At 44.6% G+C, this 230,686-nt stretch carries 233 protein-coding genes, 13 tRNA genes, 6 rRNA genes, 1 pseudogene and 2 riboswitches (2 of these 255 running past the window's edge); of the genes and pseudogenes, 156 read left to right on the top strand and 97 right to left on the bottom strand.

The genetic code is table 11. The features are described from left to right. The 12 genes from tyrS to ACSSU7_RS08625 form a co-directional block, all read left to right on the top strand. Window positions 1-314, top strand: the final stretch of a protein-coding gene (tyrS, locus tag ACSSU7_RS08680) for a tyrosine--tRNA ligase (protein WP_492516102.1). Its footprint begins 886 nt before the window's first position; only the last 314 of its 1,200 coding nucleotides appear in the window; the start codon falls outside the window, past its left edge; it ends in the stop codon at window positions 312-314. A 490-nt stretch (window positions 315-804) separates the two neighbouring features. After that, window positions 805-2,342 (top strand): 16S ribosomal RNA (locus ACSSU7_RS08675). Between the two features lie 103 nt (window positions 2,343-2,445). Beyond that, window positions 2,446-2,522: transfer RNA gene (locus tag ACSSU7_RS08670), tRNA-Ile, on the top strand. Between the two features lie 15 nt (window positions 2,523-2,537). Then, window positions 2,538-2,613: transfer RNA gene (locus tag ACSSU7_RS08665), tRNA-Ala, on the top strand. Window positions 2,614-2,980: 367 nt separating this feature from the next. Further along, window positions 2,981-5,876, top strand: a 23S ribosomal RNA gene (locus ACSSU7_RS08660). A gap of 203 nt (window positions 5,877-6,079) precedes the next feature. Then, window positions 6,080-6,193: ribosomal RNA gene (gene rrf, locus ACSSU7_RS08655) — 5S ribosomal RNA — on the top strand. 575 nt (window positions 6,194-6,768) lie between these two features. After that, window positions 6,769-8,306, top strand: a 16S ribosomal RNA gene (locus ACSSU7_RS08650). 103 nt (window positions 8,307-8,409) lie between these two features. Further along, a tRNA-Ile gene (locus ACSSU7_RS08645) sits at window positions 8,410-8,486 on the top strand. 15 nt (window positions 8,487-8,501) lie between these two features. Then, window positions 8,502-8,577, top strand: a tRNA-Ala gene (locus ACSSU7_RS08640). Window positions 8,578-8,944: 367 nt separating this feature from the next. After that, a 23S ribosomal RNA gene (locus tag ACSSU7_RS08635) occupies window positions 8,945-11,840 on the top strand. Window positions 11,841-12,043: 203 nt separating this feature from the next. Then, window positions 12,044-12,157: ribosomal RNA gene (gene rrf, locus ACSSU7_RS08630) — 5S ribosomal RNA — on the top strand. Together the 16S, 23S and 5S rRNA genes with 4 tRNA genes alongside form the textbook arrangement of a ribosomal RNA operon. A gap of 328 nt (window positions 12,158-12,485) precedes the next feature. Continuing rightward, on the top strand, window positions 12,486-13,418 hold the full coding sequence (locus ACSSU7_RS08625) for a GGDEF domain-containing protein (RefSeq protein WP_492516101.1): 933 nt from the start codon (window positions 12,486-12,488) through the stop codon (window positions 13,416-13,418). 24 nt (window positions 13,419-13,442) lie between these two features. Here the strand turns inward: ACSSU7_RS08625 and ACSSU7_RS08620 are convergent, their stop codons facing one another. The 7 genes from ACSSU7_RS08620 to ACSSU7_RS08590 form a co-directional block, all read right to left on the bottom strand. After that, window positions 13,443-14,504, bottom strand: a complete 1,062-nt coding sequence (locus ACSSU7_RS08620) for a sulfate/molybdate ABC transporter ATP-binding protein (protein ID WP_492516100.1) — start codon at window positions 14,502-14,504, stop codon at window positions 13,443-13,445. Between the two features lie 51 nt (window positions 14,505-14,555). After that, window positions 14,556-15,446 carry a sulfate ABC transporter permease subunit CysW gene (gene cysW / locus ACSSU7_RS08615; protein ID WP_492516099.1) on the bottom strand — a complete coding sequence of 297 codons (891 nt, stop codon included), beginning with the start codon at window positions 15,444-15,446 and terminating at the stop codon, window positions 14,556-14,558. Between the two features lie 37 nt (window positions 15,447-15,483). After that, the gene (gene cysT, locus ACSSU7_RS08610) at window positions 15,484-16,314 is read right to left on the bottom strand and encodes a sulfate ABC transporter permease subunit CysT (protein ID WP_492516098.1); all 831 of its coding nucleotides are present in this window, start codon (window positions 16,312-16,314) and stop codon (window positions 15,484-15,486) included. Window positions 16,315-16,458: 144 nt separating this feature from the next. Continuing rightward, on the bottom strand, window positions 16,459-17,334 hold the full coding sequence (locus ACSSU7_RS08605) for an EAL domain-containing protein (protein ID WP_492516097.1): 876 nt from the start codon (window positions 17,332-17,334) through the stop codon (window positions 16,459-16,461). A 41-nt stretch (window positions 17,335-17,375) separates the two neighbouring features. Next, window positions 17,376-18,386, bottom strand: a complete 1,011-nt coding sequence (locus ACSSU7_RS08600; protein ID WP_492516096.1) for a sulfate ABC transporter substrate-binding protein — start codon at window positions 18,384-18,386, stop codon at window positions 17,376-17,378. A 159-nt stretch (window positions 18,387-18,545) separates the two neighbouring features. Then, window positions 18,546-20,108, bottom strand: coding sequence for an OprO/OprP family phosphate-selective porin (locus ACSSU7_RS08595; protein ID WP_492516095.1), 1,563 nt, complete (start codon window positions 20,106-20,108; stop codon window positions 18,546-18,548). Between the two features lie 91 nt (window positions 20,109-20,199). Further along, a complete protein-coding gene (locus ACSSU7_RS08590) occupies window positions 20,200-20,391 on the bottom strand; it encodes a YezD family protein (RefSeq protein ID WP_492516094.1) in 192 nt (63 codons plus the stop codon). A 291-nt stretch (window positions 20,392-20,682) separates the two neighbouring features. Between ACSSU7_RS08590 and rimP the strand changes: the two genes are divergently transcribed. From rimP to pnp, 7 genes are all read left to right on the top strand, one after another. Further along, the gene (rimP, locus tag ACSSU7_RS08585) at window positions 20,683-21,168 is read left to right on the top strand and encodes a ribosome maturation factor RimP (protein WP_492516093.1); all 486 of its coding nucleotides are present in this window, start codon (window positions 20,683-20,685) and stop codon (window positions 21,166-21,168) included. A 72-nt stretch (window positions 21,169-21,240) separates the two neighbouring features. Beyond that, the gene (gene nusA / locus ACSSU7_RS08580; RefSeq protein ID WP_492516092.1) at window positions 21,241-22,707 is read left to right on the top strand and encodes a transcription termination factor NusA; all 1,467 of its coding nucleotides are present in this window, start codon (window positions 21,241-21,243) and stop codon (window positions 22,705-22,707) included. A 134-nt stretch (window positions 22,708-22,841) separates the two neighbouring features. After that, the gene (gene infB, locus ACSSU7_RS08575; protein WP_492516091.1) at window positions 22,842-25,583 is read left to right on the top strand and encodes a translation initiation factor IF-2; all 2,742 of its coding nucleotides are present in this window, start codon (window positions 22,842-22,844) and stop codon (window positions 25,581-25,583) included. A 78-nt stretch (window positions 25,584-25,661) separates the two neighbouring features. Next, window positions 25,662-26,018, top strand: coding sequence for a 30S ribosome-binding factor RbfA (rbfA, locus tag ACSSU7_RS08570; protein WP_135278187.1), 357 nt, complete (start codon window positions 25,662-25,664; stop codon window positions 26,016-26,018). Window positions 26,019-26,039: 21 nt separating this feature from the next. Beyond that, window positions 26,040-26,948, top strand: coding sequence for a tRNA pseudouridine(55) synthase TruB (gene truB / locus ACSSU7_RS08565; RefSeq protein ID WP_492516090.1), 909 nt, complete (start codon window positions 26,040-26,042; stop codon window positions 26,946-26,948). Window positions 26,949-27,095: 147 nt separating this feature from the next. Continuing rightward, complete coding sequence (rpsO, locus tag ACSSU7_RS08560; protein WP_492516089.1) at window positions 27,096-27,365, top strand: 30S ribosomal protein S15; 270 nt, start codon at window positions 27,096-27,098, stop codon at window positions 27,363-27,365. 139 nt (window positions 27,366-27,504) lie between these two features. After that, window positions 27,505-29,634, top strand: coding sequence for a polyribonucleotide nucleotidyltransferase (gene pnp, locus ACSSU7_RS08555; protein WP_492516088.1), 2,130 nt, complete (start codon window positions 27,505-27,507; stop codon window positions 29,632-29,634). Window positions 29,635-29,784: 150 nt separating this feature from the next. On the opposite strand, the gene dksA is transcribed toward pnp, so the two are convergent. Together dksA and folD are read right to left on the bottom strand one after the other, a co-directional pair. Further along, window positions 29,785-30,207, bottom strand: a complete 423-nt coding sequence (gene dksA / locus ACSSU7_RS08550; protein ID WP_492516087.1) for an RNA polymerase-binding protein DksA — start codon at window positions 30,205-30,207, stop codon at window positions 29,785-29,787. A gap of 148 nt (window positions 30,208-30,355) precedes the next feature. Then, window positions 30,356-31,222, bottom strand: a complete 867-nt coding sequence (folD, locus tag ACSSU7_RS08545; protein ID WP_492516086.1) for a bifunctional methylenetetrahydrofolate dehydrogenase/methenyltetrahydrofolate cyclohydrolase FolD — start codon at window positions 31,220-31,222, stop codon at window positions 30,356-30,358. Window positions 31,223-31,325: 103 nt separating this feature from the next. Between folD and ACSSU7_RS08540 the strand changes: the two genes are divergently transcribed. The 18 genes from ACSSU7_RS08540 (at window position 31,326) to ACSSU7_RS08455 (ending at window position 51,986) form a co-directional block, all read left to right on the top strand. After that, window positions 31,326-31,402 (top strand) — tRNA-Pro (locus tag ACSSU7_RS08540). A 109-nt stretch (window positions 31,403-31,511) separates the two neighbouring features. Further along, window positions 31,512-31,588 (top strand) — tRNA-Arg (locus tag ACSSU7_RS08535). 21 nt (window positions 31,589-31,609) lie between these two features. Then, window positions 31,610-31,685, top strand: a tRNA-His gene (locus ACSSU7_RS08530). Between the two features lie 156 nt (window positions 31,686-31,841). Beyond that, window positions 31,842-32,057: a hypothetical protein gene (locus ACSSU7_RS08525; RefSeq protein WP_492516085.1), complete on the top strand. Its 216-nt coding sequence runs from the start codon at window positions 31,842-31,844 to the stop codon at window positions 32,055-32,057. Between the two features lie 397 nt (window positions 32,058-32,454). Further along, entirely contained in the window at window positions 32,455-34,911 is a 2,457-nt protein-coding gene (locus ACSSU7_RS08520; protein ID WP_492516084.1) for a TonB-dependent receptor, read from the top strand. A gap of 418 nt (window positions 34,912-35,329) precedes the next feature. Then, entirely contained in the window at window positions 35,330-35,812 is a 483-nt protein-coding gene (locus tag ACSSU7_RS08515) for a diguanylate cyclase domain-containing protein (protein ID WP_492516083.1), read from the top strand. A 241-nt stretch (window positions 35,813-36,053) separates the two neighbouring features. Beyond that, on the top strand, window positions 36,054-37,475 hold the full coding sequence (locus ACSSU7_RS08510) for a sigma-54-dependent transcriptional regulator (protein WP_492516082.1): 1,422 nt from the start codon (window positions 36,054-36,056) through the stop codon (window positions 37,473-37,475). 31 nt (window positions 37,476-37,506) lie between these two features. Beyond that, on the top strand, window positions 37,507-39,024 hold the full coding sequence (locus ACSSU7_RS08505) for an ExeA family protein (RefSeq protein WP_492516081.1): 1,518 nt from the start codon (window positions 37,507-37,509) through the stop codon (window positions 39,022-39,024). A gap of 354 nt (window positions 39,025-39,378) precedes the next feature. Next, the gene (locus tag ACSSU7_RS08500; RefSeq protein ID WP_492516080.1) at window positions 39,379-41,274 is read left to right on the top strand and encodes a type II secretion system protein GspD; all 1,896 of its coding nucleotides are present in this window, start codon (window positions 39,379-39,381) and stop codon (window positions 41,272-41,274) included. Window positions 41,275-41,281: 7 nt separating this feature from the next. After that, window positions 41,282-42,811 (top strand): tetratricopeptide repeat protein, encoded by a 1,530-nt coding sequence (locus ACSSU7_RS08495; protein ID WP_492516079.1) that lies wholly within the window; start codon window positions 41,282-41,284, stop codon window positions 42,809-42,811. 91 nt (window positions 42,812-42,902) lie between these two features. Beyond that, on the top strand, window positions 42,903-44,609 hold the full coding sequence (locus tag ACSSU7_RS08490; protein ID WP_492516078.1) for a GspE/PulE family protein: 1,707 nt from the start codon (window positions 42,903-42,905) through the stop codon (window positions 44,607-44,609). Between the two features lie 3 nt (window positions 44,610-44,612). Beyond that, the gene (locus tag ACSSU7_RS08485) at window positions 44,613-45,818 is read left to right on the top strand and encodes a type II secretion system F family protein (RefSeq protein WP_492516077.1); all 1,206 of its coding nucleotides are present in this window, start codon (window positions 44,613-44,615) and stop codon (window positions 45,816-45,818) included. Between the two features lie 20 nt (window positions 45,819-45,838). Next, window positions 45,839-47,488, top strand: a complete 1,650-nt coding sequence (locus ACSSU7_RS08480; RefSeq protein WP_492516076.1) for a hypothetical protein — start codon at window positions 45,839-45,841, stop codon at window positions 47,486-47,488. Beyond that, window positions 47,485-48,114: a hypothetical protein gene (locus tag ACSSU7_RS08475; protein WP_492516075.1), complete on the top strand. Its 630-nt coding sequence runs from the start codon at window positions 47,485-47,487 to the stop codon at window positions 48,112-48,114. The genes ACSSU7_RS08480 and ACSSU7_RS08475 overlap by 4 nt, the downstream gene beginning before the upstream one ends. Window positions 48,115-48,155: 41 nt before the next feature. Beyond that, a complete protein-coding gene (locus tag ACSSU7_RS08470) occupies window positions 48,156-48,650 on the top strand; it encodes a hypothetical protein (RefSeq protein WP_492516074.1) in 495 nt (164 codons plus the stop codon). Beyond that, window positions 48,643-50,433, top strand: a complete 1,791-nt coding sequence (locus tag ACSSU7_RS08465; protein WP_492516073.1) for a hypothetical protein — start codon at window positions 48,643-48,645, stop codon at window positions 50,431-50,433. The genes ACSSU7_RS08470 and ACSSU7_RS08465 overlap by 8 nt, the downstream gene beginning before the upstream one ends. Continuing rightward, window positions 50,430-51,239, top strand: coding sequence for a type II secretion system protein (locus ACSSU7_RS08460; RefSeq protein ID WP_492516072.1), 810 nt, complete (start codon window positions 50,430-50,432; stop codon window positions 51,237-51,239). The genes ACSSU7_RS08465 and ACSSU7_RS08460 overlap by 4 nt, the downstream gene beginning before the upstream one ends. Before the next feature lie 3 nt (window positions 51,240-51,242). Beyond that, window positions 51,243-51,986: a HesA/MoeB/ThiF family protein gene (locus ACSSU7_RS08455; protein ID WP_492516071.1), complete on the top strand. Its 744-nt coding sequence runs from the start codon at window positions 51,243-51,245 to the stop codon at window positions 51,984-51,986. A gap of 42 nt (window positions 51,987-52,028) precedes the next feature. On the opposite strand, the gene ACSSU7_RS08450 is transcribed toward ACSSU7_RS08455, so the two are convergent. Both ACSSU7_RS08450 and ACSSU7_RS08445 read right to left on the bottom strand, forming a co-directional pair. Beyond that, window positions 52,029-52,871, bottom strand: a complete 843-nt coding sequence (locus ACSSU7_RS08450) for an SPFH domain-containing protein (RefSeq protein ID WP_492516070.1) — start codon at window positions 52,869-52,871, stop codon at window positions 52,029-52,031. Between the two features lie 36 nt (window positions 52,872-52,907). After that, window positions 52,908-53,357: an NfeD family protein gene (locus tag ACSSU7_RS08445; RefSeq protein WP_492516069.1), complete on the bottom strand. Its 450-nt coding sequence runs from the start codon at window positions 53,355-53,357 to the stop codon at window positions 52,908-52,910. Between the two features lie 157 nt (window positions 53,358-53,514). Here ACSSU7_RS08445 and ACSSU7_RS08440 point away from each other — a divergent pair, with 157 nt between their 5' ends. From ACSSU7_RS08440 to ACSSU7_RS08425, 4 genes are all read left to right on the top strand, one after another. Then, complete coding sequence (locus tag ACSSU7_RS08440) at window positions 53,515-54,738, top strand: FAD-binding domain-containing protein (RefSeq protein WP_492516068.1); 1,224 nt, start codon at window positions 53,515-53,517, stop codon at window positions 54,736-54,738. An 89-nt stretch (window positions 54,739-54,827) separates the two neighbouring features. Then, window positions 54,828-55,394 carry a LemA family protein gene (locus tag ACSSU7_RS08435; protein ID WP_492516067.1) on the top strand — a complete coding sequence of 189 codons (567 nt, stop codon included), beginning with the start codon at window positions 54,828-54,830 and terminating at the stop codon, window positions 55,392-55,394. A gap of 8 nt (window positions 55,395-55,402) precedes the next feature. Beyond that, a complete protein-coding gene (locus ACSSU7_RS08430) occupies window positions 55,403-56,299 on the top strand; it encodes a hypothetical protein (RefSeq protein WP_492516066.1) in 897 nt (298 codons plus the stop codon). Window positions 56,300-56,332: 33 nt separating this feature from the next. Beyond that, complete coding sequence (locus ACSSU7_RS08425) at window positions 56,333-59,221, top strand: valine--tRNA ligase (RefSeq protein WP_492516065.1); 2,889 nt, start codon at window positions 56,333-56,335, stop codon at window positions 59,219-59,221. A 127-nt stretch (window positions 59,222-59,348) separates the two neighbouring features. On the opposite strand, the gene ACSSU7_RS08420 is transcribed toward ACSSU7_RS08425, so the two are convergent. Both ACSSU7_RS08420 and ACSSU7_RS08415 read right to left on the bottom strand, forming a co-directional pair. Then, window positions 59,349-59,582: a sulfurtransferase TusA family protein gene (locus tag ACSSU7_RS08420; protein ID WP_492516064.1), complete on the bottom strand. Its 234-nt coding sequence runs from the start codon at window positions 59,580-59,582 to the stop codon at window positions 59,349-59,351. Between the two features lie 33 nt (window positions 59,583-59,615). After that, a complete protein-coding gene (locus ACSSU7_RS08415) occupies window positions 59,616-59,951 on the bottom strand; it encodes a rhodanese-like domain-containing protein (RefSeq protein ID WP_492516063.1) in 336 nt (111 codons plus the stop codon). A 583-nt stretch (window positions 59,952-60,534) separates the two neighbouring features. On the opposite strand from ACSSU7_RS08415, the gene ACSSU7_RS08410 reads away from it, so the two are divergent. Next, window positions 60,535-62,064, top strand: coding sequence for an alkaline phosphatase (locus ACSSU7_RS08410; RefSeq protein WP_492516062.1), 1,530 nt, complete (start codon window positions 60,535-60,537; stop codon window positions 62,062-62,064). Window positions 62,065-63,145: 1,081 nt separating this feature from the next. Here ACSSU7_RS08410 and ACSSU7_RS08405 read toward each other — a convergent pair. Next, on the bottom strand, window positions 63,146-64,105 hold the full coding sequence (locus ACSSU7_RS08405) for a hypothetical protein (protein WP_492516061.1): 960 nt from the start codon (window positions 64,103-64,105) through the stop codon (window positions 63,146-63,148). A gap of 87 nt (window positions 64,106-64,192) precedes the next feature. Then, window positions 64,193-64,600: a hypothetical protein gene (locus ACSSU7_RS08400; protein ID WP_492516060.1), complete on the bottom strand. Its 408-nt coding sequence runs from the start codon at window positions 64,598-64,600 to the stop codon at window positions 64,193-64,195. 206 nt (window positions 64,601-64,806) lie between these two features. Here ACSSU7_RS08400 and ACSSU7_RS08395 point away from each other — a divergent pair, with 206 nt between their 5' ends. From ACSSU7_RS08395 to ACSSU7_RS08385, 3 genes are all read left to right on the top strand, one after another. Next, window positions 64,807-65,643: a hypothetical protein gene (locus ACSSU7_RS08395; protein ID WP_492516059.1), complete on the top strand. Its 837-nt coding sequence runs from the start codon at window positions 64,807-64,809 to the stop codon at window positions 65,641-65,643. A 104-nt stretch (window positions 65,644-65,747) separates the two neighbouring features. Further along, the gene (locus tag ACSSU7_RS08390) at window positions 65,748-67,064 is read left to right on the top strand and encodes a replication initiation factor (protein WP_492516058.1); all 1,317 of its coding nucleotides are present in this window, start codon (window positions 65,748-65,750) and stop codon (window positions 67,062-67,064) included. 208 nt (window positions 67,065-67,272) lie between these two features. Then, a complete protein-coding gene (locus ACSSU7_RS08385; protein WP_492516057.1) occupies window positions 67,273-68,340 on the top strand; it encodes a tyrosine-type recombinase/integrase in 1,068 nt (355 codons plus the stop codon). Window positions 68,341-68,359: 19 nt separating this feature from the next. On the opposite strand, the gene ACSSU7_RS08380 is transcribed toward ACSSU7_RS08385, so the two are convergent. Beyond that, window positions 68,360-68,435 (bottom strand) — tRNA-Phe (locus ACSSU7_RS08380). Between the two features lie 171 nt (window positions 68,436-68,606). Here ACSSU7_RS08380 and cobT point away from each other — a divergent pair. From cobT to cobC, 3 genes are read left to right on the top strand one after another with little or no spacing between them, the layout of a single operon-like run. After that, a complete protein-coding gene (cobT, locus tag ACSSU7_RS08375; protein ID WP_492516056.1) occupies window positions 68,607-69,668 on the top strand; it encodes a nicotinate-nucleotide--dimethylbenzimidazole phosphoribosyltransferase in 1,062 nt (353 codons plus the stop codon). After that, window positions 69,665-70,471: an adenosylcobinamide-GDP ribazoletransferase gene (locus ACSSU7_RS08370; RefSeq protein WP_492516055.1), complete on the top strand. Its 807-nt coding sequence runs from the start codon at window positions 69,665-69,667 to the stop codon at window positions 70,469-70,471. The genes cobT and ACSSU7_RS08370 overlap by 4 nt, the downstream gene beginning before the upstream one ends. Then, a complete protein-coding gene (gene cobC, locus ACSSU7_RS08365) occupies window positions 70,468-71,034 on the top strand; it encodes an alpha-ribazole phosphatase (RefSeq protein ID WP_492516054.1) in 567 nt (188 codons plus the stop codon). The genes ACSSU7_RS08370 and cobC overlap by 4 nt, the downstream gene beginning before the upstream one ends. A gap of 99 nt (window positions 71,035-71,133) precedes the next feature. Here cobC and cobD read toward each other — a convergent pair whose 3' ends face one another. Both cobD and cbiB read right to left on the bottom strand, forming a co-directional pair. Further along, on the bottom strand, window positions 71,134-72,108 hold the full coding sequence (gene cobD, locus ACSSU7_RS08360) for a threonine-phosphate decarboxylase CobD (RefSeq protein ID WP_492516053.1): 975 nt from the start codon (window positions 72,106-72,108) through the stop codon (window positions 71,134-71,136). Continuing rightward, complete coding sequence (gene cbiB, locus ACSSU7_RS08355; protein ID WP_492516052.1) at window positions 72,101-73,069, bottom strand: adenosylcobinamide-phosphate synthase CbiB; 969 nt, start codon at window positions 73,067-73,069, stop codon at window positions 72,101-72,103. Before cbiB ends, cobD begins: the two co-directional genes overlap by 8 nt. A gap of 11 nt (window positions 73,070-73,080) precedes the next feature. Between cbiB and ACSSU7_RS08350 the strand changes: the two genes are divergently transcribed. The 3 genes from ACSSU7_RS08350 to ACSSU7_RS08340 all read left to right on the top strand — a co-directional run bounded on the left by ACSSU7_RS08350 (window position 73,081) and on the right by ACSSU7_RS08340 (window position 78,928). Further along, entirely contained in the window at window positions 73,081-74,520 is a 1,440-nt protein-coding gene (locus ACSSU7_RS08350; protein WP_492517783.1) for a cobyric acid synthase, read from the top strand. Window positions 74,521-74,700: 180 nt separating this feature from the next. Beyond that, window positions 74,701-74,932, top strand: a riboswitch (cobalamin riboswitch). 305 nt (window positions 74,933-75,237) lie between these two features. Then, window positions 75,238-77,358, top strand: coding sequence for a TonB-dependent receptor (locus ACSSU7_RS08345; RefSeq protein WP_492516051.1), 2,121 nt, complete (start codon window positions 75,238-75,240; stop codon window positions 77,356-77,358). Between the two features lie 58 nt (window positions 77,359-77,416). Then, the gene (locus ACSSU7_RS08340; RefSeq protein WP_492516050.1) at window positions 77,417-78,928 is read left to right on the top strand and encodes a PepSY domain-containing protein; all 1,512 of its coding nucleotides are present in this window, start codon (window positions 77,417-77,419) and stop codon (window positions 78,926-78,928) included. A 60-nt stretch (window positions 78,929-78,988) separates the two neighbouring features. Here the strand turns inward: ACSSU7_RS08340 and ACSSU7_RS08335 are convergent, their stop codons facing one another. The 11 genes from ACSSU7_RS08335 to ACSSU7_RS08285 all read right to left on the bottom strand — a co-directional run bounded on the left by ACSSU7_RS08335 (window position 78,989) and on the right by ACSSU7_RS08285 (window position 90,947). Then, window positions 78,989-79,201: an RNA-binding S4 domain-containing protein gene (locus ACSSU7_RS08335; RefSeq protein ID WP_492516049.1), complete on the bottom strand. Its 213-nt coding sequence runs from the start codon at window positions 79,199-79,201 to the stop codon at window positions 78,989-78,991. 17 nt (window positions 79,202-79,218) lie between these two features. Continuing rightward, window positions 79,219-79,746 (bottom strand): bifunctional adenosylcobinamide kinase/adenosylcobinamide-phosphate guanylyltransferase, encoded by a 528-nt coding sequence (gene cobU, locus ACSSU7_RS08330; protein WP_492516048.1) that lies wholly within the window; start codon window positions 79,744-79,746, stop codon window positions 79,219-79,221. Window position 79,747: 1 nt separating this feature from the next. Continuing rightward, window positions 79,748-80,554, bottom strand: coding sequence for a cobalamin-binding protein (locus ACSSU7_RS08325; RefSeq protein ID WP_492517782.1), 807 nt, complete (start codon window positions 80,552-80,554; stop codon window positions 79,748-79,750). After that, window positions 80,551-81,216 (bottom strand): 5,6-dimethylbenzimidazole synthase, encoded by a 666-nt coding sequence (gene bluB / locus ACSSU7_RS08320; protein WP_492516047.1) that lies wholly within the window; start codon window positions 81,214-81,216, stop codon window positions 80,551-80,553. Before bluB ends, ACSSU7_RS08325 begins: the two co-directional genes overlap by 4 nt. After that, a complete protein-coding gene (locus ACSSU7_RS08315) occupies window positions 81,216-81,554 on the bottom strand; it encodes a DUF2149 domain-containing protein (protein WP_492516046.1) in 339 nt (112 codons plus the stop codon). Before ACSSU7_RS08315 ends, bluB begins: the two co-directional genes overlap by 1 nt. 31 nt (window positions 81,555-81,585) lie before the next feature. Continuing rightward, window positions 81,586-82,026, bottom strand: a complete 441-nt coding sequence (locus ACSSU7_RS08310; RefSeq protein WP_492516045.1) for a MotA/TolQ/ExbB proton channel family protein — start codon at window positions 82,024-82,026, stop codon at window positions 81,586-81,588. 30 nt (window positions 82,027-82,056) lie between these two features. Then, window positions 82,057-86,463: a cobaltochelatase subunit CobN gene (locus ACSSU7_RS08305; RefSeq protein ID WP_492516044.1), complete on the bottom strand. Its 4,407-nt coding sequence runs from the start codon at window positions 86,461-86,463 to the stop codon at window positions 82,057-82,059. A gap of 5 nt (window positions 86,464-86,468) precedes the next feature. Beyond that, window positions 86,469-87,743 carry a cobyrinic acid a,c-diamide synthase CobB gene (locus ACSSU7_RS08300; protein ID WP_492516043.1) on the bottom strand — a complete coding sequence of 425 codons (1,275 nt, stop codon included), beginning with the start codon at window positions 87,741-87,743 and terminating at the stop codon, window positions 86,469-86,471. A gap of 9 nt (window positions 87,744-87,752) precedes the next feature. After that, window positions 87,753-88,358: a cob(I)yrinic acid a,c-diamide adenosyltransferase gene (cobO, locus tag ACSSU7_RS08295; RefSeq protein WP_492516042.1), complete on the bottom strand. Its 606-nt coding sequence runs from the start codon at window positions 88,356-88,358 to the stop codon at window positions 87,753-87,755. Window positions 88,359-88,363: 5 nt separating this feature from the next. Then, complete coding sequence (locus ACSSU7_RS08290) at window positions 88,364-88,933, bottom strand: hypothetical protein (protein WP_492516041.1); 570 nt, start codon at window positions 88,931-88,933, stop codon at window positions 88,364-88,366. 115 nt (window positions 88,934-89,048) lie between these two features. After that, window positions 89,049-90,947: a TonB-dependent receptor domain-containing protein gene (locus ACSSU7_RS08285; RefSeq protein ID WP_492516040.1), complete on the bottom strand. Its 1,899-nt coding sequence runs from the start codon at window positions 90,945-90,947 to the stop codon at window positions 89,049-89,051. Window positions 90,948-91,095: 148 nt separating this feature from the next. Further along, window positions 91,096-91,349, bottom strand: a riboswitch (cobalamin riboswitch). A gap of 123 nt (window positions 91,350-91,472) precedes the next feature. On the opposite strand from ACSSU7_RS08285, the gene ACSSU7_RS08280 reads away from it, so the two are divergent. Then, complete coding sequence (locus ACSSU7_RS08280) at window positions 91,473-91,661, top strand: coiled-coil domain-containing protein (RefSeq protein WP_492516039.1); 189 nt, start codon at window positions 91,473-91,475, stop codon at window positions 91,659-91,661. Window positions 91,662-91,695: 34 nt separating this feature from the next. Continuing rightward, window positions 91,696-91,989 carry a cell division protein ZapA gene (locus ACSSU7_RS08275; protein WP_492516038.1) on the top strand — a complete coding sequence of 98 codons (294 nt, stop codon included), beginning with the start codon at window positions 91,696-91,698 and terminating at the stop codon, window positions 91,987-91,989. A gap of 360 nt (window positions 91,990-92,349) precedes the next feature. On the opposite strand, the gene ACSSU7_RS08270 is transcribed toward ACSSU7_RS08275, so the two are convergent. Next, window positions 92,350-92,721 (bottom strand): DUF2237 family protein, encoded by a 372-nt coding sequence (locus ACSSU7_RS08270; protein ID WP_492516037.1) that lies wholly within the window; start codon window positions 92,719-92,721, stop codon window positions 92,350-92,352. Window positions 92,722-92,787: 66 nt separating this feature from the next. Here ACSSU7_RS08270 and ACSSU7_RS08265 point away from each other — a divergent pair, with 66 nt between their 5' ends. Then, the gene (locus tag ACSSU7_RS08265) at window positions 92,788-93,246 is read left to right on the top strand and encodes an EVE domain-containing protein (protein ID WP_492516036.1); all 459 of its coding nucleotides are present in this window, start codon (window positions 92,788-92,790) and stop codon (window positions 93,244-93,246) included. 75 nt (window positions 93,247-93,321) lie between these two features. Here ACSSU7_RS08265 and ACSSU7_RS08260 read toward each other — a convergent pair whose 3' ends face one another. Then, window positions 93,322-94,452, bottom strand: a complete 1,131-nt coding sequence (locus ACSSU7_RS08260) for a YVTN family beta-propeller repeat protein (protein ID WP_492516035.1) — start codon at window positions 94,450-94,452, stop codon at window positions 93,322-93,324. Between the two features lie 220 nt (window positions 94,453-94,672). Next, window positions 94,673-96,184: a threonine ammonia-lyase, biosynthetic gene (gene ilvA / locus ACSSU7_RS08255; RefSeq protein ID WP_492516034.1), complete on the bottom strand. Its 1,512-nt coding sequence runs from the start codon at window positions 96,182-96,184 to the stop codon at window positions 94,673-94,675. Between the two features lie 80 nt (window positions 96,185-96,264). On the opposite strand from ilvA, the gene rpiA reads away from it, so the two are divergent. Both rpiA and phoU read left to right on the top strand, forming a co-directional pair. Continuing rightward, the gene (rpiA, locus tag ACSSU7_RS08250) at window positions 96,265-96,924 is read left to right on the top strand and encodes a ribose-5-phosphate isomerase RpiA (RefSeq protein WP_036301800.1); all 660 of its coding nucleotides are present in this window, start codon (window positions 96,265-96,267) and stop codon (window positions 96,922-96,924) included. Between the two features lie 81 nt (window positions 96,925-97,005). Beyond that, window positions 97,006-97,713 (top strand): phosphate signaling complex protein PhoU, encoded by a 708-nt coding sequence (phoU, locus tag ACSSU7_RS08245; RefSeq protein ID WP_135278087.1) that lies wholly within the window; start codon window positions 97,006-97,008, stop codon window positions 97,711-97,713. Between the two features lie 187 nt (window positions 97,714-97,900). Here phoU and topA read toward each other — a convergent pair whose 3' ends face one another. The 3 genes from topA to ACSSU7_RS08230 form a co-directional block, all read right to left on the bottom strand. Further along, window positions 97,901-100,513, bottom strand: coding sequence for a type I DNA topoisomerase (gene topA, locus ACSSU7_RS08240; protein WP_492516033.1), 2,613 nt, complete (start codon window positions 100,511-100,513; stop codon window positions 97,901-97,903). Between the two features lie 112 nt (window positions 100,514-100,625). After that, window positions 100,626-101,531, bottom strand: a complete 906-nt coding sequence (gene ttcA / locus ACSSU7_RS08235) for a tRNA 2-thiocytidine(32) synthetase TtcA (RefSeq protein WP_135278083.1) — start codon at window positions 101,529-101,531, stop codon at window positions 100,626-100,628. Window positions 101,532-101,603: 72 nt separating this feature from the next. Further along, complete coding sequence (locus ACSSU7_RS08230) at window positions 101,604-102,353, bottom strand: pteridine reductase (protein ID WP_135278081.1); 750 nt, start codon at window positions 102,351-102,353, stop codon at window positions 101,604-101,606. 40 nt (window positions 102,354-102,393) lie between these two features. Here ACSSU7_RS08230 and ACSSU7_RS08225 point away from each other — a divergent pair, with 40 nt between their 5' ends. Next, a complete protein-coding gene (locus ACSSU7_RS08225; protein WP_492516032.1) occupies window positions 102,394-103,557 on the top strand; it encodes a class I SAM-dependent methyltransferase in 1,164 nt (387 codons plus the stop codon). Window positions 103,558-103,637: 80 nt separating this feature from the next. Next, on the top strand, window positions 103,638-104,357 hold the full coding sequence (gene trmB, locus ACSSU7_RS08220) for a tRNA (guanosine(46)-N7)-methyltransferase TrmB (RefSeq protein WP_492516031.1): 720 nt from the start codon (window positions 103,638-103,640) through the stop codon (window positions 104,355-104,357). 33 nt (window positions 104,358-104,390) lie between these two features. On the opposite strand, the gene yihA is transcribed toward trmB, so the two are convergent. After that, window positions 104,391-105,032, bottom strand: coding sequence for a ribosome biogenesis GTP-binding protein YihA/YsxC (yihA, locus tag ACSSU7_RS08215; RefSeq protein ID WP_135278075.1), 642 nt, complete (start codon window positions 105,030-105,032; stop codon window positions 104,391-104,393). 206 nt (window positions 105,033-105,238) lie between these two features. On the opposite strand from yihA, the gene ACSSU7_RS08210 reads away from it, so the two are divergent. The 3 genes from ACSSU7_RS08210 (at window position 105,239) to ccsB (ending at window position 109,140) form a co-directional block, all read left to right on the top strand. Beyond that, window positions 105,239-105,850 carry a c-type cytochrome gene (locus ACSSU7_RS08210; RefSeq protein WP_492516030.1) on the top strand — a complete coding sequence of 204 codons (612 nt, stop codon included), beginning with the start codon at window positions 105,239-105,241 and terminating at the stop codon, window positions 105,848-105,850. 223 nt (window positions 105,851-106,073) lie between these two features. Beyond that, on the top strand, window positions 106,074-107,987 hold the full coding sequence (locus ACSSU7_RS08205) for a cytochrome c biogenesis protein ResB (protein WP_492517781.1): 1,914 nt from the start codon (window positions 106,074-106,076) through the stop codon (window positions 107,985-107,987). A 10-nt stretch (window positions 107,988-107,997) separates the two neighbouring features. Beyond that, complete coding sequence (ccsB, locus tag ACSSU7_RS08200) at window positions 107,998-109,140, top strand: c-type cytochrome biogenesis protein CcsB (RefSeq protein WP_492516029.1); 1,143 nt, start codon at window positions 107,998-108,000, stop codon at window positions 109,138-109,140. Window positions 109,141-109,262: 122 nt separating this feature from the next. On the opposite strand, the gene ACSSU7_RS08195 is transcribed toward ccsB, so the two are convergent. Continuing rightward, window positions 109,263-110,960 (bottom strand): ATP-binding protein, encoded by a 1,698-nt coding sequence (locus tag ACSSU7_RS08195; protein ID WP_492516028.1) that lies wholly within the window; start codon window positions 110,958-110,960, stop codon window positions 109,263-109,265. A 244-nt stretch (window positions 110,961-111,204) separates the two neighbouring features. Here ACSSU7_RS08195 and ACSSU7_RS08190 point away from each other — a divergent pair, with 244 nt between their 5' ends. From ACSSU7_RS08190 to tatC, 25 genes are all read left to right on the top strand, one after another. Next, entirely contained in the window at window positions 111,205-111,855 is a 651-nt protein-coding gene (locus ACSSU7_RS08190) for a prepilin-type N-terminal cleavage/methylation domain-containing protein (protein ID WP_492516027.1), read from the top strand. 158 nt (window positions 111,856-112,013) lie between these two features. Then, window positions 112,014-112,808, top strand: a complete 795-nt coding sequence (locus ACSSU7_RS08185; protein ID WP_135278063.1) for an ABC transporter ATP-binding protein — start codon at window positions 112,014-112,016, stop codon at window positions 112,806-112,808. Window positions 112,809-112,848: 40 nt separating this feature from the next. After that, a complete protein-coding gene (gene mlaE, locus ACSSU7_RS08180) occupies window positions 112,849-113,652 on the top strand; it encodes a lipid asymmetry maintenance ABC transporter permease subunit MlaE (protein WP_492516026.1) in 804 nt (267 codons plus the stop codon). 31 nt (window positions 113,653-113,683) lie between these two features. Continuing rightward, window positions 113,684-114,220 carry an outer membrane lipid asymmetry maintenance protein MlaD gene (gene mlaD, locus ACSSU7_RS08175; RefSeq protein WP_492516025.1) on the top strand — a complete coding sequence of 179 codons (537 nt, stop codon included), beginning with the start codon at window positions 113,684-113,686 and terminating at the stop codon, window positions 114,218-114,220. A 74-nt stretch (window positions 114,221-114,294) separates the two neighbouring features. Next, complete coding sequence (locus tag ACSSU7_RS08170; protein ID WP_492516024.1) at window positions 114,295-114,915, top strand: MlaC/ttg2D family ABC transporter substrate-binding protein; 621 nt, start codon at window positions 114,295-114,297, stop codon at window positions 114,913-114,915. Further along, window positions 114,912-115,202: an STAS domain-containing protein gene (locus ACSSU7_RS08165; RefSeq protein WP_492516023.1), complete on the top strand. Its 291-nt coding sequence runs from the start codon at window positions 114,912-114,914 to the stop codon at window positions 115,200-115,202. Before ACSSU7_RS08170 ends, ACSSU7_RS08165 begins: the two co-directional genes overlap by 4 nt. 168 nt (window positions 115,203-115,370) lie before the next feature. Next, complete coding sequence (locus tag ACSSU7_RS08160) at window positions 115,371-116,306, top strand: ABC transporter ATP-binding protein (RefSeq protein ID WP_492516022.1); 936 nt, start codon at window positions 115,371-115,373, stop codon at window positions 116,304-116,306. Next, on the top strand, window positions 116,303-117,106 hold the full coding sequence (locus tag ACSSU7_RS08155; RefSeq protein WP_492516021.1) for an ABC transporter permease: 804 nt from the start codon (window positions 116,303-116,305) through the stop codon (window positions 117,104-117,106). Before ACSSU7_RS08160 ends, ACSSU7_RS08155 begins: the two co-directional genes overlap by 4 nt. 49 nt (window positions 117,107-117,155) lie before the next feature. After that, window positions 117,156-117,407, top strand: coding sequence for a BolA family protein (locus ACSSU7_RS08150; protein ID WP_135278050.1), 252 nt, complete (start codon window positions 117,156-117,158; stop codon window positions 117,405-117,407). Between the two features lie 68 nt (window positions 117,408-117,475). Then, on the top strand, window positions 117,476-117,787 hold the full coding sequence (gene grxD, locus ACSSU7_RS08145; protein ID WP_492516020.1) for a Grx4 family monothiol glutaredoxin: 312 nt from the start codon (window positions 117,476-117,478) through the stop codon (window positions 117,785-117,787). Continuing rightward, window positions 117,788-119,053 (top strand): UDP-N-acetylglucosamine 1-carboxyvinyltransferase, encoded by a 1,266-nt coding sequence (gene murA, locus ACSSU7_RS08140; protein ID WP_492516019.1) that lies wholly within the window; start codon window positions 117,788-117,790, stop codon window positions 119,051-119,053. It begins immediately after the preceding gene. 13 nt (window positions 119,054-119,066) lie between these two features. Next, window positions 119,067-119,711 (top strand): ATP phosphoribosyltransferase, encoded by a 645-nt coding sequence (hisG, locus tag ACSSU7_RS08135; RefSeq protein ID WP_135278044.1) that lies wholly within the window; start codon window positions 119,067-119,069, stop codon window positions 119,709-119,711. A 23-nt stretch (window positions 119,712-119,734) separates the two neighbouring features. Next, window positions 119,735-121,030, top strand: coding sequence for a histidinol dehydrogenase (gene hisD, locus ACSSU7_RS08130; RefSeq protein ID WP_492516018.1), 1,296 nt, complete (start codon window positions 119,735-119,737; stop codon window positions 121,028-121,030). A 138-nt stretch (window positions 121,031-121,168) separates the two neighbouring features. Further along, window positions 121,169-122,233: a histidinol-phosphate transaminase gene (hisC, locus tag ACSSU7_RS08125; protein ID WP_492516017.1), complete on the top strand. Its 1,065-nt coding sequence runs from the start codon at window positions 121,169-121,171 to the stop codon at window positions 122,231-122,233. 267 nt (window positions 122,234-122,500) lie between these two features. After that, window positions 122,501-123,178 carry a 3-hexulose-6-phosphate synthase gene (gene hxlA / locus ACSSU7_RS08120; protein ID WP_492516016.1) on the top strand — a complete coding sequence of 226 codons (678 nt, stop codon included), beginning with the start codon at window positions 122,501-122,503 and terminating at the stop codon, window positions 123,176-123,178. Window positions 123,179-123,316: 138 nt separating this feature from the next. After that, window positions 123,317-123,904 carry an imidazoleglycerol-phosphate dehydratase HisB gene (hisB, locus tag ACSSU7_RS08115; RefSeq protein WP_492516015.1) on the top strand — a complete coding sequence of 196 codons (588 nt, stop codon included), beginning with the start codon at window positions 123,317-123,319 and terminating at the stop codon, window positions 123,902-123,904. 49 nt (window positions 123,905-123,953) lie between these two features. Then, complete coding sequence (gene hisH, locus ACSSU7_RS08110; RefSeq protein WP_492516014.1) at window positions 123,954-124,616, top strand: imidazole glycerol phosphate synthase subunit HisH; 663 nt, start codon at window positions 123,954-123,956, stop codon at window positions 124,614-124,616. 68 nt (window positions 124,617-124,684) lie between these two features. Beyond that, window positions 124,685-125,425: a 1-(5-phosphoribosyl)-5-[(5-phosphoribosylamino)methylideneamino]imidazole-4-carboxamide isomerase gene (gene hisA, locus ACSSU7_RS08105; RefSeq protein ID WP_492516013.1), complete on the top strand. Its 741-nt coding sequence runs from the start codon at window positions 124,685-124,687 to the stop codon at window positions 125,423-125,425. A 10-nt stretch (window positions 125,426-125,435) separates the two neighbouring features. Further along, complete coding sequence (gene hisF, locus ACSSU7_RS08100; protein WP_492516012.1) at window positions 125,436-126,203, top strand: imidazole glycerol phosphate synthase subunit HisF; 768 nt, start codon at window positions 125,436-125,438, stop codon at window positions 126,201-126,203. 91 nt (window positions 126,204-126,294) lie between these two features. Next, entirely contained in the window at window positions 126,295-126,681 is a 387-nt protein-coding gene (gene hisI / locus ACSSU7_RS08095) for a phosphoribosyl-AMP cyclohydrolase (protein ID WP_492516011.1), read from the top strand. Window positions 126,682-126,685: 4 nt separating this feature from the next. Next, window positions 126,686-127,003, top strand: a complete 318-nt coding sequence (locus ACSSU7_RS08090; RefSeq protein WP_492517780.1) for a phosphoribosyl-ATP diphosphatase — start codon at window positions 126,686-126,688, stop codon at window positions 127,001-127,003. Between the two features lie 80 nt (window positions 127,004-127,083). Then, a complete protein-coding gene (locus ACSSU7_RS08085; RefSeq protein WP_492516010.1) occupies window positions 127,084-127,422 on the top strand; it encodes a histidine triad nucleotide-binding protein in 339 nt (112 codons plus the stop codon). A gap of 29 nt (window positions 127,423-127,451) precedes the next feature. Beyond that, on the top strand, window positions 127,452-127,808 hold the full coding sequence (gene tatA / locus ACSSU7_RS08080) for a Sec-independent protein translocase subunit TatA (protein ID WP_492516009.1): 357 nt from the start codon (window positions 127,452-127,454) through the stop codon (window positions 127,806-127,808). Window positions 127,809-127,862: 54 nt separating this feature from the next. Further along, the gene (gene tatB / locus ACSSU7_RS08075) at window positions 127,863-128,222 is read left to right on the top strand and encodes a Sec-independent protein translocase protein TatB (RefSeq protein WP_492516008.1); all 360 of its coding nucleotides are present in this window, start codon (window positions 127,863-127,865) and stop codon (window positions 128,220-128,222) included. Between the two features lie 8 nt (window positions 128,223-128,230). Beyond that, window positions 128,231-128,971, top strand: coding sequence for a twin-arginine translocase subunit TatC (tatC, locus tag ACSSU7_RS08070; protein WP_492516007.1), 741 nt, complete (start codon window positions 128,231-128,233; stop codon window positions 128,969-128,971). 3 nt (window positions 128,972-128,974) lie between these two features. Here the strand turns inward: tatC and ACSSU7_RS08065 are convergent, their stop codons facing one another. Then, window positions 128,975-130,147 (bottom strand): Do family serine endopeptidase, encoded by a 1,173-nt coding sequence (locus ACSSU7_RS08065; RefSeq protein WP_492516006.1) that lies wholly within the window; start codon window positions 130,145-130,147, stop codon window positions 128,975-128,977. 144 nt (window positions 130,148-130,291) lie between these two features. Here ACSSU7_RS08065 and ACSSU7_RS08060 point away from each other — a divergent pair, with 144 nt between their 5' ends. The 53 genes from ACSSU7_RS08060 (at window position 130,292) to rplQ (ending at window position 168,006) form a co-directional block, all read left to right on the top strand. After that, a complete protein-coding gene (locus ACSSU7_RS08060) occupies window positions 130,292-131,041 on the top strand; it encodes a Nif3-like dinuclear metal center hexameric protein (RefSeq protein ID WP_492516005.1) in 750 nt (249 codons plus the stop codon). 256 nt (window positions 131,042-131,297) lie between these two features. Beyond that, a complete protein-coding gene (petA, locus tag ACSSU7_RS08055) occupies window positions 131,298-131,936 on the top strand; it encodes a ubiquinol-cytochrome c reductase iron-sulfur subunit (RefSeq protein WP_492516004.1) in 639 nt (212 codons plus the stop codon). A 2-nt stretch (window positions 131,937-131,938) separates the two neighbouring features. Next, window positions 131,939-133,237 (top strand): cytochrome b, encoded by a 1,299-nt coding sequence (locus ACSSU7_RS08050; RefSeq protein WP_492516003.1) that lies wholly within the window; start codon window positions 131,939-131,941, stop codon window positions 133,235-133,237. A gap of 5 nt (window positions 133,238-133,242) precedes the next feature. After that, window positions 133,243-133,950, top strand: coding sequence for a cytochrome c1 (locus ACSSU7_RS08045; protein WP_492516002.1), 708 nt, complete (start codon window positions 133,243-133,245; stop codon window positions 133,948-133,950). Between the two features lie 3 nt (window positions 133,951-133,953). Beyond that, window positions 133,954-134,553 (top strand): glutathione S-transferase N-terminal domain-containing protein, encoded by a 600-nt coding sequence (locus ACSSU7_RS08040; protein WP_492516001.1) that lies wholly within the window; start codon window positions 133,954-133,956, stop codon window positions 134,551-134,553. A 104-nt stretch (window positions 134,554-134,657) separates the two neighbouring features. Continuing rightward, entirely contained in the window at window positions 134,658-135,086 is a 429-nt protein-coding gene (locus tag ACSSU7_RS08035) for a ClpXP protease specificity-enhancing factor (RefSeq protein ID WP_492516000.1), read from the top strand. A 45-nt stretch (window positions 135,087-135,131) separates the two neighbouring features. Beyond that, a tRNA-Thr gene (locus tag ACSSU7_RS08030) sits at window positions 135,132-135,207 on the top strand. A gap of 71 nt (window positions 135,208-135,278) precedes the next feature. Continuing rightward, window positions 135,279-135,363, top strand: a tRNA-Tyr gene (locus ACSSU7_RS08025). Window positions 135,364-135,423: 60 nt separating this feature from the next. Next, window positions 135,424-135,499: transfer RNA gene (locus tag ACSSU7_RS08020), tRNA-Gly, on the top strand. A gap of 24 nt (window positions 135,500-135,523) precedes the next feature. Further along, window positions 135,524-135,598 (top strand) — tRNA-Thr (locus ACSSU7_RS08015). A gap of 175 nt (window positions 135,599-135,773) precedes the next feature. After that, entirely contained in the window at window positions 135,774-136,964 is a 1,191-nt protein-coding gene (gene tuf / locus ACSSU7_RS08010) for an elongation factor Tu (protein WP_019899756.1), read from the top strand. 60 nt (window positions 136,965-137,024) lie between these two features. Continuing rightward, window positions 137,025-137,100 (top strand) — tRNA-Trp (locus tag ACSSU7_RS08005). A gap of 124 nt (window positions 137,101-137,224) precedes the next feature. After that, window positions 137,225-137,572, top strand: a complete 348-nt coding sequence (gene secE, locus ACSSU7_RS08000; protein WP_492515999.1) for a preprotein translocase subunit SecE — start codon at window positions 137,225-137,227, stop codon at window positions 137,570-137,572. Next, window positions 137,572-138,108, top strand: a complete 537-nt coding sequence (gene nusG / locus ACSSU7_RS07995) for a transcription termination/antitermination protein NusG (protein ID WP_015831285.1) — start codon at window positions 137,572-137,574, stop codon at window positions 138,106-138,108. The genes secE and nusG overlap by 1 nt, the downstream gene beginning before the upstream one ends. Before the next feature lie 76 nt (window positions 138,109-138,184). Next, complete coding sequence (gene rplK, locus ACSSU7_RS07990) at window positions 138,185-138,616, top strand: 50S ribosomal protein L11 (protein ID WP_015831286.1); 432 nt, start codon at window positions 138,185-138,187, stop codon at window positions 138,614-138,616. A gap of 1 nt (window position 138,617) precedes the next feature. Further along, on the top strand, window positions 138,618-139,304 hold the full coding sequence (gene rplA, locus ACSSU7_RS07985) for a 50S ribosomal protein L1 (protein WP_492515998.1): 687 nt from the start codon (window positions 138,618-138,620) through the stop codon (window positions 139,302-139,304). A 320-nt stretch (window positions 139,305-139,624) separates the two neighbouring features. Next, complete coding sequence (rplJ, locus tag ACSSU7_RS07980) at window positions 139,625-140,116, top strand: 50S ribosomal protein L10 (RefSeq protein ID WP_304857511.1); 492 nt, start codon at window positions 139,625-139,627, stop codon at window positions 140,114-140,116. A 53-nt stretch (window positions 140,117-140,169) separates the two neighbouring features. Further along, window positions 140,170-140,544, top strand: a complete 375-nt coding sequence (rplL, locus tag ACSSU7_RS07975; RefSeq protein ID WP_019899764.1) for a 50S ribosomal protein L7/L12 — start codon at window positions 140,170-140,172, stop codon at window positions 140,542-140,544. Window positions 140,545-140,758: 214 nt separating this feature from the next. Further along, window positions 140,759-144,931: a DNA-directed RNA polymerase subunit beta gene (gene rpoB, locus ACSSU7_RS07970; RefSeq protein ID WP_492515997.1), complete on the top strand. Its 4,173-nt coding sequence runs from the start codon at window positions 140,759-140,761 to the stop codon at window positions 144,929-144,931. Window positions 144,932-144,948: 17 nt separating this feature from the next. After that, window positions 144,949-149,196, top strand: a complete 4,248-nt coding sequence (gene rpoC / locus ACSSU7_RS07965; protein ID WP_492515996.1) for a DNA-directed RNA polymerase subunit beta' — start codon at window positions 144,949-144,951, stop codon at window positions 149,194-149,196. Window positions 149,197-149,345: 149 nt separating this feature from the next. Beyond that, a complete protein-coding gene (gene rpsL, locus ACSSU7_RS07960; protein WP_015831292.1) occupies window positions 149,346-149,732 on the top strand; it encodes a 30S ribosomal protein S12 in 387 nt (128 codons plus the stop codon). A 97-nt stretch (window positions 149,733-149,829) separates the two neighbouring features. Beyond that, entirely contained in the window at window positions 149,830-150,300 is a 471-nt protein-coding gene (rpsG, locus tag ACSSU7_RS07955) for a 30S ribosomal protein S7 (RefSeq protein ID WP_492515995.1), read from the top strand. 56 nt (window positions 150,301-150,356) lie between these two features. Then, entirely contained in the window at window positions 150,357-152,447 is a 2,091-nt protein-coding gene (gene fusA, locus ACSSU7_RS07950) for an elongation factor G (protein WP_492515994.1), read from the top strand. Window positions 152,448-152,491: 44 nt separating this feature from the next. Continuing rightward, entirely contained in the window at window positions 152,492-153,682 is a 1,191-nt protein-coding gene (gene tuf / locus ACSSU7_RS07945; protein ID WP_019899756.1) for an elongation factor Tu, read from the top strand. Between the two features lie 64 nt (window positions 153,683-153,746). Then, on the top strand, window positions 153,747-154,055 hold the full coding sequence (rpsJ, locus tag ACSSU7_RS07940) for a 30S ribosomal protein S10 (protein ID WP_015831295.1): 309 nt from the start codon (window positions 153,747-153,749) through the stop codon (window positions 154,053-154,055). A 118-nt stretch (window positions 154,056-154,173) separates the two neighbouring features. Beyond that, window positions 154,174-154,842, top strand: a complete 669-nt coding sequence (gene rplC / locus ACSSU7_RS07935) for a 50S ribosomal protein L3 (protein WP_492515993.1) — start codon at window positions 154,174-154,176, stop codon at window positions 154,840-154,842. Next, window positions 154,842-155,468: a 50S ribosomal protein L4 gene (rplD, locus tag ACSSU7_RS07930; RefSeq protein ID WP_019899754.1), complete on the top strand. Its 627-nt coding sequence runs from the start codon at window positions 154,842-154,844 to the stop codon at window positions 155,466-155,468. The genes rplC and rplD overlap by 1 nt, the downstream gene beginning before the upstream one ends. Then, entirely contained in the window at window positions 155,465-155,779 is a 315-nt protein-coding gene (gene rplW / locus ACSSU7_RS07925; RefSeq protein ID WP_019899752.1) for a 50S ribosomal protein L23, read from the top strand. Before rplD ends, rplW begins: the two co-directional genes overlap by 4 nt. An 11-nt stretch (window positions 155,780-155,790) precedes the next feature. Further along, window positions 155,791-156,624: a 50S ribosomal protein L2 gene (gene rplB / locus ACSSU7_RS07920; RefSeq protein WP_015831299.1), complete on the top strand. Its 834-nt coding sequence runs from the start codon at window positions 155,791-155,793 to the stop codon at window positions 156,622-156,624. A gap of 4 nt (window positions 156,625-156,628) precedes the next feature. After that, the gene (gene rpsS, locus ACSSU7_RS07915; RefSeq protein WP_015831300.1) at window positions 156,629-156,904 is read left to right on the top strand and encodes a 30S ribosomal protein S19; all 276 of its coding nucleotides are present in this window, start codon (window positions 156,629-156,631) and stop codon (window positions 156,902-156,904) included. A 10-nt stretch (window positions 156,905-156,914) separates the two neighbouring features. Continuing rightward, window positions 156,915-157,244, top strand: coding sequence for a 50S ribosomal protein L22 (rplV, locus tag ACSSU7_RS07910; protein ID WP_013147044.1), 330 nt, complete (start codon window positions 156,915-156,917; stop codon window positions 157,242-157,244). A 9-nt stretch (window positions 157,245-157,253) separates the two neighbouring features. Further along, complete coding sequence (gene rpsC / locus ACSSU7_RS07905) at window positions 157,254-157,976, top strand: 30S ribosomal protein S3 (RefSeq protein ID WP_019899751.1); 723 nt, start codon at window positions 157,254-157,256, stop codon at window positions 157,974-157,976. After that, window positions 157,960-158,376, top strand: coding sequence for a 50S ribosomal protein L16 (gene rplP / locus ACSSU7_RS07900; RefSeq protein ID WP_019899750.1), 417 nt, complete (start codon window positions 157,960-157,962; stop codon window positions 158,374-158,376). Before rpsC ends, rplP begins: the two co-directional genes overlap by 17 nt. Before the next feature lie 16 nt (window positions 158,377-158,392). Next, a complete protein-coding gene (gene rpmC, locus ACSSU7_RS07895; RefSeq protein ID WP_019899748.1) occupies window positions 158,393-158,587 on the top strand; it encodes a 50S ribosomal protein L29 in 195 nt (64 codons plus the stop codon). 1 nt (window position 158,588) lies between these two features. Beyond that, complete coding sequence (rpsQ, locus tag ACSSU7_RS07890) at window positions 158,589-158,834, top strand: 30S ribosomal protein S17 (protein WP_015831304.1); 246 nt, start codon at window positions 158,589-158,591, stop codon at window positions 158,832-158,834. Between the two features lie 199 nt (window positions 158,835-159,033). Beyond that, entirely contained in the window at window positions 159,034-159,402 is a 369-nt protein-coding gene (gene rplN, locus ACSSU7_RS07885; RefSeq protein WP_015831305.1) for a 50S ribosomal protein L14, read from the top strand. Between the two features lie 8 nt (window positions 159,403-159,410). Then, window positions 159,411-159,728 carry a 50S ribosomal protein L24 gene (rplX, locus tag ACSSU7_RS07880; protein WP_036301929.1) on the top strand — a complete coding sequence of 106 codons (318 nt, stop codon included), beginning with the start codon at window positions 159,411-159,413 and terminating at the stop codon, window positions 159,726-159,728. An 8-nt stretch (window positions 159,729-159,736) separates the two neighbouring features. Further along, the gene (gene rplE, locus ACSSU7_RS07875) at window positions 159,737-160,276 is read left to right on the top strand and encodes a 50S ribosomal protein L5 (RefSeq protein WP_015831307.1); all 540 of its coding nucleotides are present in this window, start codon (window positions 159,737-159,739) and stop codon (window positions 160,274-160,276) included. A 3-nt stretch (window positions 160,277-160,279) separates the two neighbouring features. Beyond that, on the top strand, window positions 160,280-160,585 hold the full coding sequence (gene rpsN, locus ACSSU7_RS07870) for a 30S ribosomal protein S14 (protein ID WP_492515992.1): 306 nt from the start codon (window positions 160,280-160,282) through the stop codon (window positions 160,583-160,585). Window positions 160,586-160,600: 15 nt separating this feature from the next. After that, the gene (gene rpsH, locus ACSSU7_RS07865) at window positions 160,601-160,996 is read left to right on the top strand and encodes a 30S ribosomal protein S8 (protein ID WP_019899743.1); all 396 of its coding nucleotides are present in this window, start codon (window positions 160,601-160,603) and stop codon (window positions 160,994-160,996) included. A gap of 10 nt (window positions 160,997-161,006) precedes the next feature. Then, window positions 161,007-161,540, top strand: a complete 534-nt coding sequence (gene rplF, locus ACSSU7_RS07860; protein WP_019899742.1) for a 50S ribosomal protein L6 — start codon at window positions 161,007-161,009, stop codon at window positions 161,538-161,540. A gap of 10 nt (window positions 161,541-161,550) precedes the next feature. After that, window positions 161,551-161,904: a 50S ribosomal protein L18 gene (gene rplR, locus ACSSU7_RS07855; protein ID WP_015831311.1), complete on the top strand. Its 354-nt coding sequence runs from the start codon at window positions 161,551-161,553 to the stop codon at window positions 161,902-161,904. A 27-nt stretch (window positions 161,905-161,931) separates the two neighbouring features. Continuing rightward, window positions 161,932-162,444, top strand: a complete 513-nt coding sequence (gene rpsE / locus ACSSU7_RS07850) for a 30S ribosomal protein S5 (protein ID WP_015831312.1) — start codon at window positions 161,932-161,934, stop codon at window positions 162,442-162,444. Window positions 162,445-162,446: 2 nt separating this feature from the next. Further along, window positions 162,447-162,644, top strand: a complete 198-nt coding sequence (gene rpmD, locus ACSSU7_RS07845) for a 50S ribosomal protein L30 (RefSeq protein WP_019899741.1) — start codon at window positions 162,447-162,449, stop codon at window positions 162,642-162,644. Further along, window positions 162,644-163,084: a 50S ribosomal protein L15 gene (gene rplO / locus ACSSU7_RS07840; protein WP_135277989.1), complete on the top strand. Its 441-nt coding sequence runs from the start codon at window positions 162,644-162,646 to the stop codon at window positions 163,082-163,084. Before rpmD ends, rplO begins: the two co-directional genes overlap by 1 nt. Window positions 163,085-163,131: 47 nt before the next feature. Beyond that, window positions 163,132-164,418: a preprotein translocase subunit SecY gene (secY, locus tag ACSSU7_RS07835; RefSeq protein ID WP_414684502.1), complete on the top strand. Its 1,287-nt coding sequence runs from the start codon at window positions 163,132-163,134 to the stop codon at window positions 164,416-164,418. Between the two features lie 7 nt (window positions 164,419-164,425). Then, complete coding sequence (infA, locus tag ACSSU7_RS07830; protein WP_047552551.1) at window positions 164,426-164,644, top strand: translation initiation factor IF-1; 219 nt, start codon at window positions 164,426-164,428, stop codon at window positions 164,642-164,644. Window positions 164,645-164,690: 46 nt separating this feature from the next. Further along, a complete protein-coding gene (rpmJ, locus tag ACSSU7_RS07825) occupies window positions 164,691-164,804 on the top strand; it encodes a 50S ribosomal protein L36 (protein ID WP_019899738.1) in 114 nt (37 codons plus the stop codon). A gap of 174 nt (window positions 164,805-164,978) precedes the next feature. Continuing rightward, on the top strand, window positions 164,979-165,341 hold the full coding sequence (gene rpsM, locus ACSSU7_RS07820; RefSeq protein ID WP_036301936.1) for a 30S ribosomal protein S13: 363 nt from the start codon (window positions 164,979-164,981) through the stop codon (window positions 165,339-165,341). Between the two features lie 99 nt (window positions 165,342-165,440). After that, window positions 165,441-165,830, top strand: a complete 390-nt coding sequence (gene rpsK, locus ACSSU7_RS07815; protein ID WP_013147062.1) for a 30S ribosomal protein S11 — start codon at window positions 165,441-165,443, stop codon at window positions 165,828-165,830. 26 nt (window positions 165,831-165,856) lie between these two features. Then, entirely contained in the window at window positions 165,857-166,486 is a 630-nt protein-coding gene (rpsD, locus tag ACSSU7_RS07810) for a 30S ribosomal protein S4 (RefSeq protein WP_492515991.1), read from the top strand. Window positions 166,487-166,587: 101 nt separating this feature from the next. Continuing rightward, the gene (locus ACSSU7_RS07805; RefSeq protein WP_492515990.1) at window positions 166,588-167,574 is read left to right on the top strand and encodes a DNA-directed RNA polymerase subunit alpha; all 987 of its coding nucleotides are present in this window, start codon (window positions 166,588-166,590) and stop codon (window positions 167,572-167,574) included. Between the two features lie 42 nt (window positions 167,575-167,616). Beyond that, complete coding sequence (gene rplQ, locus ACSSU7_RS07800; RefSeq protein ID WP_492515989.1) at window positions 167,617-168,006, top strand: 50S ribosomal protein L17; 390 nt, start codon at window positions 167,617-167,619, stop codon at window positions 168,004-168,006. Window positions 168,007-168,097: 91 nt separating this feature from the next. Here rplQ and ACSSU7_RS07795 read toward each other — a convergent pair whose 3' ends face one another. Next, window positions 168,098-168,352 carry a glutaredoxin family protein gene (locus ACSSU7_RS07795; protein WP_492515988.1) on the bottom strand — a complete coding sequence of 85 codons (255 nt, stop codon included), beginning with the start codon at window positions 168,350-168,352 and terminating at the stop codon, window positions 168,098-168,100. A gap of 142 nt (window positions 168,353-168,494) precedes the next feature. Between ACSSU7_RS07795 and mgtE the strand changes: the two genes are divergently transcribed. Beyond that, on the top strand, window positions 168,495-169,931 hold the full coding sequence (mgtE, locus tag ACSSU7_RS07790; RefSeq protein WP_492515987.1) for a magnesium transporter: 1,437 nt from the start codon (window positions 168,495-168,497) through the stop codon (window positions 169,929-169,931). A 31-nt stretch (window positions 169,932-169,962) separates the two neighbouring features. Continuing rightward, entirely contained in the window at window positions 169,963-171,225 is a 1,263-nt protein-coding gene (locus tag ACSSU7_RS07785; RefSeq protein ID WP_492515986.1) for a mechanosensitive ion channel family protein, read from the top strand. Window positions 171,226-171,360: 135 nt separating this feature from the next. On the opposite strand, the gene rpmG is transcribed toward ACSSU7_RS07785, so the two are convergent. The 5 genes from rpmG to coaBC form a co-directional block, all read right to left on the bottom strand. Then, the gene (rpmG, locus tag ACSSU7_RS07780) at window positions 171,361-171,516 is read right to left on the bottom strand and encodes a 50S ribosomal protein L33 (protein ID WP_015831324.1); all 156 of its coding nucleotides are present in this window, start codon (window positions 171,514-171,516) and stop codon (window positions 171,361-171,363) included. A gap of 36 nt (window positions 171,517-171,552) precedes the next feature. Continuing rightward, window positions 171,553-171,789 (bottom strand): 50S ribosomal protein L28, encoded by a 237-nt coding sequence (gene rpmB / locus ACSSU7_RS07775; RefSeq protein ID WP_015831325.1) that lies wholly within the window; start codon window positions 171,787-171,789, stop codon window positions 171,553-171,555. A 113-nt stretch (window positions 171,790-171,902) separates the two neighbouring features. Beyond that, the gene (dut, locus tag ACSSU7_RS07770; RefSeq protein ID WP_492515985.1) at window positions 171,903-172,355 is read right to left on the bottom strand and encodes a dUTP diphosphatase; all 453 of its coding nucleotides are present in this window, start codon (window positions 172,353-172,355) and stop codon (window positions 171,903-171,905) included. A 113-nt stretch (window positions 172,356-172,468) separates the two neighbouring features. Continuing rightward, window positions 172,469-174,622, bottom strand: a complete 2,154-nt coding sequence (locus ACSSU7_RS07765) for a TonB-dependent receptor family protein (protein ID WP_492515984.1) — start codon at window positions 174,620-174,622, stop codon at window positions 172,469-172,471. A gap of 182 nt (window positions 174,623-174,804) precedes the next feature. After that, window positions 174,805-175,992, bottom strand: coding sequence for a bifunctional phosphopantothenoylcysteine decarboxylase/phosphopantothenate--cysteine ligase CoaBC (gene coaBC, locus ACSSU7_RS07760; RefSeq protein ID WP_492515983.1), 1,188 nt, complete (start codon window positions 175,990-175,992; stop codon window positions 174,805-174,807). Window positions 175,993-176,122: 130 nt separating this feature from the next. Here coaBC and ACSSU7_RS07755 point away from each other — a divergent pair, with 130 nt between their 5' ends. The 6 genes from ACSSU7_RS07755 (at window position 176,123) to ACSSU7_RS07730 (ending at window position 181,699) form a co-directional block, all read left to right on the top strand. Beyond that, window positions 176,123-176,887 carry a hypothetical protein gene (locus tag ACSSU7_RS07755; RefSeq protein WP_492515982.1) on the top strand — a complete coding sequence of 255 codons (765 nt, stop codon included), beginning with the start codon at window positions 176,123-176,125 and terminating at the stop codon, window positions 176,885-176,887. 115 nt (window positions 176,888-177,002) lie between these two features. Beyond that, the gene (gene radC / locus ACSSU7_RS07750) at window positions 177,003-177,677 is read left to right on the top strand and encodes a RadC family protein (protein ID WP_492515981.1); all 675 of its coding nucleotides are present in this window, start codon (window positions 177,003-177,005) and stop codon (window positions 177,675-177,677) included. Between the two features lie 33 nt (window positions 177,678-177,710). Next, on the top strand, window positions 177,711-178,949 hold the full coding sequence (locus tag ACSSU7_RS07745) for an MgtC/SapB family protein (RefSeq protein ID WP_492515980.1): 1,239 nt from the start codon (window positions 177,711-177,713) through the stop codon (window positions 178,947-178,949). Window positions 178,950-179,156: 207 nt separating this feature from the next. Then, the gene (locus tag ACSSU7_RS07740) at window positions 179,157-181,226 is read left to right on the top strand and encodes a carbon starvation CstA family protein (protein WP_492515979.1); all 2,070 of its coding nucleotides are present in this window, start codon (window positions 179,157-179,159) and stop codon (window positions 181,224-181,226) included. A 15-nt stretch (window positions 181,227-181,241) separates the two neighbouring features. After that, window positions 181,242-181,433 (top strand): CstA-like transporter-associated (seleno)protein, encoded by a 192-nt coding sequence (locus ACSSU7_RS07735; protein WP_492515978.1) that lies wholly within the window; start codon window positions 181,242-181,244, stop codon window positions 181,431-181,433. Then, window positions 181,424-181,699: a TIGR03643 family protein gene (locus ACSSU7_RS07730; RefSeq protein WP_492515977.1), complete on the top strand. Its 276-nt coding sequence runs from the start codon at window positions 181,424-181,426 to the stop codon at window positions 181,697-181,699. The genes ACSSU7_RS07735 and ACSSU7_RS07730 overlap by 10 nt, the downstream gene beginning before the upstream one ends. Window positions 181,700-181,735: 36 nt before the next feature. Here ACSSU7_RS07730 and ACSSU7_RS07725 read toward each other — a convergent pair whose 3' ends face one another. The 27 genes from ACSSU7_RS07725 to ACSSU7_RS07595 form a co-directional block, all read right to left on the bottom strand. Further along, window positions 181,736-181,951, bottom strand: a complete 216-nt coding sequence (locus ACSSU7_RS07725; protein WP_492515976.1) for a hypothetical protein — start codon at window positions 181,949-181,951, stop codon at window positions 181,736-181,738. Between the two features lie 185 nt (window positions 181,952-182,136). Beyond that, window positions 182,137-182,922: a prolipoprotein diacylglyceryl transferase gene (lgt, locus tag ACSSU7_RS07720; protein ID WP_492515975.1), complete on the bottom strand. Its 786-nt coding sequence runs from the start codon at window positions 182,920-182,922 to the stop codon at window positions 182,137-182,139. A gap of 142 nt (window positions 182,923-183,064) precedes the next feature. Next, window positions 183,065-183,364, bottom strand: a complete 300-nt coding sequence (locus tag ACSSU7_RS07715) for a hypothetical protein (RefSeq protein ID WP_492515974.1) — start codon at window positions 183,362-183,364, stop codon at window positions 183,065-183,067. Window positions 183,365-183,437: 73 nt separating this feature from the next. Continuing rightward, window positions 183,438-183,863, bottom strand: coding sequence for a hypothetical protein (locus tag ACSSU7_RS07710; RefSeq protein WP_492515973.1), 426 nt, complete (start codon window positions 183,861-183,863; stop codon window positions 183,438-183,440). Window positions 183,864-183,885: 22 nt separating this feature from the next. Continuing rightward, the gene (locus ACSSU7_RS07705) at window positions 183,886-184,569 is read right to left on the bottom strand and encodes a hypothetical protein (RefSeq protein WP_492515972.1); all 684 of its coding nucleotides are present in this window, start codon (window positions 184,567-184,569) and stop codon (window positions 183,886-183,888) included. Window positions 184,570-184,633: 64 nt separating this feature from the next. Continuing rightward, complete coding sequence (locus ACSSU7_RS07700) at window positions 184,634-184,906, bottom strand: hypothetical protein (protein WP_492515971.1); 273 nt, start codon at window positions 184,904-184,906, stop codon at window positions 184,634-184,636. A 70-nt stretch (window positions 184,907-184,976) separates the two neighbouring features. Then, a complete protein-coding gene (locus ACSSU7_RS07695) occupies window positions 184,977-185,381 on the bottom strand; it encodes an ABZJ_00895 family protein (protein ID WP_492515970.1) in 405 nt (134 codons plus the stop codon). A gap of 86 nt (window positions 185,382-185,467) precedes the next feature. Beyond that, complete coding sequence (locus ACSSU7_RS07690; protein ID WP_492515969.1) at window positions 185,468-185,650, bottom strand: hypothetical protein; 183 nt, start codon at window positions 185,648-185,650, stop codon at window positions 185,468-185,470. Window positions 185,651-185,720: 70 nt separating this feature from the next. After that, complete coding sequence (locus ACSSU7_RS07685) at window positions 185,721-186,380, bottom strand: hypothetical protein (protein ID WP_492515968.1); 660 nt, start codon at window positions 186,378-186,380, stop codon at window positions 185,721-185,723. A 127-nt stretch (window positions 186,381-186,507) separates the two neighbouring features. After that, window positions 186,508-186,783, bottom strand: a complete 276-nt coding sequence (locus ACSSU7_RS07680) for a hypothetical protein (protein ID WP_492515967.1) — start codon at window positions 186,781-186,783, stop codon at window positions 186,508-186,510. Between the two features lie 71 nt (window positions 186,784-186,854). Continuing rightward, complete coding sequence (locus ACSSU7_RS07675) at window positions 186,855-187,388, bottom strand: hypothetical protein (protein ID WP_492515966.1); 534 nt, start codon at window positions 187,386-187,388, stop codon at window positions 186,855-186,857. Window positions 187,389-188,036: 648 nt separating this feature from the next. Beyond that, window positions 188,037-188,414: a hypothetical protein gene (locus ACSSU7_RS07670; RefSeq protein ID WP_492515965.1), complete on the bottom strand. Its 378-nt coding sequence runs from the start codon at window positions 188,412-188,414 to the stop codon at window positions 188,037-188,039. Between the two features lie 198 nt (window positions 188,415-188,612). After that, entirely contained in the window at window positions 188,613-189,167 is a 555-nt protein-coding gene (locus tag ACSSU7_RS07665; protein ID WP_492515964.1) for a hypothetical protein, read from the bottom strand. Window positions 189,168-189,235: 68 nt separating this feature from the next. Beyond that, the gene (locus ACSSU7_RS07660) at window positions 189,236-189,628 is read right to left on the bottom strand and encodes a ribonuclease E inhibitor RraB (RefSeq protein ID WP_492515963.1); all 393 of its coding nucleotides are present in this window, start codon (window positions 189,626-189,628) and stop codon (window positions 189,236-189,238) included. Window positions 189,629-189,691: 63 nt separating this feature from the next. After that, window positions 189,692-190,006 (bottom strand): hypothetical protein, encoded by a 315-nt coding sequence (locus ACSSU7_RS07655; RefSeq protein WP_492515962.1) that lies wholly within the window; start codon window positions 190,004-190,006, stop codon window positions 189,692-189,694. A gap of 48 nt (window positions 190,007-190,054) precedes the next feature. Next, window positions 190,055-190,390 carry a hypothetical protein gene (locus tag ACSSU7_RS07650; protein WP_492515961.1) on the bottom strand — a complete coding sequence of 112 codons (336 nt, stop codon included), beginning with the start codon at window positions 190,388-190,390 and terminating at the stop codon, window positions 190,055-190,057. A gap of 16 nt (window positions 190,391-190,406) precedes the next feature. Beyond that, entirely contained in the window at window positions 190,407-190,742 is a 336-nt protein-coding gene (locus tag ACSSU7_RS07645) for a hypothetical protein (protein ID WP_492515960.1), read from the bottom strand. A 451-nt stretch (window positions 190,743-191,193) separates the two neighbouring features. Beyond that, window positions 191,194-191,547, bottom strand: a complete 354-nt coding sequence (locus ACSSU7_RS07640; RefSeq protein ID WP_492515959.1) for a hypothetical protein — start codon at window positions 191,545-191,547, stop codon at window positions 191,194-191,196. A 417-nt stretch (window positions 191,548-191,964) separates the two neighbouring features. Continuing rightward, a complete protein-coding gene (locus tag ACSSU7_RS07635; protein ID WP_492515958.1) occupies window positions 191,965-192,231 on the bottom strand; it encodes a hypothetical protein in 267 nt (88 codons plus the stop codon). A gap of 62 nt (window positions 192,232-192,293) precedes the next feature. Next, window positions 192,294-192,548 (bottom strand): hypothetical protein, encoded by a 255-nt coding sequence (locus ACSSU7_RS07630; RefSeq protein WP_492515957.1) that lies wholly within the window; start codon window positions 192,546-192,548, stop codon window positions 192,294-192,296. Window positions 192,549-192,629: 81 nt separating this feature from the next. Continuing rightward, window positions 192,630-192,893, bottom strand: a complete 264-nt coding sequence (locus ACSSU7_RS07625; RefSeq protein WP_492515956.1) for a hypothetical protein — start codon at window positions 192,891-192,893, stop codon at window positions 192,630-192,632. Window positions 192,894-192,955: 62 nt separating this feature from the next. Then, window positions 192,956-193,330: a hypothetical protein gene (locus ACSSU7_RS07620; protein WP_492515955.1), complete on the bottom strand. Its 375-nt coding sequence runs from the start codon at window positions 193,328-193,330 to the stop codon at window positions 192,956-192,958. 66 nt (window positions 193,331-193,396) lie between these two features. Then, on the bottom strand, window positions 193,397-193,804 hold the full coding sequence (locus ACSSU7_RS07615; RefSeq protein ID WP_492515954.1) for a hypothetical protein: 408 nt from the start codon (window positions 193,802-193,804) through the stop codon (window positions 193,397-193,399). A 19-nt stretch (window positions 193,805-193,823) separates the two neighbouring features. Continuing rightward, window positions 193,824-194,141 (bottom strand): hypothetical protein, encoded by a 318-nt coding sequence (locus ACSSU7_RS07610; RefSeq protein WP_492515953.1) that lies wholly within the window; start codon window positions 194,139-194,141, stop codon window positions 193,824-193,826. 80 nt (window positions 194,142-194,221) lie between these two features. Next, window positions 194,222-194,404 (bottom strand): hypothetical protein, encoded by a 183-nt coding sequence (locus tag ACSSU7_RS07605; RefSeq protein WP_492515952.1) that lies wholly within the window; start codon window positions 194,402-194,404, stop codon window positions 194,222-194,224. 164 nt (window positions 194,405-194,568) lie between these two features. Continuing rightward, complete coding sequence (locus ACSSU7_RS07600) at window positions 194,569-194,862, bottom strand: hypothetical protein (protein ID WP_492515951.1); 294 nt, start codon at window positions 194,860-194,862, stop codon at window positions 194,569-194,571. Between the two features lie 72 nt (window positions 194,863-194,934). Continuing rightward, window positions 194,935-195,453, bottom strand: coding sequence for a DUF2059 domain-containing protein (locus ACSSU7_RS07595; protein WP_492515950.1), 519 nt, complete (start codon window positions 195,451-195,453; stop codon window positions 194,935-194,937). A gap of 637 nt (window positions 195,454-196,090) precedes the next feature. On the opposite strand from ACSSU7_RS07595, the gene ACSSU7_RS07590 reads away from it, so the two are divergent. From ACSSU7_RS07590 to ACSSU7_RS07575, 4 genes are all read left to right on the top strand, one after another. Beyond that, window positions 196,091-197,086 (top strand): integron integrase, encoded by a 996-nt coding sequence (locus ACSSU7_RS07590; RefSeq protein ID WP_492515949.1) that lies wholly within the window; start codon window positions 196,091-196,093, stop codon window positions 197,084-197,086. A gap of 132 nt (window positions 197,087-197,218) precedes the next feature. Beyond that, window positions 197,219-199,069 (top strand): dihydroxy-acid dehydratase, encoded by a 1,851-nt coding sequence (ilvD, locus tag ACSSU7_RS07585; RefSeq protein WP_492515948.1) that lies wholly within the window; start codon window positions 197,219-197,221, stop codon window positions 199,067-199,069. 64 nt (window positions 199,070-199,133) lie between these two features. Then, window positions 199,134-200,072, top strand: a complete 939-nt coding sequence (locus tag ACSSU7_RS07580; RefSeq protein ID WP_492515947.1) for a D-hexose-6-phosphate mutarotase — start codon at window positions 199,134-199,136, stop codon at window positions 200,070-200,072. A 228-nt stretch (window positions 200,073-200,300) separates the two neighbouring features. Continuing rightward, a complete protein-coding gene (locus ACSSU7_RS07575; RefSeq protein WP_331020678.1) occupies window positions 200,301-200,630 on the top strand; it encodes a c-type cytochrome in 330 nt (109 codons plus the stop codon). A gap of 106 nt (window positions 200,631-200,736) precedes the next feature. Here the strand turns inward: ACSSU7_RS07575 and ACSSU7_RS07570 are convergent, their stop codons facing one another. The 7 genes from ACSSU7_RS07570 to dusB all read right to left on the bottom strand — a co-directional run bounded on the left by ACSSU7_RS07570 (window position 200,737) and on the right by dusB (window position 208,947). Next, entirely contained in the window at window positions 200,737-202,152 is a 1,416-nt protein-coding gene (locus ACSSU7_RS07570) for an APC family permease (protein ID WP_492515946.1), read from the bottom strand. A gap of 112 nt (window positions 202,153-202,264) precedes the next feature. Beyond that, window positions 202,265-203,608 carry a M18 family aminopeptidase gene (locus tag ACSSU7_RS07565; protein WP_492515945.1) on the bottom strand — a complete coding sequence of 448 codons (1,344 nt, stop codon included), beginning with the start codon at window positions 203,606-203,608 and terminating at the stop codon, window positions 202,265-202,267. Between the two features lie 6 nt (window positions 203,609-203,614). Further along, complete coding sequence (gene hemF / locus ACSSU7_RS07560; protein ID WP_492515944.1) at window positions 203,615-204,529, bottom strand: oxygen-dependent coproporphyrinogen oxidase; 915 nt, start codon at window positions 204,527-204,529, stop codon at window positions 203,615-203,617. 16 nt (window positions 204,530-204,545) lie between these two features. Continuing rightward, window positions 204,546-205,814: a phosphoribosylamine--glycine ligase gene (gene purD, locus ACSSU7_RS07555; RefSeq protein WP_492515943.1), complete on the bottom strand. Its 1,269-nt coding sequence runs from the start codon at window positions 205,812-205,814 to the stop codon at window positions 204,546-204,548. Window positions 205,815-205,905: 91 nt separating this feature from the next. Beyond that, complete coding sequence (gene purH, locus ACSSU7_RS07550) at window positions 205,906-207,492, bottom strand: bifunctional phosphoribosylaminoimidazolecarboxamide formyltransferase/IMP cyclohydrolase (RefSeq protein WP_492515942.1); 1,587 nt, start codon at window positions 207,490-207,492, stop codon at window positions 205,906-205,908. A 166-nt stretch (window positions 207,493-207,658) separates the two neighbouring features. Further along, window positions 207,659-207,895, bottom strand: coding sequence for a helix-turn-helix domain-containing protein (locus tag ACSSU7_RS07545; protein ID WP_492515941.1), 237 nt, complete (start codon window positions 207,893-207,895; stop codon window positions 207,659-207,661). Window positions 207,896-207,903: 8 nt separating this feature from the next. Next, on the bottom strand, window positions 207,904-208,947 hold the full coding sequence (gene dusB / locus ACSSU7_RS07540) for a tRNA dihydrouridine synthase DusB (RefSeq protein WP_492515940.1): 1,044 nt from the start codon (window positions 208,945-208,947) through the stop codon (window positions 207,904-207,906). A 256-nt stretch (window positions 208,948-209,203) separates the two neighbouring features. Here dusB and ACSSU7_RS07535 point away from each other — a divergent pair, with 256 nt between their 5' ends. After that, window positions 209,204-209,929: a helix-turn-helix transcriptional regulator gene (locus ACSSU7_RS07535; protein ID WP_492515939.1), complete on the top strand. Its 726-nt coding sequence runs from the start codon at window positions 209,204-209,206 to the stop codon at window positions 209,927-209,929. 2 nt (window positions 209,930-209,931) lie between these two features. Here ACSSU7_RS07535 and ACSSU7_RS07530 read toward each other — a convergent pair whose 3' ends face one another. Beyond that, window positions 209,932-210,171 (bottom strand): hypothetical protein, encoded by a 240-nt coding sequence (locus ACSSU7_RS07530; protein WP_492515938.1) that lies wholly within the window; start codon window positions 210,169-210,171, stop codon window positions 209,932-209,934. A gap of 179 nt (window positions 210,172-210,350) precedes the next feature. Between ACSSU7_RS07530 and ACSSU7_RS07525 the strand changes: the two genes are divergently transcribed. Beyond that, a complete protein-coding gene (locus tag ACSSU7_RS07525) occupies window positions 210,351-210,935 on the top strand; it encodes an acyl-homoserine-lactone synthase (RefSeq protein WP_492515937.1) in 585 nt (194 codons plus the stop codon). Window positions 210,936-210,979: 44 nt separating this feature from the next. Here ACSSU7_RS07525 and ACSSU7_RS07520 read toward each other — a convergent pair whose 3' ends face one another. From ACSSU7_RS07520 to ACSSU7_RS07460, 13 genes and pseudogenes are all read right to left on the bottom strand, one after another. Next, the gene (locus ACSSU7_RS07520) at window positions 210,980-212,455 is read right to left on the bottom strand and encodes a TadG family pilus assembly protein (protein ID WP_492517779.1); all 1,476 of its coding nucleotides are present in this window, start codon (window positions 212,453-212,455) and stop codon (window positions 210,980-210,982) included. Window positions 212,456-212,503: 48 nt separating this feature from the next. After that, window positions 212,504-212,677, bottom strand: a pseudogene (locus ACSSU7_RS07515) (hypothetical protein); the annotation flags it as partial. Then, entirely contained in the window at window positions 212,604-212,918 is a 315-nt protein-coding gene (locus ACSSU7_RS07510; RefSeq protein WP_492515936.1) for a DUF3613 domain-containing protein, read from the bottom strand. The pseudogene ACSSU7_RS07515 and the gene ACSSU7_RS07510, both read right to left, overlap by 74 nt. Then, entirely contained in the window at window positions 212,911-213,720 is an 810-nt protein-coding gene (locus ACSSU7_RS07505; protein ID WP_492515935.1) for a hypothetical protein, read from the bottom strand. The genes ACSSU7_RS07510 and ACSSU7_RS07505 overlap by 8 nt, the downstream gene beginning before the upstream one ends. A gap of 15 nt (window positions 213,721-213,735) precedes the next feature. Continuing rightward, window positions 213,736-214,365, bottom strand: a complete 630-nt coding sequence (locus ACSSU7_RS07500; RefSeq protein WP_492515934.1) for a type II secretion system F family protein — start codon at window positions 214,363-214,365, stop codon at window positions 213,736-213,738. 260 nt (window positions 214,366-214,625) lie between these two features. Then, window positions 214,626-215,468 carry a type II secretion system F family protein gene (locus tag ACSSU7_RS07495; protein WP_492515933.1) on the bottom strand — a complete coding sequence of 281 codons (843 nt, stop codon included), beginning with the start codon at window positions 215,466-215,468 and terminating at the stop codon, window positions 214,626-214,628. A gap of 64 nt (window positions 215,469-215,532) precedes the next feature. Next, window positions 215,533-216,786: a TadA family conjugal transfer-associated ATPase gene (locus tag ACSSU7_RS07490; protein WP_492515932.1), complete on the bottom strand. Its 1,254-nt coding sequence runs from the start codon at window positions 216,784-216,786 to the stop codon at window positions 215,533-215,535. Window positions 216,787-216,802: 16 nt separating this feature from the next. After that, entirely contained in the window at window positions 216,803-218,146 is a 1,344-nt protein-coding gene (locus ACSSU7_RS07485; RefSeq protein WP_492515931.1) for a CpaE/TadZ family protein, read from the bottom strand. After that, window positions 218,143-219,504, bottom strand: a complete 1,362-nt coding sequence (locus tag ACSSU7_RS07480; protein WP_492515930.1) for a type II and III secretion system protein family protein — start codon at window positions 219,502-219,504, stop codon at window positions 218,143-218,145. Before ACSSU7_RS07480 ends, ACSSU7_RS07485 begins: the two co-directional genes overlap by 4 nt. Continuing rightward, window positions 219,501-220,481, bottom strand: a complete 981-nt coding sequence (cpaB, locus tag ACSSU7_RS07475) for a Flp pilus assembly protein CpaB (RefSeq protein WP_492515929.1) — start codon at window positions 220,479-220,481, stop codon at window positions 219,501-219,503. The genes ACSSU7_RS07480 and cpaB overlap by 4 nt, the downstream gene beginning before the upstream one ends. Window positions 220,482-220,538: 57 nt before the next feature. Next, window positions 220,539-221,030, bottom strand: coding sequence for a TadE/TadG family type IV pilus assembly protein (locus tag ACSSU7_RS07470; protein WP_492515928.1), 492 nt, complete (start codon window positions 221,028-221,030; stop codon window positions 220,539-220,541). Then, on the bottom strand, window positions 221,027-221,521 hold the full coding sequence (locus tag ACSSU7_RS07465) for an A24 family peptidase (RefSeq protein WP_492515927.1): 495 nt from the start codon (window positions 221,519-221,521) through the stop codon (window positions 221,027-221,029). The genes ACSSU7_RS07470 and ACSSU7_RS07465 overlap by 4 nt, the downstream gene beginning before the upstream one ends. A 15-nt stretch (window positions 221,522-221,536) precedes the next feature. Next, on the bottom strand, window positions 221,537-221,707 hold the full coding sequence (locus tag ACSSU7_RS07460; protein WP_492515926.1) for a Flp family type IVb pilin: 171 nt from the start codon (window positions 221,705-221,707) through the stop codon (window positions 221,537-221,539). A gap of 367 nt (window positions 221,708-222,074) precedes the next feature. Between ACSSU7_RS07460 and ACSSU7_RS07455 the strand changes: the two genes are divergently transcribed. The 3 genes from ACSSU7_RS07455 to ACSSU7_RS07445 all read left to right on the top strand — a co-directional run bounded on the left by ACSSU7_RS07455 (window position 222,075) and on the right by ACSSU7_RS07445 (window position 225,063). Beyond that, window positions 222,075-222,692 carry a response regulator gene (locus ACSSU7_RS07455; RefSeq protein ID WP_492515925.1) on the top strand — a complete coding sequence of 206 codons (618 nt, stop codon included), beginning with the start codon at window positions 222,075-222,077 and terminating at the stop codon, window positions 222,690-222,692. Window positions 222,693-222,709: 17 nt separating this feature from the next. Next, complete coding sequence (locus tag ACSSU7_RS07450; RefSeq protein WP_492515924.1) at window positions 222,710-224,611, top strand: ATP-binding protein; 1,902 nt, start codon at window positions 222,710-222,712, stop codon at window positions 224,609-224,611. 62 nt (window positions 224,612-224,673) lie between these two features. Further along, complete coding sequence (locus ACSSU7_RS07445; protein WP_492515923.1) at window positions 224,674-225,063, top strand: response regulator; 390 nt, start codon at window positions 224,674-224,676, stop codon at window positions 225,061-225,063. A gap of 61 nt (window positions 225,064-225,124) precedes the next feature. Here the strand turns inward: ACSSU7_RS07445 and ACSSU7_RS07440 are convergent, their stop codons facing one another. From ACSSU7_RS07440 to polA, 5 genes are all read right to left on the bottom strand, one after another. Continuing rightward, window positions 225,125-226,831 carry a ShlB/FhaC/HecB family hemolysin secretion/activation protein gene (locus ACSSU7_RS07440; protein WP_492515922.1) on the bottom strand — a complete coding sequence of 569 codons (1,707 nt, stop codon included), beginning with the start codon at window positions 226,829-226,831 and terminating at the stop codon, window positions 225,125-225,127. Window positions 226,832-226,913: 82 nt separating this feature from the next. Next, window positions 226,914-228,287, bottom strand: coding sequence for a hypothetical protein (locus ACSSU7_RS07435; RefSeq protein ID WP_492515921.1), 1,374 nt, complete (start codon window positions 228,285-228,287; stop codon window positions 226,914-226,916). Between the two features lie 429 nt (window positions 228,288-228,716). Next, window positions 228,717-228,983 (bottom strand): YkgJ family cysteine cluster protein, encoded by a 267-nt coding sequence (locus tag ACSSU7_RS07430; RefSeq protein ID WP_492515920.1) that lies wholly within the window; start codon window positions 228,981-228,983, stop codon window positions 228,717-228,719. Between the two features lie 48 nt (window positions 228,984-229,031). Continuing rightward, entirely contained in the window at window positions 229,032-229,784 is a 753-nt protein-coding gene (locus ACSSU7_RS07425; protein ID WP_492515919.1) for a competence/damage-inducible protein A, read from the bottom strand. Window positions 229,785-229,830: 46 nt separating this feature from the next. Then, a protein-coding gene (gene polA, locus ACSSU7_RS07420; RefSeq protein WP_492515918.1) for a DNA polymerase I crosses the window boundary here: on the bottom strand, window positions 229,831-230,686 show its end. It continues 1,973 nt past the right edge of the window; only the last 856 of its 2,829 coding nucleotides appear in the window; its start codon lies off the right edge, out of view — the gene reads right to left on this strand; the stop codon is at window positions 229,831-229,833.

Below are 230,686 nucleotides of genomic sequence, written 5' to 3'. Positions count from 1 at the left end.
TTGTCACACGCTTCCACTCACAAGCGGATGCAGAAAAAGCTTTGGCTGATTTCCAAACGCGCTCAAAAGGCGGTATCCCGGATGATGTGCCCGAGGTGTCGGTGACTATTGATGCAGAGCAGGTAGGTGTTGCCCAGCTGCTTAAGTTGGCTGGTTTGGTTACTAGCACCTCAGAAGCATTCCGTGCCATTGAGCAAGGTGGTGTTAAGTTAGATGGTGAAAAAGTCACGGACAAAGCCTTAATGTTAAATAAAGCGAGCAGTGTGGTTGCGCAAGTAGGTAAGCGGAAGTTCGCAAATGTAACAATTATGTAACAGATTAAAAAATAGTGTTTGGATTGGGCTAAGGTGCTGTAGAATGCGCACCTTGCTAACGAAACACTGTTGGCGAAAAGCAGTAGAAGGCGCAGTAAAAAGTACGGTTAATTTTAATTAGTAAATATTACGAAATTAAGGTTGACGGGCGATAAAAGCTCTGTATAATGCGCACCTCGTTAACGCAAAGCGTAACGACGGAAACGAAAAGTTCTTTAACAATATAACAACTGATAAGTGTGGGTGCTTGTGAATGAAGCAGCTGACTTAATCGCAACTAACTTGTTTTAGTGTTTACATTAAAATTTAACTTAGTTGATTGGCATTAAGATCAGACTCAGAAAAACAAGTGCTTACACTTAAATTTATGACAAGATTGTAGTAATACAAACCTTGACAATGAATTTGAGTCATTACTTAATTATCTTAAGTAATAAAGCAAAAGCGAAATAACCACCTCGCAAGAGGAAAAAAGTAATAGTCAGAAATTAAACTGAAGAGTTTGATCCTGGCTCAGATTGAACGCTGGCGGAATGCTTTACACATGCAAGTCGAACGATGATTTCTAGCTTGCTAGAATGATTAGTGGCGAACGGGTGAGTAATGTATCGGAACGTATCCAATAATGGGGGATAACTAATCGAAAGGTTGGCTAATACCGCATACGCCCTACGGGGGAAAGCAGGGGATCTTCGGACCTTGCGTTAATGGAGCGGCCGATATCTGATTAGCTAGTTGGTGAGGTAAAAGCTCACCAAGGCGACGATCAGTAGCTGGTCTGAGAGGACGACCAGCCACACTGGAACTGAGACACGGTCCAGACTCCTACGGGAGGCAGCAGTGGGGAATTTTGGACAATGGGCGAAAGCCTGATCCAGCCATTCCGCGTGAGTGAAGAAGGCCTTCGGGTTGTAAAGCTCTTTCGCAAGGGAAGAAACGATGCAGTCGAATAAACTGTGTTAATGACGGTACCTTGATAAGAAGCACCGGCTAACTACGTGCCAGCAGCCGCGGTAATACGTAGGGTGCAAGCGTTAATCGGAATTACTGGGCGTAAAGCGTGCGCAGGCGGTTTTGTAAGTCAGATGTGAAATCCCCGAGCTCAACTTGGGAACTGCGTTTGAAACTACAAGACTAGAATATGTCAGAGGGGGGTAGAATTCCACGTGTAGCAGTGAAATGCGTAGAGATGTGGAGGAATACCAATGGCGAAGGCAGCCCCCTGGGATAATATTGACGCTCATGCACGAAAGCGTGGGGAGCAAACAGGATTAGATACCCTGGTAGTCCACGCCCTAAACGATGTCTACTAGTTGTTGGTGGAGTAAAATCCATGAGTAACGCAGCTAACGCGTGAAGTAGACCGCCTGGGGAGTACGGTCGCAAGATTAAAACTCAAAGGAATTGACGGGGGCCCGCACAAGCGGTGGATTATGTGGATTAATTCGATGCAACGCGAAAAACCTTACCTGGCCTTGACATGTAACGAACTTTCCAGAGATGGATTGGTGCTCGAAAGAGAACGTTAACACAGGTGCTGCATGGCTGTCGTCAGCTCGTGTCGTGAGATGTTGGGTTAAGTCCCGCAACGAGCGCAACCCTTGCCATTAATTGCCATCATTTAGTTGGGCACTTTAATGGGACTGCCGGTGACAAACCGGAGGAAGGTGGGGATGACGTCAAGTCCTCATGGCCCTTATGGCCAGGGCTTCACACGTAATACAATGGTCGGTACAGAGGGTTGCCAAGCCGCGAGGTGGAGCCAATCCCAGAAAGCCGATCGTAGTCCGGATTGTAGTCTGCAACTCGACTACATGAAGTCGGAATCGCTAGTAATCGCGGATCAGCATGTCGCGGTGAATACGTTCCCGGGCCTTGTACACACCGCCCGTCACACCATGGGAGTGGGTTTTACCAGAAGTAGTTAGTCTAACCGTAAGGAGGACGATTACCACGGTAGTATTCATGACTGGGGTGAAGTCGTAACAAGGTAGCCGTATCGGAAGGTGCGGCTGGATCACCTCCTTTCTAGAGACGTCTTTACTTTGCAAGCATTCACACTTATCAGTTGTTAGTAGTCAGCAGCATCAATGATTGACCAAACATTGGCGGAAACGCTAGTAAACCTTGAGGGTCTGTAGCTCAGCTGGTTAGAGCACCGTCTTGATAAGGCGGGGGTCGATGGTTCGAGTCCATCCAGACCCACCAGATTCACCTGAAAATGGGGGATTAGCTCAGCTGGGAGAGCACCTGCTTTGCAAGCAGGGGGTCAACGGTTCGATCCCGTTATCCTCCACCAAGTATTTGATGCTGTATGTAAGAAATTAGAAGTAAGTGTTACTTTGGTGTTTAAAGCCAAGTGAATATTTACTTCTAGTTTTTAACTAGACTGTTCTTTAACAAAATGGAAGAAGTAAAGTGAATACACATTATTGTGATGATATGTGTGTATTCAAAATGGGTAGTAATTGATTGCAAAATCGAAACATTTTGCTTTAGCTTGAGTTTCAAGAATGAAAGTTCTTAAAAACAAGTGAAGTAAAATAAACCAGTTAATGTTGTATAACCTTGCAGCATTAACGAAGTTGCTTTAGAAAAGCCTATGACGGATGTCTCATGCATCATGGGATCTGAATTTAAAAAGGGTTCAGGTTTTAACGTTATAGGATCAAGCGAATAAGTGCATATGGTGGATGCCTTGGCGATTACAGGCGATGAAGGACGTGATAGCCTGCGTAAAGTTTCGGGGAGCTGGCAAATAAGCTTTGATCCGGAAATGTCCGAATGGGGAAACCCACCCGCAAGGGTAACCGCTCCTGAATATATAGGGAGATGGTGGCAAACCGAGTGAACTGAAACATCTAAGTAGCTCGAGGAAAAGAAATCAACCGAGATTCCGTAAGTAGTGGCGAGCGAACATGGAATAGCCTGTTATTTTTAGCACATGCGATAGTAGAACGGAATGGAAAGTCCGGCCATAGAGGGTGATAGCCCCTTATACGAAATCCCGTGTGTGGAACTAGGGTAACGACAAGTAGGGCGGGGCACGAGAAACCTTGTCTGAACATGGGGGGACCATCCTCCAAGGCTAAATACTCGTAATCGACCGATAGTGAACCAGTACCGTGAGGGAAAGGCGAAAAGAACCCCGGGAGGGGAGTGAAATAGATCCTGAAACCGTATGCATACAAACAGTGGGAGCGGACTTGTTCCGTGACTGCGTACCTTTTGTATAATGGGTCAGCGACTTACATTCAGTAGCAAGCTTAACCGATAGGGGAGGCGTAGCGAAAGCGAGTCCGAATAGGGCGTCTAGTTGCTGGGTGTAGACCCGAAACCAAGTGATCTATCCATGGCCAGGATGAAGGTGCCGTAACAGGTACTGGAGGTCCGAACCCACAAATGTTGAAAAATTTGGGGATGAGCTGTGGATAGGGGTGAAAGGCTAAACAAACTTGGAAATAGCTGGTTCTCTCCGAAAACTATTTAGGTAGTGCCTCGTATATCATTCTCGGGGGTAGAGCACTGTTATGGCTAGGGGGTTCATAAGAACTTACCAAACCATTGCAAACTCCGAATACTGAGAAATGCAATTACGGGAGACAGACCATGGGTGCTAACGTCCGTGGTCAAGAGGGAAACAACCCAGACCGACAGCTAAGGTCCCAAATGACGTGCTAAGTGGAAAACGAAGTGGGAAGGCATAGACAGCCAGGATGTTGGCTTAGAAGCAGCCATCATTTAAAGAAAGCGTAATAGCTCACTGGTCGAGTCGTCCTGCGCGGAAGATGTAACGGGGCTAAGCACGTAACCGAAGCTTCGGATGCTACATTCTTCGGAATGTATGCATGGTAGGAGAGCGTTCTGTAGGCCTGCGAAGGTGTTCTGTGAGGAATGCTGGAGGTATCAGAAGTGCGAATGCTGACATGAGTAGCGATAAAGGGAGTGAAAAGCTCCCTCGCCGAAAACCCAAGGTTTCCTGCGCAACGTTCATCGGCGCAGGGTGAGTCGGCCCCTAAGGTGAGGCAGAGATGCGTAGCTGATGGGAAACAGGTTAATATTCCTGTACCTGTATACAATGCGATGTGGGGACGGAGAAGGTTAGGTCAGCCGGGTGTTGGATGTCCCGGTTCAAGCGTGTAGGCAGATTCTTTAGGCAAATCCGGAGAGTCGTTAATGCCAAGGCGTGATAACGAGCGTACTTGTACGTGAAGTGATTGATACCATGCTTCCAAGAAAAGCCACTAAGCTTCAGTTGTATAGAGACCGTACCGCAAACCGACACAGGTGGGTAGGATGAGAATTCTAAGGCGCTTGAGAGAACCCGGGAGAAGGAACTCGGCAAATTAGCACCGTAACTTCGGGAGAAGGTGCGCCCCGGTAGAGTGTAGAGACTTGCTCTCGAAGCTCGATGGGGTTGCAGTGAAAAGGTGGCTGCGACTGTTTAATAAAAACACAGCACTCTGCAAACACGAAAGTGGACGTATAGGGTGTGACGCCTGCCCGGTGCTGGAAGATTAAATGATGGGGTGCAAGCTCTTGATTGAAGTCCCAGTAAACGGCGGCCGTAACTATAACGGTCCTAAGGTAGCGAAATTCCTTGTCGGGTAAGTTCCGACCCGCACGAATGGCGTAACGATGGCCACACTGTCTCCTCTCGGGACTCAGCGAAGTTGAAATGTTTGTGAAGATGCAATCTACCCGCGGCTAGACGGAAAGACCCCATGAACCTTTACTGTAGCTTTACATTGGACTTTGACAAGATTTGTGTAGGATAGGTGGGAGACTATGAAGCGGTGTCGCTAGATATCGTGGAGTCAACCTTGAAATACCACCCTGATGTTGTTGAGGTTCTAACCTAGGTCCGTAATCCGGACTGGGGACCGTGTATGGTGGGCAGTTTGACTGGGGCGGTCTCCTCCCAAAGAGTAACGGAGGAGTGCGAAGGTAACCTAGGTACGGTCGGAAATCGTACTGATAGTGCAATGGCATAAGGTTGCTTGACTGCGAGACGGACAGGTCGAGCAGGTGCGAAAGCAGGTCATAGTGATCCGGTGGTTCTGTATGGAAGGGCCATCGCTCAACGGATAAAAGGTACTCTGGGGATAACAGGCTGATTCCTCCCAAGAGTTCATATCGACGGGGGAGTTTGGCACCTCGATGTCGGCTCATCACATCCTGGGGCTGTAGCCGGTCCCAAGGGTATGGCTGTTCGCCATTTAAAGTGGTACGTGAGCTGGGTTTAAAACGTCGTGAGACAGTTTGGTCCCTATCTGCCGTGGGCGTTGGAAATTTGAAGGGACCTGCTCCTAGTACGAGAGGACCGGAGTGGACAGATCTCTGGTGGACCGGTTATCACGCCAGTGGTATAGCCGGGTAGCTAAATCTGGAAGAGATAAACGCTGAAAGCATCTAAGCGTGAAACTCGCCTTGAGATGAGATTTCCCTGGGGGTTTAACCCCCCTAAAGAGTCGTTCGAGACCAGGACGTTGATAGGACGGATGTGGAAGCGCAGTAATGCGTTAAGCTGACCGTTACTAATTGCTCGTGAGGCTTGATCCTATAACCTTAAAACTTGAAGCAATTCGAGATTAATGGTTGTTTTAAAGCTAGATAATGTAATCAATACCCCGTTTGACCCCATACCTAAAGGTATGAAGACTTTACTTCTTCCAATTTGTTACAGACGCCTCATGAAAATGAGACGGCAACACAGCATAATCGCTTGTGTGTTTGAAGGCTAAACATGCGAGACACCAGTTATGCTTGGCGGCCATAGCGGTTTGGAACCACCCCTTCCCATCTCGAACAGGGCCGTGAAACGAACCAGCGCCAATGATAGTATGCTCCTTGCATGCGAAAGTAGGTCACTGCCAAGCTATTTATACCAAAAACCCCATTACACATGTAGTGGGGTTTTTTATTTATGTAAGCGCCTAATTTTAAGATGTAACAATTATGTAACAGATTAAAAAATAGTGTTTGGATTGGGCTAAGGTGCTGTAGAATGCGCACCTTGCTAACGAAACACTGTTGGCGAAAAGCAGTAGAAGGCGCAGTAAAAAGTACGGTTAATTTTAATTAGTAAATATTACGAAATTAAGGTTGACGGGCGATAAAAGCTCTGTATAATGCGCACCTCGTTAACGCAAAGCGTAACGACGGAAACGAAAAGTTCTTTAACAATATAACAACTGATAAGTGTGGGTGCTTGTGAATGAAGCAGCTGACTTAATCGCAACTAACTTGTTTTAGTGTTTACATTAAAATTTAACTTAGTTGATTGGCATTAAGATCAGACTCAGAAAAACAAGTGCTTACACTTAAATTTATGACAAGATTGTAGTAATACAAACCTTGACAATGAATTTGAGTCATTACTTAATTATCTTAAGTAATAAAGCAAAAGCGAAATAACCACCTCGCAAGAGGAAAAAAGTAATAGTCAGAAATTAAACTGAAGAGTTTGATCCTGGCTCAGATTGAACGCTGGCGGAATGCTTTACACATGCAAGTCGAACGATGATTTCTAGCTTGCTAGAATGATTAGTGGCGAACGGGTGAGTAATGTATCGGAACGTATCCAATAATGGGGGATAACTAATCGAAAGGTTGGCTAATACCGCATACGCCCTACGGGGGAAAGCAGGGGATCTTCGGACCTTGCGTTAATGGAGCGGCCGATATCTGATTAGCTAGTTGGTGAGGTAAAAGCTCACCAAGGCGACGATCAGTAGCTGGTCTGAGAGGACGACCAGCCACACTGGAACTGAGACACGGTCCAGACTCCTACGGGAGGCAGCAGTGGGGAATTTTGGACAATGGGCGAAAGCCTGATCCAGCCATTCCGCGTGAGTGAAGAAGGCCTTCGGGTTGTAAAGCTCTTTCGCAAGGGAAGAAACGATGCAGTCGAATAAACTGTGTTAATGACGGTACCTTGATAAGAAGCACCGGCTAACTACGTGCCAGCAGCCGCGGTAATACGTAGGGTGCAAGCGTTAATCGGAATTACTGGGCGTAAAGCGTGCGCAGGCGGTTTTGTAAGTCAGATGTGAAATCCCCGAGCTCAACTTGGGAACTGCGTTTGAAACTACAAGACTAGAATATGTCAGAGGGGGGTAGAATTCCACGTGTAGCAGTGAAATGCGTAGAGATGTGGAGGAATACCAATGGCGAAGGCAGCCCCCTGGGATAATATTGACGCTCATGCACGAAAGCGTGGGGAGCAAACAGGATTAGATACCCTGGTAGTCCACGCCCTAAACGATGTCTACTAGTTGTTGGTGGAGTAAAATCCATGAGTAACGCAGCTAACGCGTGAAGTAGACCGCCTGGGGAGTACGGTCGCAAGATTAAAACTCAAAGGAATTGACGGGGGCCCGCACAAGCGGTGGATTATGTGGATTAATTCGATGCAACGCGAAAAACCTTACCTGGCCTTGACATGTAACGAACTTTCCAGAGATGGATTGGTGCTCGAAAGAGAACGTTAACACAGGTGCTGCATGGCTGTCGTCAGCTCGTGTCGTGAGATGTTGGGTTAAGTCCCGCAACGAGCGCAACCCTTGCCATTAATTGCCATCATTTAGTTGGGCACTTTAATGGGACTGCCGGTGACAAACCGGAGGAAGGTGGGGATGACGTCAAGTCCTCATGGCCCTTATGGCCAGGGCTTCACACGTAATACAATGGTCGGTACAGAGGGTTGCCAAGCCGCGAGGTGGAGCCAATCCCAGAAAGCCGATCGTAGTCCGGATTGTAGTCTGCAACTCGACTACATGAAGTCGGAATCGCTAGTAATCGCGGATCAGCATGTCGCGGTGAATACGTTCCCGGGCCTTGTACACACCGCCCGTCACACCATGGGAGTGGGTTTTACCAGAAGTAGTTAGTCTAACCGTAAGGAGGACGATTACCACGGTAGTATTCATGACTGGGGTGAAGTCGTAACAAGGTAGCCGTATCGGAAGGTGCGGCTGGATCACCTCCTTTCTAGAGACGTCTTTACTTTGCAAGCATTCACACTTATCAGTTGTTAGTAGTCAGCAGCATCAATGATTGACCAAACATTGGCGGAAACGCTAGTAAACCTTGAGGGTCTGTAGCTCAGCTGGTTAGAGCACCGTCTTGATAAGGCGGGGGTCGATGGTTCGAGTCCATCCAGACCCACCAGATTCACCTGAAAATGGGGGATTAGCTCAGCTGGGAGAGCACCTGCTTTGCAAGCAGGGGGTCAACGGTTCGATCCCGTTATCCTCCACCAAGTATTTGATGCTGTATGTAAGAAATTAGAAGTAAGTGTTACTTTGGTGTTTAAAGCCAAGTGAATATTTACTTCTAGTTTTTAACTAGACTGTTCTTTAACAAAATGGAAGAAGTAAAGTGAATACACATTATTGTGATGATATGTGTGTATTCAAAATGGGTAGTAATTGATTGCAAAATCGAAACATTTTGCTTTAGCTTGAGTTTCAAGAATGAAAGTTCTTAAAAACAAGTGAAGTAAAATAAACCAGTTAATGTTGTATAACCTTGCAGCATTAACGAAGTTGCTTTAGAAAAGCCTATGACGGATGTCTCATGCATCATGGGATCTGAATTTAAAAAGGGTTCAGGTTTTAACGTTATAGGATCAAGCGAATAAGTGCATATGGTGGATGCCTTGGCGATTACAGGCGATGAAGGACGTGATAGCCTGCGTAAAGTTTCGGGGAGCTGGCAAATAAGCTTTGATCCGGAAATGTCCGAATGGGGAAACCCACCCGCAAGGGTAACCGCTCCTGAATATATAGGGAGATGGTGGCAAACCGAGTGAACTGAAACATCTAAGTAGCTCGAGGAAAAGAAATCAACCGAGATTCCGTAAGTAGTGGCGAGCGAACATGGAATAGCCTGTTATTTTTAGCACATGCGATAGTAGAACGGAATGGAAAGTCCGGCCATAGAGGGTGATAGCCCCTTATACGAAATCCCGTGTGTGGAACTAGGGTAACGACAAGTAGGGCGGGGCACGAGAAACCTTGTCTGAACATGGGGGGACCATCCTCCAAGGCTAAATACTCGTAATCGACCGATAGTGAACCAGTACCGTGAGGGAAAGGCGAAAAGAACCCCGGGAGGGGAGTGAAATAGATCCTGAAACCGTATGCATACAAACAGTGGGAGCGGACTTGTTCCGTGACTGCGTACCTTTTGTATAATGGGTCAGCGACTTACATTCAGTAGCAAGCTTAACCGATAGGGGAGGCGTAGCGAAAGCGAGTCCGAATAGGGCGTCTAGTTGCTGGGTGTAGACCCGAAACCAAGTGATCTATCCATGGCCAGGATGAAGGTGCCGTAACAGGTACTGGAGGTCCGAACCCACAAATGTTGAAAAATTTGGGGATGAGCTGTGGATAGGGGTGAAAGGCTAAACAAACTTGGAAATAGCTGGTTCTCTCCGAAAACTATTTAGGTAGTGCCTCGTATATCATTCTCGGGGGTAGAGCACTGTTATGGCTAGGGGGTTCATAAGAACTTACCAAACCATTGCAAACTCCGAATACTGAGAAATGCAATTACGGGAGACAGACCATGGGTGCTAACGTCCGTGGTCAAGAGGGAAACAACCCAGACCGACAGCTAAGGTCCCAAATGACGTGCTAAGTGGAAAACGAAGTGGGAAGGCATAGACAGCCAGGATGTTGGCTTAGAAGCAGCCATCATTTAAAGAAAGCGTAATAGCTCACTGGTCGAGTCGTCCTGCGCGGAAGATGTAACGGGGCTAAGCACGTAACCGAAGCTTCGGATGCTACATTCTTCGGAATGTATGCATGGTAGGAGAGCGTTCTGTAGGCCTGCGAAGGTGTTCTGTGAGGAATGCTGGAGGTATCAGAAGTGCGAATGCTGACATGAGTAGCGATAAAGGGAGTGAAAAGCTCCCTCGCCGAAAACCCAAGGTTTCCTGCGCAACGTTCATCGGCGCAGGGTGAGTCGGCCCCTAAGGTGAGGCAGAGATGCGTAGCTGATGGGAAACAGGTTAATATTCCTGTACCTGTATACAATGCGATGTGGGGACGGAGAAGGTTAGGTCAGCCGGGTGTTGGATGTCCCGGTTCAAGCGTGTAGGCAGATTCTTTAGGCAAATCCGGAGAGTCGTTAATGCCAAGGCGTGATAACGAGCGTACTTGTACGTGAAGTGATTGATACCATGCTTCCAAGAAAAGCCACTAAGCTTCAGTTGTATAGAGACCGTACCGCAAACCGACACAGGTGGGTAGGATGAGAATTCTAAGGCGCTTGAGAGAACCCGGGAGAAGGAACTCGGCAAATTAGCACCGTAACTTCGGGAGAAGGTGCGCCCCGGTAGAGTGTAGAGACTTGCTCTCGAAGCTCGATGGGGTTGCAGTGAAAAGGTGGCTGCGACTGTTTAATAAAAACACAGCACTCTGCAAACACGAAAGTGGACGTATAGGGTGTGACGCCTGCCCGGTGCTGGAAGATTAAATGATGGGGTGCAAGCTCTTGATTGAAGTCCCAGTAAACGGCGGCCGTAACTATAACGGTCCTAAGGTAGCGAAATTCCTTGTCGGGTAAGTTCCGACCCGCACGAATGGCGTAACGATGGCCACACTGTCTCCTCTCGGGACTCAGCGAAGTTGAAATGTTTGTGAAGATGCAATCTACCCGCGGCTAGACGGAAAGACCCCATGAACCTTTACTGTAGCTTTACATTGGACTTTGACAAGATTTGTGTAGGATAGGTGGGAGACTATGAAGCGGTGTCGCTAGATATCGTGGAGTCAACCTTGAAATACCACCCTGATGTTGTTGAGGTTCTAACCTAGGTCCGTAATCCGGACTGGGGACCGTGTATGGTGGGCAGTTTGACTGGGGCGGTCTCCTCCCAAAGAGTAACGGAGGAGTGCGAAGGTAACCTAGGTACGGTCGGAAATCGTACTGATAGTGCAATGGCATAAGGTTGCTTGACTGCGAGACGGACAGGTCGAGCAGGTGCGAAAGCAGGTCATAGTGATCCGGTGGTTCTGTATGGAAGGGCCATCGCTCAACGGATAAAAGGTACTCTGGGGATAACAGGCTGATTCCTCCCAAGAGTTCATATCGACGGGGGAGTTTGGCACCTCGATGTCGGCTCATCACATCCTGGGGCTGTAGCCGGTCCCAAGGGTATGGCTGTTCGCCATTTAAAGTGGTACGTGAGCTGGGTTTAAAACGTCGTGAGACAGTTTGGTCCCTATCTGCCGTGGGCGTTGGAAATTTGAAGGGACCTGCTCCTAGTACGAGAGGACCGGAGTGGACAGATCTCTGGTGGACCGGTTATCACGCCAGTGGTATAGCCGGGTAGCTAAATCTGGAAGAGATAAACGCTGAAAGCATCTAAGCGTGAAACTCGCCTTGAGATGAGATTTCCCTGGGGGTTTAACCCCCCTAAAGAGTCGTTCGAGACCAGGACGTTGATAGGACGGATGTGGAAGCGCAGTAATGCGTTAAGCTGACCGTTACTAATTGCTCGTGAGGCTTGATCCTATAACCTTAAAACTTGAAGCAATTCGAGATTAATGGTTGTTTTAAAGCTAGATAATGTAATCAATACCCCGTTTGACCCCATACCTAAAGGTATGAAGACTTTACTTCTTCCAATTTGTTACAGACGCCTCATGAAAATGAGACGGCAACACAGCATAATCGCTTGTGTGTTTGAAGGCTAAACATGCGAGACACCAGTTATGCTTGGCGGCCATAGCGGTTTGGAACCACCCCTTCCCATCTCGAACAGGGCCGTGAAACGAACCAGCGCCAATGATAGTATGCTCCTTGCATGCGAAAGTAGGTCACTGCCAAGCTATTTATACCAAAAACCCCATTACACATGTAGTGGGGTTTTTTTACGTCCGTACGCATGTGGAGCTTGCCTGCAATACACGGTCGCCGCGCTGCGCGTTCCGCAATCCCCTTTTAGCCTGTAGCTTCTATCTCCTACTATCGCCCATAGTTTTTTACTTGCTGCTTGTCATTTCTCTCTTAGCTTCGTTGTTAACGGTTATATGCTAATATTGCAAGTGATTGAATTGTTTCTCTTAATTCTAGAAAACTTTACAAGTTGCTTGTAATTATGGTGCTGATTTAGCATTGCTTACATGTACATTTGTTCTGAATTGATACTGGATACCAATGACTACTTCTAACGAGTACCTTGATGCAGACAACGCTGTTTATAAAACATTGTTGGAGTCGACTAAAGCCATCCCTTGGAAGATAGATTGGGGCACGCTGCAGTTTGCATATATCGGGCCGCAAATTGAACAGTTGTTAGGATGGTCTCCGGCTAGCTGGGTGACGGTAGAGGACTGGGCATCAAGAATGCATCCTGAAGACCGGGCTTGGGTGGTTGATTATTGTGTAGCTCAGTCTAAATCTGGTACTGATCATGAGGCGGACTATCGAGCACTAACAAAAGATGGCGAGTATGTATGGATTCGTGACGTGGTGCACGTGGTACGCAACGCACAGGGTGAGGTGGAAGCTCTGATAGGGTTTATGTTTGACATTACCGAACGTAAGAACACCGAGCAGAAGCTGATTGTGTTGCAAAAGGAGCTAGAAGAGCTCTCATTTAAGGACGCGTTGACCGGTGTATATAATCGCCGCATGTTTGATTCTGTGATGGAGGTTGAGTGGGCTAATGCCAAGCGCAACCATCAGCCACTTTCTCTCCTTATGTTAGATATTGATTACTTTAAGCAATATAACGATTTCTATGGGCACATACATGGGGATGAGTGCTTGAAACGTGTGGCGAAAGAGTTGAACAAAGTAGCGACCAGATCGCGTGATTTTTTTGCACGCTTTGGCGGTGAAGAGTTCATTATTGTCTTACCGGAAACAGACGAAAAAGCGGCCAAAATGATTGCTGAGCGATGCCGTAGTTTGATTTTTAAGGCGCAGATTCCGCATGAAAAATCATTGGTGAGCCAGATGTTAACGGTCAGTATTGGTGTGAGTACGATTATTCCTATACACAGCGACGAAGCAATCAACTTTATCGCCGCGGTAGATAGACAGTTGTATCAAGCGAAGGAAACAGGTAGAAATCGTATTGCTTAACGATTTCTACCTTAATTTTTGCAGTTATGCAGCAAACACACGCACATTTCTAGGGTAGACATGTACATGCTGTGCAGGTGTCAGCTTGAGTTCACGGAAGCGTTCTTGTGTAAGTTCTGCCTCGATTAGCTCAGTATGGTCATTGCGTTCTAACTCCACTTTTACTAGCGGACCCACCGCATTCACGTAGCGCACAATCGCCTCGAAGCCGACACGATCAGCTTTCTGGGTATTATAAATTTCAATGTCATGCGGACGCACAAAGGCCAGTGCTGGCGTGTTTTGTGTGTCCTCATGTGCGTCTAGCTTTAAATCCACTCCTGCAACCTGAGCTGAACCCTGATGGATATGGCTGTCGAACTGATTTACATTACCCAAGAATTGATAGACAAAAGGTGATACGGGGTGGTCGTATACTTCTTGTGGCGTACCAATTTGTTCAATCTTGCCGCGATTGATCACCACTACGCGATCTGCAACCTCTAAGGCTTCCTCCTGATCATGTGTGACGAAGATACTGGTAATGTGCAGTTCATCATGTAAGCGACGTAACCAGCGACGTAGTTCTTTGCGTACCTTCGCATCTAATGCCCCAAATGGCTCATCCAGCAGCAATACTTTAGGCTCTACTGCTAAAGCGCGTGCCAAAGCAATACGTTGGCGCTGGCCACCAGATAGCTGAGGTGGATAGCGATCAGCCAGCCAATCTAGCTGCACCAGTTCTAGTAGTTCATGCACACGACGTTTAATTTCGGCATCTGATGGGCGAGTATGTTTAGGACGTACTCGTAAGCCAAATGCGACATTTTCAAATACGGTCATATGGCGGAACAATGCATAGTGCTGAAATACAAAGCCAACTTCACGTTCTTGCACTTGGCGCTCTGTGGCATCGTTACCATGAAATAAGATGTTGCCTGAGTCTGGCGTTTCTAGGCCGGCAATAATGCGCAGCAATGTTGTTTTACCGCAACCTGATGGGCCCAATAGCGCAACAAGTTCACCGCTAGGGACATCCAAGCTTACATCGTTAAGTGCGCTAAATTGTCCAAAATTCTTTTTGATATTACGTATTTCTATACTCATAGTTGTATTCCAAAATAATGGTTGTGCGAGTGATAATGATTAGTTTGAGTGCTAGGCCGACTCATGCTGTATTGCGTTTCTAGCGACCTGCCACTCAACAAAAGTTTTGAGCGCTAAAGTGACTAAGGCCAGTAACGCAAGCAAAGATGCCACGGCAAATGCTGCTGCGTAGTTGTATTCGTTGTATAAAATTTCTACATGTAACGGTAAGGTGTTGGTCATGCCACGAATGTGCCCGGATACAACAGAAACCGCGCCAAACTCACCCATTGCCCGTGCGTTAGTAAGAATCACGCCATATAACAGACCCCATTTCACATTAGGCAGTGTAATGCGCCATAAAATCTGCCAGCCTGATGCGCCTAGTACCAAGCCGGCTTCTTCCTCATCTTTACCTTGCGCTTGCATTAGTGGAATCAACTCCCTAGCCACAAATGGGAAGGTGACAAATATAGTAGCAAGTACAATGCCTGGTATCGCGAAAATAACTTTGATATCGTTATCAACAAGTGCTGACCCGAACCAACCTTGTATGCCAAAAATCAGCACGTAGATCAAACCGGCAATCACTGGCGACACGGCAAACGGCAAGTCAATTAAGGTGATGAGTATGCTCTTGCCTTTGAACTCAAACTTAGTGATTGCCCAAGCGGCAGCAACTCCAAACACCAGATTAAGCGGTACCGCAATCAACGCGGCGATAAACGTGAGTTTAATTGCCGACAAGGCATCTGGATCTACTAATGCGGTAATGTAAGTATCAAAGCCTTTGCGTAAGGCTTCAGTAAATACTGCGGCCAAGGGCACAAATAGAAATAGCGTTAGAAAGAGGAGTGCAATGGCGGTTAATGTGTAACGAATCCATACAGGCTCTGAAGTAGCACGACTGCGGGCAACCTTGTTTCGATAGCTGCTATATTGTGTTGTAGCGGTAGCTGACATAAATGTCCTAATCTAATTGTTATTAATATGATGTGATTTAGTTTGCCGCTGTGCGATGGCGATTTGACCACCATTGCAAACCATTAATGGCAAATAGCAGCAGGAATGAAATCACAAGCATGACCACAGCGACTGCTGTAGCACCTGCATAATCGTATTGCTCTAGTTTAGTGATGATAATGAGCGGAGTGATTTCAGAAACCATCGGCATATTGCCTGCAATAAAGATAACCGAACCGTATTCACCAATCGCACGCGCAAAAGCTAACGCAAACCCAGTCAGCAATGCTGGCCCAATCGCAGGGAAAATGATTTTGACAAAAGTCTGCCAGCGGTTAGCGCCCAAGCTTGCAGCAGCTTCTTCGGTTTCTGCTTCCAGGTCTTCTAACACTGGTTGTACTGTACGTACCACGAAAGGCAGCCCAATAAAAGTAAGTGCGACAATTACGCCAATTGGGGTGAATGCAACCTTGATACCAAGCGGCTCTAACCATGCGCCAATCCAGCCATTGGCAGAATAAACAGCGGTGAGTGCAATACCTGCTACCGCAGTTGGTAGCGCAAATGGTAAGTCTACAATGGCATCAATCAGTTTTTTGCCCGGAAACTTATAACGTACCAGCACCCATGCGGTGAGCAGGCCAAATACTGCGTTAATCAGTGCGCCCACCAGCGATGCGCCGAAGGTAAGTTTGTAGGATGCCACAACACGAGGTGCGGTAATGACTTCCCAAAACTCTGGCATGGTTAGCTCTGTGGTCTTGATAAAGGCAGCAGACAACGGAATGAGTACAATTAAGCTTAAGTAAAATATCGTAAAACCCAGTGATAGGTTAAAGCCCGGAAGAATGTTTTTTTGCTTTGCCATAGTTTTTGTCTGTGTTGTGAATGCGTGTTAATTTAACCGATAGTTAAATAACAATTAAATAATATTTAAGAATTTCTATATACCTAATTGTTATTTGTATGGCGGTGCGGATGCAGGTGCATCCGCAGCTAGAGTAGCGCTTGATTAGGCTGCTTTGTGTAATGCAGATAGCTTGTTAAGTGCAGATGACGGTTGTAAGGCTTTGGCGTGTACTGGTTTGGCTAAGAAGTAGCCTTGAACAAACAGTCCGCCAGACTCGATGGCGATATCCAGTTGCGCTTGTGTTTCAATCCCGGTGATGACGGCTTGGGCGCCACTGTCATTAATTAAATTAATGAGGCCTGGTAATATTTTTTGCACGCGATGGTTGCCTTCGGCTTGCTGAATAATGCTTAAATCCAGTTTGACGTAATCTGGTGATAGTTTCCACAAACGATCGATATGTGATTTTTTACCGCCAAAGCCATCAATAGAAATTTTATAGGCTCGGTCACGATAGTTGTCGATGGCTTCTGACAGTTGCTTGTCTTGTTCGATTTCACTTTCTTTAATTTCGATCACAACGCGATGCGTTGGTACTGAGTTTGCATGTAAGATGCGCTCGAACACTTTGCCGTGTGTATTTACTGAAACGAGTAACTTGGGGTGTACATTGAGAAACAGCAGCCCGTTTTCTGCATATATTTGTTTAAAGTTCAGTACGTGCAGGGTTCTGGCTACACGATCAAACTGTACTAGCTTGCCGGTTTGTTCGGCATAGGTGAAGGCGAACTCAGGCGTGCTAGTCAGTTCGCCTCCAAGCGATGGTCGTAATAATGCTTCGTGACCAATTAAGTCGCCTGCCTGTATGTCATAAATGGGTTGAAATGCAGTATTTAATTGAACGCCTAAGAACGTACTGTTAAATTCACCGGTTGATTGCTCAACTAAGCCGTAATCATCTAAATCCAAAAATAGTGATTCTTTAAGCTGCAATCTTAATTGCTCAATCGGTGAGTTTGCGTTGGTTGGTGCTGTCATTTTTGTATCCTTTATATCATTTAGTGCAGGCGAATTAATTGTTACTTCTGATAGATCTGATCAAAAGTTCCGCCGTCAGAGAAGTGCGTTTTTTGTGCTTTTTGCCAACCGCCAAATGCATCATCAATTTTGACTAAGTTGACTTTTGGAAATTGACTTTCATATTTTTTGGCTACTGACTCTAAGGTTGGGCGATAGTAATTCTTAGCTGCAATTTCTTGGCCTTCTTCAGTGTACAAGTAGTCCAAGTAGGCTTTAGCCACAGCTTCTGTACCGTGTTTCTTTGCAAATTTATCTACGACAGTTACTGGTGGTTCAGCCAGAATTGACAATGACGGTACAATAATTTCAAACTTACCAACGCCTAATTCTTTTTGGGCTAAAAATGCTTCGTTCTCCCAAGCCAGCAACACGTCGCCAATACCGCGCTCAACGAATGTTGTGGTTGAGCCGCGTGCGCCAGTGTCTAGTACCGGTACGTTTTTCAGCAATTTACCAACGAACTCTTTGGTTTTAGCTTCATCACCGCCGTATTTCTTCTGTGCAAATGCCCATGCTGCCAAGTAGTTCCAACGTGCGCCGCCTGAAGTTTTAGGATTTGGCGTAATCACAGAAACGCCTGGTTTTACAAGGTCATCCCAGTCTTTAATACCTTTAGGGTTGCCTTTACGAACTAGCAGAACGATGGTTGAGGTGTAAGGTGAGCTATTATGAGATAAGCGTTTTTGCCAATCTTTAGGGATTAGTTTGCCTTTTTCATGTAACTGATCCACGTCGTAGGCTAGCGCAAGCGTGGCAACGTCAGCATCTAAGCCATCAATAATGGCACGCGCTTGCTTGCCTGAGCCGCCATGTGATGCTTTTACTGTTACTTTGTCGCCGGTTTTTGCTAGCCAGTATTTGCTGAATGCCGCATTGAAGTCTTGGTAGAGTTCGCGTGTTGGGTCGTAAGAAACGTTAAGTAATGTGATGTCTTTGGCAGACGCCGTAATCGGTGCTGCAAAGCTAAGAGTGGCTGCTAATACTGCAATGGCGAGTAATGATTTTTTCATGGTTTACATCCTTATTAATAATTAAGTAATTTGTTTAGGTATCTTCTATTGGTGAACAACAAGGCATTTTTATATCCTTTACTTCTTAATCAGCCGCCCTCTTTAACAAGGGCGGCTGATGTTTTAATTTAGGTCAATCCAAACTAGCTCAATTCAGGCTTAGAACGCCACTTGGAAGCGAGCAAGCAACGCATTTTCACTTTGACGATCACGTATATTGGTACCTGCAGCGTTGACTGCAGTAATGCCAATACCTGCACCGCCATCAAATGATGTGTGTGAATAGTTCAGCTGCACTTTGGCGTTTTGATTCAAGTACCAGTTCACACCAGCTGTCCATGATTTAGCAGATTTTGCACTTTCTGATAAGTTTGCATATGTACCTGTTGAAAATGAACCTGTGTTTTTGTTTTTAAAGGTATCGCTATCCAGATTGATTTCGCTGTAACGCGCTACTAACTCCCAAGCACCCCAGCCGCCTTTATCAATATCAAAGTTATTTTTTGGTTTTACACCTCTGAACGAAGCATCCTCACCGGTCAATAAGTATGAAACAGCCACTTGCCATGCATCGTGGCTAAGTGTTTTACTGGAGTTTGCAGCAATTACACTTGGCGCATTGCTTGTCGTGTTAGTTAATAAGCTTACATCCTGATTTACTCTTGCGTACTCAGTAATTAAGCCTAATGGGCCATAGTAATAACTAGCTTGTGGCGTAATACGGCTGCGCTTGCCATCTGCAACAGATGCTGAGCCATAACGGAAAAATGTTTGTTGGCCATCTGTTAAGTAGCTAGGTAAGCCATTTCTGGTTGCATCGGCTGCCGTAGTGTTCGTGAAGTCCAGATTTCTCTCACCATCAATATTGGTATATGTCCCTGCGATACCAAAACCTAAGCCAGACAATGCGTTAGCATCATCTTTAAACGGCGTTGCAAAAAGTCTTGCGGTTACTTCTTTTGAACCGTCAAACTCGTTACCTGTGGTCGCGTTGCCACCATCTACCACACCATTATTAACACCAACTGCATAACTAAGTTTATCGCCAAATACATCACCGTAAACTGAAACACCGACATCGCGGTTTGGCAAAATAGCGTTAGTTACGTAGCTACGCTCAACGAATTTAATATCACTACCACCTTGTAAGCGCTCTAAGCCGACAAATGGTTTATATTTACCCGCACGGATTTTAAAAGCTGGATCTAATCGTGCATCAATGTATGCATCTACTGCAGAAGCGCTGCCGCCAGCAAACTCAGGCGTGAAGCGGAAATCATATTTGCCAAATAATGTACCTTGGATTGTTGGGCGAATACGACGTAATAGCGCTGTATCGTTTGCGTCATGAAAGCCATTGGCATCTAAACTACCTGCACGAGTGTTGGTTCTGTTACGTACATCATTGGCGCCATCTTGGTATGAGCGGTAATCCGCTTGTAATAAACCACTAAATTTAATTGAGTTTTTACCATCTGCTGACTCTATGCCAAATCCATTCGCACTTGCTTTTACAACAGGGGTTTCTTTTTTAGCGGCTACGGCAGCTTCTTCATTGATTTCATCTTTACGCTCAATAACTTTTACTTTTTGGCTAAGCTCTTGTACTAAAGCGCGTAGCTCCTCAAGCTCATTGCTATCATTTGCGTTAGCAATGGCTGGTGATGATAGGATGCCCGCTGATAATAGTGCGACGGCAAATTTTGAATATTGGAATTGCATGCTAAATCTCCTGAGTCAAACTTCCAGTTAACTGGTCAGCTAATCTAAATTAATGGTTTTAATTAATAGTTTTATTGCGCTGCTGGTGCAGTTACGAAAGTTTGCTAATGTTTCCTGAGACTAAAGCTTGCTTAAATCTTAATCTCTCGCGCTTTTCGATGAATGTCACACGCCCTTCGTGTACGGTAATCTCTATCGAGCCAAATCCAGTGCCACCGCTGAGTTCTTGCACCGCACGTAAAATTTCTTGCGTAACGGTTTTGGTGTTCTGGTTGCTTGGCATATGCGCTATAACTACTTAATAAGTAAGAAAGTACGCACTATAAATAAACACGTTAATAATTAAAAATAATTAATTGTCATAAATTTATAACTAAAAAGAATATAAAGGGGTAATTCATATAAAAAGTACAAAAAGCGTACTTTATTAACTGTAGTGTTTCCAATTCATTGAATTGATTGGTATAATGCGGATGAATTTTTTGATGGGCTTTGTGCCCATTTTTTGTTTCTGCAATCTGCGCATGCATCTGTGGTGCGTTCAGGTTGTGCAGTGAAAGTGAAGGGTCAATTTATGCAAGATTTGCAAACGTTAATAGAAAAGTCAGTAAGCCAGCTAGGCTATGAGCTTGTTGATTTAGAGATTTCTAATCGAGGCAAATTGTTGCGTGTGTTTATTGATAAGCAAAATCCTGCTGATAGTAAAGATAGCGTCAATATTGATGATTGCGTACTCGTTAGTAATCAATTAGGTAATTTGCTGGCGGTTGAGCATGAGATTGATTATGACCGCTTGGAAGTGTCATCTCCGGGTATGGATCGTGTATTGAAGAAAGAGTCGGATTACTTAAGGTTCTTGGGCGAGCGCGTATCAATCAAGTTGCGCGTTGGCATGAAAGATGAAGGACCTAACGCAACGGAAACAACCTTGCCGAGAAAGACCTTTTTAGGATTGATTAAAGGCGTAGAGGATGGGCATTTGATGCTGGATTTTGAAGGCGTCACCTATAAAATGGCGCTAAGTAATATTGATAAAGCACGGTTAAATCCAGTGTTTTAAATGCAAGTGTGTGTATTGTAAGAATTTAATAAATAAGGCAGTTAACCTGCAATATATAGTCGGAGATTGAAAATGAGTCGTGAAATTTTACTGTTGGTAGATGCCTTGGCGCATGAAAAAAACGTTGATAAAAGCGTTATATTTACCGCGCTAGAGCTGGCTTTGGCTTCGGCTACAAAGAAAAAACATCACGATGACGCCGATGTGCGTGTTGCCATTGATCGTGAGTCAGGCGAGTATCAAACGTTTAGACGTTGGCAGTATGTGGATTACGACTTATTAGAGAACTCTGCTTATCAAATCGATGAGGAAGATGAGCGGTCTAAAGGTTTAACTATCGGTGATTATTACGAAGAGTCTTTAGAAAACCTTGAGTTTGGCCGTATTGGCGCGCAAGCTGCTAAACAAGTCATTTTACAAAAAGTACGTGAGGCTGAGCGTGAGCAAATCTTGCAAGACTTTTTGGCACGTGATGAAAAACTAGTAACAGGCGTTATCAAGCGCATGGAAAAAGGCAATGCGATCATTGAAGTGGGTCGTATTGAATCATTATTGCCACGTGAGCAAATGATTCCAAAAGAGAACTTGCGTGTGGGTGACCGTGTGCGTGCTTATTTGTTACGTATCGAGCGCAGTGGTCGTGGCCCGCAATTAATCTTGTCTAGAATTATCCCTGAGTTCTTGGTGCGCTTGTTTGAGTTGGAAGTGCCTGAGATTGAAGAAGGTTTGTTAGAGATTCGTTCAGCAGCACGTGACCCTGGTTTACGTTCAAAAATTGCAGTGAAGAGCAATGATCAGCGCCTAGACCCAGTGGGTACATGTGTTGGTATGCGCGGTTCACGTGTGCAGGCGGTGACTGGCGAGTTGGCTGGTGAGCGTGTGGATATCGTGTTGTGGAGCATGGAGCCAGCACAGTTTGTGATTAACGCAATGTCACCAGCTGAAGTTTCTAGCATCGTTGTGGATGAAGATGCCCACAGTATGGATGTAGTAGTGGAAGAAGAGCAATTGGCATTGGCAATTGGCCGTAGCGGTCAAAACGTGCGCTTGGCTTCAGAGTTGACAGGTTGGACATTGAACATCTTGACGGTTGATCAAGCTGCACAGAAAAATCAAGAAGAGTACGCTGGTGTTAGCCAGTTGTTTATGGAAAAACTAGACGTTGATGAAGAAGTGGCTGAAATTCTAGTGCAAGAAGGTTTTAGCACGTTAGAAGAAATCGCTTACGTACCATTGGCGGAAATGAATCAAATCGATGCTTTTGACGAAGACACGGTAGAAGAGTTGCGCAAGCGTGCTCGTGCTGCATTGTTGACAGAAGCGATTGCCAAAGAAGAGAAAGTGGAAGAAGCTGCTGAAGACTTATTGACGCTAGAAGGTATGGATGATGCAACTGCACATCAATTAGCGGCAAAAGGCATCTCAACCATGGATGATTTGGCGGAGTTGGCGATTGATGAGTTGGTTGAGTTAACCAATATGGACGAAGAGCGCGCAAAAACACTAATCATGACGGCTCGCGCACCTTGGTTTAAATAGTACGGTTTAAGTAATATTCAAATGTAGCGCTTTATGGGTATCGGTCAATTCAGTTTGGCCGAACTAAAGCGTAGTAATAATGAGTGGTAACGCTAGGCAATAAAGCTTAGGAAGAAGAATACTGGAGCAACAAGATGGCACAAACAACCGTAGAACAATTTGCTGGCGAATTAAAGCTGCCGACGGCATTGTTATTAGAACAGCTTAAAAGTGCTGGCGTGCATAAAACAAGCGCAGAAGATGAGTTGAGCGAGCATGATAAAACCGCATTGCTAGATCATTTGCGTAAAGAGCACGGTACGCTTGCTCCTAAAAACAAAATTACCCTCACACGTAAATCAAGCACGGAAATTAAAAAAACCGATAACAGCGGTAAAGCGCGCACGATTCAAGTGGAAGTGCGTAAAAAACGTGTGATTGAGCAGCACGACGATACCGACTTGCCAGAAGATGACATCGTTGAAGATACGGTGATGGAAGCTGTGGTTGATGCGGTTGAAACGCCGATTGAAGTGCCAGAGCCAGTAGTTGAAGCGCCGGTTGAACCTGTGGTCGAGCCAGAGCCAGTGGTTGAAGCGCCAGCTGAACCTGTGGCAGAGCCTGAGCCAGTGGTTGCTGCGCCTGTTGTAGTTGAAGCGCCAGCTGAACCTGCGGCAGAGCCTGAAAAAGTTGTGGTTAGACAGCAAACGATTAGCCGCAAAGATTTGCTTGGCGCAGAAGAAATTGCGCTGCGTGAGCAAGAGGCTAAGCGTCACGCTACGTTGCTAGCGTTGCAAGCAGAAGATAAGCGTAAGAAAGAAGAGTTGGCACAACGTCGTTTAGACGAAGAGGCTAGAAAGCTAGCAGAAGCAGAGGCGGCCAAAGTTAAAGCGGCTAAGCTTTCCGAAGGTACATTGCATAAGCCTGTTGCTAAAGACGGTGCTGAAAAGCCGGGCGTAAAAGATGCCAAAAAAGGTAAAGGCAACAATAAAGAGTGGACCGATGCAGAGAACAAAAAACGTGGATTAAAAACACGTGGTGACGTAGCGAGCGGCAAAGCTGGCTGGCGTGCGCCTAAGGGCAAAGGCGGTAAACATCATGATGATGATCAGCAGCACGCATTTACTGCGCCAACCGAGCCGTTGGTGTATGAAGTGTTAGTGCCTGAAACTATTACCGTGGCTGATTTGGCACACAAAATGTCCGTTAAGTCAGGTGAAGTGATTAAAACGCTGATGGGCATGGGTATGATGGTAACCATCAACCAAGTGTTGGACCAAGAAACTGCGATTATTATTGTGGAAGAAATGGGGCATAAAGCTCAAGCGGCTGCACCGAACGATCCTGATGCGTTTATCGAAGAAGCAGAACATGCTGAGGCGGTGTTGGAAACACGTCCACCGGTAGTTACTGTGATGGGTCACGTAGACCACGGTAAAACTTCGTTGTTGGATTACATCCGCCGTAGCCGTGTGGCAACTGGTGAGGCTGGCGGTATTACGCAGCACATTGGCGCTTACCACGTAGAAACGCCACGCGGAATGGTGACATTCTTAGATACACCGGGCCATGAAGCATTTACAGCAATGCGCGCGCGCGGTGCTAAAGCTACCGATATCGTGATTCTGGTGGTGTCAGCAGATGACGGCGTGATGCCGCAGACGATTGAGGCGATTCACCATGCTAAAGCAGCGGGTGTGCCGATTGTGGTGGCGATCAATAAGATTGATAAGCCTGATGCAGATCCTGAGCGCGTAAAAATGGAGTTGGTGAGCCAAGAAGTGGTGCCAGAGGACTTCGGTGGTGACGTCATGTTCCGTGCAGTTTCAGCGAAAACTGGTAAAGGTATTGATGAGTTGCTAGAAGCCGTGTTGTTACAGGCTGAAGTATTAGAGTTGCAAGCGCCTAAAAATACGCCAGCAAAAGGTCTGGTGATTGAAGGTCGTTTAGATAAAGGTCGCGGTTCAGTGGCAACGATTCTAGTGCAGTCTGGCACCTTGAAGCGTGGCGATATGATTTTGGCTGGTACTACTTTTGGTAAAGTACGTGCGATGTTGGATGAAACTGGCAAGGATATTCAAGAGGCTGGTCCATCTATGCCAGTGGAAATTCTAGGTTTGTCTGATGTGCCAAGCGCAGGTGAAGAAGTCATTGTATTGAATGATGAGCGCAAAGCACGTGAAATTGCATTGTTCCGTCAAGGTAAATACCGTGATGTGAAACTTGCTAAACAGCAAGCGGCAAAATTGGAAAACATGTTCGAGCAAATGGAATCAGGCGAAGTGCAAACACTTGGTTTGATTATCAAATCTGACGTACAGGGCTCATATGAAGCGTTGGCGACTAGCTTGCAAAAACTGTCTACTAGCGAAGTTAAAGTGAACATCATTCATACTGGTGTTGGCGCAATCAGCGAGTCAGATGTGAACTTGGCTGCAGCATCTAAAGCGGTGTTGATCGGTTTCAGTGTGCGTGCTGACTCTGGCGCACGTAAATTGATTGATACTTTAGGTGTGGATGTACGTTACTACAACATTATTTATGAAGCAGTAGACGAGATCAAAGCGGCGCTTGGCGGTATGTTGGCACCAGAGCAAAAAGAGAGCATGATTGGTACTGTAGAAGTGCGTGAAGTGTTCCGTATTTCTAAAATTGGTGCGATTGCTGGTTGTTACGTACAAGACGGTATGATTAAACGTAACTCTAAAGTGCGTATCTTGCGTAATAACGTGATTGTGCATACTGGTGAGTTGGATTCGCTAAAACGCTTTAAAGATGATGTTAAAGAAGTTAAAAACAATTTCGAGTGCGGTCTGTCATTGAAGGGCTACAACGATATCGAAGTAGGTGATATCTTAGAAGTTTATGAAATGGTTGAAGTGGCGCGTACGCTATAGGCGCTTACCCAGTGTTAGATGTATGGCTTGAAAGCGGCAATACGCTACAAGTCATATATCAACACTTTTAGGATTAGAATGGCAAAAGATTTTTCACGTAGTCACCGTGTGGCTGAACAAATGCAGCGCGAAATCGCTGATTTGTTGATGTTCGAAATTAAAGACCCGCGTGTTGGCATGGTCACCGTCACTGCAGTTGAGGTAACGGGCGACATGGCGCACGCAAAGATTTTTTACAGTGCGGCCAAACAAAGCGACAGTACGCAACAAGGCTTGGAAAAGTCCGCGGGCTTTTTGCGTACACAGCTTGCAAAGCGTATGTTGTTGCGCACAGTGCCGCAATTACACTTTGTGTATGATGCGTCCATCGATAACGGCATGATGATGTCCAAGTTGATTGATGAGGCAATTGCATCTGATAAAACCAAGTCTTAACTTCTTAGAGTTAACCTCCCTTTGCAATTCAAAAGAGTCAAAAAAAATATCAATGGTATTTTGTTATTAGATAAGCCCTTGGGCTTCTCTTCTAACCAAGCCTTACAGCGAGTGAAATGGTTGTTGCAAGCAGCTAAGGCTGGGCATACCGGCACGCTTGATCCCTTAGCCACCGGTTTGTTGCCACTTTGTTTTGGTGAAGCCACCAAGTTTGCACATTATCTAACTGATGCAGATAAAACTTATCATGCCACGATTAAATTAGGTGTCACCACCACCACTGGCGATGCTGAAGGTGAAGTGCTGAAGCAAGCGCCTGTGCAGGTAAGTCCTGCACAGTTTAGCCAGGCATGCCTGCAGTTCGTTGGTACCATTAATCAAACTCCTCCTATGTATTCTGCTTTAAAGCATGAAGGCAAAGCCTTGTATGAATACGCGCGTGCGGGCATAGAAATTGAACGCAAAGTGCGTAGCGTTAATATCCATGCGATTGACGTGCTTAGCTTTGTAGGTGATGTGGCGGAAATTAAAGTGGCTTGTAGTAAAGGCACTTATATTCGCACCCTCGCAGAAGATATCGGTGCCAGTTTAGGCTGTGGCGCCCATTTGATCGGCTTGCGCAGAACTTATACCGCCGGCTACGATATCGCTCAAGCCATCACCTTGGCGGAGTTTGAAGCGCTGAGTGCAGATGAGCGCCTGGCAAAGTTGGCAGCGCCAGATACTGCTGTAGATGACTTGCCAGCGCTGGTGCTGGATGCAGACAGCGCTTTTTATTTAATGCAAGGACAGGCTGTGTGGCAAAGTGGTAAGGTGCCTGCTGGTATGTTGCGCCTTTATGATGAGCGGCATGTGTTTTTAGGTTTGGGTGAGCAGCAAAGTGATGGAAAAATTGCACCTAAACGCTTGATGCAGCAAGTAAATAGTTAGAGTGGTTGTTGAAATAACTTGTTAAGCTGCTAACTTGTCACTATAATGTGCGGTTCATGTAAATGAATGCAATTGTGGGTTGGTATCTACGCTAGATTCTAGGCTACTTTTGTATTGACGCAAAACCTCTAAATTTAGGAAAATGTTATGGCAGTTACAGCACAAGACACCGCGAAAATCGTTGCAGAATATCAACGCGCACCAAATGATACGGCAAGCCCAGAAGTGCAAGTTGCACTTTTAACAAACCGTATTACTTATCTAACAGAGCACTTCAAATCTAACAAAAAAGACAATCACTCACGTCGTGGTTTGTTAGCTTTAGTTAGCCAACGTCGTAGCTTGTTAGACTACCTAAAACGTAAAGACTCTAGCCGTTATCAAACATTGATTCAACGTTTGGGTCTGCGTAAGTAACAGTTATAAAAGTGCTTAGCTTTTTGGCTTCACTTATATAATTGCTGTAAAAAGCCGATAGCATGAATATGCATCGGCTTTTTTTATTGTTAGATTGTTATTGGGTAGTGAATAACAGTCTGTTGAAAAAGGAAAATAAATGTTTAATAAAGTTACTAAAAGTATTCAATACGGCGCACACACGCTAACCCTTGAAACCGGTGAAATCTCACGCCAGGCAGATGCTGCGGTGATGGTGAGCTACGGTGATACGGTGGTGTTGGTAGCCGTTACTAGCAAACGTGAAGTTAAAGCAGGTCAAGACTTCTTCCCGTTGACTGTAGATTACATGGAAAAAACCTATGCTGCGGGTAAAATCCCAGGTGGTTTTTTCAAACGTGAAGGCCGTCCTTCTGAGAAAGAAACACTGACAAGTCGTTTAATCGACCGCCCATTACGTCCTCTGTTCCCAGAAGCGTTTTATAACGAAGTGCAAGTAGTGGCAACTGTGCTGTCATCAGATCCCGAAATCGATGCAGATATTCCTGCAATTATCGGTGCTTCTGCAGCCATGTCATTATCAGGTATTCCATACTATGGCCCACTAGGTGCGGCACGTGTTGGTTATATCAATGACGAATACGTATTGAACCCGACTAAAGCACAATTAGAAGAAACTGAGCTTGATTTGGTAGTTGCAGCAACAGAAAGCGCTGTAATGATGGTTGAGTCTGAGGCTAAAGAGCTTTCAGAAGAAGTGATGTTGGGCGCGGTTGTTTACGGTCACGAGCAAATGCAAGCGGTGATTAAGTTGATTAGCGAATTAACAGCTGAAGCTGGTAAAGATGCTTGGGACTGGGTTGCACCAGAGCCGGATACTGCATTGATTGAAAAGGTAGCTAGCTTGGCCGCTGCTGATATTAATGCTGCATTCCAAATTAAAGCTAAGGGCGCACGCTCAGCTAAATTAGATGAAATCACAAGCCGTGTATTAGGTGAGTTGATTACTGAAGAGACTTCAACCTCTGAAGCGAACAAAATTAAAAACGAAATCTTTAATTTAGAAGCTAAAACTGTACGTAGCCAAATTTTAAATGGCGAGCCACGTATTGATGGCCGTGATACACGCACTGTGCGTCCTATCAGCATCCGTACTGGCGTATTGCCACGTACACACGGTTCTGCACTGTTTACACGTGGTGAAACACAAGCCTTGGTTGTTGCAACATTAGGTACAGGCCGCGATGAGCAAACCATTGATGCATTGCAAGGCGAATACAATGACCGCTTTATGTTGCATTACAACATGCCTCCGTACGCAACTGGCGAAACTGGCCGTGTAGGTACACCAAAACGCCGTGAAATCGGTCATGGCCGTTTAGCAAAGCGTGCTTTGGTTGCTGCATTGCCAGCTAAAGAAGACTTTGATTACACCATGCGCGTAGTGTCTGAGATTACAGAATCTAACGGCTCAAGCTCAATGGCATCTGTATGCGGTGGCTGTCTAGCATTGATGGACGCTGGCGTACCAATGAAAAACCATGTTGCAGGTATTGCAATGGGCTTGATCAAAGAAGGTAACCGTGTTGCTGTGTTGACTGACATTTTAGGTGATGAAGATCACTTGGGTGACATGGACTTTAAAGTAGCGGGTACAGAAGATGGTATCACTGCCTTGCAAATGGACATCAAAATCACCGGAATTACTGCACAAATCATGCAAGTAGCTTTAGCGCAGGCTAAAGAAGGTCGTGCACACATTCTTGGTATCATGAAGCAAGCGGTGAGCGGTGCAAATGCAGAAATGTCACAATTCGCACCACGTATTATCACTATGAAAATCAATCCTGAGAAAATCCGTGATGTAATCGGTAAAGGTGGCGCAGTGATTCGTGCGTTAACTGAAGAAACCGGCACAACTATTGATATTGAAGATGACGGTACAGTGAAAATTGCATGCACAAGCTCTGAGCAAGGTGCTGAAGCGCAACGTCGCATTGCAGAAATCACTGCTGAAGTTGAAGTGGGTCAAACCTATGAAGGTACTGTGATCAAGTTGCTTGATTTTGGTGCAATCGTTACTTTGATTCCAGGTAAAGATGGCTTGCTACATATTTCACAAATTGCACATCAACGTGTGAATGCGGTTGCTGACTTCTTAAAAGAAGGCGACGTAGTGAAAGTTAAAGTAGTTGAGGCTGACGAAAAAGGTCGTGTACGTCTTAGCATGAAAGCTTTGATTGACCCGCCAGCTGCAGAAGCTAAAGCTGAAACAGAAGCTGACGAGTAATACGCTAGTCGTGTTGCTTGCTAGATAACAAAAAGCCCGCAATTGCGGGCTTTTTGTTATCTTATTGTTTTAGATCTTGAATCAAGTTTGGTTAAGCAATGCTAACTAAATGAATAAAGCGTTAACGTATAGATGCTAGCTTTGTGCTAGTTATTTGGCGACTTGGCGCTCTCTTAGTTCGTCTAATGTTTTGCAGTCGATACATAAGGTGGCGGTAGGGCGTGCTTCTAAGCGTTTTAAGCCAATCTCAATGCCGCAGCCTTCGCAGTAGCCATACTCTTCGTGTTCGATGTTGCGTAAGGTTTCATCAATTTTCTTAATGAGTTTACGTTCGCGATCACGGTTGCGTAACTCAAGTGTCATGTCAGACTCTTGGCTGGCTCTATCGTTAGGGTCAGCAAACATTGTCACTTCATCTTGCATGGTGTGTACGGTGCGGTCGAGTTCTTCGCTTAACTCAGCTTTCCAGTCATTTAAAATCGAACGAAAATGCCCTAGTTGAGCCTTGCTCATGTATTCTTCATCAGGTTTCGGCTGATAAGGCGTGAATTGCTTACTAATTACATCTGCCATAATAATTACCCAAATACAAAAAATTAAAAATATTGAAAACTGAGCTAACAAAAATGCTAGCTCTTAAAATTAGCGCATGAGTGTACACTGATTAATGATTTGATGCAAAAGTGTATTTGTATGCATCTATCCAATTGATTTAATGTGATTAAATTGCGCTGCCTTGTTCGCTAAGCTCCAGTGATAGTAGTGTGTTCTCCATCAGTGTTGCAACCGTCATTGGGCCAACGCCACCCGGTACAGGTGTAATCCAGCCCGCACGCTCTTTTGCAACGTTGAAATCTACATCACCGCAAATGCGGCCATCTTCTAAGCGGTTAATGCCGATATCAATCACGATGGCGCCCGGTTTAATCCACTCTCCCTTGATTAGACCTGGCTTGCCGGCGGCGGCAACCACTAGGTCTGCATGTGCAACCATCTTGGCTAGCTCTTTGGTGTGGCGGTGGCAGCTAGTCACTGTGCAGCCGGCTAACAACAGCTCTAAGCCCATCGGGCGGCCAACGTGGTTAGAGACGCCTACAACTACCGCATCTAGCCCCATCAGGTTGATGCCCGAGGCTTCTAGCATTTTAATAACGCCAAATGGTGTGCATGAGCGTAGCGTTGGCTGGCGCACGGCCAAGCGTCCAATATTGTATGGGTGGAACCCGTCCACATCTTTGTTTGGGCTAATGCACTCAATGATGTGCTCTTCTTTAATTTGCGTTGGCAGTGGTGACTGAACCAGAATGCCATCAATCGTATTGTCTTGGTTGAGCTGTGTGATCAAGGTAAGCAACTCTTGCTCAGTAGTCGATGCCGGCAAGTTATAAGCAACGGAGCGAATACCCACTTTTTCACAAGCCAAGCGTTTGTTGCGTACATAGATGGCGGAGGCAGGGTCTGCGCCTAACAAAATAACCGCAAGACCTGGCGCTCGTTTGTTAGCTAACAGGCGTTGGTTGATTCTTTCTTTGATTGAGTCTAATAAATTGTCGGCAATCGCTTTGCCATTGATAATTTGAGCAGTCATTGGGTGTCAGAATCTAAAAATTCAATTAATTTGTAAAATAAAGCGCTATTTTAGCATATAGCGATTGACCTTAATCTTAGTTTTGGTTATATTACTGCCTCTTCGGCGTGTAGCGTAGCCTGGTAGCGCGCCTGCTTTGGGAGCAGGATGTCGGGAGTTCGAATCTCTCCACGCCGACCAAAATTTTTGGGTGTTAGAAGTAAGCTTTACTTTTAACACCCAAATTAAAAGTCAGCCCGAAAAGTTAGTGCTTTATGTTGTAGATGATATAAAGCCTTGTAACCAAAATCTGCCCGTAGCTCAACCGGATAGAGCACCAGCCTTCTAAGCTGGGGGTTACAGGTTCGATTCCTGTCGGGCAGGCCATGTTTTAAAAAAGTCTCTATGGTGGCTGTAGCTCAGTTGGTAGAGTCCAGGATTGTGATTCCTGTTGTCGTGGGTTCGAGCCCCATCAGCCACCCCATATACTAAAAGCCCCGCTAACTGCGGGGCTTTTTTATTGCCTGTTAGTATGATTAAAGTAGCCGAGTATTCTGCAGTCATCTAATATTTTGACTTTAATCTGTATAGAGCGCACGATACGTTAGCTATTGATCACGCTCTTAGATTAAGGGAATGTATGAAGAAGGCAAAAATTGTCGCTTTAGGAATGTTAGCTCTAGTTGCTATTGGAGTAAGTGTTGTTAATGCTGATATGTTAAATCCAAGGCAGTCTGTAACGTTCTTTGGGGGCCATACCCATGACGCAGAAGGTACGCATGGCGCGCCTTCTCATGGTGGTGGCTTGGATAAGTACGGCTGTCATAATAAGTCTGTGCCATATCACTGCCATTAGTGGTTACTTTAGTGCGGTTGTTTTCATAAGCTTATATTTGTTCCGTTGTTGCGGATGTCTTGTGTTCTGCTAATGCCTAGGCCCTAAACTTACTCTCTTTGTTGCCTGTCAGGCTACACTCCCCTCTATATTGTCAATGCGCTTTGTGCACATGTCGTCAGGTCAGACTTGACTTTAGCTGGCGGTATCTATACCAAAGCTAGCGTTACTTAATTATGCGCTGGCTGTTAATAGCCATTTTGGTGGTTGAGTAAAGCCAATTTTCTTGCGCGGTAATGCATGGTTTTGTACATCTGGATTTTAAGTGATTGATTAAATGTAAATATTGTAAATTCCTGATGTTGGTATGTCTTTTGCGTACTAGACCCCCGTATTTAAAATAACTATAGGGAGATGTATGCAAAACACAATGAAACCAAAGCTGATGTTGCTGGCCATATTGGCCGCCTATTCAGCGCCGCATATGGCGCAAGCTGGAGACAAGATTACAATTGATAAGATTGAGGTGGTGAGTACAACGCCGCTGCCATCTGTAGGCGTGCCAGTCAGCCAAATTCCATCTAATGTGCAGACTGTAGATGCTGAAGATTTAGAGCGTACACAATCTCTAGATATTAGCGAATATATGAAGCGTCATATGGGTAGCGTTTATGTGAACGAAGTTCAAAACAATCCGCTACAGCCTGACGTCAACTACCGTGGATTCACCGCATCACCTTTGCTTGGAACACCGCAAGGTCTTTCCATTTACATGGATGGTGTGCGTATGAACCAGCCATTTGGTGATGTGGTCAGCTGGGATTTGATTCCTAAAAATGCGATCAAAGGCATGCAACTGATGCCAGGCTCAAACCCGATGTTTGGGTTGAATACCTTAGGTGGTGCATTGTCGATTCAAACTAAAAACGGACGTGATAACCCGGGTGGTGCGTTACAGACCTTGTTTGGTAGTTGGGGCCGTAATGTTACTAATATGGAGTACGGTGGTGTAGCTGATAATATCGATTACTTTGTAGCCGGTACTTTTTTTGATGAAAACGGCTGGCGTGATCATTCTGAATCTAACTCTAAGCAGTTGTTCGGTAAATTGGGCTGGCATGGCGAAAAAACCGACCTGAACCTGACGTACGCTTGGGCTGATACCGACCTGAATGGTAATGGCATGACGCCGCAAAGTATGCTGCGCCGTAATTACGACAGTGTATTCACGTGGCCGGATAATACGCAGAATAAATCCAACTTTTTAAACCTGCAATTGGCACATTACTTTACTGATAATGTGTCTCTGACTGGTAACACCTACTACCGTAAGATTAAAACCCGTAGTTATAACGGTGACCTGAATGATGGCGCGTTACCTGAAGAAGTGGGTGGCGTGGGGCAGAACGTTTTGACCGCTGGCTTTGTCTCTGGATGTCCAGTGCAACTTGCTAGCGTGGGTGGTGAGCCCTTGGAAAAATGTACTGGCTTAATTAACCGTAGCGAAGTTAACCAAGAAAACATGGGGATTTTTGGCCAGGTTAACGTAAATAACCAGCTTTGGGGGCGCGCTAACAGTTACAGTATTGGTAGTGGTTTTGACTTCAGCCGTAGCACCTATAAAGCATCTTCTGAATACGGCAGTGTGACTAGTGATCGTGGTATACGCGGCACAGGTTTCTTCCTTGATCCTACTAACGGCATGGGCTTTAATGCGGATAATGAGTTGGATGATGCGCGCGTTAACTTGCGCGGTAAGAACTACACTTGGAGCGTTTTTGCGACAGACACCTTGGCGGTTACCGACAAGTTACATGTGACTGCCGCAGCACGCTATAACCACATCCGTGTGAAAAACAGTGACCGCTTGGATGGGGATGTCTATCGCGATGATGATGACTCATTAAGTGGTAATCACACATTCAGCCGTGTTAATCCAGCATTAGGCCTGACTTATGCGATAAGCGATGGTTTGAATGCTTATGCTGGCTACAATGAAGGTAGTCGTGCACCAACTAGTATTGAGCTTGGTTGCGCGAATCCGGATAACGGTTGCCGCTTACCTAATGCCATGGCTGGTGACCCTCCGCTAGATCAAGTGGTCACTAAAACCTGGGAGGCTGGTTTGCGCGGTAAGCTGAATAATGCGGTATCTTGGAATGCAGGCTTGTTCACCGCAACTAACTACGATGACATCCAGTTCATTAGCAGCCCAACCTCAGGCGAAGGCTACTTTAAGAACTTTGGCGAAACGCGCCGTCGTGGGGTTGAGGGTGGCCTGAATGCAGTGATTGGTAATTTAGGCTTTGGTGCAAACTATACTTTCTTGGATGCCACCTATCAAAGTAACGAAACCTTCATGAGTGAGGCTAACTCTTCAGCGGATGATGGTGAAATCAACGTGAAAAAAGGTAATCGCATTCCATTGATACCAAGAAACGTGTTCAAGTTCTATTCTAATTACCGTGTGACGGACAGGTTCAGCGTAGGCGGTGATCTGCTAGCGATTGCTGGATCGTACGCGCGTGGCAACGAGAATAACAAGCATGAGTCAGGTGGTAGCTTCCTTGGTGGTGGAAAAATTGCTGGCTATAGCACCATTAATTTATCGGCAGCGTTCCAGATTAACAATGAATGGAACCTGTTTGCTCGTGTGAATAACGTGTTGGATAAAGAGTATGCAACGGCCGGCCAGTTGGGTGCGAGTCCATTCAGCCCAGCTAGCGGTAACTATATGATAGGTGGTTCAAATAACCGCCGCTCTATGACCGTGGGTGAGACGTTCTTAGCGCCAGGTGCGCCACGCTCTGCATGGATTGGTGTGCGGTATGAGTTTGGAGGCAAGAAATCAGCGTACGCACCATCGGCAGATTAATACCTAGGTAGATGAATGATAATGATGTGTCATTGTTCAGGCCACTACTTAGCGACCGTAATCACGATTAGCTATCTGTTAATGAACTTGAAACTGTGACTTTTGTTCGTATGGGTTAGTGCTTTTTGGTTAACCCTCTGCTTTAACGCCCTGCACAGTGCAGGGCTTTTTTTTGCAGTTTTCACGCGCATGGGACTCCAAATACGTAATCATTGGTGCTAAAAAATACATAAATTACATGTAGGCCAGATGATGCTAGCTTAAGCTATTTGAGGTAAAGTAGTATCAATTGCATGATAAAGAGGGTATCTTCGCGTTGATGGTCGATCTATATTTTGTGCGGCTTCAGTAGTGCATATTAAGCTAGGTGAGCTGATTTTTTGCATGTAATCATTATATTTAATGTGGGGTGTTCGTCATGTTAATTGAAGATATTGAGAATCGAGATCGCTTTCTTTTTATATTTGAATGGCTGATGGCGATTATGTCTAGATACATGTGCGCTATGCAGTTTGGCTTAGTGCATATAGATCATGGAGATAAAAATGAGCTGGGAGATGCTTACGGCGCAAAAGATGCTGCCGAGCAGTTGGCTGCAATGACGAGCCATCTAAAAGCGGCGTTTAGAAGTACAGATTTAGTGGCTAGGATAGGAAGTGGTTTCTGGATCATCGTGCCATATACGCCCGCTACTGAGAAGGTTCAGGATAAGGTGCGTAGCATCATGCAAGACGCTGCGCATGATGGCTTGAAGGCTGTAGGGCAGGATGCGTCAATCTTTTGTTTTCCTAGTGAGGATAAAGCGTTAAATCAAAAGCTCATAGAGCTTAGTGGTATTGAGTTCTTGGGTTATCTAAAAGCGCATCGTCACATGCTTTCTAGTCAACTTGCAGGGTGTTAATCTGGCTGCGGTGGCAGGTAGGCCGTTGCAAAGTATGGTCTATGTTTTGCTGTAGGTTGCACATCAAGCGTTTTAAGAAGTTTTGCGCTTATTGATGCTGCATCAGGGAGGTGTTTGATGATGGTTTTTATCTCGATTTTCACCATACTGTAAAGGTGGTGAAAGTATTGATGCATCAAGCTATTCAGGCTATAGTGGCGTTGATTATAGTTGTTATCTAAATTTAAAAAAGGGTTTGTTAATGGCGGCACTACGTCCTGTATTGATGATTATTGATGATGACCCGCTAATCACTGATACCTTACATTTTGTGTTGAGTAAATATTTTGAAGTGTGTGTGGCAGAGTCGTACACGCAATTGAAAAGTTTGCTGCAGCAGTTAGACTCCCCCCCCGCCTTGGCTTTAGTAGACCTAGGCTTGCCGCCAACGCCCCATACCCCCGAAGAGGGCTTTAAAGTCATTAGCGCACTGCTAACCCACTCACCTACGATTAAAATTCATGTGCTTTCAGGTCAAAGTGATGATGTGAATGTGAAGCATGCGCTTGCATTAGGCGCGGTGGATTTTATCGCCAAGCCTTGTGATGTAGAAAAGCTTAAAGACATGTTGTTGAATGCACTCAAAGTGCAAGATGTTGAGTTGAACGAGATGCGGGTGGAGCAAGAGCATGGTGGCTTGCTTGGTAATAGCTTGCCTATCCAAGCGTTGCGTATGCAGATTCGTCAGTTTGCAGACTCCCCTTTCCCGGTTTTGATTGAAGGTGAGTCTGGTAGCGGTAAAGAGTTGGTGGCGAGTAGCTTTCATTTCGCAAGTCAGCGTTTGTTATATCCTTATTTGTCGGTTAACTGCGCTGCGGTTTCGCCATTGTTGGCCGAATCTATTTTGTTTGGCCACGCAAAAGGCGCGTTTACGGGTGCAGTAGCTGCGCATGCTGGCTATTTTGAAGACGCGGGTGAGGGCACTTTATTTTTAGACGAGATTGGCGAGTTGCCGTTAGAGTTACAAGCCAAGTTATTACGTGTGCTGGAAAATGGCGAGTATCAGCGTATAGGTGAGACGCAAACGCGTAAAAGTCGTGCGCGCATCGTGGCGGCTACCAATCGCGATTTAAGAGCAGAGGTGCGTGCCGGCAAGTTTAGGTCAGATTTATATCACCGTTTAAGTGTATTTACGGTACATGTGCCGCCATTACGTGAGTTGACGGATGATAAGCATTTGTTGCGCGATCATTTCATTGAGTTTTATACCAAGCAAATTGATAAAGCGCCATTTAAGCTAGATGCAAAGGCAGAACTGCGTTGGCTGGATTATGACTTCCCGGGCAATGTGCGTGAGCTAAGAAATATCGTAATCCGCTTAATTGCCAAGTATTCTGGTAAGACGGTTAAAGAAAATGAATTGATTGCCGAGTTTGATTTAAGTGAGCAGGCATCAAGCACCGATACATTTGATTTTAACGATGATGCAAGCATGACTGCGCAAGCGCAAAAACATCTGCAGCGCCAAGTGAATGTCAGTTTGGATGCGGTGCTTAAGTCATGGGAGCGTGCTTACATAGACGCGGCAATGAAAATGACGCATGGCAATTTAAGTCAGGCGGCTAAATTGTTAAATGTGAACCGAACAACGCTGTATAGTCGCATGAACACACAAGAAGACTAATCGTCGCTACTAATCCTCTCTAGGAAATCACTTGTATTATCCACACTTTGGTTTGCAGCAGCCCCCGTTTAAGATTACCCCCAATACAGATTTTTTCTTTTCTGGCGGTAATCGGGGCGCAGTGCTTGATGCTTTAGTGTACGCCATTGGTAATGGTGAGGGTATTGTCAAAGTCGTCGGTGAGGTGGGCAGTGGCAAAACCATGTTATGCCGAATGCTGCAAACAATACTTCCCGAAAGAATTGAAAGCATTTACCTTGCAAACCCCAGCGTAGCGCCTGAGGACGTGTTACATGCGATTGCTTTTGAGTTGCAACTTGAGTTGCCTAAAGATGCTGACCGATTAAAGGTGATGCAGGCTTTGCAGGCGCATCTGTTGAGTCGCCATGCAGAGGGGCGACAGGTTGTTATCTTTGTTGAAGAAGCGCAAGGTATGCCATTGGCAACGCTGGAAGAGATTCGCCTGCTTTCTAATCTGGAAACCAAACAGGATAAGCTGTTGCAGATTGTGCTGTTTGGTCAACCTGAGCTTGATGAGAATTTAAACCAAGAGCAAATTCGTCAATTACGTGAGCGCATCACGCATCGCTTTAATTTGAGTCCACTGCAAACCAAAGATGTTGGTGAGTATCTGATTTTTAGATTGCGCGCGGCGGGCTATCATGGCCCGCATTTGTTTACCGATGCTTCGATTAAAAAGTTGTCTCATGCTGCGCAGGGCTTGGTGCGGCGCGTGAATATCTTGGCGGATAAAGCCTTGTTGGCAGCATTTGCTGACAATGTATATCAAGTAACGCCTAAGCATGTAAAAGCTGCTATCCAAGATAGCGAGTTTGCGGAAAGCTTATATGGGCAACAAGTTGGGCGTTATAAGCAATTTGCCGTGTGGTTTATATGTTTGCTTGCGATTGTGAGTGGCATAATCATCGCGGCGATTGCTTGGCAGCAATCATCTGCTAAGCAATCTGGGGCTAAGCTGGCGGCGCAGCCAGCCCAGTCCACCGCTACTAAGTCCGTCACTGTTAAGCCCAGTCTGCCTCAGGTAGCAAAGCAATCGGTTGTTGCTGTGACTAATACGCAAATGAGCGTAAATAATTTGTCGGCGCTGACGAATACTAATACGCCAGCGACATTGAAAAATGTGGCAGTGGCGAGTGATAAGCCTCTCGTTGTAATAAGTAAAAGTGCCGAGGGTTTGGTGGGGCAGCGTTTGGATGCGATGAATAAACTACTGCAGAGTGCAAAGCCTGAAACCGTGTTGTTGCAAATTAAATCGGTACCCAATGCTGTATCGACAGGTGAAAATATAGAGGATGCTCAACTGGTGGCAGAGCTTGAGAGCTTAAGTCGGCAAGTGGAGGTGGATAATATTTATCTCTATCGCATGCGTAAGGCGGATGGTTTATACACTGTGGTGCTGTATGGTGCTTATGCACAGCGGGCCGATGCGTTGGAGGCATTAAAAAACTTGCCTCCCTATATTAAAAATAGTCGGCCTTATCTAAGAACGTTGGCCGGTATTAGTAAAGATATCTCACCGCTTAATTAAGAAATCACGGAATCAGTGTATACGCGAGCGAGTTGCTTCGTTGCGCGGTACTCGCAACCTCGCTGTATACCCCGCACTATCTTGGCTTTTGCCTCCCTCCATGCGCTTACATTTCATTCTGCTTAACGACTTTTAGTGATTTCTTAGGTTTCTTTTGCAGCAGATACGACGTTGTTTTTGCATGCTTGTTTGATTGAGTGGGTGTGGATTGATGGCGAGGTGCCAGCGCTGAGTTTAAATGCGACACAGTTCGTTATAAAGTTTGGTGTTCTACCTCATTAATAACCTTGATTTACTCCTGTAACTTGTTGTTGCTATTTGTATTTTCTTGCATTTTTTGCGGTATCATGGAAAATGACTAAAGAGCGAACAGATAAAGTTGCAGAATGTAGGGGTAACCAAGCCGTGATAAAGAATAAAACAGTATCAACACTGCTATGCATGACCTTGGTTTTTGGAGTGTCGGCGTGCTCACATCAATCCAAAGTGAAGCCATCAACAGGGCATATTGATGGCCAAAATACATCCTCACCATCCCTAACGTCAAAACCAGTAACGTCTGCAGCATCTGCTGCTATTCCTAAGCCGGTCACGAACAGCCCGTACTTGCCACCACCTACACCTAAAGCAAAAGAGCCTGTTTACAGTATTGTTGTTTACGATACTCCCGTGAAAGAGGTGCTGTTTGCAATAGCAAGAGACAGCAAACTCAATATTGATATCCACCCTGCTATTCAAGGGCGCGTGACTTTAAATGCAGTAGACCAAACCTTACCTGCGATTTTAGAACGCTTATCTAAACAGGTTGATTTAACTTACAGCTTTAAGGGTAATGTGCTGACAATTACACCAGATCAGCCGGTTTTAAGAAGCTATAAGGTTGATTATTTAAATATGTCGCGCGACGCTACAGGCTTTATAGGTGCAGATGGCCAAATTTCCAGTACTAGCCAAAGCTCAGGTCAGAGTTCTGGAAGTGGTTCTACGAGTAGTACGTCTGGAACTGGTGCAAATAATAGCTCTCGCACCATGGTTAGAAGTGAGTCCAAGAATCATTTCTGGGATAGTTTAGAAAAAAATATTAGTGAGCTTTTGACGGAAACTGATAAAGAAATAATTATTAGTAGGGTTGAGGCCGATAAGCAGGCTGCAAATGCCATTTCACCTAAAGATGGCACAAGTAATGTCGGTAATGCATCTTCAATTGGCAGTGATTCACAAAAGGCTGTGACTGAATATAAAACTTTATTTGCTGCAAACGTTATTTCAAATCGTGAAGCTGGTGTCATTAGCGTAAGAGGAACGAATAAGCAACATGAGAGAGTGCAGGAATTTTTGGATAAGGTGATGAGCAGTGTGCGGCGTCAAGTGCTTATTGAGGCGACAATTGTAGAGGTTACGCTCAGCGATAAATATCAAGCCGGAGTAGATTGGAGTCGGATTGGAAATAATCCAAATAAAAACTCTGGATTCCAATTCCAGCAGTCTTTAGGGCCTGCGATAGATGTTGCAACCGGAACGGGGATTAGTGTTGGATATTTAAATCCATCAAGTGCTCTGGGTAATTTAGCCGCGTCGGTAACTTTATTAAACCAATTTGGTGATGCTAAAGTGCTTTCAAGTCCAAAATTAATGGTTTTGAACAATCAGACAGCGGTGTTGAAAGTTGTTGATAACTTAGTGTATTTCACTGTGCAAGTTCAAAACAACTTGGTTGCTAATGCGGGTAGCTCAAATACGGTAACGACTATACCTAATATTGTTCCTGTAGGGGTGGTTATGAGCGTAACCCCTCAAATTGGTGAGTCTGATTTGGTTAGCGTTAACGTGAGGCCGACCGTGACAAGAAAAATTGGAGATGGTCAACAAGACCCTAATCCGCAGCTTTTTTATCCGCAAGGTTCGCCAAACGCGGGTAAACAAATACCTAGTCTCATACCTGAGATTCAAGTTAGAGAAATGGAATCGATATTGCGAATAAGTAGCGGGAGTATTGCTGTCTTAGGTGGGTTGATGCAAGACGATATTCAGCGCAATTTAGACAAAGTCCCGGGCGTATCAAATGTCCCTGGCGTCGGTGCAATTTTTAAAGGTCATAATGACTTGAATAAAAAAACAGAATTAGTGATTTTTCTGCGACCTACAGTCATTACTAATGCTAGTTTGGAGAGTGATGAGCTAGCAAGCTATAAACAGTATCTGCCTTCGCAGCAGTTAGCCAACACAGTAGATGCCGAGAGTGAAAGGTAATTAGCAAATGAGTTTGCTAATCAAGGCACTGGCGACAGCCGAAAAAGATAAGCAGAAGGCTGAAAAGTCCGGGCGTGTCGACACGTTACCTTCTGATGCGTTGTCACTGTCGCCGCTGGAGCTGGAGTCAGATAACGCTACCGTTGCTACAGGCTCCGATGAGAAAGCCGGGGCTGATAATGCTGAACAATTCACTTTAGCGCCAGATACACGTGCGCTCAAGGGGATGGATTTGTCTCTGGCTGAAGAGGCTGGTTTGATTAACGCGGATATCAAACCCAAAGAGAATGCTCCTCCTAAACATATTGCACAGCCAGTGAAAGGCGTTACTAAAGCAAAAAGTAAGGTGGATGCGTTTAATGAAGCGGCAATGGCAAGTGTTGCTAACCTGAAAGCGCAGGCTGACGTGGCTAAGGGTAATCAAAAAGCAGCGGCCAGTGTGTTTGTGGCGAATCATGCTACTAAAACTGCTAGCTCACGCACTGCGTTGCTTTTGCTGGGCGTGGCTGGGGCCTTGATGATTTTGTTGGGCTTGCAAGGATATAAATACATTAAGGCGCTGGGCGCCAATGAAGTGGTGGTTGTAACACCAGCGCCACCACCAGCGGCTAATGTTCCTGCGGTAGAAAGTGAAATGAGCTCGGAGTCTGAGGTTGTCGCTGTTAGCCAGCAGGGTGAGGTGAATAGCACAGTTGGTGACGCAAGTGCTGATAGGGTGGCCGCAACTCAGGCGCAGGATAGTGGCGCAGTGGTCAAGCCCGCATTAGAAAAGCATAAGCTAGCAGAGAAGAATGTAGATGAGCCCATGTCGTCGGGCGAACCTGCTGCAGGGGTTGCGCCATTAGTGCATCAGCAGGCAGCTTCGGCTGTCGTGCACAAGGCAGCGAAAGTGGACGAGGTTGTGCGGCGCGAGTCTTCGACAAATGAATCGAAAGAGCCGCTAAGGCTGGTGAGTAAAGCGCAGGTTGCGGGGGTTGATCCTACATTGCTGGCCGCATATGAGGCATTTAACCGCGGGGATGATGTTTCGGCACAGCAGAAATATCGCCAAGTATTGCAGAAGGATGTCAGAAATGTAGATGCGTTGCTAGGCATGGCGGCAATTGCGCAGCGTCAAGCCCGCAATATGGATGCGCTTGGATGGTATCGTAAGGTAACGGAAATTGAGCCTAGAAATAGCATCGCTCAATCGGCGATGGCAGATTTGGAGGCAAATGCAGACGCGGTAGGGGCGGAGAGTAAGATTAAAAGCATGCTGGCACGCCAGCCCGAGGCGGCTAACTTGCATGCGGCTTTAGGTAACTTGTATGCGGCACAAAATCAGTGGGCCTCTGCACAGGCTGCTTATTTTAGTGCAAGCCAGTTTGCACCGATCAGTGCAGATTATGCATTTAACTTGGCGATTAGTTTAGAGCATTTAGGTAAGCCAAAGTTAGCGTTAGTGCAATATCAGCGTGCTCTTGATTTGCTGAATATGACGGGTGCCGCCAGCCCAGACCGATCTCAGGTAGAGGCAAGAGTCCGTGCGTTGCAGTAATACGGCTTAGCATAATTATTCAAGATAATCGTAGTGCCGATTAAGTAAATGAAAAAAACAACAATGAATTTATATAAACAGGCTAAATTAAATGGCTGAACAGCGGCGTAAAATTCGCTTAGGCGAGTTGATGGTGCAGCAGGGCTTAATTAGCCAGGATCAGCTGCGCATTGCGCTTATTGAGCAAGAGCATAACGACTTGCCGTTAGGGCGCCAATTGGTGCGCTTGGGCTTTGTGACTGAGGCAATGGTGCGTGACACCGTTGCGCATACCATCGGCACAGATAGCGTTGATTTAACCACCGTGGTGGCTGATTTTGAAGCGCTGCAAATGGTGCCGCAGGACTTTTCGCGCCGCTACCATTTGTTACCGGTGGCGTACGATGCGCTGACCAGAACCATGGTTGTCGCCATGGCAGATTTGTTTAATGTGGTGGCATTGGATCAGTTGCGTGCCATGCTGGGCGGGCAGATTCAGTTAAAGCCAGTGTTGGCAGCCGAGGCGCAGCTGGAAGAGGTGATTGACCAGTTTTATGGGTATGAACTATCTGTTGACGGTATTTTGCGTGAGATTGAAACTGGTGAAATTGATTATCAAAGCTTAAGTGTAGATGATAATGAATATACACAACCGGTAGTGCGCTTGGTCGGCGCTTTGCTGATGGATGCTGTGAAGCGCGGCGCCTCGGATATTCACTTTGAGCCGGAGCAGGCCTTTTTACGCATACGTTATAGAATCGACGGTGTATTGCAGCAAATTAGAAGTTTGCATAAAAGTTATTGGGGTGGTTTGGCTGTCCGCTTAAAAGTAGTCAGTGGGCTGGATATCGCAGAAACGCGTGCTCCACAAGATGGCCGCTTGAATATGAACTTATGTGGTCGCCCGATTGACTTTAGGGTGTCTACACACCCTACCATCCATGGCGAGAATATCGTATTGCGTGTGCTGGACCGTGAAAAGTCTATTATCCCGATGGAGCGCATGGGGCTGCGTCCAGAAACGTTGGATGAATTGCAGTTGATGATGACCCGCCCTGAGGGGATTTTGATTGTAACGGGTCCTACCGGCAGTGGTAAAACCACTACCCTGTATTCATTGCTAACGCATCAGAACACTGAGGCAGTGAATATCATGACGCTGGAAGACCCAGTGGAGTATCCGGTGACCATGATGCGCCAGACTTCTGTGGCTGAGGTCAATAAGGTCGATTTTGCTAATGGTATTCGGTCTATTATGCGGCAAGATCCCGATATCATTTTAGTGGGTGAGATTCGCGATGCCGATACAGCTATGATGGCGTTTCGCGCGGCGATGACTGGGCATCAGGTATTTAGTACTTTACATACCAACTCAGCATTAGGCGCTTTCCCACGTTTATCCGACATTGGTATCTTGCCTGACATTATGGCGGGTAATATTATTGGCGTAGTAGCGCAGCGCTTGGTGCGCGTGCTGTGCCCGCATTGCAAAGAAAAACATAAGCCAGATGACCTTGAGCGCAAGATTTTGCGGCTAAAACCAAATGACCAAACACCGATTTACAAGCCAAAAGGATGTAATCATTGTAATCAAACCGGTTACAGAGGGCGTATGGCGATTATTGAGCTGTTACGCATAGACACGGATATGGATGCCTTGATTTCGCGGCGCGCGCACTTGGATGAGTTGAAGAAAGTGGCTTTGGATAAAGGATTTATCACCTTGGCCGAGGATGGGGTGCGGCGGATTTTAGAAGGATATACCAGTTTGTCAGAAGTAATGCGGGTGATTGATTTAACCAGCAGGATCAGTTCGTAATCTATGCCATCCTTTAGCTATAAAGCCGTTGATAAATTAGGCCGTATTGCCATGGGGCAGGTGGATGCACTTAATGAGGTGGATCTTGAAATCCGGCTCGAGCGCATGGGCTTGGATTTAATTACCTTTCGCCCGGCGACTAGGTCTACCAGCCTGTTTAATCGCAATAAAGTCACGAACCAAGATTTAGTGATGTTTTGCTTTCAACTGGAGCAGTTATCCAGCGCCGGTGTGCCATTATTGGAGTGCTTGGTTGACTTGCGTGAGAGCAGTAACAACCCATACTTTCAAAAAGTGCTGGGTGCCATTAGCGCTGAGGTTGAAGGTGGCAAAATGCTTTCTCAGGCATTGGCCGAGCACCCTGCGGTATTTAGTGATGTGTTTGTGAGCCTGATTGATGCTGGCGAGCGTACAGGTCAGTTACCTGTGGTATTGAACAACCTGTTCAATACAATACGCTGGCAAGATGAGCTAATGTCGCAAACCAAAAAGCTATTAGCTTACCCTGCGTTTGTTGCTGTTGTGGTATCGCTGGCGGTTGTATTTTTGATGATTTATGTTGTGCCGCAAATGGTATCTTTTTTGCGCAACATGGGACAAGAGCTCCCGCTTAATACGCAGATTTTAATTGCGATGTCGAACGCCTTTGTGAATTATTGGTGGCTAATACTTGGTTTGCCAGTGGCGGCGGTAGCCTTGTTGGCAGCAACAATCCGCACTAACCCTGCAGCACGTTATCGGTTTGATTTGTTTAAATTAAATATTCCGGTTACTGGGCCCATCTTGCATAAAATTATCATGGCGCGTTTTGCGCGTTATTTTGCCTTGATGTATCAAACTGGTATCCCTATTTTGGATGCAATTAAAATTTGTGAAAACATCGTGGGCAATCGAGTCGTGGCAGACGCGCTGACGCGAGTACATACGCAGATTAACGCGGGAGATGCCATGAGTGAAAGTTTTCGTAATGCCGGGCTGTTCCCACAATTGGTGGTGCGCATGATTAAGGTCGGCGAAAGCACGGGTGCGCTCGATAAATCGCTACTCAATATCAGCTATTTTTATGACCGTGATGTGAATGATGCCATGCAGAAAATGCTCAAAATGATAGAGCCTGCACTCACGGTGTTGCTGGGCGGCATACTTGCGTTCATTATGTTCTCAGTACTTGGGCCGGTGTACGACTCATTTAGTAAGCTTAAAATTTAAGTGATTAAATATAACAAAGCATGATATTCGCTAATCCAAAAAAACTAGTGTTATGCGCTACTGCCAATCATTTGCTGGTTGGCGTTTGGCATGCGGGTAAGCTGCAAGGTAACCAGGCTTTTGAGAACAACGAAGCTGGGCATCAGGCATTTTCAGCATTTCTACAGCAATATTCATCCAGCCCGGTTTATTTGATTACCGATGCCGTAGAGGAAGACTTTAGGCTAGAGAGCTTGCCGCATACGACAGGCAGTGCGAAGCATGAACTGATTACACGTAAGTTGAATCAACACTACCGAGGGTTGGATTTCCGCACGGCACATTTTATTGATCGAGATAAAGACAAACGAAAAGATGATAACTTTTTGTTTGTTGCCATCAGTAAAGATGATTTCTTACAAGCTTGGGTTGCCATCATTAAGGCACAAGAGGCGCAGTTGGTGGGCGTTTACTTGCTGCCAATGTTAAGCCAAGTATTGATGCGGCAGCTCAAGCTAACATCGCCGCACTTGTTGCTTTGCGAAAAACTTTCTTCTGGGTTGCGTCAATCTTACTTCCATCATGGTTGTTTGCGCATGAGTCGTTTGGTGCCGAATGTCCCTGACGGGGCTGGGCAGTTGGGCTATTTTTATCTGGTTGAAATTGAGAAAACACGTCTCTATTTAATGAGTCAGCGCTATATCACGCGTGACACGCCCTTAAACTTGGCGCTAGTCAGTGCCAATGGCTCTACCCAGCAGATTAGCCAAGGCATCAGTCAGGAGCAAGGATTGAATTGTTCCGATGTAAACCTGAGTAGCTTGGCCAAAACGCTAGGTTTGCCAGTGGCCTTACTGCAAGAAAAGCCAGAGTTGATGCATATGCAATTGCTGGCGAACGGACATTTTGTTGATAACTTAGCGCCAGACTGGCTCACTAAATCTTTTCAGTTTAATAAATTAAAACAAGGTCTAGCGATTGGCACAGCCTTAGTGGGTTTCTTTGGCATGGTCGCTGCGGCATGGATGTTTAAAGAGGGCTGGGATCATAAGTCTGCTTTTGAGCAAGCGCAGCAAGATACGCAGATTCAGCAGCATCGCTATGACGAGGCCGCAAAAGATTTTCCAGTGACGCAGATAAGCGCGAATGATTTAAAAGTTGCGGTGGAGTTAGATAAAACCATCGCCACGTTTCCTAAGTCACCAAGATTGATGATGCAGGTAGTCAGTGCGGCGCTAGCACCTACCGCCCAAGGCGCTTTGGATGAGGTGCAAGTTGATCGCTTGCATTGGGTGCTGACCAATGACAGTAACGTCAGTGACCAAGATAAATTTACGCCACTATCAGCTACAGCGAGTGGCGTGCAAACAGCCACCAACGCTGTGCCGCCTGCTGACCCGACTAAGTTGGTCGAAGTAGGCTTCCTCACGGCACAAATTTCTGGGTTTACTGGAGATTATCGGCGTGCCTTGAATAGCCTGAACCAGTTTGTGACCAACATTAAGGCGGATGCCAGAGTCGCTGAAGTAACTGTGCTGCAAGAGCCGGTGAATGTGAGCTCATTTGTTAGCTTACAGGGCAGTACCACGGACGAGCAATCCACACAAAAGCAGCCAGCGTTTTTTAAATTAAAAATAGTGCTTAAACCAGCCTCAGATGTGACTAATGCAAGTGGGGTGCAGCCATTATGAAGTTAGAGCCGAATGACTGGAAAAAGCTGCAAACTCCACTGGTAGTTTTAGGCGTGGTGATTGCCGTTGTGGTGGCGTGCATCGTGTTTGCGCAGCAGTATAAAACTGAACAGGAGCTGGCATTGCTCAATCAGCAGAATCAGCTCAATGCGGCTCGTCAGCGCTATCAGTCTTCTGGTTTGGAAAAAGAGGTTATCACCGCATATCTGCCGCAATATCAAACCTTGATTAATAAAGGTTTTGTGGGAGAAGAGCGCCGCATAGAGTGGGTAGAGAGCCTGCGCGAGCAGCATAAAAACCATAAGTTATTTGGGATTAAATACAGTATCAAGCAGCAGGAAAAATATACGCCCGCATTTGTACCTAATCAAGGTGGCTTTACATTAAACCGCTCTGTGATGCAGTTTGAGCTGGATATGCTGCATGAAGGGGATTTATTGCAGCTAACGGAGTCTTTAAGTAAAGCCAATGTGGCTGAGCTTATGTTAAGAGACTGCGAAATTACCAGATTGAACGAGAGCGGTGCTTTGAGTAGTCAGTTGATTGCCAACTTACATGCGCAATGTGAGCTGGACTGGCTTACCTTGCGTGAGCCTGCAGCAATCCAAACCGTAGCGGGACCATAGTCATGCTTAAGTTACTGTTTCATGTGCTTGTTTTTTGCTTCATGAGTCTTGGGTTCACTGTAATCCAAGCAGCCCCCAATGATGATTTTGGTCGTTTGTTTAGCCGGCCTCCCGAACGTGAGAAATTAGATAAACTTAGACAAAGTCAGCAGTTGAAGGTCGTTACTCCTCAGGAAAGCGAGTCATCAGACAGCGATGCAGATAACCAGCCTGTCGATATTACAGAGCCAATCACCATGCAAGGTTACGTGAAGCGCAGTGATGGGGTCAAAGGTACGCTCTGGATTAATAATCAGGCCGTGCAAGAGGGTGACGCTGTCGATAATGTGCAAGTTGGGCGAATCAACCGCCGAGGTTTTTCAACTAAAGCTTCAGGTGCAGAGGGTGTTGATGTGCAAGCTAGCGGTAAAAAAATTCGGCTTAAAGCTGGCCAAGTGTACGAGCCTGAAACCAGCCAAGTTAAAGAGCTTCAAGTGGTAGAAAAGGCTAAGCGACTAAGACTGGAAGAGGCCGGAGTGATTGGTGGTGATGAGTAGTCGCCCCCTTAAACGTAACGGCCAGCAAGGAATGGTGCTTATACTAATCGCGTTTATTATTGGGTTAGGTGCCGCAGCGTTCATGTTCAAAATGTTCAATGCATCAAACCTGCAAGCCGCGCAGGATGAAAAAACCATGCGTGTGCTGAATGAAGCCAAGGCGGCTTTAATCGCATGGTCTGTGAGTCATAGTTACAGCCCCGGTCAAATGCCTTGGCCTGATAGAAAGGAGCTAGTTAATCCAAATTATGATGGGAGTAGTGACTGTGTGGCTGGTACCTTTCAATATAGTTACTTACTCGGACAGTTACCTTCCCAGCCTTCAACTAGCCCATGTTTAGACCCCAATAATGGGTTAACTATTTATTCAGGTTTGAGTACCTATCCTGGATTAGGGGACGAATTTAGAGATGCGCAAGGTAATAAGCTTTGGTATGCAGTCTCACGTAACTTAGTTAGAGATTATGAGAATGCTGAGAGTCCAGTTATCAATCCCGGAATGATTAATCCTAACCCGATTACTGGAAATTACGCGCCAGCTCCATATCTTCGGCAGGGAGGCACAACATCCTACCCTTGGCTTAAAGTTTTAGATAGGAATGGTGTCGTTGTTTCTGACAGAGTTGCAATCGTCATCATTGCCCCAGGTAGTCCGATTGGTGGGCAGAATAGGTCAGGGGTGACTGATGCAAGTGAGTATTTAGATAGTTTCCAGATAGGTGCTGCAATCTTCAGTAACCGTGGATATGCTACAGCCGATGAAGATTTTATCATGGGAGAAGATAGCCAAAATGTTTCTTTAAATGATACTAGCCTTAACCAGCCATATTATTTTAACGATAAACTGGTTTACATTACTATTGATGAGTTGATGACAGCTCTCGAAAAGCGAGTAGGTGAGCAAGTTCGTAGTTCGTTAAAAAGATATCAAGATATAAATGGATATTATCCTTACGCTGCGCATCTAGGTACATCATTGAGTTATGCCGCAGATGGTAACTTGTTGAGTGGATTTTTACCAATATTTCAAGATTGTAATTACAGCGCGGTTAGTACAACAAATAGAACACTAAGTTGTACGCAACCAATATTTGATACTGTTACATCTGGCATTACCACAGTTAGATTTTATCTACCAAGTGGCACATTTACTTCTTCGACAGGAAACTGTACAAGACAGAGTGGCAATGCACGGTGTTATTGCACGGGAACTGGTTCTTGTTCGCGTGCCTCATTTACTTTTAGCTGTAATACAACAAGCTGTAGTGCGGTAGGTTCTGGAGCAACAGGGGATTTTCGCATTAGGGATGGGAAGTTTACCTTTGTTACAGGAGGATGTTCCTTAGTTACTCCTATTGCACAAGATGCTTTAGGCTGTCCAATCAGTAACACAAATACTAGCCGCGTTATTTGCAACTCAATAAATGGCACTGCTAAATCTTATTCGAATGGGGATGTTGCACTGGATGGTTACTTGCCAACATGGTTTAAAGATAATAAATGGCAAGAGTATGTGTTTTATCATTTAACACGTCCTGCAGCAGTGTTGTTTGCAGGAACCAAAAGTACGGAGTCTATAATAGTGACAGTGGGGCGACCTATAAATTCTGCGCCATTTGCATTATCTAAGTCCCCACTTTCCGCACAGGTTCGACCATCTTGTAATTCATTGGGCGACTATCTAGATAGTGTAGAAAACTCTGATGGAAATGGGGTGTATGATGCCACTTCACAATTGCGTAGATCCAATTACAATGACCAGACTTTTGTGGTGGCACCATGAGCAATAACTTTAGATTAAATCGCTTTGTTTATGGCTTCTCACTTGTTGAAATGGCCATAGTGTTAGTGATATTGGCTTTTGTGTTGGCTGCGTTACTGCTGCCTTTGCAGGCGCAACGCAATCAGCTTGCACAGTCACAAACTAAGAATACACTAGAGTTGGCAAAAAAAGCATTGTTGGGCTATGCGCAGGCTAATGGCAGGTTGCCATGTCCTGCAACAAGTAATGGTACAAGTGTATTTCCTGATGACAGCGCAAATGCAAATCCATTAATAGGTGGGCTGTGTAATAGACAATTAGGATTCTTTCCTGCTGCAACGTTAGGTTTAGAGCCAACAGATGTGGAGGGGTACCTTATTGATGCATGGAATAATCGTATTATGTATGCTGTTGCACAAAGTAGTACAACAAATACACCAACAAATACAGCAACGCCAGACTTTACAACAAATAATGCCACGGATGGTCTTGCTATAGTAGGTATGGGAAATTTAATTCCAGAGCTGAGAGTTTGTGGTAGTTCAACTGGCATTACCACATTGGCTTGTTCAGGAGCTATACCAGAGACAAATTATTTGATTAATAATGCCGTGGTAGTTGTTTATTCTATTGGAGCGACGGGCTCTGAAGTGGCTGGAGGGGCTGATGAGGGAGCAAACCCGACTGTACCAACAGCAAGAAGAGTGTTCGTCAGCCATGAACCTAGAAGTGCTGCTGACCCCAATGGCGAGTTTGATCATATAGTCACTTGGATTTCTCCTTATGTTCTTTATAATGCCATGATCGAAGCAGGACAACTGCATTAACTTATGAACGATCAACAACTTCTCCGCTATAGCCGCCATATTTTATTACCGCAGATTGAATATGAAGGGCAAGATAAACTAGTCAATAGCCACGCGTTAATCGTGGGTGCTGGGGGCTTAGGCTCGCCCGTGGCTTTATATTTGGCAGCAGCGGGGGTGGGCATACTCACCATTTGTGATTTTGATGTGGTGGATTTAACTAATTTACAGCGCCAAATTGTGCACACCACCAGCGCTGTGGGTGTGAATAAGGCGGTATCTGCACAAAAAACACTGTTGGCAATTAACCCAGAAGTCACGGTAAATACGGTTTGCGAAAAGTCATCTGCCGCGGACTTTGAAAAGCTAATTGCGCAAGCGGATGTAGTGATAGATTGCAGTGATAATTTTGCCACACGCTACCTGTTGAATCGCCTTTGTGTGCAGTTAAGAAAACCGCTGGTGTCTGGTGCTGCTATTGGTTTTGAGGGGCAGGTCACGGTGTATGATATGCGCTCAGACAACAGCCCATGCTACCACTGCCTATTCCCCGACAATGGAGAAGACAGTGATTTACGCTGCGCTACGAATGGTGTATTTGCGCCGCTGGTGGGGATGATAGGTACTTGCCAGGCGGCAGAGGCGCTGAAAATACTGATGGGTGTTGGTGATAGTTTGCAGGGACGGCTGTTGTTGCTGGATGCACTTTCTATGGAGTGGCGTACCATCAAGCTGAGTAAAGACCCAGCCTGTACCGTGTGCGCTTAATTTGCCATGCATGCTATGTGCAGCATGGCAAATTGGCTAGATTTACTTGCCACCTACTAAGCTCTTAACAGCGCCAACCAAGTCACCTGGCATCACAACAACTTTGCTGTTCTCCGATGTCGATATTTTTTGTAGCGCAGTAATGTAACGGTCACCTAACAAGAACATGGCTGATGCGTTATTTTCTTGCACCGCTTCTGTAATAAATTTAATTGACTCTGCAGAGGCCTTTGCCGCCACCATCTGTGCCTCGGCATCCTTACGCGCGGCTTCTAAGCGAGCTTCCGCATTTAAAATAAGTGACTGTTTTGCACCTTCTGCCTCGGTCACTACGGCAACTCTTTCGCGCTCTGCAGCGGCTTGGCGCTCCATCGCATCCTGCATATTTGGCGATGGTTTGATGTCTTGAATCTCAACTGATTTAACAGTTAAACCCCAGTCTAGCGCCTCATCTGCAATCGCAAGTTTGAGCTCAGACTTAATGCGGTCACGTGAGGTAAGGGCTTGGTTTAGATCCATACCGCCAATGATAGAGCGTAAACTGGTTTGCACCATATTGCGCATAGCCTCACGGAAGTTCTCAATACCGTACACGGCACGGTCAATTTTAGTTACCTTAATAAATGCAACCGCATTGGCTAAAATCACCGCGTTATCGCGGGTGATGACCTCTTGTTCCGGTACATCCAAAATAATGTCTTTGGTGGTGACTTTGTAGCTCACTCTAGTAAAAATCGGGTTGATGACATGCAGCCCTGGCGTAAGCACACCAGCAAATTTGCCTAGACGTTCCACCACCCACTCCTCACCTTGCGGCACAATGCGCACGCCTTTAATAATGGCGACAATCACTAAAAATATGAGTACTAAACTAAACTCTGTCATTTGGAAATTTCCTTAAGTGAGAAGATTAAAAAAGCGTTAATTAATTTTTGTAATGCGTAATGTATTGCCTTCAACAGCAACCACTTTTGCCTGACTGTTGACTTCAATCACTTCGTCGGACACTGCCACCCATTCGCGGCTACCCATTAAGCCTTGCGTGAAGCGAATTAAGCCGTTCTGCGCAGGGCTGGTTGTTTGCAGCACAGTACCGATGCGTCCGATTTCTTCACCTTGAGATTGGCCCACGGCTGAACTGCTATCCGTTCTTTTGTAATAACGCCGCCATGTTGCTAAAGACCCGATAGAGAGAATGGCAAACGCGATGAGCTGTATAGCATATGGAATGTTAGGAAACAGCCAAGTGACTATGGCTAAACAAATGGCAGCGATGCCAAACCATAATATATATAAAGTACCAATTGCTAATATTTCTACCGCGATTAAAACGATACCTAATACCGCCCAAACCCAAGTTGCCTCTATCATTTGATATCCTGATACAAAGATTGATAAGTGTTAAGCCTAAACATCGGTGATTATTATTGCATGATATTTCAATATTTTTTAATATAAAATTCTGCAAAAAAGGTGTACCCTTTTGGGTGGTATATCACGCTCCATTAACATTGTAGGAAATACTCCTATGGGCCCTGCACAGAAACTTAATCTTCCGAGTGATCGGCTAGAACGATTGCATTACATCAAGCGTATTTTTGCACAGGCAAAAGGTCCTGATCTTGCAGTAGAGTGGTCTGGCGGCAGGACCAGCGCGCTAAGAAAGCTGCATGCAGTTGATGCTGTGCAGTATGGTCGTAACCGTAATTTTATCAATGGTGCGGTCACGCATTTATCGCCATATCTACGCCACGGCTGCCTGAGCTTAAATGAGGTTTTTGCTTTTGTGAAGCAGAAGTTTGGCTTGCAAGGTGAAAGCCTGCTGATCGAGCTAGCCTGGCGCGATTTTTGGCGGCAAGTCTGGTTTTATGAGGGTAATACCATCTTTAGCGAAATGGAGCCACCCAAAGTAGATATTCAGTATCAGCCACTGAGTGATGCTGTTAAGCAGGCAAACACAGGTTTACCCTGCATGGATGGCTTTATTAAAGAGTTGCTGGATACTGGCTATATGCATAACCATGCACGCATGTGGTTTGCGAGCTATGTTGTACATCATCTTAAAATAGATTGGCGTGAGGCGGCCGATTGGTTTGAAGCGCACTTGTTAGATGGTGACTTTGCAAGTAATCACTTGTCGTGGCAATGGGTTGCTTCGACATTTAGTTCCAAACCCTATTATTTTAACAAAGAGAACATAGAGCGTTATACAGGTGGGAAGTATTGCGCTACATGCACAGCGCAATGCCCGTTTGATGCGAGCTACGAGGCCTTGAATGCGCGTTTGTTTACGCCATCTGTCAACACCAGCCCAAAGCAATATCCAGTTAAGTCATTGCCGATGAAGGCTGCACATACATTTAAAGCGGTTGCGGTGCTGGTGCATGATGAAATGCTGTCTGCACAGAATACTTTGCTCAGTAAACCTTACCCCAAAATCTTTGTGTTTGACCCTGTGCTGTGTGGTCACTGGTCGCTAAACCGTTTGCAATTTGTAGCAGATTGTCTGCATGAAATGATGAATGTTGAAGTATGGATGGGGGATACGCACACCGTGCTGCTGCAAAAAGGAGTGGGGCAGGTTTTTACACAAGACACACCAAACTTGAAACTTAAAGAGATGTTGGCCCCATTTGCACCAAGGTGGGAGTATGTGCCAGGGTTGGCGAATGTGCGTCTGAGCGAGCGGCGCTTAAAGCGCTTTTCTCGCTACTGGGAAAAAGTAGGCCCAGTGTTGATGGCGGATATTTAATCTTTAAGTAGTAAATGCTACTATCCATAGCGACTACAGTTTTATAAGTAGCCGCAGGCCAATATCATCAATAAAAATAAGGGGATATGATGTTAGTGTGGATAGTGGTAGCTGTTGTTGTGCTGTATTTTGTGATCACATACAACAGCTTGGTTAGTGTTAAAAATAACGTTGAAAAAGCATGGTCCAATATCAATGTGCTGTTAAAACAGCGCCATGATGAATTGCCTAAACTGATAGACACTTGCCGGCAGTATATGCAGCATGAGCAGGCGACGCTAGAAAAGGTTATTCAGGCACGTACGCAAGTGAATGAAGCGCGCGATCAGCATGATGTCACAGCGCTAGGGCAGGCCGAAGGTGCGCTACGTGTTGGCTTGGGTGGTCTGTTTGCGGTGGCGGAAAGCTATCCTGAGCTTAAGTCTAACCAGAATTTTTTAATGTTGCAGACCCGTATCACCGGGCTAGAAAACCAAATTGCAGACCGCCGTGAGTTTTATAACGACAGTGTTTACATCAACAATGTGCGCGTGCAGCAGTTTCCAGATTTAGTCGTGGCAAGGCTGCTTGGTTTTGCCAAAGAGTCATTACTTAAATTTTCCAGTGAAGAGCTAGTCGATGTTGACGTAAGTCAGCGCTTTAATGCCAAATTGTAGGTAGCGCTGTGCGCTTGCGTAGTTATTATTTAAACCCGCTCGCCTTATGTGTTTGTCTTGGGCTGGTGCTGGCGGGCGTGTATGTAGACTTCCAGGATAGGCAGGCACACCAGCTCCCCATGCTGTTTGGTGTGAGTGCCTTGGTTGCTATATTGGCTTGGGCATTCAATTATAAAAGGCTGCTGGCAATATCTGAGGTGCCTATCTCAACCATTGCATCGGCTGCCCAGGGCTATGTGGAACTGTTTGGCAAGTCTAGGCAGCGTTTTCCCATGCGCAGCCCAATCCAAGGCGTAGCTTGCGTTTGGTTCAGGTTGTGGGTGTACGCACGTGATAGCAACTACATGTGGCGTTTACAAGATTACCAAGTCAGCGAGCAAGTGTTCGAGCTGCATGATGACTCCGGTGTGTGTTTGGTCGACCCCAAAGGCGCGGATGTTTATGCTGCAAAGCGGCATGTAATTACGCAAAACGGGCATCGCTATATTGAGGATGTGTTGTTTGCGGACAAGTCTATTTATGTGCTGGGGGATTTAGATGCCGGCACGCAAGCCCATACCGAGGCCGAAATCAACCGGGAGGTTGGTAAGCTGCTTACGCAATGGAAGCAGTCTAAGGCTAGGCTGTTGCAACGGTTTGATCTGAACCGGGATGGCGAGATTGATATGCTGGAATGGGAGCATGCGCGTGAGCTGGCTTATTCTGACATAAAGCGTCAGCAAAGCCAGCTGCTTAAGAGTGAGCAGCATTTGATTGCCAAGCCCCAAAACAAGCGCCTATTTGTGATATCCGGCATTACGCCGCAAGCGCTAAGGCAACGCTACCGTTATTGGGCGATTGTGCATTTTTCAATATTTTTCATTGCGGTTCTGTTTTCTTTTGTAGCGAGTTACCTCGCGATATAACAGCAGGTTTGCCCTGTGATAAAATGGTAGGTTATGACAACTGACCATTCGACACAGAACATGCAAGAAAACAAAGAGCTAGCCAAATCATTCGACCCTAAAACCATTGAAAGTAAATGGTATGAATTCTGGGAGGGGCAAGGCTATTATGGCGCTGGTTTAGATACCGCCAAGCAAGATAATTTTTGTATTTTACTCCCCCCGCCCAACGTGACCGGCACGCTCCATATGGGGCATGGCTTTAATCAGACCTTAATGGATGCGTTAACACGCTACCACCGTATGCGTGGCGACAACACTTTGTGGCAACCGGGTACCGACCATGCCGGTATTGCCACCCAAATCGTGGTGGAGCGCCAGCTTGATGCACAAGGCGTGTCGCGCCATGATTTAGGCCGCGAAAAGTTCTTGGAAAAAGTTTGGGAGTGGAAAGAATACTCAGGCGGCACCATCACTAAACAAATGCGTCGTTTAGGCACCTCACCGGATTGGAGCCGTGAGCGCTTCACCATGGATGACGGTCTCAACAAAACTGTCACCAAGACTTTTGTGCAGCTCTATAACGAAGGCCTGATTTACCGTGGCAAGCGTTTGGTGAATTGGGACGTGAAGCTAGGTACTGCGGTATCTGACCTAGAAGTGGTGCAGGAAGAAGAAGATGGCTTCATGTGGCACATCAACTATCCATTAGCGGATGGTTCTGGCCATTTAACGGTGGCGACAACTCGCCCAGAAACCATGCTGGGTGACGTGGCGGTGATGGTGCATCCGGAAGATGTGCGTTATAAACACCTGATTGGTAAAACTGTGCAGTTGCCGTTGTGCAACCGTGAAATTCCTATCATTGCCGATGATTACGTAGATTTGGAGTTCGGTACCGGTGTGGTGAAAGTTACACCAGCACATGACTTTAACGACAATATGGTCGGTCAACGTCAAGGTTTGGATAAAATTGTTATTCTCAATCTGCAAGGCTTTGTTCCAGCAGCAGCTGAAGTTTGGGCAGCGGACGGCGCTAGTAAGCCAGCCATCGAGATGCCAGCTAACCTGATTGGCTTGGAGCGTTTTGCCGCACGTAAACAAGTGGTGGCAGACTTAGAAGCGCAAAGTTACTTGGTTAAGGCCGAAAAACATAAGCTTAAAGTGCCGCGTGGCGACCGTACCAATGTGGTGATTGAGCCTATGCTCACCGACCAATGGTTCGTGGCGATGAGCAAGCCTGCGGCTGATGGTAAGTCGATTACGCAAAAAGCATTAGATGTGGTGGCTAGTGGCGAAATCAAGTTCTACCCTGAAAACTGGGTAAACACATACAACCAATGGCTCAATAATATTCAAGACTGGTGTATTTCTCGCCAGTTATGGTGGGGGCACCAAATCCCTGCTTGGTACTCTGATGATGGCAAAGTCTATGTGGCACACGATGAAGTGGAAGCTAAGGCGCAAGCTGCAAAAGATGGCTACAACGGTAACTTGAAACGTGATGATGATGTGCTGGATACCTGGTATTCATCTGCATTATGGCCGTTCTCAACGCTAGACTGGACCGGTGATGCAGAGAAAGATGCCGCCAATGTTGCGTTACAGCAGTATTTGCCATCTTCAGTGTTGGTTACAGGTTTCGATATTATTTTCTTCTGGGTAGCGCGTATGGTGATGATGACCACGCACATCACAGGCAAAATTCCGTTCAAGCATGTGTATGTGCACGGCTTGATTCGCGATGCTGAAGGCCAGAAGATGAGTAAATCTAAAGGCAACGTGCTCGACCCTATCGATTTGATTGACGGTATTGGTCTGGATGAGTTGATTAAAAAACGCACCACAGGTTTGATGAATCCGAAAGATGCGGAAAAAATCGAGAAGCGCACACGTAAAGAGTTTCCAGAAGGTATTAACGCCTATGGTACCGACGCGCTACGCTTTACATTTGCGGCATTAGCTTCACCTGGCCGCGACATTAAGTTTGATTTACAGCGCTGTGATGGCTACCGTAATTTCTGCAATAAATTGTGGAATGCAACGCGCTTTGTGCTGATGAATACTGAAGGTCAGGACAATGGCTTTGGTCTTGGCAGCTGCGTAGAAGGCGGTCGCGTGTTCTCGCAAGCTGACCGTTGGATTGTGAGTATCTTGCAGCGCACAGAGGCTGAGGTTGAACGTGCGTTTGAAGACTACCGTTTTGATTTGGCGGCAAAAGCGATTTATGAATTTGTATGGGATGAATACTGCGATTGGTATTTAGAGCTAGCTAAAGTGCAGATGCAAACTGGCAGTGAGGCAGAAAAAATCGGCACACGCCGTACTTTACTGCGCGTGTTGGAAACCATCTTGCGCTTAGCACACCCTATCATGCCATTTATTACAGAAGAGATTTGGCAAACAATCGCGCCGATGACGGAAAAGCATGGCGCTAGCATTATGTTGGAAACTTATCCTAAAGCGCAGCCAGACAAGTTGGATGAAGCCTCAGAGGCTTGGGTGGCGCAATTGAAACAAGCAGTGGATGCATGTCGTAGCTTGCGTGGCGAAATGGGTATTTCACCAGCGGCACGTGTGCCATTGTTTGCTGCGGGTGATGCAGAGGCATTAGCGGCCTACGCACCTTACCTAAAAGCGCTGGCTAAGCTGGAAGATGTAGCGATTGTTGCTGACTTGCCAGAAGCGGATGCGCCGGTGATGTTGGTGAATGATTTTAAACTGATGTTAAAAGTTGAAATTGATGTCGCGGCAGAAAAAGAGCGCTTAGGCAAAGAAATTGCACGTTTGGAAAGCGAAATCAATAAAGCCAACGCCAAACTTAATAATGAAAGCTTTGTGGCAAGAGCACCAGCGGCAGTGGTAGAGCAGGAGAAAGCGCGTGTGGCAGACTTTAGTGCTAGTTTGGATAAGCTGTTAAGCCAGTTAGCTAAGCTCAAGTAAGTACTTATTGGTGGTATTTAGCGCCGCATGATGCGCCGATTAGTTCGGCAGGGTCATGCGGCGTTTTTTATGTGGCTAAAGACTGTTGAGTCAAGGTTTAAAAGCTAATTACTAATAGCATACATGACTAGCTTGCACGTTTTTTAATGTAAAAAGTAAATGCAGTTTCGTCTTCTTCCAATAATAAAAGCTCATGTCCGGTTTGCACGCAAAAGGCATTAAAGTCTTTGACCGAGCCTGGGTCGGTTGAGATGATTTTTAACACTTGCGCAGGCGCCATGTCGCTGAGGCCTTTTTTACAGCGCAAAATTGGTAGTGGGCAGTTTAGACCTGAGGCATCAACTACTTTATCAGAATGCATAATGGTTTTCCTGTGTTACTTAACGCGGTGTGGTTATTTGGGCTGAGTGTTGATTTGCACAAACGGATAGCCCGCCCTAGCCCAAGCCAGCACGCCACCTGCTAAATTATAAACGTGCTTAGAGCCCTTGCTGGCAGCAAACGCCGCTGCATGCGCTGAGCGCACACCACTATGACAGTAAAACACAATGGTTTCTGCCTTGCTTAGCGACTCATATTGAACGGGGAGCATGGCTAATGGAATGTGTACTGCATTCTCAATCACGCCACGAGCTACCTCGTCATCGTTGCGTACATCTACGAGTAGAAGTGATTTTGTGGTGAGCATGACAGATAAGTCATGTGCGTCAATTTCATTGTAAGTGCTCATTAAATAAACCTGAATTAACTAATAAATTAAGTGGCTAAGAACTCACATATCGCTATGTCTGCATTCAATAAAAATTAAATGCATTGAGCCTATGCAAGTTTTGATCATTCTCAACAATAGACAAGCTACTCAGTAATTTGTTTAGGTTGACTCGCATGCAGCATCGCCTATATGCGGCTTGCAGATGATGGATGATGATTCCTATATGGTAATACAAAATATAGCTTCATGAATATAAATCGTAATAAGCCAATTTTCAACACTGTGATTCGCATAGTTAGTTTGCTTGTGTCAGTAAAGCTGATAGGCGCGTAACTACATAAAGTAGCCACCAGCACAGCGCAAAGTGTTTTTGTGTTCAAAATTTCTACGATTAGCCGTTTGCTATGTGTGCCAGAGACTTAGCGACGCTATCCCCATCGCACCCACAAAGTTATCCACATAAATTGTGGATGTGCCTCAGCGCAGAGAAGTCTATTGATGAGTGGCTCACAAGCCGCACTGGCTGACAGTCCATATGGTTGTCATAATTTACAGATATGATTGAAATTATTTTTTTAAGGGTAAGTTGAGAGTGGCAACGATGAATAGATTAAGCCTAATTTTGCTCATGGTGATATGTGCAATCGGCACGGCACCAGCGGTGGCAGAAAATGCAGAAACCTGGATTAAAGATGGTGAGGCGGCTTTAATGGCGGCAAAGAAGCTGCAACCAGAGTTAGGGCGAGCTAAAAACGTTATCTTGTTTGTGGGGGATGGCATGGGCATTGCAACCATCACTGCCTCACGTATTTTTGAAGGGCAACGTAAGGGGTTAGATGGTGAGCGCAATAAGCTGGCATTTGAATATTTACCTTATTTGGCGCTTTCTAAAACTTACTCTGCCAATCAGCAAACCTCTGACTCAGCACCTACTATGACCGCGATAGTGACGGGTGTTAAAACGAATGATGGCGGCTTGTCAGTCAATCAATCTGTTGTGCGCTCAGAACCCAGCAACGCTGTGATACAAGCAAACAAATTAACCACCATTTTAGAAAAAGCAGAGTTGAGCGGCCGCGCCACCGGTATTGTATCAACCGCTCGCATTACCCATGCGACACCTGCGGCTACTTATGCACACACGAGTAATCGCGATTGGGAGTCTGACAGCAATGTTCCGTTAGGGTCTGACGTAAAAGACATTGCCGCACAGTTGATCGATAGTTTTGGCGAGCATCAGATTGGCGATGGTATTGAAGTGGTATTGGGTGGCGGGCGCACCTATTTATTGCCTAAAACGCAAAGTGATCCTGAATACCCTAGCATTAAAGGCAAGCGTAATGATGGGCGTGATTTAACGCAAGAGTTTCAAGCTAAATTCAATGCGCATTATGTATGGAACAAGGCGCAGTTTGATGCGTTTAACCCAGCCAGCGGGCAGCGGCTACTAGGTTTGTTCGAGCCCTCACATATGCAATATGAGCATGACCGCCCCGCAGATGTTGCGGGTGAGCCATCGCTTGCGGAAATGACCGATAAAGCGATTGATGTATTAAAGCGAAATAAAAATGGCTACTTCTTAATGGTAGAAGCTGGCCGCATCGACCATGCATCCCACGCAAATAACGCTTACCGCACCTTAAGCGAAACCGCTGCATTATCTGATGCTGTTAGGTTGGCGATGAGCAAAGTTGATATGAAAGACACGCTCATTATCGTGACGGCAGACCATAGCCACACGTTGACTATCGGCGGTTATGCTAAGCGCGGTAATCCCATATTAGGTAAGGTCGTCTTTCCTGGAAATAATACGCCAGAAAATGCACTGGATGGTCACCCCTATACAACTATTAGCTTTGCCAATGGGGCAGGGTATGCTGCAGGGGTTGGTGAAGTTGTGCATACGCAAATGCCGCGAGCAGGTCGTGTTGAGGACATGAGTGTCGTGGATACCGAAGACCCGGACTTTCATCAGGAAGCGATGGTCCCGTTAGCGTCTGAAACGCATGCAGGAGAGGATGTGGCAATTTTTGCTGGTGGCCCTAATGCGCAGTTGTTTCATGGCATACAAGAGCAAAGTTATATTTACTACGTGATGGAAGATGCGCTGGGGCTTGCTGTTAAACGCTAGCGTTCATTTTGTGACGTTGCAAATACCACGTTAGGCTGGCTGAGGGGGGCAGAATCGAGCTGGTGACACGCGTATTTTCAATTACGAATGAATTTTTATAAGCTGATATTTACAAGAGTTTCAGTTATCTTTAATTAGATCTGCAACAAAATGTGTAATGTAAAATAAAGTATTAAATACTTACTCTGTACTTTGTGTTCTATCTGTTTTAAGTAAGTCTCTAATTTCAATTAATGTTTCGTTAATTTTGTTAAGTTTAAAATACCAACATACAATTTCTCTACAAATTAAAAATACTAGTAAAACAATTGCTAAACCCACAAGCACGTTTATTAAAGATTCGCCCATAAATTCTCTATCCTACAAGTTAATAAAATCACATAGTAGTGCAATTTAATAATTATTCCTAATATCTACTAAGGTCTGGCTTGGTGTGGCGAGATGTTTATCTAGACCAAGCTCTTGCTAATTGAAGTGCGAATTGAATAAGCGATAAAACGAAAAATGTATAGGGTAGTTGGCCCAGTCTGCAAAGCAGCTAATAAGCTCTATTGCTTGAGTATCGCTACATTGAGGTTGCCGCCAAACATATAGCACCGAGTCGTCAGTAAGGCTACAAATGCAACTATAGATGTTGGATTTACTATTGTTTTTTTTGCGATGTTCGTGAGAATTGTTACTGGGGATAATGTGCTGATATGGCCAAACCAAAAGACTTTCCAAAGTTTAGCTTTGCCAAACTAAATTTTTGGAATCCATGAGTTTTTAACATAGCTAGATGAACTCGCAGTTGATGTTAAAGATCATACTGCTTTGAGTTTTCCGAGATATGAAATAGGTGGTATTGCTGAAATACCCCTACACAGTGCTACATTAGCTTAAAATAAATAGACATAAAAAAAGCCCACATAAAGTGAGCTTGATTTAGATGGTGGCCGGGGCCAGAATCGAACTGGCGACACGCGGATTTTCAACTTTAAAAATCATCATTTATATATATATTTAGGCCCGCCTTTACTCGTTATGACTCATCAGTACATGACAAATTTGTCACGTTAGAGTTCTTGATGTTTTATATGATTTACTTTATCAGTAAATCATATAAATATGGCAATATTAGTCCGCTGGCTATGATGGCTGGTATAAGTGAAATGACTTTAAACCAAAGCCTCCACTTTTCTATTTGTTCCTGACCTTTACCTATTCCAATCACTGCTTTAGGAATTAGACTTAAAGCTATTGAAAAAAGTAATCCCGCACTTGCTGTTATTTTTAACCATAGTGGAAAGGAAGTTTTTAGGTCTTTAGGTATATATTTGCTTTCTATACTTAAAATCAGTTCTATTGCCTTTTTGGTTTCCGACTCATCAATACCTCCAGCTAACAAAGAATGTGATTCTGTAACTAGTTGTTTCATGGCAATAGTAGTATCTGAACCAAATATTTGTATTGATGAGAACAATGCAACCATATAAAAGAACCAGTGCGGTCCGCTGATCTTTTCCCATATGACTTGCCAACTTCTTGGTTTATATTTGTCAGCCCATTCAAGAAGATTTGAATAAATTTCTTTTGAAAGAGTTTCTTTTTGGGGGGAGACTTTTATTTTTAATATGCCGTTATCTTTATCAAGCTCAACAGATGCTGCTATATCGGCAGCTTTCATAATTACTTGTAGTTTTGTACATTGCTCATTTTTTACAGCAGGATTGCGTAATTCTTTTTTTATTAATTTTGTTGTAAGTTTTTTTTCATCGCCAAACTCCAAATTAATCTCATTTGTTGCTGGTGGGAATCGGCTTTCAAGGAATTGTCTATTCTCTTGAATATACTGCGAGCGCCTCTCAATATTCTGGGTGTCAACGGTTTCATCAAAAGTTTTGGTATATTTTTCTAATTCATTTTCAATAAAATCACTTCTGTAGGATTCAAGTAATTTCAATTGACCTTCTATTACTTCATCTAAATGAATTAATGCATTTTTATCAATTAGCCAAGGCCCATTGAATTTCTTTTCTGTGGAATAAATAATTTCACTCATCAATTATCCTTATTTATTTTTCTGAGTTTTTTTGTTCGGAATATAGGCTGGATAAATAATTTTTAAAAACTTAACCAAGCTCTTAGTCTATTTGCATACTTTTGTCCAAAGTATATTAAATCTATCTTGTTGGGATTTTAGATTTACATCATCACCAAGTATCTCTCGAATACTTACTTCAAATTCCAAATCATTTTTGGCGTCATATGGGTCTCTTACCATTCTTTGATTAGCGAAAAGAGCTACATTTGAATTTGATATATAACGATTAAAGCCAGTGTATGAGCCAAGTGAATTTTTGGAGTTAAATTCTCCACACAAGAAATTGCCGTTAATTTTTTCGTTTTTAAAATTGGTTGATTCTGGGTCAATCATATTATCTAAAATTGGCACTCTGTACTTTGGAGTTAGAAAAAATCTCTCAAAACTAAGAGCAGCAATTGCGATTAATATAATTAAAGAGATAGCACTTATATTTTTAACGTTCATTTTCATATGGGTTAATACAGTTTTATTTAGTAGTTGATTATAACTAAAACATAAATATCGTATTCACGCTACGGCAATACTGAGTAAACTACTATTCGATGTAATAAATTTTAGTTATTTGCAAATTCGCTAACTGTTTCTAAAGTCTAATAACATTTGTCTCAACATGCTTTTTTAGCTTTTAGTTAGAGTGGAAAGATCGTATTTTTAGAATGCTTAGAAAATTTATTCCTAATGAATTGAATCTCGGCAAGCTTTCTTCAGCCGATCTATTACAACTTCTTGCTTTAATACCCGCATATGAAGAAATAATTAAAGACGGACAGATTGCAATTCGTGAAAAAAGAGACAAAATTTTCACCACTCAATCAGAGTCAGCATCGTGGCATCATTTGTATGAGTTATCTTACCCTGAGCACTTGGCTCGATTTGTTGTTGCCTTTGGATTAGCTGATAAGGTTAAAGAAATGGCTGCTTCAGACAATCCACCTCAAGCAGGTATTGCTGCATTACAGGATGCATTTGAATCTGAGGACGGGTTTGATTTTGAGCTGGACGAAGAGTCACGTTTGGCATTGCCTTTGCTGCTTGGCGTTACGCACTCTATAAACCTAAATTTCAAGTCGCTCCTCACTTTTGGCCTTTACATAAATGAGCTAGTTGCTATTGCCCGAAAAGGCGGTGCAGAAGGTGATAAAGCTTTATTTAATGCAATAAAAATTGATCCTACGGTTATTGGTTGCCAGTCCATTTCAAGGCGCGTCAGTCAGGCTATTCTCGAGGATGACCAAGGTTTCATTAAGAAGCTTAAAAAAGCTTTTCAAGGTAAATTCACCAAACGCGAAAGTCGTGTCTATCAATTACAACGTTTAATTATGCAAGTTTTACTTGAAACAGATGCCCCATCATTGGGCGCGGAAGACTTATATAAGTTATTTGTTGAGCAATTAAAGATAGCCTCTAAAGACCGTGATTCTGATATAGGTGACGTTGCTAATAACCTTCGCCAGTTTGCGTATCAGTTTATGAAACAAAAACCTGTTAGTTAAAAGTACCCTAATTTCACTAGCAAAGTCATCGAGCACTAATCCCTAAAGTTCATTCCATTCCAGATCGCCAAATCGGCCTGCTGGTAAATTCCCAAGGAATGGATATGACAAAGCCAGATACACAACACAACCAAACTGCTTCACGGGATTCCGCCCGCACACGCGTCAGCGTGGAGGACGGAGACCGTGATGCAGTAGCGGTGCCTAGTAACACAGCTACTAATAACAGCAATAATCATGATCAAGTTAAGTTTTTAAGATGGGGTATTGATAGTTTATATCTGTCTTATCAAGGTAATCTCCAACCAGAGATCCATGAGAAGCTGATCCAGTTAAAGAAACAAGCCCAATCAGACAGCCCCCAAGAGCAAGCCAAAGCACAACTAAAAATAGGTGATCATCTATTTGAGGTCAAAGACAAAGGCACTTCCATGTTTAGTTATGTACTGGAAGATAACGCCTTTCGTATTCAGTTATCACGTCCAAACAAAGCTGTGCCAATGGCCTATGTAAAGCTTTCTAGTGAGTATCTAACCCATCTATCCCCAAAAGATGCAGAACACCGTCTATCCACGATACTGTCACAGCTAGGCGCGTTAGAATCAACCGCAAACGTGAGTCGTGTTGATATGTTTGTCGATTTTGTTTCACATCAAGATATGGAGTCATGGCATCGTGAAGCATGGGTCACTCATGCAGAGTCTATCAATGCTTATTCTATCGATGGTCACTTCACTGGCTGGGCGATTGGTTTAGGTGGCGTCATTGCTGGTCGTCTTTATGACAAGTTATTTGAGATTGATAAAAGTAAGAAGTTTTATTTACTCCCGTTATGGGAACAAGCTAACTGGCAACAAGGTGAACCGATCTGGCGTTTAGAGTTTGAATTTAAGCGTCAATTTCTAGTACAAAAGAACCTGTCTAAACTCACTGAAGTATTAGCCAACCTTAACGGCTTATGGTCATACGCCACAACAGAATGGTTAAAGCTGTCTATTCCTAATCATATTGATCAAACACGCTCACGCTGGCCTATCCATCCTTTATGGGCTGCCCTCTCTTCGCTAGATTGGGAAACCAACGGAGGTGCATTACAACCCCGCTTTAACACCGCACGCGCACCCAATAAAGAAGCTGCCTTAGATCGTGCTTTTAGTGCATTAACCACATGGATGGCTGCTGAAGGTTACACCGATTATGAGTTAGCGATTCATCCCTTCTTTGAAGACTTAGGGCATCACATTAATAACCAATCGATGAATAAAGGCACTACCTTTGAAGCACTCATCAAAGAAAAGGTCAGCATAAAAGCCAAAGCCTTTAATACGATTCATATTAACGCTGAGATCAACGAAGCCTATATCGATGAAGAAGTACGCGCTATGCGTGACGCTTATAACAAAGCCTCTAACGGTGAATAACAATGAAAGATAACGATCTGCCTTTGCCTGCTGTACGTTGTCTTTCTAAAGACGAGGCTGCGTGTTACCTAGGGATAGGTGTCACGCTCTTAACTGAACTTGATATTCCAGCGGTGAAGTTTGGTCGCCGTCTGGTATATGACAAAGTTGACTTGGATCTTTGGTTGGAGGAATATAAGCAGCGAGGGCGGGCCGGAGAGGAGTTTATATGGCCCGTGAAACCGGAATCTACAAGAGAGGTGATTCGTCCTATTGGTGGATCAATGCAACACTCTCAAACGGCAAAAGAGTACGCCAGAGTTCTGGGACTGAAGACCGAGCACAAGCCGAAGCGTATTTAGCGAAATTAAAGCTAGACTCGTATAAGGAAGTGAATTTTGGTATTAAGCCCCATCGCTCATGGAAAGAAGCTGTTGTTCGGTATCTCGAAATTAAAGCAACGCTCAAAAGCTATCGTGACGTAAAGCGCATATGTTGTAATTTGCATCCTTATTTAGGTGACTTGATGCTAAACCAGATCAACGGTGACGTGGTTTGGTCTGTGATTCAAGGTGAGTTTAAAAAAGGAAACAAACCAGCAACCGTGAATCGTTACTTAGCGACATTACGCAGTTTATTGCGGATGGCTCGTGATGAATGGCAGTGGATAGATCATATCCCTAAAATTCGATTGTTATCGGGTGAAGTAGAGCGTGATCGATGGTTGACTAGGAGTGAGGCAGATAAGCTAATCGCTGTTTGTCCTGATCATCTGGCGGCTGTCGTGAAGTTTGCTTTAGCAACGGGATGCCGTGCTCGGGAAATTCTTGGTTTGGAATGGAGTAGGGTGGATTTAAGTAGACACACTGCTTGGTTAAACCAAACGAAGAACGGTACACCGAGAGGGGTTCCATTAAATAGAAGTGCTGTTGCGGTTCTTCAGGAGCAAGTCGGAAAGCATTCAAAATTTTGTTTTACTTACAACGGTGAGCCGATTCGTTACAACATAACGAACTCAGCTTGGATCACAGCGTTAAAGAAAGCTGAATTAGAAGACTTTAGATTTCATGACTTGCGTCACACTTGGGCTTCTTGGCATCGACAAGCTGGTACGAGTTGTGATGAACTGAAAGAACTAGGAGGTTGGAAGACGCGGTCAATGGTTGATCGATACGCTAAGTTTGCTACTGAACATCTGGCAAATGCAGCAAGTCGGATTGATTTTTTGGCTTCAGATAACGTGATTAAATTGTCACGTTTTAGTCACGTTCACCAAATGAAAAAGGGCTTAGCCTAAGCTAAACCCTTATAAATTCTGGTGGCCGGGGCCAGAATCGAACTGGCGACACGCGGATTTTCAATCCGCTGCTCTACCGACTGAGCTACCCGGCCTTCCTTACTGCACTTGCAGACTTCGGTTTATCTCTGCAAGGCGCGCATTATAGCAAACTAAATTGTAATCTGACAAAGATATTTTAAGGTTTTTGTATATTTATTTTTAATACTGAAGTTTGTCTCAGGTTTGCGTGATATCTAGTTGGCTCTCATGTAAAATCTTTCTCTATGAATTTAAACACAAATTTACCAAAAATCGGGTCATTGAGTCAGTCGTTGCAGGCTGCGCTTGTTGATAAAATTAATCATAAAACTAAACCATTAGGTGCCCTTGGGCAGTTAGAGGCAGTGGCTTTGCAGTTGGGTTTGATACAGCAAACCCTGACGCCGCAGCTATCTAACCCCACGTTGATGGTGTTTGCGGGCGATCACGGGGTAGTGAACTCCGGTGTGAGCCCTTATCCGCAAGCCGTTACTGCACAGATGGTGCTGAATTTCTTGCAGGGAGGCGCGGCGATTAATGTGTTTGCGCGTCAGCATAATATGCGTTTGCGGGTGATTGATGCCGGCGTTAATCATGATTTTGATGCGAATACAGATTTGATACATGCCAAAGTGGCAGCGGGTACTGCTAACTTTTTGCAAGAGGCTGCAATGAGCACTGAGCAATGTCAGCAAGCGCTGGCCACTGGGGCATCGCTGGCAAGGCAGGAGGCTGCTGCGGGCTGTAATGTTTTTGGTTTTGGCGAGATGGGGATAGGCAATACTTCTTCAGCCAGTTGTTTGATGAGTGTGCTGTGCGGTATTCCGATTGAAGAGTGTGTAGGGCGCGGTACCGGTTTAGATGATGCTGGGTTGGCGCAGAAATTATCTGTTCTTAAGCAGGCAATAGATTTTCATGGTCTGCGTAGTGATAATGCGCTGGATGTACTGGCGACTTTTGGCGGCTATGAAATTGCAATGATGGCTGGTGCAATGCTGGGCGCAGCTGAGCAGAACGCTGTATTGTTAATTGATGGTTTTATTGCAACCGCTGCCTTGCTGGTGGCTGCGCAGTTGCAGCCGAATATTTTGCAGTATTGTGTATTTACGCATTGCTCGGGTGAGGCTGGGCACCGCCGCTTGTTGGCACATTTGGGGGCTACGCCGCTATTGGATATCGGTTTGCGTCTTGGTGAGGGTACAGGTGCGGCCTTGGCTTATCCTTTGGTGCAGGCTGCGGTCAACTTTATGAACGAGATGGCCTCGTTTGAAAGTGCCGGTGTGAGCACAGCTGAGGATGCTGCGTGATCAATTTTCTGCGTAATGAGCGACGCTATATGTTGTTAGCCGTTGGCTACTTTACGCGGTTGCCTATCCCCGTGTTTGGCGACTTTCATCCTGATGATTTGAACCGATCTGCCAAATACTTTCCATTGGTGGGGATTTTTGTCGGTTTGATTGGGGCAGGTGCATTTGCACTTGCGAGCAAGGTGTTGCCATCGAGTGTTGCCGTGCTGATTAGCATGATGATGACGATTTATATCACCGGTGCATTTCATGAGGATGGGCTTGCCGATAGCGCAGATGGTTTAGGTGGCGGTTGGGACACCGAGCGCATACTGGCCATTATGCAAGATTCCAGGCTGGGGACTTATGGTGCGATTGCCCTGTTCTTAGCGCTGTTTACGAAATATCAACTACTCAATGCATTGCCTGCTTACTTTTTACCGTTTGTGTTAGTGATTGGTCATGCATTTAGCCGTTTATGTGCGTTCTTGGTCATGGCAGATTTAGATTATGTGCGGGAGAGTGGCAAGGCAAAGCCGCTGGCAACTAAAGTGAAGGCGCCGGGCTTGCTGGTTGCTGTGCTATTTGGCGTGGCGCCGATTCCGCTGCTGTATTGGAATTTTTCACCTGTGCTGTTGAATGTTACGGACTGGCTGTTGCTTGCTGCGTGTTGCTTAACCCCGGTGGTGTTCGTGTGGGTTTGGTGGCGCAATAAAATCAAACGCTGGCTTGGCGGTTATACGGGTGACTGCTTGGGTGCGATGCAGCAGGTGACAGAGTTAGCTTTTTATTTAGGCTTGCTGGTGTGGGCGCAGCAGCTATGAATTTACATTTGATTAGACACACCTCCTTGGATATTCCCTCTGGCGTTTGTTATGGGCAGAGCGATGTGGATGTTTCAGCTAACTTTGCCGCAGAGTGCAGTGCGTTAAGCGCAAAATTAGATGGCATTCAGTTTGATGCGGTCTATGCTAGCCCGTTGCAGCGCTGTACCAAATTAGCACAGGCGCTTAATTTGGGTGAGCTACAAGTGGACGAACGGTTAAAGGAGTTGCATTTCGGTGATTGGGAAATGCAGCCTTGGGATAGTATACCGCGCGAACTGTTTGATGTTTGGGCGCATGATTATGCGCATTTGTCCCCACCTAATGGGGAGAGTTTTACCCAGTTATATCACCGTGCGAAAGCCTTCACAGAGGAAGTGGGTAGTCACTTACGTGGAAAGAATGTAGCCGTTGTGACACATGGCGGAGTGATACGCGCCATGTTGGCAGACGCCCTGAATATGCCGTTAAAGGGCTTGTTCCGCTTGGTGATTGATCACGCTAGCGTGACGCAAATCACCCTCAGTGATAGCGTGCCTAGGATACAGTTTGTTAACCGCTAAGGCGGTGATTAGACGCTGCTACTGGCACTGAGCATCACTCGTAGTTTTGGAAAAGAGCGTCGGTAGCCAGGTCGGTTCACCACTGTAAGTTTTCAGGCGCTATAGATTCTGCAGTGCTTGTTCCAATTGCTGCCAACGATTGTCGTCTGGTAAGCCAAATCTTAATGCTGGCTGTTCCGTGAATTTTCTAACCCAAATCCCTTGTCTTGCGAGCTTGTCTTGTAATTGGCTAGCTTCCTCAGTCGCAACGTACTGAAAAAGCGCAGTCCCGCCGACTGGCTTTAAACCATATTGCGTAAGTAAGCTTGCTAGGCGCTGGCTGTTGTTTACTAGGGTTAGTCTGGTGTTTTGTTGCCACGAGAAATCCTGTAGCGCTTGCATGGCAATGTAGCGGCTAGCGCCTGCAATCGTCCATGGGCCTAACTCCTCTTTTATCAGTTGTAGCTTTGCGGGTGCTGCAAGCAGAAAGCCAACTCTGGCACCAGCTAAGCCAAAAAATTTGCCTAGTGAGCGCAGTACAAATAAACCCTCTAAATGTGCGTACTGGGCAATGCTGTGTTCGGGCGTTGCATCCATAAATGCTTCATCCACAATCAGCCATCCGCCGCGCTTGGCTAGCATGGCATGTAGCTGCAATAAGTTTTGTGGCGCAAACTGTTTACCAGTTGGGTTGTTTGGGTTGCAAACTAATACCACATCAGCATTGCTGATAAGGTCAACATCGTTTAAATCACTGAAGCGCATTACCTGATGCCCGCAGCGCTGCCAAGCGTGTGCGTGCTCTTGGTACATGGGGTTGAGCATGGCAACTCTGCTACAAAGCCTAAGCTTAGGCAGGGTTTGTAGTGCAGCTTGTGAGCCGCTGGTAGCGATGAGCGATTGGCAGCCATAATACTGCGCGGCAGTTGCAATCAGCCCATCCTCATCATTCGGCAGATTGCGCCATAAATGTGCTGGAATCTCGGGGATGGGGTAATGGCAGGGGTTGATACCTGTTGATAAATCTAGCCAGTTCTCTAGCGGGATTTTATACTGCGCGACAGCGGCGCTTAAGTTGCCACCATGTTCAAGCAAGATAAAGGCTTCCTTTAATATGCATCAAGATTGATACCGCTATGATTACCAAACACCACAGCGCAATACTGCGTTTGACTAGGTTAGTAGCGCTTAAAATATGTTGCGTATTGGCTAATGCGCCCATGCCTAGTGTGGGGCGCTGCTTGGCTGTGCCGTGATATACCGCATTGCCACCGAGTTGTACCTCTAACGCGCCTGCGCCTGCCGACATTACCGGCCCGGCGTTGGGGCTGTACCAAGTGCTAGATTGTGCCATCCAGCATTTTAATGCAGCTCGGGTATGGCCGCATAAGGCGTAACTTAGGGCGGTGAGGCGTGCTGGGATTAAGTTTAAAATATCGTCTAAACGCGCAGCCGCCCAGCCGAAATATAAAAAGCGCGGGGTTCTGTAACCCCACATGGCATCTAATGTATTGGCTAATCTAAACAGCACTGCCCCAGACCCACCTAATAATACAAACCAGAATATCGCGCCAAATATTGCATCATTGCCATTCTCCAATACCGATTCCACGGTGGCGGTGGCAATTTCAGTTTCGTTTAATTGCGAAGTGTCACGGCTTACAATCATGCTAATGGCACGCCTTGCCTGTTGCAGGTTGCCCTCTGATAGCGGTGCATGCACTTGCAGTGCATGCTGGCTGAGGCTTTGTGCGCCGATGGCCAAATAAAGCAAAGCAACATCGGCGACCCATGCAAATGGGGTATGGCGAGCTAGGTAGCTGATGGCGGTAAACGGTAGTAATAGTAATAACCAAGCGCTTAGTCCAGCCAAACGGGCAAGGCATGGTCGCATGTTTTGGTTGAGCACATGTTCTATTTTGTTTGCCATCCAGCCAAAGCCAACGAGTGGGTGCCAGCGCTTAGGCTCGCCTAGTAGAGCATCTAACAGAACAGCAGTAATTACCGCTAGGGCTGTGCTATAGGCGCTGATGATGGGATAATAATCAAATGACATTTAAATCACTTATGGTTCAGGGAACGACATCAGATGCCGGTAAAAGTACGCTAGTTGCAGCGATATGCCGTGTATTGTATCGCAGAGGTGTACGTGTTGCCCCATTCAAGCCGCAAAATATGGCGTTAAATTCAGCGGTGACGGTAGATGGTGGCGAGATAGGGCGTGCGCAGGCTGTGCAGGCACAAGCTTGTGGGTTAGCGCCACATACCGATATGAACCCAGTGCTGCTTAAGCCTAACTCGGATACTGGCTGTCAGGTGATTGTGCACGGCAAGGTGGAATGTAACTTAGAGGCGGTGGGTTACCACGCCTACAAGCCGATCGCGATGCACGCCGTGCTGGCTTCTTGGGAGCGATTAAAGTCGCAATACGAGTGTGTAGTGGTAGAAGGCGCGGGCAGCCCGGCTGAGATTAACCTGCGTGACCGTGATATTGCTAATATGGGCTTTGCCGAAGCGGTAGATTGCCCAGTGATTTTAATTGCAGACATTGACCGCGGCGGTGTATTTGCGCACATTGTAGGCACCATGGCCTTGCTTTCTGAAAGTGAGCGGGCGCGCGTGATAGGCTTTGTGATTAACCGCTTTCGTGGCGATATCGCCTTATTGCAACCAGGGCTGGACTGGCTTACGCAGGAAACTGGTAAACCGATATTAGGCGTATTGCCGTATTTGCATGGTTTGCATATCGAGGCCGAGGATTCCGTACCTGTTAGCCAGCAGGTCGCAGGGGGAGCTAAGAATGGGCGCTTGAAAGTTGTGGTGCCGGTTTTACCACACATCAGTAATCACACTGATTTTGACGCACTGCGTTTGCACCCTCAGGTGGATTTTCAATTCGTTAAGATTAGCGAGGCAATTCCGCAAGCAGACCTGATGATATTGCCTGGTAGCAAAAACGTACGCGGCGACCTTGAATTTTTACGCGCCAATGGATGGGAGCAAGCGCTCACTCGCCATTTACGCTATGGCGGCAAAGTCTTAGGCATTTGTGGCGGCTTTCAGATGCTGGGTCGCGTTATCCATGACCCTTATGCCATAGAAGGTGACGCAGGCTCCAGCTCTGGCTTGGGTTGGCTGGAGATGGAAACTACCTTAGAGCAAACCAAGCAATTGAAGCAGATTGCGGGGCATTTGGCGTTTGCGGATGCGCAAGTCGCTGGCTACGAAATTCATATGGGGGTGACAACAGGCGCTGCACTCAACACGCCGGCACTCCATCTTGAAAGTCGGCCAGAAGGGGCGATGTCGCCTGACATGCAAATTGCCGGCACCTATTTGCACGGCTTGTTTGACCACAAAGAAGCATGTGCGGCTTGGCTGGCGTGGGCAGGCTTGCAGACCGAGCAGCACTTTGATTATGAGCAGCTTAAAAATGACGAGCTGAATCGTTTGGCCGATTGCGTAGAGCAGCATTTGGATTGGAACGCGATAGGGCTGCCAGCTTAGGTTTCTAAGTGATTGCGTGGTTTTTATACCTGACTTATATCTGTAAGCAGCGTACGGTTTTAGAGAAACTACTCGTGAGTAGTTTTTATCGCTTGCTCTAATGTCAGCTAGTAGATGGCATCAGGCAACTCGCATCTTCTTGATATTTCTATATAAACTTGACTTTACCCACCTAAAAATCTAAACTGCGGCGATTAAGGTTTAGCTAGAGTTTCACTCTGGTTGATTAATAGGGAATCTGGTGCGGTGCATTTGACGTGAAAGTCTTTGTGCTTATTCCAGTACTGCCCCCGCAACTGTAATCGGATAGTCTGTTCGCACCCTTAGCCACTGAGTCGTTAGATTTGGGAAGGCAGCGAGTCAGGCCGCAACCCGAGAGTCAGGAGACCTGCCTTGATGTAGTCGTAATGTTTGAATTAGGGCGGGGCGTCCTGAGTAAAAAAGCAAAATAGTTATTTTGCCTATACATTAATATATATCCCAGCAGTACCTATTACTGAACCCATAGTTAATTTGCGCCACCAGCAAATGTTGCTTCTGATACGCGTTTGACGCATAAGTTAGTGCGCAACGTGCAGAGGCATACGATGATAGGGTCACATAAGTGCTGCGGATGACTATATTCACTGTCCCACTCCTATTCAAATGCTACCACTGCAATACGTACATGGCGGTTGGTCATGTTGAGTTGAATGAGTATCAGGGAGTATAAAAATAATGCTTAGAAGCAATCAATTAATCACGGCAGCTGTTTTGGCTGCGCTACCACATCTGGCTTTGGCGGATGATGTAGCAGTAGAACTCAAGGAAGTTAACGTTGAGTCTACATGGGATCATGGCAATGCACTTAACCTTAACCAGCCCAGTAGCACAGCGAGTAGACTAGGCCTGAATGCGATTGAGATTCCAGCCAGTACAGAAACGCTGGACATAGAAACTATCCGTATGCGTGGTGATATTAATATCCATGAAGCGGTTTCTCGCACTACCGGTATTTCGGATATTAGCAACCTTGGCTCTGGTGTAGCGTACTCAGCACGTGGTTTTACCGGTAACGATTCTGTAGGCCAGGCTGAAGACGGTATTCGTTTGCTTACTGCTGCAAGTACCCTGACTTACCCTTCAGATACTTGGGGCTACCAACGGGTTGAAGTATTACGTGGCCCAGCTTCGGTCATGTTTGGTGATGGCACGGTGGGTGGCATCGTTAATAGCATACGTAAAGCGCCTAGTCGTGACAGCTCTGTGCAGGCACTGGTTGGTACCGGTTCGCGCGGGGAATATAGGGCAGCTGTCGGTGGCACCGGTGCTGTAGGTGAAATTGGCGCATTTAGAGTCGATGCTTCGGTCACTGGCGGCAATGGTTATGTAGACCGTGGTGAGCATGATAGCCAAAAAATCATGACCAACTTGCTACTTAGCCCTACAGATAAGCTACGCATTAATTTTACCTTTGACCACTCAGATGAGTCACCGACCCGCTATACCGGTATTCCATTACGTAATGGGCGTATAGACTCATCTTTACGTAAAGAAAACTACAACATTAGCGATGATAAACAAAGCTTCACTGAAGACCGTTTACGTGCAAAAGTTGAATGGGAGTTATCGGATGCGCTTAAATTAAGCAATGTGAGCTATTGGTTTAATGCGCATCGTCATTGGCGCAATGTAGAGTACTTTTCGATTGATAACGCCACCAATACCGTTGACCGCTCTGGTTACACTGAGATTAAGCATCAGCAGAAACAAATTGGTAACCGCTTTGCGTTGACTTCAATTGCAGATGCTTTTGGGCATAAAAACCGTTGGTCTGCAGGCTATGAAGTGGCGCGCGTAGATTTTAAATATTTTGACAATTTCTATAATGATAACGACCCTAGCAGTAACGTTGCTATCAAGAACTTTGCTCCTGGTTACTTCCAGACCATAGACCCGACTGCGCTCGACTTTGTGTCTAAAACCGTACAACAGTCTTTATTTGTAGAAGATGCCTTTGATGTGACCAATCAGCTTAAGTTAAGCGCTGGTTTGCGTCAGGACTGGATTAATGTAGACCATGAGAGCCGCTTGACTACGGCGAGTACTGATAAAGATTACTCACCGTTTTCTTACAGGTTAGGTGCGGTTTACCAAACTACGCCAAACACAGCATTCTATGGTCAGTATAGTCAGGGTTCTGACCCGGTATCGTCTATCGTGACGTTACGGCCTAGAAATGGCGCGTTTAAACTGACTTCAGCGCAACAAACTGAATTTGGTATTAAACACGCGTTACCTGAGGGTAAGGGCGAGCTTACTTTTGCCGTTTACCATATCGCAAAAGATGACATTATCACCCGTGACCCAAGTAACCCAACGCTCAGAGTGCAGGGCGGTAAGCAGTCATCACGCGGGGTTGAGCTATCAGCAACCTTGTTCCCAGTGAATCACTGGCGTACAGATTTGAATATGGCTTTGCTTGATGCGCGTTACGACGAGTTGGTTGAGGCTGTTGGTGATCCTGCTGTTAGCGTTTCGCGTGCCGGTAAAACGCCAACCGATGTGCCTGAAAAAATAGCCAATGCTTGGGTTTATTATCAACAAGCAAGCTGGGAGGCTGGCGTAGGCGCACGCATGGTAGGTAAACGCTATGCAAATAATGCCAACACTTCTACCATGCAAGGCTATACGGTTTATGATGCGAGCATAGCATGGCGTGTTCACCCAAAGGCTACGCTGAGAGGCAATTTGCGTAACCTGACCAATAAACTGTATGCGCCGGTTTCATACGATACGCAGCAGTTTATTTTGGGCGAATCTAGGCGTGTAGAGCTTACCGCTGAGTTGTCTTTTTAAGCACTAAGTTTGGTATTAATCACTAGGTTTGGTAATGATTTAACTATAAAGTTGTGATGTGAAATTACGTTATTTACATCTGATACATCGCTGGCTAGGGATAGGACTAGGGCTGTTTGTCTTGCTTTGGTTCTTATCTGGCCTAGTGATGTTATTTGTTGCTTATCCGCAACTGACTCAAGCTGAGCGGCTAAACCGTTTGGATAGCTTGCAGTTGCAGCAGGTAAAGCTTAGTGCCGCACAGGCATGGGTGTTAACGGGTAAACTGGGTCAACCAGAAAGCGTTAGGTTGGCCATGCGTGGGCATCGACCTACTTACTATTTTTTGCAACATGGGCAATGGCTAGCGATATGGGCTGACGCGAACAATGTTGCACCCAATGTTGCACCTGGCGAGTCTATTCCTGACGAATCTATTCAAGTTTCAAAAGCAGAAGCGATCAATGCTGCTGAACAATATCAAGGTCAAGCAAAAGCAACAGAGGCGCTCTTGCTTGATCATGACCAATGGTCTATTTCATCTAGTTTGAATGGGCATCGACCTCTATATCGTGTTGCACTCGATGATGCTGATGCTACTGAACTGTATGTTTCTAGCCATACCGGTGAGGTAGTGCTGGATACACAGGGCGCTGAGCGTGCGTGGAATTGGCTGGGTTCAGTGATTCACTGGGTTTACTTTACGCCTTTACGTATGGAGCGTGAGCTTTGGCGGCAGGTTGTACTGTGGCTAGCTTTTGCTGGGGTGGCGCTGGCTAGTTTGGGTTTATGGCTAGGTGTGCAACGTATACGTATTAATCGTCGCTACAGTAATGATAGGGTTACGCCGTACCGTGGCTGGGCACGCTGGCATCATATTGTCGGTTTAAGTGCGGGTGTTTTTTGCATTACTTGGTTATTTAGCGGTTGGCTTTCTTTAACGCCATTCGGTTGGTTTTCAGATAGATCTTTGCGTGCGGAAGAAGCTGAGCACTGGGCAGGTGGCACACCTAATGTGCAAGACATGAGGCTACCTGTGTCGGCATTTGCCACACGCTTGACTGGCACTGATATTAAAGAGATAGAGTGGCTGAAGTTTGCCGGCAATACTTACATTTTGGCAAAAGCTGCAGAGCAGGAGTCGCTTGTTGATCGTCAATCTGGCGTGCCAGTGGCAGGGTTCTCGGCAGCCATATTGCAGGCGCAGGCTGCTAAGTTAGCGCTTCATGCGCAGATTACATCAGCGCACTGGCTGACCAGCGGTGATTTATATTTCAATCAGGACGCACAAAAAACACCACGGGTATTACGTGTTGCATTTGCAGATGCCTTAAATACTACTTTTTACATAGATGCACGCACTAGCAAGATACTCGTGTCACAGGATAGTTACAGTCGTACTTATCGCTGGCTGTTTAATGGCTTGCACCGTATCGATATTCCGCCATTGGGTGACAGATTGCTGGCGCGTAGAATCACCATTTTTGTGCTGTCGGCAGGCGGGGTGTTACTCACAATAGCAGGTATCGTGCTAGGTTGGCGCAGAGTTCGTAGAAAGTGGGCGCAAGCCGTAGTCGCTGGTAATCGATAGTAACTAAAAGTAACCTAGAGCGCTCGGTAAAGTTAATTAAGGCTTATAGTCAAACAGCGTTTATAGCACTTTAACCGTTTGCCCCAAGCACTCTACAACTTGCCCTGAGCGTATTTTTGCAGTGCGTCTAGTTTCAATATTGCCATCCACCGTAACGATGCCATCGCTAACCATCACTTTGCCTTGGCCGCCGCTATTGGCAATGCCTGCAAGTTTTAGTAGGTTACAAAGTTCGATAAACTCACCTTGTAGTTCAAAAGTCGTTGTTTCCATATTTATCCTTTAAATAGTTACCCTTTAAGGGTAAGCGGCAGGCCTGCTGCAATAAAGCTAACTTGATTAACGCATGCAGCGACTGCTTGGTTAAGGCGGCCTTGTTCGTCTTGAAACTGACGGTTAATCTCACCTAAGGGCACGATGCCCATGCCTACCTCATTGCTGACCAGCAATATAGTCCCTTCCAGCTTGGGTAGGGTCTCTAATAGCGTGTTGCGTTCATGTTGCCAGTCTAAACCCTCTGGTCGGTCGCAGTCTGGGCAAATGCATTGCGCCAGCCAAAGTGTGAGGCAATCTACAATAATGCAGGTGTCCGCTTTGGCATGGGTTTGCAACGCTTCTGCTAAGTTAAAAGACTGCTCTACCGTTGCCCAATGCGCTGGGCGACGAGTTTTGTGCTGGTCAACGCGTGTGCCAAACTCTGTATCGTACACTTGTGCCGTGGCAATATAAGTGACCGGCTGGCCAGATGCCAAAGCCAGTTTTTCTGCGAAGGCGCTTTTGCCTGAGCGTGCGCCGCCTAAAATAAGGTGTGTAGCCATGTTAGTTCCTATTGTTGCTGTGTACTAAAGCCCATTGCTGGATAATAGCCTGCACTTGCTGCAAACCGTGGGTAATCAGTGACGGCCCAGGCTGCAGAATATCCGCCGATTTAATTTCAAATACCAAGCCGTTTTTTACTGCAGGGATGCTATGCCAGTCCTCTCTGGCGATCACCTGTTCAGGCTGAAATTTCTTACCACACCATGAGCCGATAATGATGTCAGGCTGGCGCTCTATCACTTGGCTGGCTTGTACCGTTCTGTCTTTTGCACTGTGAAACTGGGATAGCTCCGGGAAGCAGTCCTTGCCGCCAGCGATTTCAATCAGTTCAGCCGCCCATTTGATACTGCAAATCATAGGGTCGTTCCACTCCTCAAAATATACAACAGGTTTTGCTGGCAATTGAGATGCCATATCTTTTGCCTGTTGTATCGTGTGCTCTAGTTCGGCAATTAGTTTAAACGCTTTATCCGAGGCGCCGACTAGGCTGCCCACGGTGGTAATCATGTTAAGCATTTGTGCAATCGAGCGCTGGTTAAAGATATGTACTTCTACGCCAGCGCGAATCAGAGATGCTGCAATATCCGCCTGCAGGTTGGAGAAGCCAATCACTAAGTCAGGCTTGAGATCTAATATTTTATCAATCTTAGCACTGGTAAAGGCGGCGATTTTGGGTTTTTCTTGGCGTGCAATGGCTGGGCGGGTGGTAAAGCCAGAGATGCCGACAATGCGCGCCTGTTCACCTAGCAGGTACAGTACTTCTGTGGGCTCGGTAGTGAGGCATACAATACGTTGCGGGTACCTCATTCTGTACTTTTCCACTGATTTTCCATCACCATATCCGCAAGCGGTTTGGCTTGTTTCCAGCCGGTTTCTATCAGCATCGGCTCTTTGTAAAAGGAGTTTACGTGGCCTAAGCATAAAATGGCCACTGGCTTAGCACCTGTTGGCATATTGAGTAAGGCACCTAATTCTACAGGGTCAAAAATAGACACCCAGCCCATGCCCAGACCCTCAGCGCGTGAGGCCAGCCACATGTTTTGTATGGCGCAGCTGACGGAGGCAATATCCATCTCAGGCAAGGTTCTGCGGCCAAAAATGTGTTCTTCGCGTTTGTCGCATAAGGTCACTACCATTAGCTCGCCACACTCTAATATCCCTTCTACTTTTAAGCGCAGGAACTCAGCCATGCGTGCAGTGTTTTCATGGTCACCAATCGCTTGCGCGGTATTAATCCGCTCTTTATCGACCAATTGGTGAATTTGACGGCGCGTATTGATATCTGTAATCCGAATAAAGCGCCACGGCTGCATTAGGCCTACGCTGGGCGCATGGTGCGCTGCATGCAGAATCTTGGTGAGTGTTTCTGGGGCAACTGGGGTCGGCAGAAAGTGGCGCATATCACGGCGCTCTGCAATGACGCGATAAATCGCCTCTTTCTCATGTTCTGGGTAACTAAAGTCTTGCATTAGGGCTTACCTTTGGGACCTTTGCCCACTTCTGTATCCGCTGCGGATTCAATCAAAAACAACTTGCCGGTTTTCGGGTCGCGATATACTTGCCCGATAGCGTCATAGCCATTGCCAGCGCTTTGCTCGCCAGTGGCTGGGGCGTCGATTTCCCGCCCTTTATTCACTTCTTGCGGGCGGGTGAGGGTAGATTGCTGTCCAGCGCTGAGTGCTGCTAATAGGCCGCAAGCAAACACCAGCATCACGTCCACCAAGTTCACCAAACTTGCACGTGGGTCTTCGTCTTCGTGGTTAAAACGACCATTTAAACGACTATCTAGAAGGTTCTTTTTTTGCATGATTTTGTTGTAGCTGAATAATCTGGGTAGTTTATTGCGCTTGTTCTGTTTCAAGCGACACTAATACATCCTCGTACCAGCGGCGGCGGCATTTGCCTATCACTAAGCCAATAATGCCTGCTAGCAAGCCTAACACCGTGGCATCAAATGCCGTGGTAACGGCTTGCGCAAGTAATGACGGGTTGCCTTGGCCTAATGCGGCTAGCCCAGGCCCTAATGGGATAATGGTGGCCATTAAACCGAGCATGGGCGGTATGCGAGCTAAAAAGTCTGCACGTTCTAGGCGTTTACGCGCCACCCTCAGCACAGCCTGCTCGCCAGCATTACGCAGTTGTTTGAGGCCAAATAAGCGCTCACCAATGGCTAAGCCAGCTTCTAACACGGCTATCACTACAGCCGCGACTAAGATGACAATCACAGGCTCTAATAGCCAGGTAATGGCGCTATGCAGCGAGTTTAAGTTAATAGACATATGATTTTCCCATAGTAATCTTGACGTTTCTTATGCTGTAGGCTTTCGTGTGCCAAACCACAGGCCTAGTGCAAAAATAGGCAGGAGTAACAGTATCCAAGCGAGGTTGTCTTTAACCGTTGCAACTGTCAGTTCATAAGCTTGCACTGCTTTGTTGGGCTGTGCTTTTGGTGCAGGCTTTGCGGCACTTGCTTGTGGTTGCGCTGCGGTTGTTTTGCTCACGGCTTTGTGAGGGCTGGACTTTGATGCGTCATTAAGCTGACTTGATTGTGCTGGGTGTTGTGCAGTATCCGTTACTGGCTTGCCGTAACCGCGTGCCTTTGCTAGCACCTGAGCCAACCCTGCCTTATCTTCAGCATTGATATGTTGCCCCATCCAGTCCCATAGCGGGTGGTTAGGTGAGGTGTGGCCGCTGCCCGGCAAGCCATTTTTAATGACCAATTTAGCTAGGGTTTGAGATAGCTGTTGTGCGCTGGCCGTATCAGGTTTCCAAAATCCTTTTTGTGCCGCAACCAGCATTAACGCCACCATGTTGGCTTTGACTTGTGCGTTATGACCTTGCTCTAAAAATTGATTTAGCCCCAGTTTGAGGTCGTCATCAATGTAGACGCGTTTAACTTCATTCCACGCCCAGTCTTTAATGATATCCGGGCGGGTGACTTGCCAGCCCCATAAGTTTTCCAGAAAGGCTTGATTCATGGTGCGCGCGCCGGCGTAGCCGTGGCTCATGAGTGGTTTAATCCATGACGGGTTTAAGTAACGCCCACGCAGTTCCATCAGTAATGCAGACTCTAGCGGCTCATCCGTAAAGCCTTTTTGGTCGGCATGGTTCAAAATACGTGCTTGCGGTTTGTTGCCGGTAATGGTTTCTATCGCCAGTGACAGGCCGCCTAAGTAATCAAAAGCATCGTTGTTATCCATTAAGCCATACAGATTAGAAGCGCGACCGTGGTAGGTAGTGCCAATGTTATGTAAGGAGGTATCAAATGCCTCGTGTGCAGGCTCGCCCTGTGCATCTACAGCGTAGGCGTGTCCCATGCGTTGCAAATAAGCGCGGCCGATTTCGTTACGGTTTTGCCATGCACCAGAGCGCTCTGCTAAGCTATTCACACCAGCACCATACGCACCTGGTGCATCACCGAAGATACGCCATGCCGCTTCACGCCCTGCTTGCTCGGCCGGCATGCCTTGCGCTAACAGCGCTTGCGTGCGTTTTACCCAGTGCATGGCTACACCGTTGGTCGCCATTGATTCGCTGCCACGTGTGTAGTGGGCGAGTGGTTTTAAGGCTGAGTCTAATGCAGGTGCTAAGTCTGGATGCGCCTGCAACACACTTTGTGCTGAAGCCGCCAGCGCCATTCTGCCGCCAATATCAATCCATTGCATCAGATTAGGGTAAAGGTCACGGAATAAGCCGGAAGTGGTGACGATGACGTCATAGCGTTTAGTACCTGTACTTGTTTGCTTGTTAGTCTCAGACTCAGACGATTGCGCTAGCTGCATTTTTTGCACAATGCCGCGCGAGTTCCATTCTGGTGTGATGCCCATCAGCGATAAAATAAAACTCACCATTACGCCTTCATCACGCACAGCATCCGATGCCCATAAAATGACACCCTCACTTTTGGTAATGTCATCACGGTTACGCACGTTGGCCGCCATGTTAAACCCTAGCTGAAAGCCAAGCGGGGTAGGTAGCACATCGCCATCAAGCGCATGGAAGTTACGTCCTGTCGGCAGCGATTCAGGTGAGCGTAGCGGGTCATTGCCTTTGCCCGGTTCAATAAAACCACCCACCAAACCATGTAGCAGCGCTTGCATTTCCAATTTGGGCGAGGCAATTAAGTTGTCACGTATACGCGTACTAATATTTTCTGGCTTATTTTGCGCCATAGAATCTAACATCAGCTGCAATGAAGCATCAGACCACGGGCGACCAAACACATGTAAACCATGCGGCATAAATTTTTCTTGCAGTTTGGTCAGATAATGTCCAACCTCATGCGCTAAGAGGTCGTCATCCGCTTGTTCAAAATTAATGCCGCGCACTTTTAATACGTCTTCCATGCTGGACTCTAGCTCGGCGCGCAGTTCCAGCGTTTCTACCAATCGCCGTATTTCTTTGGCAGATGCAATGCGCATGGTGTCAGAGCTGGACGACTCATAACTCTCTACTACTTGGCGTAATGTGAGCAAGCGGTCATACAGGGTGGTTGCCGTCAGTGGCGGAGTTAGGTGATCAATCATTACCGCTAGTGCGCGACGTTTAGCCTGCGTACCTTCGCCCACGCCATCAACTATGTAAGGATACAGGCCAGGCAGGTCGCCTGCAATAATGCGTGAATAATCCTCTGCCGACAATCCCACAGCTTTGCCCGGTAAAAACTCGTATGTGGAGTGTCTGCCTAAATGTACCAATACATCGGCTTTAAAGTTATCTTTCAGCCAATGATAAAAACCTAAATATTGATGCGGTGGTGATATGGTGGTGTTGGCGTGCAGTAGCTCTTCATCGACTTCCCAGCCACGCGGTGGCTGTGGGCCGACAAATACATTACCGAACTGTATACCTGGGAATATCATTTTCTTGTTAACGACCATGATTTTGCCAGGTACTTGTCCCCAGCCGCGCAAGCCTTCAATATTGAGGTTAGTCACACGTGTTTTTAATGCATTCAGCGCTTCGCAAGGGGTATGTTTGCTTAAACAGACTTCATAACCGTCATGCAGTTCTGTGAGCAACTTAATCGCTTCAGCTCGCTGTGGGTGGTTAACTCCTTCTACTAGGTGACGTAGCTCGCGCATAGACTTAGTCAGCCGGCCATGGGCAATCTCTAACTCGCCAGCTGCTTGTGCAGCAACAAGCTCAGCATGCAGGCGACCCAGCGGGCCTTCTACCATTTCACCTTTTACCACGGCTGGTAAAGTATTAAACCAGCGTGCATAAGTTGCGTTATCCATGCTGGCGACTTTAGGCAACATGCTGGTAAGTTCGCCACTGTTTTCAGGTAAGTTAACGCCTCTATCCTGCATTAAGTCGAGTAAGGCTTCATGCGTAGCAGGCAGTTCGCCGGTTTGGTAGCCCGCGGCCTTCATGCTTTGCAAAATATCAAACAGTGATTGCGGTACATCCAAATTATCGGCACCAATGTTATGGCGCCCTGGTGGATGATTGTAGTAAATAATGGCTACGCGTTTTTCTGCATTGGCTTTGTGCTGCAAGGTTTGCCAGTTCATCACGCGGCTCACTAGTGACTTTACTTCTGTGGGTAACAGTTCTGGTAGGCGCAACTCCACGCCTGTCAGCTTATCAATGCTTGGTGCGCCAGCCGCTGCTACTACCATCGGTTGGCTGCTGCCTTGTACTTCAGGCATGGCGACGCGGTATTGAATAGAGTTGGTAGGTAGTCCATCTTCTGACAGCTGCCAGGCAGTCGCACTGCGATCCGTAAGCCGGATGGCTTTAAACATGGGTACGTCTAGTTTTTTAATCAGTTCGGTGACCGACTCACGTCCCTCCGCAGCGCCTACAACAAAGTCTTGTAACACCACTAGGCCGGTTAACTTAGCTGGAGCTACCATTGACGGTAGCTTTTCTATGGCTTGCTTGGATGCTTCGCCCCATTTGGCCATTACCGCAACGCAATTGATGCCCTGCTGTTGGGTTTGTGCGCAAATCGCGTCTGCAACCTGAGGGTCGCTGGTGCTTAAGTCTAGCACTGCTAATGTGAGCTTGCTGTTTTGGTTGGGCTGCGATGCAAACGCTACTTGTTCGGTTGCTAATTCTTTACCGTTAACGCGTAAGCGGATGGGGGGCATGGGTTTGGCTGTAGGCAGTTGTGCGTTGTTCTTTGCAGACTGTGCATTGAGTAAGTACGCCATAAATGCGGCTAAGTTTTCCTGACCGCCAGCTTGCCAAACCTCGCTTAGTGCCAGCCACTTTGCAGCCGCAGCGTGTTTCTTTGCCGAGGCTAACAGCGCATCCGGCGTTTTTTCCTGTGTTTGCGTCAGTGCTTTTGCCTCAGCAAACTCACTGACTGCACTCTTGTTAAAGCGGCTTCTGAGTGATAGTGCACTATCACCATTAAATGCAACAAAAGTAGCCGGTTGTGCTTTGGATGGATCAGATTTTAACGCATCAAGCGCTCTCTGTAGTTGTGCAGATGATTCTGCATACTGTGCTACGGCAAACACAGCATCTGCTTCTTGTAGCCAGCGCTTTAATGTACGGCTGTCCGCCGCCATCATTTGTGATTGTGAGCGTAAAATAATCTGGTCGCCTGGGCGTTGGGCCAGCGTGTTTTTTGCTGCCTCAGCGGCGGCAGGTGCGGTTCTGTCGGAGACGATGCCAAATAATGTTGCGCCATGTGCCGTGCCTGTAAGTAGGCTCAATAGAAAAATGCTGACATTGATTAATCTAGGTTTGATTAAAGGCATTTGGCTTACCTTGCCATAAAACGTGGTGTAAGTAGCTGTGCGGCTAAGTTTGGGTTAGAGGCAAAGTAAAAGTGCAAAAAGCTCGCAATAATCGAACCATGCTGGTAAATGTTTTCCACTTTGCCAAAGCGCGTCTTAGCGGTGGCTATAGGCGGTAGCTCTGTTGTAAAACTACCATAGTGAAAAGTGTGTGCACCCAGCTCATCATTAAGCAATGTTACTTTTAATGAGCCTAGCCCCTGTAGGCGGTCTTCTATTTTACTTACCCCTGATAGTAAGTCAAAGCAAGGCACATCATTTAAACAGGTGGACAGCGCCATCATGCCGCCGCATTCGGCTAGTATCGGTTTGTTCGCATCAAAGGCTGCCTGTAGGGCATTTTTCATGGCTAAATTGCTACTGATTTTATTCAGGTGCAACTCTGGGTAGCCGCCGGGCAGCCAGTAGGCGTCGGCTTCTGGCAATATGTGGTCATCCAATGGCGAGAAAAACCGCAGCGATGCTCCCATGTCTTGCAAACAGTCTAAATTAGCCTGATAAATAAAGCAGAACGCTTCATCCCTTGCGATGGCAATTACCTTGCCATCTAGGAGTTTAGGCGTCTGTAGTGTGGCCGGTGCGCTAAATGTAACGGTTGGCGGTAGCGGTAAATCTTGTGCTAAAGCATTGGCTGCTGTTTCAATCTTTTGTTCTAAGTCGCTAATTTCGCCTGCACGGAATAAGCCGAGATGCCGCTCAGGCAGGCTGAGCGCCTCGTTCTTTTGTAATGCGCCAAACCAATTAAGGTGTGGTGGCAGTGAGTCGTGTAATAATTTTCCATGCCCTGCGCTGCCTGTTTTATTAGCAACTACGCCAGCGGGGATTAGGTTGGGGTAGTGTAACAGCAGGCCGTTCGCCAGCGCGCCAAAAGTTTGCGCCATGCCGCCTGCATCAATGGTAAGTAACACTGGCAAATTAAAGCGTACGGCAATATCTGCACTTGATGGTGTGCCATCATACAGGCCCATCACGCCTTCAACGATAATCACATCAGCATCTTGTGCTGCGCGATAAAGCTGCGCTTCAGCATCGTTTTCGCCGCACATTGTGAAATCTAGGTTGTAAACAGGGCGTCCCGTTGCAACTTCTAAAATCATCGGGTCTAAAAAGTCAGGCCCGCATTTAAATGCTTGCACACGCAAGCCTTGGTTACGCCATGCGCGCGCCAAGGCGGCGGTAATAAAGGTTTTCCCCTGCCCAGACGCTGGGGCGGAAATGAGTAGGGCGTTGCAAGTGGTCATAGCTTTGGGTTACAGGTCTATGCCTGGCTGGGCCTTAATGCCAGCGCGCCATGCATGTTTAATATCCATAATTTCACTCACGGTGTCTGCCATCTCGGTGAGTGCGGCTGGGGCACCGCGGCCAGTCACCACTACGTGTTGCATGGTGGGTCTGGCGGCAATGTCAGCCAGTATTTGTGTGAGGTCAAGGTAGCCATATTTCATGGTGTAGGTGAGCTCATCTAGAATTACCAGTTTAATGCTGGGGTCGCGCAACATACGTTGCGCAATCTCCCATCCGGCTTGTGCGGTTTGAGTGTCGCGTTCTCTATCTTGCGTGTTCCAAGTAAAGCCTTCACCCAGCACATGCCACTCTACGTTGGCTTGGCCACGAAAAAAGGCTTCTTCGCCGGTATCGCTGCGCCCTTTGATAAATTGCGCAACGCCGACTTTCATGCCATAACCTAAAGCACGTGCCATCATGCCGAATGCAGAGGAGCTTTTACCTTTGCCATTACCAGTCAGTACCAGCAGCAGACCTTTTTCCTGATTTGCTTGTTCAATCGCAGCATCAATCACTGCTTTTTTACGCACCATACGTGCTGTATGGCGCGTGCTTTTGTCATCAGTGGTCATCTAACTTAAGCTTTAGCGCGGCTTAGGCCGTTTGCTAATGCAAATGTAATATGCACTACGGCAGCAACTGCTAACCAGAAGCCAATATTTTCAAATTGGCGTGGAGCGTACTTAAGTAAACGCGCACCAAATTCAGCAATGGTTGGGTCAGGGTAGCGACCGCCAAAGAAATAAAAGCCACCGCTAGAAAATAACTCGCTTAATGCGCCAGCAATTGTTGCGCTACCTACTAAAGGTAGAATTGCCTTAGTGCTGAAGCTGTAATGTTTAGCAAACCAGCGGCCAGCTAGCCACATTGTGCCGTATGCTGGTAGCAAAAAGCCGTAAGCAGGGGTTACGCAGAAGTTGCTCACACCTTGGAAATAAACAGAGTAAAGGTCTAAACCGGTACATAAAGCCAGTAACGCCGGAAACATAATCGCTGGGCGCAGATATAAACCAGCTAGAAAAAATACAGCAAGAGATGCGCTAGGCAGGCTGTTGATTGAAGCAAAGTGATGGCCACGCGTCACAATGATGAGTGCGGCAAGCGCAACACCTATAAAGATTTGTTGTGTTTTAGAAAGTGTAAGCATAGTAGGTGCAGCCTCCGATTGTTTCGCTTAAATGATAATAGTTAAATAAAACATGATTTTATCGTAAATGTAACTGCTAGGGCGAGTTTTCGCTCGCCCTAGCAGTTAACTAACGTTAAGGTTTCATGTTGTAACGTAAGCCTACAAACAAGTTGCTGCCCGCTGTGTTGTAAGGCACGGTGGCGGTTGCGTAAGATAGAATATAGTTCTTATCCAGCAAGTTATTTGCTCGTGCCTCTAACTTCCATTCTGGTGAGAGCTTGTAGTTCGCAGTCATGTTAACGAGCATATAACCGCTCATCGGTATTTTATTGCTTGTGTCATTGTAGCGAGTAGATGCGCCATTGACTTCTGCGCCCCACTGTAAATTACCCCATGTGTGTAGTAAATTAACTGTGCCGTAGCGATTTCCTCGGCGCACTAGCAACTGGTTCGTATCCTCATTTCTTGGTGACTGCACGGTAAAGTTACCGCTTAAGAGTAAGTTATCGCTAATGTTCCAACTTGCCTCTGTGGTTACACCTTGTATTTCAGCCTTACCCACGTTGATAGGGCAGAAGTTGGTAAGGGTGCAGCTTGGGGTTGCAGGGCCTGCATTTGCGAGTAAGCTGCGAATTTTGTTTTGGAACACAGTCACGCCAGCATTGAGTTTGCCACCAGTGTATTTAACGCCAGCTTCTACGTTGTCCGATTTTTCTGGTGTTAATGTAGGATCGCCAAAATTTGGATAATACAATTGGTTAAAGGTCGGTGCCCTGAAAGCTTTGCCGTAATTGGCTGTAACACGCCATTGTGGTGTGATGCGGTAACCATAACCTGCGCCACCAGTCATGTAGTTTCCAAACTGGGTATTGTGGTCTTCTCGGATAGAGGCTTGTACCGAGTGATTGCCTTGATCCAGCAGGTAACTCGCTAAGAAACTATCATCATTGCGCTCTTTTTTATATTTGGTTTTGAAGTTAGCTACACTGCTCACGTCTTGCTCAAGCCTATCATAGGCCAAAGTAAGTGTTCCTAATGGCAGGGTAAAATCATTTTGCCAGGAGATTTGTTTTTGCTCGGTGCGATACTTGCTTATGCCTGTAGGGTTGTAGGTAGAGCTTGCTTTGGTTTTGTTGGGTTTTGCATGGCTGTCTGAATCATCTACACCCATGCCTAGTTTAAATGTGCTGTGCCAGAAGTCAGTAAATTGGTTTTTGCTGGTAAAAGCATAGCTTTGCAATGTTTGCTCAGTAAAGCTTTCATAATTGGTACTAGGGCTAGCAGCATCGTATTCGTTGTGTCCCTTGCTTTCAAAGAACTGTAGGCCCCAGGTGTGGCCTTGTGCGAGTTCAAGTTCAGCAAAAGCTGAGGTGCTTAAATTGCGGTAGCTGTCGTCATCGGAGTCTTTGCCGCGGCGGATGCGTTTTGCTGAGAAGCTGTCGGTATCCAGGCTGCTGACATTTACGCCATACTTAAGCGCATTAATGCCACCATTGATACCAAATTCCGCTGTTTTTGTATTGTAAGAGCCCAAGCCAACGGCCGCGTTAATCAGCGGTTTTTCAGATAAGCTTTTGCGGGTAAAGATTTGAATCACGCCGCCAACGGCGTCGGCGCCATACAGGCTGGATGCTGAGCCACGCAAGATTTCAATTTTCTCAATTTGAGCGAGTGGGATATTTTCAAACGAGGTTCTGCCTAGCGTCGCAGAGTTGATGCGTAGGCCATCAACCAATACTACAATCTGTTCTGAGCTGGTGCCTCTTAAATATATGCTGGATTCTGTGCCTGCACCCCCGTTAGTAGCCACTTGTACCCCTGGTTGCAAACGTAATACATCAGTAATTGAGCCTGCGCCGATACGCTCGATTTCTTCACGGTCGATAACGGTGACGTCACCGATAACATTTTTATGTAATTGTGGTGTACGTGAGGCAGTTACTACAACTTCGTCTAAGTTGATGGTGTCTGTAGCATATACAGTTGGATGAAGCGCCAAGCCGATAAGGCCAGCGATGATACTCTTGTTCATTTAAATTTCCCTTTGTGACATGCGACCCCGCATGTGACTGATAACTAAGGAAATACAGAGGAGCTAAAGCATCGAAACGAAAAAGGATTCACGGCACAAGCATGTGCTTGTGCGCTACGTTTTGATAAACCGTCACCCCGCGGTATTTCCAACTAATTGTTGCGAGGCCGGTCTCCGGGCTTGTGAATGTTACGTTTGGCACCTTCCCAAGCATGGGCTATAAAAATAGCGTGGCTCAGTGGATTATTGCAAAACCATATGCTTAAGAAGCATACTCACTTACCGTTGCGGGGGCAGCACAGGAATTGTTTTACGCTTAAATATAGCGTATCAACGCACCTATTTCCCAGTTTCACCTTGTTTATTAAGAACAAACAAGGCACCTATCAACAGCGACAATTATAACGTTTAAAGATTCAATGAGGCGAACTATCTCTGATAAATTTGTTTGCAATGTGTTGTAATACTTTTAAAAATCGCTGTTAGCTATTGACTACAATCATTTTTTTCAATTATAGTGAGTGTATGGACGCAGACTTAACAGCACTAGAACAAAAACTGTTGCAATTAATTGCACGGTATAACGAGTTGCGCGACGAGAACGCGCGTCTACGTGTTGATCTGGGCGCTATGGAATCTGATACCACATTGTTAAAAGCCAATATGGCTAAAGCCAGTGAGCGTATCGAAGCGTTAATGCAAAGCCTGCCTTAATTTTCAATAAATTATTATTTTTGAGTAAAAGCTAATGAGTGAAATTAAAGGCGTTGATGTCAATATCATGGGGCGCGACTTTACGGTGTCATGCACGGATGAAGAGCGTCCAGGTTTACTTAATGCCGTCAATTTCTTAGATAAAAAAATGCGTGACATTCGTGATAGCGGCAAGGTAATTGGGGTTGAGCGTATCGCGATTATGACTGCGCTTAACCTATCGTACGAACTACTTACGAGTAAAAGCGGCGATGTGAATGTCGGTGATATCAAGCGCAGAATCTCTATGATGCAAGATCAGATAGACCAAGCTTGTGAGCCAAAATAAATATTCATGCAAGTGAAATATTTAAATAGCTAATACGTTTTCTTGTTAGTGTTTTATTGTAAGTAGAGTAGAATCAATTCAATCGTTTTATGATTAAAATAAAACGTCAGGTTATACAGTTTGTTCTCTGCGGCGTGGTTTAGGCTAATAATTCCTTGAACTAGTTTATAGCATCGGTTTTAGTCATTCGAGTTGTTGTGTGAGCGCTCTATAGCGAGTTCTTTAAGAACCGCTTGGCGAGTGTACCTAATGCGCTCTAGGCTGTTACCACTTGAGCCTTTTTGGTTCAGGATGCTGGCTTAGGCTACGTCCGTGGAGAACTCCTCAGTTGTTTGTAGGCAATACTTCTATTGCCAGTTTCTACCTTAATGCGTGATATTTCAAGTCCGCTAAAGTCACAATTTCCAAGCACTTTTCATGGCAGCTTTCTAGTATCACTGGTGGTGCAAACCCTGCTTCTGATGCTTCCAGCCAGCGGCTTGCGCATAGGCACCAACGGTCGCCCGCGCGTAATCCTTCAAAGCCGTATTCAGGCCGTGGTGTGCTTAAATCATTTCCACTTGAAATTGAGAATGCTAAAAACTCTTCTGTCATTTGTGCGCAAACCGTGTGACTGCCGTGGTCGTCAACGCCAGTTTCGCAGCAGCCTGAACGGGTGAATCCAGTGACTGGGTCTAAGCTACAAGTTTGCAGTGCGGTGCCAAGTACGTTTTTTTGTTGTGGTTTTGTCATCTTAGAGTTTTTTAATTTGATTAGATATAGATTATCATAGACGCTCATTTTTGACAGGAAAACGTAATGCGATATTGGTTAATGAAGTCCGAGCCATCCGATGTTTCAATTGATGACCTAGCAGGCTTTGAGAATCAAACCGTTGATTGGTACGGCGTGCGTAACTATCAAGCGCGTAACTTTATGCGCGACCAGATGCAGGTGGGGGATGGTGTGCTGTTTTATCACTCAAACTGTGATGAGCCTGGTATCGCTGGTATTGCTGAGGTCGCCACCTTGGCTTATCCTGATCGCCTGCAGTTTATTGAAGGGCATAAGTATTTTGACCCGAAAGCGACGCCTGAGAGCCCACGTTGGTTTAATGTGGATGTGAAACTGGTGCGTAAAACACGCTTGTTGAGCTTAAAAGAAATGCGCGATACGCCAGCGCTAGAAAACTTGCGTATTTTGCAGCGCGGTAACCGTTTGTCGATTACGCCAGTTGACCCAAGGGATTGGGCCTATATACTCGAACAGCTGAAATAAAAAAGCTCCTATCACGGATAGGAGCTTGATAGAAAGCGGATCGCCTGATTGGGTGGCCCGTTGTTGGGTTGCTGATTACTTGGTGTCTAGTTTAGTATCAAGGCTACCCATAGATTTTGGATAGGTCACGATACCCCAAGGCATGTCTTTTACCTCGATTTGTTTCGTCACTTCCAGTTTTTCCGCATCAATCACGAATACCGCATCTGATTTACCGCAAGCCAGCAGCACTTGTTTATCATCCGGGGTGAATGTGAAGTGCCAGCAACGGTTGCCAGTTGGAATATCTTTTATTTTTTCGTAAGTCTTAGCATCAAACACTTGCAGTGCTTTTTGCTTGTTGGTCGCTACAAAAATGTGCTCACCTTTTTTGTCATACGAAATGCCGTAAGGGGTTTCGCCAGTATCTACGGTACGCACAAAGTTAAAGTCTTTATCCAGCACCATGATTTTGTTGCCATATTCTAGTGTTGCCAAATAGGTGTTGCCATCTGGTGATACTTTAATCCCGCGTGGGCGATCGCCATATTCGTGGGTATGAATAGTTTTAATCAAGCTGCCGTCTGCAATGTTATGTACGGTCACTGTGTTGTCAGCTTCATTGGTGATCACTAAGTTTTTACCATCAGCAGAGAACTCAATACCTTCAGTTTCTGGGCCGCCAGTGATTTCACGTACTTTTTCACCTTTAGTTAAATCAACGACAGCGATTTTAGCGGGGATTTTCTCTTCATCATCGTCATCTTCTTCCTCTGCCGGTTTTTGACCTGGTTTTGGTGGTGGGCCGCCCACTGCACTTGGCTCAGATGAAATAAATGCGTAGTTGCCGCTAATGCGTACAAACTCCGGGTTTTTACCTACAGGGATTTGTTGTAATACTGCACCTGTCGCGGTATCAATGATTGAAATGCTTGCGTTCTCGCGAGTTGCGACAATCAGTTTTTTGCCGTCATCGGTAACGCCTAGGCCGCGTGGCGATGCCGCTTTAACGTCAAACTCTTTAACTACTTGCATGGTTGCTAGGTCAATCACGCTTACACCTGCATCCTGGCGCGTTACATATGCAACGCCAGTGGCATTGGCTTTATCTGCCGCCGTGTCTTGTGTTTGATTGGTTTGTTCTTTGCTGCAACCGCTAATGCCTGCCACTAGCGCTAGTAAAATTAAACTAATACGTGTTTTACTAAATGCTGGGGTAAATTTCATACACACTCTCCAAATTGATTTCTGATGATGCCATGCTGATATTGTTATTTAAGTATTAACCTTGTTATTTAAGCAAGAACTGTACTAAAAGTAGAACTGATTAAAAACAAAAGCTTACATGCCAAGAGGTGCTGGGTTGGTTAGTATCAGCCAATTGATATGGTTGATACTAACCAATGTTGATGTGATCAACCTGAGTAGCCATAGTTTTACTGTGTCATTAACCTAGAAATAGTTTATATGCTGGATTATTGGTTTCTTCCCAGTGCGGATATCCTAAGTTATTTAAGAAATCAGAAAACTCACTTAGTTCATTTGGAGGCACTTGCATGCCGGCTAATACACGGCCAAAGTCTGCGCCGTGGTTACGGTAATGAAACAGGCTAATGTTCCAATCGTGTCCCATAGTGTCTAAAAACTTCATGAGTGCGCCCGGTTTTTCAGGGAACTCAAATCTAAATACCACTTCGTTCTCGGCCTGTGGTGCGTGCCCGCCTACCAAATGCCGTAAATGCAGCTTAGCCACTTCATTTTCTGATAAATCTAGTGCAGGCAAGCCTTGGGCGGCTAAATCTCTCACCAGTTGCGCAGACTCCGTTGGGTCGTTAACGGCCACACCGACAAAAATGTGCGCTTCTGTAGGGTCAGAATAGCGGTAATTAAACTCGGTAATGTTGCGGTTGCCAAGTAAATGGCAGAAGGCTTTAAACGCACCTGGTTTTTCTGGAATAGTCACTGCCAGCACGGCTTCACGTTTCTCGCCCAGTTCGGCGCGCTCGGCAATAAAACGCAGGCGATCAAAATTCATATTGGCGCCAGAGGCAATGCTGATAAGCGTTTTACCTTCCAGCTTTTCGCGTGTGGCGTAGGCTTTTAGGCCAGCCGTAGCAAGCGCGCCGGCTGGTTCTAAAATGCTGCGCGTGTCTTCAAACACATCTTTGATCGCGGCACAAATGGCATCGTTATCAACCACAATCATTTCATCAACGTATTGCTGGCATAGCGCAAAGGTATGTTCACCTACTTGTTTGACCGCTGCGCCATCGGCAAATAAGCCCACTTGCTCCAGCATTACGCGCTGACCTTGCTGCAATGAGTCAGTCATGGCCTCAGCATCGCGCGCTTCAACACCGATGATTTTAATTTCTGGTCTAACCGCTTTTACATAAGCGGCAATACCCGCTAATAAACCACCGCCGCCAACGCAGCAGAAAATTGCTTCAATAGGCTCAGGGTGCGCCTCTAAAATCTCCATCGCAATCGTGCCCTGACCGGCAATCACATCTGGGTCGTCATAAGGGTGGACGAATGTAAGGTTTTCAGACTTTTCTAGCTCTAACGCATGTACGTACGCATCAGAATAACTGTCGCCAAATAATACGACTTCCGCACCACGGCTTTTAACCGCATTGATCTTAATCAGGGGGGTTGTGGTTGGCATCACGATAACAGCGCGACAGCCCAGTTTTTGTGCAGAGAGTGCTACACCTTGCGCATGGTTTCCTGCACTAGCTGCAATCACACCTGAATCTAGCGCTGCTTTTGGCAGGTTAGCCATTTTATTGTAGGCGCCACGCAGCTTAAACGAAAACACTGGCTGCATATCTTCACGTTTTAGTAGTACGCGGTTGTGGATGCGTGCAGATAAGTTAGGCTGAAAGTCCAGTGGCGTGTTTTTAGCCACGTCGTAAACGCGAGAGTTTCTGATTTTTTCTAGATAGTTAGTAGACATGCGTTATTTTGTATTAGTAAGTAGCGGTGTATAGTTATGGTTTGATTGACATTATAAAGAATTTATAAGGATTTAAGTAAATGGCGTTTACACAAGACGAATTGAAGCAACAAGTTGCAAAAGCAGCAGTGGAATATGTAAAAAGCGGCATCATTGGTGTAGGTACAGGCTCAACAGCAAACTTCTTTATTGAAGAGTTGGCTAAAGTGAAACATAAAATTGATGGCGCAGTGGCGAGTTCTGAAGCAACGGCACAACGTTTACGTGGCCATGGTATTGAAGTGTTTGATTTGAACTCAGTCGATGGTTTGGAAATTTACGTAGATGGTGCTGACGAAATTACAGAGCATATGCACATGCTAAAAGGCGGCGGTGGTGCATTAACCCGTGAGAAGATTGTTGCTGCAGTTGCTAAAAAGTTTATTTGTATCTGTGATGCGACTAAATACGTGCCAGTATTGGGTAAATTCCCATTGCCAGTAGAAGTGTTGCCAATGGCAAAAAGCCATGTTGCACGTGAGTTGGTAAAATTGGGCGGTCAGCCACAATTGCGCGATTTCACGACAGATAACGGTAACTTGATTCTTGATGTGCATGGCTTAACGATTACAGATCCAGTTGCGATGGAAGCTAAAATCAATCAAATCGTGGGCGTGGTGACTAACGGTCTGTTTGCCGCTCGCCCAGCCAATGTGCTGTTGTTAGCAACTGCTGACGGTGTAAAAACCTATCAGAAATAACACGTTAAACATTGAATTGTAATAATTTTGTCATAATGCATGGTTAAACTGTGTTGATTAGCAGATATTGGAAATTTAAAAATGCATTCTGAACATACCTTTAAGCAATATGACGCAGAGTTGGAAGCTTTACGGGGTAAAGTGCTTGAGATGGGCGGCTTGGTTGAGCAGCAAATCGTACAAGCGCTTGAAGCCTTAGTAAAGCTAGACTCAAATTTAGCTAAAGAAGTCATGGTGAACGATCAGCTTGTTAATGCACTTGAAGTGCAAATTGACGAGGGATGTAGCCAGATTATTGCGCGCCGTCAGCCTGCTGCCGGTGATTTACGCATGGTGATGATGATGGTGAAAACCATTACGGACCTTGAGCGTATCGGTGATGAAGCCACTAAAATCGCTCGTACTGCGCAAAAGATTTTTGATGAAGACCGTATGTACAAGCCACGTTTTAATGAGATTAAATCGATGGTGGCATTGGTGCGTGAGATGTTACGCACTGCGCTTGACGGTTTTGCACGCTTGGATGTGAGTAAGACGGTAGAAGTGGCTAGGCAGGATGAGCTGGTGGATGAGCATTTCCGCTCAGCCATGCGTCAGTTGATTACCTTTATGCTGGAAGATCCACGTACGATTTCTATGTCGTTAGAGGTCTTGTTTGTAGCAAAGGCAATTGAGCGTATTGGTGATCATGCCAAGAACATTGCAGAATATGTGGTGTATATGGTTAAAGGTAAGGATGTGCGCCATATCTCAGTGCAGGAAATGGAAAGAGAAACCTTGGAGCCTTAGTTGCTGCTTGGTTTTTAGTTAGGCCGCTACGGTGTTGATATCACGCTTGGCCATGCAATAACTTAAAATGTTAGTAAATAAAAAAAGCGGCTTTTAAGCCGCTTTTTTTATTAGTCAATTTGGCTCAGGCTTAGCTTTCAAGCCTTGCTTGCTACAACCTTAGCTTAGTTTAAGCTTAGCTAGCAGACTACGCTTCTTTACTTGCTTTTTTAACCGTTGCTTTCTTCGGGGCTGCTTTCTTGGTAGTGGCTTTTTTGGGCGCTGCCTTTTTTGCTGCAGGTTTGTCTTCGCCAGCCGAGCTTGCCGCGGTTGTTTTCTTAGTGGCTGTTTTCTTAGCCGGTGCTTTTTTGGCAGGTGTGTCTTTAGCGGCTTTGGCACTCAGCAACTCTAAGGCTTCATCCATGGTGAGTGATTCTGGCTCTATGCTTTTTGGTAGCGTTGCGCGCAACTTACCATGTTGCACATAAGGGCCATAACGCCCAGCAAACACTTCAATCTGACCATCCTCTGTTGGGTGGCTACCTAGTGAGCAAAGGGGAGCTGGCCCAGTGTGGGCTTGTGCTAACAATGCGACAGCGCCTTCTAAATCTATACTAAACACGCTTAGGTTTTTAGGGATGGATTTAAATTTTGCATCATGATTGATATAAGGGCCAAAACGACCAATATTGGCAATGATTTTTTTGTTGGTATCTGGGTGCAAGCCTAAGTCGCGTGGCAGCGACAGCAACATATTGGCTGTTTCTAAATTGACATCTGCCAATGGAATTTCTTTAGGAATGCTCACGCGTTTAGGTTTCTTTTTCTCACCCTCTACCGCAAGGCCAATTTGCAGATATGGACCATAAGGACCATTCATTAAATAGATTTCTTTGCTGGTCGCGGCATCTACCCCGATGGTGACTGGGTCTGAGCCTGCGTTCGCAGAGCCGTCTATGCTGCGTTTGTAATCACATTTTGGTGTGTCGTTATAACCGGTACAGCCAATAAAGCTGCCAAAGCGGCTAAGTTGTTTTTGTAGCGGCTTGCCACATTTTGGGCATGCCTCATCAATAAGCTCATTGCCTGGGCGCTCAACGTCTGCTTTGTTATGAATTTGCTGGTTAAAGTCTTTCCAGAACTCATCCATCAGCGGAATCCACTCGCGTTCACCCTCAGCCACGCTATCCAGCGCATTTTCTAGGTTTGCGGTGAAATCATAATCCACGTATTTGGTGAAGTGTTCGGTTAAGAACTTGTTCACAACACGGCCCACATCGGTTGGTGTAAAGCGTTTTTTATCTAGCAGTACATATTCGCGGTCTTGCAGTGTGCTAATAATGCTGGCGTAGGTAGACGGACGGCCGATGCCGTACTCTTCCAACACTTTTACCAAGCTAGCTTCAGAGTAGCGCGGTGGCGGTTCAGTAAAGTGCTGCTCGCCGTAGATTTTTTCAACCGTAAGTACTTCGCCTGTTTCTAGGTTCGGTAGCTTGCTTTCTGCTTCTTCTTCCTCGTCGTCTGAACCTTCCATGTATACCGCAATAAAGCCAGGGAACACCAGGGTTTGGCCTGTGGCGCGGAATAGGTTTGCATCGCTACCTACACTTAAATCTACGCTCACTGCATCAAACTTGGCTGGCGCCATTTGGCAAGCCAGCGCGCGCTTCCAAATCATTTCATATAGCTTGAATTGCTCGTCATTTAAATATTGGCGAACACTGGCTGGTGTACGTGAGATATCGGTAGGGCGAATCGCCTCATGCGCCTCTTGTGCGCTTTTCGACTTAGTTTTGTACATGACGGGCGATTTTGGCAGGTAATCAGCGTCAAAATTCTTTTTAACATAGTCACGAATTTGCATGACGGCCTCAGTCGCCAAGCTAAATGAGTCTGTACGCATATAGGTGATTAAACCTACGGTACCGCTACCTACATCAACACCTTCATATAATTGCTGTGCCACACGCATAGCGCGTGAGGTAGTAAAGCCAAGTTTGCGCACGGCTTCTTGTTGCAATGTAGACGTAGTAAATGGTGCTGCAGGGCTACGGCTGCGCTGTTTCTTTTCCACACGAGATACTGTGGTTTTGCCTGCGCTTGCTAGAAGTAGCTTACCTACAATGTCAGATTGTTGGTCATGGTTAATAACCGTGAATTGCTCAACTTTTTGATTGTTGAGTTGTACCAGTTTCGCCTTAAACCCATGCTGATGTTTTAACGCATCTAAATGGATAGACCAATATTCCTGTGATTTAAACGCTTCAATTTCTAACTCGCGCTCAACTATTAGGCGTAGTGCCGGGCTTTGTACGCGGCCTGCAGACAGGCCACGACGGATTTTCTTCCACAACAATGGCGATAAATTAAAACCAACAAGATAATCCAACGCGCGGCGTGCCTGTTGCGCATTGACCATGGGCATGGAGATGTCGCGTGGCTCGGCAATTGCGTGTTCTACAGCACCTTTGGTAATCTCATGAAACACAACGCGTTTCATGAGCTTGTTTTTGAGTAGTTTCTTAGATTTTAGAATCTCGGCAATGTGCCAGGAAATCGCCTCACCTTCGCGGTCCGGGTCGGTTGCCAGATAAATGCTGTCTGCATTTTTAACGGCTTTGGCGATGGCATCTACATGCTTGCTATTACGCTCAATAATGTCGTACTTCATGGCGAATTGATTTTCAGTATCTACTGCGCCATTTTTTGGAATTAAGTCGCGGACATGTCCATATGAGGCAAGTACCTCAAAATCGCTACCAAGATATTTCTTGAGCGTTTTTGCTTTAGATGGAGATTCAACAATAAGTAGTTTGGACATGAATGCCTAATAGTAAGGAGTTTGCTTTTCTAACATTTTGGATGATAACAAGGACATTGCCTAAAATACAACAACTTAAGCGATATAGTGCGCAAAATTTTTGCCTGTTCGTCTATTTGTTGCGAATAAACTCAATTTTGCTACCTTCAGTGTTAGCTAAGCTTAATGCAGCACCTTCGTTAGCAATGTCGCCGAATAAAGGATCTTCATCGTCAGCCTTGGCTTGAGTTAAGTTTTTGAAGTCATATAAGTCAGTATCAGCTAAATGTGATGGCTCTACATTAGTAATGGCGCGGAAAATATTATTAATGCGTCCCGGCTGCTCGCGCTCCCAGCTTTGTAGCATGTCTTTCACTTTTTGGCGTTGCAGGTTTTCTTGGCTACCGCATAAGTCACAAGGGATGATAGGAAATTCCATTTGGCGTGCATAGCTGGCGATGTCTTTCTCGCTGCAATAAGCTAATGGGCGAATCACGATATTTTGTTTGTCATTGGTTGCCAGTTTAGGTGGCATGGCTTTCATTTTTGCGCCAAAGAATAAGTTCAGGAATAAGGTTTCCACAATGTCATCGCGGTGGTGACCAAGTGCAATTTTATTAGCGCCCAGCTCTTTCGCTGTGGTGTAAATCACACCGCGACGCAGGCGTGAACACAACGAGCAGGTAGTGCGGCCTTCTGGAATCTTTTCTTTAACGATAGAGTAGGTGTCTGCTTCTACAATGCGGTAGTCTATGCCTAATTTTTCAAAATAAGCTGGCAAAATATCTGCCGGAAAGCCTGGTTGCTTTTGATCAAGGTTCATTGCAATCAGTTTGAAGTTGATTGGCGCACGTTCCTGCAATGCCAGCAATATCATCAGCATGGCGTGCGAGTCTTTGCCGCCGCTCATACAGACGAGCACAGTATCGCCATCTTCAATCATGTTGTAGTCGCCAATGGCTTTGCCGGTGGCGCTAATCAAGCTGTTGCGCAGCTTGATAAAGTTGTTTGAGTGGTTGTCAGGTAAGTGTTTGATCATAGTAGTTGCAGCTTAGAATATGTTACAAAATGGCATCCGCTTGGATGATGCCTTCATCTTGCGCTATTGCGCTTATAAGTTTAAAGAACGGCCACCGTCTACCGCGAGTATATGGCCTGTAATAAATGGTGCATCGTAAATCAGGAATTTGACGGCCTTGGCTACATCTTCGGCCTCGCCTACGCGTTTAAGCAATGTTTGATTAATCACGCGCTGACGATACACTTCGTCAAATTGCGGGTTGCTTTCCGGCCATTGTACAGGACCAGGTGCCACCGCATTGACTCTCACCTCAGGGCTGAGTTCATGCGCCAGTGATTTGGTCAGTGTGACTAAGCCAGCTTTCGCCACACTGTAAACAATGTAGCCTTTTTTCGGGCGTTCAATATGCATATCGGTAATGTTGATGATACAGCCGGAATTTTTGCGTAGTTCAGTTGCCGCAGCTTGTGCCAAAAACACCGGTGCTTTTAGGTTACTACCGATTAAATCTTGCCAGTTCTCTTCATTAATTTGACCGAGATCTGTTGGGTAATAGGTAGAGGCGTTGTTGATAAGCACATCTAATTTACCAAACTGATGCACAGTCTCACTTACCAGCGTTGGTAAAACATTAAGGTTAAGTAAGTCACCTTGAATAATAGCAACCGAATTAGGGCGCAGCAAATTAAGCTCCGCCTGCAATGCGCGTGCTTCGGACATGCTGTTATTGTAGTGAATCATGAGCCTGGCGCCCTGCTTATGCAACTCTCGGCACATGGTTGCACCTACGCGTTTGGCGCCGCCCGTGATTAATATAACTTTATCTTTGTTCGTATCCACAGTTTACTCATTTCTTTCTTCTAAAATATTATAATGGCTTATGAGTTCATTACCTATTCCTAACGCTGATGCACAAGCACTTAGTCAACAGCTCGCATTATTAATCCAAAATAAAATTAGTCAGAATGGTGGTTGGTTGTCATTTGCAGACTATATGCATATGGCACTTTATACACCGAGCTTAGGGTATTACAGCGGAGGTGCTAAAAAGTTCGGCATGGGTGGTGATTTTGTCACCGCACCTGAAATCTCCCCTTTGTTTGCACAGGCGATGGCTAATCAGGTTGCACAGGTGTTGGCTGAAACGCAAGGTGATGTACTTGAGCTGGGCGCAGGCTCTGGCAAGCTGGCGGTAGATTTGTTACTGGCATTACAGGCGCTTAATCAACTGCCTACCCATTATTTTATTTTGGAAGTTAGCACTTACTTGCGCCAGGTGCAGCGGGAAACGATTGTGAAGCACCTGCCTGCAACGCTGGCTGAGTGCGTGGTCTGGCTGGATGTTTTACCTGACAATTTTGTTGGTGTCATGCTAGGCAATGAGGTGCTAGATGCGGTACCTGTACATTTGATCTATAAGCCGACCTCTACAGATTCGCAAGTGATGTGTGAGCGTGGTGTCGCATTCAACGGTGAGTTTTATTGGCAAGATCAGCCCCTGCCTGCTGGCAAACTTTTGGATTTAGCCAGAACCTACGAACTGCCAGATGATTATCTGACTGAGGTGAGCCCTGCTGCGCTTGGGCTGGTAAGTAGCTTGGCTAGCGCATTAAAGCATGGTGCCATTATTATGGTAGATTATGGCTTCTCTGCCCGTGAGTATTACCATCCGCAGCGCAATCTAGGCACGCTAATGTGCCATTACCAGCATTATGCACATGTTAACCCCTTGGTTTATGTGGGTTTGCAGGATATTACAGCACACGTGGATTTTACTGGTGTCGCTGACACAGGTGAGCATAGCGGTCTGGCGTTGATGGGCTTTTGCTCGCAAGCACAGTTTCTAATGAACTGCGGTATTTTAGATATTATGAGCCAAGTCTCTCCACATGATATGGCGCGCTATGCGCCGCTGGCAGCCGCAGCACAAAAATTATTGTCTCCAGCCGAGATGGGGGATTTGTTTAAGGTGATTGCCTTGGGTAAGGGGCTTAATCAAGCCTTGATCGGCTTTGCTTCTGGAGATAAGTCGCATACGCTTTAAAAGTTGTAATGCTAGTGATTGTGGCTGCAATGAATTGTTGAGCCTGACGAGTTGTAATAGCTGAAGTATAATTCGCCCTTATGAATACATTAAATCAAACAGAGCAAGTTCAAGATGATGCTGAAGACCTAAGCCAGCGTCGTATCCGCAGTTTCGTATTGCGTCAGGGACGTTTAACTAAAGGCCAGGCGCGTGCGCTAGAAACAGGTTTTCCGCAATTTGGCGTGAATTACGCACCTGAGTTATTAGATCTTAATGCGCTATTTAATCGCGCTGACAGTAAAAAGATTTTGGAAATTGGTTTTGGCATGGGGGAGACCACCGCCAAAATCGCGCAAGTATTGCCAGATTGTGATTTCTTAGCTGCCGAGGTGCATACGCCTGGCGTGGGTGCGCTACTTAAGTTGATTCAGGAAAATGAATTAAACAACATACGTGTGATTCAGCATGATGTGGTTGAAGTGCTGCATAACATGGTGGCAGATGGGAGCCTAGATGGCGTGCATATTTTCTTTCCAGACCCTTGGCATAAAAAGCGCCATCACAAACGTCGCTTGATTCAGGCTGGGTTCGTGCAGCTGCTATGCACTAAGCTTAAGGCTGGCGGCTATCTGCACGTGGCAACAGATTGGCAGGAGTATGCTGAATGGGTGCTAGAGGTGCTTAATGCAGAAGCTCAGCTGGAAAATACGGCGAAAGATTATGCAGTAAAACCAAGTTACCGCCCACTGACCAAGTTTGAGAATCGTGGTTTAAAACTTGGGCATGGTGTGTGGGATATGGTGTTTACACGTAAGTAGTATTTACGGCTTTGGCTGGGCTAGCTGAGTAAGTTAGCCTTGTTCAGATTCTGTTGCTGCGTCGTCTTCAACAAATAGCCATTTGCCAATTACTTTTTCAGCTTCTTCTACGCCTTGTTTCTTTAGGCTTGAGAATAACTGTATGGTGCACTCACTGTTGTAATGGTTGCCCCAAGTTTCTATTAATTCCTTGCGTACTCGGTTGAGCGTTAGCGAAGCCTCTCCACGCGATAATTTATCTGATTTTGTTAACAGCACATGTACAGGTTTACCGCTGGGGCAAAACCAGTCTAGCATCTGGCGATCTAGTGGGGTAAGCGGATGGCGGCTATCCATCACTAGTACTAGGCCGCCTAAGCTGCTGCGTTCGCTAAGGTAGCGTGCCAACACGTTTTGCCAGTGCGCGCGCATGGCTTCCGGTACTTTAGCGTAACCGTAACCGGGTAAGTCAACCAAGTGCCTGTCGTTCCCTAGCGTGAAAAAGTTAATCAGCTGAGTCCGTCCGGGTTGCTTACTCACAAACGCCAAGCGGTTGTGGTTGGCTAATGTGTTGAGTGCGCTAGACTTTCCTGCATTGGAGCGGCCGGCAAAGGCAACCTCAATACCACTGGCTGGCGGTAAATCGCGCAGGTGGTGGGCTGATATAAAGAAAGCGGCATTTTGAAATAACGGCATATTGATCCTGATTTTGGTAAAGCAAATTTCTTTGGTAATTCAACGTGTCATGACAATTAATATAATGATTTGACGCCGACTGCTAGCCGTAGTTTTTTTGAATTATCAAAGGAATTGATGTAATGGTGAAAAATGCTATCACGAATAGTTGTTTTTCGCTAAAATAGCGCGTTAATTGGTTGAATAATTTAGATTTAGGAGCGGTAATGCAATTTCGTCATCTAGCTTGGTTGATATCTGGTTTAATGTTGGGGATTTCTATTAGTGCGCAAGCGGAAGAGGCTGCGGCAAAATCTGCACAACAAACCGTTAATAATGTTTGTGCTGCATGCCATGCACCAGACGGCAATAGCGTAATTACTCTAAACCCTAAGCTAGCAGGCCAACATCCTGACTACCTAGAAAAGCAATTAACAGAATTTAAGTCTGGTAAACGTGCCAATGCAGTGATGTCCGGTATGGCAGGTGCATTGTCAGAAGCAGAAATGAAAGAGTTAGCGATTTATTTCTCAAGCAAGAAAACTGCGCTAGGTAAGGCAAAATCAAACGGCGCAGGCTCAGCCGGTGAAAAAATTTACCGTGCGGGTAATGCTGCGACTAATGTTCCAGCTTGCGCGGCTTGCCATAGTCCAAACGGTGCTGGCTTGCCAAAACAATTCCCGCGTTTAAGTGGTCAGCATGCTGATTACACATTGGCGCAATTAAAAGCCTTCCGTTCAGGTGAGCGTGCGAATGCGCCGATGATGATGGCGATTGCGGCTAAGATGTCCGATGCAGAAATGGCTGCTGTAGCAGATTATATTCAAGGCTTACGCTAGATTTAGCGATGGTGAAAAAAGGGTGGCAATGCTGCCCTTTTTTAACGCTAAAACGTCTGAATAAATTTCCTTTATTTGTTAACTTCAGCAACTATCATTGCCCGGCCAAAGTCATACGTAACAGCAGTGTCCACGAGCATTAACCTAAAATTCACCCTCAGAGTGCCGTATTTTGAATCCTAAATTATCATTTACTAAAAACTTTCTTGATTTGCTGAGTTCCATGCGCTTTGCGGTGAGTTTACTTAGCGTGTTGGGCGTTGCCTCAGTAATCGGTACTGTGCTTAAGCAAAATGAGCCGTATGAGAACTACATTGTAAAGTTTGGGCAGTTCTGGTTCGCTCTGTTTGAGCGTTTGGGGTTGTATGATGTTTACCATAGCGTTTGGTTTTTGGTGATTCTGTTGTTTTTGGTGGTATCTACCAGCCTGTGTATTTACCGTAACACCCCTTTAATGCTCAAAGAATGGCGTACCTTTAAAGACCATGCGACAGAAAAATCACTGCGTGCATTTAGTCATCAAGCTACATTTAAGCCAGCAGCAGACTACGCCGTAGTTAAGCAAAACCTTTTACAGTTTTTAGATGCAAAAGGTTTTAAATACAAAATCAGAGCACAGGAAGATGGTAGTGAGTTAATCGCGGCTAAAGCCGGCACTCATCAGCGCTGGGGTTATATTTTTACGCACGTGGCCATGGTGGTGATTTTGTTCGGTGGTTTGCTGGATGGCAACCTGCCGTTTAAAGTACAAGAGATGCTAGGCTATAAGCGCATTGAAACTACGGACTTACCGGTTTCAAAAGTGCCTGCTGAAAGCAGAATGTCAGTGAGCAATCCGTCGTTTCGCGGCAACATGACCTTAGCCGAGGGGGCTACGCATAATGTGGCATTTTTACGCGTACGCGATGGCTATTTGGTGCAAGAGCTACCTTTTTCCATTGGCTTAAAAGACTTTCGTATAGAGCATTACGCCACAGGTCAGCCTAAGTCATTTGAGAGTGATTTGGTGATTTTTGACCCAGCCTTAAAAGAGCCGATTACCAAAACCATTAGCGTGAATCATCCTTTAACTTATAAAGGTATCGCGATTTATCAGTCAGATTTTCAAGATGGTGGCACAGGCTTAAAGTTTAATGTGTGGAATCTTTTTGCGTCTAATAATCAACCGCAAGCATTATCCGGTAACATTTTTGGTGAAGGTGCGTTAGGCGAGGGTGATGGCCTGCTACGTGTGGAATATAACGACTTCCGCAAGTTTAATATTATTAACATGTCGCCAGATGGCAAAGGTAAACCGCATAACGTAGGGCCGAATGTGACTTATAAGTTACGTGATAGCCGTGGCCAAGCTACTGAATACGTGACCTATATGCAGCCTTTGCAAATAGATGGTCAGTTTTATTTCTTGTCGGGCATGCGCGAAACAGTGCAAGAGGACTTCCGCTATTTACGTATTCCTGCGGATGATAACTTGAGTATTGATGGTTTTATGGGCTTTAGAGCGATGATGCTGGATGCTACTAAGTATCCGGAAATAGCAAAGCGCATTGCTGAAAAGTCTTTGGGGGTGCATGGTGACCCGGAGATGAAGAAGCAATTTGAACTTAGTTTGGTACGTTTGCTCACTGTATTTGCACAAGGCGGGTATAGCGAAGTGGCCAAAGTAATTGAGAAGAATGTGCCGGAAAAAGAACGTGAGGCTTCAGCCACTACTTATATTAAGATGGTGAATGTTGCTGCGTATGAGGCTTACAACATGGGCTTAGAGCTCAATAAAAAGCCACTGTTGAAAAATAGCCCTGAAACCGAGCGCTTGCTGCGCGATAGTCTAAATGCGTTCAGTGATATGTTCTTTTACGGCACGCCTTATTATCTGCAGCTGAATCAGTTTGAGCATAAAGAGGCAAGTGGTCTACAATTGACTAAGTCACCCGGGCAAAAGTGGGTTTATCTAGGCTCAGTGATTTTGGTGTTGGGCATTTTTGCCATGATGTATATCCGCGAAAGAAGGATCTGGTTGTATCTAAAACCAAGTGCGAACGAAGTACATTTTGCGATGGCTTCTAATCGTAAGAATTTAGATTTTGAACAAGAATTTACTTTATATCGCGAACAACTTGCTGGCATTGTTAGCTGAGGAATTGAAAATGAATGACACAATGGGTTATCAACAACAAACGTTGTTACAAAGGTTGAACTGGCAAGATTGGCTATATGCCTTAGTGATTGTTGCGGGTTCAATATTCGCTTTTATTAAATATGCACACTATATGGATGCGTATGAGGTGACCTTCTTATTCGGGGCAGCCGCTTTGATTAGCTATCTGGGTTGGCAGTGGAAGGCGCTTGGGCGCTTGGTGCTTGGTGTTGGTGTATTGAGCCTAGCTGCGATCTCTTTGTATCATGGTGATCAGGCGCGCGCAACCCAAGTATTCTTCTTGAAGTTTCTAATTGCAAGCCAGTCAGCCATTATGTGGATGAATGTTTTATTTGTACTTGCCATGGTGACTTACTGGTTTGCGTTATACAAACGTAGCGTATTTACAGGCAAGGTGGCTTCAGCGCTAACATGGACTGCGGTGCTGTTTGGTTTTGTGGGCCTGATGGTGCGCTGGTATGAGTCTTACTTAATCGCAGCCGATGTTGGGCATATTCCTGTCAGCAATTTATATGAAGTTTTTGTATTGTTTTGCTTAATCACTGCTTTGCTGTATTTGCACTATGAGCAAAAGTTAAACACCAAACAATTGGGTGGTTTTGTGCTGCTGGTGATTAATGCCGCGGTTGGTTTTATCTTGTGGTATACCTTTGATCGCGCGGCACATAATATTCAGCCGCTGGTACCTGCGCTGCAAAGCTACTGGATGAAGATACACGTCCCTGCTAACTTTGTCGGCTATGGCTCATTCTCTTTAGCTGCTATGGTCGCGTTATCCTATCTGCTGGCTAGTAAAGGTGTGCTTACTTCGCGTTTGCCTAGTTTAGATGTGCTGGACGATTTAATGTATAAGGCTATTGCGGTTGGGTTTGCTTTTTTCACGATTGCAACCATTCTAGGTGCAATGTGGGCAGCTGAAGCTTGGGGCGGTTACTGGAGCTGGGACCCGAAAGAAACTTGGGCGCTGATTGTTTGGCTGAACTATGCAGCATGGTTGCATTTACGTATGGTTAAAGGCTTGCGTGGGCCATTGCTGGCTTGGTGGGCGCTAATCGGTTTGATTATTACAACCTTTGCATTCTTGGGTGTGAATATGTTCCTGAGTGGCTTGCATTCCTATGGTACGTTATAGCTAACGTTACCCTGTTACATTTAATGCAACAAGTTCGTTGCTTATAAATAAAGCCTTGTGATTGTTCTAATCACAAGGCTTTATTTTTTATATCGCTGACATTTACAGATATTTAAAGTGCATCAAAGTACTTTTTCTAGCCTAAATCTAACTTCTCCATCAATATTGTCGGTCAGGCTTAATATATAGCCTGCATGTTGTGCTTGCTGTGCGGCATGATATAAACCCACCCCCAAGCCGCTTTTTGAGTGGACATGAGTTTTAAACAGTTTCTCTGCTATCTCACTAGGCATTGCTGAGCCAGTATCTGTCACCTCAATGCAAAAGTGATTGGACGGCATGATAGCCACATTGATGCTGATGCCGGTTTCCAGTCTGGCTTTCTCTAGTACGTTTTGTATCAGGTTGTCTACCACGCTATCTAAAACATCGGGGTCTATGTCTGTTTTGGGTAAGTTCGCTGGTGCCTCAAACTGTACTTGCTGATGCGTGTTAAGTTGCTTGAAGTTCTTCCACCAAGAGCTGACCTTAGCCTGATTCTTTTTCTCTACGCCAGGCTCTTCAAGTTTATTTAGCGTGCTTGCAAGGCGCTGGCTTAATCTTGGTAATTGCTTCTTGATAAGGTCAACCAGTCTGGCGTCGTCTTCTGCATGGTTGCTCTGCTCAGCTGCAGCAGACAGTGTGCCTAGTGATTGTAAAATGTTCTTGATGTCATGCGTTAGTCTAGAGCCGGTTTCATATAAGCTTTGCATGTAAGCATTTTGACTGATAGTTTCTTCGCGGCGCTTTGCTTCGTAGAATTCGCCTAGAATTTGCGTGAGTAGTTGTACGTGCAGATACATGGCAGGGGTAAATTGCCAGCGTGAGTAAAGCGTTAGGTGCAGCTGATGAAAGCTGAAGGTGGAGATGTAGTGCGTGGTTTCGCCAATTTTTTGTTGAGTACTGTCAGAGTGCCACGATACCCCGCTCACCCAATTTAATGCAGCTAATTCGTGCATGGATGCTTGTAAAAAACCTTCGGCAGAAGTTTCGTTCTCGGCAAATGCCGCAATTTTTCTAATCCACTGTTCAAACGGTAGTCCGATACTTAATAGGTAGCGCGACATCAGTAGCTCAAGGCCGGAAAAAGTTGCGCTAGGGTTCCATAACCAGCTAATTGCAACTAAGGTAGTTGCTAAGCCAAAAACAGTAAAGATCAGCAGTTTTACATAATGAATTTGCCAGATAATCCCAATTGCAAAGCTGCTTAATATGACAATTATGGTCAGTAAAAAGATAAGTAAGGTGTAAAAGAAGTCAATATTGGGCGTGTCGACAGGAGTGCTATTTTTTGCGGACAAAAATAAAATGGTGAGTGGTAGTATGGGTAATACATAAATAAGTAGTAGCTCTGCCGCTAGTAAATCATTGTTAGCGTTAAGTAGCTTAGGTACAACCCAAAGCAATAGAATAGCAAGCAAGTATGAAGCAGCAAGAATGTTGGGAACTTTTGAGTGTGAAGCCTCGCTAGATAGTACGCGCCCACCAATTAGGGAAAATAAACCAGCAATCCAAAATGCAGTGACCCACCAATTGGTAAGGAATGTGGTGAGGTAAGCGCCAGTTAGTACAATCCCAACCATTTTCCAAGATAGCTTGTCGCTTTGGCGCATCACTGGCTGCCATAGCAAGAAGAAACCGTAATGGCACAGCAGTAATGCGGTGTGCAAATGACCATTTTCGCCCCAGACTAAAAGTCCGTGCAGTGACAGCATCATGAGTGCCATCAAGCGATCATGGTTGTTGAGGGCTAGCTGGTAAAATTGATAGAGCGTGCGCATATTTTAGCTGATTCACAAATTGATAAAGTTAACATACTGTCCGAATTTGAACATAAGTGTCCAATACTTGACAATAATTCGTGCGTAATCGATGTTATATCTTGTAGAATACAAGCAAAATTGTTGTAGATGCAGTCAATTGTAGCTGGTATGTTAATTGCTAGTTAAAAATTGACACTCACTGGGTGTTTTAACTTACATGTTTAAATTGGCGCACTAAATAGCGCACAGTTCGGGGAATTAAATGAAAAGAACACAGGCAGGCTTTACGCTAATTGAGTTGGCAATTGTGCTGGTAATTATTGGCCTATTGCTTGGGGGCGTACTTAAAGGGCAAGAGCTGATCAATAGTGCAAAAGCAAAAAGCATTGCGAGTGATCTCAAAAATGCGCAGATATTTATTTATGGCTACCAGGATAAATTTAGGGCTTTGCCAGGTGATGATGCGAATGTTGCTGCACACATAACGGGTGCAACGCCAGCTGCGCCAGCTGCTACACTAGGAAATGCGCGTATTGAGGGGGCGTGGAATTTGGAAGATGGCACTTCTGAATCAGCGTTGTTTTGGCAGCATGTGCGTTTCGCTGGTTTTGCTACAGGGCCGACCGCTGTGGCTGATCCAAACTACTATCCAAGAAATGCGGATAATGGACGTATTGGTGTGCAGAGTATGACTGGTTTTGCCACGATTGCTGGTATGACCGGTTTGTATGTGGTGTGCTCTGAAAACATCAGGGGGCAATTGGTTAAACAAATTGACATTAATATGGATGATGGTGATCCGGCTACGGGCTCGTTGAGGGCGGTGGCGGCTGGTGCTGCAGCTAACGCAGCAGGCGTTGCTACGATTAATATCGTTGACGGCAATGCTTACACAGTTTGTATGAGTTTCTAAACTAAGTTTGTAAAAAGCCCGCTTATAGCGGGCTTTTTTATTGGTGTGAGTACTTGAGCACTTGCGTATCTGACATTTAAGCTTGCGTAGAATCTTAATTGTTCTAAAATGGCACCTTGGATAAAAGCAAGAAAACTAACTGAAAAATTGTGCTTTAAATGACATCAAATATTGTAGAAATCGATAACCTTTCCTTTGGGTACAATGGTCGCGTATTGCACAAGGGTATTAACATGGCTTTCCCTAAGGGGAAAGTAGTAGCCATTATGGGCGGCAGCGGTAGCGGTAAGACCACATTGTTACGCTTAATTGGCGGGCAGGTTAAACCTACCAAAGGTGAAGTGCGCGTTAATGGGCAAGTGGTGCATGAGCAAAGCCGTGATGGCATCTATCAATTGCGTCGCAGTATGGGTATGCTGTTTCAACACGGTGCTTTATTTACCGATTTAAGCGTATTTGATAACGTTGCGTTCCCAATGCGCGAGTTAACAGATTTACCCGAATCTATGATTCGTGACTTGGTGTTGCTTAAGTTAAATGCGGTAGGTTTGCGAGGTGCTTACAAATTTATGCCTACCGAGTTGTCTGGCGGTATGGCGCGCCGTGTCGCGCTGGCGCGAGCGGTAGCCTTAGATCCAAGTATCATTATGTACGATGAGCCATTTGCTGGTTTGGATCCAATCTCTATGGGCGTGATATGCGGGTTGATTCGTAGCCTCAATGATGCGCTGGGCGCGACTTCTATTATTGTTTCACACGATGTTAAAGAAACCTTTTTGATTGCTGACTATGTGTATTTTGTTGCAAACGGCGAAGTGGCAGCAGAAGGTACGCCTGAAGATTTAATGCAATCCACCCTTCCATTTGTTCACCAGTTTGTGCATGGGGAAAAAGATGGTCCAGTGCCTTTCCATTATGCGGCGCCTGACTATCGGGCTCAGTTGTTGGGTTGAGTGTTCAGCTTCAAAATAGCAGTTTAATGGATTTAGTTTAATGATTAATATAATAATTAATATGGTTTCTCGGCTTTTGCGCGGTATTGGCAGTCGCATGATTACGCGCGTCTGGCGTTTAGGTGCAGGGGCTAGGCTTTTTATGCTGGCTATTGTTTACTCAGGTGAAAGTTTTAGGCGCTTCCACTTAACGTTACGTGAGGTTTATTTTACGGGCGTCATGTCTTTACTCATTATTATCGTGTCTGCATTCTTTGTGGGTATGGTGCTGGCGCTACAGGGCTATAACACGCTACAGAAATATGGCTCATCAGAAGCGATAGGAGTGTTGGTTGCCTTGGCCTTGGTGCGAGAGTTAGGGCCGGTAGTGACAGCTTTACTGTTTGCTGGGCGTGCTGGTACCGCAATTACAGCTGAAATTGGTCTGATGAAAACAACCGAGCAATTATCGGCAATGGAAATGATGGCGGTTAATCCAATCGCGCGCGTGGTTGCGCCAAGGTTTTGGGCTGGTGTGATTTCAATGCCAATCCTTGCTGCCTTGTTTTCAATGGTCGGCGTGCTAGGTGGCTATTTGGTGGCGGTGCCGCTAATTGGTGTGGATGAGGGTGCATTTTGGTCACAAATGCAGGCCAATGTGGATGTGCGTGCGGATATTATTAATGGCGTAATTAAAAGCGTGGTGTTTGGTGTTGCTTGTACAATGATTGCTTTGTTCGAAGGTTTTGATGCGCCGCCAACGGCAGAGGGTGTCAGCCACGCAACGACTAGAACCGTAGTGATTTCATCGCTCACAGTATTGGGTTTGGATTTTGTATTAACGTCTTTTATGCTGGTTGTTTAGCCCATAAAAATAAAGTTGAGAGGGTAGTGAAGTGGATAGAACAAAAATAGATTTATGGGTGGGTGTTTTTGTAGCGTTGGGTGCAGCCGCGTTACTGGGCCTTGCTATGAAAGTTGGTAATTTAACCTCGAATAAAATTGGCGAGACTTATTCTGTTAGCGCTTCTTTTGAGAATATTGGCGGTTTAAAGCCAAATGCACCGGTGAAAAGCGCTGGCGTGGTAGTTGGTCGCGTTGCAGATATTAGTTTTGATGCCAAAACTTACGAGGCAGTCGTGACGATTAAAATAGATAAACGTTATCAGTTCCCCAAAGATACATTTGCCAATATTTACACGGCAGGCTTGCTAGGTGAGCAATATATTGGTTTGGAAGCTGGCGGAGAAGATGACGTACTGAAAACTGGTGATAAAATTAGCCAAACTCAAGACGCTATTGTATTAGAGAAAATGATTAGTCAGTTTTTGTATAATAAAGCCTCTGAAACAGATAAAGATAAGTCAGCAGCACCTGCGGCTACTGAGCCGGCAAAGGAAAAGTCAACCGAATTGGGTGATGCACCGTTTTAGTCACGGCTGGTGATTGTTTTTTTGATGTTAATTTAGTTAATTTGTCATTTTGACGAAAATATAAAAGGTCTCAAATGAAAATGTTTTTGAAGTTGGTGATGAATGTCACTTTCGTTACAGCAATGTTTGTTAATGCTAACTTGGCGCAAGCTGAAGTTACTGCTGATGAGCTAGTGAAACGCACGGCTGAAGATGTGCTTAACACACTTAAGAATGATAAAGACATTCAGGCGGGTAATCAGCAAAAGATTTATGCACTGGCTGAAGAGAAAATCTTGCCTAACTTCGATTTTGAGCGCGTTTGTCGTATGGTGTTAGGTAAAAACTGGAGAGCTGCTACGCCAGAACAGCAAGCTGCTTTCCAAAAAGAGTTTCGTACATTGTTGCTACGTACCTACGCGACAGCGCTAGGTAAATATAAAAATCAAGTAATTGAATACAAGCCTTTGCGTGCTGATGCGGCGGCAAAAAATGTGAGCGTAAAAACTCAGATATTACAGCCGGGTGGTCAACCTATTTCAGTGGATTACAGCTTGGTAAAGCTTGATAACGGCTGGAAGGTTTATGATATTGTGATTGAAAGTGTCAGTCTGGTAACTAACTATCGCAGCCAGTTCAGCAGTGAAATTCGTGAGAATGGCCTTGATAGCTTGAATAAAAAACTTGCGGATAAGAATAAAGCATCTGGCGTATGAGTAACGTAGTATCACAAGGAAATACGTGGCTGCTCTCTGGTGAGATATTGGTTGATAATGCTAATGCGGTGCTGGTTGAGAGTAATGCGTTAGTCATGAATGATGCACTACAGATAGATTTTTCTGCAGTAACTAATACAGATACTTCTGCAATTAGTTTGATGATGGAATGGCAGCGTAGGGCAATTGCTGCTAATCACAAAATCACATTTGTGAATTTACCCGAGGGGCTAGAAAGTTTGGCTACACTTTACGGTGTTGCTGACTTTATCCCGCTCAGTGCTTAATCAGTAATCTGAATCCTACTCAAAACCCTTTCGGTATTCGAAAGGGTTTTGGCGCTTTGGTTTAATGTATTTGAAAGTAGTATTTTTTTGGCGCTGGCATTGCTTTAGAAGGCTGAGCCGTTAGTTGCTGTATGCCGATAAGTTTAAACTGTTAATCGAAAGTCACTTTTGAACCATCCTGCTATTCAAATTCGTGGTGTGCATAAGCATTTTGGTGCACTGCATGCTTTAAGAGGGGTTGATCTCACCATCGAGCAAGGTGAGTTTTTCGCTTTGCTTGGGCCGAATGGCGCAGGAAAATCCACATTGATTAATATCTTGGCGGGTCTTATCGCCCCTAGTGCCGGCGATATTTCGGTGATGGGTTTTGATGTGCAGCAGCGGTATCAGCAGGCGCGTCAGTTGTTGGGCGTTGTACCGCAAGAGTTGGTGTTTGATCCTTTCTTCAATGTGCGCGAAATGCTGCGGTTTCAAGCTGGTTATTTCGGGCTGGGTCGTGAAAATGACCCTTGGGTAGATGAGGTGCTGGAAGGCTTGGGGTTGGCGGATAAAGCTAATACCAATATGCGCAAATTGTCGGGTGGCATGAAGCGCCGCGCACTAATTGCGCAAGCGCTTGCGCATAAGCCGCCAGTGATCGTATTGGATGAGCCTACCGCAGGTGTGGACGTTGAGTTACGCCAAATGCTGTGGGAGTTTATTAAAAAATTAAATCGTGATGGTCACACCATCATTCTGACGACGCATTACCTAGAAGAGGCTGAAACATTGTGTAGCCGTGTCGGCATGATGAAGCAGGGCGAGATTGTTGCACTTGATAGCACAGCAAACTTGCTGAACAAGTTTGCAGGCAAACATCTGCGTTTGACTTTGGGTGATGTGCAGTTGCCATCAGAGGTGCAGAGCATGGTGCGTCATGTAGAACGCGGTGTTTATACCTTTGCGCTAACCGATATGATACAGATTGAATATGTGCTTTCGTCTTTGCGCGCTGGCGGTATTAAGGTGATAGATATGCAATTAAACGAGGCTGATTTAGAGGACGTCTTTTTGTCATTGGTGGGTAATGCTGCCGCTGAGCATAAATTAGCGAGTCAAGTATGATGAATGATGTAAAACAACCTATCACTGGCAATCAGGTCTCTAGCTGGAGAGGGCCGTGGACCTTACTCAAAAAAGAGCTACTACGCTTTTGGCGTGTGTCTTTTCAAACCGTAGCTGCGCCCGTCATTACCGCCTTACTTTATTTATTGATTTTTTCTCATGTGCTGGACAAGCATGTACAGGTTTATGATGGAGTTGCTTACACTGAGTTTTTAATACCGGGTTTGATTATGATGTCTGTGTTGCAAAATGCGTTTGCAAACAGTTCATCTAGTCTGATTCAATCCAAAGTGATGGGTAATATTGTATTTGTTTTGTTAACACCACTGACGCATTTACAGTTTTTTCTAGCATTCCTGATTGCTGCGATTATTCGCGGGTTAGTGGTGGGCTTGTGTATTTATCTGGTGGCCATGTGGTTTGTTGATTTAACAGTGGCAAGCCCATGGATGCTGGTTGCTTTTGGTTTTCTCGGCAGTGCGCTGCTCGGTACTTTTGGCATTATCGCAGGCATATGGGCGGATAGATTTGATCAGATGGCTGCGTTTCAGAATTTTATTATCATGCCTTTGTCGTTTTTATCTGGCGTGTTTTATTCGATTCACTCACTGCCTCCATTTTGGCAAAAAGTTTCTCATTTAAATCCATTTTTCTACATGATAGACGGGTTTAGGTATGGCTTCTTTGGTAAGGGTGATGTATCTCCAGTACTTAGTTTGCTCATCGTGGCGGCGTCCTTCCTTGTGTTAGCACTGATCACATTAAAAATGTTAAAATCAGGCTATAAACTTAGGTCATAATGCTAAATTAAACAATTTAGCTAGTTGAATAATTAAAGGTGAGTGACACGTGTTAAGTGCCCAGCAGTTAGAAACATACATCACGCAAAATTTGGCGTGTGATTATATAAAAGTATTAGGTGATGACGGTACGCATTTTGAGGCGGTAATTGTCAGCCCTGAATTTGTTGGTAAGACCATGGTTAAGCAGCATCAATTGGTGTACGCAGCATTAGGCGACAGGATGAGAGCGGAGATTCACGCCCTCTCAATGCAAACTTTAACCCCAGAAGCGTGGTTGAAATTGCAAGCTAACAACTAAGGCTAAAGTGTGTCTAACCAAGTGTCGGTAAAAAGTTTTGTAATATAGTTTTGTAATTAGGATAAATAATGGATACGCAGGAATTAATCAGAAGTCAGGTAACAGGTAACCCAGTAGTGCTGTACATGAAAGGTAGTCCAAAATTTCCACAATGTGGTTTCTCAAACTTGGCAACGCAAATCCTCAATGCATGTAACGTAGAGTACGTGGCAGTTGATGTGTTGGCAGATCAAAATATCCGTGAAGGTATTAAGTCTTATGCAAATTGGCCAACCATCCCACAGTTGTATATTAACGGTGAGTTCATTGGTGGTTCAGACATTATGCGTGCCATGTACGAAAGTGGTGAGTTGCAAACATTATTGAATGCGACCAAATAATTGGACAAACTGCTGATTACAGGCGGTAATCGCCTTCATGGTGAGGTGGTGGTTTCTGGTGCCAAAAATGCGGCATTGCCGATTTTGTGCGCAGCATTACTAGCAGAAACTCCATTACACCTATCTAGTGTACCAGCCCTTAAGGATGTAGGCTCAACCATTAAGCTTTTGGAGCAAATGGGTGTAAAAGCTGAGCGTAATGCAGACAAGGTGTCGTTAGATGCCAGTGTGATTCACACGAAAGAGGCGCCGTATGAAATGGTTAAAACCATGCGTGCGTCTATTTTGGTATTGGGTCCGCTGTTGGCGCGTTTTGGACATGCCCGTGTTTCGCTGCCTGGCGGCTGTGCTATCGGCTCACGTCCGGTAGATTTGCACATCAAGGGCCTGCAGGCTATGGGTGCTGAAATTCATATCGAGCACGGCTACATTGAGGCAACTACTAAGCACTTGCCTAATCAGCGCTTGCAAGGTGCGCGCTATTATATGGATTTAGTGACCGTTACTGGTACTGAAAACCTGATGATGGCCGCAGCATTGGCAAATGGCACTACTGTATTAGAGAACGCAGCAAAAGAGCCTGAAGTTGTCGATATGGCAGAGTGCCTGATTAAAATGGGTGCAAAAATCACCGGTGCAGGTACTGATGTAATTACCATTGAAGGCGTAGAGCGCCTATCAGGCGCTACGCATAACGTAGTGTGTGATCGCATTGAGGCGGGCACTTATATGGTGGCCGTAGCAATGACCGGCGGCGAGGTTACCTTGCGTAATGTGCAAACGCATTTGCTAGATGCAGTAATCGAGAAGTTGCGCGAAGCTGGCGCTACGGTGACATCTGATGCTGACAGCATTACTGTGAAAAGTGATGGCCAGTTAAAAGCGGTAAATATTCGTACCGCACCACATCCAGCATTCCCAACTGATATGCAGGCGCAGTTTATGGCGCTTAATACCATTGCGACTGGTGTATCTAAAGTCACAGAAACAATCTTTGAAAATCGCTTTATGCATGTACAAGAAATGCAGCGTTTGGGTGCGGATATTGATGTGGATGGTAATACCGCCTTAGTTAAAGGTGTGTCATTTTTAGATGGCGCTACCGTAATGGCAACTGATTTACGCGCTTCAGCAAGTTTGGTATTGGCAGGGTTAGTGGCACGTGGTGACACGGTGATTGAGCGTATCTACCATTTAGATCGTGGTTATGAAAACTTGGAAGCTAAGCTAAATGCCTTAGGTGCCAACGTAAAGCGAATAGCATAGAGAATACTGAAATATGATTACGATAGCACTTTCAAAGGGCAGAATTTTTGAAGAGACTGCGCCACTATTGGCTGCAGCAGGCATTCATGCGGCTGAAGATCCTGAGTCATCGCGTAAGTTAATTATAGAAACAAACCGCCCTGACGTGCGTTTGATTATCGTACGTGCGACCGATGTACCAACTTATGTTCAGTATGGTGCAGCTGATTTGGGCATCGCCGGTAAGGACGTGCTGGATGAGCATGGCGGTGATGGTTTGTATCAGCCGATAGACCTGCAGATTGCAAAATGCAAGATGATGGTAGCCGTGCGTGATGATTTTGATTATTTTGGCTCGATTCGCAGTGGTGCACGCCTTAAGGTGGTAACTAAATACGTTAAAACAGCGCGTGAGCATTTTGCGGCAAAAGGCATGCACGTTGATTTAATCAAGCTGTATGGTTCAATGGAGTTAGGCCCATTAGTGGGCTTGGCTGATGTGATTGTGGACTTGGTTAGCACTGGTGGTACTTTGCGTGCTAACAAGCTGAAAGCGGTAGAAGAGGTTGGTGACATCAGCTCTAGGCTGGTGGTTAATCAGGCTTCACTGAAACTCAATCGAGATAAGTTGCAACCGATTATGGATGCATTTCAAACAGCAATTGCAAAAAATAAATAATTTAGGCACATAGGTTTAGTGATATGAAAATTAGACGTTTTTCTACTTTAGATAGCGATTTTCAGGCGAACTTAAAGCAGTTGCTTGCCTTTGAAACAGCGCAAGACGATAACATCGATGCAGTGGTTGCGAACATTTTAAAAGATGTTAAACGTCGTGGTGATGCTGCGGTGCTTGAGTATACCAATCGTTTTGATAAGACCAGTGCGAGCAAGCTCAGTGAGCTTGAAATTAGTCAGTCTGAGCTGCATGCAGCGTTGGATGGGTTGCCTGCTGAGCAGCGTACTGCATTGCAGGCTGCGGCAGACCGTGTGAAGAGTTATCATGAAAAACAGTTGATGAGCTCGTGGAGCTACACTGAGGCCGATGGCACTTTGCTTGGTCAACAGGTAACGTCACTGGATCGCGTAGGTTTATATGTGCCGGGTGGCAAGGCGGCTTATCCTTCATCAGTGTTGATGAATGCGATTCCAGCTAAAGTGGCCGGCGTGCAAGAGCTTATTATGGTGGTGCCAACGCCTAATGGTGAGAAAAATCAGTTGGTATTAGCAGCTGCCGCGGTTTGTGGTGTAGATCGTGTATTTTGTATCGGTGGTGCGCAAGCGGTAGGTGCGTTAGCGTACGGTACAGAAACCGTGCCGCAAGTGGATAAAATTGTAGGCCCAGGTAATGCCTATGTTGCTGCTGCTAAACGCCGTGTGTTTGGTGTAGTTGGTATTGATATGGTGGCTGGCCCTTCTGAAATTCTAGTAATTTGTGACGGTAAGACAGACCCGGACTGGATTGCGATGGATTTATTCTCGCAAGCCGAGCATGACGAGCTGGCGCAATCCATATTGCTAAGCCCAGATGCTGCGTTTTTAGATCAAGTCTCTGCTAGCATTCAAAAACTGGTAGAGGATATGCCGCGTAAGGATATCATCACCACTTCATTGACCGATCGCGGCGCTTTAATTCATGTACGTGATCTAGATGAAGCGGCTGAAATCAGCAACTACATCGCTCCCGAGCATTTGGAGTTGTCTGTAGAAGAGCCGTTGGCATTTAGCAAAAAAATCAAACACGCCGGTGCTATTTTTATGGGGCGTGATACCTGTGAAGCTTTAGGTGATTACTGTGCAGGGCCTAACCACGTGTTACCTACTTCACGTACTGCAAGGTTTTCATCACCACTAGGTGTTTATGATTTCCAAAAACGTTCTAGTTTAATCATGGTGTCTTCTGAAGGTGCGCAAGTGCTGGGTAAGATTGCGGCAACGTTAGCCTATGGCGAGGGCTTGCAGGCGCACGCACGTTCTGCTGAATATCGTCTTAAGTAATTCTGCAGGCGCACTTAGCATCCGCCTTTCATGATGCTGAGTGCGTTACATGGCGCATATCCGTTTGCAGATTGGTTGCCTATCCATTAATTTCGCGTTGAGTCATGTGATGACAGAGCGTATGTCTGAGGGTTTAGTATGAGTAAATATTGGAGTGATGTTGTTCATAAGCTCACCCCTTATGTGCCGGGTGAACAGCCAAAAATGAACAATTTGGTAAAACTCAATACCAATGAAAATCCTTATGGTCCAAGTCCTAAGGTGATAGAGGCTTTGAAGTTGGAAGCTGCAGAAACCTTGCGTTTATATCCAGACCCAAACTCTGACGCATTAAGAGCGGCAATCGCTAAAGTGCATCATTTAGATAGCGGCCAAGTATTCGTAGGTAACGGTTCTGATGAGGTGTTGGCACATGTGTTCCAGGCACTGTTGAAACATGCAAAGCCGTTGTTGTTTCCTGATATTACCTATAGTTTTTACCCTGTGTATTGTGGGTTATATGGTATTGATTATGAAACGATTCCACTAGCAGAAGATTTTAGCATCCGCACGGAAGATTATATAAAGCCTAACGGCGGCATTATTTTCCCCAACCCTAATGCGCCAACCGGTATGCCGCTTGCATTGGAAAAAATTGAATGGATACTGCAAAACAATACTGAATCCGTGGTTGTGATTGATGAAGCCTACGTGGATTTTGGTACAGAGTCCGCAGTAAGCCTGATTAAGCAATATCCTAACCTACTAGTGACACACACTTTATCTAAAGCACGCTCATTGGCGGGCCTGCGTGTCGGCTATGCATTGGGCTCCGCAGCATTGATTGAGGCACTGATAAGGGTTAAAGATAGCTTCAACTCTTACCCGATTGATCGCTTTGCTTCTGCCGGCGCGGTGGCGGCAATGCAGGATGTAGACTATTTTGAAGAAACCTGCCAAAAAGTAATCGCAACACGCGACGCTTTGGTGGCTAATATGCTGGCATTGGATTTTGAAGTATTGCCATCAGGCGCTAATTTCATTTTTGCAAAACATACGGCACGTGATGGCGCTGAGTTAAGTGCAAAACTGCGTGAGCATGGCATTATTGTGCGGCATTTTAAGTCGCCTAGCCGAATTGCGCCTTATCTGCGCATTACAATTGGCACAGATGAGCAATCTGTGCTCCTAATTAAAGCATTGAAAGCTGTGTTAAGCGAATAAAGCCTTTTGCCGCAGTTTTGGCGAAAATACTCAAAGTATTGCTGAAAACCAGTGTTGTTGCGGGCATTTTCTGAACTATTTAGTGTGTTCAAACTTTTTATATAGATAAAACATGCAAATTAAGCATGAAAAGTTTGAATTTTCACACGAAGTGCGGTTATGATAGCGAAATGTGCGTTTTGTGCACAATATAATAATTATTTTCAATCTGTATTTTTAACCTAGGTAAGTCATTAATCTGATTTATTATTAGTTGGAGGATGTATCGTGGCACAAACCCAAATGGCATTAGACTCATTAGATTTCGACGCAACAGTTGCTTTAGCAACTAAGGTTGCTCCACACGTGGATATTTTAGAAATTGGTACACCATGCATTAAGCATAACGGTATCAAATTGCTACAAACATTACGTGCTAAGTTCCCAAACAACAAAATCTTAGTTGACTTGAAAACAATGGATGCTGGTTTCTACGAAGCTGAGCCATTCTACAAAGCAGGTGCTGACATTTGTACAGTATTGGGTACTTCAGATATCGGTACAATCAAAGGTGTAATCGACGTTGCTAACAAATACGGTAAAAAAGCACAAGTTGACTTGATCAACGTTGCTGACAAAAAAGCACGTACACAAGAAGTTGCAAAACTAGGCGCGCATATCATTGGCGTGCACACTGGTTTAGATCAACAAGCTGCTGGTCAAACACCATTTGGTGACTTGGCTTTGGTTGCTGGCTTGAACTTAGGTCTTGAAATTTCAGTTGCTGGTGGCGTTAAAGCTGCTACTACTGCACAAGTACGTGACGCTGGCGCAACTATCATTGTTGCTGGTGCTGCAATCTACGGCGCTGCTGACCCAGCTGCTGCTGCTGCAGAAATCACTTCAATCGCTCATGGCGGTTCAACTGGTGGTTTGTTCGGCTGGATCAAAAAATTATTTAGCTAATCACTAAGTAGTTTAGTAAAAAACCCCAGCCTTAAAACTGGGGTTTTTTTATTTTAGACTTTAAATTCATCACCTAGCTATGTGTTACAACCTTGTAATGGGTTAAAATGCATGCTGATAACATAAAACATTAGACTTATGCGTAACGCTAAAATTACTAGGAACACCCTAGAAACCCAAATTACAGTGAGCATCAACTTGGATGGCACTGGTATTTCTAAATTTAACACGGGCTTAGGCTTCTTGGATCACATGCTAGACCAGATTGCACGTCATGGCATGATGGACATAGAAGTGAATGCTAAGGGTGATTTGCATATTGATGCGCACCACACAGTTGAGGATATCGGCATTACGCTAGGCCAAGCCTTTGCACAAGCGGTTGGCGATAAAAAGGGTATTCGCCGTTACGGTCACGCCTATGTGCCGTTAGATGAGGCGTTGTCAAGGGTGGTGCTGGATATTTCTGGGCGCCCTGGGCTGGAGTTTGGCTGTACTTTCACACGCGCTGCAATTGGTAATTTTGATGTGGACTTGGTGCATGAGTTTTTCCAAGGCTTTGTTAATCATGCTAATGTCACTTTGCATATTGATAACTTAAAAGGTCATAATGCACACCATCAGGCAGAAACAATATTTAAAGCCTTTGGTCGGGCGCTGCGTATGGCTGTAGAGCTGGATGCGCGTATGGCGGGTATTATGCCGTCTACAAAAGGTAGTTTATAGGTCTATCCAGACTTAACCTTGAAGAGTGATATTCGGCAACATTTAAAATATGAGTACAATTGATATTGCAGTGGTTGATTATGGCATGGGTAACTTACGCTCGGTGTCAAAAGCATTGGAGCATGTTGCACCTACAAAAAATGTAGTCGTGACGAGTAACCCTGATGACGTAGCAAACGCATCACGCGTTGTATTTCCTGGACAAGGCGCAATGCCAGATTGCATCCGTGAGTTAGATGCACGAGGTTTGCGCGGCGCCGTGCTTGATGCAGCAAAAAATAAACCGTTCTTGGGTATCTGTATTGGTTTGCAGATGTTATTTGAGCGGTCAGAAGAAGGCGATGCTGCTGGCTTAGGTTTGTTTAAGGGCAGCGTGAAACGATTTGCCCACGCCGACATGATTGATCCCCAAGGTGAGAAGCTGAAAGTGCCGCACATGGGATGGAATCAAGTGTATCAGCGTCAGCATGCTGAATCTAAAGCACATGCGCTCTGGCAAGGCATAGAGGATGGCGCTAGGTTTTATTATGTACATAGTTATTATGTGCAACCTGCAGACGATACCATTATTGAAGGCTATAGCGATTACCCCAAACGCTTTACTTGTGCGATTGCTAAAGATAATTTATTTGCAGTACAGTTTCACCCAGAAAAAAGCGCGAATGCCGGTCTGCAACTGTTGAGCAATTTTATCAATTGGTCACCTAATTAAGTTGGCCTTAACTGTATAACCAGCTATTCTCTTTTTAACTTTTTCGTAAATAAAATTTAATTCTTACTATGTTAATTATCCCAGCAATTGATTTAAAAGATGGTCACTGCGTCAGACTTAAGCAAGGCTTGATGGAAGAGTCGACCGTGTTCTCAGAAGACCCAGGCGCAATGGCTAGGCATTGGGTTGATCGCGGTGGCAAGCGTTTGCACCTTGTGGACCTGAATGGTGCCTTTGCGGGTAAGCCTGTGAATGAGGGTGCAATTAAGTCAATCGTAAGTGCTGTCGGCGGAAAAATCCCAATTCAATTGGGTGGCGGTATCCGTGATTTAGACACGATTGAGCGCTATTTAGATAGCGGTATTGACTATGTCATAATCGGTACGGCTGCGGTCAAAACCCCGGGTTTTCTGCATGAGGCTTGCTATGCATTCCCAGGGCAGATTATGGTCGGCCTAGACGCTAAGGATGGAAAAGTAGCGATTGATGGCTGGTCTAAGCTGACAGGTCATGATGTGATTGATTTGGCAAAGAAATTTGAAGACTATGGTGTTGAGTCAATTGTTTATACGGATATCGGCCGTGACGGTATGTTGACTGGTGTAAATATCGAAGCCACAGTCGCATTAGCACAAGCGCTGACAATCCCTGTAATTGCTTCAGGCGGTGTCACAAATTTAGACGATGTTAAAAAATTATGCGCGGTAGCCAGTGAAGGCATTATTGGTACGATTACCGGCCGTGCAATTTATGAAGGCACCTTAGACTTTACGGCAGCACAGAAGCTTGCCGACGAGTTAAGTGCATAAGGTTTAGTTGATGGGATTAGCCAAACGTATTATTCCTTGCTTGGATGTCACTAATGGCCGTGTGGTAAAGGGCGTTAACTTTCTTGAGCTCAGAGATGCTGGTGATCCGGTAGAGATTGCCAAGCGTTATGATGACCAGGGTGCTGATGAACTTACTTTTTTAGATATCACCGCAAGCTCAGATAACCGCGGTCTTATTTTGCATATCATTGAAGAGGTGGCTAGCCAGGTATTTATCCCGCTGACTGTTGGTGGTGGTGTGCGCGAGGTTGAAGATGTGCGCCGTCTGCTAAACGCAGGTGCAGATAAGGTGAGTATCAATACCACGGCGGTGTTAAATCCTAAAGTGGTGCAAGATGCCGCCGCTAAGTTTGGCTCACAATGTATTGTGGTTGCGATTGATGCCAAAAAAGTAGATAACCAGCCTTTCGAGTGGGAAGTGTTTACACATGGTGGCCGTAAGGCAACTGGTTTAGATGCCATAAAATGGGCTGAATATATGGTGAGTCTTGGTGCTGGGGAGTTGTTAGTAACCAGTATGGATCGGGATGGCACCAAAATTGGGTTTAATAACCCACTGAATAAAGCCATTAGCAACGCAGTAGAGGTGCCTATTATCGCCTCAGGTGGTGTTGGTAATTTACAGCATTTGGTGGATGGTGTTAAAGAAGGTGGCGCTGATGCGGTATTGGCAGCGAGTATATTCCACTATGGTGAATATACGGTCAAACAGGCCAAGGACTACATGGCACAACATGGTATTGAGATTAGGCGCTAGCAATCTCTAAAGTTGATTGGCACTCGTTTTGTTTGTGCTGTAGCTGTGTAATACTTGGATATCAACAGATATTTCAATAGATAGTGATTAGATGAATTGGTTAGATGAAGTTACTTGGGATGCCAATGGTCTGGTGCCGGTCATCGCTCAGGAGCATGACACTGGGCGAGTGTTGATGTTTGCTTGGATGAACCGTGAAGCCTTGCAATTGAGTAGCGAGACCAATCAGGCCGTTTATTGGTCAAGATCGCGTAATAAGTTGTGGCGTAAAGGCGAGGAGTCTGGCCACGTACAAAAAATACATGAGATTCGCCTAGACTGTGATGAGGATGTGATTTTGCTTAGAGTAGAACAGGTGGGCGGTATTGCTTGTCATACTGGCAGGCACAATTGCTTCTTTAAGACTTTAAAAGACGATAATTGGGTGGTAGATCAGCCTGTTATCAAAAATCCTGATGAAATTTATAAGCATGAGTAATGATATGAATGATGTGCTAAGCCGACTTTCTGAATTGCTGGAGCAGCGTAAGTCTGCCGATCCAGCCTCATCTTATGTTGCAAAGCTCTATGCTAAAGGCATGGACAGCATTTTAAAAAAGATAGGTGAAGAAGCGACTGAAACAGTGATTGCGGCCAAAGGCGGCAATAAGGATGAAATCATCTACGAAACGGCAGATTTGTGGTTTCACACCATGATTATGCTGGCAAAAGCAGATTTGAAGCCTCAGGATGTATTAGCTGAGCTCGCTAGGCGCGAGGGTTTATCTGGTATTGATGAAAAGGCTAGTCGCAACAAGTAAGATTAAAGTGGTTAATTCCGTATTGCTCCAGTTTCATCATGTTTGGCTCGATCTGTAGCAGTCAATAGAAAGAATATCAAATGAGTGCTGATTGTATTTTTTGTAAAATTGCGCAAGGCGATATCCCCTCAAAGAAGGTTTATGAGGATGATGATGTCATCGCCTTTCATGACATACACCCCATTACTAAAGTGCACTTTCTCATCGTGCCTAAGCAACATGTTGATAGTTTGGCGAGTTGTGACTCGCAACATCAGGCATTATTGGGTAAGATGTTGTTGCTAGCGCCTGAGTTGGCTAAAGAGCAGGGCTTGGCTGGTTTCCGCACTATGATTAATACTGGGCGTGAAGGTGGGCAGGAAGTGTTTCATATGCACATGCATGTATTTGGTGGTGGTAGCACCCTACCTAAAACATAGTTTAAACATATTTAATTAGGAGAGTAGCAATGGGAATCGGAGCTTGGTGGCATTGGTTGGTAGTTTTACTCATTGTAGTGCTCGTGTTCGGCACAAAAAAACTTCGTAATATTGGTGGTGATGTAGGCGGTGCAGTAAAAAATTTTAAAGACGCTGTGAATGAAGGTAAAAGTGCAGCTGCTGATACGCCTCCACAAGAGCCGATTGCAAACAACTCTGTGTTAATTGAAGGTGAAGCGGTTGCTGTAGCACCAGCAAAACCAGCGGCTAAAAAAAGAGCACCGGCAAAATCAGCGGCGGCTAGTAAAACTACCGCAACTAAAGCTAAATCAACAACAGCAAAAAAAGCACCAGCAAAAGCTAAATCTACGACTGCTGCGAAATAAACAGTATTCAATGTTGAAGTGCATCGCATCTTTGGTTTATAGGGTTTAGGCAGCATGTTTGATATTGCATTTTCTGAATTAGTTGTAATCGCGATTGTTGCGCTGATTGTCATTGGCCCTGAAAAGCTGCCTAAAGTGGCGCGCACCATCGGTACTATGGTGGGGCGTATGCAGCGCTATATGATGCAGATTAAAGAGGAGGTGAATCGTGAATCACGGTTTGCCGAGTTGCAGAAGCTGCAACAAGAAATTCAGCAGGCGACAGATAGTGCGCAAGCTGGTATCAAGAGTGGCGTAGACTACTTGGCCGAAACGGTTGACCCGCTCAATCAAAACGCTCAGCAGCAAAGTGATGATACAGCAGACCACGCTGCTAAATTGCCTGAACATTCCCCTACTTCCGTTAAAGACTAGCCACCGTTGTGACTCCTACAGAAAATTTCATCTCACACTTAATTGAGTTAAGAAACCGTTTACTGCGTATCGTAGTCGGATTTGTCGTTGTTTTTATTGCGCTGTTTCCATTCGCAAATGAAATCTATGCTTTGCTTGCCGCGCCCTTGTTAAGCAAGCTTCCAGCAGGCGGGCAGATGATTGCCACTGCGGTGACTACACCATTCTTCGTGCCGATGAAGGTTGCAATGATGGCGGCATTCTTGCTCTCATTGCCACATACCTTGTATCAAGTTTGGTCGTTTGTGGCGCCTGGCCTATATGCGCACGAGAAAAAATTCATGATTCCTATCATTCTGGCCAGTAGCTTTTTGTTTCTGTCCGGGATGGCGTTTGCCTATTTTCTTGTCTTTCCAGTAATCTTTGGTTTTATCGTGGGTACTGCGCCTGTAGGGGTTGCGGTAATGACGGATATAGGTAATTACCTAGATTTCATCATTACATTGTTCTTTGCGTTTGGCTTGGCATTTGAGGTGCCGATTGCTGTGGTAATGGCGGCGCGCTTCGGCTGGGTGACGATACATGCGCTAAAAGAAGCAAGAGGTTATGTCGTGGTTGGGGCGTTTGTGATTGCTGCGGTCGTCACACCACCAGACGTGATTTCACAATTTATGCTGGCAATGCCCATGTGGCTGCTTTATGAGTTAGGCATTGTGGTGGCAAGGTTCACTACTAAAGAAAGTGAACCTACCATTTTGCCGCCGGTTTAGTGCTTACTCGGGCGCCGCGACCGGTTTAGGCCGCTTGCCAATGATGATGGCAATGTTGGCGATAGCGCCATCACGTACAATTTGCAAGGTTGCTTTTTGATTCGGTTGTAATGCCGCAATCAAGTTAAGCATGCTTCCACTGTCCGTCACTGGCTTGCCTTCAATCGCAACCAATATATCTCCGGAACGTAAACCGGCTCTGTCTGCAGGGCTGTGTTTCAGCACTCCGGCAATTAAGGCACCCTGCGCTTTATTTAATCTAAATGACTCTGCCAGCTCTGGTGTAATGTCCTGGGCTTCAATACCTATCCAGCCGCGCGTAACATTGCCTTGCGCCGCAATTTGTTCCATAACTTGTCGTGCTAATGTGGTCGGAATGGCAAAGCCAATGCCCATTGAGCCGCCACTACGTGAGTAGATTGCGCTGTTGATACCCACTAGATTGCCTTCTGTATTAATTAAAGCGCCACCAGAGTTGCCTGGGTTGATAGAAGCATCGGTTTGTATGAAGTTTTCATAGATATTAATCCCCAAATGGCTGCGGCCCAGTGCGCTGACGATGCCCTGCGTCACGGTTTGGCCAACGCCAAAAGGGTTGCCGATGGCCAATACCACATCACCTACGTTAAGTGCATCTGAGCTGGCGAAGGTGATTGCAGGTAAATCATTGGCATCCACTTTAATCAGTGCTAAGTCTGTGTCTGGGTCGGTGCCGACTACGGTTGCAGTCATTTTTCTGCCGTCAGATAAAGCGACCTCAATCGCGTCTGCGGTAGCAATTACGTGGTTGTTGGTTAAAATTAAACCCTGACTACTGACGATCACGCCTGAGCCTAGGCTGTTTTCTGGCTGTGCTTGCGGTTCTGGCTCTTCTAATTGGTCACCAAAGAAATGGCGAAATGCAGGGTCCTCTAAAAAATCCTGATGTGGGCTGCTGCGCGGCTTTTTGCTGGTGAATATATTAACAACTGCTGGCATCGCCTTTTTGACAGCATTGCTATATGAATAGACAGTGCTAGTTGAACTCCCTGTCTCCGCCTGATTAACTACTAAGGCTTGCTCTCTGAAGCTGAAAAAATTTGGGTAGAAAATACGTAACACAAATATTAATGCCATGCAGATGGTGGCTGCTTGCGCAAAAATTAGCCATAATCTTTTGTGTAGGGAGTTATTCATCTTTATTTACTTCTTAAGTATGGTAATTAATCAAATTTAATCTAAGGTTGCCTCAGTGTTTCAATATTAGGCCATTTGTCACATTTTGATATAAGGTCAGCAATCTAAAAATCAATAGCCTAACATTTTAAAGGTTTGAAGCTTATGGTAAAAATCAATGAGTTAACTCATTATACCCAACAACTGATGCAAGTAGCTCATTTCAAGGACTACTGTCCCAATGGCTTACAAGTTGAGGGGCGTGCTGAAATTAAAAGAATTGTGACTGGGGTCACGGCAAGTATGGCGTTGCTCGAGGCTGCGCATCAGGTAGGTGCTGATTTGATCTTGGTGCATCATGGCTATTTCTGGCGTAATGAAGCGCCAGAGCTGGTTGGCATTAAGCGTAAGCGCATCAAATTCCTGCTGGAGCATGATATCAATCTGATGGCGTACCACTTGCCATTAGATGCACATGGTGAGTTTGGTAATAATGTGCAGCTTGGTAAGTTGTTAGGGTTTGAGGCGCAGAACTATGCTGGTGCTGATGATTTAATTGCCTGTACCGAATTAGGTGAAGGCTTACCTTTGTCTGCAATTACAGATTTAATCGAGCAGCGCTTGGGGCGCTCAGTGCTGACAATTGGTGAGGCCGCGCAGGTTATTAAGAAGGTGGCCTGGTGCACAGGGGCTGCGCAAGGTTATATAGATCAAGCGATAGCATTGGGAGTTGACCTATTTATCAGTGGGGAAATATCCGAGCAAACAGTGCATCAGTCGATTGAGTCTGGCGTGGCATATATATCCGCAGGGCATCATGCAACAGAGCGTTATGGCGTGCAGGCGCTAGGTGCGCATTTGGCGGAAAAGTTTAATTTGGAGCATGTGTTTATCGATATACATAATCCGGTTTAATCGTTTTATTTCAGTAACTTAATAAATAAAGCTTTAATTGGAGGGCAAAAAATTGTATAATCTGGCGCCTAAACATGAAGCCTTGTCTATATTTTAAATTGCTTTGGCTGTTATTAAGTAGCGCAGGTTATATCTTAAGTAGAAGATAGTCAGTTACCCAGTAATGGGTGTTTAGATTTTTAGTAAAAGGTGACGCTGCATGCCTAGCTAAGGCGTGGCGTCTAATCTAGTCAATCCTTTCGAGCAAGAGGAAAACATGTCAGACAACCAAAATGACAATCAGCAGGCTGACTCGCAATCGTGCGGGTGTTCTCAAGTAGACCAAGAAAAACGTAACTTCTTAATCGCCACTTCTGCAGTGGGTGCATTGGGCTGTGCTGCAGTGGCCGTGCCTTTTGTGAAAAGCATGACGCCAAGCGAGCGTGCTAAAGCCGCAGGTGCGCCTGTAGAAGTTGATATTAGCAAAATTGAGCCAGGCACTATGATGACGGCTGAGTGGCGAGGTAAACCAGTATGGATTATTAATCGTACTGAAGAAATGACAACTGAGTTAGCTAAGCATGATGCTCAATTATCAGATCCTGCATCTGATGTTACTTCACAGCAGCCTACTTATTGTAAGAACGAAGGCCGCTCAATTAAGCCTAATCTTGCTGTGATTGTTGGTATCTGTACGCATTTGGGCTGTTCACCTACTGGCAAATTGCAAAGTGGTGGCGATATGGGTGAAGGTTGGACTGGTGGGTTCTTCTGCCCATGCCATGGCTCTAAATTTGATTTGGCTGGCCGCGTGTTTAAGGGTTCTCCAGCACCTATCAACTTGGTAGTGCCGCCACATAAATATTTGAGTGAAAATCTACTTCTGATTGGCGTTGATACTGAAGAGAAAGCATAATCATGACTGATAAAAATAAATCAGCGCTATCTAGCGCTCTAAATGACGGTTTAAATTGGGTTGATGCCCGTTTCCCATTAACGAGTAACGTTAAGGCGCATTTGACTGAGTATTACGCACCAAAAAACTTTAACTTTTGGTACTTTTTTGGGTCTTTGGCATTGTTGGTTTTGGTGCTGCAAATATTGACCGGTATTTTCTTAACCATGCATTACAAACCAGATGCGGATTTAGCATTCGGTTCTGTTGAGTACATCATGCGTGATGTGCCATGGGGTTGGCTGATTCGCTACATGCACTCAACTGGCGCATCTATGTTCTTTGTTGTGGTTTATCTGCATATGTTTCGCGGCATCATCTACGGTTCGTATAGGAACCCGCGTGAGTTGATCTGGTTGTTCGGTGTTGCTATCTTCTTGGTATTAATGGGTGAAGCATTCTTTGGTTACCTATTGCCTTGGGGTCAAATGTCTTATTGGGGTGCGCAGGTAATTGTTAACTTGTTCTCTGCTATCCCATTTATCGGCCCAGACGTTTCGGAGTGGTTGCGTGGTGACTACTTGGTGTCTGATGCAACGCTGAATCGTTTCTTTGCCTTCCACGTAATTGCCTTACCATTTGTATTGGTTGGTTTGGTTGTTGCTCACTTGATTGCCTTGCATGAGGTTGGTTCAAACAACCCTGATGGTGTGGAAATTAAGAAACTAAAAGACAAGAAAACAGGTTTCCCTTTAGATGGTATTCCATTCCATCCTTACTACACGGTTAAGGACTTGGTTGGTGTATCTATGTTCCTGATTGTGTTCTCAGCCATTATTTTCTTTGCACCTGAGATGGGCGGTTACTTCTTGGAGGCAAATAACTTTGTGCCTGCTGACCCGCTTAAAACGCCAGCACACATTGCACCAGTTTGGTACTTCACGCCATATTACTCAATCTTGCGTGCGGTTCCGCCAATCTTGAATTCACAGTTCCCTGGTGTGGCAGCAATGGGCTTGTCAGTAGTAGCTTTTGCTTTGCTGCCTTGGTTGGATAAGAGCCCAGTGAAGTCTATTCGCTATCGCGGCACTCTATATAAACAATGGTTGGTTGCTTTTGTCATCAGCTTCTTGGTGCTTGGCTACCTTGGTACTGTGCCATCAAATGTTTGGGGTCAGTTCGGTGCATGGATGGGTGGCGCTGATCGCGCGACTGTAGTAGCACGTGTCTTTACTGTGGTTTATTTCTTGTTCTTTGCGCTAATGCCTTGGTATACGAAAAAAGATAAAACTAAACCAGTGCCAGAAAGGGTAACGGGATAATAACCATGAAAAAATTATTGTTAGCGATGTTGTTGATGCCTTTCCTTGCTGTGCCAATGCTGGCGAATGCAAATGAAGGTGTAAGTTTGGATAAAGCGCCGATTGATGCTACGGATCATGAATCTTTGCAGCGTGGTGCGCGTACTTTCGTTAATTACTGCCTAAATTGCCATAGCGCTAATTACATGCGCTACAACAGATTGTTGGAAATTGGTCTGACAGAAAAACAGATCAAAGACAATCTGCTGTTGGCCGGTGAAAAAATTGGTGATCCGATGAAAGTTGCAATCAATAAAAAAGATGCGGCGAAATGGTTTGGTACAGCGCCACCTGATTTGTCTGTAGAAGTGCGTGCACGCGGTGCTGACTGGGTTTACACCTATATGCGCAGCTTCTACCGTGACAGCACCAGAACAACGGGTTGGAATAACACGGTGTTTGATAAGGTGGGTATGCCGCATGTGCTTTACGAGTTACAAGGTGAGCAGGAGTTGAATCATGAAACTCACGCACTTAAGCTTGTAAAGCCGGGCAAGCTGTCTGTTGAAGAATACGATGTTTTGGTGGGTGATTTAACAAACTTTATGGCCTATATGGCTGAGCCAGCAAAGCATCAAAGAAACCAACTTGGTTGGTTTGTCTTGCTGTTTTTGAGTGTGTTGTTAGTTCTAACATACAAACTTAAAAAAGCTTACTGGAAGGAAATACACTAAATTATGATGACTTTATATTCGGGGACTACAGATCCCTATAGCCACCGCTGCCGTATTGTCCTGTTTGAAAAAGGCATGGATTTTCAGGTGATTGATGTCGACTTGGCAAATAAGCCGGAAGATTTGGCGGTCATTAACCCGTACAACCATGTGCCGGTATTGGTGGAGCGTGACTTAGTGTTGTCAGAAGCTAATATTATCAATGAGTATATTGATGAACGCTTCCCACATCCGCAGTTGATGCCGCCAGATCCAGTGATGCGTGCGCGTGCTAGATTGTTCTTGTATAGCTTTGAGCAAGACTTGTTTAGTCATATTGCAGACATTGAATCTGACGACCAAGAAAAAGCGGATAAGGCGCGTGCCACGATACGTGATAACTTAACTCAACTGGTACCTATCTTTGCTAAGCAAAACTATTTGTTAGGTGATGATTACTCAATGTTGGATGTTGCGGTGACACCGTTGCTATGGCGTCTAGGTCACTACGGTATTGAGTTGCCGAATCAAGCTGCACCTATTTTGAAATATGCAGAGCGTTTATTCTCAAGACCATTGTATGCAGATGCAATGACGCCTTCAGAAAAAGCAATGCGTAAGTAAGTAGTAAAAAATCGTTTAGATGGCGTTTGATTAAAGTTGTTTAATCAAACGCTACTATTCATCTAATGTGTAACTGAAGCTATCTTTAAGTAGGTTCGTTAAATATGTCTGAATTAATTCCAACCAAACCATATATGTTACGTGCGCTTCATGAGTGGTGCGTGGACAATAATTTAACCCCGCATCTGATTGTTGCGGTAAATGCGCAGACGCGTGTGCCGATGGCGTATGTGAAAGATGGCGAAATAGTGTTAAATATTAATTACAGCGCAACAAAAGATTTGCACATAGATAATGATTCTGTGGTATTCTCTGCGCGCTTCGGTGGTGTGTCACAAAATATATATGTGCCCATGAGTGCAGTAAGAGGTATTTTTGCACGTGAAAATGGTCAAGGAATGTTTTTTGAGGCAGGCTTAGAGCAAGAAGAAGTACCGTTTTTAATAGAAGATGCGAAACAAAATGCAGAACCTATTGAAAATAAAGAAGAATTAATAAAAAGTAAAAAACCTGTATTAAAAATCGTAAAATAATTTACTTTTATTAAAAGATGCGTATAATACGCATCTCACGAAAACGCCGGGTTAGCTCAGTTGGTAGAGCAGCGCACTTGTAATGCGAAGGTCATCAGTTCGATTCCGATACCCGGCACCAGTTTCTTAGCAAATTCCCTTTTATACATTTGACAGCAAGTCAAATATTCAGCATAATCGCGGGTTCGGTGAGGAGGGGTGGCCGAGTGGTTAAAGGCGACGGACTGTAAATCCGTTCTCTCAGAGTACGAAGGTTCGAATCCTTCCCCCTCCACCAGTTTGTAAAACATATAGTAAGTTGCGGTAATTTGAGCTTGTTGGCGTTGGTAGCATATGCGCGGGTGTAGCTCAGTTGGTAGAGCACTTGCCTTCCAAGCAAGATGTCGCGAGTTCGAACCTCGTCGCCCGCTCCATCAGTTGAGTGTTGCGGATTAAGCGCCCATGTGGCTCAGTGGTAGAGCACTCCCTTGGTAAGGGAGAGGTCGCGGGTCCGATTCCCGCCATGGGCACCATAAAGCTTGAGTGCAAAGTTGATGGCAAATTGCTGTGGCGGCTTAGAAGGTAGTTAAATAGTGAATGTTGATAACGAGTAGCTGTTTAGCGAAAGATTAAATATTCTGATTTGAACAAGTTTTATTAATTCTAATAAAACTTATGGTTAATAAAATATTGTAAAGGACTGAAGCAATGGCAAAAGGTAAATTTGAGCGGACCAAGCCGCACGTTAACGTAGGCACGATTGGCCACGTTGACCATGGTAAGACAACACTAACAGCAGCGATCACCACTGTATTGACAAAGAAATACGGCGGCGAAGCAAAAGCTTACGACCAAATTGACGCAGCACCAGAAGAAAAAGCACGTGGTATTACCATTAACACAGCACACGTTGAGTACGAGACAGCAACACGTCACTACGCACACGTAGACTGCCCAGGCCACGCCGACTATGTTAAAAACATGATTACCGGTGCAGCACAAATGGACGGCGCTATCTTAGTATGTTCAGCAGCTGACGGTCCTATGCCACAAACACGTGAGCACATCTTGTTAGCACGTCAAGTTGGCGTACCATACATTGTAGTGTTCCTAAACAAAGCAGACATGGTAGATGATCCTGAATTGTTAGAGTTAGTTGAAATGGAAGTGCGTGACTTGCTAAGCAAATACGACTTCCCAGGCGACGACACACCAATCATCAAAGGTTCAGCTAAACTAGCTTTAGAAGGCGACCAATCTGAAATCGGCGAACCAGCAATCTTCCGCTTAGCAGAAGCATTAGACAGCTACATCCCAATGCCAGAGCGCGCAATCGACGGCACATTCTTGATGCCAGTAGAAGACGTATTCTCAATCTCAGGCCGCGGTACAGTAGTAACAGGCCGTATTGAGCGTGGTATTGTTAAAGTGGGTGACGAGATTGAAATCGTTGGTATTAAAGACACACTAAAAACAACATGTACAGGCGTGGAAATGTTCCGCAAACTGCTAGACCAAGGTCAAGCAGGCGACAACGTAGGTGTATTGCTACGTGGTACAAAACGTGAAGAAGTTGAACGTGGTCAAGTATTGGCAAAAGCTGGTTCTATCAAACCACACACAAAATTCACAGCAGAAATCTACGTGTTGGGTAAAGATGAAGGTGGTCGTCACACACCATTCTTCCAAGGTTACCGTCCACAATTCTATTTCCGTACGACAGACGTAACTGGCGCAGTTGAATTGCCAGAAGGTACAGAAATGGTAATGCCAGGCGACAACGTATCAATCACTGTTACATTGATTGCACCAATCGCGATGGAAGAAGGCTTACGCTTCGCTATCCGTGAAGGTGGTCGTACTGTTGGTGCTGGTGTTGTAGCTAAGATTATCGAGTAAGATAATTTGTAAGAGTTGCGCAAACAACCCTGCGTAACTCTTATTTAAAGGTTTAAGTACAGGCCAATAGCTCAATTGGTAGAGTATCGGTCTCCAAAACCGAGGGTTGGGGGTTCGAGACCCTCTTGGCCTGCCAAATATATAGTATGGATTATTAATCTGCCGAATAACTAGAAATATTCATATTTCTAGTTATTCGCGTTAGTAAGACCTGAAGTTATTTTAGTCACCATTAAGTAAGTTCTTAGATTAAGACAATTATGCTCAATAAAATTAAGTTGCTATCAGCAGCTCTCTTGCTGGTTGCAGGCATTGCCGGTTTTTACCTTTTAGCAGACAAGCCTACTGTAGTGCGTATTTTGGTTGTGCTTGCAGGTTTGGCGGCTTCTGTTGGTGTGCTTTGGACCACTCCGCTTGGTCAGCAATCATTTGGTTTTATTGGTGAAGCAGTTGCTGAATCACGTAAAGTGGTTTGGCCTACACGTAAAGAAACAATACAAACTACATTGGTGGTATTTGTGTTGGTGGTAGTGATGGCTGCATTTTTGGCGGTGGTCGATATCGGATTTGCTTTTATGGTTAAGTGGTTACTAGGACGGGGCGCGTAATGAGTATGAAATGGTACGCGGTGCAGGCTTTTTCAGGTTTTGAAAAATCCGTGCAAAAAGGATTAGAAGAGCGCGTTGTACGCTCTGGATTGCAAGATCAGTTTGGCCAGATTCTAGTGCCAATCGAAGAAGTGATCGAAATGAAAGCGGGTCAGAAAACAATTTCTGAGCGTAAGCTTTACCCAGGATATGTGTTAGTTCAAATGAATATGACGGATGACACCTGGCACTTAGTGAAAAGTACGCCGCGTGTAACCGCATTTATTGGTGGTAGTGCACAAAAGCCAACACCGATTAAAGATAAAGAAGTTGATATCATCTTGCAACGTATTGATGATAGCAAAAGCAATCCTACACAAAAACTTACCTTCGAAAAAGGTGAGTCAGTTCGCATTACTGACGGCCCATTTAAAGACTTTTCTGGCAATGTGGAAGAAATTAACTACGAGAAAAGTAAATTACGCGTTTCTGTGGTTATTTTCGGCCGTTCTACACCGGTTGAGCTGGAATTTAGCCAAGTAGAAAAAGAAGTTTAGTAGCAAGTAGTTGTTTTTATTAACGGGGAGCTTTGATTTAGGTTGAAGCGTTAGCACCCATATTAGGAGTAATAGCATGGCAAAGAAAGTTATTGGCTATATCAAGCTGCAGATTCCTGCAGGTAAAGCTAATCCAAGTCCACCAGTAGGTCCAGCATTGGGTCAACGTGGTTTGAATATCATGGAATTCTGTAAAGCGTTTAACGCTGCAACACAAGGTGTTGAGCCAGGATTGCCAATCCCAGTAGTGATTACTGCATTTGCTGACAAGAGCTTCACGTTTGTGATGAAATCTCCTCCAGCAACTATTTTGATCAAAAAAGCAGCTGGTATTACTAAAGGTTCACCTCGTCCACATACTGATAAAGTTGGCAAAATCACTCGTGCACAAGCTGAGGATATTGTTAAAACTAAACAAGCTGATTTGTCTGCTGCTGATATGGATGCTGCAGTTCGCACTATCGCAGGTAGCGCTCGCAGTATGGGTATTGAAGTGGAGGGTGTATAACATGGCTAAAAGAATTAACGCACTACGTGCAAAAGTAGATCGTAATAAATTGTACCCAGTAGCTGAAGGCTTAACTTTAGTTAAAGAGAATGCAACTGCGAAATTCAATGAGTCTATCGATGCGGTAGTTAACTTAGGTATTGATGCACGTAAATCAGACCAATTGGTACGTGGCGCTATTGTGTTACCTAACGGTACTGGTAAAACTACACGTGTTGCTGTGTTCGCACAGGGTGCACAAGCTGAAGCTGCTAAAGCGGCTGGTGCTGACATCGTTGGTTTTGAAGATTTGGCTGAGCAAGTTAAAGCTGGTGTAATGGACTTTGATGTTGTGATCGCTACACCTGATGCAATGCGTATCGTTGGTGCTCTAGGTCAAGTGTTGGGCCCACGTGGTTTGATGCCTAACCCTAAAGTAGGTACTGTGACACCTGATGCAGCTACAGCAGTTAAAAATGCTAAAGCTGGTCAAGTTCAATACCGTACAGATAAAGGCGGTATCATTCACTGCACAATCGGCCGTGCTTCTTTCACAGTTGAACAATTACAAGGTAACTTGGCTGCGTTGGTAGATGCTTTAAACAAAGCTAAACCAGCTGCAAGTAAAGGTGTTTACCTGAAAAAACTATCTGTATCTAGTACGATGGGTGCAGGTGTGCGTGTTGATCAAGCAAGTTTGGTTGCTTAATTAGAATAATGGGTGGGGCTTTCTTGTCTCGCCTATATAGTGCTTTGGGCTCATTTCATTTGCTAACTTATCGTGATGCAATTGGAATGAGGTTATCAAAGACCGTAGGTGTCGTTTCGATTTAATGTGGTTTTGTGTTGGATTAAAGCTCTAGAGTTTTAATTTCTAATATCAAAACCTGGCCTACGCAGATGGCGCATCCCTAAAACAGGTTAATTCCTGATAAAAGGTCGCCGTAAAAGTGGTTTTTATAATATTTATTATAAGAGCTGATTCTGCTTTAGAAATATAGCAGAGATTTTAACGGAAGGAGAAAGACCTTGAGTCTAAATCTTACAGAGAAAAAAGCGGTTGTTGCTGAAGTAAGTGCACAAGTTGCACAAGCACAAGCGATTGTTCTTGCTGAATATCGTGGTATGGGCGTAGCCAATATGACGGTATTGCGTGCAGATGCCAGAAAATCAGGCGTGTATCTACGTGTGTTGAAAAATACATTAGTACGTCGTGCGGTTGAAGGTACACCATTTGCAGCATTAGCAAACGAAATGGTTGGTCCGTTGGTGTTCGGCATTTCTGCTGACCCAGTAGCGGCAGCTAAAGTACTGAACAATTTTGCTAAAACTAACGATAAATTCGTTATTAAAGCAGGTGCGGTGCCAAATCAATTGATGGATGTTGCTGGTGTTCAAGCGCTAGCATCTACATTAAGTCGTGAAGAGTTGCTTGCTAAATTTGCATGCACCCTTAACGAAGTGCCTACTAAGTTTGCACGTGCGATTGCGGCTATACGTGACGCTAAAGAAGCAGCTTAATTCATCAGATCGCTTATTTAAAGCAACATTATTTTATTTTAGGAAATATTCAAATGGCAATTTCAAATGCAGATATTTTAGAAGCAGTTGGTTCAATGTCAGTTTTAGACTTGACAGCTTTTATTAAAGAAATCGAAGAAAAATTTGGCGTATCAGCTGCAGCAGTTGCAGTAGCGTCAGCAGCAGGTGGTGCAGCTCCAGCTGCAGCAGCTGAGCAAACAGAGTTCAACGTTGTGCTTTTAGGCGCTGGTGAACAAAAAGTTGCTGTAATTAAAGCAGTTCGTGAATTAACAGGTTTAGGCTTGAAAGAAGCTAAAGACTTAGTTGATGGCGCACCAAAAGCAATTAAAGAAGGCGTTTCAAAAGCTGACGCTGATGCAGCATTGAAAAAATTGATCGAAGCTGGCGCAACTGGCGAAATCAAATAATACATCTTTAAGTGTATAAGTTAGGCTGACGGGAGACCGTCAGCCTTCGCCATTTGTAATGGCAGGCAATGTAACAAAATGTAATTTGTAGTGGTAGTGCCGCAACAAGCCTTCAGTTCAACAGTAACTGAGGTTAGAGGTGAAAATACTTACGTAATGGATGTAGTGCAAAAAAGTATTTTAATTTCTGCCCTCAAAATATCTAGGAGATGCAATGAGCTATTCCTTCACCGAAAAGAAACGCCTTCGTAAAAGTTTTGCCAAGCGAGAAAGCGTTCAAGAAATTCCCTATTTGCTGGCAATGCAATTAGAGTCATATGCTGCATTCTTGCAGACTAATGTTCCAGCTGATCAACGTACAGAAACAGGCCTGCAATCTACATTCAGTTCTGTTTTTCCTATCGTTAGCCATTCAGGTAATGCACGTTTAGATTACGTGAGCTACCAGCTTGGTGCTGAACCGTTCGATGTTAAAGAATGTCAGCAACGTGGCTTAACTTACGCTGCGCCTTTGCGTGTGCGTGTACGTTTAACTATTATGGACAAAGAGGCTTCTAAACCTACGGTTAAAGAAGTTAAAGAACAAGAAGTGTACATGGGCGAGCTGCCTTTGATGACTGAAAATGGTTCATTTGTGATTAACGGTACCGAGCGTGTTATCGTGTCTCAATTGCACCGTAGCCCAGGCGTGTTCTTTGAGCATGACCGTGGTAAAACACATAGCTCAGGTAAATTACTATTCTCAGCTCGTATTATTCCTTACCGTGGTTCATGGTTGGATTTTGAGTTTGATCCAAAAGATTACTTGTATTTCCGTATTGACCGCCGCCGCAAAATGCCGGTAACCATTTTGTTGAAAGCCTTGGGTTATACACCAGAGCAAATAATTTCAACTTTCTACGACTTTGATACATTCCACATCGGTAAAACTGGTGTTGAGTTTACAGTTGTACCTGAGCGTTTACGTGGTGAAGTAGCTAAATTTGATATCGTTGCTAAAGACGGTACAGTCATTGTTGCTAAAGACAAACGTATTACCGTGAAGCACATCCGTGATATGGAAAAAGCAGGCGTGAGCGAAATCGCTGTGCCGCAAGATTTCATTCTTGGCCGTGCTTTGGCTAACACAATTGTTGACCAAGAAACCGGTGAAGTCGTGGCGAATGCTAACGATGAAATCACTGAGTCTTTATTAGGTAAATTGGTTGATGCGAACATCCGTAGCGTAAGCACATTGTATTCAAATGATTTGGATCATGGCGACTACATTTCACAAACGCTACGTATTGATGAAATTCCTGACCAATACAGTGCACGTGTTGCGATCTACCGCATGATGCGCCCTGGTGAGCCACCAACTGAAGAGTCAGTTGAGGCGTTGTTCCAAGGCTTGTTCTTCAATGAAGATCGTTACGATTTGTCACGCGTAGGTCGTATGAAGTTTAACCGTCGTGCTTTCCCTGAAAAAGCGGAAGAGCGTCAATCTAACTGGATTCGCAGATTCTACGAAGCAGTTGGTGTGCAAGGTGACGAAGGCGCAAATATCTTGTCTAACGACGATATTTTGGCTGTTATCGGTGTATTGCTAGAGTTGCGTAATGGCCGTGGTGAAATCGATGATATCGATCACTTAGGTAACCGTCGTATCCGTTCAGTAGGTGAGTTGGCTGAGAACCAATTCCGTACTGGTTTGGTACGTGTTGAGCGCGCTGTTAAAGAGCGTTTATCACAAGCTGAATCTGACAACTTGATGCCGCATGACTTGATCAATGCGAAACCAGTTTCAAGCGCGATTCGTGAGTTCTTTGGTTCAAGCCAATTGTCACAATTTATGGATCAAACTAACCCATTGTCTGAAATTACGCATAAACGCCGTATTTCAGCATTAGGCCCAGGCGGTTTGACACGTGAGCGCGCTGGCTTTGAGGTCCGTGACGTACACTCAACTCACTATGGCCGTGTTTGCCCGATTGAGACACCAGAGGGTCCGAACATTGGTTTGATCAACTCTTTAGCATTGTATGCACGTACTAATGAATATGGTTTCTTAGAGACACCATATCGCCGTGTTGAAGCTAATAAAGTATCCGATACGATTGACTACTTGTCAGCGATTGAAGAGAGTCAGTACATGATCGCGCAAGCGAACACTGATTTAGATGCTAAAAACTTATTTGTGGATGATTTGATTTCATCACGTCATCACAACGAGTTTACGATGACACAACCTGACCGTGTTCAATATATGGACGTGGCGCCAGGCCAAATTGTGTCAGTGGCTGCATCTTTGATTCCATTCTTGGAACACGATGACGCGAACCGCGCATTGATGGGTGCCAACATGCAACGTCAAGCAGTGCCATGCCTACGTGCTGAGAAAGCGGTAGTAGGTACCGGTATTGAGCGTACTGTAGCAGTTGACTCTGGTACTGTAGTTACTGCTCGCCGTGGTGGTTTGGTGGATTACGTTGATTCTGCACGTATTGTTATTCGTGTAAACGATGAAGAAGCGAAAGCTGGTGAAGTTGGTGTAGATATTTACAACTTAACTAAATATACGCGTTCTAACCAAAATACCAATATTAACCAACGTCCGCTAGTTAAAGTCGGTGATAAATTATCACGTGGCGATGTAATTGCGGATGGTGCTTCTACCGATATGGGTGAGTTGGCACTAGGTCAAAATATGTTAGTAGGCTTTATGCCTTGGAATGGTTATAACTACGAAGACTCGATCTTGATTTCAGAGCGCGTAGTAGCAGATGACCGTTACACTTCTATTCATATTGAAGAGTTGTCAGTGGTTGCACGTGATACAAAACTTGGTGCAGAAGAAATCACACAAGATATTTCAAACTTGAGTGAGCGCATGTTAGCGCGTCTGGATGAAGTAGGTATCATTCACATTGGTGCAGAAGTTGAAGCCGGTGACGTATTGGTTGGTAAAGTAACACCTAAAGGTGAGACACAATTGACACCAGAAGAGAAATTGCTACGTGCGATTTTCGGTGAAAAAGCATCTGACGTTAAAGATACTTCACTACGCGTGCCTTCAGGCATGAGCGGTACCGTGATTGACGTACAAGTGTTCACGCGTGAAGGTATTGACCGTGATGCACGTGCACAGCAAATTATTGACGACCAATTGGCACACTACAAACAAGACTTGGCTGACCAAATGCGTATCGTGGAAGACGATGCATTCGGTCGTATCCGTCGCTTGATTGAAGGTAAAGTGGCTACTGGCGGTCCTAACAAACTGAAAAAAGGCGAAGCATTAACTGCTGAGTACTTAGAGTCTGTAGGCCGTTACGATTGGTTTGATATTCGCTTGTCAGACGAAGAAGCAGCACGTCAGTTAGAGCAGTTGAAAGACAGCTTGTCACAAGCGCGTATTGAGTTTGATAACCGCTTTGAAGAGAAAAAACGTAAATTGACGCAAGGTGACGAATTGCCACCAGGCGTACAAAAAATGGTTAAGGTTTACTTGGCTGTTAAACGTCGTATCCAACCAGGCGATAAGATGGCTGGTCGTCACGGTAACAAGGGTGTGATTTCAAAAATCTGCCCAGTAGAAGATATGCCGCACATGGCTGATGGTACACCATTGGATATCGTGTTGAACCCGCTAGGCGTTCCATCACGCATGAACATTGGTCAGATTTTGGAAGTGCACTTAGGTTGGGCTGCTAAAGGTTTAGGTTTACGTATCGAAGAAATGTTACGTGAAGAAACTAAAGTGGCTGAAATCCGTAAGTTCTTGGAAAAGATCTACAACGACAGCACTGGTAAGCATGAAGATATTAAATCTTTCACAGATGTAGAGATTTTAGATTTAGCGCAAAACCTTAAACAAGGTGTTCCATTTGCAACGCCAGTGTTCGATGGCGCAGCTGAGTCTGATATTAGAGCGATGCTTGATTTGGCGTTCCCAGATGATGATGCACGTACTAAACAATTGCAGTTCCATGCAGGTAAAACGCAGGTAACTCTGTTTGATGGCCGTACTGGCGACAAATTTGAGCGTCCAGTGACTGTGGGTTATATGCACGTGTTGAAACTACATCACTTGGTTGATGACAAGATGCATGCTCGTTCTACAGGTCCATACTCATTGGTAACGCAACAACCACTAGGCGGTAAAGCGCAATTCGGTGGCCAACGTTTCGGTGAGATGGAGGTTTGGGCGTTAGAGGCTTATGGTGCTTCATATACCTTGCAAGAGATGCTGACAGTGAAGTCTGATGACGTTACTGGCCGTACCAAAGTGTATGAAAACATCGTTAAAGGCGAACACAAAATTGATGCAGGCATGCCTGAGTCATTTAACGTGTTAGTGAAAGAAATTCGTTCACTCGCTATCGACATCGACCTAGATCGCAACTAATTCAGGAGAGAATTCACATGAAAGCTCTATTAGACTTATTTAAACAGGTAACGCAAGAAGAAGAGTTTGATGCAATTAAGATTGCGTTAGCTTCACCTGAAAAAATCCGTTCATGGTCATATGGCGAAGTAAAAAAGCCAGAAACCATTAACTACCGTACTTTCAAACCTGAGCGTGATGGTTTGTTCTGCGCAAAAATCTTTGGCCCTATCAAAGATTACGAGTGCTTATGCGGTAAATATAAACGCTTAAAACATCGTGGCGTAATCTGCGAAAAATGTGGCGTTGAAGTGACGTTATCAAAAGTACGTCGTGAGCGTATGGGTCATATCGACCTAGCATCACCAGTGGCGCACATCTGGTTCTTGAAATCATTACCAAGCCGTTTAGGTATGGTGTTGGATATCGCTTTGCGTGATATCGAACGTGTATTGTACTTTGAAGCATTCATCGTGGTTGACCCAGGCATGACACCGCTTACACGCGGTCAGTTATTGACTGAAGATGACTACTTGGCAAAAGTAGAAGAGTACGGTGATGAGTTCAATGCGGTGATGGGTGCTGAGGCGGTTCGTGAACTGCTACGTACAATGGACATCGAGCGTGAAATCACGACATTACGTCAAGATTTAGGCGCAACCGGTTCAGAAGCGAAAATCAAGAAAATCGCTAAACGCTTAAAAGTGTTAGAAGCCTTCCAAAAATCTGGCATTAAACCAGAGTGGATGATTCTTGAAATCTTGCCAGTATTGCCACCAGAACTACGTCCATTGGTACCATTGGATGGCGGCCGTTTTGCAACATCTGACTTGAATGACTTGTATCGTCGCGTGATTAACCGTAACAACCGTTTGAAACGCTTGTTAGAGTTGAAAGCACCGGAAATCATCGTACGTAACGAAAAACGTATGTTGCAAGAAGCCGTGGACTCATTATTAGACAACGGCCGTCGCGGTAAAGTGATGACTGGCGCTAACAAACGTCCATTGAAATCATTGGCTGACATGATCAAGGGTAAAGGCGGTCGTTTCCGTCAAAACTTGCTTGGTAAGCGTGTGGACTACTCTGGTCGTTCAGTGATTGTGGTTGGCCCGCAATTGAAACTGCATCAGTGCGGTTTGCCTAAGAAAATGGCTTTGGAATTATTCAAGCCATTCATCTTCCATAAATTGGAAGTATTAGGTTTAGCGACAACGATTAAAGCTGCGAAGAAAAAAGTTGAAGAAGAAGGACCAGAAGTATGGGATATCCTCGAGGATGTAATCCGCGAGCATCCGGTGCTATTGAACCGTGCGCCTACATTGCACCGTTTAGGTATTCAAGCGTTTGAGCCTATCTTGATTGAAGGTAAAGCCATTCAATTGCACCCGTTAGTTTGTGCGGCATTCAACGCCGACTTTGACGGTGACCAAATGGCGGTTCACGTTCCATTGAGCTTAGAAGCACAAATGGAAGCACGTACTTTAATGTTGGCTTCAAACAACGTATTGTCACCTGCAAACGGTGAGCCAATCATTGTGCCTTCACAAGATATCGTGTTGGGTCTGTACTACATGACGCGTGAGAAAGTTAACGCACGTGGCACTGGCATGCGCTTTGCGGATGTAAAAGAAGTGCAACGTGTATTTGACCAAGGTTTAATTGATCTACATGCTAAAGTAACCGTACGTATTAAAGAGTACGACTTGGATGTAGATGGTGTTAAAACCGAAAAAACTACGCGTTACGAAACTACTGTAGGTCGTGCATTGCTGTCAGATATCTTGCCAGCAGGCTTGCCGTTCAGTCACATTGATAAAGCTTTGAAAAAGAAAGAGCTTTCAAAACTAATCAACGCTTCGTTCCGTAAAGTGGGTATCCGTGAAACAGTAATTTTTGCTGACCAATTGAAAAACACTGGTTATTCATACGCAACTAAAGCAGGTATTTCTATCAGTATTAACGATATGTTAGTGCCATTAGAAAAAGAGCAATTAATTGCTGCTGCTGATGCTGAAGTGAAAGAAATCGAAGACCAATACGTTTCTGGTCTAGTGACACAAGGTGAGCGCTATAACAAAGTAGTGGATATCTGGGGTCGTGCTGGTGACAAAGTTGCTGACGCGATGATGAAGCAGCTGAAAGAAGAAGACGTGTTGGATGCTGATGGCAACCAATTAAAAGACGTTAATGGTAAAGTTGTACGTCAAGAGTCTTTCAACGCTATTTACATGATGGCCGACTCAGGTGCGCGTGGTTCTGCAGCGCAGGTGCGTCAGTTAGCTGGTATGCGTGGTCTGATGGCGAAACCGGATGGTTCAATTATTGAGACACCGATTAAAGCGAACTTCCGTGACGGTCTTAACGTGTTGCAATACTTTATTTCAACCCACGGTGCACGTAAGGGTCTAGCTGATACGGCGTTGAAGACAGCGAACTCAGGTTACCTGACACGTCGTTTGGTTGACGTAACACAAGACTTGGTAGTGACTGAGCATGATTGCGGTACGGTTGATGGTTTAGTGACTAAAGCTTTGGTTAAAGGCGGTGAAGTGATTGAGCCGTTACATGACCGTATCTTGGGCCGTACTACTGCGTTGGATGTAGTTAACCCAGAAACACAAGAAGTGATTTACCCAGCTGGTACATTGCTAACTGAAGATGAAGTAGAGCGTATTGATGCTTTAGGTATCGATGAAGTTAAAGTGCGTACAGCGCTGACTTGCGATACGCGCTACGGTATTTGTGCTAAATGTTACGGTCGTGACTTGGGTCGCGGCAAACTGATTAGCATGGGTGAGTCAGTGGGTGTGATTGCTGCGCAATCTATCGGTGAGCCTGGTACACAGTTGACGATGCGTACGTTCCACATCGGTGGTGCGGTATCACGTGCAGCATCTGTAAGCCAAGTTGAAAGTAAGTCGAACGGTGTGTTGAGTTTCACTTCAACCATGCGTTATGTAACGAACGTGCGTAATGAGCAAGTGGTGATTTCACGTAATGGTGAAGTGATCGTTGCTGATGAAAACGGCCGTGAGCGTGAGCGTCATAAAGTGCCATACGGTGCTACTTTGCAAATTACTGACGGTAAAGCGGTAAAAGCAGGTCAGGCAATTGCAACTTGGGATCCGCATACGCGTCCAATTATTACTGAGTACGCTGGTTTCGTTAAATTCGAAAACGTTGAAGAAGGTATCACGGTAGCTAAACAGATTGATGACGTAACAGGTTTGTCATCATTGGTGGTTATTGATCCTAAACAACGTGCCGGTCAAACTAAAGGCTTGCGTCCACAAGTTAAATTGTTAGATGCAAATGGTAATGAAGTTAAGCTTGCTGGTGGTGATCAGTCAGTAAATGTAACGTTCCAAATCGGTTGTATTATTACCGTGAAAGATGGTCAAGAAGTGGGTGTGGGTGAAGTGTTAGCTCGCGTACCGCAAGAGTCATCTAAAACACGTGATATTACCGGGGGTCTGCCACGCGTTGCTGAGCTGTTCGAAGCACGTTCACCAAAAGACGCAGGTATGTTGGCTGAGGTAACAGGTACTGTTTCATTCGGTAAAGATACCAAAGGTAAGCAACGTTTAGTGATTACTGACTTGGATGGTATTTCAAATGAATACTTGATTCCAAAAGACAAGCACGTAACTGCGCATGACGGTCAAGTTGTAACTAAAGGTGAGACTATTGTTGACGGCCCGGCTGATCCACAAGACATCTTGCGTTTACAAGGTCGAGAATCTTTAGCGCGTTATATCATTGACGAAGTGCAAGACGTTTACCGTTTGCAAGGCGTTAAGATTAACGATAAACATATTGAGGTGATTGTGCGTCAAATGTTGCGTCGTGTACGTGTAACCGATGCAGGTGATACGAGCTTCATCATGGGTGAACAAGTTGAGCGTGCAGATTTGTTAGCTGAAAACGAAGTAGTAATTGCGCAAGACAAACGTCCTGCACAGTTTGAATATGTGTTGCTTGGTATTACTAAAGCTTCATTATCTACTGACTCATTCATTTCAGCTGCGTCGTTCCAAGAAACAACGCGCGTACTGACTGAAGCCGCAATCTTAGGCAAGCGTGATGATTTACGTGGTCTGAAAGAAAACGTTATTGTTGGTCGCTTGATTCCAGCGGGTACTGGTCTTGCATATCATGAAGCGCGTAAGCGTGCAGCGGTTGCAGGTGGTGTTCCACAAAATGAAGCGCCAGCAGTAGAAGTAGTTGAAGAAGTAGCAGTAAATGTAACAACAGAAGTAAGTAGTGGAATAGATGCAGAATAAAATCAGATAATTAAGTCTTGACAATAAAAGTCAGGCTAAATAGAATGCTGAGTTTTTCAGGATGGTGTTATTGTATTAACACCATCCTTGTCTATTTTTTAGATTTTGAAATAAATAATTTTAGAGAACAACATTAGAGGTTACAGGCAATGCCAACCATCAATCAGTTAGTACGTAAACCACGCGTTAAAGTGGTCACAAAGAGCAAAGTGCCAGCACTTGAAGCTTGTCCACAAAAACGTGGTGTTTGCACTCGCGTTTATACTACAACACCTAAAAAGCCAAACTCTGCGCTACGTAAAGTTGCTAAAGTACGCCTAACTAATGGCTACGAAGTAATTAGCTACATCGGCGGTGAAGGCCATAACTTGCAAGAGCATAGCGTAGTTTTACTACGTGGTGGTCGTGTAAAAGACTTGCCTGGTGTGCGTTACCATATGGTGCGCGGTAGCTTGGATACTGCAGGCGTTAAAGATCGTAAGCAATCACGTTCTAAATACGGTGCTAAGCGTCCTAAAGAAGCTAAAGCTAAGTAATAGCAATCAACCGATAACGGTTTTATTAATGTAGCGGCTAACCAAAAGCCTTGCTTGAGCAGTTGCTAGCAAAACATAAAAGAGAATAGAGAAGATTATGCCAAGACGTAGAGAAGTCCCCAAACGTAATATCCTGCCGGATCCTAAATTCGGTAGCCAAGAAGTTTCAAAATTTGTAAACGTGTTGATGACAGGTGGTAAGAAATCTGTTGCTGAGCGTATTTTGTACGGTGCATTTGACCAAGTAGTTAGCAAAACTAGCAAAGATGCTTTAGAAGTGTTCACTTTAGCGCTAAACAATCTACGTCCGTTGGTTGAGGTTAAGAGCCGTCGCGTTGGTGGTGCAAACTACCAAGTGCCTGTTGAGGTTCGTCCTAGCCGCCGTAGTGCCTTAGCGATGCGTTGGTTGCGTGATGCAGCACGTAAGCGTGGTGAGAAATCAATGGGCTTGCGTTTAGCAGCTGAGTTGGTTGAAGCTTCAGAAGGCCGTGGTTCAGCGATGAAGAAACGTGAAGAAGTTCACCGTATGGCTGAAGCTAACAAAGCGTTCTCACATTTCCGCTTCTAATTAGTTATTTAACTAACAGAATCGCTCTTTAAGAAAATTAAGTAAAGGTAATAAACGTGGCTCGTCAAACCCCTATTAATCGCTATCGTAACATTGGTATTTCTGCTCACATCGATGCAGGTAAAACAACTACGACAGAGCGTATTTTATTTTATACAGGCGTTAATCATAAGATTGGTGAAGTGCATGATGGCGCTGCAACCATGGACTGGATGGAGCAAGAGCAAGAGCGTGGTATTACCATTACTTCTGCTGCTACTACCTGCTTCTGGAAAGGTATGGCTGGTCAATTTGATCAACATCGCATCAACATTATTGATACCCCAGGCCACGTTGACTTTACGATTGAAGTAGAGCGTTCAATGCGTGTGCTTGACGGTGCATGTATGGTTTACTGTGCGGTAGGTGGTGTGCAGCCACAATCAGAGACTGTATGGCGTCAAGCTAACAAGTACAAAGTGCCACGTTTAGCGTTCGTTAACAAAATGGACCGTGCTGGTGCTAACTTCTTCAAAGTGTACGATCAAATGCGTGCGCGCTTGAAGGCTAATCCTGTGCCTTTACAAGTGCCGATTGGTGCTGAAGAGAAGTTCGAAGGTGTCGTTGACTTGATTAAGATGAAGGCTATCTTCTGGGATGAAGCATCACAAGGTATGAAGTTTGATTACCGTGATATTCCTGCAGATCTTCAAGCTGATTGCGACAAATGGCGCGAGAATATGGTTGAAGCTGCCGCTGAAGCCAGTGAAGAATTGATGAACAAATACCTTGAAGAAGGTGATTTGTCAGAAGCTGACATTCTTTTAGGCCTACGTACGCGTACTATTGCTTCTGAAATCGTGCCGATGATGTGCGGTTCAGCATTCAAAAACAAAGGTGTGCAAGCGATGTTGGATAAGGTCATCGAGTTGATGCCGGCGCCGACTGATATTCCAGATACAAAAGCAGAAGATGAAGATGGCAATGAAATTCGTTTGAAAGCTTCAGATGATGAGAAATTCTCAGCATTGGCATTCAAAATTATGACTGACCCATTTGTAGGTCAGTTAATCTTCTTCCGCGTGTACTCAGGTGTGGTTAATGCTGGTGATACAGTGTACAACCCACTTAAAGGTAAAAAAGAGCGTATCGGCCGTATCGTGCAGATGCATGCTAACAACCGTGTGCCAATTGAAGAGGTTCGTGCTGGTGACATCGCTGCTGCGGTTGGTCTGAAAGAGGCTACAACAGGCGATACATTGTGTGCGCTAGGTTCTGAAATTATCTTAGAGCGCATGATATTCCCTGAGCCAGTGATTCACGTTGCTGTTGAGCCAAAAACTAAAGCTGACCAAGAAAAAATGGGTGTTGCTTTAAATCGTTTGGCACAAGAAGATCCTTCATTCCGTGTTAAAACTGATGAAGAAACTAACCAAACCATTATTTCTGGTATGGGTGAGTTGCACTTAGAGATTTTAGTTGACCGTATGCGTCGTGAGTTCAACGTTGAAGCTAACGTTGGTGCGCCACAAGTAGCTTACCGTGAAGCGATTAAGAAATCTGTTGAGGTTGAAGGTAAGTTTGTTAAACAATCTGGCGGTAAAGGTCAGTATGGTCACGTTTGGTTGAAAATGGAGCCAAATGAAGCTGGTAAAGGTTTTGAGTTTATTGACCAAATTAAAGGTGGTACTGTGCCACGTGAATTCATCCCTGCGGTTGAAAAAGGTCTACGTGAAACAATCCCTTCAGGTATTTTAGCTGGCTTCCCTGTGGTTGACGTTAAAGTGACGCTGTTTGATGGTTCATACCATGATGTTGACTCTAACGAGAATGCATTTAAGATGGCTGCGTCTATCGGCTTTAAAGACGGTATGCGTAAAGCGGATCCAATCTTGCTTGAGCCTATGATGGCGGTTGAAGTGGAAACGCCTGAAGACTACATGGGTGACGTAATGGGTGACTTGTCATCACGTCGCGGTATGATTCAAGGCATGGAAGATAGTCCGTCTGGTAAAGTAATCCGTGCAGAAGTGCCATTGGCAGAGATGTTTGGTTACTCAACTGTAGTGCGTTCATTGTCACAAGGTCGCGCTAGCTACAGCATGGAATTCAAGCACTACACAGAAGCACCAAGAAACGTGGCTGATGCCATTATTAACAAAAAATAGTCCATCACTAATTAATTTTAAAGTTTAGATAAAAGGAAATAATCATGGCAAAAGGTAAATTTGAGCGGACCAAGCCGCACGTTAACGTAGGCACGATTGGCCACGTTGACCATGGTAAGACAACACTAACAGCAGCGATCACCACTGTATTAACAAAGAAATACGGCGGCGAAGCAAAAGCTTACGACCAAATTGACGCAGCACCAGAAGAAAAAGCACGTGGTATTACCATTAACACAGCACACGTTGAGTACGAGACAGCAACACGTCACTACGCACACGTAGACTGCCCAGGCCACGCCGACTATGTTAAAAACATGATTACCGGTGCAGCACAAATGGACGGCGCTATCTTAGTATGTTCAGCAGCTGACGGTCCTATGCCACAAACACGTGAGCACATCTTGTTAGCACGTCAAGTTGGCGTACCATACATTGTAGTGTTCCTAAACAAAGCAGACATGGTAGATGATCCTGAGTTGTTAGAACTAGTTGAAATGGAAGTGCGTGACTTGCTAAGCAAATACGACTTCCCAGGCGACGACACACCAATCATCAAAGGTTCAGCTAAACTAGCTTTAGAAGGCGACCAATCTGAAATCGGCGAACCAGCAATCTTCCGCTTAGCAGAAGCATTAGACAGCTACATCCCAATGCCAGAGCGCGCAATCGACGGCACATTCTTGATGCCAGTAGAAGACGTATTCTCAATCTCAGGCCGCGGTACAGTAGTAACAGGCCGTATTGAGCGTGGTATTGTTAAAGTGGGTGACGAGATTGAAATCGTTGGTATTAAAGACACACTAAAAACAACATGTACAGGCGTGGAAATGTTCCGCAAACTGCTAGACCAAGGTCAAGCAGGCGACAACGTAGGTGTATTGCTACGTGGTACAAAACGTGAAGAAGTTGAACGTGGTCAAGTATTGGCAAAAGCTGGTTCTATCAAACCACACACAAAATTCACAGCAGAAATCTACGTGTTAGGTAAAGATGAAGGTGGTCGTCACACACCATTCTTCCAAGGTTACCGTCCACAATTCTATTTCCGTACGACAGACGTAACTGGCGCAGTTGAATTGCCAGAAGGTACAGAAATGGTAATGCCAGGCGACAACGTATCAATCACTGTTACATTGATTGCACCAATCGCGATGGAAGAAGGCTTACGCTTCGCTATCCGTGAAGGTGGCCGTACTGTTGGTGCTGGTGTTGTAGCTAAGATTATCGAGTAATTTTTGTAGTTAAATCAAACGGCAGGGTGAACCCTGCCGTTTCGCTCTTTTGAAAGGCAGTAAAATGACAAACCAAAAAATCCGTATCCGTCTAAAAGCATTTGATTATCGTTTGATTGATCAATCAGCTCAAGAAATCGTAGAAACTGCCAAACGTACCGGCGCTGTTGTTAAAGGTCCAGTACCATTACCAACACGTATCGAGCGCTTTGATATTTTGCGTTCACCACACGTAAATAAAACTTCACGTGACCAATTCGAAATTCGTACCCATCAACGTTTAATGGACATTGTGGATCCTACTGATAAAACAGTGGATGCATTAATGAAATTAGATTTGCCTGCTGGTGTGGATGTTGAAATTAAGTTGTAAAAAACTTAAGTAGTAAAATCTAGTTGTAAAAAAAACTGAGGTTCGGTATAATCCGGCCTCTTTCACAGAAGTCGGTCAATTGTAATCGACTTTTTAACTAAAATATAAGGAAACGATCATGAGCTTAGGGCTTATTGGTCGCAAAGTGGGTATGACCCGCGTGTTTACTGAGGATGGCGCAAGCGTTCCGGTAACCGTGTTGGAAGTTGTACCTAACCGCGTGACACAGATCAAGACGACCGCAAGCGATGGCTATACTGGCCTTCAGGTAGCTTACGGTACACGTCGTGCCAGCCGTATCAACAAAGCATTGACTGGGCATTATGCTAAGTCAGGTTCTGCTGCAGGTGCTGGTATTCATGAATTCTCAGTTGGTAACGACGTTTTAGCTAATTACACGCCTGGTGCAAATATCACGGTTGATATTTTCCAAGCGGGTCAAAAAGTTGACGTTACTGGCACATCTTTAGGTAAGGGCTTTGCTGGCGCGATTAAACGCCATCATTTTAGTTCTAACCGTGCTTCTCATGGTAACTCACGTTCACATAACGTACCTGGTTCTATCGGTATGGCGCAAGATCCTGGTCGTGTTTTCCCAGGTAAGCGTATGCCTGGTCATTTGGGTGCTGTTAAAGTGACTACACAGAATCTAGAAATCGTTCGCGTTGATGTAGAGCGTAACTTGCTATTGATTAAAGGTGCAATCCCTGGCTCTAAAGGTGGTGACGTTGTTGTACGTCCAGCCATTAAAGAGAAGGCTACTAAAGCACAGGGAGGTTCTAAATAATGGAACTTAAGCTAATAGATAAAAATGGTAAGCCAGCTAAAAAAGGCGTGACTGTATCTGAAGATACATTTGGTCGCGAATTTAATGAAGCGTTGGTTCATCAAGTTGTAGTTGGTTACATGGCTAATGCTCGTACTGCTACACGTGCTCAAAAGGGCCGTGACACAGTTGCGCATACGACACATAAACCTTATGCACAAAAAGGTACTGGTAATGCTCGTGCAGGTATGAGCTCAAGTCCTATTTGGCGCGGAGGTGGTCGTGCATTCCCTAATTCACCTAATGAAAACTTCAGCCATAAAGTAAACCGTAAGGCTTACCGCGCTGGTATGCAAACAATCTTGTCTGAGTTGGTTCGTCAAGAGCGTTTAAGCGTAGTTGAAGAGTTTTCTGTTGATACGCCTAAAACCAAGGCGTTGGCAGAAAAAATCAAGGGTATGGGTTATGCAGGTGGCGTTTTAGTGCTAACTGATAGCTTTAATGAGAACTTATATTTATCTTCACGTAACTTAACTAACGTAATGGTGGTTGAAGCACAATTTGCTGACCCAGTTAGTTTGGTTCGCTTCCCTAATGTAGTTGCTACAGAAGCTGCAGTGAAGAAACTTGAGGAGATGCTAGCATGATGAGCGCTATTACTAAAACTCAAGACCGTTTATTGCAAGTTATTTTAGCTCCGCAAATTACCGAAAAGGCAACTTACATTGCTGACAAGCATCAGCAAATCGCATTTAAGGTGCGTACTGATGCTACTAAACCAGAAATCAAAGCAGCAGTTGAGCTTGTTTTTAAAGTTGAAGTGGCTAGTGTTGCTGTTATTAATGTTGGCGGTAAAACTAAACGCGCTGGCAAAAATATGGGCAAGCGTAAAGACTGGAAAAAAGCTTATGTTAGCTTGAAACCAGGCCAAGAAATTAACTTCGCAGCGGGCGAATAAGGAGAGAAGATATGGCATTAGTTAAAGTCAAACCAACTTCCCCCGGCCGTCGTGGTGTACTAAAGGTGGTTACACCTGATTTGTACAAGGGTAAACCTCACGCACCGCTGTTGGAAAGTCAAAGTAAAAACGCAGGCCGTAATAACAACGGTCATATTACAACGCGTCATCAAGGTGGTGGTCATAAGCAGCATTATCGTTTAATTGACTTCCGTCGTAATAAAGATGGCATTCCAGCGAAAGTGGAGCATATTGAATATGATCCAAATCGCACAGCACACATTGCTTTGCTTTGTTATGCTGATGGTGAGCGTCGTTATATTATTGCACCACGCGGCATTGCTGCAGGTGCGCAATTAATCAGTGGTTCAGATGCACCTATTAAAGTAGGTAATGCAATGCCATTGCGTAACATTCCAGTTGGTAGCACGATCCATTGTATCGAGTTGCAACCTGGTAAAGGTGCTCAATTAGCGCGCTCAGCTGGTACTTCAGTGCAGTTGTTAGCTCGTGAGGGCAGTTACGCTCAATTACGTTTACGTTCTGGTGAAGTTCGCCGCGTACACGTAGATTGCAAAGCAACTTTAGGTGAAGTGGGTAATGAAGAGCATTCACTACGTTCAATTGGTAAAGCTGGTGCTATGCGCTGGCGTGGTGTTCGCCCAACCGTTCGCGGTGTGGTGATGAACCCGGTTGATCACCCTCACGGTGGTGGTGAAGGTAAAACAGCTGCTGGTATGAATCCAGTGAGCCCATGGGGTGTTAAAACTAAGGGTTATCGTACACGTAGTAGCAAGCGTACGGATAATATGCGCGTTAGTCGTCGTCCAAGGAATGTAAGGTAATCATATGGCACGTTCACTTAAAAAAGGTCCATTTATTGATGGTCATTTGGCGAAAAAAGTAGAAGTTGCTGCGGCAACTCGCGATCGTAAACCAATTAAAACTTGGTCACGTCGTTCTACAATTTTCCCGGATTTTATCGGTCTTACTATTGCAATTCATAATGGTAAGCAACACATTCCAGTGTTGATTTCTGAAAACATGGTAGGTCACAAGCTTGGTGAGTTTGCGTTAACGCGTACATTCAAAGGGCATGCAGCCGACAAGAAAGCTAAGAAGTAGGAGCTGAATTATGCAAGTATCTGCAATATTAAAAGGTGTGCATCTCTCTCCGCAAAAAGCTAGATTGGTGGCAGACCTTGTTCGTGGCAAGAAAGTAGATCACGCACTTAACATTTTGAACTTCACACCTAAAAAAGGTGCTGAGATCATCAAGAAAGTTGTTGAGTCTGCAATCGCTAACGCTGAACATAACAATGGGGCTGATATCGACGAATTGAAAGTAACTTCAATTTACGTAGATAAAGGCATTGTGCTTAAACGTATTCGTCCACGCGCAAAAGGTCGTGCGGGTCGCATTACTAAACCAACCTGTCACATTCATGTGACTGTCGGTAACTAAGGGATAATCATGGGTCAGAAAATTAATCCAATTGGTTTCCGTCTGAGCGTTCAAAAGAACTGGGCCTCACGTTGGTATGCCAATAGTAAGAACTTCCCTGCGATGTTGCAAAGCGACATCAAAGTGCGTGAGTTCCTGAATAAGAAACTAGCAAGTGCTGCAGTTAGTCGTATTATGATTGAGCGCCCAGCTAAAAATGCAAAGATCACTATTTACAGTGCACGCCCAGGCGTTGTTATTGGTAAAAAAGGTGAAGACATTGAGTCATTGCGTGCTTCATTACAAGGTTTGATGGGCGTTCCAGTTCATTTGAACATTGAAGAAGTTCGTAAGCCAGAGCTTGATGCTACTTTGATTGCACAATCAATTGCGCAACAACTTGAAAAACGTGTGATGTTCCGTCGTGCTATGAAGCGTGCTATGCAAAATGCAATGCGCTTAGGTGCACAAGGTATCAAGATCATGAGTTCAGGTCGTTTGAATGGTATTGAAATCGCACGTACTGAATGGTACCGTGAAGGTCGTGTGCCATTACATACATTGCGTGCTGACATTGATTACGGTGTAGCTGAAGCTTCAACAACATACGGCATCATTGGTATCAAAGTTTGGGTATTCAAAGGTGAAATTTTTGCAGGTAATGCTCAAGCTGCGCAAGCTGCTGTAGCACCAGCTGCGGAACCTGAAAAAAGAGTAAGAAAGGCGAGGGCTAAAGATGCTACAACCGTCTAGACAAAAATACCGTAAGATGCAAAAAGGCCGTAATAAAGGCATTGCAACGACGGGTAATAAAGTAAGTTTTGGTGATTTCGGTTTAAAAGCGATTGGCCGCGGCCGTTTGACAGCTCGTCAAATTGAAGCAGCACGTCGTGTAATGACTCGTCACATTAAACGTGGTGGTCGTGTATGGATTCGTATTTTCCCAGACCAACCAATTTCTAAAAAACCTGCAGAAGTACGTATGGGTAACGGTAAAGGTAGTACAGAGTACTACGTAGCTCAAATCCAACCAGGTAAAATGTTATACGAGATGGACGGTGTTAGCGAAGAGCTAGCGCGTGAAGCGTTCCGTTTGGCAGCTGCTAAGCTACCAATCGAGACGACATTCATGACACGCCAACTTGGTAGTTAAGGACAAGGAAGCTAATATGAAAGCAACCGATTTAAGAGCAAAAAGCGTTGAAGAGCTGAATGCAGAGTTGATTGAGTTACGCCGTGCGCAATTCTCTCTACGTATGCAAGTAGCTACTCAGCAATTAAATAAAGTAGATCAGCTAGGTAAAGTACGCAAAGATGTAGCGCGTGTTAAGACTGTGTTAGCTGAGAAAGCAAAGCAGGCATAATATGACCGATACAACAAAAGTAGTGCGTAGTCTTACTGGCCGTGTAGTTAGCGACAAGATGGACAAAACTGTTACTGTTTTAGTTGAGCGTAAAGTTAAACATCCTTTGATTGGTAAAGTGGTTCGTCAATCTAAGAAGTTTCACGCTCACGATGAAACAAACAGTTGTAAAGAAGGTGATTTGGTGACTATCGTTGAAAGTCGTCCATTATCAAAAACCAAAACTTGGGTTGTTAAACAGGCCTAAGTAGATAAATGCGCAATTACCGTTAAAAGTAATTGCGCAAATGTTTTAAGCTGTATATAATGTTTTGTTTTTCGGCGAGCGACTTTTATTAAGTCACAAAGCTCTCGCCCCAATACTGACCGTGGTCTGTCGGCCTACATAGTTTTTAACTATAAATGGCCGGTGTTGGTTTTTACGGATTAAGTTGGAGATTACTCTCATGATTCAAATGCAATCTCGGCTAGAAGTTGCCGACAACACTGGTGCGCGCTCTGTGCAATGCATCAAGGTGTTAGGTGGTTCTAAACGTCGTTACGCTGGTATTGGCGATATCATTAAGGTCAGCATTAAAGATGCTGCACCTCGTGGTCGCGTTAAAAAAGGCGAAGTGTACAGTGCGGTTGTTGTGCGTACTGCTAAAGGTGTTCGTCGTCCAGACGGCTCTTTGGTTAAGTTCGACGGTAATGCAGCTGTGTTGTTAAATAACAAGCTCGAACCGATTGGCACACGTATTTTTGGGCCAGTGACTCGTGAATTACGTTCAGAAAAATTCATGAAAATCGTTTCATTAGCGCCAGAAGTTTTGTAGGAGCTCACATGAATAAAATTCGCAAGGGTGATCAAGTCATCCTGAATACAGGTAAAGATAAAGGCAAGCAAGGTACAGTGTTAAGTATTCTTGAGTCAGGTCATGTTGTTGTAGAGGGTCTTAACTTAGTTAAGAAACATGCAAAACCTAACCCGATGAAGGGTATCGCTGGTGGCATTATTGCTAAAGAGATGCCAGTTGACATCTCAAACGTTGCTTTATTTAACAGTGCGACACAAAAAGGTGATCGCGTAGGCTTTAAGACATTAGAAGATGGTCGCAAAATTCGCGTATTCAAATCTAATGGCGAAGCAGTTGACGCATAGGAATAATAATGGCGCGTTTAAAACAATATTATAAAGACTCAGTTGTTAAGTCATTGACTGAGCAATTTGGTTACACTTCTGTGATGCAAGTGCCTCGCATTGAAAAAATCACCTTGAATATGGGTGTGGGCGAAGCGGTTGCTGATAAAAAAGTGATGGAGCATGCTGTTGGTGATATGGAGAAAATTGCTGGTCAAAAAGCAATCGTAACCAAGGCTAAGAAATCAGTGGCTTCATTTAAGATTCGTGATGATTATCCTGTTGGTTGTAAAGTTACTTTGCGTCGTGAACGCATGTACGAGTTTTTGGATCGCTTAGTAACAGTGGCTATTCCTCGTATCCGTGACTTCCGTGGTATTTCTGCTAAGTCTTTTGATGGCCGTGGAAACTATAACATGGGCGTTAAAGAGCAGATAATTTTCCCTGAAATTGAATACGATAAAATCGATGCAATTCGTGGGATGAATATCACTATTACTACTACTGCGAAAACTGATGAAGAAGCAAAAGCATTACTTGCTGCATTCAGTTTCCCTTTCAGAGGTTAAGATATGGCTAAAACCTGTATGACAGAGCGCGAAATCAAACGCCGCGCAACTGTAAGTAAATTTGCTGCAAAACGTGCGGCACTTGAAGCTGCAATGAATGATGTTAATGCTACTGCTGAGAGCCGTTTCGAAGCGCGTTTGAAATTTCAAGCGCTTCCACGTAATTCAAGCCCAGTGCGTCTTCGCAATCGTTGTGCTTTAACTGGTCGCCCACGTGGTGTGTTTAGTAAATTTGGTATTGCGCGTAGTAAATTGCGTGATTTAATGATGAGTGGCCAAGTGCCAGGCGTCACCAAAGCTAGCTGGTAATAGGGGAATAGATCTATGAGTATGAGTGATCCAATTGCCGATATGTTGACGCGTATTCGTAATGCGCAGATGGTCAATAAAGCGGTTGTAACTATGCCTTCTTCTAATGTTAAGTCAGCTATTGCTAGCGTTCTTAAAGATGAAGGTTATATTGAAGACTTTGCTGTGCAAACAGAAGGTAATAAAGCAACGTTAAACATTAGTCTTAAATATTACGCAGGTCGTCCAGTAATTGAACGAATCCAGCGTATCAGTAAGCCTGGTTTACGTGTGTACAAAGGAAGCCAAGAGATTCCTAAAGTGATGAATGGCCTTGGTGTGACAATTATGTCTACATCTAAGGGTGTAATGACAGATCGTAAAGCTCAAGCTGCCGGTATCGGTGGTGAAGTGCTGTGCGTAGTGGCTTAAGGAGAAGCAAATGTCACGTGTTGCTAAAAATCCAGTAGCTATTCCTGCTAAAGTTGAAGTTGTACTTAGCGCTGATGCAATTAATGTTAGCGGTCCATTAGGTAAATTGACACAGTCTTTGACTGGTGCAGTTTTACTAAAACGCGAAGGTGAAACTATCACTTTTGCAGCTGCTAACGATGCTCAGCATTCTCAAGCAATGTCAGGTACCTTACGTGCCTTAGTTGCTAACATGGTTAAAGGTGTTTCAGAAGGCTTTACACGTAAATTGACGCTAGTTGGCGTTGGTTACAAAGCTGCTGCACAAGGTGCTATGTTGAATTTGGAATTGGGCTATTCACATCCGATCAACCACAAAATGCCAGAAGGCGTTACTGTTGCTACACCTACACCAACTGAAGTTGTGTTAACTGGTGTTGATAAACAGGTTATTGGTCAAGTTGCGGCACAGATTCGCGCTTACCGTGCTCCAGAGCCTTATAAAGGCAAGGGTGTTCGTTATGCGGATGAAGTTGTTGTAATTAAAGAAACCAAAAAGAAATAAGGCTTAAAAAATGAACAACGTAAATAATCGCTTGCGTCGCGCACGTAAAACCCGTGCCAAAATTGCAGAGCTAAAAGTTACTCGTTTGAGTGTGCACCGTACTAATACGCACATTTATGCGCAAATTATTGCCGGTACTGGTGATAAAGTGATCGTTAGCGCTTCTACAGTAGAAGCTGAAGTTCGCAAAAACATCAAAAATGGTGGCAACGTTGAAGCTGCTACAGCAATTGGTAAATTAATTGCTGAAAAAGCGATCAAAGCTGGTGTAACTACTGTTGCTTTTGATCGTTCTGGTTACAAATATCATGGTCGTATTAAAGCGTTGGCTGATGCCGCACGTGAAAACGGCTTGTCCTTCTAATTGGTCTGATTGCTAAAGAGGTTAATGATGGCAAAAGAAATTGAACAGCAACAGCAGCAGACTGATGGTTTGCGCGAAAAAATGATTGCAGTTAATCGTGTAAGTAAAACGGTTAAAGGTGGTCGTATTATGAGTTTTGCCGCACTTACAGTGGTAGGTGATGGTGACGGTGCTGTAGGTATGGGTAAAGGTAAAGCACGTGAAGTTCCAGTTGCTGTGCAAAAAGCAATGGACGAAGCGCGCCGCGGTATGTTGAAAATTAATTTAACAAACGGTACTTTGCATCATGCAGTTACGGGTGTTCACGGCGCTGCTAAAGTGTTTATTCAACCTGCTTCTGAAGGTACTGGTATTATCGCCGGTGGTGCAATGCGCGCTATTTTCGAAGTAATGGGTGTGACTAACGTTGTAGCAAAATGTATTGGTTCAACCAATCCTTACAACTTGGTTCGCGCTACATTGAACGGTTTAGAGTCAATGAATACACCAGCGGAAATCGCAGCTAAACGCGGTAAATCAGTTGAAGAAATTAGAGGCTAATGATGGCTAAAGCAAAAAAAGATGCATCAGGCATTAAAGTAACTCTTGTTAAAAGTGTTATTGGTCGTATTGAAGCGCACAAAGCTACCGTTAGAGGTTTAGGCTTGCGTCGCATGCACCATACAGTTGAATTACAAGATACTCCGGCAATTCGCGGTATGATCAATACCGTTGGCTATCTATTAAAGGTAGAGGGATAATGCAATTAAATACGATTAAGCCTGCAGAAGGCTCGAAAAAAGAACGTCGCCGTGTTGGTCGTGGTATTGGTTCTGGTTTAGGTAAAACAGCTGGTCGTGGTCATAAAGGTCAAAAATCACGTACTGGTGGTTTTCATAAAGTTGGCTTTGAAGGCGGTCAAATGCCTATTCAACGTCGTCTACCAAAACGTGGCTTTAAATCATTAACTAAAGCGAATACAGCACATGTTCGTACTAGCGAACTTGCTTTGATTCCTAACGAAGTGATTGACTTGTTGGCTTTGAAAGCAGCAAATATCGTTTCTGGTACAGTAACAAATGCTAAGATCTTTTTGTCTGGTGATGTAACTGCTAAGTACAATATCCAAGGTTTGCTATTGACTAAAGGCGCTCGCGCTGCAGTTGAAGCAGCTGGCGGTAAAGTTTTAGAAGCTGCTTAAGAGTATATATCTTGGCACAAGAAGGTATTTTAAAAACAGCGGCAAAAATGGGCGAACTTAAAAGTCGCCTATTGTTTGTCTTGGGTGCGTTAATTGTTTATCGCTTAGGTGCTCATATTCCTGTTCCAGGGATTAATCCTGACGAGCTGGCTAAGCTATTTGCTTCACAAAGCGGCGGTATCTTGGGCATGTTTAACATGTTCTCTGGCGGCGCTTTGTCTAGGTTCACTGTTTTTGCCTTGGGTATCATGCCGTACATTTCTGCATCTATTATTATGCAGTTGATGACGGCTGTGTCACCAAGACTAGAACAGTTGAAAAAAGAGGGTGAAGCAGGTCGTAGAGCAATCACCAAATATACACGATACGGTACTGTTGTGCTGGCTATGTTCCAAGCGCTAGGTATCGCGATTATGTTAGAAGGTCAGCCTAATTTAGTATTTGATCCAGGCATGGCATTTAGACTGACAGCTGTGATTACTTTAGTGTCAGGCACTATGTTCTTGATGTGGCTTGGTGAGCAAATTACAGAACGTGGTATTGGTAATGGTATCTCTATCATTATTTTTGCTGGTATCGTTGCTGGTTTACCACATGCAATTGGATCTACGGCTGAAATGGTGAATACTGGTGCGTTTAGTATTCCACTAGCATTCTTCTTGCTAGTAGCAACAGTGTTAGTGACTGCTTTGGTAGTGTTCGTAGAGCGCGGCCAACGTAAGATTACAGTTAACTACGCTAAACGTCAGGTAGGAAATAAAGTTTATGGTGGACAAACAACGCACTTGCCAATGAAGTTGAATATGGCTGGCGTTATTCCTCCAATTTTTGCTTCTAGTATCATTCTGTTCCCAGCTACTTTAGCGGGTTGGTTTGGTAGTAGTGAAAGCACTTTCTGGTTGAAAGACGTTGCTGCTGCATTATCACCAGGACAGCCTATTTATATACTGTTATTTGCTGCTGCTATTTTCTTCTTCTGCTTCTTTTATACAGCATTGCAGTTTAATCCTAAGGATACAGCTGACAACTTGAAGAAGAGTGGTGCTTTTGTTCCAGGAATTAGACCTGGTGATCAAACAGCGAAGTATATTGATCGTATTATGGGTCGTTTGACTTTAGTTGGTGCTGCTTATATTACGTTGGTATGTTTGTTACCTGAGTTTTTGATTTTAAAATTTAATACGCCTTTCTATTTTGGTGGTACTTCTTTGTTGATTATTGTCGTTGTTACTATGGACTTTATGACACAGGTGCAGTCTCATTTGATGTCACATCAATACGAGGGATTGCTTAGAAAAGCTAATTTTAAAGGTAACGCACCTAGCGTTAAGTAATTGCAAGATGGCTAAGGAAGATAGAATTGAAATGCAAGGTGAGATTTTAGAAAATCTCCCCAATGCTACTTTCAGAGTTAAGTTAGAAAATGGTCATATTGTTTTAGGCTATATTTCAGGAAAAATGCGTATGCACTATATTCGTATTTTGCCTGGTGATAAAGTCACCGTTGAGATGACGCCTTATGATTTATCTCGCGCGCGAATTACATTCCGTGCAAAATAAATAATTAGCGTTGTAAGCATACAGTTTAGTTGTATTGGAGTGAAATATGAGAGTTCGTGCATCAGTAAAGGCTTTATGCCGTCATTGTAAAGTTGTTCGTCGTCGCGGCGTTGTGCGTATTATCTGCACAGACCCACGTCATAAACAACGTCAAGGTTAATTGATTAACTTCAATTAATCCAAATTAATAAAGGCTTAGGCTGCATATTAATTTAAGTTGGTCAATAATTTGATTGATCAGAAGATTAGCTATTTGATAAAAAATGGTTTTCCTGTTAAAATCATCGGCTTTTTTGAAGCAAGTGAATCAGTAAGGCCTAATTTGGAGTAAAGTATGGCGCGTATTGCAGGGGTAAATATCCCGAATAACAAACACACTGAAATTGCTTTAACAGCAATTTACGGTATTGGACGTAACACTGCACAAAAGATTTGCGTTGCTGCAGGTGTTTTAGCAACTGCGAAAATTAAAGATCTGAATGATGCAGATGTTGAAAAGTTACGTGATGAAGTAGCGAAGTTTAAAGTTGAAGGTGACTTACGTCGTGAAGTGTCAATGAATATTAAACGCTTGATGGATTTAGGATGCTACAGAGGTGTCCGTCATCGTCGTGGATTGCCAGTTCGTGGTCAGCGCACTAAGACAAATGCGCGTACTCGTAAAGGCCCGATTAAGGCAATTAAGCAGTCTAAGTAATCCGTGGCTATAAAGCGCTTTGTTAATTAAGCGCTTTAGTAGACTAAACGATTAGAAGTTTACAATTTAAGTTAGATTTATTGGTAAGGAAAATGCAACATGGCAAAAGCTAATGTACGCGTAAGAAAAAAAGTTAAAAAGAATATTGCAGAGGGTATCGCCCACGTGCATGCATCTTTTAACAATACCATCATCACCATTACAGACCGTCAAGGCAATGCTTTGTCATGGGCTACTTCTGGTGGTCAGGGTTTTAAAGGTTCACGTAAAAGTACCCCTTTTGCAGCACAGGTTGCAGCTGAAGTTGCTGGTAAATCAGCGCAAGAGAATGGTGTAAAGAATTTAGAAGTGCGTATTAAAGGCCCAGGTCCAGGTCGTGAATCTGCTGTGCGCGCACTTAATGCAGCTGGTTTTAAAATTACCAGCATTACTGATGTGACGCCAGTGCCGCATAACGGTTGCCGTCCACCTAAAAAACGTCGCATCTAAGCGAAAAAGATTACTGGAGAACTATCTTGGCTAGAAATTTAGATCCTAAATGCCGTCAGTGCCGTCGCGAAGGCGAAAAGTTATTTTTAAAAGCTGAAAAATGCTTTACTGATAAATGTGCAATTGAAAAACGTAACTTCCCACCAGGTCAGCACGGTCAACGTCGTAACCAACGTTTGTCTGACTACGGTGTTCAATTGCGTGAAAAACAAAAAGTCCGTCGTATTTACGGCGTATTAGAAGCTCAATTCCGTAGCTACTACGCTGAAGCTGATCGCCTAAAAGGCATTACAGGTGAAAACTTGTTACAACTGTTAGAGTGCCGTTTAGATAACGTTACTTACAGAATGGGTCTAGGTGGTTCACGTACTGAAGCACGTCAAATCGTTCGCCATAACAGCATTTTGGTAAATGGCAAGCGCGTTAACATTCCTTCATACCAAGTTAAAGCTGGTGACGTTATCAGCGTTGCTGAAGCATCAAAAGCGCAATTGCGTATTAAAGGTGCATTAGAAGCTGCTGAACAACGTGGTTTCCCAGAGTGGCTAGAAGTCGATGTGAAAGCTTTGAAAGGTACTTTTAAAGCTAAACCACAACGCGATGAATTGCCACCAACCATCAATGAATCATTGGTAGTTGAGCTTTACTCTAAGTAATTAAGTTCTGATTAGATTAATTAGTTAGCCCTGGGGTTAGCTAATTAATCACTCGTTGTTCATAGTAGTAACGAGCATATTAAAAAATTAAAGGTATAACTATGCAAAACAGTCCTACCGAGTATTTAAAGCCTCGCGTTGTTGATGTTGAGGTGTTATCTCCATTACGCGCACGTGTTACTTTAGAGCCAATGGAGCGTGGTTTTGGTTACACGCTTGGTAATGCATTACGTCGCGTTTTGCTTTCATCAATTCCAGGCTTCGCAATTACTGAAGTTAAAATTGATGGTGTAGTGCATGAGTACTCTACTTTAGATGGCGTTCAAGAAGATGTTGTTGATATCTTGCTTAACCTTAAAGGTGTAGCTCTGAAATTGAACTCAAAATCAGAGACTATCCTGAAATTGAATAAATCTGTTGAAGGTGTTGTTACTGCAGCTGATTTTGAAACTGGTCATGATGCTGAAATTGTTAACCCTGATCATGTGATTGCTCACTTGACTAAAGGCGGCAAATTGAACTTGGAAGTTAAAGTTGAAATCGGTCGCGGTTATCAACCTGTTCCAGTTCGTCAGAAATCTAATAATGAAGACCGTGTTCTAGGTTTTATCATGGTTGATGCATCATTTAGCCCGATCAATAAAGTTAGTTACTATGTTGATAGTGCTCGTGTTGAGCAACGTACTGACTTAGACAAGTTGGTTATGGATGTAGAAACAAATGGTGTTATTGAGCCTGAACAAGCAATTCGTGATGCTGCTCGTATCTTAATGGGTCAGTTATCTGTATTTGCTGATTTAGAAGGTGCACCTAGTGAAGTTGAAGTTAAATCAGCTCCACAAGTTGATCCTGTGTTATTGCGCCCAGTTGATGATTTAGAGTTGACTGTACGTTCAGCTAACTGCCTAAAAGCAGAAAATATATTTTACATCGGTGATTTGATTCAACGTACAGAGAATGAGTTGTTAAAGGCTCCTAATCTTGGCCGTAAATCATTGAATGAAATTAAAGATGTTTTGGCTACTCGTGGCCTGACATTGGGTATGAAATTAGAAAACTGGCCACCGGTTGGTTTAGAAAAAGCTTAATACAAGCTGATATTGAAGATATAGAAAACTTAAGGAATTACTATGCGTCACGGTAATAGCAATCGTAAATTAAATCGTACAAGCAGTCATCGTGCTGCAATGTTCCGTAACATGACAACATCTTTGTTGCGTCATGAAATCATCAAAACTACTTTGCCAAAGGCAAAAGAGTTGCGTAAGTTTGCAGAGCCGTTAATTACGCTTAGTAAAACTGCAACTTTGGCTAACCGCCGTCTTGCTTTCGATCGTTTACGTGATCGTGACATCGTAGGTAAATTGTTTGCTGAGTTAGGTCCACGTTACCTCACACGTAATGGTGGTTACTTACGTATCTTGAAATGTGGTTTCCGTAATGGTGATAATGCACCTATGGCACTTGTTGAGTTGGTTGATCGTCCAGATCCATCAACGGAAGCAGTAGTAACTGAGTAGGTCGTTTCAGTTGTTATAAAAACTAAAAAACCAGCTAGATTGCTGGTTTTTTAGTTTTAAGCGTATGTGTTGTATTGATGCTGTGTAGCCTCTATTTTGATAGTGTGCCTGCTTGAATTAACGCTAATATCTGTTCTGCACTAAATGGCCATTTAATCTCAGTGTTTGAACCATTTACTTGGATTACTGGAATCGTTGTGCCATAAGATTCTAGTAATTGATTATTCTCTGCAATTTCAATCGAGCGCCAAGTAATGTCATGATCATTTGCTATGCTGATTAGCATCGCTTCAGCTTCTTCACATAGATGGCAGTGCGATGTGGTGTAAAGTGTGAGCGTTAACATGTTGGGTGTGGTTCCTATTGTGATGTTGTTTACAGCATTGTGCAATGCGGTCTAACGCAGATTTTTTGCTGAATGATTCTATTTTTAATAAAAAATAAATCATAATGGCGTAGTAACTAAATGAAAATAGTATTGGGTCATTATGGCAGACATTCAAGAAACCAAAGAGAGTTTAAGCGAGAGCCTGCAACAGGTTATTTCGCTTCTTGAAAAGCATCGCTTAATTGAAAATATGGTGCATAACCAAGAGATGTCTAATCATGAGCTGATTGAGTCTTTGGTCCATAAACAAAACCTGAACGAACTCCAGAAGAAACTAGAGCTGTTACACCCGGCAGATGTTGCTTATATTCTTGAGGCTTTACCTTTAGAGCAACGTTTAGATGTCTGGGAGTTGGTAAAGGCTGACCGAGACGGTGAAATCTTGCTTGAAGTGTCTGACGCAGTACGGCAAACGCTGATTGCAGACATGGACTCTGATGAGTTGCTAGCAGCCGCTGAACAGCTTGATACCGATGAGTTGGCTGACCTAGCTCCAGACTTGCCTAAGGACGTGTTACAGGACTTGCTAGATAGCCTAGACGCGCAGAATCGTGCCCGCTTGCAATCTGCTTTGTCTTATTCTGATGATGCTGTTGGTTCAATCATGGACTTTGATATCGTCACGATCCGTGAGGATATTACTTTAGAGGTCGCATTGCGTTATATGCGTCGTTTAGGTACCTTGCCTGATCATACCGATAAATTGTTTGTTGTGGATCGGCATGATGTGCTGCACGGGGTGTTGCCATTGAAGCGCTTAGTGGTGAGCGATTTAGACGCAAAAGTAGCTGATGTCATGTCTGAAGATGCTGTGATATTTCATCCGGAAGATATTGCAGATGACGCAGCAAAGGCGTTTGAACGTTACGACCTGGTGACTGCGCCTGTAGTGGATGAAAGTGGCAAGCTAGTTGGGCGTGTGACTGTGGATGCGGTGATGGACTTGATCCGTGAAGAGGCTGAGAGCGATATGCTTTCTATGGCCGGCTTGCGCGAAGAGGAAGACTTCTTTGCTTCTGTATGGAAATCTGTGCAAAACAGGTGGGCTTGGCTAGCGATTAATTTAATTACTGCATTAATTGCATCACGCGTAATTGGTTTATTTGAAGGGTCAATTGAGAAGATAGTTGCTTTGGCTGCACTGATGCCTATTGTGGCTGGTGTGGGCGGAAATTCCGGGAATCAAACCACGACCATGATAGTGCGTGGTTTGGCTTTGGGTCAGGTTGCCTCGCATAATATGAAATCACTGATTACTAAAGAGCTAGGCGTTGCCTTATTAAATGGCTTGCTCTGGGGTGGTGTGATTGGTGCCGTAGCGTACGCACTGTATGGTAGTTATCCATTAGGTTTGGTCATGATGTCTGCAATGACGCTAAATCTGTTATTGGCTGCGTTGATGGGCGTTGTAATCCCATTAATGATGAATAAGATAGGCCGTGACCCTGCGGTAGGTTCCAGCGTGCTGATTACCGCGATGACGGATAGTGGCGGTTTCTTTATCTTTTTAGGATTGGCAACTATATTCTTGATATAGATTTTTGATTTAATTTCTAGGTTTAGCAAACATGAGTAATCGCATCGATTTGATATGGCAAGAAATATTGGCTGATATTGGAACGCCTGTCGCCGGCTGGCAAATTGGTGTGATTGTGATGGCTTGTGCGATTGCCTGGATGATTAATGGTGCTATACGTGCCTACGTGATGAGTCATGCGCCTGAGAGTTGGAAAATAGGCATAGGCACATTCAATCGCTTGCTGTTTCCGTTATCCACCCTTAGTATCGTTTTATTCTCAAAATGGGTATTAGGACACTGGCAACATACGACTATGCTTCACCTTGCCAGTAATTTGCTTTTGGCGATGGCTGCGGTGCGCCTAGTGGTGTATGCCATGCGCTATATTATCGCGCCAGGTGGCGTACTTAAAACGATAGAGCACACGCTTGCCACGATGATTTGGCTGGTGTTGGCATTGCATTTAAGTGGTATCTTGCCTGAGATGTTGGAGACGCTAGAGGCAGTCAAATTCAAGATCGGTAAAAACCCCGTTAATTTATTACTTTTACTGCAGGGCTTGCTCACCATATTGATTACAGTTTTTGTAGCAATGTGGCTAAGTCGCGTTATTGAAAATAAACTGATGCAGGTGGCGCAGCTCAATGCTAATACCCGTGTGATGTTGGCTAAAGTGGTGCGCATTTGCTTGCTGTTTATTGCCGTACTGATTGGGCTTTCTGCTGTTGGCTTAGATTTAACTTTAATTTCCGTATTTGGCGGTGCATTAGGCGTGGGGCTGGGCTTTGGTTTGCAGCGTATCGCCAGTAATTATGTAAGTGGCTTTATTTTGCTGATGGATAAATCTATTAGCATTGGCGACATTGTGACTATTGACGTGCATTATGGAATTATTAAAGATTTACGTACACGCTATCTGGTACTGAAGAAGTTGGATGGTACTGAGGTGATTATTCCTAATGAAACCTTGATTATCAATCCTGTGATTAACCATTCCGGCATGGATAGAAATACCAGAGTGCAGGTGGCTGTGCAGGTCGGCTATGAGAGTGATTTGGAATTAGTGTTGCAGTTGCTGATTAAAGCGGCAGAAGATCACCCTAGGGTGCTGGTTACACCGGCGCCTGGCTCAGTTGTCACCGGTTTTGCTGAGAGCGGTATTGATGTGCGATTGACAGTATGGATTCATGATGCGGAAGAGGGCACCTCTAGCTTGCAGTCGGATCTGTTTATGGCGATTTGGCGCTTGTTTAAGGCGCATGATATATCTATCCCTTACCCACAGAGAGAAGTGCGCGTATTAGGTGGTTAGCGGTAGATTGGGTGCATGGCTATGCACCATCCGCAGCCTAAAGTCTTGGAGTAAGGAAATATTCTTTAAGCAATAAAACATTAGGCAATAAAAAAGCTCACATATAGTGAGCTTTTTTATTGCTGAAATAACGAATTATTTCAATTTTGTTTCTTTGTACATAACGTGCTTGCGTACAACTGGGTCAAATTTTTTGATTTCTAATTTGCCTGGCATTGTACGTTTGTTTTTAGTAGTGGTATAGAAGTGACCTGTACCAGCACTTGACTCTAGTTTGATTTTTTCGCGCATTTTACTTTCCTTTATTTGCTAAGTTAAGTTAGCAGCTTAAATCTTTTCGCCAGCAGCACGCATATCAGCTAAAACAGCATCAATACCGTTTTTGTCGATAGTACGTAGCGCAGCGTTAGTAATACGCATGCTTACCCAGCGGTTTTCGCTCTCAACCCAGAATTTGCGGTTTTGCAAATTAGGTAAAAAACGACGTTTTGTTTTGTTTTGTGCGTGAGAAACATTGTTACCCACCATTGGCTTTTTGCCTGTTACCTGACATACACGTGCCATGGTTATCTCCAAGAACTCTATTTTTGAGAAAGAGCGTGATTATAGTACACATTCTTTATTTGTTTCAAGCTAAATATGTGTTTCTTTTCAGTAAATTCACATATTATTTTTCGTTAGTGTTTTCCGGTGCTGCCAAAGCCGCCTTCGCCGCGTTCTGAGGTATCAAAATCGTCTACTACATGGAACTCAGCCTGCATGACCGGTACGATGACCAATTGTGCGATTCGCTCCAACGGATTTAACTCAAACGCTGTATTGCCGCGATTCCAGCAGGATACCATCAGTTGCCCTTGATAGTCTGAATCAATTAGCCCAACCAGGTTGCCCAGTACAATGCCATGCTTATGGCCGAGCCCAGAGCGCGGTAAAATAAGTGCGGCATAATAGGTGTTGTCGATATGAATCGCCATGCCTGTAGGGATGAGAGTAGTTTCCCCTGGCTGCAAGGTGATGGGAGATTCAATACAGGCGCGCAAATCTAGGCCTGCAGAGCCTGGCGTAGCGTAGGTAGGGAACTGGCTACGTAAACGATCGTCTAGGATTTTTAGATCAATGAGTATGGACATAATGTTTGTATTTTTATAGTGGTTGGCTCAGGTTTGTATTAAACACTAAATATGGTTAATAAAAAAGCCGGCTAATTAATATGATTGCCGGCTTTGGTTGTATGGTTGTGTCTTTAGAATTTGTATTGAGCGCTTAGGCCTAATATATAGTTTCTACCCGCTGCTGGTTCAAAGTACAGGCCGTTACCATCATTGACACGCACAGCGCCGATATAATCTTTGTCTGTGATGTTTTCAATTCGCACGTACTCTTTAAGTCGCCAGCTATTAAGGTTTTGTTCGAAACCAGCCCGTATATTGAATATTGTGTAGGAAGGTGCTTGGTCTGTATTGATGTCGTTTACATATACTTCACTACTATGCCGGCCTTCTAATGCCGAGAAGAAGCCAAGTGTTGGGTATTTCCATGCTACTTCACCGTATACTTGTGATTTATATGTGCCAGGAATACGGTTACCTGAATGCACGGTGCCTGTTGCGCCTCCAGCATTAATGACGGTAACGAATGGGTCGTCAAATTTGGCATTAAGCAAAGTATAAGATGCAAAAATACTAAAGTTGTTATCTAGACTAGCATCTACTGAAGCCTCTATCCCAGTGCGTTTTGTTTGGCCGGCGTTTTGATAGCTGGAGCGACCAGAAACGGTTTGTCGGGTGACGATTTCGTTGTCGGTGTCTATTTTAAACAGGGTGAGATTAGCTTTAATGTCGTTGGTAATAAATGCTTTTGCACCTAGTTCGATGTTGCGGCTTTCTGCGGCCTTGAGTGAGAGGTTGGGTTTACTTGCTACGCCACTAGTTACATTGTCAAAAGCAGATTCAATAAAGGTTGGTGTTTCAAAGCCTTTGCCAAAGTTAGCGTAAAAGTTTAACGCTTCCGTAGCTTTCCAAACGCTCCCAATCACAGGAGTGGTCTTTTGATATTCGGCAGAGCCACTGTTGTCACCTTGGCCAGGGCTGCCAGTGGTAGTGAAGTTGTCCTTAACTTCAAGTTTAATCTTGGTGTGCCTTACCCCAGCATGAAGATCGACGCTGGGTGTTAAGCTGAGACGGCCTTGCAGATACTGGTCGAAGTTGCTTGAAATGTTTTCTTCGTCCCTATTTCGTGTGTTTGCAGGATTGCCCGCTACTAGAATGTTCCTGTCTAATCTGTCGTCTGAAGACTTACCATAATTTATGCCTAAGGCGACGTTGTAAGGCATATTACCCAAAGTGCCATTGTTATCCCATCGCAAATCTGCACCGTAAAAAGATCTCTCAATTTGGCTCAAGCGGGCAGTGGTGCCTGTTAAGGTCGTGGCTGTGGCAGTGGTGGTGAGTACTTGTGCATTGCGGCGCGTGCCAACATAAGGAATAAAACTAATTTTGTTATTGGAGTTGAATGCGTGTTCTATGTTGAAACCAACTTGGGTATGGTCGCGTTTGACGCTTGTATTTGCGAATAATGCTGCAGGAACAACGTTGTCTCGCGTAGCGCTGGAAAAGGCTCTTGCTCGATCTAGGCCTAATGGATCCTGTGCTTCCTGATCAAACCAGTTAACTAATGCTGTGACTTTGGTGTCTTCATCCAAATTGAATTTAAATTTGGCCGTTGCCATTTGTTTGTTGCTGGAGCTATTGGCTCGATAGCCATCAGACTCAAAGTTAGATACGTTCAGCATGTATTCGAGGCCTTCAAGTTGCCCTGATGCTTCTAATACATTACGTTTAGTGTCATAGCTACCAAACATGACGGTTGCACCCACTTCTGGTGTTTTTGGCGCATCTTTAGTCAGCATTTGGATTACGCCGCCAGAGGAGTTTCCGTATAGCGCAGAGAATGGGCCGCGCATCACTTCTACGCTTTTGACTGCAGATAAATCTACTACACCGGGCTGGCCTTGGCCATCTGGCATGGTGAGTGGAATGCCATCTACATAAACGCGTACGCCGCGCACACCAAAACTTGAGCGGGAGCCAAAGCCTCGGCTGGATATTTGTGGATCTTGTGCCGATTGTGTTCTGTTTTGTGCAGTAATGCCCGGAACGCGAATTAGGCTTTCGGAAAGCGTCATTTGCAGTTGGCCGTTTTGGATGTCTTTGCTTTCAACTACATCAATCGCTACCGGTAGGTCGAAGCTGTTTTGTTCTACGCGTGTTGCGGTAACGACTACTGGGGCTGTGACGATTTTTTCAGTTGTTTCTGCCTGCGCTTGTTGCGAGATGCTAAAGGTGCTGAGCACGGCAAGCGTGAGCGCGCTGTATTGAAATGTGGTGGTGTATGACATATGTTGCCTTAGAAGTTTTTTAAATCTGTTAGTAATTATTTGCTGCGATTTTAGTGCTTAAACCACGTCAAGGAATCAGGATTTTCATGAGTTGCCGGATGCTCTTAGCTATGTTTGATTTATATCAAACATAGCGGTGGGTTAGGGGTGATTAATCTTAGTTTTATTAAGGATGGTGTAATTTAGAGCATGGTTGCCACATGCACTAATATCGACCTGGCAACTTGAATTTTAGCCGCTGGATCAAGTGGGTGTGTGCCATCTTTATCTAGCAAGAATACTTTGTTGTTATCGCTACCCATGGCCTCGCTAGTAAGGTTAGCCACAATAAGCGGTAGTTTTTTCTTTAGCCGCTTTGCTTCTGCATATTCCAGCAGACTTTCAGTTTCAGCCGCAAAGCCTACACAGAAAGGTGGGTTGGGTAGGCTGGCCACTTCTGCGATGATATCCCTGTTGCGTAACAGCTCCAATGATAGTGACTGATCACTTTTTTTAATTTTTTGCTCTTGTGCGAGGGCGGGGCTGTAATCTGCAACGGCGGCGACGCCAATGAAAATGTCTTGGTTGGCGATGTTTTGCATCACGCTTTGGTACATTGCTGCTGCTGAGGTGGCCGGGATGTTGCGCACACCATTAGGCGGGTTTAGCGCAGTTGCGCCGCTTACCAGCGTGACATCTGCGCCCATTTCATAGGCGGCTTGTGCGATGGCGTAGCCCATTTTTCCGGAGCTTAAATTAGTGATGGCGCGCACTGGGTCTATCATTTCTAAGGTAGCGCCTGCAGTAATCAGTATTTTTTTACCTTTGAGCAGCTTGGGTTGAAAGTGCGCTTCAATTAAGGCAAGCAAATCTTCTGCTTCTAACATGCGGCCTAAGCCAACTTCACCACATGCTTGCTCGCCACTATCTGGTCCAAGGATGCTGATACCGTCTTGCATCAATTGCGTAATATTGCGCTGAGTGGCAGGGTTCTCCCACATTTGTTTATTCATGGCAGGTGCAACCAATAAATCACAGTCTCTGGCCAAGCATAAGGTAGATAGTAAATCGTCCGCACGACCCTGCACGAGTTTAGCAATGAAGTCTGCACTCGCTGGGGCGATCACAATTGCGTCAGCTGCACGGCTTAGTTCAATGTGGGGCATGCCGTTAGGGATGGATGCATCCCACATGTCGGTAAATACCGGTTTGCCAGAAAGCGCCTGCATTGTGACCGGTGTAATAAATTGGCAGGCAGCCTGCGTCATCACAACCTGTACTTCAATATCATTCTTTACCAATAGGCGCACGAGCTCGGCCGCTTTATAAGCGGCGATTCCGCCGGTGATTCCCAATACGATAGATTTTTTATTTTGCATAATGCTGGTCATTCATGTAAGTCATTCATTCTAATACGAACATTGTTTTGTATAAAATATTCTTTATGCTTCATCTAAACTAAAGAAAATGTTTTATAGTGGATGTAACAAAAATCAATAATAATCATGTGGCTAATACACAATGTGGCGTAAATTCAGAATCATTATTCTGTTGTTAATTTTAGCAACAGCACTGCAAGAACTGTGGCTGGATAAAGCGGATTTGGCTTGGAAGCATAATCTTTATGTTGCTGTTTATCCAATTAATGCGGATGGCAGCGAAGAAGTTAGTGCTTACTTGCGGACTTTGAGTCGTGAAGATTTTGAGCCAATGGCTGAGTATTTTGCAGAAGAGGCCTCGTCTTATCAATTAGGTTTGCGGCGCCCGATAGAGGTGCAGCTAGGGGCGGTGGTGGATGAGCTGCCGCCAGAGCCACCTAGAAACGGCAGCATATTAAGTACGATGCTATGGAGCTTAAAGTTCAGATGGTTTGCCTGGCAAAATAGCCCTAAGGTCAATATTAAGCCTGATATACGTTTATATTTGCTGTATCACGACCCTAACACCACCTCAATGTTAGGTCACTCTACCGCGCTTAATAAAGGGCGAATCGGACGTGTCAATTTGTTTGGTAGCGCGGTATATGCCAAAAAGAACTTGGTAGTCACTGCCCATGAGTTGTTGCATACCTTGAATGCGACAGATAAATACGATTTGCATAATAACTTGCCCATTTATCCTGATGGCTATGCTGAGCCACATAAGATGCCGCTATACCCACAGAATTTTGCTGAGCTGATGGGTGGGCGTGTGCCACAAAATACTGCCGAAGCTGATATTCCTAAAAGTTTGAAGCACACACTGATTGGTGAGGAAACTGCGCGTGAAATTGGCTGGCTAAAATAGGCGCTATTGGCCATGCGCCAAATTATCAATACGTGATTGAAACTAGGATAGGTTTGGGGCTTATTAGGTGTGTGTGGTTGTAACTGAGGTGTGAAAACATTGAAAGGGGTGGGGAGTGGCAATTACTGATTGGCCTGCAAGCGAGCGCCCAAGGGAGAAGTTAATCGAGCTAGGCGCAGAGGCGTTATCTGATGCTGAATTGTTGGCAATTTTCTTGCGCGTAGGCGTGGTTGGCAAGAGCGCGGTGGATTTAGCGCGTGATTTGCTTAGCCAGTTTGGTAGCCTGAATGGTATTTTTGCGGCAAGTGAGCAGGCCTTGAGCCAAGTGCATGGTATTGGCAGCAGCAAGTATGTGCAATTGCAGGCAATTTTTGAAATGAGCCGTCGTGCATTAAATGAGCAATTGCAACAGCGCGATGTGTTTCAATCACCGCAACAGGTGCGCGATTATTTAGTGCTTAAATTAGGCGCGCTGACACGTGAGGTGTTTATGGTGCTGTTCTTGGATGCGCAAAATCGTCTGCATGCAGCAGAAGAGCTATTTAGCGGTACACTGACTCAAACTAGCGTCTATCCTAGAGAGGTTGTCAAGCGTGCGATTCATCATAATGCTGCCAGTGTTATTTTGGCGCATAATCATCCATCAGGTGCTGTACAGCAAAGCGCGGCAGACGAGTTGTTAACGCAGCAATTGAAGCAAGCCTTGGCTTTGGTAGATGTCCGCGTGCTAGATCATTTTATTGTGGCGGGCAATCAAACGCTGTCGTTCGCTGAGCGTGGTTTGTTGTAAATAAAAGCTAAAAATAGTAAATAGGAAAAGTGTATGTTGATTAATGCTGCGCACTGGTTAAATTTAGCGGTTGCTTTGGGCATAGGCTTGCTGATTGGCGCCGAGCGTGAGCGTAGTAAGGGCAGCGGTGGTGATAGCACGATTGCCGGTGTGCGTACCTTTACCATTGCATCTTTGCTTGGTGCGGTGAGCACCTCGATTAACTTCTGGTTACTCGTTGTCTCCATTATTTGTGTCACCATTTTTGTCGCAACTGCTTATTACTCAAGAAAAGATGACGACCCGGGGCTAACCACAGAAATCAGTCTTATTTTTACTGTGATTTTGGGCGGATTAGCCATGACTAGCGCTTCTATGGCTGCTAGTTTGGCCGTGGCTGCCGCGATATTGCTTGCTGCAAAACAACCGATACATGGCTTTGTGCGGGGTGTGGTGACCAAGGATGAGATGATTGATTTTTTGATTCTGGCTGCCGCCACCTTGATTGTATTGCCGCTGGTGCCCAATGAGTTGATAGGCCCTTTTGATGCGATTAACCCCCGTAACTTATGGTTGATTGTGATATTGGTCATGTTTATTGGCGCACTGGGGCATTTAGCGCTAAGGTTACTTGGCAGCCGCACTGGTCTGCCGCTGGTGGGGTTAGTCTCTGGGTTTATTTCCAGTATCGCCACGATTGGCGCGATGGGCGCACGTGTAAAAAAAACACCAGAGCTAATGGGGACGGCGGTAGCTGGTGCAACGTTATCCAGTTTATCAACAGTATTACAGCTGGTGATGTTGTTGACAGCAATTCACCCATTAACCTTGCATGAATTAAAAATACCTTTGTTGTTTGGTGGCTTGTCCATCGGGATATATGGGCTGGTGGTGACATTAAATTCATTTCATCATCACACGCCTGAGCTAGGTAAGCCTAGCAGATCATTTAGTGTCAAAACAGCGCTGACTTTAGCTTTGGTGATTGCGGTGGTGCTGGTCGCTTCGGCTGCGCTTAAGGTGTGGTTTGGTCAAGCGGGTCTGGTGGTGGCTTCTGGCGTTGCTGGCTTGGCAGATGTACACGCTTCTACTATTTCAGTTGCCTCTTTAGCCTCCACAATTAAAATCACGCCTGCTAATGCCGCAGTGGCAATTCTGGTAGCTGTTTCAACTAATGCTATTTCTAAGGCGATTACTGCTTTGGTGACAGGTGGAAGGGCATTTTTTCAGCAGGTGACCTTGGGTCTTGTGCTTCAGGTGTCTGTGATGTGGTTGGGATGGTGGTTGTTTTAATTTTTTGCGTATTACATGCCGATAAGTAAAATCGACATGGCGGTTATATGCATCGCTCGCTTGTAGCCAAAGCACTTTGATACGCAACTTATTGTTGATAAAATTCAGTTAAAACAACCAGTTCCAAAATTTCAGATAGTAGGGATGTGTCTGTGTGATTTATACTATGGGCAATTTCTATCATTTAACTCAAAACGCATAAATTACATGAACAAAAATATCAAAACCATGCTTTGGATTGCCGTTGCATCGCTGGGTGTATTTGCTGTCGCTGGCATAGCGCTGAACCGCGGCGAAAGCATTAATGCATTATGGTTAATTACTGCTGCTGTGTGTGTTTATGCGATTGCTTATCGTTTTTATGCAGCATGGATTGCCGCGAAGGTGTTGGTCATAGACGAAACCCGTGCCACGCCAGCAGAGCGGCTGGATAATGGTCGAGATTTTGTGCCTACTAATAAATGGGTGGTGTTTGGCCATCACTTTGCCGCAATTGCAGGCCCCGGGCCTTTGATCGGGCCTACATTAGCGGCGCAGTTTGGTTATTTGCCAGGCACATTATGGATTTTAATTGGTGCGGTATTGGGCGGTGCAGTGCAGGATATGGTCACGCTGTTTTTCTCTACGCGTCGCAATGGACGTAGCCTAGGGCAGATGGCGCGAGATGAAATCGGCGTGGTCGGTGGTAGCGCAGCACTTATCGGCACGTTTCTCATCATGATTATCTTAATTGCCGTGTTGGGGTTGGTGGTGGTTAATGCCATGAAGCATAGCCCTTGGGCAACCTCAACCGTGGCTGCAACAATCCCGATTGCGATGATTGTCGGGGTTTATATGCGTAATATTCGCCCCGGCCGCGTATTAGAAGCTTCTATTATTGGCGTGGTTTTATTATTGCTCTCAGTAGTGTTGGGTGGCTGGGTGGATCATCACGAAACATTGCGTTCGCTATTTGACCATGACGGTTTGCCTTTAGCTTACGGTATTATTCTGTATGGTTTTGCGGCGGCAGTTTTGCCAGTATGGCTGCTCTTGGCACCACGTGATTATCTTTCTACCTTCATGAAACTTGGCACCATTATGTTGCTGGCGATTGCCATCGTGATATTGCGTCCAGATATGCATATGCCTGCTGTGACCCAGTTTGTTGATGGTACAGGGCCGATTTTTGGCGGTAAGCTGTTCCCTTTTGTTTTTATCACCATTGCTTGCGGTGCTATTTCAGGTTTTCATGCCTTAATCGCATCTGGCACCACGCCAAAGTTGCTAGGTAATGAGCGTGATATCCGCATGATTGGCTATGGTGGCATGTTGCTAGAAAGCTTTGTCGCCATCATGGCGATGATTGCTGCAACCGTGCTGGAGCCCGGTGTGTTCTTTGCCATCAATAGCCCTGCGGGTGTGGTAGGTAAAGAAGCTGTAGATGCCATCGCTAAAATTAATAGCTGGGGCTTTGCGGTGACGGTAGAGCAAATGCAGCAGCTGGCTACTGATATGGGTGAATCCACCTTGTTCTCGCGTACTGGCGGTGCACCTAGCTTGGCGGTGGGTATGGCAAGTATTTTTGGCAGTGCTTTCGGCAAAGAGTTATTAGCCCTTTGGTACCATTTTGCCATTATGTTTGAGGCGATATTTATACTGACCACGCTGGATGCAGGCACACGGGTCGGCCGTTTTATGTTGCAAGACTTATTGGGCAACTTTAACAAAAAACTGGGTGAAACTTCATATACGCCTTCGGTAATATTAACTAGCAGTATTGTAGTGGCAGGCTGGGGTTACTTCTTGTATATAGGCGTGATAGACCCGAATGGCGGCGTTAATATTTTATGGCCGCTATTTGGCATTGCGAACCAAATGCTTGCGGCCATTGCCTTATGTGTAGCAACAGGCATTCTAGTGAAGTCTGGTAAGTTGAAATATGCGTGGGTAACAGGTTTACCACTGGTCTGGTTGGTAACCATTACCACCTCTGCTGCTTATGAGAAGATTTTCAGTGCTGATGTGCGGGTGGGTTTCTTTGCTGCGGCGAATGACATGGCTACAAAATTGGCGGCAGGGACATTACCCGCCGATAAAGTAAGCGTTGCACCGCAATTGATATTTAACCAGCATTTAGATGCCTACCTCACCATGTTTTTTGTGGTGGTGCTATGGGTGGTAATACTGGATATGGTGCGATTATGCCTGCGCTACTTGAGTGGCAAGCCGGTATTGCAGTTATCAGAAGTGCCGCACGAACCAAGTCGCCTAGTTGAAAACTGGGTGCGTGATTAGTAGTAGGAGATTGGTATGTTCAGGATGTTAAAGAAATTTTGGTGCTATGTGCGGCATGTGTCAGGCGACGATGCTTATGAGCAATACTTGAAACATCATGCCGAGTTTCATCAAGCCACAGTAGATGCACCACCGGCACTCTCGCGCAAAGAGTTCTTTAAACTATGGCAAGATAGCAAATGGAAAGGTATTAACCGATGCTGCTAAACTCGGTTAGCTCACAGCCGTTAGATGAAGCGCAAGTCTCTCGAGTAATAGAAATGGCGTGGGAAGACCGTACCCCGTTTGAAGCAATCGCCTATCAGTTCGGCCTAAAGCAGGATGGCGTGATTAAATTGATGCGCGCTCGCTTAAAGCTCAGCTCATTTAAGTTGTGGCGCGCTCGCACCCACGGGCAAACGACCAAGCACGCAAAACTAAGGCCTAGTGAAGTCACTAGGCATAAAGCAAATCACCGAGTAAACCAGTTTTAAAAGCGTTTAGGCCTATGGGCTAGGCTAAGTGGGTGCTCACTGAACTCGCCTGCGCTCCTCATGTACCTCTGCCATCACCACTCTGCGTTCTGGGCCTGCATATTCCACATACTCATCATAACTTAACTCAGTTACTTCAAAATCAGACTTTGAATGGCTGTTGTGGGTGCTGATAAACGCTGGATTTGCCTGACGCGACTTAGCCGTTTGATGGTTTCTAAAAAACACAAGTTTTAGAAGTTTCTTAATCATAGGGCTCCTTACATTAACAGATCAATAACCCGTCAGATAATAAGCCTAATGATTCGCTGCGCCAAGTTAACAATTGTTAACTGAAGGTTGGGAGAGGGGCTAGCCAGTAGGTGTACCTAGAAACAGATTGTAGGTACACCATACAGCTAAGATAGTTGAATCAGGTTGCTACTGTGCCGCCTGTACTAAAAACCACGTTTTTTATTGCACAAGGCAAACATCACCACGCCAATTAAAATCATCGGCAAGCTTAGCCATTGACCCATACTTAAGCCCATAGAGAGTAAACCTAAGTAATCATCTGGCTCACGTGTGAATTCCACAATAAATCTAAAGCTACCGTAACCGATTAAGAATAAAGCCGAAATAGTGCCTGTTGCACGTGGTTTCGCGGCATATATCCATAGGATTAAGAACAGCAGCACGCCTTCAAGTGCAAATTCATATAACTGTGATGGGTGGCGTAATGCTGTGTCCACTTTAGGGAAAATCATGCCAAATGGTGCGTTGGTGACTCTGCCCCACAATTCTGCATTGATGAAATTACCCATACGGCCAGCACCCAAACCAATTGGGACTAATGGCGCAACAAAATCCATGATTTTTAGCCAGTTTTGTGGGTACTTTCTGCCAAAAAGCCACATGGCCACAAGCACCCCTAAGAAACCACCATGAAAGCTCATGCCGCCTTGCCACACTGCAAAAATCTCTGTGGGATGGCTAGAAAAATAGCTGAATTGATAAAACAGCACATAGCCTAGTCGCCCACCAATGATCACACCTAATGCACCAAAAAATAGTGCGTCATCAAGCATTTGCATGGTCCAGCCATGCCATTTTCTATGGTTGATTTGGTATCTGCCTAAAGCTAAGAATGCTAGGAAACCAAGCAAATACATTAAGCCATACCAATGGATGCCAAAAGTACCAAGGTGAATCGCAATAGGGTCAAACTGGGGGTGAACAAACATGAGCGCTAACATCAATTGAATAGAAGTGAGATTTTACCTAAGTTTTGTGAGTTCACAATGACTTAGTTGCGCTGATGTGGTTTTATGCAACCCACTAAGCGAGTCACTAATGCTCTCTTAGTGGGTAAGTTGGTGATAAAAATTACACTTGTGCAATATTCAGGCTTGCTCTGGCTTCAGCCATTGTTTGCTCAGAATCTTTTAACACATAGCCTTTTTCTAACATTCTCGTCATGTACTGTTTATTGTACAAAAAGGAAACAATCAGTTGCCATAAACCAAAAGTGAACAGCGTAAACAACATATGCAGGGCAGCAACGCCTAGCTCGCCCCTAAATAAAGGCACTAACCACCCAAAAAAGAGATATGTCCAACTATATCCAAAGTAGCCATTCCTAGTGAGGCCATTAATTGGATGTTGAATGATTACTTTTTTTGCCATGCTGCTTTCCTTTTCTTATTATGTAGCTTTGAAGTTGTTGTAAAAGGTCTAACGTTTGAATTAAGGGGCGCCGTTAGGCGTCCCGCTTAAATGATGGGTTAGACGCATGGCTGACAAACCACCAGAACACATAGCCCGACACCGCACCAAATACAGTGAAAGTGAGCGCCGTAAGAACAAACCCCAGTGGCTCACCCGACGCGAAAGCATAAGCGATAACGCAACCTATAAGAAAGCCGATGCCAGATGCACCCACCAACAGCCCAGACTGAGATAACCAACCGAGCCGCCGAAAAATTAGAAATGCGGGAATGCCGAAGATGACCGATGCCCCGTATGCAACAGGCAAGGCGAACATGAGCCAAATGGGAAACGAATAAACGACTGCTGGCAATAGAGAGAAACCACTCGAAACAAGCCCAAGAATGGAGGCGGCAGCGGCGAAGAGCACCGAAGGAACCAGCGGCACAACAAGGAATGCTTTCACGATGCGGTTCATTGATTTGCGCCTAACGTTTGAATTAAGGGGCGCCGTTAGGCGTCCCGCTTGAATGATGGGTTAGGTTATTGTATTGCTGAGTAAACTTCAGAGTTCTCAGTTTATCGTAAGTATATTCATCGCAATAAACTCCTAAAGCATACCAATCTATATTTAATTCCTGATGAGTCCCATCGTCTTTAGCAATAAAGTGCTTTACCTCGTTATTGTTAGTTTCAAGATATTTATTACAGATAAGTTCATCTTTGATTAAACCCCATTCGTTTAACGAACCCTCATCTATTATTTTCAACATTTGAGTTTCATCAGCTAGAAGGTCATTAAATATAACTGGGAAAATACCATCAGTCGCAGCGTCATCTCCTTCACCATCACTGTTACTGTTGATTGTCCAGCCAAGAAATATGAGGTCTTTCAGTTCCAGCTCACTATCCCAGTAACTATCATTTATATCTTGTTCAGATCGATTTGAAGCTAAAAATATTAAGTAATTATCCGTGGACTTCAAATCCTCAATTAATAATTTATCTCTAAGAATTAAATCATCAGTAGTATGAATATCACATCCATACTTACTAATAACTTTTTGTGCAATGCTATCTATAAAAATTTCATCATCAACTGATTCGCATAACTCTGATATCAGAATTATTCTTGAATCTAATCGAGGCAACTTTTTATAAATATTAAAATGTTGTAATTTCATACCTAACGTTTGAATTAAGGGGCGCCGTTAGGCGTCCCGCTTGAATGATGGGTTAGAGCATGAGCTAATTTTTAGTAATAGTGAACGCATGTTCTTTAACACCCCAAGATAAAATGAGTTTGCTAGCAAATGCGAAACATACAACAAAAGCTGCAATATTTAGAAAAAACATAATTAACACGTAGAAGAATGTGGGGAAACCAAGGAAAGCTACCCTTAATGGGAGGTTTACAAAAACCAATGGAATAATGCTAATTAATGAACCGAGAGCTAAAACCCGAAAAGCAAAGTGCATGTAAACGCTAAAGTTGATGTTTTCTTTTTGTGGTGCTTCCATTTAATAATCTCTTTTGCTCTAACGTTTGAGTTAAGGGGCTGGCTTTAGCCAGTCCCGCTTGAATGATGGGTTAGCCACTTATTATGTTTTGTTTTATAAGATGTTTCTCACATGAGCCAACAAAATAGTAAATTAATACCGAATGCAATAAACCTACAAAGATAAGAGCAAAGACTAATGAACCAGCCCCAACATTTAAGTTTGAACCTGATATAGCTGCAAGTGACAGAAGGAATTGTAGTAACAAATCAATGGCGATAATACCAAGAACTGTTGTGGTCTTTTCGCTCTTTGTAAAATAACGTCCATTTTTTTGCCCAAACGACATACATACCCAGAAAATAAGGCCAATAAGTATGCCTGTATTTACCCAGCTACCACCTTTAATGCCGAAATGACTTAGTGTCAGGCCAGCAACAATTAACAAAACCAAATAACCTACAAAGAAACGAAATAAAAGTCCTCTAACTGTCAATTTAATCTCCTATGGCTAACGTTTTAATTAAGGGGCGCCGTTAGGCGTCCCGCTTGAATGATGGGTTAGGTTTGTAACTAGCATAATTAACTGTAAATTACCGTGAGAGCAATTAAAAAGCCAACAAATACAAAGATAAAAAACCACATACAAATGGTTTGGATTTTCTCTGACTCTAACTCAGAGTAACCCATGCTTTTGAGCGTTGAGTTTACTACTTTAGAGAGAGTATCACCTACAAAAACAGCTATAGCATCTTCTATTGCCATATAAACCTAACGTTTGAATTAAGGGGCTGGCTTTAGCCAGTCCCGCTTGAATGATGGGTTAGCCGTGCGCTCACTTTGCGCCTGACGACCCATCTGTTACTTCTTGGAGCGTGCCACCCCTGAGGCGAAAACGCTTGGCTATCTTATTAGTCATGGTAGGTACTCCGCCCTTAGTACTTGTGCATTGTTCGAATAATTCGAGGCTGATATTTTTGTCGGATTTTTTGAATTCCCAAATGCACTGATCGTCATAGTAGCGACGATCATCAGCTCTGTATTCTCCGCTGCTTGACCTTTCTTTCCTTTCTAAAAGTACAACAGGCTTCCAACCGTCAAGGCTGACCAATGCTTTAGTACCTTCCATTGTTCCTTGACCGGAGTAGATTTCGGATACCACCAACTCAGAGGTCTTCTCATCATTAAGGTCATAGATAGCTTCTGCGCTTTTCACGTAGCTCGGAAGTACGCGCGCTTCCTGAATGGTGGGTCTAATCAGCGCAGTTCGAAACATTCCATTGCGCCCCTCATTGCGCAGTGCAACCGGCACTAGATAGGCCTTCTCATGGTTTCGCAGATATATCGTTCTGATATCGGCTTTGTCGTGCGAATAGAGTTCTGCCTGGTCTGCTCCTTTCTTCAACCACTCGATGATTTGCCTCTCTGTAGGGAAATCATCATGAGCAAAGGCGCACGAAGAAAAGGAAAGAGCAAGTAAAAGGAGGAGACGCATTTTCAGTTCCTTGTACGGCTAACGTTTGAAGTAAGGGGCTGGCGACAATGGTGGCTCAACCCTCGTTATTAATAAACATTTCATAAAAGCACTTTTTCGCCAGTCCCGCTTGACTGATGGGTTAGGTTTAACTTTGAGCATTTGGAAGCCCATATTGTTTTGCAACCACCTTAATAACTAACCAAAAAGATAAAGGTAAAGCAACAAACATTAAGAGTTGGCACCAAAACAAACCAAAACCAAGAAATGGAAGAATGTTAAGAGAGCCAGCAAAGCATGGTTGAAGGTTTTTCAGATTACCTTGGCAACCGAAGTGACCATAAGCCCAAATAGCAGACTGCCAGCCAGCCACTGTGATAATAGCGGGAAGTAATGCAACTAGATACTTTCTCAACCAATACACATTAAACCTAACGTTTGAATTAAGGGGCTGGCTTTAGCCAGTCCCGCTTGAATGATGGGTTAGCGCGCATTTTAGAGACCCCATTGAATCACAATGAACACCTTCTTGGCTTCCAGATCGTAAGCAAGGAAGCGCCCTCCCTCGTAGTACGTTGCGTGATGAAAGATGGGTTGTCCAGTATCCAAAAAACGTAAATAAGTTTGTTTTGAAACTATGAGTTCAAATGGATTCTCATCAGTGAGTTGCTTCCGTGAGACCAGTTTCGGTAGGTCTGTTTTTGCCACGAGCCCCTTTTCGGCTGCCTCAGTGGCGAACTGCCTCGCTAAAGCGGGCAGATCGGGATCATCCCATTGCACGGCAACGTGTTGCTTAAAGGGTGCTTTGTAGGCGTATAGCACTTTGCCATTATTGGTTCTTATCGTGAGTTTCAAAGTGGCCGAGTGACAAGGGCCTGGGCCGATTGCTACGGTAACCCTGTCTTGTGACGTGGCAGATTGAAACGCAATCGGTCGTTCAATCGAGAGCTGGCATGACGGATCCGTCGGCACTTGGGCGAAGGCGATGCTGCTTGTGAGGGTTAGTACAAGGACTGCAGGAAGATACATTGTTGTGCGCTCTAACGTTTGAATTAAGGGGCGCCGTTAGGCGTCCCGCTTGAATGATGGGTTAGGGCTTTGAAATGTGACCACAAACACCACCAGATAGTAATCCCAGGAAACAAAAGGCACTTGTAGCCACGAAAGACTGCATAGTGCCGAAAATAAGAGCTAAAGGCAATACGCCAATAAGTCCCGACATTGCCCCATAAAGTAGTCCCTGATAATGTTTTGATTGACTAGGGTTATTCATTATTGAGTTAAATATTAATCCAGCCAAACTGGCTGGAAGCACTCCAACTAAGTAAGCAAATATAATAATAACGAAAGCCCCTTGTCCAGCTCCGAGCGACATTAGCAAAAAAGGAAACGCACCTATAAGTGGCCCAGCAAATGCAAAAGTGATAAAAGTGTTACGTGATGGACGTAAAGAGGGATTAAAACGCTTTGTTTTTACGATGTTATCTGGGTGGGTGAAATAATTTAGTGCTCTTTTGCAATTAGGGCAAATGTTATATTGCCTCGCAGTATCCCAAGACTTATCAGATTCCGCTATTTGGAATTTACAACTCTCGCATGTAACCGTTCTCATATTCCCCTAACGTTTGACATAAGGGGCGCGCTTTAGCGCGTCCCGCTTGATGGATGGGTTGGGCATTACTCTTTTGCCCACTGAGTTAAATCACTTACTGGCTGTGGAAAGCGCCCCTCAAGCCATTTTGCAACAGTGCCTGGCTTGAACTCTTTATTTGAACACTCAATTACCCATGAGAGATATTCGCTTGGGCCGCCGTTCATATAAGGCGGTGGCGATACTGGTTTGAATGTGGTTGGTAACCTTTCATTTAATGAGAGGTAGTTAAGTACATGTCCGAACTCTTGAACAACATGCCAAGCCAATGAGTTGTTAATATCAATTGAAAACTTTACCCACCATAGACCATCTTGGTCATGTCCATGACTAAATGGCGGTGCAATGGCTGGCACCGAAGTAAGGAATGATTCAAGTGAGATAAAGTCGCGGTCGTCGCTCATGATGCCCAACGGGGCGCGAGTTATGCGACACCCCGAATAATTAAAGATATGCGTAGCATAGATTTAATATTGAGTGGGCGCAAGCCGCGAAGCGGTGTTCGAATCAACGAAGGGATAGGGGTCGCGGAGCGACCATCCCGAAGTTGAGATAACTCGCGCCCCGATAGGCGGTCGCGAAGCGACCGCCTATCGTTTGAATTAAGGGGCGCGCTTTAGCGCGTCCCGCTTGAATGATGGGTTAGGCATTTTTGGCCTGATATTTAGTAAAGAAAAACGCCAGTTTTCTAAAATGGAACATAGCCCACGGAGTTCTTCTGATTCTCCAACAAGAGCTTCAATACCAGCCCCTAGTGGAAATTCTGTATTTTCGTTTATACCGTAAGAGCGCAAAGTCTTAGTTGTTTCGTTAAGAGGCCAGTTATCCCACTCTTCATGATGTTTGAAATAATTAGCAAGGGCGTTAATTAATTCTATATATGAGTATTGGTGGTATTCAGTTTCTTTATATTTGTAGAGATCTAGTTTTTTGTGATTAGATTTTTGAATATCATTTACATCACTAACTGTGCCTACAGCATACGCTTGGCAAGCAACTAAAACTGCCCCATAAAAATACTCGGCATACTCTTTTGCAGTAACTCCATCCAAAACACCTGCTTTTGAAAACGCTATTAACTCATTAATTGCATTCGTTGAGGTTGTGCAAAGAGTCCTTAAGGGTGTTGAGCGATAGTCAGCCTCTTTGAAATGCATTTATGCCTAACGATTGAATTAAGGGGCCAGCTTTAGCTGGTCCCGCTTGAATGATGGGTTAGGTATTTTCATTTGACTACTGGTGAACCCCAACCATCATATTCACCTTTTTCAGTAGCTGACATGGCATTAAATTTTTTCCTTAGAGCCGTAAGCTCAGCATCACTAGGAACCATTGATTTTGTGGCTAGGACGACAAAGTCATTTCCTTTTGCCGCTTGCTCGGCTTTTGCCGAAAAACCTTCTGATTTTAGCATCGTGGCAATTCTCTCCGCAGCTTCCAACGTAGGGAAGTAAAAAAAGAACTCAATGTCGTGGGGCTTGCTGATATTTGAGCCAGCTTTTTTGAGTTGTTGAATCACTTGCCCGTCAAGGCTAAGTTCAGCAGACGTGCCAATACGAGAGTAAATTAAAAAGCCTGCAATAAGTAAAATGATAAGACTTGTTATGGATGTGTTCATATTCTTAATACCTAACGTTTGAATTAAGAGGCGCGCTTTACCGCGTCCTGCTTGAATGATGGGTTAGGCATGAGTGCTCACCATAGTAGAAATGATTTCATTCTTTAGCTCCACAGAGACGTTATGCCATTTTGTTTCAGGTTTAATGCGTAGTTCACAGTCTTGCTCTTTTGCGGCACCGAGAATTCTCTGAAACCACCAAATTGGCGTAGCTAGTTGCGCTCGAGGTGGGGGCGGAGCAAATAGATAACGGCCTTCATCGTCCCAACCGACCTCCATTGCTTCGCGGTAGATATATGGAAATGTCTTAGTCAGCGGCATCACGTAGAGCCGACCTTTATCGTCAATTCCAATGTCGGTGATTGCATCATTATCCATTTGGAATGCCTAACGTTTGACATAAGGGGCGCCGTTAGGCGTCCCGCTTTAATGATGGGTTAGCCCGTAAGCTTGAATAATTTTAACGCACTCTTCAAGCACTGCGGCACGGTAATCGTTTTCAATTCTAGCTAATTTAAAATCATTTTTAAGCATTGCTTTAGGCTCCCATAATAACCGTGCACTACCAATTGGAAGCTCCGCAGGAATAGCAGAAATAAACTCTGCAAAGATTTTGTGTTTTTGCGCCATTTCAACACCCAGTAATGACAAAATGCCTTGAACTCTGCTTGCACCTACTGCTAAACCAACTTGCAATGACAACAATGCCTTTGCAGCACTAATAAGTCTTTTTGTTCGAGCTTCTAGTTGTTCAGGTGTCATATGGCTAACGTTTGAATTAAGGGGCGCCGTTAGGCGTCCCGCTTGAATGATGGGTTAGGCTGGGACCAACTTTCTGAACCAAAAGAAAATGTGGCTCAAGCCCTACGAAATGAAAGCCTGCATCTATACCCTTACGAATCTTGAAAGTCATACCTACAAAGCCATATTTGTCAAAACCATCCACTTTTTTGCACTGCCCCAACAAGTGTTTAAAGACACGCTCTCGTTCCGCTCTAATCTCAGGTTGTTGTACCCATGAAAAATCTGGAATAGCAATTATTCGAACGCGGGAACCAATGTAAATTTGATTCCCTCGTGCATCAATCGGCTCAAAGATTTCAATCTTTTCCACTTATGCCTAACGTTTGAATTAAGGGGCTGGCTTTAGCCAGTCCCGCTTGAATGATGGGTTAGGGCCAGACTTACCATGCTTGAAGTAGATAAAGCACGAAAGGAGGCAGCCCCACCCCAAAAATGATAATAACAATATGGCAGCAACCGTCCCCGGAGCACCGCCCTCTGGGACTAGCCAAACAAAAAACGACATTACGCTAGGTATATGCTCGGCTGGATAAAGGAGTATGAAGCCAACCAGTCCATAGGCGTAACCTGGCCAAAACAGTGGGCACCATGGCGAATTAAACCCGAGAAATGAGGCGAGTGCCATTAAAGCTAGAACTACAACGGCAGCGACCGCACTCAAACAAAACCCGAAAAAAACTGCCTTCATGCTTTGAGCCCTAACGTTTGAATTAAGGGGCGCCGTTAGGCGTCCCGCTTGAATGATGGGTTAGGTGTAAGCATTACTCTTTAAACTTAAACTTAGTGTTCGTAACCGCTATTAACATACCAACTAAGCCAGCAGCAGCAATGCATAGAGAAAATAAAGCATCGAAAACTACGCCAACAAAAAATAGCTTTGGTGAGTCAAGTTTGCTGACAGCAACCTTTCCCTTAAAAAATATAGGCATTACTTTGCCAAGGTTGAAGTCTATGTAAGTGATGAAAAGCAATCCTAAACCCAGCGCAAAAGGTAAAAAGCAATAAAAAAATAGGATAGTTCTAGGAATTTTATGTCTTTTCTTATGTGCCGCGATACACATTAGGACAATAAGCGCCATAAGCAAAGAAATTGAAATAACATCTAAATACTTCACTATTACACCTAACGTTTGAATTAAGGGGCGCCGTTAGGCGTCCCGCTTGAATGATGGGTTAGGCGACTATTTTTCCAAAAGCCGAATAAAACTGTGGCTATAAGCGATAGAAAAAACCCATTTAAAAACCAAATTAGTAAGGACTCTTTTAATAATAAAGTTAGAGGAAACCCTAGAGCGATGATTAACCAATCGATAACTTTTAGGGAAAAGGAAATTGAATAAGGACGTGAACCATAATAATCACCTAGCGCCATATGAGAGCCAACAGAACAAAATGCCAGCAATATAAGAGCCAAGGCATATGTAGCAAAAAAGATAAGAAAAAATGTCCGACTTTTCAACTTGAAGCCTAACGTTTGAATTAAGGGGCTGGCATTAGCCAGTCCCGCTTGAATGATGGGTTAGGTTGAAAATTTACCATACTTGCTCACTCCATTGTTTATGCTGGATATTGATGTAACGCCCTGAAATAAGACCAGATATAAAAACTAGCCAAGAAATGCAGCTAATAACCCAACTAAGAGCAAACAATGATAATGGAACAACTACCAGTACTTTGAGGCCAAGCCAAGTGAAAATAAACCCAATTAAACCAAACGCAATACCTAAAAGGCAGGCGCAAACAAATACAACCCATGAGCGTGGTTTATTTAGCGGAATAAATGGCTTAGATTCACTCAATTGTTTTAAAACCTAACGTTTGAGTTAAGGGGCGCCGTCAGGCGTCCCGCTTGAACGATGGGTTAGGCTGTAACTTGATAATGCCATAAGCCCATGTACATAAACACAACAGCGATACCAACATCATACAATGCCTTGCCAATATTAATTCCCACCCCTAAAGTTTTGGCAATTATTTCTGCTAATGCGCACCCTCGTCCGTTTGTGAGGCAGACTGTTTGAGAGCTTGCATCAAGAAATGCAAAAATCAAAAACATTGCAGCTGCTAACACTGATAGAACAAGTACAGGAATTCTTTGTTCTTTTGAAGTTTTCACATTCAGCCTAACGTTTGACATAAGGGGCGCCGCAAGGCGTCCCGCTTGATGGATGGGTTAGAGCTAAACTCGATATTACTTTCATTGAGCTGTTGCCCATGCTTTGGGTACTACCTTAAATAACCTATCAATATTACTTTCTCTTTCTTTTGCGCAGGTAAAGATTAGGGTTGAGATTTTTAGTTTTTCTTCTCGACTTAAGCTGCTGTCGTCAATTTTCTCTCTTTGAGTTGGGGTGCTACATTCAAAGAATAGTTGTGAGAGCCTAGCAACACGCCCCAAATTTACACTGTAGTAAAGTGCTACGAAAAATATAGTGATGAAAATTAACTTTTTCAATGACATGCTTAATAGCTCATAACGTTTGAATTAAGGGGTGCCGTTAGGCGTCCCGCTTGAATAATGGGTTAGCCATTACTGGCCGATGAAACTTGAATGCTGTTGATATGAACCCGAAACATAGAGCTAACTAAACGGATGGCGTATTTCTCAAGAGGCTCACCAGACCAAAAGTCCTTTTTGTAATTAAGCATACTGGCTTCATAGGTCTCACCAAGGGTGTATGTGCCCGATAGTTCTTTAATAATTAGAAACCAAAACTCTGAGTCTCTAGTCTTTTTGGCTGGATAACTTCCATGCTGTTCAACAAGCTTAATTACTCCACAAACTAACTGGTTTAACGAAACGGTAACCCCATCACGATAAGTGTTAACTCCCCATCCGTTTGTTTCATCAAGATGTTGCAATTCGTAAAGCACTTCTTCTTCACTAAGGCTACGCATCCTTACCTCGATGGCTAACGTTTGACATAAGGGGCTGGCTTTAGCCAGTCCCGCTTGATGGTTTGGTTAGGCACGGGAACTCCAAACCATGAATAAGCCAGTAATTGAAACTGGAACACCCAATATAACAATAGGCACTAACAACCACATAATGCCCATCATTTCACGGTTGCCAGTTATGTATGAAACTAAGGCTGGTAGAACTATAGCAAGTGTTGCCGATACATTAATGATTGCGAGTAACCAATGACCGATTTTAAAGCGATTTTCTCTACCCTCTTTGATTCTTATTGGAGAAAGCCCAGATTTATACCAAATTAAAAACAGTGGCAAAGCTGGAATTAAATACAAGACAGGAAGCAAATAGGAGCTAACGTGTAAAAACGAAACTAATAGAAATATAAAACCCATTGCGAACTGAATTGCAAACGCATAACAAGGAAGAAATATATTTAGATTACGAAGATGATTCATTTTTTGCCTAACGTTTGAATTAAGGGGCGCCGTTAGGCGTCCCGCTTGAATGATGGGTTAGGGATTGCTTTTTCTGTCTGCGGAATGTGACAATTCCTTGAGCAAGTAAGCCCCAACCGAAAGCTGCTACAAAACCACTAGAGGTCATGGCGTTACCAAAAGATAAGAAAGAATCGTTTTGGAGCTGCATGTATAAATTTGTAATTCCCGTGAAAATGATAGCCAGACCAATTAGTATTGAATGAAAACAACGGTCAGGCTTTAATATAAGCGCCCATAATGCACCGAACCCAATTGGAATAACGATATAGAAAAAAACTGCACTCAATGTGCTCATAAAGCCCTAACGTTTGAATTAAGGGGCTGGCTTTAGCCAGTCCCGCTTGAATGATGGGTTAGGTTTAATAAGTGGCATAATTAGCTGTAAATTACCGTTAGACCAATTAAAGCGCCAACAAATATAAAGATAAAAAACCACATACAGATGGTTTGGATTTTTTTGGACTCTAACTCAGAGTAACCCATGCTTTTGAGAGTTGAGTTCACAACTGCTGAGAGGGTATCTCCCACAAGGCCAGCTATAGCTTCTTCTATTGCCATATAAACCTAACGTTTGAATTAAGGGGCCTGCTTTAGCAGGTCCCGCTTGAATGATTGGTTAGAGCAAAGGATACAATAAACCTTAGGCATGAGGAACATGAGCAGCAGAGAAACATTGTAAAGAACGGTAAATTCACTTATGTACTGATTGTGGTGTAACTGGTTTAATCAACTCGCTTAGATGATGGGTTGGAGCTACGGCCATCAATAACCCAGCCAACAAAATATAAAAACAAAATAGTAGGCAACCCCAATAGAGCATAAGCACCCACCCACGAGAGGTTTTGTAGTTTTGGCGATAGGCCAATTGCATCAATGCCAGCCATTTGAATAACTATCGGTAATTGTAGAAAAACATACTGCCCTTTGAAGTCACCACCTGCTGAGTAAGCAAGTGCGATGCAAACGGCGATGACTAAAGCATAAATTAAACAGAGAGTTTTCCCGATGCGACTCATAGGTTTTTAATAGCTCTAACGTTTGAATTAAGGGGCGCCGTTTGGCGTCCCGCTTGAATGATGGGTTAGCACTTATGTTTTTTTCGACAGATCTATAAGCTCTATTACTAAATCAATAAATGATTGATCTAATTGTTGTTGGATGATTTTAAGCATGGATTCGGTTAGAGCAGTGCCTACTTTAGCCGTTGCAGCAACATCTTTTTGACCGATTGGTGATTTATAGTAAGCCAATATTGTATTTAGCTCTTCGATAGATAGATTCTCAGCATAAACTCTTGCCATTCCCGAAAGTAACATTTCCGATGTTATGGCACTCATATTTCTTTTTACGAAATTAGTCATAACTTCATTAGCTTTATCTTTTGGTATTGTCGATGTTTCTGGATTGTCTGAAATTACCTTGTTAAACATGCTTTTAGATAAACTCTCGATTGCTCCACCTTTCATTATTTCTAGCTGGCTATTTAGCTGTTCGGTTAGATGCTGAGCATTAAATATTTCTATTGTAGTATTTTCGCGCTCAGACACATCAGCAAATGAACAAAGCGGATGGCAGATTAGTATGGCAAGTAAAACTAATATTTTCATAAAGCAAACTTTTCTTTCTAGATAATGGCTAACGTTTGAATTAAGGGGCTGGCTTTAGCCAGTCCCGCTTGAATGATGGGTTAGAGCCGACATGTACAAACAAAGGTAAATGGTAAGCTAAGATAATAAATACTCCCAATTCACGAAAAAGCTAAGTGTAATTAAGCCACAAATAATAACGATAGCCCAAACGCGATGGGCCATCTCCAAATCGGAAGATGTGCCCCACAAGTGACTAAGCATGATGATGACAGAGGTCGTGCCAAATAATGCACCATACAAAAGGGATAGAAATGAAACGAAACCAACCCAGACAAAAAATACAATTGAATAAAGATGCCTACTAAATTTAAATAAAAAATATGGGTTAGAAGAGTGGGTTTTAAAAATAAGTGCAATAGGTAAAAGTGATAGTGTAAGTGCGACTAAAACAAAAGCTAACAAAGCTCCAAATATCCTATCCCCAATTCCTGTCGGACCATTGTCTATGATTACCATATATTTTAGGCTCTAACGTAAAGTAGGCATCCTATTTGACGTAAAACTTTGCGTCATAGGATGTCTTTTTGTATAAATTTTGTGTAAAGTATGCTGTAAAATCATATTGTTATTAATTATTAGTGCATCCTAAAATAAAATGAATGCTACGTCAAAAATTCTAGCGCCTAACGAACCTAAGTTGCTGGATATCGTGCGCGGTAAAATCCGTTTAAAGCATTACAGTATTCGTACTGAGGAAGCATATGCTGATTGGATTAAACGCTATATTTTGCATTTTGACAAGCAGCACCCTAAGGATTTAGGTGCTGTTGAGGTTGAGGCGTTTTTAACGCATTTGGCCGTCGCTGGTAAAGTTTCGGCCAGTACGCAAAATCAAGCCAAGAGCGCGTTATTGTTTTTATATAAAGAGGTATTGAAAGCGGAGTTGCCGTGGCTAGATGATATAGAGCGCGCAAAAGCCCCCAAGCGCCTGCCTGTGGTGTTGACACAGCAAGAGGTACAGGCTGTTTTAAAATATTTAGAGGGCACTCATTATCTTGTAGTGAGTATGTTGTACGGTGCCGGTATGCGAATTTTAGAGGCATTACGTTTGCGCGTAAAAGACATTGATTTCTCTCGTAAGGAGATTCTAATCCGTGACGGTAAAGGGTTTAAAGATAGGGTGACTATGTTGCCAGTCAGTTTAGTTGCGCCATTGCAAGCGCATTTAGATAAAGTAAAAGCGCTGCACGAGCAGGACTTGCTAGCGGGCTATGGAGCGGTATATATGCCGCATGCGCTAGATAAAAAATATCCATATGCTGCGCGTGATTGGGCATGGCAATATGTGTTTCCTTCGGCGAAATTATCTACAGACCCACGTAGCGAAGATGCAGTCACCAGACGCCATCATGTGCAAGATCAAGCGATACAGCGCGCTGTGCGTCAAGCGGTGCGTGATGCTGGTATTGTGAAACCGGCAACGCCCCATACATTTCGTCATAGTTTTGCGACACATTTACTCGAAGGCGGCTACGATATTCGCACCGTGCAAGAGTTATTGGGGCATTCTGACGTGAGTACGACCATGATTTATACGCATGTGCTGAATAAAGGCGGACGTGGTGTGAGCAGCCCTTTGGATACTTTATAAGGCGTTGGCGTAAGTTTTAGTACTTTTGCATAATGAAATCATACGTTTCTTTCACATTTCTTTGGCTAGTTGGCGCTAGCTAGTCTAAAATTACACTTTATTGTTTATTTACTTTTTTTACGGATTTTTATCATGCCAGTTTATCGTTCACATACCACTACTCACGGTCGCAACATGGCGGGCGCGCGCGCATTATGGCGTGCCACTGGCATGAAAGACGGTGATTTTGATAAACCAATTATCGCAGTTGCTAACTCGTTTACTCAATTTGTGCCGGGTCACGTACATTTAAAAGACATGGGCCAATTAGTTGCCCGTGAAATTGAAAAAGCAGGTGGCGTAGCCAAAGAATTTAATACCATTGCCGTTGATGACGGTATCGCGATGGGACATGGTGGCATGCTATATAGCTTACCAAGCCGCGATTTAATTGCAGACAGCGTTGAATACATGGTGAATGCGCACTGTGCAGATGCGCTCGTATGTATTTCAAACTGTGACAAAATTACCCCAGGTATGTTGATGGCGGCCTTGCGTTTGAATATCCCTGTGGTGTTTGTATCTGGCGGCCCAATGGAGGCTGGTAAAGTAAATTGGAATGGCAATACACATAAACTAGATTTAGTAGATGCCATGGTGGCCGCGGCTGATAGCAATGTAAGTGACGCAGAAGCTGACGCAATTGAGCGCTCAGCTTGCCCAACTTGTGGCTCTTGCTCTGGTATGTTTACTGCTAACTCAATGAACTGCTTAACCGAAGCGTTAGGCTTAAGCTTGCCTGGCAATGGCTCAACCTTGGCCACGCATGCGGCACGTAAAGAGTTGTTCCTAAAAGCAGGGCGTTTAATTGTAGACCTTGCAAAACGCCATTATGAGCAAGATGATTACACCGTATTGCCACGCAGCATTGCCAACATGAAGGCGTTTGAAAATGCCATGAGCTTAGACGTAGCAATGGGCGGCTCTACCAATACCGTATTACATTTGCTAGCAGCAGCACATGAAGCTGGTTTAGATTTCACCATGAGTGATATTGACCGCATTTCACGTAAAGTGCCGTGCGTAAGTAAAGTAGCGCCAGCCACAGCTAAATACCATATGGAAGACGTGCACCGTGCAGGTGGCGTCATGGGTATTTTGGGTGAGCTTGATCGTGCGGGTGTGATCCACCGTGATACGCCAATGGTACACAGCCCAAGCCTAGGCGAAGCGCTCAATGAGTGGGACATTAAAGTCACTAAAAATGAAGATGTGAAGAAGTTCTTCCGTGCAGCACCTGGTGGCATTTCAACCACCATCGCGTTTTCTCAAAGTATGCTTTACCCAACACTGGATGATGACAGAAGCGAAGGCTGTATCCGTGATAAAGCCCATGCCTACTCACAAGATGGCGGCTTGGCAGTGCTCTATGGCAACATCGCATTAGATGGCTGTATTGTAAAAACTGCGGGTGTGGATGACAGTATTTTGAAATTTACTGGCCGTGCACGTATTTTTGAGAGCCAAGACGCTTCAGTAGAAGCGATTCTTGCCGATAAAATCGTAGCGGGTGACGTAGTGGTGATTCGCTACGAAGGCCCACGCGGTGGCCCTGGTATGCAAGAAATGCTGTATCCGACTTCATACTTGAAATCTAAAGGCTTAGGTAAGGCGTGTGCGTTGCTGACAGACGGACGCTTCTCTGGCGGCACCTCTGGCTTGAGTATTGGCCATGCCTCACCAGAAGCAGCTGAAGGCGGTGCCATCGGCTTGGTGCAAGAAAACGACACGATTGAAATTGATATTCCAAACCGTACGATTCACTTAGTAATTAGCGATGAAGAAATGGCGCACCGTCGGGCAAAAATGGAAGATAAAGGCAAAGATGCCTGGAAGCCTGTTAACCGTGAAAGAGCGGTTTCACCAGCATTGCGCGCATACGCTGCAATGAGTACCAGTGCTGCACGTGGTGCAGTGCGTGATGTTTCTCAAATTGAGAAATAATTTATTCAGATTTAAAATCGCTTTGATAAGTAACACCTAAAGTGAGCAATTGATAAGGTAATGTATGACATTAGATTCACTAGAAGACCATATCTTTAGAAAGAGAGACGGGCAGGGCTGTTCAACCCTGCACCCTCATGTGACAGTCACTGAAGATGAAACTGGTCTGCAATATTTAGAGATAGATAACCCATTAGCCACCGCTAAAATTGCTTTGCAAGGTGGCCATGTCATGCAATGGCAGCCTAAAACAGAAAAACAGCCAGTGCTGTGGCTTTCTGACCATGCACGCTATGTAAAAGGCCGCTCGATACGCGGTGGCGTGCCTATTTGTTGGCCTTGGTTTGGCGCGCACCCAACCGATAGCACATTATGCCCGCATGGCTTCGCCAGAGTGATTCCATGGCAATTGGTGGATGTGGATTCAACAGAAACAGGTGCAACGCGCATTGTGTTGCAGATGATAGAAACACCAGAGGCAAAAAGACAGCTTTCCTACTCATACGTACTCACCATGATGGTGACAATCGGTAAGCGTTTGAAAATTGATCTTGCCACCACCAATAAGTCTGACCATCCGTTCTTAATTGGCGAAGCATTCCACACTTATCTGAATGTGAGTGATGTGGGCAATATTCGAGTAACTGGCCTGCAAGATTGCCTGTATGCGGATAAATTACGTCAGTACAGACGTTACGTAGAGCATAACGTATTGAAGTTTGATGGCGAGTTTGACCGTGTTTACCTAGACCACAATTCAGACTGCTTAATCCATGACCCTGTTTATAACCGCTTGGTTCGTGTAGGTAAATCAGGCAGTGATACTACTGTGGTATGGAGTCCGGGTGCTGAAAAAGCGCATGCCATGGGCGATATGGGCGATGCAGACGAGTGGCGTAAAACTGTATGTGTAGAAACCGCCAATGCATTAGAAAACTCTGTGGTCATTAGCCCAAACAGAACGCATACCATGTCGGTTGAATATAGCGTGGAAGCACTGTAATACACTTTAGTATTTTTATTTTACTGTGCTGTCAACCCGTGACATTAACGGTACGTTGAGTATACCCTAGGTACTGCAAATTTATTTTAATTGCTTAAAGTTCTATATATTTTAATTGGTTGAGATAGATTTGATTTAACTCACTTGTCATAAGTTAAATTATGAGTATGATATGCGGGTTGTAAAATTTATAACTACTATTATTAAGTGTTAATTCAAGGAGATAGCATGAAAGCTTTATTATTAACAATCGCTACTGCTGGTTCTATGTTGCTTACTGCGCAAGCAGGTGCTGCGGTAGATGCAAAAGCTGCTGAAGCTTTGGCACAAAAAAGTGGCTGTCTAGCATGTCACTCAGTAGATAAAAAAGTATTAGGCCCAGCTTACAAAGATGTTGCGGCTAAATACAAAGGCGACAAAACTGCAGAAGCAAAGTTAGTTGAAAAAGTTAAAAAAGGCGGTAGCGGCGTTTGGGGCCCAATGCCAATGCCACCAATGGGCGCACAAGTTAAAGAAGCTGACATCAAAACAGTGGTTGAGTGGGTATTGTCACTTTAATTATTTGTTTAGGTGCTTGAATAAAATTCAATCGCTTGTCACATTAAAAAGCCAGCTCAAAAAGCTGGCTTTTTTGTTGCCCTTTAGTGTAATGGGGCTGTAATCGTTACCCTTTATGTTTATGCAGTAAATTCAACTTACTATGATGCATAGAGTAAACAAAGTAAAATACGATCCCCACTAATATCCAAGTGCCGAATCTAATCCAAGTGCTTGCCGGTAAGAAAGACATTAATGCGCCACATGAAATAATGCCTAATACCGGAATCAGCGGATTCCATGGGTTCTTGAATGGGCGATGCAAATTAGGTTGGCGGATACGCAATACCACTACACCCACGCATACCATGACAAAGCTTGCCAGCGTGCCTATGTTCACCGTTTCTGCGAGCTGACCAAGCGGAATAAACCCTGCCACTAGCGACACCACAAAACCGCACATCAGTATGATTCTGGTTGGTGTTTTGCGATCTGGATTTACCTTGGAAAATATAGGGGAAATAAGTCCATCGCGGCTCATAGAGAATAGGATGCGTGTTAGGCCGTAAAGCAGTACCAATAGCACGGTAATCAGGCCTGCAAGTACGCCTGTTGCCACTAAAGTAGATGACCATGTGTGGCCGATTCTGGTTAACGCATAGGCAACTGGAGAGGATACGTTAAGTTCTGTGTAAGGCACGATACCGGTGAGTAAGCCGGATACCACGATATAAACGATGGTGCAGAATACGAGCGAGCTTAGCAGGCCGATAGGTAAATCGCGTTGCGGATTTTTTGCTTCTTCAGCGGCGGTAGACACTGCATCAAAGCCAAAGTAAGCGAAAAATACGAGGGAAGCACCAGCTAATACGCCTATGTTTCTACCGTCTTCCAAGGTGCTAAACCAGCCAAACGGCATGAATGGTTGCCAGTTGTCGGTATTGAGGTGGGCAGACGCCAACGCAATAAAGATGGCAATGGTGGATAGCTTGATAATGACGATAATGTTGTTAAAGCGGGCGCTTTCTTTCACGCCTATCATTAATAGAATGGTGAGTATCCAAATGATAGAGAATGCAGGTAAGTTGATAATACCACCCATGACTGGTGCTTTAGTCATGGCTTCAGGCAGATGCATATTGAAGTTAGTGAGGGTGTTGATAAAGTAGCCAGCCCAGCCATTGGCAACAGCCGCCGCGCCTACGCCGTATTCCAGCAATAGAATCCAGCCCATAATCCATGCGATAAACTCGCCAAATGCCACATAGCTGTAGCCATAAGCACTGCCTGACCCGCCAACTGAGGCAGCAAGTTCAGCGTAGGCGAGTGCGGCAAACCCTGAAGCTACACCGGCAATAATGAACGAGAGTACAACAGCTGGGCCAGACTGTGTGGCAGCCGCAATGCCAGTTAACACGAAGATACCTGTGCCGATGGCACAGCCTATGCCTAATAGGGCTAAATCAAATGCTGATAAACATTTTTTAAGCTCGCTATCCGCGTGAGCGCTGATTATTTTAGTTCTTAGTAGCTGCTTGAGCATAACGGGTATCCTTTTAGTGTATTACTTTATGCATGGCCGAAGACGATAAATCGGTCGTGCACTGTTAACGGATGCTAAACATTAAACAATTACTGGTCAATCACCCTGGTGATTACTCGCTATTAAACAACGCGCCCAGCGCCTGTATCATGTAATGGTGATCAAGTACGCCAGCGCTTTCTCTAATGCTGTGCATGGCCCACATCGGCGAGCCAACATCTACGCTGGCAACGCCTAAACCAGAAGCAAGAATCGGCCCAATTGTGCTGCCGCAGCCTAAGTCGGTGCGGTGCGAGTATTGTTGGAATGGTACTTTTGCACGCTCGCATAGTGAGATGAAGCGCGCAGCGGTGTCTGCATTTGTTGCGTAGCGCTGGTTGGCGTTGGTTTTAATCACTGGGCCTTTGTTGACCATCACATGGTGACAAGGCTCGTATGCACCAGCATGGTTCGGATGGTATGCATGCGCCATGTCTGCGCTGACAAAAAAGCTTTGTGCCAATGCACGTAAGCGTTCTTCTTCACTTAAACCGCTGTTGCTTGTGATGCGGTTGATTACATCAGATAAAAAGCTACCGCTTGCGCCAGTAGCGCTCTCGCTGCCGACCTCTTCATGATCAAATAATGCGCAGATGTTGCTGGTCTCTTGATTGTTAGCGTTGAGCAGGGCAGTGATTGCCGCGTGGCAGGAGGCTAGGTTATCCAGCTGGCTGTTGGTGATGAACTCTTGGTTTGCACCCCAGAACCTGCCTTTTTGTGTATCAAACACATTAAACTCAAACGTGAGTATGTCTTGCGGCGCAATGTTCAATGCTGCGGCAATATACGCTAAAAACTGCTGTTCAGCCTCAACGCCCGCGGCACTTTCACCAAACAATAGTGGCAGTTCAGTTTGTTTGTTGAGTTTCAGGCCTTTTTCATTCACTTCGCGGTTCATGTGAATCGCTAAGTTGGGCAGGCGCATCAGTGCATCGTCAAACTTAAGCAGTTTGATGTCGTGACCTGTTGCCGTGCGTACAGTCACACGCCCGGCAATGCTTAAATCGCGGTCGGTAAACGTTGCTAGAATTGGCCCGCCGTAAACTTCTACACCTATGCGCAGTAGGCCGTCTGTTTCATAAGCGGCTTTAGGTTTGAGTCTTAGACTAGGGGAGTCTGTATGTGCACCCACCATGCGAAAGCCTGCATCGGCAAGCGGTTTGCTGCCAAGGGTGAAGGCAATAATGGAGGCCCCGCCACGCACTACAAAATAGCGGTTGCCCGTGCTGAGTTGCCAAGCTTGGGTTTCGTCCAGTTTGCTAAACCCTGCACTGAGTAGCTGCTGTTCAATCTGCTCAACCGCGTGCCAAGGGCTAGGGCTCAGGTCAATAAAATTAAGTAAGTCTTTTGCTAGCGTGCGTGCTTGGTCAGAAATGCTTATTGGGCTAGAAATATTGACTGGGGTTGAGGTATTCATAAGTGCCTATTGGTTAAGAGATAGCCAGTCTTTCGCAATAAGAAAGTCAGTATAGAGTTTCGCTTCTGGGCTGCCTGCTTCTGGCTTCCAGTCGTAGCGCCATTTCACAATGGGTGGCATAGAAAGCAGAATGGACTCAGTGCGGCCGTTTGATTGTAGGCCGAAAATCGTGCCACGGTCATAAATGAGGTTGAACTCCACGTAGCGTCCGCGGCGGTAGGCCTGGAAATCACGTTCGCGTTCGCCGTAAGGGGTGTCTTTACGGCGCTGTACGATAGGTAAGTATGCCTGCAAGAATGCATCACCTACTGCGCGATGAAAGTCGAAGCTACGTTCAAAACCGAGTTCGCTGAAATCATCATAAAAAATGCCGCCTATGCCGCGAGGCTCCTGGCGGTGTTTTAAGAAGAAGTAGTCATCACACTCTTTTTTGAATTTAGGGTAAAAGCTGGTATCAAACGCATCTAATACTGTTTTGTTAGTGCGGTGGAAATGCTCAGCATCTTCATTAAAGCCATAGTAAGGGGTTAAATCCATGCCGCCGCCAAACCACCAGATATCCTGCTCGCTGGCATTTTGTGCTTTGGCTACAAAAAAGCGTACGTTCATATGTACGGTAGGTACATACGGGTTACGCGGGTGAAAAACTAAGGACACGCCCATCGCTTCCCAAGGGCGGCCGGCCGCCTCAGGATGCGCCACACTGGCGGCTGGTGGCAGCTTAGTGCCTAATACGTGAGAAAAACCTACACCAGCACGCTCAAATACGTTGCCTTCTTCAAGCAGGCAAGAGGTACCGCCTCCACCTTCAGGACGTTGCCAGCTATCTTGCAGAAAGTTTTTACCATCCACTAATTCAATGGCTTCTACAATTTTGGCTTGCAGGTTTTGTAAGTAGCTAAAAACGTCTTGAGTGTTCATGATATAAGCTTAGACCCTAACTCTTAATGGCACGGTAGCCGATATCGGTGCGGAATTGTGCGCCATCAAACTTAATTTCTTTCATGGCTTGGTAGGCTTGCTGTTGTGCGTACTTAACGGTTTCACCTAGTGCTGTCACACATAGCACGCGACCACCACTGGTCACTACTTTGCCATCTTTTTGCGCAGTGCCAGCGTGGAATATATGCGTATCTGCCAATTGATTGGTCAGGCCGGTAATTTCATCACCTAGTCTTGGGGTTTCCGGGTAATTGGCGGATGCCATCACCACGCCTAAAGCCACGCGTCTGTCCCACTCAGCTTCTGCACGGTCTAATGTGCCGTTGACTGCATGCTCCATTAGGCCAACTAAATCGCTCTTTAAGCGCATCATGATGGGCTGGGTTTCTGGGTCGCCCATGCGGCAGTTAAACTCTAAAGTTTTAACGTCACCATTTGGGCTGATCATTAAACCAGCGTATAAGAAGCCAGTGTATGGGATGCCATCTTTAGCCATGCCTTCTACGGTAGGCTTGATAATTTCACGCATCACTTTAGCGTGGATGGCCGGGGTGACTACCGGTGCGGGTGAGTAAGCACCCATGCCACCGGTGTTCGGGCCTTGGTCTGCGTCTAGCAGGCGTTTGTGATCTTGGCTGGTAGCAAGCGCTAAAATATTTTTACCGTCTACCATCACCATGAAGCTGGCTTCTTCGCCTTCTAGAAACTCTTCAATCACAACACGTGCGCCTGCGGCACCGAGTTTGTTGTCTTCTAGCATGGCGTCAATAGCTGCATGTGCTTCATCTTCATTCATGGCAACCACAACACCTTTGCCCGCAGCTAAACCATCAGCTTTGATCACGATAGGTGCACCTTGTTGCTTCACGTACTCATGCGCAAGCTTGGCGTCAGTGAATGTGCCATAACCAGCGGTAGGAATATTGTGGCGCATCATAAAGGCTTTGGCGTAGTCTTTAGAGGATTCTAATTGTGCGGCGGCTTTGGTTGGGCCAAAGATCTTTAAGCCTGCGGCGCGGAACGCATCGACAACGCCTTGAGAGAGGGGGGCTTCTGGGCCAACAATGGTGAGGTAAATTTGTTCGTCTTGTGCGAATTTAACTAAATCATCAACTGCGGTAATCGGTACATTGACCATGTCCGGGTTTAATGCGGTGCCTGCATTGCCTGGCGCTACATAAACACGGCTAACCTCTTTGTTGTGAGTAACTTTCCAGGCGAGGGCATGTTCACGACCACCACCACCGATGACTAAAATTTTCATGTATTTGAAACCCTTAAAAATCTTTCGCCACAACTAGCTCTTAGGCAGGCTGTGGCAAAAAGAAGAACAAACGTATTATTTTAATAATTATTTAGTGCCTAAAGTGGCGAATACCAGTCACTACCATCACCAAACCATGCTCGTCAGCGGCGGCAATCACTTCCTCATCGCGCATGCTACCACCTGGATGAATCACGCAGGCCGCACCGGCTTCAGCCAGTACGTCAATACCATCGCGGAACGGGAAGAACGCATCAGAGGCTACCACTGAGTTTTTCAATGTGAGGCCAGCATTTTGAGCTTTAATCGCTGCAATCTTGGTGCTGTCCACACGGCTCATTTGGCCTGCGCCTACGCCTAGTGTCATGCTGTTACCGCAAAATACAATTGCGTTGGATTTAACGTATTTTGCAACGCGCCACGCAAACAGCATGTCTTGCAATTGCTCAGGTGTTGGTTGTTTTTTGCTGACGATTTTTAAATCACTCACGCTGATTTCGTGGTTGTCTGCAGTTTGAATCAGTAGACCAGAGCCAATACGTTTAGTATCGTGTGAGTTACGGCCTTGTTCCCATGCTGTGTTGCCGCCTTCTGGTAATGCGATTTTAAGTACGCGCACATTGGCTTTGGCACTGAATATCGCTAATGCTTCCGCCGTGTAGTCAGGCGCGATTAACACTTCTACAAACTGCTTGCTTACAGCTTCCGCAGCTGCTTTATCTAAGGTAGTGTTGAAAGCGATAATACCGCCAAACGCTGAGGTAGGGTCAGTTTGGAGTGCTTTGCTGTAAGCTTCCAGCGCATCTTTACCTAGTGCTACGCCGCATGGGTTTGCATGTTTAACAATCACGCAGGCAGTTGAATCAAAGCTTTTTACGGCTTCCCATGCTGCGTCAGCATCGGCAATATTGTTGTAGCTTAACTCTTTACCTTGCAACTGCACTGCGGTTACTAAAGAGCCTGGTGCTGGGTTGGTATCACGGTAGAACGCTGCACTTTGGTGCGGGTTTTCGCCATAGCGTAAGTCTTGCAGTTTTACAAAGCGGCTATTCACTTGAGCAGGGTAAGGGTTGCGTGTGCCATCTGCATTAAAGCTTGATAGGTAATCGCTGATTGCGCCATCGTAGTTGCTGATGCGGTTGAATGCGGCAACAGATAATGCAAATTTTGTGGCTTGGCTGGTCGCGCCGCCTGTGCTTTGTAGTTCGCGAAGTACATCAGCATATTGGCTGGCGTCTGTAACAACTGCAACGTCTTTCCAGTTTTTTGCCGCTGAACGTACCATTGCTGGGCCGCCGATGTCGATGTTTTCAATAGCATCTTCTAAGCTGCAATTTGGGTTTGCTACAGTTGCTTCAAACGGATATAAATTCACCACCACCATATCAATGTTAGGGATGTCTTGCGCTTGCATTGCTGATACGTGCTCTGGCAAATCACGGCGACCTAAAATACCACCATGTACTTTTGGATGCAGCGTTTTTACGCGGCCATCTAACATTTCTGGGAAGCCTGTGTAATCACTTACTTCAATGACAGGAATGCCATTGTCACGGAATAGTTTAGCGGTGCCGCCAGTCGATAAAATTTCAATGCCTAAAGCTTGTAAGCCTTTTGCAAAATCAATAATGCCGGTTTTATCAGAAACGCTAATAAGCGCACGTTTAGTAGTTGCCATAAAATTATTCCATAATACAAATGATAGGCTGTATTAGCGACTTGCCAATACACGTTAAATTTTTGCCGCCGGTTGTTTCCTGATAATCAAGTTTGGCTTGCTAAGCTGCCGCTAAACTTAATTACCCAGAATGCAAGATTGGATAAAACAATACGTGGTGCTTGTTTTATTCGATCTTGTACTGCTGAAGTTTTTTACGTAGGGTATTGCGATTGATGTTTAGGATCTCGGCTGCCTTGCTTTGATTGCCACCCACTTTATGCATGATGTAGTTAAGCAACGGCTTTTCTACGCAGCCCAATACCATATCGTAAACGGCATGGGGCGGCTCACCTTCTAGATGCATAAAGTAATCATCTAAAGACTCTTGCACTGCTTGGCTGAGCTTACAATTTTCTGACATAGAAGTTCCTAGGCTGCTAATGCTGAAGACGCGTCTGGATTTACGTCATCAGCGTCATTATCAATGTAAACCAAGCGCTCATTTTTTGTTTTCAGTTCAACAAAAAAATCGTTAATTGCTTGTAGTTGTAATTCTATGGTTTGCAAGGTGTTCATGCTGTGGCGGAACTGTGCAGAGCCGGCTAAACCTTTGGTGTACCATGAGATGTGCTTACGTGCCATGCGCATGCCAGTGAGCTCGCCATAAAAATCATACAAGTCATGTAGATGCTCTAGCATCACGGTATGAATTTCATCCACGGTAGGTGGTAATAAATGCGTGCCGGTCGTGAGGTAATGCTCAATTTCACGGAATATCCATGGGCGACCTTGTGCTGCGCGTCCAATCATCACTGCATCTGCGCCGGTGTAATCTAGTACAAACTTTGCTTTTTCAGGGGTGGTGATGTCGCCGTTGGCAATCAGCGGAATCTTAATCGCTTGTTTCACTGCGGCAATGGTATCGTACTCTGCATCACCCATGTAAGCACAGGCGCGGGTACGGCCATGCATCGCCAATGCTTGCACGCCTAAGTCTTCAGCCATTTTTGCAATTTGAATTGCATTGCGGTTTTGTTTGTCCCAACCCGTGCGTATTTTTAAGGTAACTGGAACATCGACCGCGGCAACTACTGCGCGCAAAATTTGTGCGACTAGTGGCTCATCTTTCAGTAGTGCAGAGCCAGCCATGACGTTACAAATCTTTTTAGCCGGGCAACCCATGTTAATGTCGATGATTTGTGCGCCATTATCCACGTTGTGTTTAGCGGCTTCAGCCATCATTTGTGGGTCTGCACCAGCAATCTGCACAGAAATCGGGTTAACTTCACCTTCGTGGTTGGCACGACGTTTGGTTTTTTCGCTGCCGTACAGTAGTGAGTTTGATGTCACCATCTCAGATACAGCCAAGCCCGCCCCCATCTTTTTGCAAAGTTGGCGGAAAGGCCTGTCAGTCACGCCCGCCATGGGTGCGACAACTAGGTTGTTTTTTAAGATGTGATTGCCGATTTGCACTAGTGTATTTCTCGAACGCGAAAGTTGCCTATTTTATACGCAATCTTGCTTTGAGAAAACAAGTTTCGATTTTAAATAATTGCGATATCTAAATTAAGTTTATATCGCATATTAAGGTGTCTTATGTAAGATAGTTTAATAAAAGTTTCACTTGTACAATTTGTTACAAGTGATAGTAATATGTAGTTAAGTAAGTATTTTGATTAGCGCGAAAGTATTCATTCGGTAATTAATAACAATATGTCCGCCCAAAAATATGAACACATTGCCTATCTTTGAAGAGTTTGCAACGTTACTTCAGTCAACCTCTGAGGAGGTCTGGAGTCAACAGGTTTTTGATTTAGCTAAAAGCCTAGGGTTCGAGCAATGTCTATTTGCCGTACTTAAAAGCAAATACGAGCCAATAGAAAATGCGTTCCTGAGAAGCAATTACTCGTCAGATTGGCGTACTACCTATGATGCAAATAAACTTGGTTATGTAGACCCTACAGTAGACCATTGTTTAAATAGTACGATTCCACTTGTATGGACGCCAGACGCATTTAAAAATCCCGCTCAAGAAAATATGTATGAGGAAGCAACGAGCTATGGATTAAGGTATGGTGTTATTTTGCCGATTCATGGGGCGAATGGCGAGTTTGGGATGTTTTCTTTTGTTTCTGAAGCGCTAGCAAACCCTTGTTCAAGGAAAGATTTATTGAATGCAATGCCGCTACTTACCTTGATTAGAGATTACGCGTTTGAGTCCTCTAAGAAATTTGTTCCCGATAATGGCTCTAAAGATATTGCACTAACCCCAAGGGAGCTTGAGGTGTTGAAGTGGGCGATGGCTGGGAAATCTGCGTGGGAAGAATCTAAGATCCTTAACTGCTCGCAGTCGACTATTAATTTTCATATGTCCAATATCAGGCAGAAATTCAATACCACGACTATTCAGCAAGCAATCATCAAGGCTATCAAGTTAGGCATGATTCAGCCCTAGTTTTAAAGGGCAACTTTCCTTCTGGCTCTTTTTAAGTCGCCATCTTGGATCACACCTTCTACATACAGTTTTATTAAAATCGTCACCGGCGGTGGAATTTCTTTCCCTAGCTCAAATCTACTGCCTCTTGATTGTGTCACGCCAAATCTTTGCCAAAATTTGGTCTGATTTTCACGCCTTCTTACTCTTAAGTCTTTTAAGGTTTCAGCCGTGATGCTTAAAGATTTTTGGTCACTATTCATTTCACAATTCCTAGTCTGTTAATAGTCAATTAATAAAATAAATAATATTTAGTTATTATTTTTTATGAATTTACCATTTCAAATAAATAAATATACCTAGTACTTTTACTAGTTACATATTTAGCCAATTAGCATAAATATTTATGCCTCCTGGGTAACCAACTTATAGGGGGTATAACATGGCTCTGAATATTCAAATTAACAAAAGGAAACATTTCAAAAGTGAGGACCTTTGGGCGATGCACAAACTACGTGCAAGAGTCTTTAAAGATAGAATGGGATGGGAAGTACCAGTGTTAAGTGGGATGGAAATAGATGGTTATGATGCAATAGACCCTATGTACATGCTGATTAAGTCAAATGCTGGTGAGTTGTGTGGTTGTTGGAGAGTGTTGCCTACGAGTGGCCCTTATATGCTCAAAGATTCATTTCCTGAGCTTCTGCATGGGCAAACTGCGCCAGAAGCAAAAGATATATGGGAGTTAAGCCGATTTGCGATAGAGACTGATGATAGCTCTGGTTTTGGGTTTTCAAAACTCACTAAAGAGTCTATTAAAGAAATGATGGCGTACGGTAAGAAGCATAAAATTAAACGTTATGTGACGGTTACGACCACCGCCATTGAACGATTGCTCAGACGTGCTGGCGTAGTCACCTCAAGGCTAGGCCCTCCAGTGGTGATCGGTGTAGAAACTGCTGTAGCACTTTATCTTGAGGTTTCTGAGTCGTATGACGGTGTTGCACATTTGCTTGCTGCTGCATAATGCAAACAAGGGTATACAAAGGCTATGTATACCCTTGTTAATGCTTATATGACTAATGGAGATGGGTTTCCTAAGGTAATATCATCAACAATAATATCCATATTGTTGACACTGATACCAAATACATTCAGTAATGGGGTTATTACTGAATTACTAATAGCAACTAAAAGTGGTTTAAGTAAGGTGTTAAGCACTGGATTAAGCACTCCCAACAAATCTAGCCCAAGAGGCTTAATGGTGAGTGATGACGAAAGTAATTGGTCAAAGGTTGTTCCTAAGCCGTTATTGACACTAATGGTTTTAGGCAGGCTCTCTGCAATCGGCCAATCTGCCTGTGCGACGACAACGTTTGAGCTGGATGCTTCAGGAGTTACATTTAGCCCAATTTCTGCTAGTTCAATGCCTAGTAACGTAGAGACGATTGCGCCCTTATTCCCCGCATTATTAGTAAGTTGAGTGGTCACTAAGCTACTGTTAGTATCGAATGTTAATTCCGTTGCATTGCCTAATGACGACACTTTTCTGAGTGAAGCAGTGCCGCTAGCAACTTCAACGCCTAAATTTAAATCAACTTTGGCAAGTAAAGGCACGGTCACTAGTGTCGCGACATTGACGCGTATTTGAGCATTGCGTGCAGTGGCTGTATTACAAATGTTGCCGTTAGCATCTGCGACAGAGCCAATCACCATCTGTGGGGGCTCGATGACTTTTACGATCGCATTTACGCTAGCAAGACCTGGTAGGTTTACGCCAACGGGTAGTGTGATGGCATTTTGTCCGTTAGATAAACTAATCACTGAGGTAAGTAGGGAGAAAAGATTCATGCCAACCGTTGCGGCAGAGGATTGTACGTTTTCGTTGACCTTTATAATTTGACCTAAGCTCATGCTCGTGTTTTTAATAGATGCATTGGCAAGTGCTGTGGTTGCATTTAAAGTTTCTGGAATGGTGTCACTTCTTAATCCCGTGGCACTAGAAATCAGTGTCAGTAACTCTTTTTGCGTAAAGGGCATCTCCAATATTTCATCGACAGAGAGTGCTTGCCCTTGTGCATGAATTAAATCAAGTAGTGTGAGTTTTGTATCAGCTAACCCTTGGTAATCCAATACATCTAGATTAATGGGCGTACCAAGCATGCCTCCTAATAGCCCGTTAAGTAGGACAGATTCTTGAGTATTCAATTTAAGCGCAGTGGTACCAATACCAAATGAGACCATTGATATACTAGGCAGTGAAACTGCCTCTGCACTTAATGTCACCTGATTACTGTAGAAGCCTTGCGCTAGCAAACTTGCTGGCACCTGACTTGTCACACGCACATGCACTGCGCGTGGAGAGCCGTCGGCAGTAAATTGATGTCGCCCGGTAACCGTGTTTACATTGCCTATTTCAACGATATTTGGTGTGTTTGTGAGGTTGCCAGTGTAGCCATTTTCTGTTGCAGTTTGTTGTGCTTTGGCAATGACCTCTGCAATATCTGGATTACAACCAAGAGCTTTAGAAGCTTCTATGGCACTCATATCTGCAACTTTCTGCAGTTGTCTTTTGACCATCCATAAGCGAGCACTATCAATGGCTAATGCCGTAAATAGCACCACTAATAAAAGGGTAAGGACACCAAAGATTCCTATGGCGCCTTTTTGATGGCTTTTACTTGTTTGGTTCCTATTATTTGGTCCTACGTGCACTCTGTTCTTTGGTGTCTGGAATGGGGTGACTGAAGCTTTCTTTGTAGCGTTCATATATATTCTCCATGACAGGCCCAGATACAGATTGTTTGTGTGGTGATGCTTGGCTGCCTGATCTTTGTAGCTCAAGCCAAGCGCGGGTGGCGCTGCCATCTGCAAGTTTTGCACTGTTCGCTTTATTACTTTGTGCGCTAGGCTGAGCGACATCCGCGCTACTTAGTTCATCCGCTTGTAGTAACGGCGAGAATGCCCATAATAATAAAATGCCATAACTTAAGTACCGTATATTATTCATAAGCGTAATTCTCCAATTTCATCGAAAGTATTCCAGTGCATACGTCAGAGTCGCTCATGCATGCGCCTGTAGACTTTTTTACTTGACCATCAGCTTTTGCTGCGACATTGATTGATGTCTGACTACCACGCGCATCATTGCGAATATTTTGCAGTTCTGTCTCGGATATTTTGTATCGTTTTGCAAACTGATCAGCTTTATCTGCTTGATTACTTTTATATAAAAGCACTAAAAGATTATATTTTGCGCGGATATTTCTATCGTCTAGCTCAATTGCTGTTAGAAACTCGTTCAATGCTGATGGGTAGTCTCCACTTTGCATGAGCGCAAAGCCGTGGTCACTTCGGATGTAAGCGTTAATGGGAAGTAGTTTTGTGGCCTGTTTTAGAAATTTAACTGAGTCTGCTGGTTTGTTGCGTGAGTAACTTATTAGCCCCAATCCTTGGTAAGCATAGGCGGCAATGCAGCTCTCAGTTAGTTTTGTATAAATTGCCTCAGCTTCGGCCTCTCTGCCAACCTTACGTAAGCTGTTGGCTTTTAGTAATTCAAGTTGTGGTGAGTGTGTATCGAATGAATCAATAAATGCTAATGCGGCGTATGGTTTTTTATCTTCTAACACCTTATTCACCATTTCTAGATTGGTAGTTTCCTCAGTTTTTAACTCAGGGCATTGATGACTTGCTACGCCCGTGCGATTGGGTGAAGCTTGGCCTGAATTGCCTTTAGCATTGTCTGCGGCAACTGATATTTGAGTGGCAGTTGATATTAGTATGAACCATAGAAAAATGAATTTTTTTAACATTTAGATTGTTCTCATTTAATGGAAGCTCTCACTTAGTGCATTTGCAATACCTATGATGCCTGGTGCTGCAATAAAAATAATGAGTGCCGGAAACATGAAAACAATCATGACGATGCTCATTTTTGCCGACAGCTTACTCACGTACTCTCTCAAACTAGAAAACTGACGTGCTTCAATGAGCTCAATATAGTTGCTTAAAGAGGCTTGTATATTGCCCCCATATCTAGATACCTGAAATAATATAGAAACCGCATCAGACACTTCTTGAATGTCTAACAACTGTGCCATATGTACTAGTGCGTCTGCTTGGTCTTGCCCTGCATGTAAATTGATTGAAACACGTTGTAGCTGCCGTGCCAGATGAGGAAATAAATTGCCAGATTGCTCTACTAGAATAATTAAGGCGTGTTCGAGTGACAACCCTGAATTAAAAAGCATACGTAACATATGTAAAAAAGGTATTAGCTCTTTAACAATGGCTTTTGCTACTAGTTTGGCACGCCAGCGCAATATCATATTTGAGCCTACAAACATAGATGCGAAGATAAGCAATGCTTTATAAAATGCATCAATGGTACTTTCACCAGTAGTGATTAAAAATATAAATAAAACTATCGCGGCAATGACTGGGGCTATTCTTCCCATAAACCAAAATATCATTCTTGCGTATTTGGTGTCCCATCCAGCCTGCAGTAATAGTCTGCCAAATTCGCTATCTTGCAAAAAGTTAGAGCTTATCCATTTTTGGATTGGAAAAGCTGAGTTGTTTGAGTCTTTCTGTTGATATTGAAGAATTTGATTGAAGCGCGCCGACGCCTTTGTATCTTTCCCATGAGCAAACAGCTCAAACAAGAAAACCAGAACGCCAAGCGACGTGAGTAAAATGAAGAGGAGATACCAGTGGTTCATAGGCTTTTTAGCATTCTCCAGAACAATAGAGTGCCAGCTACTTGCAATCCAATCGCTACTTTAAAAGCAAGAACCCCACCGCTACTGGAGGTCATCATTTCTATGTAGCCCGGATTCATTAAAATCATATAGATTAGAATTAATGTAGGCGTTAATATCAGAATGCAGGCTGAAATTTTTGTTTCCCCTGTCATAGCGGCTAGTTCTCGACGCGCCTGTTCTTGGTTATTGATCATTTGCATCACGCTGGTTAGCATGTCTTTGGGTGAGCTGCCGTAGTTGTTGCTGATCTTGATGCTCAGTGCCACCATTTCTAACTCTTGGATTCGATCAAGCTGCATTTCTTTTACTAGGGATTCTGTGAAGCCAGCACCTAGGTCTGCCGCTCTGATTACACGCTCTAAGATGCCAGTTAATGGCTCGGGTGTGTCTTTGGCAACTAACCGTATGGCTGCTTCTATACTTCTACCTGTACCTAAGCTACGAATTAACTGGTCAATAAAAAGGGGGAGCTGTGAAACGATTTTATGGCGCTGCTTACGGCGACGATGTAATAAAAATACAACCGTTAGGCAAACAAAAGCGATTAGCGCAAACAACCCCGTTTGTAGATTTACAAAGTACCAGCCAGAGAATTTAATCAGTAAAAGCGCTATGGTATACAAGCCTAAAAATTTGGCTGACAAAGTAAATCCTAATAAGTCAGACAGCCCGCCTTTAGGTTGGGAAGCGGTGGTTGATTGTTTAGATGGATGATCAACGATTGTCGCTGTTGGGATTTCTACACTTAATCTGTCTTTAGTTATTTTATTTAATGCATTTTTTTTATCGTATGCCATTAGCAGTGTGCCTAAAGCCGCACATGTCATTGATAATAATATGAAAATCCAGATGGTCATTTAATCAGGCTCTTTTAATCAGCATCTTAAGTTTTGGGTTAACAGGAGAAACCCTGTGTGATACAAAGTCTTTTTCATCCTCACCGTAGCTAAACAGCTCGTTAATTACAAAGACATCATCACGAATACCAACTACTTCGGCAATTGAGGTTACTTTTCTTTCACCACTGGGCAATCTGTTGATTTGAATCATCAGATCCACTGATGTGGCAATAACCTTTCTTAGCGTTAGCTCAGAACCTTGAAATCCAGCAAGGCCAGCCAGCATTTCCATTCTTAATAACGCTTCATGTGGGTTATTTGCATGAATGGTGCTCATTGATCCCTCGTGCCCAGTATTCATCGCTTGCAAGACATCAATGACCTCATTACCACGTACCTCACCCAAGATAATTCTATCTGGACGCATACGCAGGGCATTTCTTAATAAATCGCGTGCGGTAATTTCACCTAGGCCTTCAAGGTTCTTCGGCCTAGTCTCTAGCCTGACGACGTGATCATGGTGTAGCTTTAATTCGGCTGCATCTTCAATTGTGACGATCCGTTCGTTAATTGGAATGGATCTACTCAGTAAATTGAGTAGGGTAGTTTTACCTGATCCTGTACCACCACTGATCATGATGTTCACTTTGTTTTCAGTCGCAGCTAACAGGAAGTCCAGCATGGTACGATTAAGTGTTTTAAAGGCAATTAAGTCATTGTCTGTAAATGGCTCTTTTCGGAACTTCCGGATTGAAATGCAGGAGCCATTTAAGGCAAGTGGCGGGATGATGGCATTAATTCTGCTGCCATCCGGTAATCTAGCATCGACAAGTGGGCTGGACTCATCTACTCTGCGTCCCAGCGGCGCTAAAATGCGGCGAATGACTCTTAAAACATGCTCTTCATCTATGAATCGTAAGTTGGTTAGTTCAAGCTTACCGTTTTGCTCTATAAAGATACGATGCGCACTATTGACCAAGATATCGTTCACGTGCTCACTTCTAATTAATTGCTCTAGTGGGCCTAGGCCTGATATTTCATCCACCATTTCAGTGGTTAGCTTCTCTACATCATGCGCATTGACGACATAGTTCACCGTTGAAATATATTTCATTACCTTAGCACTTACGTAGGTGATGATTTGCTGTTTACTAATAGACAGAATATCTAACTGGTCAATCTCAATTTCTGAAATAAGGTAATTGTGAAGCAGGTATTTCACATCCTGATATGACTCAGAGGGGTTTATTTCTAGCTTATTGGGCGCGAATCTCATGATGGTCACTTTCTAGCTAGTTTTCGGACATTTTGAGTAGGCCGTAAAGCTTTGACAAAAAGCCATTTGAATTGCTTTGTCGATATTCAGGCCGCTTATCATCAAATTTTCTATCAATCAGTTTTTGTACAATCTTTTTCACATCACGTACGTAAGCACTTTTTGGTGCATGTTCAAAAAGTGAAACACCGGTGTTGATGGTTAATAAGCGTAACTGGCTAGCCGATGATAGTTTTGAGAGTAATGGCATATCAAAAGATTTTGCAATGTTCTCTGCACTAGGAATGGCATCATGTAAATGACGGTCAATAATGATCTTAGGGCTTGGGATGTTCGTTTTCTGCTCGCGTAACGATTGCAATAAATCATAATTACGTTTGCAGCTAGGCACTGTTTGCTCAACAAGAAATATTGTGGACTCAGCTAAGGAAAGCACTACTTTTAATAACTCAGGGTTACTCAACCCGCCATGGTTAATCACGATGTGCTTAAAATGACGCTTAAGTGTATGCAGCACTAAATATGCCTCGGTTGATGTGATGCTAGTATCTTCACCATCAAGCTCTAATGCGGATAGGAGTGTTAAGCCCGATTGATGCTTAGCAAAGCCTGTTTGGATTAAAGTAGCGTCTAATCTTGTTCTGTTTTTAATGGCATCGACAAAGCTAATTTTTGCAGTGACGCCTAGCATCAACATAATGTCCGCATGTGGCGCACCTAGATCTATCAATAACGTTGGTGCGGAGCGTTGCATTTCTAGCGCAAGGTGAATGGCAAGTAATGCTGTGCCATCTTCAGCCCTTGCATTAAGCAGTGCGGTAATATGCCCTAAGTCTGCTTTTTCATTCTGCTCGAGTACTGGCGCACGTTTGCTATAACGCGCGATAATTGCTGAGGTTTCATGCGCAGGCGTGCCAATTTTGATTAAATCACGCACGCCAGCGCGCATGATTGGCAACAGTGTTCCTTGGTTAATGACTTCAACTAGTCCAATGATTGTCAGCAAAGGTTTTACATGCAAAATGTCTTCAATCATGGCTAAGTCTGCGCTTAATTTAGCCGAATCAGCATCACTATGGACGATAACGCTACTTGTATCCTGTGATTGTAGATGGGAGAAGACTGCGCTGAGCCCTGGTGACACTGTGTTATCTGAAATCGTCTCAGTGCTTGCGTTCTGCGAAGGCAAATGAACCAATATAGCACTGACATCTACTGAATCAAGTAGGTTGTTAATACGCTCTGTATCGTTGGGTTCAACGAATATCAGATTGGCCAAATTGTCATTTAGTGCATTAAGCCAGCGATAGCAATGGTTTTTGCCTGTGATGACAATGTAATTGTTCAGATCTTTTGTCAATTTGACATCCCCGTTGATGACTTTGGATTGTTTGAGAAAAAGAATTCACTAAATGATGGATTGTAATCAGCGTATTCTTTACCTGGTAGTTCTGGCAACTTTGCATCGCGGGTAATCGGGCGAACTAGGCGAGGGGTGACAACCATCAATAATTCTTTGTCTTCCATATCGAAACGTTTTGATTGGAAGAACGCGCCAATAATAGGCAGGTTGCCTAAGCCTGGAAGTTTGTCGACATTATTAATAGTATTGCGACTGACCATGCCGCTAATCACAAAACTTTCTCCATCTCCTAATGAAACAGAAGTTTCTGTACGTCGTACTCTTAACCCTGGCACCGAAACCCCGCCTGTTTGTACTGCATTAGCAAAGTCTAGTTCACTTACCTCTGGGGACACTTTCATAAAAATTCGATGACTATCTAGCACGGTTGGTGTTAACTGTAATCGAACGCCATATTCTTTGAACAAAATAGTGACTGCACTATCTACACCAGTGCCAGACCTAATTGGCACCGGAAACTCACCGCCAGCAAGAAAGTTTGCAGTTTGCCCAGAAATAGCTGAGAGTGAAGGTTCAGCCAATGTGTACGCAAATCCATTGGACTCAAGCACACTTAATGTGCCGAGTAGACCGGAGCCGTTATTGCCTACAGCTAGATTAAACGCATTGAGCACAGGCAGGAATCCAGAGGTACTTCTAAAGTTGAAGCCTCCAGTTGTCGCAGACTCTACGCCACTTAAAGTGCCGGGTGCCGCGATGGCTAACGCAGGGTTGTCTTGATTGTTTTTCCCAAGAAACAGCCCAAATCTCATCATGTTCTTACGGCTCACTTCCACTACTTTGATATCAATTTGCACATGATTATCAAAATTGGTTTCAGTGTCATCAATCGGTAACTTAGGGTCTTGCTTTAGTGCGGTAAGTGCCTGATGATGCGTCTCTAAGGCGTTGATACTTCCTTTTATTTGCAAGGTGTTGCCTGCTGGGCTCACAACTAATCCCTCGCTCTCTATCGCTTTGATGGAGGCTTTTTCTAATATATCTGATTTATTAACAATGAGATTGATGATTGCTGAAGGCTTGCCGGTTTGTGTGGTTTCCCACAGGCTGATTTGTGTGGCGCCTATCGCTTTAGCCGTAATCAATATAGATTTAGGACCGAGCACTGTAACTGCAGCAATAGAAGGGTCTGCGATTGCGACACGTTTTAGCTGGCTCAGATGTTGATAGACCTCTTGTTTGTCTTTGGTGATTGAAATCTCTGTGTTGGCTGCAAAACTTGTCGAGTATGCAAATAGCACATAGCTGACAGACGCCATTCGTAAGATGAATTGTTTGATAGAGCGCGTATTCATTTAACATCTCTCATCGTAATGGTTTCAGTTTTATCACCAGAATGAACAACAATGACTGATGTTTTAGTTTTCTTAGCGGGTTTCTTTACACTTGGTTTCAATGTGTTTTGCACAGGCCGTGCTTGAGTAGCGTTAGGGTCTTTTAATAGGGCATCGTTTCTGATGAAATAGCTCTCGGATTTGTTAGGGTTAGCTGCAGAAACTAAAGTGCTTTCTAGTGTAGAGTTGTTAGGCTGAATCGGCTCTGGTCCGCGTAATGCTAATCGTAATTGACCAATGTTAGCAGCCAGCATAAGGCGGGCTACATCAGCTTCATTGACTGCCAGCACGGCAGAGCGTGCAGTATTGCTGGGTTTTTCTTTCTGCTTTGCATCGGTGCCACTAAATGCACTGTTGATTTGTGGCGCTGATGCGTTGCTTGATTCGGCGTTTAATTGAGTGTCTTCACCCATTTGAATGCTTTCACCAATGCTGATCACCCTTAATCTGCTTAGTACAACTTGAGAGACGCTGCTGCGTTTAACTGTCGTATCATCGTTTGCAAACAACAGCACATCAACATAATCGCCTGGTTTGATGTAACCACCAACGCCTGCAACCTCATCAATCTTGATCGCTAACGCACGCTCACCATTCTTTAGTAGTTCGGCAGCAGGGCTTAGTTGTTGGAAATTGGCTCTCCGTAACAAAGAGCCGCTTTCAATATCCTTATTTAGTATTTTCCCAATCACCTCGTGCGAGTTGCTAAAGCCTAATGTGTCAAACTTAACGACTTGTTTTTCACTGATGTCCAATGCAGTTAACATCTCACCAGCAAGTACCTTACGATTAGTGACGATTTGTGACACTGTTGCTACTTGGGGTGCAGGAGCGACTAAGTGTTGGTTTGCTGTACTGGTTTTATAGCCATACCATCCAAAAAATATGGCACCTATAAATAGTAAGACTGCGAAGGCTCTTAAAATATTTGTGTTCATTTTTATTGTTTTCAATTTGTGGCGATTAGGTTGTTGCTACAACAATTTCCTACTGGATCACACTAGCCTGATGACTGCACGGCCTTCCAAATTTGTTGGTCCTGAATATATCGGACCTATCCCCGGGATAATAAGTAACGGTATCCATGGCTGATCTATATAGTTGCGATACACCACACGAACGGTAAGTACCTTGTTCGTTAAAGAAATGTCTACGTTACTATTGTTAACGCCCAATACACGATCACGCGCCTTGGATGGCAGCCAGCTTAAAGCCGCACCGACAGAGTTGCGCACTGTGGGTACAACCCCTTGGTTCAGATAGGTGCTTTCATTGGCGTAAGCTTGTGCATTGACTGATATTGCCGACCTTGCGCCTTCGCTAGCCGCATGATGAAATGAAGTCTGTAATAAAAATATGAGTGAATAAGTTGCAATTGCATAAAACAGGGTGAAAAAGATCAGAAATAAAAATACAAACTCTATCGCTGCCGCACCGCGGCAAGATTTTAGAAGCACTCTTCTTAGCCGAGTAGTTTTGTTTTTCATAAACTTATCTTTTGATTTATATCAACAAGACTGGGTGCCAATAGCACTATCATCATTGCGCTCACTAAAGCAGCACCAAATGGTATAAATTTCTGTTTTGGCTTAGTAGGCATCGTTATGTGTTTGCCTAAAAATGCAATTCTTGAGGAAAGTATTAAAATGAAAACTATGCCTATAGATGCCGTGGCAAAGCTCAACAACATAATCTGCCAGCCGCACAGTAAAGCAATTGCACAAAGTAACTTTACGTCACCAGCCCCTAGTAATTTGTACTGATAGCCAGGCACGGTAAGCACTAACGCAACAACAAAACCTGCCGCTGCAGAAGAGATTGGTTGCTGCGTTAATGATTGCCCAGTGACTAACAACACAAAAGTGGCTACAAAAATAGCACCTAAGCTTAAGTAGTTAGGTATTAGGTTGCTACGATAGTCATTGTAAAAAACAACTGCCGACCACAAGCACAAAACTATGATAGAGATATCAGTCATGCACGATGATTGTATTTACGCACCAGTCAGCGCGGTTGAAATGCGCCCCAACACCGCGACTAGGTTGTCTCTGACTGTGCCTAGAGATGTCAGTATGCCAATCGATAAAATTGCTGCAATTAGCGCATATTCAATGGCGGTTGCGCCTTCTTCGTCATTCAATAAATTTATAATCCAGTTTTTCATCACTATTACTCCATATTTGGTTGAAAATAAAAAAAATGAACCTTGTGCATGCACGGCTAAAAGTTAAATTTAAAAGAACACCAAGTCAAGAAAATAATGCGGACTTAAGCTAAATAGTTACCCAATATTAATACCCAAAATGCATACTTATTTTCACCTTGTTTTATTGTATTTTGATGTGATTAAATTAATGTATAAATAATGCGTATCTCATTGTATTTTATCTGTATAATTTAATTTAATGTTTGGTACCTACCCTAGGGATTTGGCTCGATGAAACCTAGGTTGTTAAAAAGGTACCGTACTTTGTTTACGTTACACATTTATAATGCGAGATATATAATAGTGCATATGAAAAATAGAAATAATGAAACCTAGTCAAGACGCTTCTTCAGATACTTTTGTTACCACACGCGTGGCTGCAAAGATGTTGAATGTATCGCTGAGGACAATCCAATTATGGGTTGAGTCAGGTGTGTTGAATGCATGGAAAACTTCGGGTGGGCACAGAAAGGTTTCTGTAAAGTCAGTAGAGGTGGTTTTGTCGCAGCGGCAAGATTCACTTAAACACCAGGAAGCTACGTCTAAGAGCAAACACTCTCCTTTTGAAATACTGCTTGTTGAAGATGATGAGGGCGTTAGGCAGTTATTTAACTTTTATTTCACCAATTGGAAACGTGATGTAAAACTTGATGTTGCGAGCAATGGTTTTGAAGGGTTGATTGCGTTAGGTAATAAAATGCCTGATTTATTAGTGACCGATCTGAACATGCCTGGCATTAATGGTTTTGACTTGCTTCGTTATCTGGCTAACTCGCCGCAGTTTAGTAAGCTTGATATCGTCGTGATTACTGCGCTACTGCCTGAAGACTTTGTGAGCAATGTCGCTATTACACCGAATTTAAAGATTTTTCCAAAACCAATCAACTTTGATGAGTTTGAGCGTTACATCCTGCCATTGATTGATAAGAAACTAGGGGCGTAATTTTGGAAGAGTCCTTAATGGAATTTGGTCTATCTGCCAGTCATCTGAAAATATTATTCCCATTCCATTTTGTGATTAATAGGCAATTTAAAATCATCCAGTTAGGACCAAGTCTTGGTGGAATCTTTGATACTGATATTCGTTTAAATGCGTATATGGATCATTTCTTTGAGCTAACTACACCATCCTCGCTACTCAATTGGGGTTATTTACGGACAATAGAAAATGACATTTGCACATTAAGGCATAAAAAATCCAATATCGATTTTAGTGCAAGAATTTTGCCTTCAGGTCCAGACACATTGTTGTTCTTACTCAAGCCGCTAATTAATACCGCTGAGTATCTTGAGCAGCTAGGCCTGAACGCGGCAGATTTTTCTAATCACGATCTTGTTAATGATCTTTTTTTACGCACTAAAAATACAAACGTCACAAAAAATGCCAATATTGAAGATGTTCTAATCACACAAGATAAACAGCTTGGTGAGATACGTCGCCTATTGGCAACACAGGAGGCTGAGTCACGTAAGCTTGCGCATATTATTTCTCGATCAAGTTACTGGGTCATTATCGCAAATAAGCATGGGCATATTGAGTGGGTAAATACTGCGTTTACTCAGAACTCAGGGTTTTCTCAGGACGAGGCTTTAGGTAATGAGCTTAATTTATTGCTTAATGTAACATCAGGCGAGTTTGCACAAATCAAGCAAACGTTAATATCACATCAGAACTTTCGGAAAGAGTTGTCTTTTGGTGTGGATAATCTAGTGAAGTGGATTGATATTGATATTCGACCGTTGCTGGACGATGAGAATAATATCTTAAACTTTATTGCCATTGGCCGTGATATTACCGAACAGAAAAAAGCACAAACTCGCTCTCATCAATTAAGCGTCGAGTTAAATAGTATTTTTGATTTAAGCCCTGATGGTTTTGTTTCATTTGATGAGAATGACGAGTTAAGCCAAGTGAACTCAGCGTTTCTTGTGATGACAGGTTTAAGTGTTGAGGACCTTAATAAAATAACGTCAGAGCAGTTTGATTTGTTAATCAATGATTTGAATCAAGAAGATAGTAAATTTGGCGCTGGCTTAAAAGGCAGTGGTTCGATTATTAAAATAGTTCAGCCCAAACTTACTTTTATCAGAAGAACTTTAAAAAAGGTAGTTGATATTGGTAGTAAGCACCCACGTACCATTCATTACTTTCAAGATATCACTCATGAATATGAGCTTAGCAAAATGAAAGGTGAGTTTTTATCTATTGCGGCGCATGAGCTTAGAACGCCCATGTCTAGTATCTTTGGATTTACTGACCTATTGATCAGGCGAGAATTTAGCGTAGAGCAGCGTAAAGAAATTTTAGAGAATATTTTTCGTCAGGCAACTCGCATGACAAATCTTATTAATGACTTGCTTGACCTTGCACGCATTGAGGCCAAGGGGAAGTTAACACTAAGGTCTGAAGAAATTACAGTTCAAGGATTAGTGGATGCAGCGCTAGACGATATCAAAATGCATGCGGGTCATCGCAAAATTCAGGTGGCTGATTACGATGCTTCACTTTCGATTAAAGGTAATTTTGATAAGCTGATTCAGGTTTTTACAAATCTACTATCTAATGCCCATAAGTATTCATCAATAGAAAAGATAATTAAAGTTGATGTATTGGAACGTCAGGATGCGGGTGTGAGTTTTGTAGGTATTCGTATTATTGATGAGGGTATTGGTATTATCCGTAGTGAGTTAGATAAGTTGTTTGAGCCTTTTTTTAGGGCCGCTAATTCTCAGGGAATCCCGGGTACTGGCTTAGGGATGAGGATAGTGAAAGAGATTGTTGATTTGCATGATGGAGACATTGAAGTTTCGTCTGAGCTCAACGTTGGCACACAGGTGACGATTTGGCTGCCAAAAGCCTAACCTTAATATTAAATCTTTAAGTTGATTTTCATTTTACATTGATCAATATCGGAGGTGCCCTTGTGAAAGCAAAAAATAATAACCCTAAAGTTGTAATCATTGAAGATCAGCCAGAAATCCGGTTGCTAATTAAATTGACGCTTGAGATTAATGAGTATGAGTTTTTTGAAGCATGTGATGCAAGCATGGGGATGCAGTTGATTGAGAAGGTTAAGCCTGACTTGATTTTATTAGATGTGATGATGCCTGGCGAAATTAATGGTTTGATTTTATGCGATATACTGAAATCAACAGAAGCGTATGCAGATATCCCCATCATATTTTTGACTGGCGCGGACTCTAGTGAGGATCGTAAGAATGGTTTGCAATCCGGTGCGAGCTATTACCTGATTAAGCCTTTTCTGCCTCAGCAATTGATAGATTTAAGTGAAGAGTTGCTTCAGCGCGTTTAGTCATTGTATGTAACAAGCTGCGCTGGCTTAATCGTATTGTTTGACTTTGCTGATAGAGAGGTTAATTTAAAAACAAACCGTAATTTAAGCTAAATGTAATGTCATCAGAACGTCCTGCATTTTGGTTTTGGCTGCTTAGCGGTTTTGCCACGGCCATATCTAAAACCCCACCTACATCAGTTACAATTCTTAGGCCTAAAGCCAGTGATGACATTCGGTCAATATTGGTAGTGTTTGTGGTGTCTGCATTTTGAAAAGTGCGGGCAGACTCCAGCAGTACATATGGTTGCAATGCTAAAAGTTTAATGTAAGAAAAATCATAAACAAGCGGGATTTGTTTATTGACTTCTACACCCACGCCCCAGCCAGAGTCACCAAATATAAAGCCGGGCTCAAATGCACGCCCAAATTGATATCCACCAAACTGTACGCGCTCTGAAGCTGGCACTTGATCTGCACTGTATTGTCCAGTAAGTGAAACTTTTGTTCCTAAACCAAGCATAAAGGTATTGCTTTGCGAGAAGTTGAAGTTTAATTTGGTGAACGTTAAATCATCTGGATTGGTTAGCTCTATGCTTGTTGGGAAGTTTGTCTTTACGCTTTTTTCTGCGCCTAGAAGGTCTAATCCTTTGGATAAGGTAAGTTGAAGGCGCCGGCTTTGCGTTGAATAAAGTTCGGTGTAGGTTGCCCCTACTGACAGTGCTCTGGAGTGGGTTTTGCTGAGGATACCTCGGCCTGTTTCTTTGCTTTGTATTTTGTCTGTAAAATTTGTTGCTGATATTGAAGTCGTGCCAATTAGGCTTTTATTGCGATCAATGATGAACGGATAGCTAAGTGAAGTGCTCATGCGTAAAGATCTAACATTGCGATCAAGATCTGGCAAGAGTTGCTCTTCAGAACCACCTTCATACATAGAACCATCTAACTTTAACATTAGCCCCTGGCTACCTAGCATCTGCGAGTATGCGGCAGCATAGTATTGTTCGTTTTGTTGTGAGGCGAGTGTGGTAAATGTTAGTTGCTCAGCAGCGCTACTTAAGCTGTTAGCCTTAACCGTGATGATTGCCCTTGCTCTGGGATTCAAAGACTCAACGTTTATTCCTGCTGTGATGGGTGTACGGTTTGCGGTAATGACTAACTCTGCGGCACCGTCACGTTTTTTCGGTAGTTGCAAAGAGGCTTGGATTGAAAGGCCTGGTAGCAGTGATAGTAAGCTACTGTAACGATCCATGGTTTTCTTTGTTAAGGGTTTTTCTTGCAACATTGGTTCGACAATTGATCTAATCTTACTTTCAGTCGGTCCAAATTTTCCTAGGACATTGACGCTGCCAACATAACCTTCAATGACCAATACGGTAACTTTGTTACTGCCAAAATCTTGTGCAGGTATGTATGCAAATGATAGTGGGTACCCCTTTGCTATGTAGATTTTGGTTGCTTTAGAGGATAAATCTATCAAAGTTTGTATCGACACTTGCTTGTTGAGGTGTGGCTTAAAGACTGCATTCACTTCTTCAAAAGGAATGGTTTTCACTCCTTGAATATCGAACTGATTAACGGTTATCTGTGTTGCTAATAACTGCTGAAGTTTAGGATCTACGGCTGTATCGGGGCGGTTAATATCGACGGCACCTCTCACTCCCGTTTTGGGTTCTAGCACTTTTGGTAGGGTATCTTCTGGGTTTGCATTTGCAAAAGCCAACTGAACGTATGCTGATTGAGCCAGTAATATTAACCCGGTTAAGATAAGTGGTAAGTGCTTAAACATGATGTTGTGCATGACATTTATAGTGACTGACCTTGGCATATTCGGAGTTTTCAAGATCAGTCGCTGGTTTAGTCTTTCTTATCTATAAATTACCAAGTAAAGTTGTTACAGGGGCGAGCAGGCCGCCAGCATCAGGTAGGCTGGTGCCGCTTACTAAGCTTGTTACGGGAGCTAGTAAGTTTCCTGTATCAGCACTGCTTAACACGTTTGCGACTGGCGCTAATAATCCACCAGCGTCAGGTAGGCCAGCACCGCTCACTAAATCGGTTACTGGTGCAAGTAAATTACCTGTATCTCCGCCGCTCAGCAGATCTGTTACTGGCGCCAATAAGCCTCCGGTGTCTGGTAAGCCTGCTCCGCCAACTAAGTCTGTGACCGGCGCAAGTAAGTTTCCTGTGTCAGCATTGCTTAATAGGTCAGTCACTGGTGCTAATAGGCCGCCAGTATCAGGTAGGCCAGCACCACCAATCAAGTTGGTGACTGGCGCGAGTAGATTGCTTGTATCTCCGCCACTAAGCAGGTCTGTCAGTGGTGCTAATAATCCACCTGTATCAGGTAAACCAGTGCCGCCCACTAAATCTGTGACTGGAGCAAGTAACCCTAATGTGTCTCCACCTAGTAATCCTGTCATTGGATCTAATAAGCTGCCTGTATCGGGTAAACCTGCACCGCTCACTAAATTAGTGACAGGTGATAAAAAGCCACTGTCTGTCGTTGTGCCTCCAGAAGTAAGTGGTAATAAACCATCAGGACCAACTAGGGGGTCTAATAACGCACGATCTCCTCCTATAGGTGAGGTTAATGGCAGTAAGCCGTTGGTTCCTATTGTCGGGTCTAATAAAGTATTTGTTTGTATGCCAGCGCCACTTACCCAGTCTGTTATTGGTGTAAGTAAGTCACCGTTGATTCCTGTCGTATCATCAAGCGTGCTGACTACGGTATCTAGTAAAAGTTGTGGCTGTGGTAAGCCGTCACTAAGGTCTAGCAGTGAAGTGGCAGTGGTTAATAGTCCTGATCCATCGTTAGCGTCGTTAGACGTGAGTGGCAACAAACCATTAGGGCCGATAACTGGATCTAATGCAGTTTCATTGCCGGCATTGCTGGTTAAAGGGAGTAATCCATTTTCACCTACAACGGAATTTAAAATTGCACCAGCACCTTCACCATCGGCAGAAGTTAATGGCAATAGTCCGTTGGCGCCAATGACTGGGTCCAGTAGAGTGCTTCCTGTTGCGCTGGTTAATGGTAAAAGTCCTTGTGGCCCAACTAACAAATCTGCGGTGGTAGAGACCGTTTCTGTCACTGCATCAAGAACGCTAAGTGTAGATACAGTGGTCGGTGGTGGGGTAACGGATGGTTTTATCGCTAGACCGAGACCGTCACTATCGCAAGCTGTTAAAGAGAGGGTTGATGCAATTAACAATGGAATAACTCTTAACCTGTGCTGTAGTTTCATGGCAAATATTCCTTTAAATTAAATTTGGTAGAAATTTACAATTATCATTTTTATCATTTTAAGGTTGAATGTCAAACACTATCTATAATTTTAGCTGGTGATTGATGGGTTTTGTGTTTGTTTATTTTATGAATTTAATAAATATCAATTACTTATTGTTAATTATTGCTTATGGATATATTTATCATATTTATCATTTTATGGGGTGGTGTGTGTTAATAGTCTAGTGGTGAGGTGAATGTTGATTGGTTTGTAAAGGAGTAAAGTAATGATTGTTTGATGACAGATGGCTTGGAGTTATATTGTCTTTACACTGTTGATCACGGGAGATGGCGCTAATTTGCATTAGTAGCGTTGCTGAGTGGTAAGCTGATTTGGGTATAGACTTACGCGAGGATAACCAAAGTACTGAGTGTTGTTGTGGCGTTGCTATCTGATGATATTGGGTGCTGTGAGCTGCTCTAGTTGTGTAAGCCAACGGACGGCCTGTTCACGCGTATCTCCACACATTTCTGCGCTAGGCTGCAGGCCACCGCAAAATGCGGGTCGTTCCGGCTGGCCAAAGATTTTGCACATGTTTTGCTCATTGAGCTGAATGCAGCGCACACCGGCAGGCTTGCCATTGGGCATGTCAGGAATCGGGCTGTTAATAGAAGGCGCGATGCAACATGCGCCACAATGGTCTCTACATTTCATCGTGTATTGATAGATAGTCTATTGATCAGTATTAGCGCTCTGTAAACCCTAGTGTTCTACCCACGGGAAATGCAGCGTGCTGACGGCAAGTTTGATTTCTTCCAATGCCGCATTTGCCGCTACCTTAGGGCCTTTGACTCCCATCTCTGTAGTGCGGCGGTTATCTAGCTTAGGCAGGCTGAAGAGCTTAATTTCCGGGTATTTTTGTACGATATGGTTCATTAAATCAATGAGCTGGCTCTCGCCGGCATCCATCACCAAAATCGATAGCTCGGTATAATCCTGCTGGTGAAACAGGTGTTGGTAATGCGTGTCCAGCACCCATTCCACCATGGGGTGCGCCATTTGCGGGAAACCTGGCACAAAGTAATGCTGGTTGATGGCAAAGCCAGCCACGCGGTTCACTGGGTTGGGGATCAGTTCTGCCCCTGCTGGCAAATCTGCCATTAGGACTCTTTTCGGATAGGCGCCCTCACCATATTGCGCCTCAATTTCGGCAACGGCTCCCGGGTGGCGGGTGAGTGCTACTCCGGCAGCATCAGCCGCGCACTGACGCGTGTAGTCATCTGGCGTGGCACCGATGCCGCCAAAACTGAACACGATATCCCCATGCTGCATACTGGCTTGCAGCAGGCTTGTAATCTGTGCAGGAGTGTCACCCAGATAATGCGCCCATGCCAGTTGTAAACCGCGTGCTTTTAACGCCTGTATCACAAAGCTTAAGTGTGCATCCTGCCGTTTTCCGGAGAGGATTTCATCGCCGATGATATAAATACCGATGGACTGATTATCTTTTTGCATGATTGTTTAAATACGCCCGTGAACCACTGTGAGTCAATGTTAAGGATTAATGCGCGCTTTCCCAGTTACTGCCTACACCAACCTCAGCCAGTAACGGCACATCTAGTTTAGCTACATTTTGCATGAGCTCTGGCAGTTTCTGTTTGACCAGTTCGAGTTCGCTATCCGGCACTTCTAATACCAATTCATCGTGCACTTGCATGATGAGTTTAGTGCTGAGTTTTTCATTTTTCAGCCATTTATCAACCGCAATCATGGCAAGTTTGATTAAATCTGCTGCGGTGCCCTGCATCGGCGCGTTGATGGCCGCACGTTCGGCACCTGCTCTGCGCATGCCGTTGGCGCTATTGATTTCTGGTACCCATAACCTGCGGCCAAAGTAGGTTTCTACATAGCCTTTTTCTTTGGCAAGTTCGCGGGTTTCCTGCATATATTGGCGTACACCCGGGTAGCGCGCAAAGTAGCGCTCTATATAGCTTTGGGCGGCGCTGCGCTCGATATTCAGGTTTTGCGCCAGCCCAAATGCGCTCATGCCGTAAATCAGGCCAAAGTTAATCACTTTTGCATAGCGACGCTGCTCGTTGTCCACGGCACTGCGTTCCACGCCAAAAATCTCGGCAGCAGTGGCGCGATGGATATCTTCATTATTGGCAAAGGCTTGCAGCATGCCTGTGTCTTTAGATAAATGCGCCATGATGCGCAGCTCAATTTGCGAGTAGTCGGCAGAAACAATATGGCTGCCTGGCGGTGCGATAAACGCTTCGCGGATACGGCGGCCTTCAGCGGTGCGTACTGGGATGTTTTGTAAATTGGGGTCGCTGCTGGCTAAGCGGCCTGTAATCGCCACTGCCTGATTGTAGCTGGTGTGCACGCGCCCGGTGTGCGGGTTAATCATTTTTGGC

This window comes from Methylotenera sp. E1MeOHC1 (assembly GCF_058745595.1).
The sequence above is the reverse complement of the archived record's forward strand: the minus strand, read 5'-3'. Positions and strand labels throughout refer to the sequence as shown.

Coding starts and splice junctions, on each gene's coding strand:
- ACSSU7_RS08625 (WP_492516101.1), top strand. CDS start 12,486: ATGACTACTTCTAACGAGTACCTTGATGCAGACAACGCTGTTTATAAA.
- ACSSU7_RS08620 (WP_492516100.1), bottom strand. CDS start 14,504: ATGAGTATAGAAATACGTAATATCAAAAAGAATTTTGGACAATTTAGC.
- cysW (WP_492516099.1), bottom strand. CDS start 15,446: ATGTCAGCTACCGCTACAACACAATATAGCAGCTATCGAAACAAGGTT.
- cysT (WP_492516098.1), bottom strand. CDS start 16,314: ATGGCAAAGCAAAAAAACATTCTTCCGGGCTTTAACCTATCACTGGGT.
- ACSSU7_RS08605 (WP_492516097.1), bottom strand. CDS start 17,334: ATGACAGCACCAACCAACGCAAACTCACCGATTGAGCAATTAAGATTG.
- ACSSU7_RS08600 (WP_492516096.1), bottom strand. CDS start 18,386: ATGAAAAAATCATTACTCGCCATTGCAGTATTAGCAGCCACTCTTAGC.
- ACSSU7_RS08595 (WP_492516095.1), bottom strand. CDS start 20,108: ATGCAATTCCAATATTCAAAATTTGCCGTCGCACTATTATCAGCGGGC.
- ACSSU7_RS08590 (WP_492516094.1), bottom strand. CDS start 20,391: ATGCCAAGCAACCAGAACACCAAAACCGTTACGCAAGAAATTTTACGT.
- rimP (WP_492516093.1), top strand. CDS start 20,683: ATGCAAGATTTGCAAACGTTAATAGAAAAGTCAGTAAGCCAGCTAGGC.
- nusA (WP_492516092.1), top strand. CDS start 21,241: ATGAGTCGTGAAATTTTACTGTTGGTAGATGCCTTGGCGCATGAAAAA.
- infB (WP_492516091.1), top strand. CDS start 22,842: ATGGCACAAACAACCGTAGAACAATTTGCTGGCGAATTAAAGCTGCCG.
- rbfA (WP_135278187.1), top strand. CDS start 25,662: ATGGCAAAAGATTTTTCACGTAGTCACCGTGTGGCTGAACAAATGCAG.
- rpsO (WP_492516089.1), top strand. CDS start 27,096: ATGGCAGTTACAGCACAAGACACCGCGAAAATCGTTGCAGAATATCAA.
- pnp (WP_492516088.1), top strand. CDS start 27,505: ATGTTTAATAAAGTTACTAAAAGTATTCAATACGGCGCACACACGCTA.
- dksA (WP_492516087.1), bottom strand. CDS start 30,207: ATGGCAGATGTAATTAGTAAGCAATTCACGCCTTATCAGCCGAAACCT.
- folD (WP_492516086.1), bottom strand. CDS start 31,222: ATGACTGCTCAAATTATCAATGGCAAAGCGATTGCCGACAATTTATTA.
- ACSSU7_RS08525 (WP_492516085.1), top strand. CDS start 31,842: ATGAAGAAGGCAAAAATTGTCGCTTTAGGAATGTTAGCTCTAGTTGCT.
- ACSSU7_RS08520 (WP_492516084.1), top strand. CDS start 32,455: ATGCAAAACACAATGAAACCAAAGCTGATGTTGCTGGCCATATTGGCC.
- ACSSU7_RS08515 (WP_492516083.1), top strand. CDS start 35,330: ATGTTAATTGAAGATATTGAGAATCGAGATCGCTTTCTTTTTATATTT.
- ACSSU7_RS08510 (WP_492516082.1), top strand. CDS start 36,054: ATGGCGGCACTACGTCCTGTATTGATGATTATTGATGATGACCCGCTA.
- ACSSU7_RS08500 (WP_492516080.1), top strand. CDS start 39,379: ATGACTAAAGAGCGAACAGATAAAGTTGCAGAATGTAGGGGTAACCAA.
- ACSSU7_RS08495 (WP_492516079.1), top strand. CDS start 41,282: ATGAGTTTGCTAATCAAGGCACTGGCGACAGCCGAAAAAGATAAGCAG.
- ACSSU7_RS08490 (WP_492516078.1), top strand. CDS start 42,903: ATGGCTGAACAGCGGCGTAAAATTCGCTTAGGCGAGTTGATGGTGCAG.
- ACSSU7_RS08485 (WP_492516077.1), top strand. CDS start 44,613: ATGCCATCCTTTAGCTATAAAGCCGTTGATAAATTAGGCCGTATTGCC.
- ACSSU7_RS08480 (WP_492516076.1), top strand. CDS start 45,839: ATGATATTCGCTAATCCAAAAAAACTAGTGTTATGCGCTACTGCCAAT.
- ACSSU7_RS08475 (WP_492516075.1), top strand. CDS start 47,485: ATGAAGTTAGAGCCGAATGACTGGAAAAAGCTGCAAACTCCACTGGTA.
- ACSSU7_RS08470 (WP_492516074.1), top strand. CDS start 48,156: ATGAGTCTTGGGTTCACTGTAATCCAAGCAGCCCCCAATGATGATTTT.
- ACSSU7_RS08465 (WP_492516073.1), top strand. CDS start 48,643: ATGAGTAGTCGCCCCCTTAAACGTAACGGCCAGCAAGGAATGGTGCTT.
- ACSSU7_RS08460 (WP_492516072.1), top strand. CDS start 50,430: ATGAGCAATAACTTTAGATTAAATCGCTTTGTTTATGGCTTCTCACTT.
- ACSSU7_RS08455 (WP_492516071.1), top strand. CDS start 51,243: ATGAACGATCAACAACTTCTCCGCTATAGCCGCCATATTTTATTACCG.
- ACSSU7_RS08450 (WP_492516070.1), bottom strand. CDS start 52,871: ATGACAGAGTTTAGTTTAGTACTCATATTTTTAGTGATTGTCGCCATT.
- ACSSU7_RS08445 (WP_492516069.1), bottom strand. CDS start 53,357: ATGATAGAGGCAACTTGGGTTTGGGCGGTATTAGGTATCGTTTTAATC.
- ACSSU7_RS08440 (WP_492516068.1), top strand. CDS start 53,515: ATGGGCCCTGCACAGAAACTTAATCTTCCGAGTGATCGGCTAGAACGA.
- ACSSU7_RS08435 (WP_492516067.1), top strand. CDS start 54,828: ATGTTAGTGTGGATAGTGGTAGCTGTTGTTGTGCTGTATTTTGTGATC.
- ACSSU7_RS08425 (WP_492516065.1), top strand. CDS start 56,333: ATGACAACTGACCATTCGACACAGAACATGCAAGAAAACAAAGAGCTA.
- ACSSU7_RS08420 (WP_492516064.1), bottom strand. CDS start 59,582: ATGCATTCTGATAAAGTAGTTGATGCCTCAGGTCTAAACTGCCCACTA.
- ACSSU7_RS08415 (WP_492516063.1), bottom strand. CDS start 59,951: ATGAGCACTTACAATGAAATTGACGCACATGACTTATCTGTCATGCTC.
- ACSSU7_RS08410 (WP_492516062.1), top strand. CDS start 60,535: ATGAATAGATTAAGCCTAATTTTGCTCATGGTGATATGTGCAATCGGC.
- ACSSU7_RS08405 (WP_492516061.1), bottom strand. CDS start 64,105: ATGAGTGAAATTATTTATTCCACAGAAAAGAAATTCAATGGGCCTTGG.
- ACSSU7_RS08400 (WP_492516060.1), bottom strand. CDS start 64,600: ATGAAAATGAACGTTAAAAATATAAGTGCTATCTCTTTAATTATATTA.
- ACSSU7_RS08395 (WP_492516059.1), top strand. CDS start 64,807: ATGCTTAGAAAATTTATTCCTAATGAATTGAATCTCGGCAAGCTTTCT.
- ACSSU7_RS08390 (WP_492516058.1), top strand. CDS start 65,748: ATGACAAAGCCAGATACACAACACAACCAAACTGCTTCACGGGATTCC.
- ACSSU7_RS08385 (WP_492516057.1), top strand. CDS start 67,273: ATGGCCCGTGAAACCGGAATCTACAAGAGAGGTGATTCGTCCTATTGG.
- cobT (WP_492516056.1), top strand. CDS start 68,607: ATGAATTTAAACACAAATTTACCAAAAATCGGGTCATTGAGTCAGTCG.
- cobC (WP_492516054.1), top strand. CDS start 70,468: ATGAATTTACATTTGATTAGACACACCTCCTTGGATATTCCCTCTGGC.
- cbiB (WP_492516052.1), bottom strand. CDS start 73,069: ATGTCATTTGATTATTATCCCATCATCAGCGCCTATAGCACAGCCCTA.
- ACSSU7_RS08350 (WP_492517783.1), top strand. CDS start 73,081: ATGGTTCAGGGAACGACATCAGATGCCGGTAAAAGTACGCTAGTTGCA.
- ACSSU7_RS08345 (WP_492516051.1), top strand. CDS start 75,238: ATGCTTAGAAGCAATCAATTAATCACGGCAGCTGTTTTGGCTGCGCTA.
- ACSSU7_RS08335 (WP_492516049.1), bottom strand. CDS start 79,201: ATGGAAACAACGACTTTTGAACTACAAGGTGAGTTTATCGAACTTTGT.
- cobU (WP_492516048.1), bottom strand. CDS start 79,746: ATGGCTACACACCTTATTTTAGGCGGCGCACGCTCAGGCAAAAGCGCC.
- ACSSU7_RS08325 (WP_492517782.1), bottom strand. CDS start 80,554: ATGAGGTACCCGCAACGTATTGTATGCCTCACTACCGAGCCCACAGAA.
- bluB (WP_492516047.1), bottom strand. CDS start 81,216: ATGCAAGACTTTAGTTACCCAGAACATGAGAAAGAGGCGATTTATCGC.
- ACSSU7_RS08315 (WP_492516046.1), bottom strand. CDS start 81,554: ATGCAAAAAAAGAACCTTCTAGATAGTCGTTTAAATGGTCGTTTTAAC.
- ACSSU7_RS08310 (WP_492516045.1), bottom strand. CDS start 82,026: ATGTCTATTAACTTAAACTCGCTGCATAGCGCCATTACCTGGCTATTA.
- ACSSU7_RS08305 (WP_492516044.1), bottom strand. CDS start 86,463: ATGCCTTTAATCAAACCTAGATTAATCAATGTCAGCATTTTTCTATTG.
- ACSSU7_RS08300 (WP_492516043.1), bottom strand. CDS start 87,743: ATGACCACTTGCAACGCCCTACTCATTTCCGCCCCAGCGTCTGGGCAG.
- cobO (WP_492516042.1), bottom strand. CDS start 88,358: ATGACCACTGATGACAAAAGCACGCGCCATACAGCACGTATGGTGCGT.
- ACSSU7_RS08290 (WP_492516041.1), bottom strand. CDS start 88,933: ATGCTTACACTTTCTAAAACACAACAAATCTTTATAGGTGTTGCGCTT.
- ACSSU7_RS08285 (WP_492516040.1), bottom strand. CDS start 90,947: ATGAACAAGAGTATCATCGCTGGCCTTATCGGCTTGGCGCTTCATCCA.
- ACSSU7_RS08280 (WP_492516039.1), top strand. CDS start 91,473: ATGGACGCAGACTTAACAGCACTAGAACAAAAACTGTTGCAATTAATT.
- ACSSU7_RS08275 (WP_492516038.1), top strand. CDS start 91,696: ATGAGTGAAATTAAAGGCGTTGATGTCAATATCATGGGGCGCGACTTT.
- ACSSU7_RS08270 (WP_492516037.1), bottom strand. CDS start 92,721: ATGACAAAACCACAACAAAAAAACGTACTTGGCACCGCACTGCAAACT.
- ACSSU7_RS08265 (WP_492516036.1), top strand. CDS start 92,788: ATGCGATATTGGTTAATGAAGTCCGAGCCATCCGATGTTTCAATTGAT.
- ACSSU7_RS08260 (WP_492516035.1), bottom strand. CDS start 94,452: ATGAAATTTACCCCAGCATTTAGTAAAACACGTATTAGTTTAATTTTA.
- ilvA (WP_492516034.1), bottom strand. CDS start 96,184: ATGTCTACTAACTATCTAGAAAAAATCAGAAACTCTCGCGTTTACGAC.
- rpiA (WP_036301800.1), top strand. CDS start 96,265: ATGGCGTTTACACAAGACGAATTGAAGCAACAAGTTGCAAAAGCAGCA.
- phoU (WP_135278087.1), top strand. CDS start 97,006: ATGCATTCTGAACATACCTTTAAGCAATATGACGCAGAGTTGGAAGCT.
- topA (WP_492516033.1), bottom strand. CDS start 100,513: ATGTCCAAACTACTTATTGTTGAATCTCCATCTAAAGCAAAAACGCTC.
- ttcA (WP_135278083.1), bottom strand. CDS start 101,531: ATGATCAAACACTTACCTGACAACCACTCAAACAACTTTATCAAGCTG.
- ACSSU7_RS08225 (WP_492516032.1), top strand. CDS start 102,394: ATGAGTTCATTACCTATTCCTAACGCTGATGCACAAGCACTTAGTCAA.
- trmB (WP_492516031.1), top strand. CDS start 103,638: ATGAATACATTAAATCAAACAGAGCAAGTTCAAGATGATGCTGAAGAC.
- yihA (WP_135278075.1), bottom strand. CDS start 105,032: ATGCCGTTATTTCAAAATGCCGCTTTCTTTATATCAGCCCACCACCTG.
- ACSSU7_RS08210 (WP_492516030.1), top strand. CDS start 105,239: ATGCAATTTCGTCATCTAGCTTGGTTGATATCTGGTTTAATGTTGGGG.
- ACSSU7_RS08205 (WP_492517781.1), top strand. CDS start 106,074: ATGCGCTTTGCGGTGAGTTTACTTAGCGTGTTGGGCGTTGCCTCAGTA.
- ccsB (WP_492516029.1), top strand. CDS start 107,998: ATGAATGACACAATGGGTTATCAACAACAAACGTTGTTACAAAGGTTG.
- ACSSU7_RS08195 (WP_492516028.1), bottom strand. CDS start 110,960: ATGCGCACGCTCTATCAATTTTACCAGCTAGCCCTCAACAACCATGAT.
- ACSSU7_RS08190 (WP_492516027.1), top strand. CDS start 111,205: ATGAAAAGAACACAGGCAGGCTTTACGCTAATTGAGTTGGCAATTGTG.
- ACSSU7_RS08185 (WP_135278063.1), top strand. CDS start 112,014: ATGACATCAAATATTGTAGAAATCGATAACCTTTCCTTTGGGTACAAT.
- mlaE (WP_492516026.1), top strand. CDS start 112,849: ATGATTAATATAATAATTAATATGGTTTCTCGGCTTTTGCGCGGTATT.
- ACSSU7_RS08170 (WP_492516024.1), top strand. CDS start 114,295: ATGAAAATGTTTTTGAAGTTGGTGATGAATGTCACTTTCGTTACAGCA.
- ACSSU7_RS08165 (WP_492516023.1), top strand. CDS start 114,912: ATGAGTAACGTAGTATCACAAGGAAATACGTGGCTGCTCTCTGGTGAG.
- ACSSU7_RS08155 (WP_492516021.1), top strand. CDS start 116,303: ATGATGAATGATGTAAAACAACCTATCACTGGCAATCAGGTCTCTAGC.
- grxD (WP_492516020.1), top strand. CDS start 117,476: ATGGATACGCAGGAATTAATCAGAAGTCAGGTAACAGGTAACCCAGTA.
- hisG (WP_135278044.1), top strand. CDS start 119,067: ATGATTACGATAGCACTTTCAAAGGGCAGAATTTTTGAAGAGACTGCG.
- hisD (WP_492516018.1), top strand. CDS start 119,735: ATGAAAATTAGACGTTTTTCTACTTTAGATAGCGATTTTCAGGCGAAC.
- hisC (WP_492516017.1), top strand. CDS start 121,169: ATGAGTAAATATTGGAGTGATGTTGTTCATAAGCTCACCCCTTATGTG.
- hisB (WP_492516015.1), top strand. CDS start 123,317: ATGCGTAACGCTAAAATTACTAGGAACACCCTAGAAACCCAAATTACA.
- hisH (WP_492516014.1), top strand. CDS start 123,954: ATGAGTACAATTGATATTGCAGTGGTTGATTATGGCATGGGTAACTTA.
- hisA (WP_492516013.1), top strand. CDS start 124,685: ATGTTAATTATCCCAGCAATTGATTTAAAAGATGGTCACTGCGTCAGA.
- hisF (WP_492516012.1), top strand. CDS start 125,436: ATGGGATTAGCCAAACGTATTATTCCTTGCTTGGATGTCACTAATGGC.
- hisI (WP_492516011.1), top strand. CDS start 126,295: ATGAATTGGTTAGATGAAGTTACTTGGGATGCCAATGGTCTGGTGCCG.
- ACSSU7_RS08090 (WP_492517780.1), top strand. CDS start 126,686: ATGAATGATGTGCTAAGCCGACTTTCTGAATTGCTGGAGCAGCGTAAG.
- ACSSU7_RS08085 (WP_492516010.1), top strand. CDS start 127,084: ATGAGTGCTGATTGTATTTTTTGTAAAATTGCGCAAGGCGATATCCCC.
- tatA (WP_492516009.1), top strand. CDS start 127,452: ATGGGAATCGGAGCTTGGTGGCATTGGTTGGTAGTTTTACTCATTGTA.
- tatB (WP_492516008.1), top strand. CDS start 127,863: ATGTTTGATATTGCATTTTCTGAATTAGTTGTAATCGCGATTGTTGCG.
- ACSSU7_RS08065 (WP_492516006.1), bottom strand. CDS start 130,147: ATGAATAACTCCCTACACAAAAGATTATGGCTAATTTTTGCGCAAGCA.
- ACSSU7_RS08060 (WP_492516005.1), top strand. CDS start 130,292: ATGGTAAAAATCAATGAGTTAACTCATTATACCCAACAACTGATGCAA.
- petA (WP_492516004.1), top strand. CDS start 131,298: ATGTCAGACAACCAAAATGACAATCAGCAGGCTGACTCGCAATCGTGC.
- ACSSU7_RS08050 (WP_492516003.1), top strand. CDS start 131,939: ATGACTGATAAAAATAAATCAGCGCTATCTAGCGCTCTAAATGACGGT.
- ACSSU7_RS08045 (WP_492516002.1), top strand. CDS start 133,243: ATGAAAAAATTATTGTTAGCGATGTTGTTGATGCCTTTCCTTGCTGTG.
- ACSSU7_RS08040 (WP_492516001.1), top strand. CDS start 133,954: ATGATGACTTTATATTCGGGGACTACAGATCCCTATAGCCACCGCTGC.
- ACSSU7_RS08035 (WP_492516000.1), top strand. CDS start 134,658: ATGTCTGAATTAATTCCAACCAAACCATATATGTTACGTGCGCTTCAT.
- tuf (WP_019899756.1), top strand. CDS start 135,774: ATGGCAAAAGGTAAATTTGAGCGGACCAAGCCGCACGTTAACGTAGGC.
- secE (WP_492515999.1), top strand. CDS start 137,225: ATGCTCAATAAAATTAAGTTGCTATCAGCAGCTCTCTTGCTGGTTGCA.
- nusG (WP_015831285.1), top strand. CDS start 137,572: ATGAGTATGAAATGGTACGCGGTGCAGGCTTTTTCAGGTTTTGAAAAA.
- rplK (WP_015831286.1), top strand. CDS start 138,185: ATGGCAAAGAAAGTTATTGGCTATATCAAGCTGCAGATTCCTGCAGGT.
- rplA (WP_492515998.1), top strand. CDS start 138,618: ATGGCTAAAAGAATTAACGCACTACGTGCAAAAGTAGATCGTAATAAA.
- rplL (WP_019899764.1), top strand. CDS start 140,170: ATGGCAATTTCAAATGCAGATATTTTAGAAGCAGTTGGTTCAATGTCA.
- rpoB (WP_492515997.1), top strand. CDS start 140,759: ATGAGCTATTCCTTCACCGAAAAGAAACGCCTTCGTAAAAGTTTTGCC.
- rpoC (WP_492515996.1), top strand. CDS start 144,949: ATGAAAGCTCTATTAGACTTATTTAAACAGGTAACGCAAGAAGAAGAG.
- rpsL (WP_015831292.1), top strand. CDS start 149,346: ATGCCAACCATCAATCAGTTAGTACGTAAACCACGCGTTAAAGTGGTC.
- rpsG (WP_492515995.1), top strand. CDS start 149,830: ATGCCAAGACGTAGAGAAGTCCCCAAACGTAATATCCTGCCGGATCCT.
- tuf (WP_019899756.1), top strand. CDS start 152,492: ATGGCAAAAGGTAAATTTGAGCGGACCAAGCCGCACGTTAACGTAGGC.
- rpsJ (WP_015831295.1), top strand. CDS start 153,747: ATGACAAACCAAAAAATCCGTATCCGTCTAAAAGCATTTGATTATCGT.
- rplC (WP_492515993.1), top strand. CDS start 154,174: ATGAGCTTAGGGCTTATTGGTCGCAAAGTGGGTATGACCCGCGTGTTT.
- rplD (WP_019899754.1), top strand. CDS start 154,842: ATGGAACTTAAGCTAATAGATAAAAATGGTAAGCCAGCTAAAAAAGGC.
- rplW (WP_019899752.1), top strand. CDS start 155,465: ATGATGAGCGCTATTACTAAAACTCAAGACCGTTTATTGCAAGTTATT.
- rplB (WP_015831299.1), top strand. CDS start 155,791: ATGGCATTAGTTAAAGTCAAACCAACTTCCCCCGGCCGTCGTGGTGTA.
- rpsS (WP_015831300.1), top strand. CDS start 156,629: ATGGCACGTTCACTTAAAAAAGGTCCATTTATTGATGGTCATTTGGCG.
- rplV (WP_013147044.1), top strand. CDS start 156,915: ATGCAAGTATCTGCAATATTAAAAGGTGTGCATCTCTCTCCGCAAAAA.
- rpsC (WP_019899751.1), top strand. CDS start 157,254: ATGGGTCAGAAAATTAATCCAATTGGTTTCCGTCTGAGCGTTCAAAAG.
- rplP (WP_019899750.1), top strand. CDS start 157,960: ATGCTACAACCGTCTAGACAAAAATACCGTAAGATGCAAAAAGGCCGT.
- rpmC (WP_019899748.1), top strand. CDS start 158,393: ATGAAAGCAACCGATTTAAGAGCAAAAAGCGTTGAAGAGCTGAATGCA.
- rpsQ (WP_015831304.1), top strand. CDS start 158,589: ATGACCGATACAACAAAAGTAGTGCGTAGTCTTACTGGCCGTGTAGTT.
- rplN (WP_015831305.1), top strand. CDS start 159,034: ATGATTCAAATGCAATCTCGGCTAGAAGTTGCCGACAACACTGGTGCG.
- rplX (WP_036301929.1), top strand. CDS start 159,411: ATGAATAAAATTCGCAAGGGTGATCAAGTCATCCTGAATACAGGTAAA.
- rplE (WP_015831307.1), top strand. CDS start 159,737: ATGGCGCGTTTAAAACAATATTATAAAGACTCAGTTGTTAAGTCATTG.
- rpsN (WP_492515992.1), top strand. CDS start 160,280: ATGGCTAAAACCTGTATGACAGAGCGCGAAATCAAACGCCGCGCAACT.
- rpsH (WP_019899743.1), top strand. CDS start 160,601: ATGAGTATGAGTGATCCAATTGCCGATATGTTGACGCGTATTCGTAAT.
- rplF (WP_019899742.1), top strand. CDS start 161,007: ATGTCACGTGTTGCTAAAAATCCAGTAGCTATTCCTGCTAAAGTTGAA.
- rplR (WP_015831311.1), top strand. CDS start 161,551: ATGAACAACGTAAATAATCGCTTGCGTCGCGCACGTAAAACCCGTGCC.
- rpsE (WP_015831312.1), top strand. CDS start 161,932: ATGGCAAAAGAAATTGAACAGCAACAGCAGCAGACTGATGGTTTGCGC.
- rpmD (WP_019899741.1), top strand. CDS start 162,447: ATGGCTAAAGCAAAAAAAGATGCATCAGGCATTAAAGTAACTCTTGTT.
- rplO (WP_135277989.1), top strand. CDS start 162,644: ATGCAATTAAATACGATTAAGCCTGCAGAAGGCTCGAAAAAAGAACGT.
- secY (WP_414684502.1), top strand. CDS start 163,132: ATGGGCGAACTTAAAAGTCGCCTATTGTTTGTCTTGGGTGCGTTAATT.
- infA (WP_047552551.1), top strand. CDS start 164,426: ATGGCTAAGGAAGATAGAATTGAAATGCAAGGTGAGATTTTAGAAAAT.
- rpmJ (WP_019899738.1), top strand. CDS start 164,691: ATGAGAGTTCGTGCATCAGTAAAGGCTTTATGCCGTCATTGTAAAGTT.
- rpsM (WP_036301936.1), top strand. CDS start 164,979: ATGGCGCGTATTGCAGGGGTAAATATCCCGAATAACAAACACACTGAA.
- rpsK (WP_013147062.1), top strand. CDS start 165,441: ATGGCAAAAGCTAATGTACGCGTAAGAAAAAAAGTTAAAAAGAATATT.
- ACSSU7_RS07805 (WP_492515990.1), top strand. CDS start 166,588: ATGCAAAACAGTCCTACCGAGTATTTAAAGCCTCGCGTTGTTGATGTT.
- rplQ (WP_492515989.1), top strand. CDS start 167,617: ATGCGTCACGGTAATAGCAATCGTAAATTAAATCGTACAAGCAGTCAT.
- ACSSU7_RS07795 (WP_492515988.1), bottom strand. CDS start 168,352: ATGTTAACGCTCACACTTTACACCACATCGCACTGCCATCTATGTGAA.
- mgtE (WP_492515987.1), top strand. CDS start 168,495: ATGGCAGACATTCAAGAAACCAAAGAGAGTTTAAGCGAGAGCCTGCAA.
- ACSSU7_RS07785 (WP_492515986.1), top strand. CDS start 169,963: ATGAGTAATCGCATCGATTTGATATGGCAAGAAATATTGGCTGATATT.
- rpmG (WP_015831324.1), bottom strand. CDS start 171,516: ATGCGCGAAAAAATCAAACTAGAGTCAAGTGCTGGTACAGGTCACTTC.
- rpmB (WP_015831325.1), bottom strand. CDS start 171,789: ATGGCACGTGTATGTCAGGTAACAGGCAAAAAGCCAATGGTGGGTAAC.
- dut (WP_492515985.1), bottom strand. CDS start 172,355: ATGTCCATACTCATTGATCTAAAAATCCTAGACGATCGTTTACGTAGC.
- ACSSU7_RS07765 (WP_492515984.1), bottom strand. CDS start 174,622: ATGTCATACACCACCACATTTCAATACAGCGCGCTCACGCTTGCCGTG.
- coaBC (WP_492515983.1), bottom strand. CDS start 175,992: ATGACCAGCATTATGCAAAATAAAAAATCTATCGTATTGGGAATCACC.
- ACSSU7_RS07755 (WP_492515982.1), top strand. CDS start 176,123: ATGTGGCGTAAATTCAGAATCATTATTCTGTTGTTAATTTTAGCAACA.
- ACSSU7_RS07745 (WP_492515980.1), top strand. CDS start 177,711: ATGTTGATTAATGCTGCGCACTGGTTAAATTTAGCGGTTGCTTTGGGC.
- ACSSU7_RS07740 (WP_492515979.1), top strand. CDS start 179,157: ATGAACAAAAATATCAAAACCATGCTTTGGATTGCCGTTGCATCGCTG.
- ACSSU7_RS07735 (WP_492515978.1), top strand. CDS start 181,242: ATGTTCAGGATGTTAAAGAAATTTTGGTGCTATGTGCGGCATGTGTCA.
- ACSSU7_RS07730 (WP_492515977.1), top strand. CDS start 181,424: ATGCTGCTAAACTCGGTTAGCTCACAGCCGTTAGATGAAGCGCAAGTC.
- ACSSU7_RS07725 (WP_492515976.1), bottom strand. CDS start 181,951: ATGATTAAGAAACTTCTAAAACTTGTGTTTTTTAGAAACCATCAAACG.
- lgt (WP_492515975.1), bottom strand. CDS start 182,922: ATGTTTGTTCACCCCCAGTTTGACCCTATTGCGATTCACCTTGGTACT.
- ACSSU7_RS07715 (WP_492515974.1), bottom strand. CDS start 183,364: ATGGCAAAAAAAGTAATCATTCAACATCCAATTAATGGCCTCACTAGG.
- ACSSU7_RS07710 (WP_492515973.1), bottom strand. CDS start 183,863: ATGAACCGCATCGTGAAAGCATTCCTTGTTGTGCCGCTGGTTCCTTCG.
- ACSSU7_RS07705 (WP_492515972.1), bottom strand. CDS start 184,569: ATGAAATTACAACATTTTAATATTTATAAAAAGTTGCCTCGATTAGAT.
- ACSSU7_RS07700 (WP_492515971.1), bottom strand. CDS start 184,906: ATGGAAGCACCACAAAAAGAAAACATCAACTTTAGCGTTTACATGCAC.
- ACSSU7_RS07690 (WP_492515969.1), bottom strand. CDS start 185,650: ATGGCAATAGAAGATGCTATAGCTGTTTTTGTAGGTGATACTCTCTCT.
- ACSSU7_RS07685 (WP_492515968.1), bottom strand. CDS start 186,380: ATGCGTCTCCTCCTTTTACTTGCTCTTTCCTTTTCTTCGTGCGCCTTT.
- ACSSU7_RS07675 (WP_492515966.1), bottom strand. CDS start 187,388: ATGTATCTTCCTGCAGTCCTTGTACTAACCCTCACAAGCAGCATCGCC.
- ACSSU7_RS07670 (WP_492515965.1), bottom strand. CDS start 188,414: ATGAGCGACGACCGCGACTTTATCTCACTTGAATCATTCCTTACTTCG.
- ACSSU7_RS07665 (WP_492515964.1), bottom strand. CDS start 189,167: ATGCATTTCAAAGAGGCTGACTATCGCTCAACACCCTTAAGGACTCTT.
- ACSSU7_RS07660 (WP_492515963.1), bottom strand. CDS start 189,628: ATGAACACATCCATAACAAGTCTTATCATTTTACTTATTGCAGGCTTT.
- ACSSU7_RS07655 (WP_492515962.1), bottom strand. CDS start 190,006: ATGGATAATGATGCAATCACCGACATTGGAATTGACGATAAAGGTCGG.
- ACSSU7_RS07650 (WP_492515961.1), bottom strand. CDS start 190,390: ATGACACCTGAACAACTAGAAGCTCGAACAAAAAGACTTATTAGTGCT.
- ACSSU7_RS07625 (WP_492515956.1), bottom strand. CDS start 192,893: ATGTCATTGAAAAAGTTAATTTTCATCACTATATTTTTCGTAGCACTT.
- ACSSU7_RS07620 (WP_492515955.1), bottom strand. CDS start 193,330: ATGCGTAGCCTTAGTGAAGAAGAAGTGCTTTACGAATTGCAACATCTT.
- ACSSU7_RS07615 (WP_492515954.1), bottom strand. CDS start 193,804: ATGAATCATCTTCGTAATCTAAATATATTTCTTCCTTGTTATGCGTTT.
- ACSSU7_RS07610 (WP_492515953.1), bottom strand. CDS start 194,141: ATGAGCACATTGAGTGCAGTTTTTTTCTATATCGTTATTCCAATTGGG.
- ACSSU7_RS07605 (WP_492515952.1), bottom strand. CDS start 194,404: ATGGCAATAGAAGAAGCTATAGCTGGCCTTGTGGGAGATACCCTCTCA.
- ACSSU7_RS07600 (WP_492515951.1), bottom strand. CDS start 194,862: ATGAGTCGCATCGGGAAAACTCTCTGTTTAATTTATGCTTTAGTCATC.
- ACSSU7_RS07595 (WP_492515950.1), bottom strand. CDS start 195,453: ATGAAAATATTAGTTTTACTTGCCATACTAATCTGCCATCCGCTTTGT.
- ACSSU7_RS07590 (WP_492515949.1), top strand. CDS start 196,091: ATGAATGCTACGTCAAAAATTCTAGCGCCTAACGAACCTAAGTTGCTG.
- ilvD (WP_492515948.1), top strand. CDS start 197,219: ATGCCAGTTTATCGTTCACATACCACTACTCACGGTCGCAACATGGCG.
- ACSSU7_RS07580 (WP_492515947.1), top strand. CDS start 199,134: ATGACATTAGATTCACTAGAAGACCATATCTTTAGAAAGAGAGACGGG.
- ACSSU7_RS07575 (WP_331020678.1), top strand. CDS start 200,301: ATGAAAGCTTTATTATTAACAATCGCTACTGCTGGTTCTATGTTGCTT.
- ACSSU7_RS07570 (WP_492515946.1), bottom strand. CDS start 202,152: ATGCTCAAGCAGCTACTAAGAACTAAAATAATCAGCGCTCACGCGGAT.
- ACSSU7_RS07565 (WP_492515945.1), bottom strand. CDS start 203,608: ATGAATACCTCAACCCCAGTCAATATTTCTAGCCCAATAAGCATTTCT.
- hemF (WP_492515944.1), bottom strand. CDS start 204,529: ATGAACACTCAAGACGTTTTTAGCTACTTACAAAACCTGCAAGCCAAA.
- purD (WP_492515943.1), bottom strand. CDS start 205,814: ATGAAAATTTTAGTCATCGGTGGTGGTGGTCGTGAACATGCCCTCGCC.
- purH (WP_492515942.1), bottom strand. CDS start 207,492: ATGGCAACTACTAAACGTGCGCTTATTAGCGTTTCTGATAAAACCGGC.
- ACSSU7_RS07545 (WP_492515941.1), bottom strand. CDS start 207,895: ATGTCAGAAAATTGTAAGCTCAGCCAAGCAGTGCAAGAGTCTTTAGAT.
- ACSSU7_RS07535 (WP_492515939.1), top strand. CDS start 209,204: ATGAACACATTGCCTATCTTTGAAGAGTTTGCAACGTTACTTCAGTCA.
- ACSSU7_RS07530 (WP_492515938.1), bottom strand. CDS start 210,171: ATGAATAGTGACCAAAAATCTTTAAGCATCACGGCTGAAACCTTAAAA.
- ACSSU7_RS07525 (WP_492515937.1), top strand. CDS start 210,351: ATGGCTCTGAATATTCAAATTAACAAAAGGAAACATTTCAAAAGTGAG.
- ACSSU7_RS07520 (WP_492517779.1), bottom strand. CDS start 212,455: ATGAGTGCCATAGAAGCTTCTAAAGCTCTTGGTTGTAATCCAGATATT.
- ACSSU7_RS07510 (WP_492515936.1), bottom strand. CDS start 212,918: ATGAATAATATACGGTACTTAAGTTATGGCATTTTATTATTATGGGCA.
- ACSSU7_RS07505 (WP_492515935.1), bottom strand. CDS start 213,720: ATGTTAAAAAAATTCATTTTTCTATGGTTCATACTAATATCAACTGCC.
- ACSSU7_RS07500 (WP_492515934.1), bottom strand. CDS start 214,365: ATGGGAAGAATAGCCCCAGTCATTGCCGCGATAGTTTTATTTATATTT.
- ACSSU7_RS07495 (WP_492515933.1), bottom strand. CDS start 215,468: ATGGCATACGATAAAAAAAATGCATTAAATAAAATAACTAAAGACAGA.
- ACSSU7_RS07490 (WP_492515932.1), bottom strand. CDS start 216,786: ATGAGATTCGCGCCCAATAAGCTAGAAATAAACCCCTCTGAGTCATAT.
- ACSSU7_RS07480 (WP_492515930.1), bottom strand. CDS start 219,504: ATGAATACGCGCTCTATCAAACAATTCATCTTACGAATGGCGTCTGTC.
- cpaB (WP_492515929.1), bottom strand. CDS start 220,481: ATGAACACAAATATTTTAAGAGCCTTCGCAGTCTTACTATTTATAGGT.
- ACSSU7_RS07470 (WP_492515928.1), bottom strand. CDS start 221,030: ATGAAAAACAAAACTACTCGGCTAAGAAGAGTGCTTCTAAAATCTTGC.
- ACSSU7_RS07465 (WP_492515927.1), bottom strand. CDS start 221,521: ATGACTGATATCTCTATCATAGTTTTGTGCTTGTGGTCGGCAGTTGTT.
- ACSSU7_RS07460 (WP_492515926.1), bottom strand. CDS start 221,707: ATGAAAAACTGGATTATAAATTTATTGAATGACGAAGAAGGCGCAACC.
- ACSSU7_RS07455 (WP_492515925.1), top strand. CDS start 222,075: ATGAAACCTAGTCAAGACGCTTCTTCAGATACTTTTGTTACCACACGC.
- ACSSU7_RS07450 (WP_492515924.1), top strand. CDS start 222,710: ATGGAATTTGGTCTATCTGCCAGTCATCTGAAAATATTATTCCCATTC.
- ACSSU7_RS07440 (WP_492515922.1), bottom strand. CDS start 226,831: ATGTTTAAGCACTTACCACTTATCTTAACCGGGTTAATATTACTGGCT.
- ACSSU7_RS07435 (WP_492515921.1), bottom strand. CDS start 228,287: ATGAAACTACAGCACAGGTTAAGAGTTATTCCATTGTTAATTGCATCA.
- ACSSU7_RS07430 (WP_492515920.1), bottom strand. CDS start 228,983: ATGAAATGTAGAGACCATTGTGGCGCATGTTGCATCGCGCCTTCTATT.
- ACSSU7_RS07425 (WP_492515919.1), bottom strand. CDS start 229,784: ATGCAAAAAGATAATCAGTCCATCGGTATTTATATCATCGGCGATGAA.